We start from the raw sequence: 227104 nt of genomic DNA on the forward strand, positions 1-227104 counted from the left end.
CAAAGGGACAAGCCTAACCAATGGCCGGGTTTTACACCGCCCTCATCGACACGCCGCCGACGATCCAATGGCCTGGTTTGTCACCGCCGTGCACACAGGTGCGTGCATCGGCGCGAAAGACGTGCTGACGCCAATCAGGATGATGCGCAACACGATCGGGACGATCACCGATCCGCATACGGCATGGATGCTGCTGCGGTCGTTGGAGACGTTGGAATTGCGGATGACCCGGGCGGGAGAGAATGCAGCGAAGGTGTGCGAATTCCTGCGCGCCCACCCCAAGGTCGAACGGGTCGGCTATCTGGGATTTCTGGAGCCGGGCTCGCGGCAGGCGGATATTTTTGCGCGGCATTGTTCGGGAGCGGGGTCGACCTTCTCTGTCATCGTGAAGGGGGGTGAGGCGGAAGCGTTCCGACTGCTCGACAATCTGCGCCTGGTGAAGCTGGCAGTCAGCCTTGGCGGGACCGAGAGCCTCGCTTCGCATCCGGCGGCGATGACGCATCTGTCGGTGGCGCCGGCGCGCAAGCTCGAACTGGGGATCACCGACAATCTGGTGCGGGTGTCGATCGGTGTCGAGGATGCTGACGATCTGGTTGCCGATTTCGAACAGGCGCTGGAGGCTGTGTGACCGTGTTTCGGGTGGCGTGATGGGCTTCCCATGCGAATAGCTGAGCGTGCGTGCAGCGACTTGAGCTTGCCGCGATGCCCATCGTGACCTGTATTGCCGCATGAACAGCAGCTTGCGGCGCTGTTCATCCGGTGCGCATCGCGGCCATGCGATACCGGGTCCATCAACAAGGAGATGGACCATGAAGGCACTGACGATAGGGGTGGCATTGGCGGCGATGTCGCTGACGGCGGTTCCGATGGCATCGGCAGCGGCACAGGGTCGTCCCGACATTCGCGAAGGCAAGCGGGAGGTGCGCGAGGAGAAGCGCGATCTTCGTCAGGCAAAGCGCTTCGGATCGCAGCGTGATGTGCGCGAGGAGCGGCGTGATGTGCGCCAGGCGAAGCAGCAGGTCCGTGAGGATCGCCGCGATTGGCAGCGGGGCAAGAACTACAACTGGAATCGGCCCGATCCGCAGTTCGGCGGCTATTACCCCGAGAATTATTATCGCGAGGGCGGCAACAATTATCGCCCCATTGCGCTGGGTTCGAACGATCGGATCTATCGTGGGCGCGACGACCGCTTCTATTGTCGGCGCAATGACGGCACCACGGGCTTGATCGTGGGGGCGCTGGGAGGCGGCGTGCTGGGCAATGTGATCGCACCAGGTGGTTCGAAGACGCTTGGATCGGTGTTGGGCGGTGGCCTTGGCGCCGTGCTCGGTCGAGCGGTCGAGCGGAGCAACATCGTCTGCCGCTGAGCATGAGAAGCGATTGATCGATTGCGGCGATGGCGTTCAGAAGGGATTTCTTCTGGACGGCATCGCCATGTGGCATAAGATGGTTTTCAACGAAAAAGGAGGAAATCTCATGGCGAAGACTTCGAAAAAGACCAGTGCCGATGTCGGTGTCGATCTGGGCATGGCGGACAAGCAGCGCAAGGCGATTGCCGAAGGTTTGTCGGTGCTGCTCGCCGACACCTATACGCTTTATCTGAAGACTCACAATTTTCACTGGAACGTGACCGGGCCGCAGTTCAACTCGCTGCACCTCATGTTCGAGGGGCAATATACTGCGCTGGCACTTGCTGTTGACGAGATTGCCGAACGCATCCGTGCGCTCGCAGAGCCGGCACCGGGCAGCTATTCGGCCTATGCGCGGCTCTCGACGATCAAGGAAGCCGATGGCCTGCCGCCTGCGGAAGAGATGGTGCGGATCCTGGCCGACGACCAGCTTGCAGTAGTGCGTACCGCGCGCGCGATCTTCCCGCTCGCCGATGAAGCCGGTGACGAGCCGACCGCCGATCTCCTGACACAGCGCATGCAGGTGCATGAAAAGACGGCATGGATGCTGCGCGCCAACCTGCCGGTCTGATATGTGACGCATTGATGCAAAAGAGGCTGGGGCGTTGCCTCAGCCTCTTTTTGCGTAATTCTGTTCGACCCATTGGCGGTAGCTGCCATCCATGATGGCGCGCCACCAAGGCTCATTGGCGAGATACCAGGCGAGGGTTTCGGCAAAGCCGGTGGTGAAATCGCGCGCCGGTTCGTAGCCGAGTTCGGCGCGGGCGCGGCTGCAGTCGATCGCGTAGCGGCGATCATGGCCGGGACGATCGGCAACGAAGGTCTTCAGGCTGTCGGTGGGCATGCCGCTCGCGGCCGGGGCATCGGGGAAGCGGGTGGCTAGAGAGGCGTCGGCGGCGAAGCTGGCGTCGATCGCGGCGCAGAGCGTGTCGATGACGGTGAGGTTGGGGAGTTCGGCGCCGCCGCCGATGCAATAGGTCTCGCCGCTGACGCCATTGGTGATCACCGATGCGATGCCGCGGCAATGGTCCTCGACGTGCAACCAGTCGCGCACCTGTTGTCCATCACCATAGATTGGCAGCGGGCGGCCGTGGAGCGCGTTGATGAGGAAGAGCGGGATGAGCTTTTCGGGGAATTGATAGGGGCCGTAGTTGTTCGAGCAGTTCGAAGTGGTGACATCGAGGCCATAGGTGTGATGCCAGGCGCGCACGAGATGGTCCGAGCCCGCCTTGCTCGCCGCATAGGGGCTGTTGGGGGCATAGGGGGTGGTTTCGCAGAACGCCGGGTCGCTGGGACCGAGCGTGCCGTACACCTCGTCGGTGGAGACATGGTGGAAGCGGTGCGGCGTGCCCGAGCCGGCGAGCCAGACGGTGCGGGCGGCGGCGAGGAGGTTCATGGTGCCGATGATGTTGGTATCGACGAAGGCGGCCGGGCCGTGGATCGAGCGATCGACATGGCTTTCGGCGGCGAAGTGGACGAGCGTGTCGATGTTGCGATCGCGCAGCAGCGTTTCGACCTGCGCCTGATCGCGGATATCGGCGACGATCAGCTCGGCGCTGGTGCCATCGAGGCTGCGCGGGTTGCCGGCATAGGTGAGGCTGTCGAGCACGGTGATGATGCTGTCCGGGTGCAGCGCCTGCCAGTGATGGACGAAATTGGCGCCGATGAAACCGGCACCGCCGGTGACGAGGAGGCTTTTGGGGGTCATGCCATGTCCTTGAGGCAGGCGCGAAGTTCGGCGCGCCAGTGTTGCGGAATGCCGGTGATGGCCCAGGTCGCGGTCTTGTCGAGGACGCCATAGGCGGGGCGCTGTGCCGGGGTGGGGTAATCCTCGGTGCGGATCGGGATGACCGGCACGGTGCGGGTGAGCAGGCCGAGGGCCAGCGCTTCCTCCTGGATGGCGACGGCGAAATCATACCAGCCGGCAGTGCCGGCATCGGTGAAATGGTGGAGGCCGCGTGCTTGGGCGGCGATGAGCGCCCAGAGGGCCCGGGCGAGGCTGGCGGCATGGGTGGGGGTGCCGAGCTGGTCCGCCACCACGCGCACCTCGTCGCGCTCGCGCATCAGGCGGAGCATGGTGTGGACGAAATTGGCGCCCTGGGCGGCATAGACCCACGCGGTGCGGACGACGAGCGATTGCGGGTGCGCGAGTGCTGCCTGCTCGCCGTGGAGCTTGGTGATGCCATAGGCGCCGAGCGGGTTGGGCGCTGTGTCGGGCGCGATCGGCCGGTGCGCGGTGCCATCGAAGACGAAATCGGTGCTGACATGGACGAGGGCGCGGGCGTGGCGGGCGAGGATGGCGACGGCCCCGGCGTTGATACGGTCGGCGCGCTCGAGCTCGGCTTCGGCCTTGTCGACCGCGGTATAGGCGGCGGCGTTGATGACGATGTCGGGGGTGTGCGCCGCAATGGTGGTCGCGACGGCATGCTCACTGGTGATGTCGAACTCGGCTTCGGGCGGCGCGATGATGGTGACGCCGGCGGGGGCGCTCGCCTGGAGGGCACGGCCCAGCTGGCCGGCGGCGCCGCTGATGAGCACCCTCATGCGAACACCTCGGCATGGGCGAGCGTGGGGGCTGCGATGTCCTTGGCCGAAAGCTGGGGGGCAGCGCCGGTGTCGGGCCAGGCTATGCCGATTTCGGGATCGTTCCAGGCGAGCGAGCGGTCCGAGGCGGCGTCGTAGTGCGTCGTCACCTTGTAATGGAAATCCGCCACGTCGGAGAGGGTGAGGAAGCCATGGCCGAAGCCGGGGGGGATCCAGAGCATCTCGTGGTTCTCGTCGGAAAGTTCGAGGCCGAACCATTGGCCGAAGTGGGAAGAGCTGCGGCGGAGATCGACCGCTACGTCATAGACGGCGCCGCGGCCGACGCGGATGAGCTTGCCCTGCGGGTTGGCGAGCTGGAAGTGCAGCCCGCGCAGAACGCCACGCGCAGAGCGGCTGTGATTGTCCTGCACAAAGGCGATATCGAGCCCGGCATCGCGCATGGTGCGGGCGTTCCAGCTTTCGGTGAAGAAGCCGCGGGCGTCTCCGAATACCCTGGGCTTGAGGCGGAGCACGCCGGGGAGCGGAGTCTCGATGATCTCCATGGTCAGCTTTTCGGATTGCCGCGCAGCGCCCGATAGACAACCGGCGGGATCCAGTCCGCGAGCATGTGGCGGCGCATCACCTGCCAGTCGGTCTTGTCCTGGCTGCCGGGGCGCGGCTTAAACACGGTGGTTCGATCGGGCACGGCATCGAGGCCGGCTTCGGGGGCAGTGTAGTAGTAAAGTGCAATCGAGCGGCGGGCGCGATCGGGCGGGCAGGCGATGGGATCGGGCACGCCGTGGAAGCTGTCCAGATCGGTGTTGAACACTACGGCGCGGCCCATTAGCGGCAGGGCCGAATGCACCTTGCGGCTCATGTCGCGCGTCCAGAGCTCGAGCGCGCCGTTCCATTCGGGCGCCCAATCATCGTTGAGGTAGATGAGCAGGTTGATGCGGCGCAGCACGTTCATCGGCTTGTGGATGTTGAAATCGGCATGGACGCCGAGATGGCCGCCGGCGCGGGTTTCGTGCAGGCCGCCGCCGATGAAGTGCGGGTCGGCGATCAGCTTGGGAATGCTGGTCATGTTTTCGAGGAAGCGCAGCATCGGTACCGAGATCATTTCGGAGAGGAATGCGCGCAGCCGCGGCGTGTGGAGGTTGACAGGTTGCCATTCGAACTTGAGACGCTCCTGCGAGCGCTCATAGCCGATGCGCTCGCCCGAGGATGGCCACTCATCGAGCAGGCTGCGCAACAGCGCGCCATCGATGAAATTGTCGAGGATGATGTGCGGGAAGGGCTCGGCGTTGGCATAGCGTTGGTGGAGCGCGGTGCCGGCGGCAGCGGCCTGCTCGACATCGAGCATGAAGGCCCCGGCATCGACATTGAGCATCGTTGTCGTCAGCACCGGTGCTGCTGTGGTGGCATGCGGCTGGGTGAGCGTTTCGGTGGTCATGGCGTCTCTCCGGGGGTCAGCGAGCGGTTTCGAGCTGGCGTAGCAGATATTCACCATAGCCCGATTTGCGCAAGGGAGCAGCAATGCGTTGCAATTGTTCGGCATCGATGAAGCCCTGCCGCCAGGCGATTTCCTCGGGGCAGCAGATTTTGAGGCCCTGGCGCTGTTCGACGATGCGCACATACAGCCCGGCATCGAGCAGCGAGGCGTGGGTGCCGGTATCGAGCCAGGCGAAGCCGCGGCCCATCAGCTCGACATGCAGGCGGCCGGCTTCGAGATAAAGGCGGTTCAGATCGGTGATCTCGAGCTCGCCGCGGGCCGAGGGCTTGATGTCCTTGGCCAGCCGAACGGCGTCGCCATCGTAGAAATACAGGCCGGTGACAGCGAAATTGGATTTGGGGACTGCGGGCTTTTCCTCGATCGAGACAGCGCGGCCTTCGGCATCGAAGGCGACGACGCCATAGTCCTTGGGGTTGCTCACCGAATAGCCGAAGACGGTGGCGCCATCTCCACCGCGCGCATCGGCGCTGGCGAGCAGCTCGGGCAGGCCATGACCGTAGAAGATATTGTCCCCGAGGATGAGCGTGCTGGGGCGATCACGGACGAACTCCGCACCGATGTGATAGGCTTGGGCGAGGCCGGCGGGCTCGGGCTGGATGGCGTAGTGGAACGCCATTCCCCAATCGGCGCCATCGCCGAGGAGTGCGCGAAAAGCCGGCTGGTCGGTGGGGGTGGTGATGATCATCACCTCGCGGATGCCGGCGAGCATGAGCACCGACAGCGGATAATAGATCATCGGCTTGTCATAGACCGGCATCAGCTGCTTGGAGACGGGCTTGGTGAGCGGATAAAGCCGCGTGCCCGAGCCGCCGGCGAGGATGATGCCGCGCCGGCCGGTATGTGCTGTGGTCATGCGCGTGTCTCCATGGGTATCAGGCCCGGCCTTGCAGGAAGCGACGGACGAGCCCGGCGAAGGCCTTGATCTGCGAAGGCAGTGGCTCGCCGCGCGCAGCTTCGGCCAGATGGTTGCCGGCAAAGCGCGGGCGCGGGCGGCCGACGGCGGCCATGGCAGCGAGGCGCGCAAGCAGCTGGCGCTTGCGGCGCGCCTGGTGCGGCTGCATGCGGATGATCTCGGTGATGGCGAGCGGCGTGGTTTTGATGGAACCGGCCATGCGGGCGGCATCGAGGATGGCGGCGCCGGCCGGGGTGCGCGCCATGATGAGGCTGCGGCCCTCCTGCTCCTCGAAGCTGGGGTAGCCGCGCTCATCGCCGTACCATGCGTCCGCTGCGGCGATATCGGCATGGCCGCCAACGGCATCGGGGCAGATCTTGCAGCGAAACTGGACTTCCTTGGAGAGGATCTGGCCCCAGCTGTCGGCGTAGCTCATGCGCTCGCTGCTGCCATCCTGGCGGGTGGCGGTGGCATAGCCGGGCCAGCCGTCACCGCGGTAACGGAAGGTGGCGACGTCATTCTCTTCGACGCCGAGGCGCTTCAGGATGCGGCGGGTGCCGGCAGCGCTCGGAATGCCGGCGCAGAAGAAGGCGAGCATTAGCGGCACCTTTTCGGCGACGCGCGGATCGGTGCGGGCGCGGGCGCGGAGTGCCGCCACGTCGCAGGGCTTGCCAACGAAAGCGAAGCGGCCGGGGCGGGCGAGCCATTCCTCGATCCGTTCGAGCGGCGCCGAGGCGGTGTAGCGCGAGCCGGCGGCATCGGCGACCTCTGCGGCATCGGTGGTGGCGCGGGTTTCGTTGGCGAGCGGATGGGCGGGGTCGGCGCCGGTCTGGACCACGAAGTCGACAAGGCCGCTGTCCATGGCGTGGATGAGGAGCGCTGAAATGGCGCCCCCCGAGGAGGCACGATAGCGCAGCGTATCATCGGTGGCGTAGCCGGTCGCGACTTCGATGGCGGGGCCCCAGAGCGCGTCCTCCACGGGGGCGGCAGGGGTAGGATCGACGATCAACCCGGGGCAGGCATCGGCGATGGCGGTATCGGTTTGCGCAGAAATCGGGGCGTGCTGCTGCGGGCGCAGATAGCCGGGCGGCTGCATGGCCATGGTGATGGCTTGCGGCGCCAATGCTGCGCACAGGCCGCAGCCCGAGCAACTGTCGGCGCGCGAGACCCGGGCGAGCGCCTTGCTCATCGCTTTAGCGCGGCTTCGAACTGCCGCACGAGTTCATCCACATAGGCATTCAATGCTGTCTCGATGCCTGGGCCGGCGCGGGCGATATCGGCCGCGAGATCGGCGCGGTTGTGGAAGCCGCCCATGATGCGGGCATACGCCTCGTCGGTGCCCATGCCCTTGGCGTTGACGAGGTGCGGGTAGTTCAACCCGGCGTAGAGTCCCTCGAACTTGTTGCTGTACGAAATCGGCACCACCGGCACGCCGCTCGAGAACGCTGCGATGGTGGCGTGCATGCGACCGCCGGTGAGGAAATCCAGCCCCGAAATATAGGATTTGGCCTCCGACGGGGAGGCGAAGTCTGGCGCGCGGATGGTGGCGGGAATTTCGGCATGGAGCTGGTCAATGGCGCGGGCATCGTCATCGCGCGGCATGTGCGGCGCATAGACATGCGCGATGAGATGCACTTCGACATTTGGCAGGGCGAGAAAATCAGTGACAAGGCGGCGCGTGAGAGCGCCGAAATCGAAGCCGAGCCCATATTCATTGTCGGTGACATGGCCCCCGGCGAGCATGAGACCCGACACCGAAAAGCCGACCTTGATCTTGGCATCGGGCGCGCGCGTGGGCCGGGTGAAGGGCAGGGCGAAGGCCACATCGATGACTTCGCTTACTTTCGCTCGGGGGGCGATGCGGCGGGTGAGGGCGAGGCTGATGGGATCGCGCGCGAAAACATGCGCGGCGCGGGTGCAGATCCAACCGGAAACGCGCGTGTGCGGTTGGCGGCTGAACGGCCCGATGGTCTGTGGGGACAGCACCAGCGGCACCCCGGCGATGAGCGGCACCAGCTTCGAGCCGACGATATAGGCGAAGCGCTTGTCGGGGTAGATGTCGGTGAAGCTGTCCCCGCCGCCGATATCGAGCATAATGTGCTGGGCGCGCACATCGGCGAGATAGCCACGCGGCGACGCCATGTAGCGGCCATTAATGGTGCGGTGGACGATATCGGGACCGGTGACATAGGGCGTGCCGGTCTCGCGTGGGCCCAAGATAGTAAAGCGTGGGGTCAGGCCCATCCGGTCGGTCGCGCGACGGATGAGCACGATGTTCCCGACGGTGAGCGCACCGACCCCGAGATTGCCCGCTGCTTCCGAATGCCAGGGGAGCCCGATGTTGATGATCGTCACGTCAGTGCTCCTGCCCGGTTTTTCGGGATGCGCTCTGGCTTCGGTTCGATTGCCAATACATGCCGGTGCGGCATGAAGGCCGCACCGGCTTATCGACGCGCGCTCGGCTCAGCCGATGGCGGCGCTCGTGGCGTCGTCGGGGTTGACCGTCCGCGGGGCGGGGCGGGCAGCCTGTGCCGGTGCTGGTGCTGCGCCGGCCGGCCGGTTGAGCAGCGTGGGATCGGGCGGGCCGTAGTTCTTGGCGTAGACGATCTTGGGCTTGTAGGCCGCTTTCCAGCGCTCGAGCTCGCTGGCCAGCCGCTTCTGCACCGCCTGCTGCTGGAGCACGACTTCGGCGTAGCTGATGGCGCGCTCGCCGGTGAAGGGCTGAACCTTGGTTTCGATCACATTGTTGACGAACACCACCTGGCCGATGGCGTTGGGCGGGGTGTCGATGAACATGAAGGGTTCGGGATTGGGGGCGCTGGCGATCCGCGTCACTTCAGAGGTCAGCTTCGGATTGATCGTGAGCGAATCGATCTGCTGCGGGGCGCGGCGATATTCGATGTTGGCATCGACGAGGATGCGCTCGACCTCGTCCATGGTCTTGGCGCGGGCGAGCGGCAGCCGCTCGAGGTTTTGCGGACGCAGGAACTGGATCTGATCGAGGGTGAAGATCCGGCGATCGGCGAAGACCTGCGGATTGTCCTCGACGAACTTCTGCGAGGCTTCGCGCGTCGCACGCGGCACCTGGCCGGTGACTTCGGACTGCAGCGCCTGGACCAGCAGGCTTTCGGAAGCGCGGGTCTGCGACAGCAGGAATTCCGGACGCGCATCGAGCTTCATCACTCGAGCTTCGTTGGCGAGCATCTTGCGTTCGATGACGCGGGCGAGCGCCACCTGCTCGAGCAGCTTGCGCGGCGTGTTCTGATCGGCACGGACCTGGGCGAGCTCGGCGTTGAGCTCGTGGATCGTGACTTCCTTGCCGTCGACCGTGGCCACCACCTGGCCATCGGGCAGATCGGCAGTCTTGTCGCAGGCGGCGAGGCCGAGGGCCAGCAGCGAGACAGCCAGCAGCCGGGTGGACGAAACACGCATATGATCTGACCCTTTCAGAAATTCGAGCGAGACGCGCTTGTGCTCACCATGCGCGCTAGCCCTTAGGATGAAAATGCCCGGCCGAAAAGAGCGCGCGAAAGGCTTTCTGCCTTGGCCGGCTGGCCACGGACGAGGCGGCGCCCGATGAGGACGAGCGTAAGCAGCCAGTGCAGGGGCAGCAACAGCGGATAATGGCGCCCGATGAAGGCGAGACGCGAGCGGTTGAGCCAATATTCGGAGAAGCTGCTGCGCTGGCTCTTCGTGCCCGACGAGCCGATCGAGCCGCCCTCCTTGTGAAACACCTGTGCTTGTGCCGCCCAGGCCGTGGCAAAGGCCTCGCGGCCGAGGCGGCGATTGCGGACCGCCCAGTCGATTTCTTCATAATAGAGGAAATAGCTATCCTCCATCAGCCCGACGCGCTCGAGAAAGCCGCGGCTGACGGCGAGGCTCGCGCCGAGGATGAAGTCGACCTTCGGCAGGATGGCGTCGGGCGTCGGAACCGGCGTGGCGGGATCACCATGGCCGATTCCGCGCGCCTGGCCGGTGAGCGCCGAGAAGCGGTTGCCTGCCCAGGCCTGCACGGTGTCCGGCCGGTGGTAGAAGCGGACAGTGGTGCCGGCCATGCCGATGCCGGGTGTTTCGGCCATCGTGCGATCGAGGATGGATGCGGCATCGGGGGCGATGACAGTGTCGTTGTTGAGGAGCCAGATGTGGCGGACGGCCGGATCGGCAAGCAGGAGCCGCATGCCGATGTTGTTGCCGCCGGCAAAGCCGAGGTTGGCGCCCGACTGGACGATGGTGAGCGATGCTGTCGCGACGGCGCCGGCGAGAGCCTCGGGCAGCAGGCACTCGTGCGCGATGGGCTTGGGCAGTGGCGGCTGGCTGAAATGGGCAAGGGCGGGATTGTCGACACCGGCCTCCACCGCGCCGCGCGCCCAGGCGGCGATCCGGGCGAAGCTGTCGTCCGGCGAAGCATTGTCGACGACGACGACGCGGACGGCGCAATCGGAGCGGAAGACCGATTCCAGGCACTCGATGCTGTCCTGCCAGCGGCCATAGTTGACGAGGACGATGCCGAGCGGCGGAGTGGCGCTCATGCCGCGCAGCGGGGTGGCGCTCATGCCGCGCGGTTCCAGTGATCGGCGCCCGAGCCGGCGGGGTTGGCGGCGACACGGAGCATCTCGGCGGCGCGAAACATGCGGATGGCGGCGAGCACGCCGACGCCGCGCAGCCGGTTGCCGACCCCGTGGACGCGAGGGCTCGTGACCAGCTTGACGGCTTCGACGGGCACCGAGAGCAGCAGTGCCAGCGCGCGCACATACCAGTGGAGCATCGGGCCTTGTCGCTCGGTCCAGTCGTGGCGGATGTGCCGCTGCCATTTGCGCTTGAGTGCCGCCATGTCTGGGCGGGCGGGATGCAGGACATGCATGGCGGGCACGAAGCGTGTGGCATGGCCGGCGGCATGGGCGCGCTTGCCCCAATCGAGATCCTCGGCGATGTCGATTCCGCCAAAAGGGCCGATCTTGGCGTGCAGCGACCGAGCTGTCGCCAGATTGGCGGTAACGGAAAACTGCTTGGCTTCGATGTACATGCGCTGGCGGAAGCCGAAGACCGCCTCATAGGCCTCGATCCCAGTGAGGCGTGCGGGATCGACGAAATCGATGGTGATCTCGCCGCCGGCGGGATGATCCGGATCGGCTTCGACCGCTTCGACCGCTGCCTGCAGCCAGCCGGGAGCGGCGCGGCAATCGGCATCGATGCAGACGATGGTGGCGGCGCTGGCGGCGGCGATGCCGGTGTTGCGGGCGTGGCCGGGGCCGGGGCGGGCCTCCCGAAGGAAGCGGACGGCGGGGAAGGCGGCCTCGACGGGCGCCAGCGGCCTTGACGAGCCATTGTCCACGACGATGACCTCGAAGCTGCCGGTGTCGAGGACCTGCGCCAGCACGGATTGCAGGCAGCGAGCGAGAAGATCGGGGGTGTTGAGGTGCGGGATGACCACCGAGGCCCGGGGCTGCGGGCAGCTCATGTCGGCTGCAATGCAGCGAGACCGTCGGCAGTCGGGCGATAGGCGGCGTCGGGATGTGCGGCGACAAGGGCGCGAAGCTGGGCCTTGTCCATAAGCCACCAGCGCGAGGCTTCGAGCGCGGCGATGGTGGCGGGGTCGAAGCGCTGGCGGATGGGTTTGGCGGGCATACCGGCCATGACGGCATAGGCGGGCACGTCGCGGGTGACGATGGCGCCGGCACCGATGATGGCGCCGCGGCCGATATGCTTGCAGCCCGGCAGGATGGTGGCGTTGTGGCCGATCCAGACATCGTCTTCGACGACCAGCCACTCCGCGGTCACGCGGTCGGCCGGGATGACGCCCCACCGGGCTTCGTAGAGATACGGGTGGGTCGTCAGGCTGTCCATCGGGTGGTTGGCATCGAGCACACGAACCGACTTGGCGAAGGAGCAGTAGCGGCCGATGCGCGTGTGCGGTGGCACGCGCCAGCGATCGAAGCAGCCATAGGAATAGAGGCCGACCTCGATCTGGTAGCGTTGCGCGAAATACGCCCGCAGCGCGAGGTTTTCATACTCGGTGCGCAGCCAGCGGCGCAGGCGAACCAGTTCGACGAGCCGGCTGATCATCTTCCGACCCCGGCTGGCTTCAGGGGGTCAGCCGCGCCAGCGCCGCGGAGATGAGCAGCAGTGACGACACGCCGGGATAGGCGAAACGGAAGCGGGCAGTGCCGCCCGCTTCGCTGCGCTCGAGCAGATTGTGCGGCCCGGCAAACTGCTTGAGCTCGCGCTCCACGAAGGCCGGATTGTTCAGGCCTGGCGTGATGTTGCTGCCCAGCTCGGTGATGACATCATCGGCGGAGAAGAAGCCATCGGCCGAGCTGCCGGCGCGGGCTGCGGCGATGAGCAGCGGCCAGTTGGCGCGGGCATCTTCGCGGGCGAGGTTGACCTGCACCCGGCGTGGCAGCGAGGCGTTCCAGTCGTTGAGCACGCGCTCGACGGCGGTGCGGCCATGCTCGGGCGACACGACATCGCGGCGCTGGTCGAGCGCTGCCATGCCGGCGGCGTGCGATAGCAGCCGGACCAGATAGGGGGAGCCGCCGGCCATGGTGGTGATCATGGTGCAGGCTTCATCGGAATAGCGGATGCCCGCCGCCGCCTCGCCGATCGCCAGAAGTTCCTTCACTTCGGCACCGTTCAGCGGCCGCATCGGCAGGCCGACGATGTTGCGTCGGATGGACGGGGCATAGCCGATCAGCTCGTCGAGGTTCTGGGCGACCCCGGTCAGCACCAGCTGCACGCGCGCGGCACGGTCCGACAGGTTCTTGATGAGCTCGGCGACGTCGCGGCGGAAGTTGGCATCGACCACCCGGTCATACTCGTCGAGGATGATGAGGACGCGGGTGCCGATGACATCGGCAAGAACATCGGCGAGCTCGCGCGGGCCGAAATGATCGGGAAGCATCGAATCGAAGTGATCGCCTTTTTCCGCATCGGCCGAGTTGGGCAGCACGCTGCTGTGATAGAGGCGGGGGATGCGGGCGCAAAAGGCCTTGAACATGGCGCTGAAGTCGGCGTCCGACCCGCAGCTGCCGTAGAGGACGAGATAACGGGCCTCGCGGGCGGTCTCGGCGAACACATGGGCGAGGCTGGTCTTGCCGATGCCGCGCTCGCCGTAGATCACGACATGGACGCGGTTCTGCTCGACGGCGGTGATCAGCTGCCCGAGCGCATCGTGGCGCCCGGCGAACACGTCGCGGTTGATGACCGGCTGCGATGCCCCGAGCGCGTCGCGCAGCGCCAGCTTGCGGCGGGCCATTTCGGAATCGTCGCCACCCTCGACATCGTCCGATGCGCTGGCCGAAAAGCGCGGCAGCGTCTGTCCACGGCTGCGGTCTTCCGGCTCGCGCCACAACTGATCGAGGAAAGCGGGGCGTTGCAGGTCGGCCGGCGCTATCGGCTGGAAAGGTTCGGTGTTGCCCGACGCAACCGCATCGTCGCGGTTGGCAGGCTCGACTGTGGTCTCGGCATCGTCCGCACGAAACCAGCGTTTCCAGATCATTCTGACACTCACTCGAATGGTTGCCGGCCGATGACGGCCAGGGATCTTTGGCTGATGCAGTTCCCTTTTGCGCATTCTGGCGCTTCGGGCAATGGCTGATCACCTTCGACTGCTGCCGACACGGGCCGGAACAGACATGGCGCAAGGCTTGTCGACGGTTCGATTCGGCGCAAAGCGTCACCGGTTGGCCACAAAGTTGATGGAAAGCTACTATTGCCGTCGTTCATTGGCGGGCTTGGCGTTGCGGGCAGGCGGGTGACCGTGTAGCAGCGCGACTGTCAGAAGCTGCATTTGTTGCGGGATAGTGTATTGCGAAAGAGTTTGCTGACATGTGCGGATGGAGACCAGGGAAGAGCTATGGCGATGTTGTTGCGTGCCGCCGTCGTTGACCCAGTGTCGATGACCCATCTTGTCATGCGTGGCGCTGCGGCCGGCTCGCTGCTGTCGCTGTTGTTCGCTGCGGTACCTGCCGCCGCCCAGAGCAGCATCGCCGATGACGATCCGCCGCTGCGCGATGCGGGTTTCATCGGTGTGCCGCAGCCGGAAGGCCGCAACTTCCTTCTCGCGGGCAGCTTGCGCACGCGATATGACACCAACTTCCGGCGGCAGACCGTGGCGCGGGGCGCTTCGCGGATCACGCCGTTCGTGGAAGCCGGGATCGGCTTGCCGGTCGGCCAGCAGCAGTTGTTCGTGGGGGGCACGCTCGGGCGCGATGTGTTTCCGGGCAACAGCCGCTTCAACCGCAACCGTTATTCGATCGGCGCCGGGGGCAATCTGCGCGCAGGATCGCGGTGCACGGCCAATGTCGGCGGGCAGTACAGCAGCCAGCAGTTGTTGCAGACCGATGTCGCCGACCTCGAGGACAATGTGCAGAAGCGCAGTACCCTTGGCGCCAGCTTCAATTGCCAGGCACCGGTGGGCATCGGCTTCGGAGCTTCGGTGATCCGCAGGGATGCCCGCAATGAGCGGGCGCAGCGGTCGCTGTTCGATTTCGACACGTTGAGCATTGCGCCGCAGATCAGCTATGCATCGCCGGTGCTGGGGACATTCACGCTCAGCGGCAGCCGGCAGCAGGTGCGCTATCCGAACCGCCTGGTGATCTCGCCCGATGGGCCCGAGCAGGACGGCGTCGACATCGACACCGCGCGCTTCGGCTTCAGCCGCGCGCTCGGCACGCGGCTCAACCTGTCGCTGGGTGCCAGCTACAATGATGTGAAACCGCAACCGGACGGGCAACTGCTGCTTACCGCAGTGCCGGGGCAGGTGGTGCTTGTGCCGCGACCCGGCTTCAAGGGTGCGGGCTTCGACGCCGGGCTGACGTTGCGGGTCGGCGCGCGGATGTCGTTGGCGGCCAGCGGTGACCGCTCGGTGTCGGGCGGCGGCAATGTGGGCAGCCTGTTCCAAGTACGCAACAGTTTCGGCATCGATGCCGATTATCGGCTCAGCCGCGCTTTGACGGCCGGGGTGGGCGGCCGGATGATCAACAACGATTATCGCGGCGGTTTCGCCTCGGTGGACGAGCCGATCAGGCGCATTTCGGACACGACCAAGCGTGTCTATGCGCAACTCGCCTTTTCGCCGACACCGCGTTATTCCATCAGCACCGAGATCGGGCACCAGACGCGTGATTCGAACCCGGAGCTGTTCAGTTTCAGCAACACCTTCGGGATGTTGCGCATGCGCGTACAGCTTGGCCGCGGATGAAGACCGGTATGAGAAGGATGATTGCAATGGCATTTGGCGTGCTGCGGAAGATGATTGGGGCGCTTGCGCTGCTGGCAGGGTTTGCCGGCAGCATTGCAGTGGCGCAGCCGGCGTCGCCAGGCTATCGGCTGGGGCCTGACGATGCGATCCAGGTTGTCATCTACGGGCAGCCCGAGGCCGGGATCACCACGCGCGTGAAAGCTGATGGCACGATCGTCATGCCGTTCATCGGCAAGGTCGATGTCGACGGGCTGACCAACATCGCCTTGGCCGAGCTTATCACCGAGCGCATGGTGGCCGGCGGCTTTCTTCGCCAGCCGGTCGTCAATGTGGAAGTCACCCAATATGTCAGCCGCTCGGTCAATGTGGCGGGCCGGGTGAGTTCGCCTGGCATCATCCCGCTCGACCGGCCCTATCGCGCGCTCGAAGTGCTGTTGAAGTCGGGCTGGATCCGCGAAAATGGCGCCACCTATGTCTATCTGCGGCGGCGTGGCCAGGCCGAGGTGCAGCTTGCTGTCGAGGATCTGGTGCGCGGTTCGGGTGACAAGGATCCGCTGCTGCAGCCGGGCGACACGATTTTCGTGCCCGACGCCGACAATTTCTTCATTTACGGGCAGATCAATCGTCCCGGCAGCTTTCCGATCCTTCCGGGCATGACGGTCCGCCAGGCGTTGGCGATTGCCGGCGGCGCAACGGCGACCGGCTCGGTGAACAAGGTCGGCTTGCTGCGTGGCAACGCCAAGGAAGTCGATGCCGACCTGGCGGACATTGTTCGGAAGAACGATGTGTTTGTTGTCAAGGAACGCCTGTTCTGATCGTGGTTTCGGCCCGGTTTGCAGTGCTTGAGGATTTCTTCGGATGAGCTTGATTCAGTTTCTGAATATCCTGCTGGCAAGGCGGATGATCGTTTTCGTGACGTTCGTCACCGCCGTGCTGGCGGCTGCGACGGTGGCGTCGCTGCTGCCGGCGCGATACGAGGCCAAGGCCCGCGTGCTGATGGACATCGTCAAGCCCGATCCGGTGACGGGGGTGATGATCTCGGGGCGTGACCCGCGCTTCTACATCCGCAGCCAGGTCGAGCTCATCCAGGATTACCGTGTTGCGACCGACGTTGTCGAAAAGCTTGGCTGGCCGAACAATCCCTCGGTGATCGCGGCCTGGCAGAACGAGACCGGCGGCATCGGGGACATTCGCCGCTGGGGCGCGCAGCGCATCATCGCCAATACCAGTGCTGCACCCGTCAGCGGCTCCAACATCATGGAAATCTCCTATCAGGCGCCGACGCCCGAAGCGGCGCGCACGATCGTGACGCTGCTGCGCGAAGCCTATATCGAAGGCAGCCTGCGCTTCACGACGGACACTGCCGGTCGCAATGCCGAATGGTATCGCGAGCAGACCGATCGCGCACTGGCGGCGCTCACCTCCGCCGAACGCGCCAAGAGTCGCTTCGAGCAGGAGCAGGGCATCGTCATGACCTCGAACGGCGAGGCCGAGACGGCGAAGCTGGCCTCGCTGCAATCGGCACTTCTCGCGGCGCGGAGCAACCAGGGTACCCAGCAGTTCGCGGCGGCGCAGCAGGCGACGATTTCGCCGGTGGTCGACCAGCTGAAGATCCAGCTTGCCACGCTCAACGACCAGATGGGGCAGGCGGCTGCCACGCTCGGCACCGAGCATCCGAGCTACAAGGCGATGATCGCCCGGCGCGAGCTCCTCAACGGCCAGTTGTCACGCGAGACGGCATCGGCGCGCGCGGCGGGTGCTGCGCAGAGCAACGTTTCGCGGCAATCGATCGCCCAGCTCGAGTCCGAGTATAATGCGCAGCGCACCAAGGTGCTCGGCATGAAGGACACGCTCGACCGGCTTGGCCAGTTGCAGCGCGAAGTCGAACAGCGGCGCACCCAGTATGAGAATGCGGCTGCCAAGGGCGCCGAGCTTCGGCTGCAATCCAACCTTTCCGAAGGGGCGCTGGTCATTCTTGGCGATGCCATCGGCGACAACAGCCCCGCATTTCCGAAATGGCCGCAGGTGATCGGCTTGTCGGCGGCCTTCGGGCTGGCGTTGGGCGTGGTGCTGGCGCTGTTCATCGAGCTGATGGCGCGGCGCGTTCGTTCGCCCGAAGACCTGCGTTTTGCAGCTGGCGCGCCGGTGATGGCGGTCATTGCCGATACCAAGCGGTCGGCCTGGCGTGATCAGGGTCGGCGCTGGCTGTCCCGCCGCGGCCTGGCGATCGGCAATCTGAGGCCGGCGGAGTGAACATGACTGACGACCAGAAGCGCGGCGCCGAGGCTGTGCCGCAATCCTCGCCCGATACGGCAGCCGGCACCGGACCCGAGCAGGTGGATCGCGCCGCAGCAGCATCGACCGTCGAGGGAGCCGCAGCCGAGCCACGTGGTCCGGTGTGGCTGCCACCGGAGCAGCATGATGCGATTGCGGCGACGCTCGGCGGGCGTGGCCCGACGGTCGCTGACGCGGCACTCGATGATGTTGAAACGAGCGCTGCCGAGGACGGGAAGGCGACGGCTGCCGGTGCTGCGGCATCTGACGGGAGTTCCGCCACCGGGGCGGGCGCTGGCGATGGCAGCGGCAGCAGCCGGAGCGAGATGGTTCGCGGGGGCGGCGCGGGTGCCGACACCGGTGGTGCCTTCATCAATGATGGCTCGCAAGGCCAGGATGATCCGATCCGCGATACGCTGTTGCAGCTCGGCTACCTGTCCGAAGACCAGTCCGCGCGCGTGACTGCGCATGCCGTTGCGCGTGGCCTGGCGTTTGACCAGGCAGCGCTCGAGCTTGGCTTCATCACCTTCGAGGATCTTGACCGGGCGCGCGAGCAGCTGATCAACAGCCTTGCACAGACCACGGCGCGGCGACGCCCGGTGTCCGACGAGCTGGTGGTGATCAGCGATCCGAGGGGACTGCGAGCCGAGGCCGTGCGGTTGCTGCGCACCCAGGTGATCGCGCAGCATATCAAGGCTGGCCGTCGCGGGCTGGCGCTGGTGTCTCCGGTGGTGGACAGCGGATGCAGCAACCTGGTGAGCAATCTTGCCGTGGCGCTTTCGCAGGTGGGGATCAAGACCCTGCTCGTCGATGCCAATCTGCGGGCACCGCGCCTGCACGAGATCTTCGGGCTCGATGCCGATGCGCCCGGGTTGACGAGTTATCTCTCGATGCAGGTCAGCCGGCCGGAGCGGGTGGTGCAGGCCAATGTGTTGCCGAGCCTCGCGATCATCACGGCGGGGCCGACGGCGTCGCGGCCGCAGGAACTGCTGTCCAGCCGACGCTTTCGCGATGGCGTCAACATGCTGTTGCGCGAATATGATCTGGTGCTGTTCGACACACCGCCCGCGAACAGCAGCGCCGACGCGCTGACGATTGGTGCGGCTGCCGGCTATGTGATGCTGGTGGCCCGCCGTGACCAGGCGTATTTCAAGGACATTTCGACGCTTGTCGAGCAGTTGCAGACATCGCGTTGCCCCTTGATCGGCTCAGTCCTGAACGAGTTTTGACGATGGCGACGCTCGCTCCGCGGCAAGGTGTGGACTGGTCGGTGGTCGTGCGCAGCCATTGGCTGCTCGTGGTCGGCGCGCTCTCGCTGCTCGTCCCGACGGTCTATTCGATGGCGAGGGGGCCGTGGTCGGTCGAGTCGGGGGTGCATGGGCCGATCGTGCTGGCGACCGGGCTCTGGCTCATCTATGGCCGGATCGACGAGATTCGCGAGCATATGCGGCCCGGTGCAGGCTGGCTGACAGGCCTGGGGATTGTCGTGGCGATCTGCCTTTATGGCTTCGGCCGGGCTTTCGACTTCATCAGCATCGAAGTGGCGGGAATGTTGCTGGCATTGCTTTCGGTCGCCCATGCCTATCTGGGGCTGGAGGTGCTGAAGCGGCTGTGGTTTCCGATCTTTTATCTCGGCTTCATCATCCCGCTGCCGAACTGGTTCCTCGATGTCGTGACCCAGCCGCTGAAACTGTTCGTGAGCGAGATCGTGACCGGCGCCCTTTCGAGCTTCGGCTATCCGATGGGGCGGCAGGGCGTGACGATCTTCGTGTCTACCTACCAGTTGCTGGTCGAGGATGCATGCGCCGGGCTGAATTCGCTTGTCAGCCTGTCGGCCATCGGGCTCTTCTATGTTTACATGCTGCGCGGCTCCAACTGGCGCTATTCGCTGCTGCTGCTGGCGCTCGTGCTGCCGGTTGCCATCGGGGCCAACATCGTTCGCGTGGCGGCGCTGGTGCTCATCACCTATTACATGGGCAATGCGGCAGCGCAGGGCTATCTCCACAACTTTGCAGGCATGGTGACCTTCGTGTCGGCGCTGCTGCTGATCTTCCTCGTCGACAAGATCCTGACTCCGGTACGCAATGCGCTGGCGCGGATGGAAACGCGGCAGGAGGGCCGTACCGCATGAACCGGCGCGACATATTGATGGGTGGCGCGATGCTGACCGCCTCGGGGGCGGCGCTTGCGCTGACCCCGCGAAACCGGCTGGTGCTGCTCGACGACGACCGCAGCCTGGAAGCAATCGTGCCGGCGAAGCTGGGCAACTGGACGTCGGCGCCTTCGGACGCCTTTGTGCTGCCCAAGACCGAGGGCAGCCTGTCCGACCGCATTTACAACCAGACGCTGACGCGGCTCTATGTGGCGCCCGATGCAATGCCGGTGATGCTGGTCATTGCCTATGGTGCCGTACAGAACGACCAGTTGCAGCTGCACAGGCCCGAAGTCTGCTATTCGGCAGTGGGGTTCGAGATTGCGTCGACCCGCGTCGAGACGCTCGATCTTGGCCGCAGTGCGATGCTGCCGCTGCGCGAACTCGAAGCGACGTCGACAACGCGGATCGAATCGATCGTCTACTGGACGCGCATCGGGGATGATCTGCCGACCGACGGCAGCTCGCAGCGCATGGTCAAGTTGCGCCAGCAGCTTTCGGGATATCTTGCGGACGGCGTGTTGGTGCGGCTTTCCACCGTTGCGCCTGCATCGCCCGAAGTATTCCGCGCGCTGGGCAGTTTCGCCACGTCCATGATCGATGCGATCGCTCCTTCGGATCGCGATGTGCTGATCGGCAGGCCGCTCGCGAAACTGATGCAGTGACCCTGAGCGAGCGCCCTGTCGGCAGCTCCGCCTGGCCAGGCGGAGGGAGGTCAGTCGTTGCGCTCGAACGGGCGCAGCGCATACCAGATGAACGCCAGGGTGCCGATGCCGAGGCCGATTGCAAGGGCGTGGTAGCTGGTGTCATCCGCCTTGATGGCTTCGTTGCCGAAATAATTGGTGACGGCGCAACCGACCGCTGCAACGAGATATTGCCACAGATGATCCTTGGCCTCCCCCTGGGAGCGCTGGAGGAAGAGAACGATCAGGCCGGCAAACACAAGAATAGTAAGCCAATCGTAAGCAGTTTCCATCGGTGTGATCCTAAAAGACCGGTGGTCGTTATACCAATATGCAACTCTTTGCGAACGACTTTTCGCGAGCAAGAGCGACGGGCCGCATGACGGACCGCCTGCCCGAGGTGGTGACCCCCGACGCCGGACTGCTGCATGGCGACCGGCCGGGCGTGCCGCTGGAATTCGCTGTCATCGTGCTGCGGTTGATCGAATTCGGGATCGTGCTGACGTCCGGCTATCTGATGGCGCTGCTGCTCGGCGAGCCCAGGCTCGGCGTGGACGGCGCGGTCTACGGGCGAGTGGTACTGCTGGGCGCGATCGTGTTCGCGACGCTGGCCGAGGCGATGGGATGCTACGATCTCGACGCGCAATTCTCGCTGCGGATCGTCTGGCGACGGCTGGCCGGCAGTTGGCTGATGACGGCGTTGTTTCTCATCACGCTCGGATTTCTGCTCAAGGCATCGGACGATGTGTCACGGGGATGGGCGCTGGCCTGGTTTTCCGGCGGTGGTTCGGCGCTGCTGCTGAGCCGTGCAGGGACGACGATCTGGGTGCGGCGGCTGAAGAACCGCGGCACGTTCAACCAGCGCGTGGCGATTTTCGGGGCCAGCATCCAGGGTGAGCGCTTCGCCAATTATGTGCTCAACAACAGCCGTTTGACGATCTCGCTTATCGGCTTCTTCGACGATCGGTCGGATGGCCGGGTGCTTGCTGCGCCGGCAGGACACAAGGTGCTCGGCAATCTGACGACACTGATGGCAATGATCCGCGAGGGCCGGATCGACCAGGTGGTGGTGGCGCTGCCCTGGTCGGCGGAAACGCGGTTGCAGCAGATCGTCAGCCGGCTGGCGCTCACCCCGGTGCGGATCCGGCTGGCACCGGACCTGGCGAGCTTTGCCTTTGCACGGCGGCCGGTGGTGATGCTGGGCGAAATGCCGGTGATGACGCTGTTCGAGCGGCCGATCTCGGGTATGGATGCGCTGCTGAAGCGTGCCGAGGACCTGGTACTGACATCGATCATCCTGGCGTTCCTGTGGCCGGTGCTGCTGCTGGTGGCGATTGCGGTCCGCATCGATTCGCCGGGACCGATCTTCTTCCGCCAGCCGCGCGAAGGCTTCAACAATCGCCAGTTCAAGGTGTTCAAGTTCCGGTCGATGTATCACGACAAGGGGCAGGTCGATCGCATTCAGCAGGCGAGCAAGCGCGACCCGAGGGTGACGCCGGTTGGCCGCTTCATCCGCCGCACGAGCCTTGATGAACTGCCACAGTTGCTCAACGTGATGCAGGGCGACATGAGCCTGGTGGGGCCGCGCCCGCATGCGCCGTCCACGCGCGCCGGCGGTCGGCTGTTTTCGGAAGTCGTTGCGAGCTATGCGGCGCGGCACAAGGTGAAGCCCGGCATCACCGGCTGGGCGCAGGTGTGCGGCTGGCGAGGCGAGACCGATACCGAGGACAAGCTGGTCAAGCGGCTTGAGCATGATCTGCATTATATCGAAAACTGGTCGTTGGGATTCGACCTGTATATTCTGGTGCGGACCGTCGGTGCTGTGGTGCTGAACCGGGAAGTGTTCTGAACGACGTGCTGTTTTGGCAACAACCTGCCAGAATGTGACAGTTTATGGCAATTTAGTTGTCCAAACTACCTTTGCATTGGACATGTTATTGTCTAATGCCGGAGCTTCGTCGTGATTCGGGGTGTTCTCCCCGAGTTCTGGCATATGAAGATTCTTGAGACGGGTGAGTTTTATGACCGACGCGATCGACATGCCGAAGACCGCAACCGCTGAACGGACGGTGCCGACGCCGGTGACGAATGCCGTGCGAACGCGGGCAGACTGGAACGCGATGCGCGCGGCGGTGCTGGCCGATCCAGGGGCTTTTCATGGCGAGATTGCTTCGCGCAACCTGCACTGGCTGGTGACGCTGGACGATGGTCGCAAGGCGTGGCTGACCCGCGAGGGCGAGACCTGGACGGGATGGGATGCCGCGACGCTGGCGCCGGTGAATGCGTCCCTGGGGGCCGACTTCGCGCCATGGGACCGTGCTTTCAATGCCGATGATGCACCGCATTTTCGCTGGTTCGAGGGTGGGCGGACGAATGCGGCGTTCAACGAGCTCGACCGGCATGTGCTGAAAGGCTTCGGCACCGAGACGGCGGTGATCTTCGAGGGTGACCGCTGGGACATGGCCGAGGACGGCGGGCGCGGGGCGCCGGTCGATTGCTACCCTATCAGCCGGCGGCGACTGCTGCTGGAAGCGGCGAAGTGCGCGCTTGCGCTGAAAGCTCTGGGCCTGAAGGCCGGCGATCGTATCGCGCTCAACATGCCCAATATTCCGGCGCAGATCTTCTGGACCGAGGGCGCCAAGCGTGCCGGCATCATCTACACGCCGGTGTTCGGCGGGTTTTCGGACAAGACGCTGTCGGACCGTATCCATGATGCCGGCGCCAAGGTGGTGGTGACTGCCGATGGTGGCTTCCGCAATGCGCAGATCTTTGCGTTCAAGACCGCTTATACCGACCCGGCCCTCGACAATTACGTGCCGGTTGGTGTGGCGATCGAGCTGCTCGAGACGCGGCTGAAGGAGGCCGATCTGGAGCTTTCGGCCGATGATGCGGCGGTGATCGGCGAGGCGGTGAAGACGACGCTGAAGGGCGAGGTGACGGTCGAGCGCGGCGATGTGATGCGCGGCGTGGGCCGGGCATTGGCCGAGCTCGGCAATGAGGGCCGGGTTGATGCCGCAGCTGCAGCGCGGGTGCGGATTGCGGTGGCCGAGGCGCTGGTGGCGACGCCGCCGCGGGTGGAGGCGGTGGTGGTGGCGCGGCACACCGGGCAGCCCGATATCGTGTGGCGGGAGCGTGATGTCTGGTCGCATGATTTGACCGACAAGGCGTTGGCGGACATCCTGGCGGCGGCGGGGTTGGCGGACCTGGCGGCGCTCGAAGCGCTTGATGATGCAGGCTTTGTGCAGGCGATCTGGAAGGCGGCACCGCCGCTGCCGGTCGATGCCGAGTATCCCATGTTCTTCATCTATACCTCGGGCTCGACGGGCAAGCCCAAGGGCGTGGTGCATGTGCATGGCGGCTATGCCGCGGGCATCGCCGAGACGATGAAGGTGGCGTTCGATGCGCGGCCGGGCGACACCATCTATGTGGTGGCCGATCCGGGCTGGATCACCGGGCAGAGCTACATGATTGCCGCCCCGCTGCTGACGCGGGTGACGACGGTTGTGGGCGAGGGCTCGCCGGTGTTCCCGCACGCCGGGCGCTTTGCGGCGATGATCGAGCGGCATGGGGTGACGATCTTCAAGGCCGGGGTGACCTTCCTCAAGGCGATCATGACCGATCCGCAGAATTTGAAGGACTTCGAGGCCTATGATCTGAGTGGCTTGCGTGTTGCCACCTTCTGCGCCGAGCCGACCTCGCCTTCGGTGCAGGCGTTCGGCATGGCCAATGTGACGCCCAACTACATCAACAGCTATTGGGCGACCGAGCATGGCGGGATCGCCTGGACGCACTTTTATGGCAATGGCGATTTTCCGCTGGCGGCCGATGCGCGGACGTTTCCGCTGCCTTGGATCGTGGGCGATGTGTGGCTGGAAGATGCTGCCGGGACTGCCGATGCCGAAGCACCCTTTGCGCGCACTTCGGGTGGGGTGAAGTGGCGGCGTGCGGCGACCGGCGAGAAGGGCGAAATCGTCATCGCCTCGCCTTATCCGTATCTGGCGCGGACAGTTTGGGGTGATTCCGGGAACTTCCGGGTCGAAGACGGGGCGGTTGTCGGGGGCTGGAAGGGCGATGCCGGGCGCTGGAGCGACGGTTATTGGGGGCGCTGGGACGGTGTCTGGGCCTATACCCAGGGCGACTTTGCCGTGCGCCACACCGATGAGGGTTTTTCGCTGCACGGCCGCTCGGATGACGTGATCAACGTCTCCGGGCACCGGATGGGGACCGAGGAGATCGAGGGGGCGATTTTGCGCGACAAGGCGCTCGACCCCAATTCGCCGCTCGGCAATGTGCTGGTGGTGGGGGCGCCGCATCGCGAGAAGGGGTTGACCCCGATTGCGTTCGTGACGGCAGCGCCGGGGCGCGTGCTGACGCGCGATGACTTCCGGCGCTTGTCGGACCTGGTGCGACAGGAAAAGGGTTCCGTGGCGGTGCCGGGGGACTTCATCGAGGTGAGCCAGTTCCCCGAGACGCGCTCGGGCAAATATGTGCGGCGCATGGTGCGTGCGGTGGTGGAAGGGGCGGAGCTCGGCGATGTGTCGACGCTGCGTAACCCCGAGAGCCTCGACGAGCTGAAGAGCGCCGTGGCCGCGTGGGAGAACAAGCAGAAGCTTTCCAGCGAGCAGGCGATCTTCGATCGTTATCGCTACTTCAGGGTGCAGTATAACGACGTCGGGGCCGGCCAGAAGGTGGCGACGGTTTATGTGACCAACCCGCCGGTCAATGCGCTCAACGAGCGGGCGATCGATGAGCTGGTCATCGTCGTCGAGCATCTGTCGCGGCGCGATGATGTGGTGGCGGTGGTGTTCACCGGTGATGGCACGGCGAGCTTTGTGGCCGGCGCCGACATTCGCCAGTTCCTCGACGAAATTCATACCGTGGAAGAAGCGCGGGTGCTGCCGAACAATGCGCAGCTGGCGTTCGGCAAGATCGAGGCGATGAACAAGCCGTGCGTTGCGGCGATCCAGGGTGTGGCGCTGGGCGGCGGGATGGAATTTGCGCTCGCCTGCCATTGGCGGGTGGCGGAGAAGCATGCGCGCTTTGGCCAGCCCGAAATCCGGCTGCGGCTGCTGCCGGGTTATGGCGGCACGCAGCGGCTGCCGCGGCTGCTTGCCGACAAGCGCGGGCCCGAGGGGTTGCGCGATTCGCTCGACCTGATTCTCGGTGGCCGCAGCATCGATGGCGAGGAGGCGCTGGGCATCGGGTTGGTGGAGACGCTGGCGGACGGCGCGCATGATGCGCTGGCGCTGGCGCATGCCGAAGTGCGCGAGTTCGTGCGGCACGGCGAATCGAGCCGGCTGGGGCGGACCTGGGCGGAGCGGCGCAAGGCGGCGAAGGACAGCTGGCAGCATCCGGGCATTGCCGATCTCGACGAGGCGTTGAGCGATGATTTCGTCCAGCGCATCCTTCGGCAGCTCGACTGGGCAGGTCGCGGCACGGCGGGCGCGCGGGCGATCGAGGCGATCCGCACCGGCTGGACCGGCGGGATGGCTGCGGGGCTGGTGCGCGAGGGGCAGCTGTTTGCCGAGGCCGTGGTCGATCCGCAGGGCGGCAAGACCGGCATCCGCGAGTTTCTCGACAAGAAGTCGCCGCCGCTGCCGGTGCGCCGGAATGGTGTGTATATCGACAGCGAGCATGACGAGCGCGGGGCCACGCTGCAGACCGCGGGCGAGCTGCTGCCGATGGGGGCGGCGTTCTTCCCCGGCGTGACGGCAATTCCGTCGCATCAATATGCCTTTGGCATTGCGCGTGATGCCGACACCGGGGCGCCGCGCTTCGGCGAGCCGGCGACGCATGAGCGTGAGCTGATCGTGCCGGTGCCGACCCCCGAGGCGAATGAGGCGCTGGTGTATCTGCTGACGTCGGAGGTCAATTTCAACGACATCTGGGCTCTGACGGGCATCCCGGTGAGCCCGTTCGATGGCCATGAGGAGGATGTGCAGGTGACCGGCTCGGGCGGGCTGGCGCTGGTGGCGTCGCTGGGCTCAGAGGCGCGGGCACAGGGGCGGCTCAAGGTCGGTGATCTGGTCGCGGTCTATTCGGGAACGTCGGACCTGCTCAGCCCGATTGCCGGGCGCGACCCGATGTATGCCGATTTCGCGATCCAGGGTTATGAATCGAAGACCGGCAGCCATGCGCAGTTTCTGACCGTGCAGGCGCCGCAGCTGCATGCGATTCCGGGGGACCTGACGCTCGAGCAGGCGGGGAGCTATATCCTCAACCTCGGCACGATCGTGCGCTGCCTGTTCACGACGCTCGACATTGTCGGTGGCAAGACGATCTTCATCGAGGGCTCGGCGACCGGCACTGGCCTCGATGCGTTGAAGACCGCCAAGGCAAGCGGGTTGGCGGTGACGGGCATGGTTTCGAGCCCGGCGCGCGCCGAGTTCGTGCGAGCCAAGGGGGCGGTGGGGTCGATCGACCGGACCGAAGCGCGGTTCAAGGCGCTGTTCACCAGCGTACCCGATGGTGGCAAGGATGATTGGACAGCATGGGAAGCTGCTGGCGAGCCGATGCTGGCCGAATACCGGGCGATGAACGGTGGCAAGCTCGCCGATTATGCGGTGAGCCATGCCGGCGAGACGGCGTTTCCGCGCACCTTCCAGATGCTGGGTGAAGGCGGAGTTCTGGCCTTCTATGGCGCGTCCTCGGGCTATCATCTGAGCTTCATGGGCAAGCCGGGGGCGGTTTCGCCCGAGGCGATGCTGGCCAAGGCCGGGGCGCGGGGCGGCGAGGCGGTGCTGATCTTCTACGGCCCCGGATCGCGGGCATTGGCCGACCCCATGGGGCTGGAGATGATCGAGGCGGCGCGCGGCATCGGGGCGCGCACGGTGGTGGTGACGACCACCGACGGGCAGCGCGAGTTCATCCTGTCGCTCGGTTTCGAGGATGCGGTGGCGGGCGTGGTGTCGCTCGAAGCGATCAAGCGGCGCGAGGGGGCGAATTTCGATTGGCCCGATACCATGCCGCGGCTGCCGGTGGCGCGCGAGGACATCGAGACCTTCCGCGAAGCCGTCCGCGACTTCCAGGACAAGACGCTGAAGCCCTTCGGAGGCGCTGTCGGCAAGCTGCTGCGCTCGCCGGACAATCCGCGCGGCAACCCCGACATCATCATGGAGCGTGCGGGCCAGGACACGCTTGGGGTGACGACGGCGCTTGTGAAGCCGTTCACCGGGCGGGTGATCTATTGCGAGGACATGACCGGGCAGCGCTACAATTTCTACGCGCCGCAGGTGTGGACGCGGCAGCGGCGGATCATCATGCCGTCGACCGAGATCCGCGGCACGCATCTTTGCAACGCCTATGAAGTGACGCGGATGAACGATCTTGTCGCTTCGGGGCAGCTCGATGTGACCGAGCCGACGGTGGTGCCGTGGGAAGGGCTGCCCGAAGCCCATCAGAGCATGTGGGACAACCGGCATTCGGGGGCGACGTATATCGTCAACCATGCGCTGCCGGTGGCCGGGCTGCGCAGCAAGGATGAGCTTTTCGAGGCCTGGGCGGCGCTTGGCGTTGCAACCCAGGCGGGGGAGAATTGAGATGAGCAAGACCGTGACGATCCGGCCTGATTCGGGCCAGCCTGACGGGGCGACTGCCGTTGCAAGGCCCGGCCGGCTGGCGGGCAAGGTGGCGGTGGTGACCGGCGCCGCCGGCAACCTCGGCCAGCAGATCGTGCGCCGCTACCTCGAGGAGGGGGCGACGGTGGTGCTGACCGGGCGTGACCGGGCGCGCACCGAGGCGGCGCGGGCGGCGGCGATTGCCGATGTGGGCGTGGCCGACGACAAGGCGAGCATCGTGGTGATGGACGGGGCGGACGCCGAGAGCGTGCGCGCCGGCATTGCCGAGGTGGTGGCGCGGCATGGCAGCATCGATGTGCTGGTGAACAATGCCGGATCGGCAGGGCCCAAGCAGCCGGTCGACAATCTGCCGCTGTCGCTTGCCGACCTCGAGGCCTTGCGGGCCGCCGGCAGCACCGACACCGAGACTGTGGGTGATGCAGCGCGCAACATCATGGTGGTGGCGTGGAATCTGGTGCGCGCCGCGGCCGGGGCGATGGGGCCGGGGGGCTCGATCATCAACGTGTCGACGATCTTCAGCCGCACCGATTATTATGCGCGCGCGGCGTACACCGTGCCCAAGGCGGCGCTCAATGCGCTTTCGCGCCGGCTGGCGGTGGAGCTGGGGCCGCAAGGGATCCGGGTGAACCTGTTGTTTCCGGGGCCGATTGCCAGCGACCGTATCCGCACCGTGTTTGCGGCGATGGACACTCTGCGCGGTGATGCGCAGGGGGCGACGGCGGCGCATTTCTTCGGCCAGATGGCGCTGGCGCGGCCGCTCGATGGAGCGGCGCCGGTGAAGACCTTTCCGCTGCCGGCCGACATTGCCAACACCTGCGTGTTCCTGGGGTCGGACGAATCGGCGGCGTTCAGCGGCCATGATTTCGAGGTGACGCATGGCATGCAGGTGCCGCGCGAGAGCTTTGCGGCATATGTGTCGCGCCCGACGATGCGGACGATCGATGGCTCGGGGCTGGGGGTGCTGGTTTCGGCCGGCAGCCAGACCGAGGACGGCGTGGCGCTGGCGCGGGTGCAGGTGGGGCATGGTGCCAATGTGCTGCTCGGCTTCCACTCCGAGGCGGCGGCCGAGGCGGCGCGTGCCTTGGTGGGCGATGACGCGCGCATCATGGTCGCGCATTTCCCGCGGCATGAGCATGTGACGATGGATGCGGTGCTCGCCGAGTTTACCGCCAATCATTGCGCGATTACGGGCGCCTTGGTGCTGCCGACGCGGCCGGCGGGCTATTTTGCCGGTGCACTTTCCGAAGCCAGTGATGCGATGGTCGAGCGGTTTGTCGATGATGAACTCGAGGGCAATATCGCCGTTGCGCGCACGCTCAGCCGCTATTGGAAGGAGCAGCCCGCACTCTTGCACGACCCGCGCTTCGTGTTCATCTCGAATGGCGATGATGGGCAGGGCAACCATTATGCCGATCTGCTGCGCGCCGCCCAGGAGGAGTTGATCCGGGTGTGGCGCGACGAGAGCAAGGTCGATGTGGCGCACGGCCGCCGCGCGCAGCCCGAATGGGGCAACCAGATCGTGCGCACCACCAATGCCGAGGCCGAGGAGCTGGCGTTTGCCGCGGGGCAGGCGGCGCGGATCGTGCTCAAGCAGCGGCGGATCGAGCCGATCAACCTGTTGCTGCCGGCGTCGATTGCCGAGGCGACGGGCGCGCGCAAGGCGATGGGCGGCGAGGCCGAGAACATCACCGGGCTGCACCGCGGCAAGGTGGCGCTGATCACCGGCGGGTCGGCCGGGATCGGGGGCCAGGTGGCACGGCTGCTGGCACTTGCGGGTGCCAAGGTGATGATGGTGGCGCGGCGGGCGAGCGAGCTCGATGCGGCGCGTGACCGGATTGTGGGCGAGCTGGAGGACATCGGCTTTTCGGGCGTGGAGCGGCGGGTGCGGACGCTGGCGGATGTCGATGTGGCCGATCTGGCCTCGCTGAAGCGGGCGTTCGACGAGACGGTGAAGGCCTTTGGCCGCGTCGATTATCTCATCAACAACGCCGGGATTTCGGGGGCCGAGGAGATGGCGGTGGACATGAGCGTGGAGGCTTTCCGCCGCACGCAGATGGCCAATCTCGTCTCCAACTATGCGCTGATGCAGCATGCTGTGCCGCTGATGAAGGCACAGGGGTCGGGCTATATCCTCAATGTTTCGAGCTATTTCGGTGGCGAGAAGTTTCTGGCGGTGAGCTATCCCAATCGTTCCGACTATGCCGTGTCCAAGGCCGGGCAGCGGGCGATGGCGGAGAGCCTTGCGCGGCATCTGGGGCCCGAGGTGCAGATCAATGCAATTGCGCCGGGGCCGGTCGATGGTGACCGGCTTGCGGGGCTTGGCGGCAAGCCGGGGCTGTTCGAGCGGCGCGGGCGGCTGATTCTGGAAAACAAGCGGTTGAATGCGGTTTACGCAGCGCTTGTGAAGGCGATGCGGCGGGGTGAGGCGCTGCCGACTTTGCTCGGTCGGCTGGCGCGCAACGACACGGTGCAGCTGAGCCACGACAAGGCGGTGCCGGCGGAATTGCGCGAACTCGCACTGGCGTGCGCCCGCGAAGGCGACGAGACGTGCTGCTGGGACCGGTTTTTGCTGACACCGCCGCTTGCTGAAAAGCTGCTCAAGCGGCTGAAGCTGGGCGGTTATCTGCTGACCTACCCGGAGTGGACGGCGCGGGCGGTGAATGGCGACTGGCTGCTGCGGGTGCCGCCCGATGATGCGCCCTGGCTGCCTGGGGCACAGATTGCGCGCGAGGCCGGCAAGGTGCGTGGCGGGGTGCTGAGCCAGCTGCATCTGGGCAAGATGCCGACCGAGAGCGAAGTGGCGCAGGCGACGGTGTTCTTCCTCGCTGACCGTGCGGTTTCGGGCGAGACCTTCATGCCTTCGGGCGGGCTCAATGTGGAGCGATCGACGACCGAGCGCGAGCTGTTCGGCAGCCCCAAGGCGGAGCGGCTCGAGCAGATGGCGGGCAAGACCGTGTGGCTGATCGGCGAGCATCTCGTCGACCATCTGGCGGCGGCGGCCAAGGCCTTCCTGGGCTGCGGGGTGAAGCGGGTGGTGCTGCTGTGCGGCACCGAGGCCGGGGGAGCGGCGATTGCAGCGGCAATCGGCTCGAATGCCGTGTCGGTGCGCCCGATCGGGAGCGATATCGAGGGTGGCATCGATGCAGCACTCGGCGATTTCGGCTGGCCGACGACGGTGGTTTCGACGCCGATGCAGGCGCTGCCGACGGCGTTGTTCGATGGGCCGACGCCGCTGACGGGCGAGGGCTTCGGTGAGGTGGTGGAGCATAATCTGACACAGCACTTCCGGGTGACGCGCAAGGTGAGCCTGTTCGATGGCTGCCAGCTGGTGCTGGTGTCCCCCGATGTGCCGATGGGCGAGAAGGGGCCGGCGTTTGCGCTGGCCAACTTCGTGAAGACGACGCTGCATGCGTTCACGGCGACGGTGGCGGTGGAGAATGAGCGGCTGGTGCATGAGGTGCCGGTCAACCAGATCAACCTGACCCGGCGCGTGCGCTCGGAGGAGCCGCGGACGCCGGCGGAGCATGACGAGGAGGTGGCACGGTTTGCGCGGGCAGTGCTGCTGGCGGGGGCGCCGCTGCCGGATGCGGAGGATTCGCGGTATCGGGCGAAGGTTTATAGGGGGCAGGCGATTACGGTGTGAGGGCGGCGCGAGTTTAGCGGCGCTAAACTCCGACTCGCCCCACACCCGGCCGGCGGGGCGGCGCGAGCGAAGCGCGCCGAACCCGTCCGACGGCGTGGCTTTGCCACGCCCCTCTCTCTGTTTCTTTCTTCCTTCCCGCAGGCCAGCGAAGGGAAGGAAGGCAGAGGGCGCGGCAAAGCCGCGCCTGACATCGGACGAGTTCGCTCGGCTCCGCCGTGCGCCTCGCCGGCCGAGCGTGCGCGAGTCGGAGATTAGCTCCGCTAATCTCGCGCCGCGCTGCGCTCAATCAACCGGCACCCCAGGCCGCGTCAGCGACGTCCTGATCACAAAACTCGTCTTCACACTCTCCACATTCGGCGCCGGTGTCAGCTCCGAGGTGAGGAAGCGCTGAAACTCCTGCAGGTCGTGCGCGACGACCTTGAGGATGAAGTCGATCTCGCCGTTGAGCATGTGGCATTCGCGGATCTGGGGCAGGGCGGCCATATGCTCCTCGAATATCTTGAGGTCGGCTTCGGCCTGGGACTTGAGGCTGACCATCGCGAAGACGGTGATCCCATAACCCAAGGACTGGGCGTCGAGATCGGCGTGATAGCCGCGGATGGTGCCGTTTTCCTCCAGTGCGCGGACGCGGCGGAGGCACGGCGGGGCGGTCAACCCGGCGCGCTCGGCGAGGTCGACGTTGGTGATGCGGCCTTCGGCCTGAAGGTGGCGAAGGATGACGCGATCGATATCATCGATCGGCAGACGTGAGCGGTGCATTTCAGCAACTCCATGACTCATTATTGCAAACATCCATAATAATGTTGCCCGAATGCGCAAGAGTGCGCGTGGCGCAGGGAAGGGGGGTGAATATTGCGCGTGACTGCATTACGTCTCGGCTCTCAGAATTTCGGGAGCAGGATTGTGGCAGACGCAGCCCAAGTGAAAGTGTTGATCATCGGCTCGGGGCCGGCGGGGTATACCGCCGCCATCTATGCGGCGCGGGCGGCATTGGACCCGGTGCTGATCGAGGGGATGCAGCCCGGCGGGCAGCTGACGATCACCACGGATGTGGAGAATTGGCCGGGCGATGTGAGCGTGCTCGGGCCCAACCTGATGGTGCGGATGGCCGAACAGGCGCGGCATGTGGGGGCGGTTCTGGTGTCCGACATGGTGACGAGTGTGGACTTGTCGCGGCGGCCGTTTGCGGTGGAGTGCGATTCGGGGGCGCGGTATCTGGCCGAAACGCTGGTGATTGCCACCGGCGCCAGTGCGCGCTGGCTGGGGTTGCCGAACGAGACGCGGCTGCGCGGCTTCGGAGTTTCGGCGTGCGCGACCTGCGATGGCTTCTTCTTCCGCGGCAAGACGGTGGCGGTGGTCGGCGGCGGCAATACGGCGGTGGAAGAGGCGCTGTTCCTCACCAATTTTGCGAGCTCGGTGCATCTGATCCACCGGCGTGGTGAACTTCGGGCTGACAAGACCAACCAGGCGCGGCTGTTCGCCAACCCCAAGATCGTGCTGCACTGGCACGCCGAAGTGGCCGATGTGATCGGCGAGGGTGGGGTCGATGGCGTGGTGCTCGAGGATACGCGCGATGGCAGCCGGCGCGAGTTGATGGTCGACGGGCTGTTCGTGGCGATCGGCCATGTGCCGGCGACGGAGCTGTTTGCGGGCCAGCTGGCGATGGATGACGAGGGCTATATCATCAAGGCGCCCGATTCGACCGCGACCTCGGTGGCGGGGGTGTTTGCTGCCGGCGATGTGACCGACAAGCAGTACAGGCAGGCGGTGACGGCGGCGGGCATGGGCTGCATGGCGGCACTGGAGGCCGAGCGGTTTATCGCGCATGGTGCCGATGAGCTTGCGGAGGCCGAGGCCGCTGCAGCCTGAGCCGGGGGTTTTGGGGGAAGCGGCATGAACCTGGACTGGGAGAAGCTGCGGCTTTTCGAGGCGGTTGCGGAAGCCGGCAGCTTCACCGAGGCGGCGCGGCGGCTGCACATGAGCCAGCCGGCCCTCTCCCGCCAGATTGCCGCTCTCGAGGCCGATATCGGCGCGAAGCTGTTCCACCGCCATGCGCGCGGGCTGGCGAGCACGCATGAGGGCGAGCAGCTTCGCGCTGCCACGCACGACATGCAGGACCGGCTCGAGCGCGCGCGACTGGCGATCGACGCGTCGCGCGACCGGCCGACGGGCGAGCTCAGGGTGACGACAACGGTGAGCTTCGGCTCGACCTGGCTGGCGCGGCAGATCGGCGATTTTCTCGATATCTACCCCGACATTGCCGTGCAGCTGATGCTGACCGATGACGATCTCGACCTGGCGAAGCGCGAGGCCGATGTGGCGGTGCGCTTCCACCCGCCGCTGCAGAGCGAGCTTGTGCAGAAGCCGCTCTATGCGATCCGCCACTATCTGTGCGCCTCGCCCGAATATCTGGCGAAGCATGGCGAGCCGAAGACCATTGCCGATCTCGATGCGCACCGGCTGCTGGCCTATGGCGAGACCGCACCCGATGTGCTGAAGGGCATCAACTGGGCGCTGTCGCTGGGCCATGAGCATGCGCCGCGGGTGCCCGCACTTTCGATCAACAACAGCCTTGGTGTTCTGCAGGCCGTGGAGGCGGGGGCGGGCATCGCCGCACTGCCGACCTATCTCATCCGCTTTTCGGGCAAGGTGCAGATCGTGCTGCCGGAGCTCGAAGGCCCGGTTTTCCGGACGTTTTTCACCTACCCTGTAGAGTTGCGCCGCTCTCTGCGGGTGGCGGCGCTGCGCGACTTCCTGGCCGCGCGGATGAACGCCGCGAGCCTCGATATCGATCGGCGAGCACTCAGCCTGTGAGCAAATGTCGCAAGGGGTATGCGCCTGACGCATAGCTGGGTTGTGTTTTTGTGCGCTGCACAATAAGCGGCGCGATCGGCATATGGAGGGGGTGGCTGTCGAGAGACAGCGCTGCGCTCGGGCCAACCTCCCCCCCTCGGTGGCCCCAGCGTGGAACCGGACCGCACTCCCCCCCGCGGACGGTTCCCGGTCTGGCACTTGCCGCTCCACCCCCCCCCGGAGCCCCTTGTGTCAGGCCATAGATCGGGCCGGGCCTGCGCATTGTCGCAGGCCCGGCCCCTTTTCTGTTTGTGCTTCATCACCCCGGCGACATGTCGGCAGTTGCGGGTGGCAGGTCGGATGGGCTAGGCGATTGCAGCACCTGGAAGGGCCTGTAGCTCAACGGTAGAGCCGGCCGCTCATAACGGCTTGGTTGGGGGTTCGAATCCCTCCGGGCCCACCAGCTTGTCACGCGGTTTTTTTCGGGATTTTGCATCTGTCGGACCCTCTTCAGCCAGCGATGAGCACGCGCGACGCTGCGGTGGCTGCGGACGCTGCGAAGCCGCGTGTCGGGCTGAAGCAATGGTTCGGCGTGGCGCTGGGGCTGCTGGTGCTGGCGCTGGGTGCCTGGGGGCTGAGCAAGATTGCCGGCCAGGTGACGATTGCCGATGTGATGGCGGAAGTGCGTGCCACGCCGGTGCATCTGATCGTGGCGGCAGCGGTGTCGGCGGCGATCTCCTATGTGGTGCTGGTGGGCTATGACTGGCTGGCGACGCGGCATCTCGGCTACACGATCGGCTGGCCGACGCTGGCGGCGGCGAGCTTTGCCAGCTTCACGATGAGCCATACGCTTGGGGTGACGGTGCTGACGGGCGGCACGGTGCGCTACCGCATCTATACCCGCGCCGGGGTGAAGGCGGCGGATATCGCCATGATCATCCTGCTGTGCGGCTGGACCTTCTGGCTGGGCATCGTGTTCGTGGCGGGCGTTGGCCTGCTGGCGGCACCCGACCTTTCCGCACCCTTCCGCGAGTTTGCGCCGGCGGGGTTTGAACATTTGGCCGGGCTGGCGCTGCTTGCCGGGACCTTCGCCTATCTGCTGCTCGCGACGGTGTGGCGGCGCGAGTTCCGCATCCTCCGCTATGCCTTCACGATCCCCGATGGCCGCGAGACGCTGTTGCAGATCGTCATCGGCGCCATCGACCTGGCCTTTGCTGGCGGGGCGCTGTTCCTGCTGCTGCTGGCGGTGCCGGGGACGCCGGATCTGCTCACCTTCCTCACCATCTATGCGGTGGCGATGGTGATCGGCGCGCTGAGCCATGCGCCGGGCGGGCTGGGGGTGTTCGAGATCGTGGTCGTGAGCCTGATGCCCGATGCCGACAAGGCTGGGGTGCTGGCGGCGGTGGCGCTGTTCCGGCTGATCTACACCTTCATCCCGTTTTTGCTCGGGCTGGTTGTGATTGCGGTGATGGAAGCCAATGCCGTGCGAAAGCTCAGGCGCGAGCGGCGAGCAGCTTCGCCGCCCGCACCTGCCAATCGGGCGTGAGGCCCGGGAGCCGGCTGAGCTCGGCCAGTTCGTCGGCCGCAAGCTTGCCGCCGCCGCTGAAGCGGCTGAAGCGCAGCATCGTCCAGCCTGGGTTGGGGCGCTCGATCACGTCATGCGCGTCGCCGGCGGTGATGGTGCCCGGCTCGATCACCCGGCAATACCAACCGCTGCGCCCCGACCGCACCATGGCGCGTGCGACCTTGGGCGTGCCAACGACCTGCGCCAGCGTGTGACAGGGTTCGCGAATCTGCGCGACCTGGAGCGTGGCGGTGCCGGCGCGGATGACATCGCCGATGCAGATGATGGCTTCGTCCTGGCCGTCGATGCAGAGATTCTCCCCCATGCCGCCCGGCACGAAGCGTGCGGCAAGGGCGGGCAGGTCGGCGATCCAGCCGGCGTAGCCGCTGAGCGGATAGCTGTAGACGGCCTTGTCGGGGCCGCCATGCCAGCGGCGGTTGACCTGGGTATCCCCCTCCAGTCCGAGCGCGTGCACCCTGACTGGGCCGGTGGTGGGCTGCTTGCGAAACGCCGTGATGGCCTTTTTCGGAGACTCGGGGTCGAGAAGTTCCGGCCGGCCGAGCCGGACCTGTGCCATTGTGCCGCTTGCAATCATCACGCGATTGTCTGACACTTCCTGGCAGTATCAACAACACGAAAGGAGGTGATCCAATGTCTCATTGTCTCAACACCGGAATGAAGGCGCTGGTGATCACGGTCGGAGTCGTGACTGCCTGAGAAGGACACCGCCCTTCGTGGACGGATGAACAATGGGAAGGGCCGCCGGGCGACTGGCGGCCCTTCTGATGTTCGGCCCTTCTTATTTTCGGCCGTGTAAATTCTCGGCCGTCTTGATTCTCGGCGGTGGACCCTGAACAAGCAAGGCGCCCGGGTCAGACCCGGGCGCCTGCACTTGACGAGCGTTTACACAGACGGCTCCGGCAAGGGAGCCATGGCACTGCGGGGGCGGTGCCGTCATGCCCCCATGGGCACCGCACCCCGGTGTCGCGAGCCCGTGATGCTGTTGCGCATCTTCAGGCCTGCGGATCCCCGAACCCTGGCTGACACCCGGTTCGTTTCTGCAACTTACGCCTGCTGCGGCACTCTGTCATGTCCTTCAAATGTTTATCGGCATGGTTGCCATCAGTCTGTGGCCGATCTGCAACAGGGGTCGACTGCAGATTGCCCCCGTTGCCTGTCGGCGCGCGCCATGCGAGAGCCGCGGCGAGGGCTGCCGATCCTGCAGCCGCGAACCAAGGATTGTCTCCCCGTGCGCCTGTCCCGCTATTTTCTGCCGATCCTGAAGGAAACCCCGGGCGAGGCGCAGGTGGTGAGCCACCAGCTGATGCTGCGCGCCGGGATGATCCGCCAGACGGCAGCGGGCATTTATGCGTTCCTGCCGCTCGGGCTGCGGGTGCTGGCGAAGATCGAGGGAATCGTGCGCGAGGAGATGGACCGCGCCGGCGCCATCGAGGTGCTGATGCCGACGATCCAGTCCGCCGACCTGTGGCGGCAATCGGGGCGGTATGAGGCGTATGGGCCGGAGATGCTGCGGATAAAGGACCGGCACGACCGCGAAATGCTGTTTTCACCGACCGCCGAGGAGCTGTTCACGGTGATTTTCCAGAATGGCGCGAAGAGCTACCGCGACCTGCCGCGCAACCTCTACCAGATCCAGTGGAAATTCCGTGATGAAGTGCGGCCGCGCTTCGGGCTGATGCGCGGGCGCGAGTTCTTGATGAAGGATGCCTATAGCTTCGACCTGGATTTTGCCGCGGCGAAGCACAGCTATAATCGCATGTTCATCGCCTATATGCGCACCTTTGCGCGCATGGGCCTTGATGCGATCCCGATGCAGGCGGACACCGGACCGATCGGTGGCGACCTGAGCCATGAGTTCATCGTGCTGGCGCCGACCGGCGAGAGCGATGTGTTTTATGACGAAGCCTGGCTGGCGGCGCGCGACACCAGCGCTGTCGATGCCGATGATGCCGACGCGCTGGAACACTCTATCAGTGGGTTGAACACCGATTATGCAGCGACGGACGAGAAGCGTGACCTTGCAGCGGAAGCGGCGGCGGGCGATCGGCTGAAGACGTCGAAGGGCATCGAGGTGGGCCAAGTTTTCTATTTCGGCGACAAGTACACCAAGGCGATGGGCGTGACCGTTCAGGGCTCCGATGGCCAGCCGGTGACGCCGCTGATGGGGAGCTATGGCATCGGCGTGTCGCGGCTGCTGGGTGCCATCATCGAGGCGCGGCATGATGCTTCCGGTATCGTCTGGCCCGATGCGGTGGCGCCGTTCAAGGTGGCGCTGATCAACCTGCGCGTCGACGATGCGGCGTGCCTTGCGGCGTGCGAGGGTCTTTATGCCGAGCTGACCGCCAACGGCGTGGAGGTTCTGTATGACGACCGCGACGAGCGTGGCGGGCCGAAGTTTGCCACCGCCGACCTGATCGGCCTGCCGTGGCAGCTGGTGGTCGGGCCCAAGGGCATTGCGAACGGTGTGGTGGAGTTGAAACGGCGGGCGACGGGCGAGAAGACCGAGCTGCCGATGGCGGACGCGGTGGCTCGGCTGCTGGCATGATCACACGGTATGAGCGGATGATCGCCCGGCGCTATCTGATGCCGGGCAAGGGCGAAGGGTTCATCTTCCTGGTCGCCACGATTTCGCTGGTGGCGGTGGCGCTGGGGGTGGCGGCGCTGATTGCGGTGATGAGCGTGATGAACGGCTTTAGGGCCGAGCTTTTCGACCGGATTCTGGGGCTGAACGGCCACGCCGTGGTGCAGGGCTATGGTGGCAAGCTGGAGAACTGGCAGGCGATTGCGGATGCGGCGCGCAAGCTGCCCGGGGTGACGAGTGCGACGCCGCTGATCGAACAGCCGCTGATGGGGAGCTTCCAGGGGCGCGTCGAGGGCGTGCTGGTGCGTGGGCAGCGGGTGGCCGACATCAAGGGCAATGCGGTGATGGCGGACAATGTGCGCGCCGGCTCGCTCGACCGGCTGGTGCCGGGGAGCGGCACGGTGGCGATCGGTGCGCGGCTGGCGGAGAATTTGGGCGCGCGGGTGGGCGACGAGATTTCGCTCATCAACCCGGCGGGTGAATCGACGCCGTTCGGGACGGTGCCGCGGATCGTGGCGTATCGGATCGGTGCCGTGTTCGAGGTGGGGATCTTCGAATATGACAAGGCGTTCGTGGTGATGCCGGTGGAGGATGCGCAGCTGTTGATGCGGCTGGGCGACGCTGTGGGCATGGTCGAGCTGGAGACCAACGACCCCGACCGGGTGGGGCAGATCCTGCAGCCGCTGCAGGCGGTGGTGGCGCAGGACGGGGTGATTGCCGACTGGAAATCGACCAATTCGGCGCTGTTTTCGGCACTTGTGGTCGAGCGGACGGTGATGTTCTGGGTGCTTTCGATCATCATCCTGGTAGCGGTGTTCAACATCCTGAGTTCGCTCATCATGCTGGTGCGCGCCAAATCGCGCGACATCGCGATTCTGCGGACGATGGGAGCGGGGCGCGCGGCGCTGATGCGGGTGTTCATGACCGTGGGGACGATCATCGGCGGGCTGGGGACGTTGCTCGGGCTGGGGCTGGGGATGACGATATTGGCGTTTCGCGAGAGTATCGTGGCCGGCGTGGGGGCGCTGACGGGAGCCAATCTGTGGGACCCTTCGGTGCGCTATCTGACCGAGCTGCCGAGCCGGACCGACCCTTTCGAGGTGATCGGCATCGTGGTGCTGGCGCTGGTGCTGAGCTTCCTGGCGACGCTGTATCCGGCGTGGAAGGCTGCCAATACCGATCCGGTGCAGGTGCTGCGCTATGAGTGAGGCGGTGCTGGATGTGCGCGGGTTGACGCGCAGCTTCGAACAGGGGGGGACGCGGATCGAGGTGCTGAAAGGCGTCGACCTGGCGATTGCGCCTGGCGAGATCGTGGCGCTGCTGGGGCCGAGCGGATCGGGCAAATCGACGTTGCTGCAGGCGGTGGGGCTGCTCGAGGGCGGGTTTCAAGGGGCCATCAGCATCGGCGGCGAGCGGGTGGAGAGCCTCGACAACCCCGGCCGGACGCGGGTGCGGCGCGAGAAACTTGGGTTTGTGTATCAGTTCCACCATCTGCTGCCGGATTTTTCGGCGGCCGAGAATGTGCTGCTTGCCGGTCTGGTGGCGGGGCGGACCGATTCCGATGCGCGGGCGCGGGCGGAAACGCTTTTGTCGTCGCTGGGGCTCGGGGAGCGGCTGACGCATCGGCCTTCACAGCTTTCGGGGGGCGAACAGCAGCGGGTGGCGGTGGCGCGGGCGCTGGTCAACCAGCCGCTGCTGGTGCTTGCCGATGAGCCGACGGGCAATCTGGATGAGGCAACCGCGGCGAAGGTTCTGGCGGAATTTCTGGCGCTGGTGCGCGGGCAGGGGAGCTCGGCGCTGGTGGCGACGCACAATGAGGTGCTTGCCGCGAAAATGGACCGGGTGGTGCGGCTTCACGAGGGCCGGCTGGCGGTGGCTGAGGGAATATCCACAAGTTAGTGGCTGGCCGTGGTGGCGGGCGGGGCGGGGCTGCGGCATAGTCGGGCCATGCCCCATGCCGGATTCGTCCCTCTTCGCCTGCACAGCGCTTATTCGATGCTCGAAGGGGCAGTGCAGCCCGAGGCGCTGGCCAAGGCGTGCCGCAAGGCGGGGTTTCCGGCGGCGGCCCTTTGCGACCGGGGCAACATGTTTGCCGCGATGGACTGGTCGGCGGCGGCCAAGGATGCCGGGGTGCAGCCTATCATGGGGGCGTTGCTGCCGATCGAGCGGCCGCTGACGAGAACTGCGCTGACGCGGCCCGTTGTGGATTGGCTGCCGGTGCTGGCGCAGGACATGGACGGGTACAAGAATCTGGTGCGGCTGGTGAGTGCCGCGCACCTCGATGCCGATGGCCATGAGGCGCCGCTGCTGACGCTGGCGCAGCTGGAAGGGCGCACCGAGGGGCTGATTGCACTGACCGGGGGTGCCGAGGGTTGGCTGACGCGGCTTGCCGGCGAGGGGCAGCCGATGGATGCGGCGGCGGATGCGCTGGGCCGGCTGTTCGAGGGGCGGCTTTACGTCGAGATCAGCCGCTCGGGCGATCCGGCGGAGGTGCGCGGCGAGGCGGGGTTGCTGGCGCTGGCGAATGCGCGGGGCTGGCCGCTGGTGGCGACCAATCCGGTGAAGTTTTTGAAGGCCGATGGGCACAAGGCGCATGACGTGCTGCTCTGCATTGCCGGCAGCACCTATGTCGACGCCGAGGACCGGCCGCGCTCCAACCCCGAGCATTGGCTGAAATCCGCCGATGCGATGCGGAGCCTTTTCGCCGATCTGCCCGAGGCGGTGGCGAACAGCGTGGCGGTGGCGCAACGGTGTGCAGTGATGGCGCCGTCGCGCAAGCCGATCCTGCCGAGCCGGGCGGGCGATGCGGTGGCGGAGGAACTGCAGCTGGTGGCCGAAGCCGAGACCGGGCTGGCGGAACGGCTGGGCGTGCTCGGCATCGAGGGCGAGGCGGCGGTGCCTTATGCCGAGCGGCTGGCGTATGAGCTGGCGGTGATCCGCTCGATGGGGTTTGCCGGATACTTCCTTATCGTGTCCGAATTCATCGGCTGGGCGAAGGGCGAGGGGGTGCCGGTGGGGCCGGGGCGTGGCTCGGGGGCAGGGTCGGTGGTAGCATGGGCGCTGAAGATCACCGACCTCGATCCGCTTGCCAATGGGCTGTTGTTCGAGCGGTTTCTCAATCCCGACCGTGTTTCGATGCCCGACTTCGACATCGATTTTTGCGAAGTTCGCCGTGAGGAGGTGATCCGCCATGTGCAGGCGCTCTATGGGCGCGAGCAGGTGGCGCAGATCATCACCTTCGGGAAGATGAAGGCGCGCGCGGTGGTGAAGGATGTCGGCCGCGTGCTGCAGATGTCCTATGGCCAGATGGACCGGCTGGCGAAGATGATCCCTAGCCACCCCACCGACCCCTGGACGCTGGCGCGGGCGCTGGGGATCGGGCGGGACAAGGACGGCAATGCCTATCACGGCGTGCCCGAGCTGATTGCCGAGCGCGACCGGGACCCCAAGGTGAAGCGGTTGCTCGAGATGGCGCTGCAGCTCGAAGGGCTGCCGCGGCACAGCTCGACGCATGCTGCGGGCGTGGTGATCGGCGACCGGCCGCTTTCAGAACTGGTGCCGATGTACCGCGATCCGCGCTCGGACATGCCGGTGACGCAGTTCGAGATGAAGGCCGTGGAAAAGGCCGGGCTGGTGAAGTTCGACTTTCTGGGACTGAAGACGCTTTCGGTGCTCGCACGCGGGGCGAAGCTGCTACCGCAAGTGGTTGATTGGGAACGGCTGCCTGTCGATGACCCGACTGTGTACAAGCTGATTGCCGAGGGCGACACGGTCGGGGTGTTCCAGTTCGAATCGGAGGGGATGCGCCGCGCGCTTGGGCAGGTGCGGCCCGATTGCTTCGCCGATATCGTGGCGCTGGGCGCGCTCTACCGGCCGGGGCCGATGGACAATATTCCGAGCTATGCGCTGCGCAAGGCGGGACGCGAGAAGGTCGAGCTGCTGCATCCGACGATGGAGCCGATCCTGCGCGAGACCAACGGGATCATCGTCTATCAGGAGCAGGTGATGCAGATCGCCCGCGAGCTGGCGGGCTACAGCCTTGGCGAGGCCGATCTGCTGCGCCGCGCGATGGGCAAGAAGATCCATGCCGAAATGGTGGCGCAAAAGGCGCGGTTTGCCGAAGGGGCGGCGGCGAACGGCATCGATGTGAAGACGGCCGAGGCGGTTTTCGAGCTGGTGCTGAAGTTTGCCAATTATGGCTTCAACAAGAGCCATGCTGCGGCATATGCGCTGGTGAGCTATCAGACGGCCTGGCTGAAGACGCACCACCGCGCCGAATTCTATGTGGCGTCGATGGACTATGACATCGACAATACCGACCGGATCGCCGCGTTCGTCGAGGATGCGCGAAGGGGTGGGGTGACGATCCTGCCGCCGTGCATCAATGGTTCGCAGGCGTGTTTCTCGGTCGAGAATGGCCATGTGCGCTTCGGGCTGGCGGCGTTGAAGAGCGTGGGCGGCAAGGCGATGGAGGCGGTGGTGGCGGCGCGTGGGGACCGGCCGTTCAAGTCGCTGTCGGACTTTGCGGCGCGGGTCGACCCCAAGCTGCTCAACAAGCGACAGCTGGAGGCACTGATCGGCGCCGGGGCCTTCGACAGCATCGAGCCCAACCGTGCCGGGGCGCATGCGATGGCAGCGGCGATCCTGGCGACGGCGCAGACGCTGGCGGCGGAGCGCGAGAGTGCGCAGGTGGCGCTGTTCGGCCTTGAGGAGGGCCCCGCACTGGGCATGGTGGTGCCGGCGGAGGAATGGACGCTGGCCGAGCGGATGGCGGCCGAAAAGGAGGCGTTCGGCTTTTACTTCTCGGGCCATCCGGTCGATGCCTGGCGCGCACTTCTCGATGCAAAGGGGGCGATGACCTGGGGGCAATGCGCCGAAATGCCGGCACCCCCGGGCGGGGGGAAGCAGGCGATCACATTGGCGGGGCTGCTCGAGGAAGTGCAGTGGCGCACCTCGACCAACAATACGCCGCGCCGCGGGCATTTGTCGGCGGTGGCCAATCGCTATCTGGCGATCACGCTGTCCGACCGATCGGGCCAGTATCGCGCCACCTGCTCGAGCCCCGACACGCAGGAGCGGCTGGAGCGGCTGGCGGCCGAGGACCCGCTGGTGCTGCTGCAGGCCGAGCTGGTGTGGAAGGAAGGCGAGGAGGTGGTGCGGCTGCGCATCCATGGCGCCACATCGCTGGCCGAGATGGCGCGGCGGGCGCCGGGCGAGCTGGTGGTGCGGGTGCGCGACTGGTTCGAGATCGACCGGCTGGCGGCCTTGCTGGGGCCGGCGGCGGGCCAGGGGCGCGGCGAAGTGCTCGCCGAAGTCGATACCGCAGCGGGGCGGGCACGCGTGCGGCTGGGGCGCGATTATCTGCTCGACCATGAGCTGATGGCGGCGGTGCAGCGGATGCAGGCGTTGCCTGTAGAGGGCGGGGTGAAGCTGGCGGTCGTTTCCGGCTAGGGCTGGAAGACGTTCCATCCCATCGCGCGGCTCAGGTCTTCGAGCGCCTGGGTGCCGAGCAGGCTGTTGCCTTGCGGGCTGAGGCCGGGGGACCAGACAGCGATGCTGGCCTGGCCGGGGGCGATGGCGAGGATGCCGCCGCCGACACCCGATTTGGCGGGAAGGCCGACCTTGAAGGCGAAGTCGCCGCTGGCATCATAATGGCCGCAGGTGAGCATGAGGGCGGCGATGCGGCGGGAGCGTTCGGGGGTGACGATGGCGTTGCCGCTGTCGGGACAGACGCCAGCGTTCATGAGGAAGCGGCCGGCGCGAGCGAGCTGGCGCGTGGTCATGGCGATGGCGCACTGATGAAAGTAGACATCGAGGGTGTTGCCGACCGGGCCGGCGATGATGCCGAAGGACTTCATGAAATTGGCGAGGCCGGCGTTGCGAAAACCCGTGGCGGCTTCGGAATAGGCGACGGCGCCATCGACGGTGATCGAGGGATCGCCGGTCAGGCGGCGGACGAGGCGCAGGATGGCGCCGATGCCTTCGCGCGGCTCGTGGCCGGCAGCAATGAGATCGGTGACGGCGATGGCGCCGGCGTTGATGAAGGGGTTGCGCGGGCGGCCGCCTTCGGCTTCGAGCTGCACGATCGAGTTGAAGGCGCTGCCTGAAGGCTCGCGGCCGACGCGCGCCCAGACGGCTTCGCCGTGCGACTGCAGCGCCTCCACCAGTGCGAACACCTTGCTGACCGACTGGATGGAAAAGGGGACATGGGCATCGCCGGCGCTCTGCTCCTGGCCATCGGCAGTGATGACGGTGATGCCGAAGTGCTGCGGGCTGACCTTTGCGAGCTCGGGGATATAGTCGGCGACATGTCCGCGCTCGGGCTCGGCGAGCATCCGGGCGGTGATGTCGGAAAGCGTTTCGGCGAGATCGGGCATGGGCGTGAGTGTGCGTGGTGGAGCACTTCATCGCAAGGCTGGCCAGAATATGAGTGGCGCTTGAATTGCGCGGAGTGTATATCCGCATTGTGAACTGAGACCAGATTGCGTCCGGCATGGGGAGTTTTGACATGGCCACACAGCCCGAGATCAGCAGCACCGAAGAGCCGCCGCGCGGGCGCACGCGCCCCAACATGGTGTGGCCGTTTCCGCCGCGCGAACGTCCCGATCTGCCTGACCATGAGCCTGCGACGCTGGCAGAATATCTGCGCACCGCGCCGCTCGATGCGGTCGATATTGCCGACCCGCTGTGGTGGGAGAATGACGTCGAGGGCGTGTTCCTCAAGCGGCTGCGCGACGAGGCGCCGGTGCACTTCAACGAGGTGAACGCGGCGCGGCACCGCGGCTTCTGGTCGGTGACGCGGTGGGAGGACATCATGGCGGTGGACACCAACCACCAGGCCTATTCATCCGAAGCGTCGTTGGGTGGCATCACGCTGTTCGACATGGACCCGGATTTCATCATGCCGATGTTCATCGCGATGGATCCGCCCAAGCATGATGTGCAGCGCAAGGCGGTGAACCCGATCGTGTCGGGACCCAATCTGGCCGGCTTCGAGACGCTGATCCGCGAGCGGACGGCGGAAGTCCTCGACGGGCTGCCGCGCGGCGAAGTTTTCGATTGGGTCGACCGGGTGTCGATCGAGCTGACCAGCCGGATGCTGGCGACCTTGTTCGACTGGCCGCAGGAGCAGCGCCGCAAGCTGACCTATTGGTCCGACATTTCGACCTCGGACCCCGAGCTGCCGGGCAATCCGAGCAAGGAGGAGCGGCAGACCATCCTGATGGGCATGCTGCAGGAGTTCATGGCGCTGTGGAACGAGCGGGTGAATGCCGAGCCGAAGACCGACCTGGTGTCGATGCTCGCGCACAACCCTGCCACGCGGAACATGCCGCCGATGGAGTTCATGGGCAATCTGGTGCTGCTGATCGTGGGCGGCAACGACACGACGCGCAACTCGATCTCGGGGGGTGTGTATTTCCTCAACAAGAACCCGACAGAGTATGACAAGCTGCGCGCGAACCCCGCACTTGTGGAATCGATGGTGAGCGAGACGATCCGCTACCAGACGCCGCTGGCGCACATGCGGCGCACCGCACTCGAGGACACGATCCTCGGCGGCAAGCACATCCGCAAGGGTGACAAGGTGGTGATGTGGTACATCTCGGGCAACCGCGACGAGCGGTCGATCGAGGATCCCGATGCGTTCATCATCGATCGCAAGCGGCCGCGGCAGCACATGTCGTTCGGCTTCGGTATTCACCGCTGTGTGGGCAACCGGCTGGCCGAGCTGCAGCTGAAGATCCTGTGGGAAGAGATACTGAAGCGCTTCGACCGGATCGAGCTGATCGAGGAGCCCGAGCGCGTGCCTTCGGCCTTCGTGAAGGGTTACAAGAAGATGATGGTCCGCATTCCAGCCTGAGAGAGAAAATGGCCAAGATCAAATATATCGAGTTCGACCGCACCGAGCATGTTGTCGAGGTGGCGAATGGCGAAAATCTGATGGAAGGCGCATTGGGGAACAATGTGCCGGGCATCGATGGCGATTGCGGGGGCAATGCCGCCTGCGCCACCTGCCATTGCTATGTGGGCGATGACTGGCTGGCAGCGACCGGCCCGCGCAGCGACAGCGAGGAGGCGATGCTCGAACTCGCCGATGGCATGACCGCCAACAGCCGGTTGGCATGCCAGATCATCGCCAGCGATGCGATCGACGGCATCGAATTGCGGTTGCCCGAAACCCAGCACTGATCTGGTTCCAGCAGGGAACCAATTTTTCCCGGGGCTGTTTGGATTGCAAGTGGCTCGGCAGGACCGGGCCCTTTATCATGTCCATCTGTGACGCAACTTCGGAGTCTTCCATGCGCCCTCTTCTTGCTCTTCTGCTGATCGCCTCGCCTGTGATGGCGGCTCCTGTCGAGCAGGGGGCGCCGAATGTTCCCGAATTCAAGCCGGCGTTTGCAGGGCAGACGCGTGCCGATGCGGTGAAGACCCGCGGTAATGTGCGGGTGGCCGAGATCGCGGCCGGGTTGAACAAGCCCTGGGGCGTGGCGTTGCTGCCGGGTGGCAAGTTTCTGGTGAGCGAGAAGGCCGGCGGCACGCTGCGGATCATCGGTGCGGATGGCAGCAAGTCGCCGCCGCTCACGGGCACGCCGAAGGTGGATGCGCGCGACCAGGGCGGCATGATGGGCGTGAGTGTCCCGGGCGATGGCTGGGTTTATTTCAGCTATGCCGAGCCGCGTGATGGCGGCAGCGGGCTGGTGGTGGCACGCGGCAAGCTCGGCGGGACCGATGCGGCACCGGCGCTGACCGAGGTGAAGACGATCTTCTCGATGCAGCCGACGATCGATTCGACTAAGCATTTCGGTGGCCGCATGGTCTTTCTGCCGAACAACATGATGTACATCACGCTCGGCGAGCGGTCGATCGTGCCCGGCCGGGTGCAGGCGCAGGACCCCGGCAGCCACTTCGGCAAGATCGTTCGGATCGGGCGTGATGGCAGTGTGCCGAAGGACAATCCGCTCGTGGGCCGCGCCGGTGCCAAGCCGGAAATCTGGTCCTGGGGGCATCGCAACGTGCTGTCGGCCGCGCTCGACAGCCGCGGCCGGCTTTGGGAAGTCGAGATGGGACCCAAGGGCGGCGATGAGTTGAACCTTGTTGCCAAGGGCAAGGATTATGGCTGGCCGACCATTACCTATGGCGAGGAATACTCGGGCAAGCCGATCGGTCAGGCGATCACGCAGAAAGCGGGGATGGAGCAGCCGGTCTATTATTGGGACCCGGTGATTTCGCCCTCGGGCATGGCGATCCATTCGGGGCGCGGTGCGACCGAGTGGCAGGGCAATGTGTTCATCGGCGGGTTGTCGTCCAAGGCGCTGGTGCGGCTGGTGCTCAACGGCGACCGGGTGGTGGGCGAGGAGCGGCTGCTGACCGACCGTGGCGAGCGCATTCGTGATGTCGTCGAGGGGCCTGCGGGCGAACTTTATGTGCTGACCGACGATGCAAACGGCAAGCTGCTCAAGGTGACTGTCGGCAACTGAGCCTGACCGCCCAGCTTGACGGGAAGCGCGTGCTCGCATAGAGGCGCGCTTCCACACAACAAATCCCCACGCGGGGGCCATATCCGGTGGCGGGCTTCCCGTTCACTTCCCCGCGGCGGTTTAACCGGAGGTTATATTCCATGGCGGCACCCGTCGTATCCATGTCGCAGCTCCTCGAAGCTGGCGCGCATTTCGGACACCAGACCCATCGCTGGAACCCGAAAATGAAGCCCTACATCTTCGGTGATCGCAATGGCGTCCACATCATCGATCTTTCGCAGACCGTGCCGCTGTTCGCGCGTGCGCTCGACTTTGTGCAGGCGACGGTGCAGGCCGGCGGCAAGGTGCTTTTCGTCGGCACCAAGCGCCAGGCGCAGGACCCGATTGCCGAGGCTGCGCGTCGCTGCGGCCAGCACTATGTCAACCATCGCTGGCTCGGCGGCATGCTGACCAACTGGAAGACGATTTCGGGCTCGATCAAGAAGTTCAAGCAGCTCGAAGAGCAGCTTTCGGGTGACACCACCGGCCTGACCAAGAAGGAAGTGCTCAAGCTGACCCGCGAGCGCGACAAGTTCGAGCTGAGCCTCGGCGGCATCCGCGACATGGGCGGTCTTCCCGATGTGATCTTCATGATCGACGTCAACAAGGAAGAGCTGGCTGTGAAGGAAGCCAATGTGCTCGGCATTCCGGTGGTGGCGATACTCGATACCAATACCGATCCGAGCGGCATCGCTTTCCCGGTGCCGGGCAATGACGACGCCAGCCGCGCTATCCAGCTCTATGTCAACGCGATTGCCGATACGGTGATCGGTGCCTCGCAGGGTCGCATGGCCGCTTCGGGCTATGATCTGGGTGCGATGGAAGAGCCGGTGATGGAGCCTGCGCTGGTGGAAGAGCCGCAGGTTGCGGCTGAACCCGTTGCGGCCGAGTCGGCTGCGCCTGATTCGGCTGAGGCCGAGCCGGTTGCGTCGGAAGCGACTCCGGCAGCCTGACGATTTGCGGCCGGCGCTTGGGCGCTGGCCGCAACGCCTTGTCATGGGCATGAAACATGGCACGTCCAAGGGGCGGGCCGGTAGCCAAGAGGATATGAAAATGGCTGAGATCACTGCAGGCATGGTCAAGGACCTGCGCGAGCGCACCGGCGCTGGCATGATGGACTGCAAGAAGGCGCTGAACGAGAATGCCGGCGACATGGAAGCTGCGGTCGATTGGCTGCGCACCAAGGGCCTGGCGGCAGCTGCCAAGAAGGCCGGGCGCACGGCGGCTGAAGGGCTGATCGGCGTGACCGTTGCCGGCACGCGCGGCGCGCTGGTGGAGGTGAATTCCGAGACCGATTTCGTGGCGAAGAACGAAGTGTTCCAGGATTTCGTGCGGACTGTGACGACGATTGCCGCCGAGCTCGGCAGCGACGTGGAGGCGCTGCTGGCGGCCGGCTATCCCGAGTCGGATGGCAGTGTGCACGACCAGCTGACGCACAACATCGCGAAAATCGGCGAGCATCAGACGCTGCGCCGTGCGGCGATTGTCGAGGTCGAGCAGGGTGTCGTGACATCCTATGTGCACAATGCCGCGGCATCGGGCCTCGGCAAGATCGGCGTGCTGGTGGGCCTTGAGTCGACCGCCGCTGCCGATGTGCTCGAGCCGCTCGGCAAGCAGATCGCGATGCACATCGCTGCGGCCAATCCGCTGGCGATCGACGAGACCGGGCTTGACCAGGCCACGGTCGAGCGTGAACGTGCCATCGCCCGTGAAAAGGCTGCGACCAGCGGCAAGCCGGCCGAGATCATCGAAAAGATGATCGAAGGCGGCGTGCGGAAATATGCACAGGAAAATTCGCTGCTCACACAGGTGTTCGTGATCGATGGCAAGTCCAAGGTCGGTGACGTGGTGGCTGCGGCGGCCAAGGCTGCCGGCACGCCGATCACGGTGAAGAGCTTTGTTCGCCTCCAGCTCGGTGAAGGCATCGAGAAGGAAGAGAAGGATTTTGCTGCCGAAGTGGCTGCTGCCGCTGGCGCTTGATCGGTTTGTAACGGTTGCGGGGGGCCACGGCATGCCGTCGGCCCCCCTTTTCATATCGGGCAGCGGTGGCTAAGGCTCGGCGCCATGTTTTCCATCGGTCGGGCAGGAAAAATTCGGTGATACGAGGTTTCAAGCGCATCCTGCTCAAGCTCTCCGGCGAAGCGCTGATGGGGCACGAGCCCTATGGCATCGATCCTGTCGAGGCGACGCGGATTGCGCATGAAGTGCAGGCGGCGGTGGCGCTCGGCTATGAAGTCTGCCTGGTGGTGGGCGGCGGCAACATCTTCCGCGGGCTGGCGGCGGCGGCCAAGGGCTTCGACCGCGGCTCGGCCGATTACATGGGGATGCTCGCCACGGTGATGAATGCGCTGGCGATGCAGAATGCCCTGGAGAACATCGGCATTTCGACACGCGTCCAGTCCGCCATCCCGATGCCGAGCGTGTGCGAGCCCTATATTCGCCGCCGAGCCGAGCGGCACCTGGAGAAGGGCCGGGTGGTGATCTTCGCCGCCGGCACCGGCAACCCGTTCTTCACCACCGACACCGGCGCGGCACTGCGTGCGGCCGAGATGAACTGCGATGCGCTGCTCAAGGGCACGTCGGTCGACGGTGTCTATGATGCCGACCCCAAGCGCGTGCCAGGGGCCAGGCGTTATGATCGGCTCAGCTATTCAAAGGTGCTTGCCGACGATCTCAAGGTGATGGACGCCAGTGCGGTGGCCATGTGCCGGGACAATGGCATTCCCATCCTCGTCTTCAACATCCGCGAGCCCGGCACATTGGCTGCGGTGTTGCGTGGCGAGGGAACATCGACAATGGTCACTAGCGAGGAGCAAGCCCTTGGCTGATTTTGAATTCGCACCCTGGAAGGCCGATCTCGAGCGGCGCACCATCGGCGCCGTGGATGCGCTCAAGTCCGATCTGGCCGGGCTTCGCACCGGCCGCGCCAACGCCAGCCTGCTCGATCCGGTGACGGTCGAGGTCTATGGTTCGGCGATGCCGCTGTCGCAGGTGGCGACGGTAACCGTGCCCGAGCCGCGCATGATCAGCGTGCAGGTTTGGGACAAGAGCAATGTGACGCCGGTGGAAAAGGCGATCCGCTCCGCGGGGCTCGGCCTCAACCCGATCACCGATGGCCAGACGTTGCGGCTGCCGATCCCGGACATGACCGAGGAGCGCCGCAAGGAGATGGCGAAGCTGGCGTCGAGCTATGCCGAAAAGGCCAAGATTGCCGCGCGCAATGTGCGCCGCGACGGGATGGAAGCGCTGAAGACCGCCGAGAAGAAGGGCAAGATCAGCCAGGACGAGCAGAAGCGTTTCGAGACCGAAGTGCAGAAGCTCACCGACAAGGCCGTGGTCGACATCGACGCCGCGGCGGCTGCCAAGGAAAAGGAAATCCTCGGCAAATGACGCTGGCCCCGGCCCCGCTTGCAGCGCCAGTCCTGGGAGCGGCTGACGGCGGGGTGCGTCATCTGGCGATCATCATGGACGGCAATGGCCGCTGGGCACAGCGACGCCGGCTGCCGCGCATCGCCGGCCACCGCGCCGGAGTGGAATCGGTGCGCCGGGTGGTGGAGGCTGCCCCCGACCTTGGCATCGAGGTGCTGACGCTCTACGCGTTTTCAAGTGAGAACTGGAAGCGGCCGGCGGATGAAGTGTCCGACCTTATGGGGCTGCTGCGCCACTATGTGCGCTCGGAAATCAAGGACTTGCACAGGAACGGCGTTCGGCTGGAATTCATCGGCAACTGGCGCGCGCTGAAACCCGATCTGGTGGCGCTTCTCGAGGAGGCGCGGGCGCTGACGGTGAACAACCGCAAGCTGACGCTGGTGATGGCGCTCAACTATGGCGGGCAGGACGAGGTGGTGCGGGCTGCGCGGTCGCTGGCCGCGGATGTAGCGTCCGGGCTGATCACGGCCGATGCCATCGACCCCGAGATGTTCGCGAGCCGACTCGACACCTGCGAATGGCCCGCACCCGATGTGGTGCTGCGCACCTCGGGCGAGATGCGGCTTTCCAACTTCCTGCTCTGGCAATCGGCCTATGCCGAGATCGTGATCACCGAGACGCTGTGGCCCGATTTCGACGCTGCGGCACTGGCGGCGGTGCTGGCGGAGTTTGCAACGCGGGAACGACGCTTTGGCGGGCGCTGAGGCGGTGATGTTCGACCGGAGCTTGCAGTTGCGCGTCATCACCGGGCTGGTGCTGCTTGTGCTGGCGCTTGCGGCGGTCTGGTGGGGCGGCATGCCATTTCTGGCGCTGGTGGCGCTGGCGACGTTGATCATGTGGGCCGAATGGGCGGCGATGATGCAGCTTGGCCTCGGCCTGCGCCGCGTCGGGCTGGTTCTGCTCGCAACGTGCATGGCGCTGCTGGCTGTGGCGAGCGCGGGCGAGGTGCTTGTGGCGCTGGCCGGCGGTGCCGGATTGATCGGGCTGTTTGCACGCGGGACCGTGAACCGCCGCGCGGCGCTGTGGACCACGGCCGGTCTGCTCTATTGCGGGCTGCCGGCGATCGGGCTGCTCTGGGTTCGTGCGCTGCCGGAGGGACTGGCGGCAACGGTTCTGCTGATGGCGATTGTCTGGACCGCCGACATCGCGGCGTTCTTTGGCGGCAAGACGATCGGCGGGCGCAAGCTGGCGCCGTCGATAAGCCCCAACAAGACCTGGGCCGGCGCCATTTGCGGCGTGGTGGGGGCGATGCTGGTGGCGGGTGCGCTGGCGACGGCGTATCTGCCGAGCGGGCTTGGCCGCTGGACGCTGACGATGGCCAGCGTGGGCGGTGCGCTCGCGGTGCTCTCGGTGCTGGGGGATCTGCTCGAAAGCGGGCTGAAGCGCATGGCCAGGGTCAAGGATTCGGGCACATTGCTGCCGGGCCATGGCGGCGTGATGGATCGGCTCGACGGGCTGGTGCCGGTCGCGGTGGCAGGATCGGCGCTGTTCGCCCTGACGGGATGGGCCGGATGACCACGACACTGACAATTCTTGGCGCCACCGGATCGGTGGGGAGCCAGACGCTCGACCTGGTGGCGCGCAACCCCGGCCGCTGGCAGGTGGAAGCACTGACCGCCAATGGCGACGCCGAGGGCCTGGCCCGGGCCGCGCTGGCATGCGGTGCGCGCTATGCGGCGGTCGGGGATGAACAGGCCTATGCGGCTCTCAAGGCAGCCCTTGCGGGCAGCGGCGTCGAAGTGGCGGCAGGGGCGGAGGCCATTCGCGTGGCGGGCGCGCGGCCGGCGGACATCGTGCTGACGGCGATCGTGGGGGCGGCAGGCCTGCCGCCGACACTTGCAGCCATCGAGCGCGGCGCGCGGATTGCCATTGCCAACAAGGAAACCCTGGTGTGCGCCGGGCCGGTGGTGACGGCTGCCGCCAAGGCGAGCGGTGCCGTGCTGCTGCCGGTGGACAGCGAGCACAACGCCATCTTCCAGGTGTTTCCGCATGGCGACTGCAGCAGCGTGCGCAAGGTGATCCTCACTGCCAGCGGGGGGCCGTTCCGCACGCGAAGCCTCGACGAGATGCGGCATGTGAGCGTGGCCGATGCCTGCGCGCATCCGGTCTGGTCGATGGGCGCCAAGATCTCGATCGATTCGGCGACGCTGATGAACAAGGGGCTCGAGCTGATCGAGGCGGAGCAGCTGTTCGGGGTGGGGGCCGACCGGCTCGGTGTGATCGTGCATCCGCAATCGGTGGTGCATTCCATGGTGGAATATGTCGACGGCTCGGTGCTGGCGCAGATGGGCACCCCCGACATGCGAATTCCCATCGCCTATGCACTCGCCTGGCCGGAGCGGATCGAGACGCCATGCGCGCGCCTCGACCTCGCGCGGATCGGCAATTTGAGCTTCGAAGAGCCTGATCTGGAACGTTTCCCTGCTCTGGCGCTTGCCTGGGCAGCGCTGCGGGCCGGGGGCTCGGCGCCGTGCATCCTCAATGCAGCCAACGAAGTCGCGGTGGCGGCGTTCATCGCCGGGAAAGCCGGCTTCCTCGATATCGCCGATGTGGTGGCCGCCGTGCTCGACCGTCTGGGCTCCGGCCCGCTCGATGGGCTCGAGGCCGTGCTGGCCGCCGACGCCGCTGCGCGTGCAGCGGCGCACGACATTGTGAAGGGGTTGGCGCGTTGACCGAAATCCTGCCCCAGCCGAGCCTGATGTTCAGTCTTGGCGCGTTCATCCTGATGATTGCGGTGCTGGTTGTGGTGCACGAGGGCGGGCATTTCCTGGCCGGGCGGTTCTTCAATACCAAGATCGACGCCTTTGCCTTCGGGTTCGGACGCGAGCTGCTGGGCCATACCGACAGGCGCGGGGTGCGTTGGCGGCTCAACCTCCTGCCGCTCGGGGGCTATGTGAAATTCACCGGCGATCTCAATGAGGCGAGCCAGGTCGATCCTTCGTTGCTGAAGCTTCCCCATGCCGAGCGTGACAAGCTGTTTGCCTTCAAGCCACTTTGGCAGCGGGCGATCATCGTTGCGGCCGGGCCGGCGATCAACTTCGCGTTCGCCATCCTCATCCTTGCCGGATTCTACGTGACGCTCGGGCACCCCACGACGCCACCGGTGGTTTCGGCTGTGATGCCGGAGAGTGCTGCGGCGAGTGCCGGATTGCAGGCCGGCGACCGGATCCTTTCGATCGACGGCGAGAGCGTGTCGCGCTTCGAGGATGTGATCAACATCGTGATGAGCGGCACCGGCAAGCCGTTGCAGCTTGTGGTGTCTCGCGATGCCGGCAGCGAGCGCAACCTCGTCATCCAGCCGCAGATGGTCGAGACAACCGACCGCTTCGGCAATGTGATCAAGCATCCGCGCCTCGGCATTGCGCGCGGGCAGCAGATCGTTGAGCAGGTGGGGCCGATTACAGCGCTGGGGCACGGCGTTGTCGATACCGGCAACATCATCGTCACCATCGGCCGCACGCTGCGGCAGGTGGTGATGGGTGAGCGCAACCTGGACGACCTGGGGGGGCCGATCCGGTCCGGCCAGGTGACCGGCCAGCAGGCGGCAATGGGGGTGACCTCGTTCATCGCTTTCATGGCGTTCTTCTCGGTCAACCTCGGCTTCATCAACCTCCTGCCAATCCCTACGCTGGACGGCGGGCATCTTCTCCTCTACGCGGTCGAAGCTGTCCGTCGGCGACCGCTGGGCGAGCGTTTTCAGCAATGGGCGTTCATGTCGGGCTTTGCGGCGATCATGACCCTTATGGTGGTGCTTACCTGGAATGACCTGTCTTCAGTTGGAGTCTTCAAGCAGCTTTCGGGCGTGCTCGGTTGATGCAAAGGCCAGCCGCATGAAGGCTGGCAATGCCGGCCGCGTTCGCCGCATCCGTGGCTTGTGCACGCTGCTGCTCGTGACGAGTGCGCTTGCCGCACCGCTTGCAGCACAGCAACGCGGCCGTCAGCCGCAGCCGGCCCCGCCGCCACCGCCGCTGGCGAGTGCCGGGCAGGTCGAGGTGCTGGGTGCCGGCGCCGGAACCGTGCGATCGATCACGGTGCGCGGCACCGAGCGGCTCGAGCCCGAGACGGTTCGCAGCTATTTGAACCTTGTGGTCGGTGACCAGTATGACCGGAACCGGACCGACCTTGCGCTGAAGGCGCTCTATGCGTCGGAGCTGTTCGCCGATGCCACGATTCGCGATGACAATGGCGCGCTGACGGTGGAAGTGCGCGAGAACCCGGTGATCAACCGTATCGTGATCGAGGGTGCGAAGCGGGTGAAGGAAGACAAGATCCGCGAGGAGATCCGCCTTGCACCGCGGCAGATCTTCACGCGCTCCAAGGCGCGTGCCGATGTCGGGCGCATCCTCGAATTGTATCGCCGCTCGGGGCGGTTTGCGGCGGCGGTCGAGCCGAAGATCATCCAGCTCGAGCAGAACCGGGTCGATGTCATCTTCGAGATGAGCGAGGGGCCGAAATCCAAGGTTCAGCAGATCAACCTGCTTGGCAACACCAAGTTCAAGGATGGCAAGCTGCGCGGCGAGATGGCGACCAAGCAGGCGCGCTTCTACCGCTTCTTCAGCTCGAACGACACCTATGATCCCGACCGGCTGGCCTATGACCAGCAGAAGCTGCGCCAGTTCTACCTGACCGAGGGCTATGCGGATTTCCGCGTGGTGTCGTCGGTGGCAGAGTTGACGCCCGACAACCGCGATTTCATCGTGACCTATGTGCTCGACGAAGGTGATCGGTACAAGTTCGGCACCGTGGACCTCGAATCCGAGATCCGCGATATCAAGGCCGAGGATTTCAAGGCGCTGATCCCGGTTGCGAAGGGTGACTGGTACGACGCCCAGAAGATCGAGAACACGGTCGAGACGCTGACCGAGACCGCAGGGCTTCTCGGCTATGCCTTTGCCGATGTGCGACCGCAGTTCGAGCGCGACAAGGATGCGCTGGAAATGAACGTCACCTTCCGGATCGGCGAGGCACCGCGCGTCTATGTCGAGCGGGTGCAGGTCAACGGCAACACCATCACGACCGATCAGGTGATCCGCCGCGAGTTCCGGCTGGCCGAGGGCGACGCCTTCAACTCGATCAAGGTCCGGCGGTCGAGCGACCGTTTGAAGAGCCTCGGCTTCTTCCAGGAGAAGCTGGAGATCGAGCAGAAGCCCGGCGCCTCGCCTGACCGCATCATTCTCGAAGCCAATGTCGAGGAGCGGCCGACGGGCGAGTTGCAGGTTTCGGCGGGTTTCTCGAGCCTCGAGCGGTTCATTCTTTCCATGTCCGTCCGCCAGCGGAACTTCCGCGGGCGTGGGCAGGAGCTGCGGCTTTCGGCGAACATCTCGAGCTTCTCGCGCTCGATCGAGGCCGGGTTCACCGAGCCGTATCTGTTCGGGCGCAACCTGGCACTCGGCTTCGATGTGTTCACGCGCGATTTCCGTTCGTTCCGCTTCACCGCCAACAATTCGCGCGACACGACCTACACGCAGGTTTCCACGGGCTTCAACGTGCGCGTCGGCTTCCCGGTGACCGAATTCTGGGCAATGCAGGCGCGCTATGGCATCTCGTTCGAGAACATCGATCTCGATCGCGATCTCTTCTTCACCAACGGGCTTTGCGATCCGCTGCTTGCCGGCCGCTTCCTTTGCGAAGCGCTCGGGAAGCGGACCGTTTCGACGGTTGGTTACAGCGTGCTGTTCAACAACCTCAACAACAGCTTCCGCCCGACGGGTGGCCAGCGCTTCTCGTTCAGCCAGGATCTCGCGGGCATTCCGCTCGGCGTGAAGTACGTCCGCACCCGGGCGAATTATGACCGCTACAATGCGCTGTTCGGTTCGGGCTTCATTCTGCAGATCGCCGGCGAGGGTGGCTATATCACCGGCTATGGCGGTTCCGATGTGCTGCTTACCGACCGCTTCTTCCTCGGCGAGCCGCAGATGCGCGGTTTCCGCATCCGCGGTGTCGGCCCGCGCGTGCTGCGGCGTCCGTTCGACGAGACGGGCACGCCGATCACCGATCGCAATTTCGTTCTCGACGATGCGCTTGGCGGCAAGGCCTATTATTACGGCAAGGCGGAAATCCAGATCCCGCTGGGTGCGGGTGGGGCGGAGCTTGGGCTGCGGCCGTCGATCTTCATGGATGTCGGTGCAGTGTGGAACGTGCGGTCGCCCAACCTGACTTGCGCCAACGGGCCGACGACCAACCGCCCGGACTGCCTGCCGTTCGACCCGCTGCGGCCGAGCAACGGTTTCGAGGAAGTGTTCTTGGGCAACTCGCCGTCCCCGCGTGTTTCGGTGGGTGCGGGTGTGATGTGGAACTCGCCGTTCGGGCCGTTCCGCCTCGATGTGGCCAAGGTGTTGCGCAAACAGCCGGGTGACGACACCCAGGTTTTCCAATTCAACGTAGGGACTCAATTCTGATGAAGAAGAGCTTGATTGCGCTGGCACTCGCCAGTGCCGCGGTGCTGCCGATGGCAGCCCCGGCCTTTGCGCAGACACTGCCCGCGACGGTGGTGATCGTGGTCGATCTGGATTCGATCTACTCCAACTCGGCCGCCGCAAAGGGCGCCACCACGGACCTGCGCGCCAGGGACGAAGCACTTCGCGCCCGCGCTACCCAGTTGCAGAGCACGCTTGGTGCCGAGCAGCAGCAGCTCCTGCAGGGCCGCCCCGCCGAGAATGCCCCGGCGGCGACAAAGACCGCCTGGGAAACCCGCGCGCGCGACTTCCAGACCCGCCAGCAGCAGGCCGGACAGGAGCTCGAGAAGCGCCAGGCCGATCTGCAGGCGGCGCGCCAGTTCGTGCTGAAGCAGATCAACGATGCCATGCAGCCGATCATCACCACGGTGATGCGCGAGCGCGGCGCCTCGGTGGCGATCGCCAAGGGAGCAACGCTCGACAATTCGGCGTCGCTCGACATGACCGCCGATGTGATGGCGCGGCTCGACAAGGCGCTGCCGCGCGTTTCGACCACCCCGCCGGCCACCGCGGCAGCACCTGCCGCGCCGGCAGCCGCACCGCCGCGCTGATGGCTGGGGACGCCAGCGCGATGACGACTGCTCTTGGAACTGCCGATGTGATGGCGGTGATGGCGCTGCTGCCGCATCGCTACCCGATGCTGCTGGTGGACCGGGTGGAAGATATCGTTGCGGGCGTCTCGGCGCGCGGCATCAAGGCCGTGAGCATCAACGAGCCATTCTTCGCCGGGCATTTTCCGGGGCGACCCATCATGCCCGGCGTGCTCATCATCGAAGCGCTGGCGCAGACTGCCGGGGTGCTGGCGATGAGCAGCCTCGGTGACGAGGGCAACGGCAAGCTTGTCTACTTCATGGCGATCGATGGTGCGAAGTTCCGTACTCCCGTCGAACCTGGCTGCCTGCTGCACCTCGACGTGCGCTTCACCCAGAACCGCGGGCGGGTGAGCAAATTCGAGGGCCGGGCGCTGGTTAACGGCAAGCTTGCGGCCGAGGCCAGCTTCACGGCGATGATTGCGGATCCGCCGGCTTGAGGTCTGCCTCGGGCCGCGCCGCGATCAGCACCGCGACGAGAATGACCGCTGCGCCGGCCCAGGTCTGCACGCGCACAGCGTCTCCGAAGATGAAGAAGCCGAAAAGGGCTGCCCAGGGCAGGGCGGTGAACTCCATGACCGCGCCCATCTGGGCTTCGAGACTGGCGTAGGCGCGCGCCAGCAATTGCATCCCGATGTTGCCGATGAGCCCCAGCGCTGCGAAGCCGACCAGGCTGGTTGAATCGGGCAGGGGGTGCAGCAGCGCCACCGGGCTCAGGAGCAGCAAGGGGATGAGGCTGCCCAACAGCGTGATTGCAGTGGCGCCATTGGTGGCAGCGAGAGAGCGCAGCAGCACGGCGGTCGCGGCATAGGTGACGGCTGCGAACAAGGCGGCTGCCACGGCGAGCATTCGCGCGTCGCCACCGTCCGGTGCGCCCTGGACCGAGATCAGCACACCGGCAAAGCCTATGAGTCCGGCCAACAGTGCCTGCCGGCGCATCCGTTCATGCAGGACGAGCCGAGCCAGTGGCGGCACCAGCAACGGCGCCACGAAAGCGATGGTGAGGGCTTCGGCGAGCGGCAGATTGTCGATGGCATAGAAGAAGCTGAGTGCCGTGATGGTTATGAGAAAGCCGCGCAGAAAGTGCAGCTTCATGGTGCCGACGCCGATCGATGGGCGGCGCTGAATTTGCCAGACCATCAACGCGATGGCGGCCCCACTCGCGTAGCGGCCAAGAGTGACGACTTCCACGGCATTCGACTGCGCCAGCCACTTCACCAGCGCATCCATGGCGGTGAGTGCGCCAATACCCGCAACGCATTGCAGCAGGGCGGTGGTGGAGCGGGGCGATGGTAGCATCGCCCCGCTCTAGCCGAGGGCAATCAGCGCGTCATGCGACTTTGAAGCCTTCGCGATTCATGCGGTTGGTCAGCGACTTCTGCTGCTCGGGCGACAACGAGGCGTGCAGGCGAGGGAAGACTTCCGTCTCCTCCTCGGTCACATGCGCTTCGAAAACGCTTCGGATTTCCCCGAGCTTTTCGAGGAAGCCGGGCCTCTGCTCCTTGCCGATCACCTCCAGCTCATGCAGCCCCTTCTTCAGCTCGAAATGCTCGCTGTTAAGAGTGTTCGCGGCTGCGGTATCGCCATGTTCGGCGAGGATGCAGTAGACGACATATTCTTCCTGGACATTATGCTTGCCGATCGCGTGCTGCAGCTGGAGCACCAGTGTGGCGCGCTTGCCCTGATCTTCTTCGGTCGTGTCGGCAAGCTTTTCCATGATGCCGCGCGCCAGCTTATGCTCGGCCTTGAGGCCCTCGAACCAGTCTCCGGCGGCATAGGTGACCGCCTGCACGGCGGCGCGGCGGCCGGCAGCAGCGAGCAGACCCAGCCCGAAGCCGGCGGCACCAGCGACAAGCGCCGGGCCGGTCGCATCGGTGGACCGTTTGTCATGGTCCCTGAGGCCGCTCTTGAAGCGATCATTGTAGTTTTTGTAGGTTGCACTGGTCATGGCGGTTCTCCTTGAATCCATGACAGACCAATGCGCTTTGCCCGTGGCGGTTCCGGGTCGGTTGGTCAGCGGCCGAGCTGGCGGCCAAGCTGGCGGCCAAGCTGGCGGATGAGACTGGCGGCGAGGTAGAGGCGGCGCGGCACGGCTTCGAGATGGACATATTCGGCAGCCGAGGAATGATAGCCGTAACCGGGCAGGCCGAGCGACTCGATCACCGGGACGCCGGCGCGGGCCGCATAGCCGGCGTCGGTGCCGCCGCCGGTGCGCGGCTCCACCTGCAGATCCTGGCCGAGGCTGGCGTAGATCGCCACGGCACGGTCGATCAGGGCGTTGCTCGCCGGTGTGGCGCTGAACGGCGGGCGGTTGAGCCTGAGGGTGAGGTCGTATTTGGCGCCCTTGAGGCTCGGTGTGGCAAGCCGCTCCTTGAGCAGGGTGGAAAACGCATTGAAATCGGCTTCGGAGCCGACGCGGAGGTCCCCGACCAGGGTGACATCATCGGGGATGATGTTGCGCACCGGGCGCGCCTGCTCGATCACTGTCCAGTTGAAGCGCAGCTTGCCGGGGCCCTGGTCGAGATCGACGGTGCGTGCGATGACGGCAGCGGCTTCGGTGAGAGCATTGACACCGAGCTCGGGCACGGCGCCGGCATGGGCGGCACGGCCGGCGATCTTGAGGGTGACGGTGGAGGTGCCCGACGTGCCGCGCACCAGCCGCTCGGGCATCATCGTGGGCTCGAAGGAGAGCACCGCCGTCTGGCCGCGCGCGAGTTCGGTGATGGTGTCGCCCGAACCCAGCGAGCCTTGCTCCTCATCGGTGTTGATGGCGATGGTGAGGGCGGCATAGTCCTTTGGCGCAAGCAGTTTGAGCGTGTGGAGAATGACGGCGATGCCGCTCTTGTCGTCGGCAATGCCGGGCCCATAGGCCTTGTCGCCCTCGACGCGGAAGGGAGCCCTGGCGACCGCGCCGCGCTGATAGACGGTGTCCATATGGCTGAGCAGCAGCAGCTTGCCCCGCCCGCTGCCGGTGAAGCGGGCCACCAGGATGTCGCCCTTGACCGTGCCGGTCGGCTTGATGCGCTCGATGGTGGCACCCATCGGCTTGAGCTCGGCTTCGAGAAGCGACGCCATTGCCGCCATGCCCTCGGCGTCACCGGTGCCGGTCTCGATATTGACGAGACGTTCGAGCGTGCGGGTGAGCGCGGGCGCTTCCGCGGTGGCGGCGGCGAGCAGCTTGGCATCGGGCCGGTCGGCAGCATGGAGGGGCGTTGCGGCCAGAAGGCCGGCGATGACGAGCGCGCGCATGGGCAACCTTTTCAATTGGTTTCGTCGAAAAGCTCACGGCCGACGAGAAAGCGGCGGATCTCCGAGGTGCCGGCACCGATCTCGTAGAGCTTGGCATCGCGGAGCAGCCGGCCGGTGGGATAGTCGTTGATATAGCCGTTGCCGCCGAGGCACTGGATGGCTTCGAGCGCCATCCAGGTCGCCTTTTCGGCGGCGTAAAGGATGCAGCCTGCGGCATCCTTGCGGGTGGTTTCGCCGCGGTCGCACGCTTCGGCCACGGCGTAGGTGTAGGCGCGCGCGGTGGATTGGGCGACATACATGTCGGCGAGCTTGCCCTGCATAAGCTGGAAGGTGCCGATGGCCTGGCCGAACTGCTGGCGATCATGGACATAGGGAAGCACGACATCGAGGCAGGCGGCCATGATGCCGAGCGGGCCGCCAGCGAGGACGACACGCTCGTAATCGAGTCCGGACATCAGCACCTTGACGCCATTGCCGAGGCCGCCGAGCACATTCTCGGCCGGAACTTCGCAATCTTCGAAGACCAGCTCGCAGGTTTCCGAGCCGCGCATGCCGAGCTTGTCGAGCTTTTGCGCGGTGCTGAAGCCCTTCATGCCGCGCTCGACGAGGAAAGCGGTGATGCCACGCGAGCCGGCGGCCGGATCGGTCTTGCCATAGACGACCAGCGTGTTCGCGGCCGGGCCATTGGTGATCCAGAACTTGCTGCCGTTGAGCAAGTAAGCGTCGTTACCCTTTGCTTCGGCACGCAATTTCATCGAGACGACATCCGAGCCCGAGCCCGGCTCGGACATGGCGAGACTGCCCACATGCTCGCCACTGATGAGCTTGGGAAGGTAGCGCGCCTTCTGGTCGGCGGTGCCCCAACGCGCGATCTGGTTGATGCAGAGGTTGGAGTGGGCGCCCCAGGAGAGGCCGACCGAGGCCGAGGCGCGGCTGATCTCCTCGATGGCAATAACATGTGCCAGATAGCCGAGCCCGGCGCCGCCATCAGCCTCCGGCACGGTGATGCCGTGCAGGCCAAGATCACCGATCTTCTTCCAGAGATCGACGGGAAAGCTGTTGCTGGCGTCGATCTCGCCGGCGCGTGGCGCGATTTCGGCTGCTGCAAAGGCGCGGACGCTCTCACGGAGCATGTCGAGGGTTTCGCCATGGGCGAAGCGGAGGGGGGAGAAGTTCATGCGCTCGTGATAGCGACGGCTTTTGTCGGAGGAAAGCTCTTGCGTATAAGCAACGTTGCTTTTAAACAACGAATCGCGATGAGTGAGAACATTTCCGATCATCTTCACAACAGGTTGTCGCTGTTTCGAGCCGAACGCGGATTGTCGCGGCGCGAACTTGCCGAGCTTGTCAGCGTCAATCCGCAGACGATCGGGTTTCTCGAGCGTGGGCAATATGGGCCGAGCCTCGAGCTGGCGTTCAAATTGGCCGCGGTGTTCGAGGTGCCGGTGGAAATGCTGTTTTCGTTGAAGCCCTTCGCGCCGCTGGCTGAGCAGCTTGGTGGGACCTAACCGGGAGACAAGGCATGACACAGACGGGAACGATCAGCATGTCGGCGCGGACAGCGCGGCGGCTTTCCGTCCTGGTGCTGGGGGCGCTGACCGCCAGCTATCTGATCGATTTGACCAATCCCGCGCTGCCGAGGGCGATCGACATCACGCTGGGGATCGTCAAGATCATGTCGCTGCTCGGGGCGATCCTGCTGTTTCTGGGCAGCCATGGCCAACAGGCGCAGGCGAGCGATGCCATGCTCGATGAACGGCAACGCGCCGAGCGCGACCGCGCATTCGTGCTGACCCACCAGATCATGGTCGGCGTGCTGCTGGCGTCGATGGTCTACCTGGAGATCGGCGGCAAGATCGGGATGTGGCTGCCGGAGGTGCCCGATATCGTGGAGATCCTCACGGTGTTCGTGCTGGTGTCGATGGCGCTGCCCGGCATGATCCTGGCGTTCCGCGACCGGTCCGAAGAGCTTGGCAGCGACTGAGATCAGCCGATTTCGAGGAGCACCATGCCATCGGCCACCTGGTCCCCGGCGCTGATGTTGAGCGCGGTGATGATGCCGACTGCAGGGCTGAGCAGCCGATGCTCCATCTTCATCGCTTCGAGAATCGCAAGGCGCTGGCCGACCTCTACTGATTCGCCCAAGGCAATATCGAGGCTGAGCACCCGGCCGGGCATGGGCGCCCGCAGCTGGCCCGAGCGGGCCCCTGCGACGGCCTTGGGGGGCGCCTGGCGGGCAAGGGTCCAGCTCTGCCCATCGAGCCTGACTTCAATGGCTTGGGGGGTGATGTGGAGATAGGCTGAGAAATAGCCGCGACCGCTTTGCAGCCGGTGGCGGCCATCGGGCAGCAGGCGCAGCGCAACCTCACCGATTGTCTCCAGCCCTGCCAGCCGCAGCCGCCCTGCCACCGCGCGGACGCTGATGGCGTGCAGCGCGTCGCCCGCCCATAGCCGCACATGCGTTTCGAGCGGCAGATTGAGCCGGAAGGCTTGTCCGAAAGCGCTTGCGCCGGCTACGGGCGGGGTACCGAGAGCTGCGGCGGCGAATGCCAGCACCACCTCGGGGACGGGCTCGGTCGATGGGAGCAGCGCCGTTGCGTGAGTGGCGATGAACCCGGTATCAAAATCGCCGGCCACGAACGCCGGGTGGCTGGCGAGGCGGGCGAGAAAGGCGCGGTTGGACTTGAGCCCCGTCACCACCGTGGCATCGAGGCCGGCTGTGAGGGTGGCAAGTGCCTCTTCTCGCGTCGCACCCTGGGCGATGACCTTGGCAATCATCGGATCATAATCGAGGCCGATGCGGCTGCCCTGCTCGATGCCGGTGTCGACGCGGAGTGCGGGCGGAAAGCGCAGCGCCTCGATGGTGCCGGTGCTCGGCAGAAAGCCGCCATCGGCATCCTCGGCGTACAGCCGCGCTTCAACGGCATGGCCGGTCGCCTGGATCTCGTCCTGCGCCAGTGGCAGCGGCTCGCCGCGCGCGACGCGGAGCTGCCATTCGACGAGATCGACGCCGGTGATGGCCTCGGTGACGGGATGCTCGACCTGGAGGCGGGTGTTCATCTCCATGAAGTAGAAGGCGGGGTCGCCATGGGAGTCGACATCGTCGAGATCGAGCAGAAACTCGACCGTGCCGGCGTTGCGATAGTCGATCGCCGTGGCGGCGGTGACGGCGGCGACGCCGAGCATGTGGCGCAGCCGCTCCGACAGGCCGGGGGCGGGGGCCTCCTCGATCACCTTCTGGTGGCGGCGCTGCAGCGAGCAATCGCGCTCGTGGAGGTGGACGACATTGCCGTGGGAATCGGCGAACACCTGCACCTCGACATGGCGCGGCCGGCGGACGAGCTTTTCGAGCAGCACCGCGGCATTGCTGAAGCTGGCTTCACCTTCGCGCTGGGCAGCCATCAGCGCATCCTGGAAGCCGGCGGCCTCGGTGACGGCGCGCATGCCCTTGCCGCCGCCGCCGGCGACGGCCTTGATGAGGAGCGGAAAGCCGATCGCCTCGGCGGCGCGCTGGAGCCGGATGAGGCTCTGGTCCATCCCCTGGTAGCCGGGCGTGACGGGGACCCCAGCCTTTTTCATCAAGGACTTGGCGGCGTCCTTTAAGGCCATGGCGCGGATGGCCGCACTCGGCGGGCCGACGAAGATCAGCCCGGCAGCCGCCACGGCAGCGGCGAAATCGGCATTTTCGGAGAGAAAGCCGTAGCCGGGGTGAATGGCTTGCGAGTCCGTCTGTCGGGCGATGGCGATGATCCGCTCGGCGTTCAGATAGGGGCGCGCGGAGTCCGGCCCGAGGCTCACCGCCTCGGTTGCCTCGCGCACATGCGGCGAGGCAGCATCGGCGTCGGCGTGGAGCGCTACCGTCTCGATGCCCATGGCATGCGCGGTGCGGATGATGCGGCGGGCGATTTCGCCGCGGTTGGCGATGAGGAGCTTCTTCATTTCGGGCAACCGTTCGGCTCGGCGGTCCAGGTGAGGCTGGTGAGCTTCCAGGCGCCGTCGACCTTGGCGAGGCCGAAGCTGTCGATGCCGCAATGGAGGCGCTTGCCGCCGACATCGATCGTGTAGGGGGACCAGACATGCGCGAGATCGCGCTGGATCAGCACGGTAGGGTTCTGGATGCGCTCGTCGACAGGGGGCCGGCCGGGGGTGCGGAAGGATTCCGCCATCTGCGCGCGGCTCATGGTGCGGGTGCGCAGGCTGTCGTCGGCCTTGTTGTAGTTCTGCGCGACGCTGATCGCTTCCGGGACCATGACCTGCTCGATGAGGGCGGCGTCACCTGTGTTGACGGCGCGCAGGGCGGCTTCGACCACGGCGAGGACATCGTCGCGCTGGGCCGCGGCGGCCGGGGTGGCGAGGAGGAGGAGGGCGGCGGCGAGCGGCTTGAGCATGGGCAGGGGCCTTTGGTGGGGGCTGTCAGTCGAGGCGGTTCCAGTCCGGCGCACGCTTCTCGAGGAAGGCGCGCAGGCCTTCGCGGCCTTCGGGACTGGTGCGGCGGGCAGCAATGCGGGTGGCGGTTTCGGTGCGGAGGGTGTCGGTGATCCGCTCGCCGCTGATGGTGGCGACGAGCGCCTTCGCATCGGCGACAGCGCCGGGAGCAGCGGCCTGCAAGTGGCTGAGCCAGACGGTTATTTGTGCCTGGGCAGCGTCGCGGTCGATCGCGGTTTCGTGGGAGAGGCCGATGCGCTGCGCCATTTCGGGGCCGAAGGGCTCGGCGGTGAGGAAGAGGCGGCGGGCGTGGGAGGCGCCGATCTTGGCGATGACGAAGGGAGAGATGGTGGCGGGGGTGAGGCCAAGGCGGACTTCGGAGAGGCGGAAGGTCGTGCCTTCCTCGGCGACGACCATGTCCGCGCACGCCACCAGCCCGACCCCGCCGCCGGAAACGGCGCCGTGAACGCGGGCGATGACCGGCTTGGGGCAGGCGTTGATGGTTGCCAGCATGTCTGAGAGCTTAAGCGCATCCTGCTGATTTTGCTCAGGCGTGAAGTCGGCGGCGCGGCGCATCCAGTTGACATCGGCGCCGGCGCAGAAGGATTTGCCTTCGCCGCTGAGGACAATGGCGCGCACCGCGGGGTCGGTGCCGAGGGTGCGGAAGGTGTCTTCAAGGGTGGCGATCAGCGCTTCGTCGAAGGCGTTGTGGCGCTCGGGTCGGGCGAGGGTGACGTGCGCAATGCCGGCAGCGTCTATATGCGTGGTCAAGCCCATGGAATTACATCCGGAACGTCCCGAACTTCGTGTCCGGGATGGGTTTTTGCAGGGAAGCGGCGAGACTGAGGGCGATGACGCGCCGGGTGTCGGCGGGGTCGATGATGCCATCGTCCCAGAGGCGGGCGCTGGCGTAATAGGGATGGCCTTTCCGTTCATATTGTTCACGAATCGGTGCCTTGAAGGCTTCCTCATCGGCGGCATTCTTGAAGCCGCCGGACTTGACCGTGGCGAGGACGCTGGCGGCTTGCTCGCCGCCCATGACACTGATGCGGGCATTGGGCCACATCCAGAGGAAATTTGGGCTGTAGGCCCTTCCGCACATGCCGTAGTTGCCGGCACCATAGCTGCCGCCGATGACGATGGTGATCTTCGGGACGGCGGCGCAGGCTACGGCGGTGACGAGTTTGGCGCCGTGGCGGGCGATGCCTTCATTCTCGTAGCGTTTGCCGACCATGAAGCCGCTGATATTCTGGAGGAAAAGCAGCGGGATCTTGCGGGCGCAGGCGAGCTCGATGAAGTGGGCGCCCTTTTGGGCGCTCTCGGAAAACAGGATGCCGTTGTTGGCGATGATGGCGACGGGCATGCCTTCGATATGGGCGAAACCGCACACCAAAGTCTCGCCGAAGCGGGGTTTGAAGGGTTGAAATTCGCTCTCATCGACCAGGCGGGCAATGATTTCATGGACATCGATGGGGTGCCGGGGGTCGATGGGGGCGAGGGCGTGGAGGTCTGACGGGTCGAAGCGGGGGGCGCTGGGGGGGCGTGAAGGGTATGTCGGGGGGCATGGCAGGGTGCTGACGATCCGCCTTGCGATGGCGATGGCATCCTCGTCGTTTTCGGCGAGGTGATCGGCGACGCCGGACAGGCGGGTGTGGACATCGCCGCCGCCCAACTCCTCGGCGGTGACGTCCTCGCCGGTCGCGGCCTTCACCAGCGGCGGGCCGCCGAGGAAGATGGTGCCCTGATCGCGGACGATGATCGATTCGTCGGCCATGGCGGGGACATAGGCGCCGCCGGCGGTGCAGCTGCCGAGGACCAGCGCGATCTGGGCGATGCCCTGCGCGCTCATGTTGGCCTGGTTGAAGAAGATGCGGCCGAAATGATCGCGATCGGGGAAGACCTGATCCTGGCGGGGGAGGTTGGCGCCGCCGCTGTCCACCAGATAGAGGCAGGGCAGGTGGTTTTGCGCGGCGATCTCCTGCGCGCGGAGGTGCTTCTTGACGGTGAGGGGGTAGTAGCTGCCGCCCTTCACCGTGGCGTCGTTGGCGGCGATGACGCAGAGGCGGCCTTCGACCTGGCCGATGCCGGCGATGAGGCCGGCGGCGGGGACATCTTCGCCATAAACGTCGTGCGCGGCGAGTTGGCCGATTTCGAGGAAGGCCGAGCCTGGATCGAGGATGGCCTCGACGCGGTGGCGGGGGAGGAGCTTGCCGCGGGCGGTGTGGCGCTCGCGTGAGGATTCGGGGCCGCCTTCGGCGATGCGGCCCACGAGGCGATGGAGATCGGCGACAAGCTCGGCCATGGCGGCGGCGTTGCTGGCGCTGGCGGGGGGGAGGGGTTGGCCGATGCGGGGCATGGCGTTGCTATGGCGCTTTGCGGGGCGTTGCTCAAGCGGTGGGTGAGGTGGATTCGCCGTCTTTCGCTTTTGGGGGAAGCCAGGCGTCTCCCCATATGCGCAGCGCTGCCATGGTGGGGGCGAGGGCCTCGCCAGCCTGGGTGAGGCGGTAGGTGGCGCGGGGAGCTTGCGGCGGCAGGCGCTCCATCAGCCCGGCTTCGACGAGCCAGCCGAGGCGCGAGGTGAGGGCGGCGCGGGAGATGCCGAGACGATCCACAAAGCCCTCGAAGCGATCGACGCCGAGAAAGGCCTCGCGAAGGATGAGCAGCACCCAGCGATCTCCCAGCAGCCGTGAGGCGCGGCCGATGGGGCAGGGGGAGCGCGAGGGGACATAGGCCTTCATTGGCTGAAGATACGCGCTTGGCAGGGCGTTGCGAAGAGGCCATAAGTCTGTATTCCAGACTGAATGGAGGCGAGTGATGGCGGTGTTTGCGACTGAGGCCGAGGCGTTGGGCTATATGAAGACCGTGGCGGTGGCGAAATCTGGGTTTTCGAGCTGGGCCGGGGTGGAGCCGCTCAAGGTGTGGGAGGGCGAGGCGGAGCTGGTTGTGACGGTGCGGCCGGAGATGACGCAGCACCATGGCTATGCGCATGGTGCGATCGTGGGGCTGATGGCGGACAATGCCTGCGCCTGGGCAGCGGCGAGCCTGGCGGGGGATGTCGTGACGGGGAGCTACACGATCCATTTCGTGGCGCCGGCGAAGGGCACGAGGCTTCGCGCGCGGGGGCTGGTGGTGAAGCCCGGCCGGCGGCAGGTGGTGGTGCGCGCCGAGGTCTGGAGCGAGGCGGAGGGGGTGAAGCCGGTGCTGTGCGCGGTGGCGACGGCGGCCATCGTGCCGGTGGGGTAGTTGCGTTTGGCGCGGTGCTGGGCTATGCGCCCGCCTTCGCTCAGGCCGGTTGGTACCGGCCGCATATGAGAAGGCAGATTTGCAATGAAGTCCGGCATTCACCCGACCACTCACATGATCACCGTCCGCATGACCGACGGCCATGAGTATCAGACGCGCACGACCTGGGGGAAGGAAGGCGATCTGATGACGCTGGAGATCGACCCCACCTCGCATCCGGCCTGGGTTGGCGGTGCGGGCAAGATGCTCGATGCCGGTGGCCAGGTGGCGCGCTTCAACAAGCGCTTCTCGGGCTTTGGTCTGGCTGCGAATAACAAGTGAGCCGGCGCGCGTTTAGCGCAAGCTAAACGCCGGCTCGGCGCACGATCGGCCAGCGGGGCGGCGGTCACTTAGACCGCCGATCCCGTCTGACCCCGGCCTGCGCCGGGGCAGGCGTCAGCCGCGGCTTTGCCGCGACTTTTTTCGTGCGCCCACCAAGGCGCCCTCCCGCCAAAAATGCACGTTGTGCCCAAAACCTTCGCTGCTAACGTTCCGCCGTGCAGCCCGATCCGCCCGAAGACACCGCCGCAAAGGCCCCACCGGTCGATGCCGCGCTCCTGCTGCGGGTGGCACGCTGGCTGCCGTTCGCGATGGCGGGGCAGTTGTTGATCGGCGTGCCGGCGGTGTTGATCTCGCTGGTGGTTGCCTATGGGACCTATATTCAGGCCGGCGCCACCGAGCGCATCCAGCAGGCAGCGACCTGGCCTTTCGTGGCCTTCAGCAGCAGCAACTATTCGGACACCGGCGAGCGCCGCATCGCCTTTGCCTTCACCAACAACGGCCTGGGGCCGGCGTTGCTGGGGCCGGTCGAGGTGCGATACGATCGCCGCATCGTTCGATCGCCGCAGGAGCTGCTTGCGGCGTGCTGTGGCTTTGACAACAACCGCTCGGCGCAGCTTCGCACCAGGCCGATTGCCAATGTGGCGCTGCGGCCGGGGCAGGCGGTAGAGTTTCTGAGCTTGCCCGATGTTCCGGCCAATGTGCCGATGGTCGATGAGCTCGATGCAGTTCGGCCCCGCATCCATGTCCGTGCCTGCTACTGCTCCATCTTCAGCGAGTGCTGGACGGTTGCGGGTGAGCAGGCCAAGCCCATGGCTGTTGCGGCCTGCCCGACGAACTGGCTGAGCTATAGCGAGCGATAATGGCGGCCGGTCTCTGATGGCCGCTGGCGCAGCAAGTCCGGCATTGGAGAGGCACGGCGAGGCTGCGGCTATTGGTCTCTATCCGGCCTGGTGGGAGGGCTCACCCCAGACCGTGGCTAGCTGATCTTCGTATTTTGAGATAGTTGCGGGCGCATCGGACCCGTTGCTGCGTCCGCATCCTCCCCGCCTTCGGGCCATTGCCAAGGAACTGCCTATGAAAATCATCCACCTCACGCTCGCTTCGGTCGCTGCGCTCGCATTGGCCGCCTGCTCCGGCGAAAAGGCCGCCGAGACCACGACTGCGGATACCACGGTTGTTGTCGACGAAACCACAGCTGCTCCGGTCGATGCGGCCGCTGCCGGCAACATTGTCGTGGTGGCGCAGGGCAACCCCGATTTCTCGACGCTGGTGACCGCAGTGACGGCGGCTGAGCTGGGTGAGACGCTTTCGGGCCCTGGTCCGTTCACGGTCTTCGCGCCGACCAATGCTGCCTTTGCCAAGCTGCCTGCCGGCACAGTGGAAAAGCTGACCACGACCGACAAGGAAACGCTGAAGGCGATCCTGACCTATCATGTCGTCCCGGGCTCGGTCGATGCGGCCACGCTGACCTCGGCCATCACGGCTGCGGGTGACGCGGGTTATGTGATCACGACGGTCAACGGTGCGACGCTGACGGCTAAGATCGTCGATGGCGGCGTGGTGCTGACCGATGCGGCCGGCAACACGTCCAAGGTCACGTCGACCGATGTGGCGGCGTCCAACGGTCTGATCCATGTGATCGATACGGTGGTGATGCCGAAGTAAGCTTTACGGGTCCAGTTTGGACCGGACGAAGGCGGGCGCCGCGGGAGCGGGGCTCGCCTTTTGTTTTTGGGGCTGAGCCGGCACGGTTTCAGCAGCGCTGAACCCGGCTCAGATTTTTTTTGCGTCTACACTTCTATGCTGCTTTTCGATCCTCCAAGCGCCTTAACAGTACCGAGGCCACGGACAAGTGATCCAGGCGTCGGTCGATCGGGTCCGAGGGCGGCGACCCAGCCGGTGCTTGGTCCGCGGGAAAAGCCCGGGGCGACGGGGGGTGGTTCGGGTTTGGGGTGAGGCCGCGCAGGGGGCTTCGGGACCATGCCGGGATGACGGCAGGGGCCTGTCCACTGGCCAGGTTGCAGGGTTGCAGAGCCAGTTCACCGGGTGCAGCCGCAACCAATTTTTGCAACCCTGTGCATTCATGTTAACCTTTGATGATGCTTGGTGATTCGGCAACCAAGCTTTGAAGCACCTGCGTTAGTTTGAGCAAGTCAACGAGAACAAGATGGGGAAGTGACAACGGAGCTTCGCCAGCCGGCGCATCGCGACCGCTGCAACGGTCGTTCGTATTAGGGGGTATTGATCATGATTGTCCGTAGTCTTGTTCCACTTGCTGCTTTCACACTGGCGTCGGCGCCCGCCGCCGCGGTTGTTTATTCCAATCCCACGCCAATCGAGATCCCGGATTTCGCTGAAGTCGAAAGCAACATCACCATCGCCGGCACCACCGGCACAATTACCGATCTTACGCTGAGTTTCTCCGGGCTGAGCCACACGTTTCCCGACGATCTTGTCATGGGCCTGCTCAACACGGAGGCCGGCGTCGGCTTCGTCTTCTTGAGCAATGCCGGCGGCAGCACCGACATCAGCGGCGTCGACCTCACGTTCAGCGACGCCGCGACGCAGCAACTGCCGCAATCCTTTTTTGGCCTCGGCCCGATCACCTCGGGTACCTATCTGCCGTCGAACTTCAGTGGATTCTTGTTCACTTCTTTCGACAATCTCACGTCGTTCAGCGGCTTCAACGGTCTCAGCGCCAACGGCACCTGGACGCTGCTGACTGCCGATACCTTTGCTGCCGATATTGGCACCATCGCCGGCGGCTGGAGCCTCGACATCACCACCTCGGGCACCGATGTCATCCCGGAGCCCTCAAGCTGGGCGATGCTTATCGCTGGCTTCGGCCTCGTCGGCGCCGCATCCCGCCGTCGCCGCACCACCAGCGTCAACGCCTGATCCGTCGGCCCCTCCCGCCACCTTGGCGGGGGGGCTCAGGCCCCCGGGGGTAGCCCCGGGCGAGCCCGGCGCCAGCCCGACGCGGCTGGGCGTTGGATTAGGCCGGGCAGGGGGCTTCGGGACGGTCCCGGGGGTAAGGGCTGGCGCTCTGGCCAGATTTCAGGGGTGCAGGGGACGAGTCCCTTGCCCGCCGGAGGCGTTGGTGGCCATGCTAAGCCAAGCCATTTCTTGGGCCCCGGGACAAGCCCGGGGCGACGGTGAAGGCCGGGCCTTTGGGGTGGGCCGGAGGGGAGAAGCGAGTCGCCTCACCCCACCAAAGCCCGCGCCCCCGCATAATCCGCCTTGCCGTTCGGCGCGCGCGGACACTTCGCCACCACGACGATCCGCTTGGGCACCTTGTAGCCCGCCAGATGCTGGCGGGCGTGGGCTTGCAGCTCGAACACGTCGGTGCCTTCGGGGGCTTCGACGACGGCGGTGACGGCCTGGCCCCATTGCGGATCGGGGACGCCGAAGACGAGGGCGTCGGTGACGTGGGCGTGGGTCTTGAGGGTTTCCTCGACTTCTTCGGGAAAGACCTTTTCGCCGGCGGTGTTGATGCACTGGCTGCCGCGGCCCATGAGGGTGAAGCTGCCATCGGGGTTCTTGACCGCGAAATCGCCGGGGATGGAGTAGCGGGTGCCGTTTATCACCGGGAAGGTGGCGGCGGATTTGGCTTCGTCCTTCCAATAGCCGCGCGGCAGCAGGCCGGCGCGGGCGAGGCGGCCCATTTCGCCGTCGGCGACGGGGTGTAGATTGTCGTCGAGGATCAGGCTGTTGGTGTCGGTGGGGGTGAAGACGGTCGCGGCTCCGGCGTTGGCGCTGGTTTGCACACTGCTGCCCATGCCCAGCGCCTCGGACGAGCTTAGGGCATCGACAAGGGCGGCGTTTGGCGCGTGGCGGAGGAGGCCGGCCTTGATTTCGGGCGACCACATGGTGCCCGAGGAGAGGATGCCGACGAGGCTGGCGATGCTGCCATGGCCGGCATCGAGGGCGGCGAGCAGGGGGCGGCCGAAGGCATCCCCCACCAGTGTGGCGAAGGTGCAGCTGTGCTCCGCGCAGGCGCGGGCGGCGGCGGCGCCATCAAGGCTGGTGCCGGGGAGGGTGACGACGGTGCCGCCGGTGACGAGGGTGAAGATGCCGATGAGATAGCCGGTGCCGTGCATGAGCGGCGGCAGGATGAGGCTGCGGCGCGCTGCGAGGCCGGTGGCCATGGTGGCGGCGTGGTCCGCCAGCGCGGCGGGCTGTCCGGTCTCGGGATCATTGAGCGCGCCGCCGAGCAGGGTGAAGAGATCGGCCTGGTCCCACATTACCCCCTTGGGCATGCCGGTGGTGCCGCCGGTGTAGATGAAGAGCATGTCTTCGCCGCTATGGGCTTGCTCGGGCAGGGGGAGATCGGTTTCGACGAGGGTTTCGTAATCCTGCGCCCAGCTCGGGTTTTCGCCGCCGACCTGAACGTAGAGCTTGATGTGGGTGAGCCGGGGACGGATGCTTTCCACCAGCTCGGCGAAATCCGCGTCGAAGACGAGGACGGTGCTTTCGGAATTGTCGAGGATGTAGAACAGCTCCTCAGCCGTGTAGCGGTAGTTGATGTTGACGTGGACGAGGCGGGCGCGGAAGCCGGCGACGGTGGTTTCGAGATAGGCCGGCGAGTTGCGCATCAGGTGGGCGAGGCGGTCGCCGGCCTGTGCGCCGTGTGCCAGCATGTGCGCGGCGAGGTTGGTGGTGCGGCGGTGGAACGCGCCCCAGCCGATGGTGCGGTCGCCATGGATGAGGGCGGGGCGCGCTGGATCGACCTGGCCGCTGCCAGCGGCGAAGATGGCACCGAAGCTGAAGCTCATGATCTCTCTCCTTGGCCGGAAACTAGGGCAGGGGAGAGGGGAGGCCAAGCCTCCCTATTTTGGTTCGAGAAGCCGGTGCAGGTGGACGACGACGTATTTCATCGTGGCGTCGTCGACGGTGCGCTGGGCTGCACTGCGCCAGGCCTGTTCGGCGAGGGCGTAGCTGGGGAAGATGCCGATGACATCGAGCTTGTCCGGCTCGATGAAATCGGTGGTCTGGGGATCGGCGACGCGGCCGCCGAAGACGAGGTGCAATTTGTCCATGGGCGCGTCTCTAGCCGGGCGAGAGGGGTTTTGTCAGCTGTATTCGGACGCGAGGCGGGCGGTGAGGGTCTGAAACCAGGCGTCGAATTCGGGGCCATCCCAGGCGCGGTGGTTGCCGCGGGCATATTCGGCGGCGTTGCGGATATAGAATTCGGCGTTGATGCGGTTGGGGAGGCGATTGTCCTGCGTGCGGATGATCCTTGCCGGGCTGCCGACGACGATGCTGTTCGGGGGCACGACCATTTTGTCTTTCACATAGGCGTGCTGGCCGATGATCGAGCCGGCGCCGATGTGGGCGCCGTTGTAGATGGTGGCGTTGATGCCGATGAGGACATGATCCTCGATGGTGCAGCCGTGCAGCGTGGCGTGGTGGGTGATGGAGCAATAGGCACCGATCCGGACGGGTTTGCCCGGATCGGTGTGGACCATCACGAAATCCTGGATGTTGCTGCCCTCGCCGATTTCGACATGGGCGATTTCGGAGCGGATGACGGCGTTGCACCAGATGGAGCTGCGCTCGCCCAAGCTGACATGGCCGTAGAGCTGGGCGGAGGGGTGCACATAGGCGCTCTCCGCCAGCTCGATACGGCTTGTCATGCGTCAGGCGCGGTCTGCGGCCGAGCGCGCGTTGGCGGACTTGAGGAAGGCGATGAGCGAATCGAAGCCCTTGGCCTTGATCTGCTGGCTGAAGTCCGCCTCCTGGGTGATCGAGAGGTTGATGTTGGAGACGGTGAGGTTGTTGACCTGGTAGCGGCCCTGCGGCGTCTTCTTGACCTGCCAGATGGCGTCGACGGGCTGGGCGCCGGGGCGCTGGACGCGGGTGTGAACCTCGGTGAAGGGGCCGCGCGGGTTGGCGCGCATCAGCTTGATGCTGGCATCCTGATAATCGTAGAGCCGGTCGGCATAGGCGTTGAGGATGAACTCGGGGAACGCCTGCTGATATGCCTGGAGCTGCGCCGGGGTGATTTCGGCGCGGTGCCTGCGGATGAGGCGATTGCCGATATCGGTGAGGGCGACATTGGTCTGCAACAGGGTGCGGAACTGGGTACGGCCTTCCGCCTTGCTGAGCGAGCTGTTGCGGAGCACGCCGAAGGCATCGGCGGCGAGCTTCTCGATGAAGGCGCTAGCGGCGGGGTCGGCGGCAGGGGCCGACTGGGCAGCGGCAGGGGCGGCTGCAAAGGCGAGGGGCAGTGTGCCGAGTGCGAGGGCACCGGCAATGATGAAGGAACGCATCTTGTTCTCCGTAGGGCTGATCATGCAGCCCTTGTGAAGCATCGGCTGTGAACCGGGGGTTACTTTGCCTTCGGGGTGACGGCGCTGAGCAGGGCGCCGGCGGCCAGGCCCAGGACGACGGAGAGCACCGGGTTGCCCGCGATGGCCTTCTCGATGCTGTCGAGCGAGATGGGGGTCGATGGCGAGGCGGGCTCCTGCGAGACGGCAGACTGGGGGATGTAGCTGCGGCTGTCATAGCTGTCGTCATAGTCGGTGTAATCGGCGCCATCGCCGAGATCGACCGTGGCGTTGGCCAGTGTGCTGCGGGTGAAGAGCGCAAGACCGAGTGCTGCGACAGCGGCGCCGATGGCAATGGGGTGTGCCGAGACCGTATCCTTGGTCTTGCTCAAGAGGCGCTGGCCCTGGATGCTCGCGGTGTCCAGCGCATCGGCCATCAGCGCTTCGGGATTGGCGCGGGTCTTGAGCTCGGCGATGGTGGAGCCGAGCTGCTGTTGCTTCATTTGAGCATCAGCGGCCAGTCGGGAGACGGATTCAGCGCTCATGGTCGGTATCCCTGGCTTTCAGAAAGTTGATCGAGTCGGCATGCTGCTTAAGATTGGCAATTGCCCGGTGCGGTGCAAGGGGGGCACTGCGGATGCGCGACAGCCCGAGCATGATGAGGGCGCCGCCGATGAGCAGGGCGGCGGCAGCGGTGATGAGCGAGCTCCAGACCGGGCCGACCAGCGGTGCAAGCGCAGCCACGATCGCGCCGAGCACGGCAATGCCTGCGACGCCGGCCATGATTCCACCTGCAAGGATGATCGCCACCGCCAGCACGAGCTTGCCGACGTTCTGCCGCAGCTCGGCCGTGGCGAGCTGGACCTCGGCAGCAAGCAGCGCCTGCACTTCGGCTGGCACGCGGCGCACCAGCGCCAGCAACGGGTCGGTCGTGTCCGGCCGCTGCGGATCGGGTGATGTTTCCGTCATTCCTTGCCCGATCGCACCATTCGCGCGAGAAGGAAGCCACCCGCGACTGCAACGCCGAGCGCTATGCCCGGCTGGCGGCGGATGAGCGCCTCGCCATCGGCGACCAGCTCGCTGACCGGCTTCTCCTCGAGGCCACGCTGGATGGAGCCGAGCAGGTCGGCGGCCTGTCGTGCGAGATCGCCCACGGGCGCACCCGCCATGCTGTCGAGATTCGCAGCCCAGTTGTGCGCGGAGACGACAAGGCCGTTCATCGACTTGGCGATCTCGACCTTGGCGTCTTCGGCGAAATCGTAAATCCGGTTTTCGGCACCGGACAAGATGGTGCCGGATTGCGGCTTTTCAGACGTCACAGGCGTGCTCCTGGTTGGATCGAGGGGTTCGTTGTTCATGTTGATCTCCTCGTTGTAACGCCGAAAGGCGCTGCTGGTTGCGGGCCTGGTTGCCGGAGCGCGCTGCCCCCGGTAGATGATGCGCCAACGATACCCGTTCAATTGCGCGGGTGCCACAGACAGCTTTCGGGAGCAGCACATGACCGCGATCATCGACATCATCGGGCGCGAAATCCTCGATAGCCGCGGCAACCCGACGGTGGAAGTCGATGTGGTGCTGGAGGATGGCTCGCTCGGCCGCGCTGCCGTGCCGTCGGGCGCCTCGACGGGCGCGCATGAAGCCGTGGAGCGGCGCGACGGCGACAAGGGCCGCTACCAGGGCAAGGGCGTGCTCGATGCGGTGGCGGCGGTGAACGGCGAGATTCTCGATGCGCTTTCGGGGATGGACGGCGAGGAGCAGGCCGAAATCGACGCAGCGCTGATCGCGCTCGACGGCACCGAGAACAAGAGCCGGCTCGGAGCCAATGCGATTCTCGGGGTGAGCCTTGCGGTGGCGCGGGCGGCCGCCGATGCACGCGGGCTGCCGCTGCACCGCTATGTGGGCGGGGTGCAGGCGAGCCTTTTGCCGGTGCCGATGATGAACATCATCAATGGCGGCGCGCATGCCGACAACCCGATCGACATCCAGGAATTCATGGTGATGCCGGTGATGGCCGGGTCGATTGCCGAGGCGGTTCGCTGGGGGGCGGAGATCTTCCACGTGCTGAAGGCAGCACTCAAGCAGGCGGGGCATTCGACCTCGGTGGGCGACGAGGGCGGCTTTGCGCCGAACCTCGCCGGCACGCGCGCTGCCCTCGATTTCATCATGGCAGCGGTGGAGAAGGCCGGGTTCAAGGCGGGCCAGGAGGTCTGGCTGGCGCTCGATGCGGCGGCGACCGAGTTTTACCACGACGGCCGCTATGTGCTGGCGGGTGAGGGGCTGAGCCTCGATGGTGCGGGGATGACCGATTATCTGGCGGCGCTGGCGGCGGACTATCCGATCCTGTCGATCGAGGATGGCATGGCCGAGGATGACCGGCACGGCTGGAAGCTGCTGACCGAGCGGCTGGGCAACACTGTGCAGCTGGTGGGCGATGATCTGTTCGTGACCAATCCGGCGCGGCTGGCCGACGGAATCGAGGAAGGCCTTGCGAATGCGCTGCTGGTGAAGGTCAACCAGATCGGCACGCTGACCGAGACGCTGGTGGCGGTGGAGATGGCGCACCGCGCGCGCTACCGCACGGTGATGAGCCACCGCTCGGGCGAGACCGAGGATTCGACGATTGCCGACCTGGCGGTGGCGTGCGGCTGCGGCCAGATCAAGACCGGCAGCCTCGCGCGCTCCGACCGGCTGGCGAAGTACAACCAGCTGATCCGCATCGAGCAGGAGCTGGGCAGCAGCGCGCGCTATGCAGGGCGATCGGTGTTGATGACGCGATGACCGTGCTGGGCCGGCTTCTGGGCCGGTTGCTGGCGCTGCTTGCTGCGCTGCTTCTGGCGGGGCCGGCGGCGGCGGCGACGCTGACCGGCGTGTCGGCGGTGCCGGCGGTGGTGACGGTGACGAGCGATGGCCCGGTGGCGGCCGGGCACGCCTTTGCGCTCGCCGGACCCGACCGGCTGGTGATCGACCTGCCGGCGGTGGTGGCAGGCGCGATGATGGCGCCGGGCGCCGGCAGCGTGCGGCAGATGCGGCTGGCGGCATTTTCCCCTGGTGTGGCGCGGCTGGTGCTGGACCTCGATGCGCCGGTGCTGCTGGTGAGCGCGCAGGCGACCGACCGATCCTTGATCCTGACGCTGCGCCGGGCGACGCGCGCCGAATTCGACGCCGCGGCGAAGGCGGGGCGGTCGCCGCTGGGGGTGACGCGGGCGCCGGCGAAGCTCGACATCGTGATTGCGCCCGCAGCCGGGGCGCGGCCGCTTCCGGCAATGCCGACTTCCACGCCATCGGCCGCCCCATCTGCCGTGCCCTACGCAGCAACAACGACTGCCGGTGTCGGCGTGCCGACGGCAGCGACTCCCGTTCAGACGCAACCGCAGCCGCCAGCCTTGCCCGAGCCGGCACCGACGCCGCCGCCATCTTCGCCGCCGCCTTCGACGCCGCCTTCAACTGCCCCCGCACCAGCGCCCGCTGTCGTGAACAGGCCAGCGGTGCGATCGCGGAGCGGGGGCAAGCCGCTGGTGGTGCTCGATGCCGGACACGGCGGCAAGGATGTGGGCGCGATTTCGGTGCGCGGTGGCTATGAGAAGGATGTGACGCTGGCGATCGTCAAGGCGACGGCGCGAATCCTCGAGAAGAACGGCCGGGTGCGGGTGCGGCTGACGCGCGACGATGATCGCTTCATCCCGCTGGGCGGGCGCGCGCTGATCGCGCAGCGGGCGCGGGCCGACCTGTTCATCTCGGTCCATGCCGATGCAGCGCTCAACCAGGAGGCGCGCGGGGCGAGCGTTTATACGCTGTCCAGCACCGCGTCGGATGCGGTGGCGGCGCGGCTGGCGGCGCGCGAGAACAAGGCGGACATCATTGGTGGCATCAACCTGGGCGTCGAGGCGCCCGAGGTGAGCGACATTCTCATCGACCTGTCGCGACGCGGCACCACCGATGTGTCGGTGCAGTTTGCCGAGACGCTGCAGGGGTCGCTGTCGCAACCCCAGTCATCGGGCATCCGCTTTCGGTCGACCTTCCACCATTTTGCCGGCTTCATGGTGTTGAAGGCGCCCGATGTGCCGAGCGTGCTGCTGGAGACGGGCTATGTGTCGAACGGCGAGGATGCCGACTTCCTGTTTTCGAGCTCGGGTCAGAAGAAGATTGCCGAGGGCATTGCGCGCGCCATCGAGCGGCACCTGCTCGGCAATTGAAGTTTGTGGCGCCAGCACCTAGGGGTATCCGACAATGCGGCGTTGGTTGATTCTTGGAGGCGTGGTCCTGCTGGTGCTGGCCGGGCTCGGTGCGGTGCTCGTGGCTTCGGTGCTGCGCGACCTGCCGGGCGAGGATGAGCTGGCGCGATATGCGCCCGCACTTCCCTCGACAGTGCGCGATGTGAATGGCGAGGTCGTCTCCACCTTCATGCGCGAGCGGCGCATCTATTTGCCGTACAACGAGATTCCGCCGCAGCTGGTACAGGCCTATGTGTCGGCGGAGGACAAGAGCTTCTTCAGCCATGGCGGGCTCGATTATCTCGGCATCGTGGGCGCGGTGTTCACCAACATCGAATCGCAGTTCACCGGGCGTCGGCCGGTGGGGGCCTCCACCATTACCCAGCAGGTGGCCAAGGGCATCATCGGCAACGAGGTGACGCTGACGCGCAAGCTGCGCGAGGCGGTGGTCGCGTATCGGCTGGAATCGGTGTTTAGCAAGCAGCAGATCCTAGAGATTTACCTCAACCAGATCTTTCTGGGCCGCAACGCCTATGGCGTGGAAGCGGCGGCGCAGGCCTATTTCGGCAAGCCGGCATCGGGGCTGAACCTGGCCGAAATGGCGTATCTGGCGATTTTGCCCAAGGCGCCTTCCACCTATTCGCCGGTGAGCCAGCAGGAGCGCGCGCTGGGGCGTCGCGCCTATGTGCTGGGGCGGATGGAGGAGGACGGCCATATCACGGCGGCCGAGCGCGCTGCGGCGAATGCGACGCCGCTGGTGGCGGTGGCCAACCGCGGGATGGGGCCGAGCCGGGCGGGCGACTATTTCATCGAGGATGTGCGCCGCTTGCTCATCGACCAGTTCGGCGAGGATATCGACGCTGCCGACAAGCCGGGCGGCGGGCGCAACAGCGTGTATGGCGGCGGGCTGTGGATCCGCACGTCGCTCGACCCGATGATGCAGGATGCCGCCGAGGATGCGTTGCGGGGCGGGCTGGTGCGCTTCGAGCGCGGCCGGGCCTGGCGCGGGCCGGCAGCGACGATCGAGATCGGCGATGGGTGGCCTTCGCGGCTGGCGCGAACGATGGTGCCGACGGGCTATGACAGCTGGCGCAAGGCGGTGGTGCTGGCGCGGGCGGGGAGCGGCGTGACGATCGGGTTTACCGACGGCAGCGAGGCCACGCTGCCGGCCTATGCGGCGAGCCTGAAGCTGCGCAACACCAACCAGAGTGCGGCGCAAGCGATGAAGCCGGGCGATGTGATCGTGGTGACGAAAGCCGGGGGAAACGGGTGGCAGCTGCGGCAGGCGCCCGAGATTTCCGGCGGCTTCGTGGCTGAGGACCCGCACACCGGCCGGGTGTTCGCGATGGTGGGCGGCTTCGATGCGCGGGCGCAGAGCTTCAACCGGGCGACACAGGCGAAGCGTCAGCCGGGATCGACCTTCAAGCCGATCGTCTATGCGACCGCACTCGACAATGGCTTCACGCCGTCTTCGATCGTGGTGGATGGGCCGTTCTGCGTGTTCCAGACGCGGCGGCTGGGGCAGAAGTGCTTCCGCAACTTCGGCGGCAGCAGCGCCGGGCCGCAGACGCTGCGCTGGGGGCTGGAGCAGAGCCGCAACCTGATGACGGTGCGGCTGGGCTATTCGACGGGGATGGACAAGGTGGCTGCCCAGGCCAAGGCGCTGGGCATCGGCGATTATCCCGCCCAGCTGGCGTTTGCGCTGGGGGCGGGCGAGACCACGGTGATGAAGCTGACCAATGCCTATGCGCAGCTGTTCAACGCCGGGCGCAAGCTGGAGCCGAGCTTGATCGACATGGTGCAGGACCGTGACGGCAAGGTGATCTACCGCCGCGACACGCGCAGTTGTGTCGGCTGCGTGGCGGATGACTGGAACGGCGAGGCGATGCCGCGGCCGAGCGGCCGGGTGGTGCAGGTGATCGACCCGCGTACTGCCTATCAGACGGTACATCTGATGGAGGGCGTGGTGACGCGCGGGACGGCGACGCGGCTGCGCGTGCTCGAACGGCCGCTGGCGGGCAAGACCGGCACCACCAGTGGCCCGAAGGACGCCTGGTTCATCGGCGGCACACAGGATCTCGTGGCGGGGCTGTATCTTGGCTATGACCAGCCGCGCAACCTCGGCGGCTATGTGCAGGGCGGCAACACGGCGGGGCCGATCTGGCTCGATTTTGCCAAGGTGGCGCTGAAGGATGCCGAGAAGCGGCCGTTCGTGATCCCGCCCGGCATCCGCATGGTGCGGATCGACCGGCGGTCGGGCAAGCGGGTGTTCGGTGCCTGGCCGACCGGCAACGACCCGAAGGCGGGGGTGATCTGGGAAGCGTTCAAGCCCGACAGCGAGCCGCGGCGGGTGGGCGCCAGCGGCGCGCGCCGCGGGGCCGCGGCGGGCGGGCGGGTGCGATCGGATGCCGAATTCCTTTCCAACAGCGGCGGGATTTACTAGAGACCGCGCTCGCGAATTTTCGAAGGACGATGTGATGCGTGCCGAGGCGGAAGCCCATGCCCTCCAGATCAAGCAGGCGCTCGACCTGCTGAGGAGGTTTCTTTGACTGGGATCGTGCGCTGCGGCGGCTCGATGAACTGAACGCGCGGGTCGAGGACCCCAAGCTTTGGGACAGCCCCAAGGCGGCACAGGCGGTGATGCTCGAGCGGCGGCGGCTCGATGAGGCGGTTTCGGCGACGCGGTCGATCGAGCGCGAGCTTTCGGAGACGTCCGAGCTGATCGAGATGGCCGAGGCCGAGGGCGACGAGGAGATGGCGGCCGAGGGCACCGCGGTGCTGAAGGTGCTTGCGGAGAAGGCCGAGCGCGACAAGGTGGCCGCCCTTCTGAGCGGCGAGGCCGACAACAACGACACCTATATCGAGATCAACTCGGGTGCTGGCGGCACCGAGAGCCAGGACTGGGCGCAGATGCTGCAGCGCATGTACCAGCGCTGGGCGGAGGCGCGCGGCTACAAGGTGGAGCTGATCGACTTCAACGATGGCGAGCAGGCCGGAATCAAGAACGCCACGATGCTCATCAAGGGTGCGCAGGCCTATGGCTGGGCGAAGACCGAGAGCGGCGTGCACCGGCTGGTGCGGATCAGCCCCTATGACTCGGCGGCGCGGCGGCACACGAGCTTTGCCAGCGTGTGGGTGTATCCGCAGATCGACGACGACATCGAGATCGATGTGAAGGAAAGCGATCTGAAGATCGACACCTACCGCGCGTCGGGGGCCGGCGGCCAGCACATCAACACGACCGATTCTGCCGTGCGGATAACCCATGTGCCGACGGGCGTGATCGTGGCGTGCCAGAACGAGCGGTCGCAGCACAAGAACAAGGCGACCGCGATGAAGATGCTCAAGGCGCGGCTGTACGAGCGCGAGCTGGCGATCCGCGAAGCAGCGATTGCCGATGTGGAAGCGGGCAAGAGCGACATCGGCTGGGGCCACCAGATCCGCAGCTATGTGCTCCAGCCCTATCAGCTGGTGAAGGACCTGCGGACCGGGGTGACGTCGACGGCGCCCGGCGATGTGCTCGATGGCGAGCTCGATGCCTTCATGGCCGCGGCCCTTTCGCAGAAGGTGACCGGCGAGAAGGTCGACGTTTCGGACGTCGATTAACGCCGCCGGGGTGCCGGGGCTTCGGGCTGGACGGCGGCGATGGGGCGGGGGCTGATGCCGACGCCGTAGAGCCGCCAGCGGCCGCCGACCCATTGGTAGCTGAGATCGAAGGCGATGGCGGTGGGGCGCAGGCCGAAGAAGCCCTGGAGGCGCAGCAGGCCGCCCGGCACGATGGCGGGGGCTGCCGTCCATGTGGGGCCGAGCAGCAAGGCGTTGGAGAGATCGGTGCCGCTGCTGCGCAGGCCGGCGAAGATCTGGGTGAGGCGCGCGGCATCGTTGGCGGCCTGGAAGGATGGGGCCGAGAGATCGCGCAGCACCGAATAATTGCCGGACTGGTTGGCGTGATCGACTGCGGCCAGCGTGGTCCAGATGAGTTTGGAGAGATCGAGCTCGCCGGGCACCGGCTGGGCCGAGGCGGGCGGGGGCGCTGCAGCCTGAGCCAGTGTTGCAGCGGGACTGAGCGCCAGCAGAACGGCAACTGCCGGGGCGATGAGCCCCGGCAGTGCGCGAAACGAACGTGAATTGCTTACCATGCGACCTGGAAACCTCCCCGCGCACCGACTTCGCCGGTGTTGAGGCCGACACCGACGCCAGCCGAGAGCGAGGACATGTCCCCGATCCGGAAGCTGACGGCGGTCGTGGCGGCCGTGCGGTTCTGGTAATAGCCCACGCCGCCGGAAATGGCGATGTTGGCCCCCGTTGGCAGGCTGGGCGATTCCATGGCGAGCGCCATGGCGACGCCTTCATTGGCCTTGCGGATATCGGCACGGTTGATGTCGTTGAGGCTGAACAGCTGCCCGACCTGGCCATTGATTGTGTTGACCTGGCCGTTGAGCATGCCCACCGACGCCGCGGTGGCGAGGCTGGCGACGCTGGGGCCGGCCCCCAAGGTGCCCGAGCCATCGGCGGTGACGACATTGACCGAGCCCGACTGGGCGAGGGTGGAGGCGGCAAGATCGCCCACCGTCACCGAGCTGCCGGTGCCGCCGAGCTTGACCTGGTTGGCGCGGTTGGTGGTGGCGCCGAAGCCCACCGCCGTCGAGCCGTCGAACGCGGCATTTGCGTTCTTGCCCAGTGCGTTCGCATTGGCGCCGGCAGCGACGGCCTGATGGCCGACGGCGAGCGAAAGGCCGCCGGTGGCGCGCGCCTGCCAGCCAAAGGCCTGGGCACCGCGGCCCGAAGCGACCGATTCACCGCCGACCGCCGTGGCATGGAAGCCGCTGGCGAGGGCCTGGTCACCGATGGCGACCGAATCTTCGTCCGACGCGACGGCGAGGCTGCCGATGGCCACCGAGGTGCCAAGCGAGGCAGCGTTGGCCGAAGCGGTGGTGGCGCCGAAGCCGAGGGCAACCGAGGACAGCGCGGGGGCGTTGGCGTTCTTGCCGACGGCGGTGGCGTTGGTGCCGCCGGCGACAGCCTGGTGGCCGGCGGCGAGGGAAAGCCCGCCGGTGGCCTGCGCCTGCCAGCCAAAGGCCTGGGCACCGCGGCCCGAGGCGACCGATTCACCGCCCACTGCGGTCGCATGGAAGCCGCTGGCGGTGGCCTTGTCGCCGATGGCGACGGCATCTTCGTCCGACGCGATGGCGAGATTGCCGACCGCGACCGACTCGCCGAGCGAGGCGGCATTGGTGGAGGTGGTGTTGGCGCCTTCACCCACGGCGACCGAGCGGACGGCGGAGGCGACGGCGAGATGGCCGAGGGCGGTGGCGCGCTCGCCGGTGGCTTCCGAGCGCCAGCCATAGGCGGTTGCGGCAGTGGCGGTGGCGAGCGCCTGGCCACCGACGGCGACGGTGGATGCGCCCGATGCGACGGTGGCACGGCCGGCGGCGCCATCACGGTTGCCACCGATGGCGATGGCATCACCGCCGCTGGCGACGGCGAGGTTGCCGATGGCGACGGCATTGCTGCCCGAGGCGATGGCATCTTCAGCGCCGGCAAAGCTCTGGGCGCCCGAGGCGGTGGTCTGGTGGCCGACGGCGGTGGCCATGGCGCCGGTGGCGCGGGCCTGCCAGCCAAGGGCGGTGGCGCCGGGGGTGGAAGCGATGCTCTCCCCGCCAATGGCGACGGTGGAGGCGGCGGAAGCGGTCGCTGGGGCGACGCCGGCATCATCCGAGCCGAGGGCGACGGCATCGACGCCCGACGCAATCGCGCCATTGCCGATGGCGGTGGCGCCGGCGGCCGCGGTGGTGGAATTGGTCCCGCATTCGGTGCTGTTGGTGCTGGCACCATCGACACAGGGGGCAGTGGGCCCGGCAACGGCCGGGGCGGCGAAGGCGAGGGCGGCGGCGCTGGCAGCGACCGCGAGCTGAACGCGGATCGGCAAGGTGGTGATCGTCATGCTTGGATACTCCCTGATACTGTTCGGGAGGTGCTGCCGATCACTTGAACGGGGTGAAGCCGGCGCACCGGCAGAACCCTGGCCGTGCGACTGACATGCATCCCCCTGGCCTGCCAACTGGTTGATTCCAGTCTGCGGACAACTTCGAACTACGTTTTGCATCGCGCCCGGATGCGGCTGCAGCGTGCTTTATTTTTTCGTCTTCATGGATTTCCTGTCGAGAATCGGACAGTTGCGCTAACGGCCGTGGCACTTTTCCGGGGAAAGCGTGTTGACCTCGGGAGGCGTGAGTCGAATATTCGGGCGCGTGTCGCGAGGGAGGCCAGAGATGCCGCGAACCGGCAAAGCGACACATGTTCCCATTTGTGGCATCGGGGCGTCGGCGGGCGGCGTGAAGGCATTGCGGGAGCTGCTGCGCGCATTGCCTGACGATCTTGGCCTCGCCTATGTGGTCATCCTGCATCTTTCTCCCGATCATCCGAGCCAGATGCGCGAGATATTGGCGGCAGCGACGCGCATGGCGGTTCATCAGGTGACCGACACGCCGGTGCTGAAGGCGAATTGCGTGTATGTGATCCCGCCCGATCGCGAACTGGTGATCGAGGGGAACAAGGTGCATGCGCGCGCCTTCAGCCAGCCACGCGGGCGCAGGGCGCCGATCGACATGCTGTTCCGGTCGATTGCCGAAGGACGGGGTGACGGGCTGGCGCTGGTGCTGACCGGGGCCGGCTCGGACGGCGCGGCCGGTGTGGCGGCGATCAAGGAAGGCGGCGGCGTGATTCTGGTGCAGGATCCGGAGGAAGCCGAATTCCCGTCGATGCCGCAAAGCGCCATTGCCACGGGGCTTGCCGATTTCATTGCACCCATCGAGCGATTGGCCGATCTGGTGGCCGATATTGCGAGAAGCAAGGACGCGGTGCGGTCGCTCGATGCGGCCGGCAATGCCAATGACCTGCGGCGGATCGTGGGAATCTTGCGGGCACGCACGGGGCATGATTTTTCGGGGTACAAGCGCGCCACCGTATCTCGGGGTGCTGCGGCGAATGCAGGTGCGGCAGGTGAGGACGCTGCCGGACTATGCGCGGCTTGTGCAGGAAGCCCCGGAGGAGGCCGGTGCGCTGCTGAGCGACATGCTGATTTCGGTGACGCAGTTCTTTCGTGATCCAGAAGCCTTCGAGACGCTTGCGCTTGAAGTGATCGCGCCGCTTTTCGATGATGTGTCGGAGGAGGGGATAAGGGCCTGGGTGGCGGGATGTGCGACGGGCGAGGAGGCCTACAGCATCGCCATGCTTTTTGCCGAGGAGGCGACGCGGCGCAAGGTGCGGGTGCCGATCCAGATTTTCGCGACCGATCTCGATGATGATGCGCTGGCGGTGGCGCGGCGCGGCTATTATCCGGGCACCATCGAAGTGGATGTGTCCGACGAGCGGCTCCAGCGTTTTTTCGTGCAGGAAGGCGAGGGCTATCGCATTCGCAAGGAGATCCGCGACATGGTGCTGTTCGCCGCACACAGCGTGTTGCGTGATCCGCCCTTCTTGCGGCTGGACCTCATAAGCTGCCGCAATCTTCTGATTTATGTCGAGCGGCCGCTGCAGGAGAAGCTGTGCTCGCTGTTCTATTATGGCTTGCGGCAGCAGCGGTATCTGTTTCTCGGTTCTGCGGAGACTGCGGATGCGGAGCAGCAGCTTTTCACGCCGATGCACAGGGAAGCACGGCTCTATCAATCACGCGCGCAAGCGCCGCGCACCCTGCCGATCATTGCCGACGGCGCCAGCGCCGGGCGGCAGGAACTGCGGGCAAGTGATGCAGCGCCCGGTCCGGCGGGGCGCGATGCCAGCCCCGTCGTGCTTCACGAGGCAGCGCTGGAACAGGCGGCCCCGCCGAGCGTGCTGGTCGATGATGCGCACCGCATCCTGCACCTGTCGCCCGGTGCGGGACGTTTTATCCTTCATTCCGGGGGGGTGTTCAGCGGCCGGCTTTCTTCAGTGGTGCTACCCGAACTGCGGCTCGACCTTGGCCATGCGATCGAGCGTGCCACCGTGCGCAAGCTGCCGACACTCACGATCGGCGTTTCGGCCAGAGTCGATGGCATGCTGCGCCGCATTGCGTTGAATGTCAGCCCGGTGCCCTCGGAGGAAGGCCCTGCGACCCATGCGCTGGTGCTGTTTCTGGACGGCGGGCCGGAGCAGGACGAGGGGGACGCGGGGGACGCGGATGAAGCCGGTGTCGGCTTCGGGCGAATGCGGTCCGAACTCAGAAGTGCGAAGGAAGCCCTGGCGGTCAGCCGCGCCGAGCACGAGTTGGCAATGCAGGAATTGCGCGCGGCGAATGAGGAGCTGCAATCGATCAACGAGGAGTATCGATCGACCGCGGAGGAACTCGAGACCTCCAAGGAAGAGCTCCAATCGATGAACGAAGAGCTGCACACGGTGAACGCCGAGCTGAAGAAGAAACTGCAGAGCATTTCGACCGCGCATGACGACCTGCGCAACCTGACAGCGGCTACCGAGATCGGCACGCTGTTTCTTGATCGACAGCTCGGCATCCGCATGTTCACGCCGCCGATTGCCGATCTGTTCAATGTGACCGACAGTGACATCGGACGGCCACTGACCGACTTCACCAACCGGCTGCGCAATCGCGCGATCGATGCCGATGTGCGCCGGGTGCTGGATGACCTGACGCCGCTCGAGGCCGAGATCGAAAGCGTTGACGGCCGCTGGCTGATGATGCGGGTGCGCCCCTATCGCACGGTCGAGGACCGGATCGACGGGGCGGTGGTCACGTTCATCGACATCGGCAGCCTGCGGAATGCGCAGTCGCGCGAGCTTGAGAGCGAGGCCAAGTATCGGCTGCTTTTCGATGCCATCGACCAGGGGTTCTGCGTCATCGAGATGATGATGGACGATGCCGGCAAGGCGGTCGACTATCGGTTCCTTGCGGTCAACCGCGCCTTTGCCGAGCAGACCGGCATTGCCGATGCCGTGGGGCGGACGATGCGCGAGATTGCTCCGACGCATGAAGACCAGTGGTTCGAGAATTATGCGCGGGTTGCGGAGACGCAGGTTCCGGAACAGCTGGAGGGACCGGCGGCGGCGCTGGGCCGCTATTTCGAAGTTCATGCCTTTCCGTTCGGCGAGCCAGGCGAGCGGCAGGTGGGGGTTCTTTTCCAGGAGATCACCGAGCGGCGCCGCGCCGAAACCGAGCGCCAGATGCTGACGCTCGAACTGAGCCATCGGGTGAAGAACACGCTGGCGGTGGTACAGGCGCTCGCCAGCCAGACCAGCCGCAACATGACATCGGTCGAGCAGTTTCGCACGACGTTCATCGGCCGGCTGCATGCGCTGGCGCGGGCGCATGACCTGCTGCTGGCGACGCAGTGGAACTCGGCCGACATCAAGAAGCTCGTCGAGACGGCGCTCGATGTTTATGCGACGGCCGGGGCCGATGCGATTTCGATCAAGGGGCAGCAGGTCGATCTCACGCCGAAGCAGGGGTTGGGACTTTCGCTGATCTTGCACGAGCTTTCGACGAATGCCGCCAAATATGGGGCGCTCTCGACGCCGGAAGGGCGGCTTTCGGTGCGTTGGGAAGTGATGAAGACCGATCTGATGCACGAAATCGTGTTCGTGTGGGAGGAGCGCGGTGGCCCTGTGGTGTCTCCGCCAGCATCGCGGGGGTTTGGCACAAGGCTTATCGAGCGCGCCAGCCGCTTTGAAATGGGGGGAGAGGCGGAACTGAAGTTCGAGCCGGAGGGTTGTACCATGAACCTCTGCTTTTCAGTTGGCTAGGACGTGTGATGTCAGTTTATCCGGAGTTGCACGGGTGCCGCGTGCTTGTCGTTGAGGATGAGCTGCTGGTCGCCATGGCAGTGGAGGACCTGCTTACGGAGGAAGGCTGCGACGTGCTGGCGACAGCATCGACGGTGAGCGAGGCGCTGAAGCGCGTTGAAGCCGACGGGCCGGCGCTCGTGATCCTGGATCGCAACCTGCATGGCGAGCGGACATCGGAGGTGGCTGTGGAGCTGACGCGCCGGCAGATCCCATTTGTCGTGATGACGGGCTATGTGAGCGGAATCTCGGATGATCCCACGATGGTAGGGGCGCCGCTGATCGCCAAGCCGTGGAACGAGGCGGCGCTGCTTTCAGGGATGCGGCAGGCACTGGTCGAGGGGCGCTCGGCTGAACGCTGAAGGGTTACAGTTCGATCCCGCGTGCGGGTTCGACACGGTTGTTGCGGATGCGGCGCGAAAAGCCGGGATCCGGGTGAGGGCCGGCAGCGACGGGGCCGATATGGCTGCGCGCCACCAGCGTTTCCAGCGGCACGCTGCGGCTGACGAACTCGCGCTCGCGGAGATATGACGGCAGCTTGCCGGGGAGCAGGATGCGCCAATCGAGCGCGATGCGCCGATCGAGCCGGTGCGCCATCGCATAGATGACCGTGGTGCAGTTGGTGGTGAGCGTGTGGTACCAGCGCGGGTTGGCGGCGAGCGTGTTGGCCACGGCGACATATTCGCCCAGCAGCGCGCGGGTGGTGGCCTGCTGCATGTCCAGCCGGAAGAGTCGCACATCCTCCCCGCGCACGGTGGCGCGAACCTTGACGATGTCGCGCTCGTCGGCGGCGATGACCGCGAGTTCATACTGCTTGAAGAAGCCGGCATAGGGCGAGTAGCTCTCGCCGCGCTGCTTGCGGATCTCGATCGAGAAGGCGAGGGGCAGGGAATCGGTGAAGTTGAAGCTGATGATGGCGTGGGCGACCGACTCGCCCGACCAGTGGCTGAGGAAAAGATCGGTGCTGGTGAGGGCGGCGAGATTGTAGCGGCGGGTCTCCCAGCGCTGGTCGAAATCGGTTTCCGAGCGCCAGACGAAGTTGCGGACGTTCTGGACGGTGAGGATGTCGCCATCGATCTGTGCGGTGGCGATGTGCGCCATGTCGGGCTGCCAGTCGCGGTCGTGGCTCGGGCGCAGCGTGGCCCACCACAGGCCGATGCCGAGCCAGAGCGTGGCGATGAGCAGCAGGCCACGACGATTGCCGGGGAGCCAGAGCCAGCGGGCCGCGATGATGGTGGCGATGAGGAACAGCGCCACGGCGGCGATGCGCAGCGGGGTGGGGGCGGGGAGGCGATACCAGAGCGCGCCGCTGGCCCAGAGGCTGGCGGGGAGCAGCAGCAGCGACACCAGCCCGAGCAGGACGAAGCGCGTCAGGCGAATTGGGCCTGATAGCGGGTGAGGCCGGCTTCGAGATCGGCGATGAGATCGGCTGCGTCTTCGAGGCCGATGCTGAGGCGGACGAGGGGGCCTGGGAAGGCGGTGCGGGTGGAGCTGCGGCAGCCTGCGAGATCGACGGGGAGGGCGAGCGATTCATAGCCGCCCCAGGAGAAGCCCATGCCGAAGTGGTGGAGGCCATCGAGGAAGGTCGCGAGATCGGCGCGGGTGCCGCGCTTCAGCACGAAGGCGAACAGGCCGGTGGCGCCGCTGAAATCGCGGGTGAAGAGGGCGTGATCGGGGTGCGAGGGCAGGGCCGGGTGGAGCACGCTGTGGACGGCGGGATGGGCTTCGAGCCAGCGGGCGACGGCGAGGGCGCTGGCTTCGTGGCGATCGAGGCGCAGGCCGAGCGTGCGGAGGCCGCGCAGTGCAAGCGCGGCATCATCGGGGGAGACGTTCATGCCGAGGCGGTAGTGGGCGCGGCAGAGGCGGGGCCACAGTGCTGCGGTGGCGGTTGCGGAGCCCATCATCACGTCCGAATGGCCGCCGACATATTTGGTGAGCGCCTGGATGCTGATGTCGACGCCCAGCGCCAGCGGCTGCAGCCGGAGCGGGGTCGCCCAGGTGTTGTCGAGGATGGTGGTGATGCCGCGCGCCTTTGCGGTGGCAGTGATAGCGGGCAAATCGTGCACCTCGAAGGTGAGCGAGCCGGGGCTTTCCAGCAGGATGGCGCGGGTTTCTGGCGTGAAGTCCGAGGTGATGTGGCAAGTGCGCGGGTCGAAATAGCGGGTGGTGATGCCGAGTGGCTTGAGCAGTTGGTCGGCAAAAAGTCGGGTGGGCTCATAGGCGCTGTCGGTGACGAGGAGTTCGTCGCCGGCCTTGAGGACGGCGAGGAGGGCGGTGCTGATGGCGGCGACGCCCGAGGGGTAGAGTTTTGTGCCGGCGGCGCCGGGCTCGAGCGAGGTGAGGGCGTCTTCGAGCGCCCAGATGCCTGGCGTGCCGCGGCGACCGTAATAAAGGCCTGAATCGGGGGCCCTGATGGCGGCATCGAGGGCAGCGAGGGTGGGGAAAAGGATGGTGGAGGCGCGCGCCACCGGCGGATTGACGAAGCGCGCGGTGGCGCGCGGTTCGCGGCCGGCGGTGGCGAGGCGGGTGCCGAGCCCGAGCGCCGACAGATCGGCCGGGGGCTGGCGGCGCGGCATCAGCCGCCGCTGGCCGAACCGGTGACCACCGGCGTGTTGGGCGAGGCGCCCCATTCGGACCAGCTGCCGTCGTAGATCGCCATGGCGGGGTGGCCGAGCATTGCTGCGGCGAAGGCAAGGGTGGCCGAGGTCACGCCCGAGCCGCAGGTGCCGACGATGGGTTTTTCAAGGTCGATTCCGGCTTCGTCGAAGGCGGCCTTGATCTCCGGCAGGGACTTGTAGGTGCCTTCAGGCGTGAACAGCCGGTCGAAGGGGAGCGACTTCGAGCCGGGGATGTGGCCGCTGCGCAGATCGGCGCGGGGCTCGGGCTCGGTGCCGAGGAAGCGGCCCTCCGAGCGGGCATCGACGACCTGTTCGCCCTTGGTGCGGAGATTGTCGATCATCGCCTTCATGTCGCGCACCAGGCTCTTGTCGGCCCAGACGGTGAAGTGGCGGTGGCGGACGACTGGCTTGCCGCTTTCGGTGGCGCGGCCCTCGGCCTGCCACTTCTGAAAGCCGCCATCGAGGATGGCGACTTCGTGCGCGCCGAACAGGCTGAGCATCCACCAGACGCGGGCGGCGGAACGCAGCGGCGAATTGTCGTAGACGATGATGCGGCTGCCATCGCCGAGGCCGAGCGCCTGCATGCGGCTGGCGAATTTTTCGGCCGTGGGGAGCATGTGCGGCAGCGGGGAGCTGGTGTCGGACACTTCGTCGATATCGAAGAACACCGCACCCGGAATGTGTGCGGCTTCGAACTCGGCGCGGGCGTTGCGGCCATGCGGCGCCAGGAACATGCTCGCGTCGATGATGCGCAGATCGGTTTTGCCGAGCTCGGCTGCGAGCCAATCGGTGCTGACCAGAAGGTTCATTGTCACTACTCCCCGAGCTTACCGTCCGCGCGATGCTTTGGAGGGGTGACATAAGTGCGTCGTGTCGGCATGTCACCATGACAATTCCGCTGTACCCCAAGGATTTTTGCATGACCGACACTTTGCATCTGGGAAAGGCATCGAGTCTGCCCGCTTCGCCCGACGCTGCGGTGCTCGATTTCCCGGTCAATCCGCGACCGGGGCTCGATTATCTGGTGCGTTTTGCAGTGCCCGAATTCACCTCGCTGTGCCCGGTAACGGGCGCGCCGGACTTTGCGCATCTGGTGATCGATTATGTGCCGGGCGAGCGGATCGTCGAATCCAAGTCGCTCAAGCTCTGGCTCGGATCGTTTCGCAACCATGCCGGCTTTCATGAGGATGTGACGGTGGGGATCGGTGCGCGGCTGGTGGCCGAGATGTCACCGAAGTGGCTGCGCATCGGCGGCTATTGGTATCCGCGCGGCGGCATTCCGATCGATGTGTTCTGGCAATCGGGGCCGGTGCCGGACGGGCTGTGGCTGCCCGACCAGGGTGTTTCGGGTTATCGGGGGAGGGGTTGATGCGGACTTTTCTGGCAGCTCTGCTGCTCATGCCGGCGGCGGTGCAGGCGCAAGGTGCTGATGCGCAGCTGAAGGCGATCTATGAGGCGGAATGGGCGTGGCGCGGCGCCGAGTTCGGCCAGGTGCAGGATGGGCTGCGCAGCAAGCCGGGGCCGAAGTTTGCCGGGCAGACGCCGGCGGACTGGGACCGCCGCAAGGTACATTGGCAGGGCGTGCTGAAAGCGCTGGACGCGGTGCCGACCGAGGGGCTGTCTCGCGAGGAGCGGCTGAACAAGGCGGTGCTGAGCGAGCTCATTCGGGCGGATGTGGCGAACATCGGCTGGCGGACCTATGAGGCGCCGCTCAACAGCGATTCGTTCTTCTGGGGGCGGGTGAAGCCATATTCGGCGCTCGATGGCGTGGAAGATTACCGGCGCTATCTCGGGCGGCTCGGCGATGTGGGGCGGTTCTTCGACGAGAATATCGCCAACATGCGTGCCGGGATGAAGCGCGGCTATACGGTGCCGCGTGTATCGCTGACCGGACGCGACAAGACGATCGAGCCTTTTGTGGTGAGCGGGGCGGAAAACCCGCTGATGGAGCCGTTTGCGCGGATGCCGGATTCGATTCCGGCCGAGGAACAGGCGAAGCTGCGCGCCGAGGCGCAGCGGCTCGTCGATGGCGTGGCGGCGCCTGCGTTTGCCAGGCTGCTGGGGTTCATGCGGACCGAATATATGCCGGCGGCGCGGACGAGCATTGCGGCGAGTGCGCTGCCCGATGGGGCGGCGTTCTATGAGGATCAGATCAGGGAGTATACGACGCTCGACCTGACCGCCGACGAGATCCATGCGATCGGGCTGACGGAGGTGGCGCGGATCGATGCCGACATGAAGGCGACGATTGCGCAGACGGGGTTCAAGGGGAGTTTCCCCGAGTTTCTGCAGTTCTTGCGCACCGATCCGCAATTCTATGCGCGAAGCCCACGCGAGTTGCTGGGCCATGCCGCCTATGCCGCGAAGCGAATGGACGGCAAGCTGAAGGACGTGTTCACGACGCTGCCGCGGTTCCGGTTCACGATCGTGCCGGTGCCCGATGCGATTGCGCCGATCTATACGTCGGGGCGCGGTGGCCTCGCGGCGTGCCAGTTCAACACCTATGACCTGAAATCGCGGCCGCTCTACAATCTGACGGCGCTGGTGCTGCACGAGTGCGCGCCGGGGCACAGCCACCAGGCGGCGATGGCGCTGGAGGCACCCGACCGGCCGGCGTTCCGGCGCGAGAGCTATTTCTCGGGCTATGGCGAGGGCTGGGGGCTTTACACCGAGTGGCTGGGGACGAAGCTCGGCATGTACGAGACGCCGTATGAGGAATTCGGCCGCGAGACGTTCGAGATGTGGCGCGCGGTGCGGCTGGTGATCGACACCGGCATGCATTCCAAGGGCTGGAGCCGCGAACAGGCGATCGAGTATCTGGCGTCGCACACCGCACTTGCGCGGCTCGATGTGGAGAATGAGGTCGACCGCTACATCAGCTGGCCGGGGCAGGCGCTGGCCTACAAGCTGGGCGAGCTGCGCATCCGGGCGCTGCGGGCGGAAGCGGAAGCGGCATTGGGGTCGAAGTTCGACCAGCGGCCGTTCCATGATGCGCTGCTGAATATGGGGAGTGTGCCGCTGCCGGTGATGGAAAGCGAGATGCGGGCGTGGATTGCGGCGGAGAAGGGCAAGACCAGCGTACAATAGTTCGCAGCATGGTGTCGCAGCTTGCGGCCGATCTTGTGTTTCGGTGACTTTCTGGCATCCTCGGCATCTGGATTTGATGCGGAGTTGCTTGTGATGTTGATGAGGGTTTCTGCGGCCTTTGTTTCATTAACATTGTCGGCGCCAGTGCTGGCACAGACAGCGGACCAGTCAAGGCGGGATGAGCCGGTGATTGTCGTCACCGGCATCCCGATCGAAACGCTCAAGAGCGAGCATGATGGCTGTGTGGTGGCGAGGTGTGCCACGGTCGAGGACATCGGCAAGTCGCTGGCCTATGCCGAAGGGCTGTTCGTGGCGGGGGACTATCGCGATGCGCGGCGCGTGCTGGCCAAGGCGATCGGCCGCAACCGCGGGGCGGCGGCGCAGGAGCCGGTGCTGGTTTCGCAGCTCTACCGCGCATCCGGGCGGATTTCAGCGCATCTGGGCTATGGCGATCGCTACCGGATGGACACCCACCGCATCGTGCAAACGCTGAAAGAAGGTGCGCAGCGCGACGAGGCCGAGCTGCTGCTGGCTGAGTTGGAAGTGGCGGAAATGAGCCTGAAGATGGGCAATCGGCAGCTCGCCGAGCGCACTCTGGCGATGGTGGAAGAGCGCGCCATGGCGGCCGACTTTCAGAACATCGCCGCAATTGCATCATTGCGGAAGGCGCTGGTGCCGTATCTGGGGTTCGGGCGGAAGGACTGGTCGGTGCGGCGGCTGAAGGCCTTGGCGCGACGGGAGGGCGATGAGTATACGGCCGGGGTGCGGGTGTCGGCCAAACTGCTGATTGCGCAGCTTTCGGCGCGGAGTAATACGGCACCCGATGTGTCGCGGTTGCTCGATGACGAGACGAACTTGCCGCCCCGGCAGGTGCTGGTCTGGTCGCCGCCGTTTGTTGCAGGCAAGACGCCGATGGTGCGCAACGAGCTGGGCAGTGTCTCGGTGCCGCAAGTCAATAATGTCAACGATCGCTGGGCCGATGTCGGGTTCCGGGTGCTGCCCGATGGCAAGGTCGATGACGTGACGGTGCTTCGGCGCAATGGCCCAGGCGATTGGCTCGATCGATCGGTCGAGCAGGTCGAGGGGCGTGTGTATACGCCATTGCCGGCGACGGCAGCCGACGACGGCGTGGACGGCGATTACCGGGTCGAGCGGCACACGTTCATTGCCTTTTACGGGCCGGTGAAGGGATCAAGAATTGAAGCCCGCAACGGCCAGCCGCGCGTGGAAATCGTCGACCTGACGTTGCGCTAGGGCGCAGTGCGGCTCGCCGTGATGCGGACGTCGATTTCGTCCGGCCGGGGGTTGATGAAATCGAGACGGGTGCGGCCATCGGCGGTGCGCGACACGGTGGCGGGGATGCTGCTGTTGGTGAGCGCCCAGCCCTGCGGCAGCACCACGGCGTTGGCGGCGCGGCCGAAGCTGCGGTGCCAATCGAGCTCGCCGGCGCTGAGCTTGTAGCGCGCGGTGTCGGTATAGGTTTCGGTGATGCGGATGCGGCGGGTTTCGCCAGCACCGACGGGCGTGAAGCGGAAGACGACGGCCTCGGTGGTCTCGGTCACGTCTTTCAGCTCGGGGGCGGTGGCTTTGAGGGCAGCGCCGCGCAGGATTTCGTGGGGGATGGGTGCACCGGTGTCGAGGTCCTGCGCCGAGGGGTCTGATACCGTGCTGCCGGTGCGGACGATGTTGACGTAGGTGGCGGTGCCGGGGCGGCTTTCGGTATAGTCGTGGGTGAGGTTGAAGCGGCCGGTTTCGGGGGCTTCGAGATAATAGACGATATTGCGTGTTTGCAGCGCGCGTTCGGGGAGTTTGCCGGCCTGGGGGGAGACGGCGAAGCGCGCCTTGCGGGCTTGCAGGCGGAGCGGGGCGGCCGCACCCGAGCTGTTCCAGAAGGAGATCATCACCCGGCCATCGGGCTGCTGGAGGATCTGGGCGGGGACGTTGGAGCCGATGAGCTCATAGCCCGGGGGCAGCACCACGGCGTTGCGCGCGATGCCGAGCGGGCGATCGAAGAACAGCGTGCCATCCTTTTCGTAATAGGAGGGGGCATCTTCATAGGTCTTGTCGATGAAGACGCGGGCACCTCCGCCGGGGGGGACCGGACGGGCGAGGCTGACTTCGATGTAGCGGCCATCGGGACGCGCGTTCAGGACGCCGCCGGCCTGGGCGGTGGCGCCATCGACTTCGCGAAAAGGCAGCGGCTTGCCGGTGGCGCGATCGGCAACGCGCTCGTCGGTGGCGGCACTGCCGGGGCGGATGGGGTTGTAATAGGCGGTCGCACCCGGCGTCGTGGCGGTGACATCGTAGAGGATGCGGAACTTGTGGGAGGCGGGGTCGAGCAGCTCGTAGCGGGTATAGCCATCGGCCTCGGTCTGGCGCGCGGGGGCGGCAAGTGCGGGGGTGGCGAGGGCGAGGCTGAGGAGCAGGATCTTCATGGCCGCTACCGTGGGCGCGGGCGGGCAGCTTGTCTGCAAGGATTTATGGCAGGCCGGTGAGTTTGTGGGTTTGCAGGCTCAGCCGCCAGCGCGGGTTTTCGAGGCAGTAGCTGATGGCGGCCTGGGTGTTTTCGGCTTGGGCGGGGCCGTCCATCGGTTGCAGGAAGAAATGCTCGAAGGCGAGGAGGTCGAAGCGATCGGGCATCGCCTTGGGCTGGGGGAAGACGAGCTTGAGCTCGTTGCCGGCGGTGAGGGCGAGCGGGGCATCGGCCTTGGGGCTGACGCAGATCCAGTCGATGCCTGGCGGTGCTGGCTGGGTGCCGTTGGTTTCGATGGCGATCTCGAAGCCGCGGGCGTGGAGCGCGTCGATCAGCGGTGCGTCGAGCTGGAGGAGCGGCTCGCCGCCGGTGCAGACGATGAGGCGGTGGGCGCGGGGGGTGCCCCACATCTGCGCGGCGGCATCGGCGAGGGTGACGGCATCGGCGAACTTGCCGCCCCCGGGGCCGTCGGTGCCGACGAAATCGGTGTCGCAGAAGGTGCAGACGGCGGTGGCGCGGTCGGCTTCGCGGCCGGTCCAGAGGTTGCAGCCGGCGAAGCGCAGGAAGACGGCGCGGCGGCCGGTCTGCGCGCCCTCGCCCTGCAGGGTAAGGAACAGCTCCTTCACCGCGTAGGTCATAGGGCGGGGTCGGCTATGCCGGCTTCGGTGAAGCCCTTGGCGCGGAGGCGGCAGCTGTCGCAGGCGCCGCAGGGGCGGCCCTGGGGTGTGGGATCGTAGCAGGACCAGGTGAGATCCAGCGGGGCGTTCACCTTGGCGGCGGCGTGGACGATGTCGGCCTTGCTCATATGGGCGAGCGGGGTGTGGACGGTGAACTTCTGGCCTTCGTCGCCGGCCTTGGTGGCGGTGTTGGCCATGGCTTCAAAGCTATGGATGAACTCCGGCCGGCAATCGGGATAACCGCTGTAATCGAGCGCGTTGACGCCGATGACGAGATCGCGGGCATCGGCGGCTTCCGCCCAGCCGAGGGCTACCGAGAGGAAGATGGTGTTGCGCGCCGGGACATAGGTGACCGGGATGCCGGGCTCTACACCGCCCTTGGGCACATCGATGTCGGCGGTGAGGGCGCTGCCGCCGAAGCCGCGCAGATCGAGCGGCAGGGTGATGTGGCGCTCGACGCCGAGGGCTGCCGCGACGCGGGCGGCGTGTGCCAGCTCGATGCGGTGGCGCTGGTTGTAGTCGATGGTGAGCGCCAGCAGGCGATAACCCTTGGCTTTCATCATCGCGGCAGCGGTGGTCGAATCGAGGCCGCCCGAGAGGAGGACGACGGCGAGATCAGGCATCGATGCGCCAGACTTTGGAGCAGAACTGGCAATCGACGCCGATCATGCCGTCTTCGCCGCGCATGTCGGCGCGCTCGGCTTCGGGGAAGCGGCCCAGCACTTCGGCGATGTGCGCCGGCGAGCAGCGGCAGCCGCGCGAGGGGGCGGCGCCGGGGAAGAGCCGCACTTCCTCCTCATGGAACAGCCGCCAGAGCAGGGCTTCCGGGGTGAGTTCGGGATCGGCGAGCTCAGCTTCCGTGATGCTGCTGGCCAGCGTGCGCATGTGCTGCCAGTCTTCGGGCTCGGGGGCGCCGTCATCCTCGGCGAAGCGGCGCGACTGGCCGTCCTCGCCGCGCGGCAGATATTGCAGCAGGATGCCGCCGGCGCTGTAGCCGGTTTCCGGCGTGCCGATGAGGCCGGTGCGGATGAGCGTAGGGATCTGCTCGGAGGCGCGGAAATATTGCTCGATCGCGGCGGCGATGCCGCTGCCTTCCAGCGGCACGATGCCCTGATAGCGCTCGTTGGTGTCGGTCTGGTCGAGGGTGACTGCCAGATGGCCTTCACCGAACATGGCTTCGAGCGGGCCGGCGGGGGTGGCGGGATCGCCCTTGAGGTATCCGCGCAGCGCGCCGGCGTTCCAATCGCAGACCAGCAGGTCGAGCGGGCCTTTCGCTTGTGCCTGCAGCGTGAGGCCGCCGATCGTGTCGCGCAGCGTTGCGCCGACGAGCGCGGTGGTGACGAGCGCTTCGGCCAGCGTCGCGGCGAGCGGGGGGGGATAGGCATGGGCGGCGAGGATGGCGGTGAGGCTGGTATCGAGCCGCACCAGCCGGCCGCGCACGTCGCGCGCCGGCACCGAAAAGCCGAGGTTGGCGTCATGCGCCGGGGCGAGGCCTTCGAGCACCATCAGGCGTCCAGCTTGCCGAAGCACCAGAGCAGGATGGCCTTTTGCACGTGGAGGCGGTTCTCGGCCTCTTCCCATACCAGGCTGGTGGGGCCGTCGATGACATCGGCTGTCACTTCCTCGCCACGGTGGGCGGGGAGGCAGTGGAGGAAGATGGCGCCCGGGGCTGCCTTGGCCATGAGCGCGGCATCGACCTGGAAGGGCTGCATCGCGGCGAGCTTCGACTTGCTGTCGGGCTGGCCCATGCTCACCCAGGTGTCGGTGACGACGACATCGGCATCCTCGACGGCAGCGGCGGCGGAGCGATAGAGGCCGATGCGGCCGCCGCGGGCGCAGGCGGTGGCGACGACGGCGGCATCGGGATCATAGCCGTGCGGCACGCCGACGCGGCAATCGAAACCGAGGACGCTGGCGGCCTCGATGAGCGAATTGGCCATGTTGTTGCCATCGCCGAGCCAGGCCCAGGTGCTGCCGGCAACCTTGCGGCCGGCATGCTCCTCGAAGGTGAGGATGTCGGCAAGGACCTGGCAGGGGTGGCTGATGTCGGTGAGGCCGTTGAGGACGGGAACGCTGGCGGCATTTGCGAGCGTTTCCAAGGTCGCGTGGCTGTTGGCGCGCAGCACTATGGCGTCGACCATGCGGCTGAGAACGCGCGCGGTATCGTCGACCGGCTCGCCGCGGCCGAGCTGCATTTCGCCGGCGGACACGGTGATGGTGTCCCCGCCCAATTGCCGCATCGCCTGGGCGAAGCTGAAGCGGGTGCGGGTGCTCGGCTTTTCGAAGATCAGCGCCAGCGTGTGGCCGGCGAGCGGGGCATCGGCATCGTGCTTGCCGCGCGGCCAGCCGGCGCGGGCCGCTTTGCGGGCATGGGCTTCATCGAGAATGGCCCGGAGGCCCGCCGCCGTTGGGGTGGCGAGATCGAGAAAATGGCGCATGTGCAGTCTTTCAGGCGGCGGCAGCGGGAACATAGGCCGCAGCGGCCGCCGACAGCTTGTCGACGGCTTCGCGGATGTGATGCTCCTCGATGATCAGCGGCGGCAGCAGCCGCACCACATTGTCCCCGGCGGCGACCGCAAGGATGCCATGGCTGCGGGCATGGGCGACAAAGGCGCGGCTGTCGGTCTTGAGCTTGAGGCCGAGCATCAGCCCCATGCCGCGCACGCTCTCGAAGATCGTGTCGTGATTGGGGATCATCTGCTCGAGGGCAGCGACGAAGCGCGTGCTGCTCTCGCGCACCTGGGCAAGAAACGCCGGCTCGGTGACGATATCGAGCACAGCCTGACAGGCAGCCATGGCGAGGGGGTTGCCGCCATAGGTGCTGCCATGGGTGCCGATGACCATGCCGGCGGCGGCATGTTCGGTGGCAAGACACGCGCCTACGGGGAAGCCGCCGCCGATGCCCTTGGCGATGGCCATGATGTCGGGGGTGATGCCATATTGCTCGTGCGCGAAAAGGGTGCCGGTGCGGGCGACGCCGCACTGGACCTCGTCGAGGATGAGCAGGATGCCGTGCTCGTCGCAGAGCTTGCGCAGGCCGGTGAGGAACTCGGGCGTGGCGGGGCGGATGCCGCCTTCGCCCTGGATGGGCTCGACGAGGATGCCACCGATGCTGGAGTCGATGGCAGCGGCCACGGCGTCCAGATCGTTGAAGGGCAGCACATGGAACCAGTCGGGCAGGGGCTCGAAGCCTTTCCGCATCTTCTCCTGGTTGGTGGCGGAGATGGTCGCCAGCGTGCGGCCGTGGAAGGCGTTGGAGAAGGTGAGGATGCGGAACTTTTCCGGGTTGCCGTGGGCATAGTGGAAGCTGCGGCAGGTCTTGACCGCGCATTCGATCGCTTCGGCGCCCGAGTTGGTGAAGAACACCGTGTCGGCGAAGGTGAGGCCGACGAGGCGCTCGGCAAGGGCAGCCTGGGCGGGCACCTTGTAGAGGTTGGAGGTGTGCATCAGCGTCGCGGCCTGCTTCTGGATGGCGCCGACGAGATGCGGATGGCTGTGGCCGAGCAGGTTGACGGCGATGCCACTGGCGAAATCGAGCCACTCGCGGCCTTGGGCATCATAGAGATAACAGCCTTCACCGCGCACTGGCTCGACATCGCAGCGGCCATAGACGGGCATGAGGGCGGTGATGGTCATCTGATCAGGCTCCGGACGGCGGGGCTCCACCCGCAATGCAAACGGGCGGCCTGTGCTGACCGCCCGTGGGCTCCTTATAGACTTGGCGACGGCAGGCTTCAACCATGCGGGAAGAGCAGGGGAGGCATGTGCCTCTCGCAAATGCGGGTCGACAGCTTCCGGTGGCTGCGGCATCAGCGGGCCAGTGCAACGAAGGGGATGAAACCATGTTCAGTCATGTGATGATCGGCGCCAACGACCTTGCGGCCACAAAGGCCTTTTACGATGCCGCGCTGGGGGCACTCGGGCTGCCGGCAGGACGCGAGGACGACAAGGGCCGGGTGTTCTGGATGACCAAGACCGGCGTGTTTGCCGTGTCCAGGCCGATCGACGGCAACCCGGCCTGTGCTGCCAATGGTGGTACCATTGGCTTTGCGGCCGATTCGCCCGAAGCGTGCGATTCCTGGCATGCGGCGGGCCTCGCTGCCGGTGGCACCGCTTGCGAAGATCCGCCGGGCGTGCGCGCAGGTGCGATGGGGAAGCTGTATCTCGCCTATCTGCGTGATCCATCGGGGAACAAGATTTGCACAATGCATCGGATGTGATGTGAATTCGGGCTGGCGCCTGGAGAACAGCTATCGGCGGTTGCCGCCGGTGCTGTTCGAGGAGCGGGCGCCGGTTCCGGTGAAGGCACCGACACTGCTGTTGTGGAATGACGCGGTGGCGGCGCGGCTCGGGCTCGGCGAGGTGGCGGTCGATGTGCTGGCGGGCAATGCGCTGCCGCCGGGCTCCGAGCCGATTGCCCAGGCCTATGCCGGGCATCAGTTCGGGCATCCCAACATGCTCGGCGATGGCCGGCAGGTGCTGCTCGGCGAGCAGATCGCGCCAGACGGGGTGCGCTTCGATATGGCGCTCAAGGGCTCGGGGCGGACACGCTATTCGCGGTCGGGCGACGGGCGCGCGGCCCTCGGGCCGATGCTGCGCGAATATGTGATCAGCGAGGCGATGCGCGCGCTTGGGGTTCCGACGACATTGAGCCTTGCGGTGGTGGGCACCGGTGAGGCGGTGCTGCGCGAGGATATCGGCCCGGGCGGCATTCTCGTGCGGGTCGCGGCGAGCCATGTCCGGGTGGGGACGTTCCAGTTTGCAGCGGCGCAGGAGGACCCGGCGGTGCTTGTGGCATTGGCGGACCATATCATGGCGCGGCATTTCCCGGCGCTGGCTGCGGGCGATTATGTGGGGCTGGTGCGCGAGGTGGTGGCGCGGCAAGCCTGGTTGATTGCCGAATGGATGCGTGTGGGGTTCGTGCACGGGGTGATGAACACCGACAATATGGCGCTGTCGGGCGAGACGATCGATTATGGGCCGTGCGCGTTCCTCGAGGCCTATGGACGCGATATCGTGTTCAGCTCGATCGACCATGGCGGACGTTATGCCTTTGGCGCGCAGCCGAGCATCGCGCTGTGGAACCTGACGCGTTTCGCCGAGACGCTGCTGGCGCTGCCCGGCGTGGCAATCGACGACCTGAAGGCGGTGCTGGAAGGCTTTCCGGCGGTGTTCGAAGGGCATTGGCTGGCGGCGATGCGCGGCAAGCTGGGGCTGACGGGGGCCGATGACGGCGATGCGGCGCTTGTGGCCGAGGTGCTCGACTGGCTGGAGACATCGGCGCAGGACCACACCAACTTCTTTCGTGCCCTTGCCGACGGGCTGGCGGCAGATGCTGACGTCGATGCGCCCTGGGCGGCGCGGTGGCGAGCGCGGACCGGACCGGAGTCGGTGGATTTGATCCGGCGTACCGCACCGGCGGTCATTCCGCGCAATCACCTCGTCGATGCAGCCCTGCGCGCCGGCGAGGGCGGCGACCTCGAACCGATGCGGGCCCTGCTGGACGCGCTTGCTTTGCCTTATGCGGAAAAGCCTGAAAATGCAGGTTTTCGGATGCCGGCGAGCCCCGAACAGGCGATCACCCGCACCTTTTGCGGGACATGACATCTCTGTGAAATTCGCCCCGCGGGGTTGACGTCTCCGGGGCTCAGGCACATATGCAACCTCGTCGTTAGCACTCGCATCAGGTGAGTGCCAACGCGCCCAATTTCACATGATCAGGGGTTTTATCCATGACATTTCGTCCGCTCCATGACCGGGTGCTCGTGCGCCGCGTCGAAGCCGAAGAGAAGACTGCCGGCGGGATCATCATTCCCGATACGGCCAAGGAAAAGCCGCAGGAAGGCGAAGTGGTGTCGGTCGGCACCGGTGCGCGTGGTGACGATGGCACCGTGCATCCGCTCGAAGTGAAGGCCGGGGACAAGATCCTGTTCGGCAAATGGTCGGGCACCGAAGTCAAGGTCGGTGGCGAAGACCTCATCATCATGAAGGAAAGCGACATTCTGGGGATTCTTGGCTGACGCCAAGGGGCCCGGGGATCCTGGGCCGAATAGCCTGAAATAGTCGCCAATAATTCAACTGAAGGAAATCAACATGGCATCCAAAGATGTGAAGTTCGGCCGTGACGCGCGTGAGCGCATCCTGCGCGGCGTCGATATTCTCGCCGATGCAGTCAAGGTCACCCTCGGTCCCAAGGGCCGCAACGTCGTCATCGAGAAGTCGTTCGGTGCTCCGCGCATCACCAAGGACGGCGTGACCGTCGCCAAGGAAATTGAGCTCAAGGACAAGTTCGAGAACCTCGGCGCGCAGATGGTGCGTGAAGTCGCTTCCAAGACCAACGACATTGCCGGCGATGGCACCACCACCGCCACCGTGCTGGCCCAGGCCATCGTGCGCGAAGGCATGAAGTCGGTTGCCGCCGGCATGAACCCGATGGACCTCAAGCGCGGCATCGATCTGGCTGTCGGCAAGGTTGTCGCTGATTTGAAGGCGCGCTCCAAGCCCGTCGCCGGGTCGAGCGAAATCGCCCAGGTCGGCACGATCTCGGCGAATGGCGAGAGCGAGATCGGCGAGATGATCGCCAAGGCGATGGACAAGGTCGGCAAGGAAGGCGTGATCACCGTCGAGGAAGCCAAGGGCATGGATTCCGAACTCGATGTCGTCGAAGGCATGCAGTTCGACCGTGGCTATCTGAGCCCTTATTTCATCACCAACCCCGAGAAGATGTCGGTCGAACTCGAGTCGCCGTACATCCTGATCCACGAGAAGAAGCTGTCGAACCTGCAGGCCCTTCTGCCGGTGCTCGAAGCCGTGGTGCAGTCGGGCCGTCCGCTGCTCATCATCGCCGAAGACGTCGAGGGCGAGGCTCTGGCCACGCTCGTCGTCAACAAGCTGCGGGGCGGGCTCAAGGTTGCCGCGGTCAAGGCGCCGGGCTTCGGTGATCGTCGCAAGGCGATGCTCGAAGACATTGCCGTGCTGACCAAGGGCGAGATGATCTCGGAAGACCTGGGCATCAAGCTCGAGAACGTGACCCTGCCGATGCTCGGCCAGGCCAAGCGCGTGACGATCGACAAGGACAACACGATCATTGTCGATGGTGCCGGCGAAGCCGACAGCATCAAGGGCCGCGTGGAGCAGATCCGTGCGCAGATCGAGATCACCACCTCGGACTATGACCGCGAGAAGCTGCAGGAGCGGCTGGCCAAGCTGGCCGGCGGTGTTGCGGTGATCAAGGTCGGCGGCTCGACCGAAGTCGAAGTCAAGGAGCGCAAGGACCGGGTGGACGATGCGCTGCACGCGACCCGCGCTGCCGTGGAAGAAGGCATCGTGCCTGGCGGTGGTACCGCGCTGCTCTATGCCACCAAGGCTCTCGAAGGGCTGAAAGGCGCCAACGACGACCAGACCCGCGGTGTGGACATCATCCGCCGCGCGCTGTTCGCCCCGGTGCGCCAGATCGCTTCGAATGCCGGGCATGATGGTGCCGTGGTTTCGGGCAAGCTGCTCGAAGGCAATGACGACACGATCGGCTTCAACGCGCAGACCGATGTGTATGAGAATCTGGTGGCAGCCGGCGTGATCGACCCGACCAAGGTCGTTCGCACGGCCCTGCAGGATGCGGCCTCGGTCGCCTCGCTGCTGATCACCACCGAAGCTGCGATCACCGACCTGCCCGCCGACGACAAGGGCGGCGCTGGCGGCGGCATGGGCGGCGGCGGCATGGGCGGCATGGGCGGGATGGACTTCTAAGTCCCCGCACTTTCGACCAGACGTTAAGGGAAGGGCCGCGGCGCAAGCTGCGGCCCTTTTTCTGTGTTGGGGGGCTGGCCAGGCTTATTGTTTTTCGATACGCTTCATATCGATAAGCAATAAGGATTCGGTGATGCAGCTTCAGCGGGTGACGGAGGTGTTCCTGCGCTTGTTCGCACTGGCCAACCTTGCGGTGGGGGTGGCGCTGGTGGTCGGGCTGGTTGCGTCATTCCCGCTGGAAGGGCGGATGCTGGGGCGGCTGCTGGAGAAATACGGCGCTGCAGTGGACGGCGAGACGGTGGTCTGGGTCTTGCGGCTGCTGGCGCTGGTCGGGATGGTCGGCGTGCTGCTGCTGCACCGCTTCGTGCGGGCGCTGGGCGCGATGCTCGCCACCGTGCGCGCCGGCGATCCGTTCGTGGATGCCAATGCCGATCGGCTGGTGCGGATGGGGTGGGCGCTGCTCGGGCTGCAGCTGCTGCAGCTGCTGTCGGGCGTGTTCTTCGTTTGGTTCGGGCGGCTGGGGGTGGAGACTTCCACCTGGACCCCCTCCTTCGGCGGCTGGCTGGGGGTTCTGCTGGCGTTCGTGCTGGCGCGGGTATTCCGGCACGGCGCGGCGATGCGCGACGACCTGGCGATGACGGTCTGACGCGGTGCCACTGGTGATCCATCTCGATGCGCTGCTGCATGAGCGGCGGATGACGCTGACCGAGCTTGCAGGGGCGGTGGACCTGACGCTCGCCAATCTATCGATCCTGAAGACCGGCAAGGCGCGCGCGATCCGCTTTTCGACACTGGAAGCGATCTGCGTGGCGCTCGACTGCCAGCCGGGGGACCTGATCCGCCATGTGGCCGATGATGGGGAGACGACCGATGCTGAATGAGATCCTTGAGGCTTATCGCCGTTCGGGGCGCTTCGTGCGCGCCTGCCCCTGGGTGGTGCTGGCTGCGGTGGCGGTGGAGCTTGCGCAGCACGCTGCCGAGATCAGCCTCGGCATCTATGACAGCAAGGCGCAGGCGCAGGCGATGGAGGGGGCGCCGCTCCGCATGGGAATCAGCCATGGCAAGGTGCTGGTGCTGGCGCTGCTCGGCTATGCGGTGGCGCGCTTCCTGGCATTCGATGACGATGCGCGGGCGGCGGTGCGACTGGAGCCGGCCGCGATGCGGCTGTTCGGCTGGGTGCTGGCGTTCGGCGCATTGTGGACGGTCATCGGCCTCGATGGCCGACCGATGTTGATGGCGCTGGGGGTCGATGGGCGCACGGCCGGCATCGCGGTGGCGGTGGTGGCGGTGGTTGGGTTCGTGCTGCAAGTGATGCTGGCGCCGTGGAAGATTGCGGCACCGCTCGGCAATCCGGCGATCGGGTTCACCCGGTCGATCGCGCTGGCGTGGCGGCATTTGCCTTGGGGGCTTGGCTTTGTGCTGCTCGCGGTGCTGCCGGTGATGGCGTTGCATTATGCACTGTTTCTGGGCGCAATCGGCCATGGCCGTGCCGTGGCATGGGTGATGGCGACGCTCGATGCGCTGGTGGTGGGGTATCTCGGCGTGCTGCTGATTGCGGTGGAATATGTGTTTGCGCGGCGGGCGGCGGCGGCGAACGGGGAGTCGCTGTTGCCGGCCGCGGAGATGACGGTGGGGGTAGCGGCCTAGAGTCCCGCCTCGGCGCGGGCGGCGTCCACATCGGCGCTGGCCTTGGCGGTGAGGGCGGCTTCGTCGCCGGTGGCCGGAGCTTCGGGGGTGTCGGTGTTGCAGGCGGCCAAGGTGAGGGCCAGAAGGGTGATGATGGTGCGCATGGGCGGCTGATAGCAGGGTGGGGGCGATGGGGCTATATTCGGAAAAGCTGTTTCCATGGTTGCTCGACCGCGCACTTTCGCACCCGCGGATCGAGGCGCGGCGGGCGGCACTCGTGGGGCAGGCGGTGGGCGAAGTGCTCGAGATCGGCTTCGGATCGGGGGCGACCTTGCCGTTCTACGACCCCGCAAAGGTGCACCGGCTGACGGTGATCGAGCCGAGCGAGGGGATGAACCGGCGCGCGGCGGCGCGGCTGGCGAAGGCTGTGTTGCCGGTGCGCGCAGTGACCGGGGCAGGGGAGCGGCTGCCATTCGGCGACGCGGAATTCGATACGGTGGTGGTGTGCCTGACTTTGTGCTCGGTGCGCGACCCGGCGGCGGTGCTGCGCGAGGTGCGGCGGGTGCTGAAGCCGGGTGGCTGCTTCCTGTTTCTGGAGCATGTGCTTTCGGGCGAGCCGAAGCGGGCGCTCTGGCAGCGGCGGCTGACGCCGATCCAGAAACTGGTGGGGGTCGGGTGCCATCTCGACCGGGACACGGCGGCGCTGGTGCGCGCGGCGGGGTTCGAGGGGGTGGTGAGTGCGGCGGAGGAGGAGCGGGCGTTCGGAGCGCTGGCACCGCTGGCGCCGCTGGTGGCGGGATCGGTGCGTCAGGGCTTTTCGGGCGGCGGTGCCGGCGCGGCTTCGGCTTCCGGCACTGGCTCGGGTTCGGCGGCTTCGGCCTCCTCATATTCCTCGAGCTCTTCGGCGGTCGGCGGCGGGTTGCCATAGTAGAGCTGCGCGCGGCGGCGCTGGAGGTAGGCGGATTTGATGAGGGTGTATTCGTCGAGACTGTCGGCGAGAACGGCATCGCCGCCGGCATCGATCAGCCGTGAGCGCAGCTCGACGACGCGGCCGGTGATCTGGCCGGCGCGCCAGTAGAGGCTGGGGCTGAGGGCGGCGTTGCGCGCGATGTCGGCGGGATCGAGGACGAAATCGACCGGGGTCATCAGGGCATCGCGAAGCGTGCCGGGGCCGAAGAAGGGCAGCATGACATAGGGGCCGGGCTTGACGCCCCACATGGCGAGGGTCTGCCCCCAATCGGTGTTCGACTGCGGGCGGCCGAGATCGGTGGCGTTGTCCGCCAGCCCGCCGATGCCGAGCGTGGTGTTGATGATCAGCCGATCGAGACTGCGGAAAGCAAGCTTGACCTTGCCCTGCAGCAGATAACCCATGAAATTCCGCGGCTCGGAGTAATTCTGGTAGACGTTGGTGACAGCTGTGCGCCCTGCTGGCGGAACTGCCGCGCGATAGACCTGGGTGACGGGCTTGACCGCATAGCGATCGAGCTTCTTGTTGAGGGCGTAGACGCGGCGATTGGTCGCCTCCCAGGGGTCTGCCTCGGCGCTTTCGAGGCTGAGGGACTGCGGGGTGGCACAGGCGGCAAGCGCCAAGGCGGGAGCAAGGGCGAAAAGCAGGGTCGAAACACGCATCGACCTTGCGTTGCACAGCCAGCGCGCCGCGGCAAGCGCGCGGATGCGACGAAGCGCAGCATTGGCTCGCTTGACACATATAAAGATATCTTTATGTCATCCGTGGATGGAACGATTGCTCGATGTTTTCGGCGCGTTGGCGGACCCGAGCCGGGTGCGGCTGCTGCTGCTCGTGCGATCGATGGAGCTTTCGGTGGGCGAGCTTGCGCAGCTGATCGCGCAGAGCCAGCCGCGGGTCTCGCGGCATCTGCGCATCCTGGCCGAAGCCGGGCTGGTGGCGCGGCTGCGCGAGGGGGCCTGGGTGTTCGTGCGGCTGGGGGACCCGGCGATCACCGGCCCGGTGCTGGCGGCGATCGACGCACTGGGCGGCTTCGAAGGCGTGGCCGTGGAGGATCGGGCGCGGCTGGCAATGGTGCGCGCTGAACGCGCGGCGGCGGCCGACAGCTGGTTTGCGGCCCACGCCGCGGATTGGGACCGCGAGCGCTCGCTGTTCACGCAGGAGACCGAGGTGGAAGCGGCGATCGTCGCGGCGCTGGACGGGCGGCCGCTTGGGGAGCTGGTCGATGTCGGCACCGGCACCGGCCGGATGATCGAGCTTCTGGGGCCGCGGGCATCGAGCGCGCTGGGCGTCGATCGCAACCCCGAGATGCTGCGGCTGGCGCGCGGGCGGATCGAGGCAGCCGGGTTGCCACAGGCGCAGGTGCGCTTCGGGGACATGTATGATCTGCCGCGCGACGATGCGAGCGCCGATGTCGTGGTGCTGCACCAGGTGCTGCACTTTGCCGACGATCCTGCGGCGGTGGTTGGCGAGGCGGTGCGGGTGCTGCGCCCGGGCGGCCGGCTGCTGATCATCGACCTGGCGTCGCATGAGCGCGAGCAGCTGCGCGCCGAGCGCCGGCATCTGCGGCTCGGGTTTGCCGATGAGGCGGTGGTGGGGTGGATGGCGACGGCAGGGCTGGACGCGACCGTCGCGGCGCATCTGCCGCCGACCGAGGGACTGGCAGTGACGATCTGGCTCGGCGAAGCGCCGGGACCGACGGCGTGAGGGAGAGAAGGCGATGACGAGCAACCCCGTGAGCGAAGCCGAACGCGCCTGGAACCCGCCGCTGTTTGCCGATGTGCCCGGCGACATCGGCGTGAGCTTCGAGTTCTTCCCGCCCAAGACGCCGGCGATGGAAGCGACGCTTTGGGAAAGCTTCGAGACGCTGAAGCCGCTCGCACCCCGCTTTGTTTCGGTGACCTACGGCGCCGGTGGTTCGACGCGCGAGCGCACCCACAACACCGTGGCGCGGATTGCCGGGAGCGTGGTGCCGGCAGCGGCGCACCTGACCTGCGTCGATGCGAGTTGTGACGACATTGCCGAAGTGGCCGAGGCCTATTGGGAAGCCGGTGTGCGGCACATCGTGGCGCTGCGCGGCGATCCGCCCAAGGGACCGAATGGCGTGGCGCGGTTCGAGGCGCGGCCCAATGGCTATGCCAACGCTGCAGCGCTGGTGGCGGGGCTGAAGCGGCACCGGGACTTCGAAGTGTCGGTGGGTTGCTATCCCGAGGTCCATCCCGAGGCCAGCTGTGCCGCGGCGGACATGGATGCGCTGAAAGCCAAGATCGACGCCGGCGCCAGCCGCGGCATCAGCCAGTTCTTCTTCGAGCCCGAGACCTTCCTGCGCTTCCGCGACCGCGCGGCGGCGGCGGGGATCTCTGCCGAGATGGTGCCGGGCATCCTGCCGGTGACCAATTTCGCCAATCTGAAGCGCATGGCCGGGCCGTGCGGCACGCAGGTGCCCGACTGGATGGCGCGGCTGTTCGAGGGGCTCGACGACAAGCCCGCCGCGCGGCAGTTGGTGGCGGCGACGGTAGCGGCGGAGTTGTGCCGGCGTCTCTATGCCGGCGGCGTGCGCCACTTCCACTTCTACACGCTCAATCGCGCCGAACTGGCCTATGCCATCTGCCACATGCTGGGCCTGCGCCCGCAATTGACCCCGACAGGCCTGGAGGCCGCCGCATGACAATTGCCGATGATCTTCGCAGCGCTGCCGCCACGCGCATCCTCATCAAGGATGGCCCCTATGGCACCGCCATCCAGGGACTGGGGCTGGAGGAGGCCGATTATCTGGGCGGGCTCGAGTTGAACCGCGACCAGAAGGGCAACAACGATATTCTCAACATCACCCGGGCCGAGGCCATCAGGGGTGTGGCGCAATCCTATGTCGATGCAGGGGCGGATATTCTCGCGACCAACACCTTCAACGCCAACCGTATCAGCCAGGCCGATTATGGTGCCGAGCATATGGTGCGCGAGATCAACCTCGCGGCGGCGGCGATCATCCGCGATGTGGTCGACCGGGCGAGCGCTGTCGATGGCCGCCAGCGGTTTGTGGCGGGGTCGCTTGGGCCGACGAACAAGACGCTGTCGCTTTCGCCCAAGGTCGAGGACCCGGGGTTTCGCGAGGTCGATTTCGATGGGGTGAAGAGCGTGTATCGCGAGCAGATCGACGCGCTTCTCGAAGGCGGGGTGGACTTCATTCTGATCGAGACGGTGTTCGACACATTGAATGCCAAGGCGGCGGCGTTTGCGGCGACCGAGGCTGGCGATGCGCTGGGCCGCGAAGTGCCGGTGATGCTGTCGATGACGTTGACCGACCTTTCGGGGCGCAACCTCTCGGGCCAGACGGTCGAGGCTTTCTGGCATTCGATCCGCCATGTGAAGCCGGTGGCGGTGGGGCTGAACTGCTCGTTCGGCGCGACCGAGCTTCGCCCGCATGTGGTGGCGCTGGCCGGCGCTGCCGACACGCTGATCCAGGTTTATCCAAATGCCGGGCTGCCGAATGATCTCGGCGAATATGACGAGCTTCCCGAGACGACGGCGAAGCTGATCGACGGCTGGGCGCAGGAGGGGTTGATCAACATCGTCGGCGGGTGCTGCGGCACGACGCCGGCGCATATTGCCGCGATGGCGCGGGCAGTGGCGGGTCGGAGCCCACGCAATGTCCCCGAGAAGGGCGCGATGTTGCGGCTTTCCGGCCTTGAAGCAGCGAGTTTTGCAGCATGACCGAAGTGATGGTGCGGCGTTTCATCAACATCGGCGAGCGGACCAATGTCACCGGCTCGGCGAAGTTCAAGAAGCTGATCCTCAATGGCGATTTCGCCGCCGCCACCGAAGTGGCGCGCGAGCAGGTGGAGAATGGCGCGCAGATCCTCGACGTGAACATGGACGAGGGGCTGCTCGATTCCGAGGCGGCGATGGTGACGTTCCTGAAGCTGATCGCCGCCGAGCCCGATATCGCGCGCATCCCGGTTATGGTCGACAGCTCGAAATGGTCGATCATCGAAGCGGGGCTGAAGTGCCTGGCGGGCAAGGGGATCGTCAATTCGATCTCGATGAAGGAAGGGGAGGAGATCTTCCTGCACCAGGCGCGGACGATCATGCGCTATGGCGCCGCCGCGGTGGTGATGGCGTTCGACGAGGAGGGCCAGGCCGATACTGCCGCGCGCAAGATTTCGATTTGCGAGCGTGCCTACAAACTGCTGACGGGCATCGGCTTTCCGCCCGAGGACATCATCTTCGATCCCAATGTGTTCGCGGTGGCGACGGGCATCGAGGAGCATGACAATTACGGCGTCGACTTCATCGAAGCGACGCGCGAGATCGTGAAGCGCTGCCCGCATGCGCATATTTCGGGCGGGGTTTCCAACCTCAGCTTCTCGTTCCGCGGCAATGAACCGGTGCGGCGCGCGATGCATTCGGTGTTCCTCTACCATGCCATCCAGGCGGGCATGGACATGGGCATCGTCAATGCCGGCCAGCTCGATGTGTACGAGAACATCGATTCCGAGCTTCGCGAGGCGTGCGAGGATGTGGTGATGAACCGCGCGCCGGCGAACTCGAACCTGTCACCGACCGAGCGGCTGCTGGAGATTGCCGATCGCTTCAAGGGCGGCGAGGCGGCGGTGAAGGTGGCGGCGGAATGGCGCGGCTGGCCGGTGCAGAAGCGGCTCGAACATGCACTTGTGATGGGGCTCGATGCCGATGTGGTTTCGGACACCGAGGAGGCGCGGCATCTGTTTGCGCGGCCGATCGAGGTGATCGAAGGTCCGCTGATGGCGGGGATGAATGTGGTGGGCGATCTGTTCGGGGCGGGGAAGATGTTCCTGCCGCAGGTGGTGAAGTCGGCGCGGGTGATGAAGAAGGCGGTGGCGCATCTGCTGCCCTATATCGAGGCCGAAAAGTCCGCAGGCTCATCGTCCAAGGGCAAGATCATCATGGCGACGGTGAAGGGCGATGTGCACGATATCGGCAAGAATATCGTCGGCGTCGTGCTCCAGTGCAACAATTTCGAAGTGGTCGATCTGGGCGTCATGGTGCCGTTCCAGACGATCCTGCAGGCGGCGAACGACCATGGCGCCGACATGATCGGGCTTTCGGGGCTCATCACCCCGTCGCTCGACGAGATGGTGACGGTGGCGAAGGAAATGCAGCGCGCCGGCATGACGATGCCGCTGCTGATCGGCGGGGCGACGACGAGCCGGGTGCATACTGCACTGCGGATTGCGCCGGCTTACGCTGGCCCGGTGGTGCATGTGCTCGATGCCAGCCGTGCGGTCGGCGTTGCGGGGACACTGGTTTCCGACACGCTGCGCGATGATTTCGTGGCGCAGACGGCGGTCGATTACGAGCTGGCGCGGGCGCGGCATGGCCGCGGGCAATCGAAGCTGGAAAGCCTTGAGGCGGCGCGCGCCAATGCCTTTCACCCCGATTTCGAGGCGCACCCGCCGGTGCAGCCGGCGTGGACCGGGGTGCAGACGATCGATGATGTGAGCGTGGCCGACCTCGTGCCGTATATCGACTGGACGCCGTTCTTCCGCGCCTGGGAGCTGGCGGGGCAATATCCGGCCCTGCTCGATGACGAGATCGTGGGGGCGCAATGCCGCGAGCTGTTTGCCGATGCGCAGGAGATGCTTGCGAAGATCGTCGACGAAAAGTGGCTCACGCCGCGCGGTGTGCTGGCGATCTGGCCGGCGCGGCGCGAGGGGGATGATGTCGTGCTGTTCGGCGATGAAGCGCGGGGCGAAGCACTCGCACGGCTGCCGTTCCTTCGGCAGCAGGTGGCGAAGCGGGAGGGGCGGCCGAATTCGTGCCTTGCCGATTTCGTGCACCCCGAGGCCGATTGGCTGGGCGGGTTTGCGGTGTGCTGCGGCGAGGGCATCGAGCCGCGGCTGGCGCAGTTCAAGGCCGAGCATGATGATTATCAGGACATTCTGCTGAAGGCACTGGCCGACCGGCTGGCGGAGGCATTTGCCGAATATCTCCACGCCCGGTTGCGGCGCGAGTTCTGGGGCTATGGCGCGGACGAGAACCTCTCGAACGAGGACCTGATCAAGGAGCGGTACAGCGGCATCCGGCCGGCGCCAGGCTATCCGGCGTGCCCCGAGCACAGCCTGAAGTCGGTGCTGTTCGCGCTGATGGACGTGGAGAAGCGCGCGGCGATCACGCTCACCGACAGCTTTGCGATGTGGCCGACGGCGGCGGTTTCGGGCTTTTATTTCGCGCACCCGCAATCGCATTATTTCGGTGTGGCACGAGTGGGGCCCGACCAGTTGGCTGAATATGCGACGCGGCGCGGGGTGAGCCTCGAGCAGGCGGAGACATGGCTGCGGCCCAATCTGGACTGAACGCCGCCACTGCAAGCAGTGTCCCAGCCAAGGGGTCTGGAGCCTGAGGCCCCGGCCGCCGGAGGCCTTTTCACTGGCGTTTTTTCGCCCCAGCCGCTAGGTGGGACGGAACTGTTGCAACTGCAGAAACGGACTGAATAACCCCCATGGAATCAGAGGTTTTGCCACCCGGCGAGGGCCCGGATATTCAGCCGATCTCGATCGTGACTGAAATGCGCACCTCGTTCCTCGACTATGCGATGTCGGTGATCGTGGCGCGCGCACTTCCGGATGTGCGCGACGGACTGAAGCCGGTGCATCGGCGCATTCTGTGGGGCAGCTTCGAGAACGGCTTCGTGCAGGGCAAGCCGTATCGCAAGTCGGCGCGCATCGTCGGCGACGTGATGGGCAAATATCACCCGCACGGCGACAGCGCGATCTACGATGCCCTGGCGCGGATGACGCAGGACTGGTCGATGCGGCTGCCGCTCATCGACGGCCAGGGCAATTTCGGCTCGATGGACCCCGATGCGCCCGCGGCGATGCGCTACACCGAGGCGCGGCTGGCGAAGCCGGCGGAAGCGCTGCTGGCGGATATCGACAAGGACACGGTCGACTTCATCCCCAATTACGATGGCTCGGAGCGCGAACCGGCGGTGCTGCCGGCGCGGTTTCCGAACCTGCTCGTCAATGGTGCCGGCGGCATCGCGGTGGGCATGGCGACCAACATTCCGCCGCACAACCTCAACGAGGTTGTCGATGCCGTGGTGGCGTATCTCGACAATCCGGCGATCGATGTCGATGGGCTGATGGCGCATCTGCCGGCGCCCGATTTCCCGACCGGTGGGCTCATCCTCGGCACGCATGGCGTGCGGCAGGCGTATCTGACCGGGCGCGGCGGGCTGATGATGCGTTCGCGGCATGTGATCGAGAGCGGGCGCGGCGACAAGCAGACGCTGGTGCTGACCGAAATCCCGTTCCAGCAGGGCAAGAATGCGCTGGTCGAGAAGATCGCCGAGGCGGTGAAGGACAAGCGGATCGAGGGCATTTCCGATCTGCGCGACGAGAGCAACCGCGAGGGCGTGCGCATCGTCATGGAATTGAAGCGCGATGCCAACCCCGAGGTGGTCTTGAACCAGCTCTGGCGGCACACGCCGGCGCAGCAGAGCTTCAGCCTCAACATGCTCGCCATCCGCGGCGGGCGGCCTGAGCTGATGGGGCTGGTCGAGATCATCAAGGCGTTCGTGAGCTTCCGCGAGGAGGTGATCACGCGGCGCTCGAAGCACGAGCTCGCCAAGGCGCGCGAGCGGGCGCATCTTTTGATCGGGCTGGTGATTGCGGTGAGCAACCTCGATGAGGTGGTGGCGATCATCCGTGGGTCGGCCACGCCGGCGGCGGCGCGCGAGGCGCTGCTGGCGCGCGACTGGGATGCAACCGAGATCCGCAGCTATCTGGAGCTGGTGGAGGCCGATGCGCGTGCGGGCGATGCCGAGACGATCCATCTTTCCGAAGCGCAGGTTCGCGCCATCCTCGAGCTGCGGCTGGCAAAGCTGACGGCACTTGGTCGTGAGGAGATCGGTGGCGAATTGAAAGAGCTGGCGGCGGTCATTGCCGCTTTGCTCGAGATCCTCGGCGATCGGCTGAAGCTCTATGCGGTGATGCGCGAAGAGCTGCGGCAGGTAACCGACCAGTTCCAGATGAAGCGTCGCTCCGAGATCACCGCCAGCGGCGATGATATCGACGACGAGGACCTGATCGACCGTGAGGACATGGTGGTGACGGTGACGATGGATGGCTGGATCAAGCGCGTGCCGCTTTCCGACTATCGCGCCCAGAAGCGCGGCGGCAAGGGCCGCTCGGGCATGGCCACCAAGGCCGAGGATGCGATCACGACGCTGTTCGTCACCTCGACCCACAATCCGGTGCTGTTCTTCTCGTCGGCGGGCAAGGTCTATCGGCAGAAGGTGTGGAAACTGCCGCAGGGCAGCCCGCAGGCGCGCGGCCGGCCGCTGGCCAATCTGCTGCCGCTCGCACCTGACGAGAAGATCACCAGCGTGCTGTCCCTGCCCGAGGATGAGGCGGAGTGGGGCCGGCTCCATGTGATGTTCGCGACCTGCCTCGGCAGCGTGCGGCGCAACGCGATGGATGCCTTCACCAATGTGCCCACCGCCGGCAAGCTGGCGATCCGCTTCGAGGATGGCGATGAAGACCGGCTCGTCGGCGTGGCGCTTTGCGACGAGGCCGAGGATGTTCTGCTGACCGCCAGGAGCGGCAAGGCGATCCGGTTCGCGGTGTCGGATGTGCGCGAGTTCGTGTCGCGCACCTCGACCGGCGTGCGCGGCATGACACTGGCGGCTGATGACGCGGTGATCTCGATGTCGATCCTGAAGGCCTTCGATGCGAGCCCGCAGGAGCGCGAGGATTATCTGAAGGCCGCCGCCTGGAAGCCCGAGCCCGGCGAGCGTGTGCTTTCGGAGACGCGGATGAAAGCCTTTGCCGAGGCTGAGGAGTTCATCCTCACGGTCACCGCCAATGGCTATGGCAAGCGGTCATCGGCGTTCGAGTATCGCCAGTCGGGGCGCGGCGGGCAGGGGATCCGGACGATCGGCGAGCATGCGCGCAACGGGGCGATCGTGGCGAGCTTCACCGCGAGCGACGACGACCAGCTGATGCTGGTGACCGACCAGGCGAAGCTGATCCGCGTGCGGGTGGGCGAGGTCGGCATCCGGGGCCGGTCGACGCTCGGCGTGACCCTGTTCGATGTTGCCGACAACGAGCATGTGGTGTCGGTGGCGCTGATCCCGGCTGATGACGCGCCGGAAGAAGACGCTTCGGTGGACGCCAGCGACAGCTGACGCAACATTGGACTTCGCAAAGCATCGTGGCCGGTGTAATGTCCTACTGCGCTGTGTGGATTATGCGCTGTTCGATCGGGGAGATTATGAAATGCGCATTGGTGTGACGATTGCGGCTGCTGCCAGCCTGGCCCTGCTCACTGCTTGTGGTGAAAAGGCTGCGGAAGCACCGACGACCGAAGCCGAAGCTTCGATGGATGCCGCTGGCGATTCGATGGAAGCGGCTGGCGACTCGATGGTCGATGCCGGTGAGGCCACCGCCGATTCGGCTGGTGACTCGATGGCTGCTGGTGCAGCCGATGCCGAAGCAGCAGCGGCTGAAGCCAAGGTGGATGCCGCCAACGCTGTCGAAGGTGCTGCTGCCAATGTCGAGGATGCTGCTGCCGACGTGGAAGCTGCTGCCAAGAAGTAAGGGCATTGCACGGCAGCCGCAGGGTTGCTGTCGCAGAGTTCGAGCCGGCCGGAGCCTTGTCGTTCCGGCCGGTTTTTTTTGGTCTCAGCCCTTTGACGAAGGCGTGTCCGCTGCTGTGTTCGGTACTGGGCGCACGAATGTCCAGTGCGAAGGGGTCGAGTGCTCGGCCGCGAAACGATGCCCGAGGATGGCCTGATCCTTGAGTGCAGCGGGCGAGGTTGCCGCTGCATCGATGAGCGCCCGCGCCGCCGCACCTCGCGCGCGTTTGGCGATGAAGCTGTTGAAGCGCAGCTTGCCGGCCTTTTCGTCGCGGAAATCGATGGTGAGCACCGGTGGCTTGAGGACGCGCTGATCGACGGCTTTCCAGTATTCGCCACTGGCGAGGTTGATGATGCAGGGCTCCGACTGGCTGGCGGCATCGTCGTTCAACGCCTTGGCGAGGCTCGATTTCCAGGTGTCGTAGAGGCTGGCGGCTTTGCCGAGGCCAAAGCTTGTGCCCATCTCGAGCCTGTAAGGCTGGATGAGATCGAGAGGTCGCAGCACGCCATAAAGACCGGACAGGATACGCAGATGGTCCTGCGCCCATGCGATGCCGCGTTCATCGAGGCTGGCGGCATCGAGCCCGGTGTAGACGTCGCCGGCGAAGGTGAAGAGCGCGGGACGGGCGTTGTCGGGGGTGAACGGGGTGCTGAAGGCCCGGAAGCGCTCGGCGTTGAGCTCGGCAAGCGGCTTGGAAATGTGCATCATCTTCTGGAGGCGCGCGGGCTTGAGCTTTGCGGCCGCGCGCGCAAGCTTTTCGGCCTTGGGCAGGAATTGCGGTAGCGTCGGGTCAAGAGCCGGCAGCGGCGACACGAGACCGAGCGTTTTGGCAGGGGACAGGAGAATGAGCATTGCTGGACTTCCGAAAGGCACGACGAGCGGTGTTACTCGCGATATCGACCGGTTCAAATACTGTTCACAGCATGCTCGATAACCAGATATTGGACAGGCTGGATGATGGCGGTATGACGCATCCGGTGGACTGCCCCGAACGGGGGTGATTTTGGGAGGATGCTTATGTCGTTTCGTCTGAACACAGGGGGCCTGGTTTCAAGGGCCGTGATGGCCATCGCTCTGGCCGGCACCTTTGCGGCGGTGCCTGCCGAAGCGCAGCGCACCCAGCGCCCGAAGAAGGAAGAGGCGCCCAAGGGTCCGACGGTGAAGCTCTCCAAGCCGGTGCAGGCGATTGCGGTCGAAGTGCAGAAGCTGCAGCAGGCGAACGATCACCAGGGCGCGCTTGCCAAGCTGGCCGAAGCTGATCCGCTGCCCAAGCAGGATGACGATGCCAGCGTGATCGGCAAGCTGCGGCTGCAATCGGCAGTGGCGCTGCAGGACAACAAGATGATCGAGGATGTGCTGACCCAGCTCACCGACACCGGCACGCTGCCGCAGGACGAGCAGATCCGCTATCTCGGCATCATCGCCGGGCTGGCGCTGCAGCGGCAGGATTATGTCAAGGCTGCCGGCTATTATGACAAGCACAACGCGCTCAATCCGAACGACGCCTCGATGCTCGTCAATTCCGCCGAGACATACAATCGTGTTGGCGACCGCGCGAAGGCGATTGCCGCGCTCAAGAACGCCATCAGCATCAAAAAGGCTGCCGGGGAGCCGGTGGAGGAAAGCTGGTACCGCCGCCGGGTGCAGATCGCCGTCGACAGCAAGAACGAGGGCGAGCAGCTCGGCGCGTTCCTGGATTGGGTGAAGGCCTTCCCGAGCCCGACCAACTGGCGCGATGCAGTGCTGCTGACGCGGGACAATTTCGGCAAGATCGATGACCAGACATTGCTCGATTTCGGCCGCTTCCAGGCGGCCAGCAAGTCGCTGGTGGGTGAGCGCGATTTTGTGGAATATGCCGATACCGCGCTCGGCCGCGGCTTCCCCGGGGAGGCCAAGGCAGCGGTGGACATGGGCATTGCCGCCAAGATGCTCGATCCGGGCAAGCCGTTGATCAAGGAGATCAAGGGCAATGCCGACTCCAAGGCCGCAGCTGACCGGGCATCGCTGCCGGGCCTCGAGCGCGAGAGCAAGGGCAACCCCAAGCTCGCGCTCGCCACCGCCGATGCCTATTACGGCTACGGCGAGTTCGCCAAAGCTGCCGAGCTCTACAAGATGGCCGCCGGCGCAAGCGGTGTGGACGTGCCGACAGTGAACCTGCGCCTCGGTGCAGCCCAGGCGATGGCGGGCGACAAGGCCGCAGCCGCCGAGACGCTGAAGGGCGTGACGGGCGGCGCGCGTGGTGCGCTGGCGCAATATTGGCTGGCGTTCATCGAAGCCTGAGCGGCTCGGCACTGAAGATCGGGCGCGGGGAGAAATCCTCGCGCCTTTTCTTTTGGGCGCGGTCCGCCTAAGAGACGGCGACCGCAACCCCCTGCCTGAACCTCTTGCATGCGAGTCACGCTCCCCATGAACATCCGCCTCGGCCTCACTTTCGATGATGTGCTGCTGGTGCCTGCCGCCTCCGCCATCATGCCCAGCATGGCAGACACGTCGACGATGGTGACGCGCGGTATCCGCCTCAACATTCCGGTGATGAGCTCGGCGATGGACACGGTGACCGAAGCCGACATGGCGATCGTGATGGCGCAGGCCGGCGGCATCGGTACGCTGCACCGCAATTTGACGATCGAGGAGCAGGCCGAGGCGGTGCGCCAGGTCAAGCGGTTCGAGAGCGGCATGGTGGTGAACCCGGTGACGATGCGCCCCGAGCAGACGCTGGGCGATGCGCGCGCGCTGATGGCACGGCACCGGATTTCGGGCTTTCCCGTGGTGGATGGGTCCGGTCGGCTGGTGGGTATCATGACCAACCGCGACATGCGTTTTGCCGAGAACCCCGACCAACCGGTGGCCGAGCTGATGACGCGTGAGGGGCTGGTGACGGTGCGACCCGGTACCTCCGAAAGCGAAGCGCGGCGGCTGCTGCACAGCAACCGCATCGAGAAGCTGCTGGTGGTGGATGATGACGGGCACTGCATCGGGCTGATCACGGTGAAGGATATCGAGCGCGCGGTGACCTATCCGAGCGCCACCAAGGATGCCGCCGGGCGGCTGCGGGTGGCGGCAGCGACCACGGTGGGCGATCTTGGCTATGAGCGCACCGAGGCGTTGCTTGATGCGGAATGCGACCTGATCGTGGTCGACACCGCACATGGCCATTCGGACCGGGTGGCCGAGGCGGTGGCGCGGATCAAGCGCATCTCCAACAATGTGCAGGTGATGGCGGGCAATGTGGCGACCGCTGCGGCGGCGCGGGCGCTCATCGATGCCGGCGCCGATGCCATCAAGGTCGGCATCGGGCCGGGCTCGATCTGCACGACGCGCGTGGTGGCGGGGGTTGGTGTGCCGCAGCTGACCGCGATCATGGATACGGCGGAAGCGGCGATGAAGCTGGGTGTGCCGGTGATTGCCGATGGCGGGCTGCGGACTTCGGGCGATCTTGCCAAGGCGCTGGCGGCGGGTGCTGCGGCGGTGATGGTCGGCAGCCTGCTTGCCGGCACCGAAGAGGCGCCGGGCGAGACATTCCTGTGGCAGGGGCGGACCTACAAGAGCTACCGCGGCATGGGGTCGGTGGCGGCGATGGCGCGCGGCTCGGCCGATCGCTATTTCCAGCAGGACATCAAGGACCAGTTGAAGCTGGTTCCCGAGGGCATCGAGGGGCAAGTGCCGTTCAAGGGGCCGGCGACGGCGGTGCTGCACCAGCTGGTGGGCGGTGTGAAGGCAGCGATGGGCTATACGGGTGCTGCGACGCTCGACGAATTCCGGACGCGTGCCGAGTTCGTGCGGATCACCAACGCTGGCTTGCGCGAGAGCCATGTGCATGATGTGACGATCACCCGCGAAGCCCCCAACTATCCGACGACAGGATGACGCCCGCGGCGCGGCTGGCGGCCGCGATCGAGATCCTCGACCTGGTAATTGCTGCAGCGCGCGATGGCGGGGCGGCGGCGGACACGATCGTGCAGCGCTATTTCAGCACCCGCCGCTATGCCGGTGGCGGCGACCGGCGCGGTGTTCGGGCACTGGCGTTTGCGGCGATCCGCAGCCTGGGCGAGCGGCCCGAGACCGGGCGGGCCGCGCTCATCGGTCATCTGCGCGCGCATGAACCCGAGCTGCTGGCGCTGTTCGGATCGGGCGGCCATGCGCCGGCGGCACTCGAGCCGGGCGAGGCGGAAGCGGCCGCCGGGCTGGCGCCGGCGTGGCTGATGGAGAAGCTGGGCAGGCGGTTCGGCGAAGCGACCGAGGGCCAGGTGGCGGCCTTGCTTGAGCGGGCACCGCTCGACCTGCGCGTCAACCGGCTGAAGGGGACGCGGGAGGAGGTGCTGCCGATGCTCGAAGGGGCGGAGGGGCTCGACCTGCACGAGGATGCGCTGCGGATCGAGTCCGGGGTGAATGTCGAGGCGCTGGCGCCGTTTCAGGACGGGCTTGTGGAAGTGCAGGATGCCGGCTCGCAGCGCGCGTCGGCAGCGCTTGCGGTGCAGCCCGGCGAGACGGTGCTCGACTTGTGCGCGGGGGCCGGGGGCAAGACGCTGGCGCTGGCGGCAGCGATGGCCAATGAGGGACGGCTGGTGGCGAGCGACAGCGACCGTGGCCGGCTTTCTGCGATGCCGGCGCGGCTGGCGCGTGCCGGGGTGACGATCGTCGAGCCTCGGCTGCTCGATGGTGGCCGCGAGGCGGAGATGCTCGCCGACCTTGAAGGCGCATGCGATGCGGTGATGGTCGATGCGCCCTGCTCGGGAAGCGGCACCTGGCGGCGCAACCCGGAAGCGCGCTGGCGGCTGACCCCGGTGCGGCTGGCGCGACTGATCGAAGAGCAGGCGCGGCTGCTGGCGCTCGCGGCCACCATGGTCCGCCCCGGCGGCCGGCTGACCTATGTCGTCTGCTCGCTGCTGCCCGAGGAGGGCAGTGCACAAGTGGCGGCGTTGCTGGCGGCGCGGCCCGACTTCAAGGGCTTGGGCGAGGAAGTGCTGCTGACGCCGCAGCAGCATGGCTGCGACGGATTCAGCATTACAAGCGTGTTGCGAATCAGCTAGTCTCCGTGGCGGGGATTGGGAGACGCCTGAATGTTCAAACCAGTTTTGCTTCTGACGGTCGCGTTGATGACCGCAACCGCAGCACCTGCCGCCCTTCGTGACGATATTCTCAAACCGCAGTCGGTGCGTATGGCCGAAATCGGCCGTGCGGCGCTTGCCAAGGGCGAAGCGCAGGCGGCGATCGATGCCTTCGAGGCGGCGATCGCGTCCGATCCCAAGAATGTCGGCGCCTATAACGGGATTGCCATGGGCTATGAACGGCTCGGCCTGCCCGGCAAGGCTGTGAAATTCTACCGCGAGGCGCTGGCGCTCAACCCTTCCGATCTGTCGGCGCTCGAAGGCCAGGGCAAGGCGCTGATCGCGCGCGGCGCCACGGCGAGGGCGCAGATCAATCTCGCGCGCATCAAGGCACTGTGCAAGACCGAATGCGAGCCGGCCAGCCGGCTGCAGGCGGCGCTGAGCAACGCGACCACAGTCGCTGCGGCCGCACCGGCTCCGGACAAGCCGCAAGCCAACAACTGAGCTTGTCAGAGCAGCGCGGCGGCTGCGGCCCACGCGCTGACGGGGACCGTTTCGGCACGCGCCTCGGGCAATATCCCCTGCGCCTCGAGTGCTTCCAGCGCACCGGGCAGCCCGCGCAGGCTGGCGCGCAACATCTTGCGGCGTTGCCCGAATCCGGCGGCAGTGAGCGCCGACAGCTTTGCCGGTGTGGCGCTCGACATTGCGCTGGTCGGCACGAGATGGACGACTGCGGATTCGACTTTGGGAGCGGGAATGAAGGCGCGCGGTGGCACGGTGAAGGCGATCCTTGCCGTGGTGCGCCACTGGGCGAGCACCGACAGCCGGCCATAGGCGCTGCTGCCGGGGGCAGCGACGAGGCGCTGCGCCACTTCCTTCTGGAACATCAGGGTGAGGCTTGCCCACCAGGGCGGCCAGGCTTCGCTGCTGAGCCAGCCGGTGAGAAGGGCGGTGCCGATGTTGTAGGGCAGGTTGGCGACGATGTGCGCGCCCTCACCGGCGAGCGAGGCGGCATCGACGGTCATGGCATCGGCATCGACCACGCGCAGCCGGCCGCCGGCGGCTTCGGCGAGTTCGGCAAGTGCGGGAATGGCGCGATCGTCCCGCTCGACGGCCACGACATTGGCGCCGGCGCGGAGCAGCGCGCGAGTGAGGCCGCCGGGGCCGGGGCCGACCTCATAAACAGTGCGGCCTTCGAGCGGGCCGGGAACGCGGGCAATCCGATCGAGCAGATTGCCGTCGAACAGGAAGTTCTGGCCGAGCGATTTCTTCGCATTGAGGCCGTGCCGCGCGATAACCTCGCGCAGCGGCGGCAGCGTGTCGAGGCTCAAGCCGCGGCTGCCGCAGCGTTGGCGGCGAGCAGCCGGCGCGCGGCGCATTCGCCAGCGAGACGGATGGCGGCAATCATGGCGCCCGGGGTGGCCTGGCCAGTGCCGGCAATGGAGAATGCAGTGCCGTGATCGGGCGAGGTGCGGACGATCGGCAGGCCGAGCGTCGTGTTGACCCCATCGTCGAAGTGCAGCGTCTTGATCGGGATGAGCGCCTGGTCGTGATACATGCAAAGGGCTGCATCATAATGCTGGCGCGCGGCGGCGTGGAACATGGTGTCCGCCGCCAGCGGCCCGACGATGTTCATGCCCCCGGCCTGCAGCTCGGCGACGGCAGGAATGATGATCTCGGCTTCCTCGCGGCCGATGGTGGCGTTCTCCCCGGCATGGGGGTTGAGGCCGGCAACGACGAGGCGCGGATGCTCGATGCCGAAATCGCGCTGGAGTGCGCGGCACAGCACGCGCGCACGGGTGATGATCAGCTCCTTGCAGATGAGGCGTGGCACATCGGCAAGCGGCACGTGCACGGTCAAGGGAACGGTGCGCAGGCTGGGGCCAGCGAGCATCATCACTGCCCGTGCCGCCGCCACGCCGCAGCGTTCGGCGACGAATTCGGTCTGCCCCGGATAGGTGAAGCCGATCTGGTAGAGCTGCGCCTTGCTCACTGGGCCGGTGACGAGTGCCGAGGCCATGGCGGTGCGGGTGAGGCCGACGCCAAGTTCCAGACTGTCCAGCGCGCAGCGCGCGCCGGCGAGGTTGGGGTGGCCGGGAACGAGATCGCCGGGATCATCGACCTGCACCAGCGGCAGGGCGCGAGGGAATACGGAGAGGGCATCGCGGGGGTCTTCAAGGGTCTCGACGGGGCCGGACCAGACCGCAGCAAGGGCTCGGCGGTCCCCGATGGCGAAGAACGGCGGCAGGTGTTGCGCCTGGCGCGCATCCCAGGCCTTGGCGAGCACTTCCGGGCCGATGCCCGCCGGATCACCGAGCGATACGGCGATCGGAAAGGGCAGCGTCACACCCGGCATCAGCGATAATCGACGATGGCATCCCGCCGCAGATCGCGCAGGTAGCGCCGGGCGCGCATGTTGACGCGCTCCTCGTTGAGCTGGGCATAGATCTGGTCGAAATTGGGCGCTGCCGCCTGGACGGCGCTGTCGTCGCGGCCGCAGAGCACCAGCACGCGCAGGCCCTCCTGCAGGCTGCCGAACGGCGGGGTGGCCTGGCCGATCGACAAATTGCCCATGATCTCGCGCAGCGCCTCGGGCAGGTCCTTGAGCTTGATGGCATCGTTGGTCGCCACTTCCGCCCCCAGACCGCGCGCCACTTCATCGGCGCGGCCGCAGCCGCCCATGGCCTGGGTGGCGGTCTGCAACTTCGTGACCAGCGCGCGCGCATCGTCCTGGCTGGTGGTGGCGGCGAGTGGCAGCGAAATCTGCTTCAGCGACAGCAGCGCCTCGTTGGGGTCGGCGGCAAGCACCTGGCGCTTTTCGAGCAGCGCCATGATGGCGACGCCGCCGGGAACGCTGATCGGGTCCGACACGGCGGTGGCGGGGTTGCCCGGCGCCAGCGTGGTGACGACCGCGGCAACATTGTCGTTGAGCTGCTCGGCGCGGACCCAGCCGAGATCGCCGCCCACCCCGGCGGTGGAGGCTTCGGAAAACTGCCGGGCATAGGCCACGAACGAGGCGCCGGCGCGCACCTGCTGCACGATGCGCGTGGCATCGGCCATCACCTGCGGCGCGCTCTCGGGGGTGGCGGAGAGGAAGATCTCGCCCACATGGAACTCGTCCTTGCCCTTGGCGGCGTTAAGCCTGTCGATGAGCAGCTGCACCTCGTCATCACCGACATTGACCATCGGCTCGACCTTGCGGCGCAGCACGCGCGACCAGGCGAGCTCGCCCTTGATCTGCGCCTTGATCGACATCGGCGACGAGCCGGCATCGCGAAGATACTTCTCGAACTCGGGCGGGGTGCGCTTGAAATTCTGCGCCACCCGCGAATAGGCGCCCTCGATCTCGGCATCGGCGATGCGGATATCGTTCGACACGGCTTCCTGCACCTGCAGCTTCTCGTCGATGAGGTTGCGCAGCACCTGCAATCGCAACCGCGGGCGCTCGGCCTCGTCGACCCGGCCACCATTGGCGGCGATCACCAGCGCCAGTCGCTGGTCGATATCGGTGTCGGTGATCACGTCGCCGTTGACGATCGCCTGGGCCTTGCGAAGCATCGGATCCGATTCCGCGAGCACAGAAATTTCGGCGAGATCGGAGAAATCGATCCCCGCGACGGGTGCGTCGGCAAGCTGGGCCGGTGCTGCCGCCGGGACTGCGAACAGGCCGGCGAGCCCGATCGACATGGCAACGGCAGACACGGAAGGACGAAACTTTGGCATCGGGTCGGAGTTCCTCTCAGCGTCGCTCTAGCGCAACCGCAGCAAACGCGCAAAGCGGGCGATAGTGTTGTCTCGCTGAATTGCGCCTTAAGGCTAACGGCCCAATGTCTTGAACGACAAGGTGAGCTGGAAAGTGTTGCCGGCGCGGAAGTCGCGGTCCGAAATCAGGTCCCGCCGCCAGGACAGGCCGAAGCGGAAGCATTCATCCTCATATTCGGCACCGATGCGGTGGCGGATGAAGCTGAAGCCGTCTCCGACCGCCGCCGGATTGTCGCGCTTCGTGGTGAGATCGACCACCGCCGAGCCATAGAGCGACCAGAAGCGCGCGAATGCCACGCGGCCGCCGGCGCGCAGCTCCGACCGATCCTCCAGGTCTTCGAGCGCAACCTGGCGGTTGAGCCGCAGATAGCCGATGGTGGCGTAGGTGCGCTGGTTGCCGATGGCGACATCGATTTCGTTGCGGCGCACGGAAAAGCTGTTGCGATCGAGCCGGAAGCGGTGGGTGATTTCGAAAAGCCCGCCGAGCTTGAGGTTGGTGCGGCCGACGAAATCCGAAAGCCGGTCGTCGAGACCGGTGCCGGGCGGAAAATCACCCGCGCGGCCGAGCTGGTCGGTGGCGAAGGTCCAGCTCTGGCCGATTTCGGAGCGCAGCGCCACGCCGGGGCGGTCGAGCGTGTAGCCCACGCCATAGGTGACTCGCGAACCGCCCTCGAACTGGTCATAGCCGGGGAAGCGGTTGAGCTCGAACAGGCTGATGTCCTCCAGCTCGATGGCGCGGCTGTCCTCATTGGGGAAGCCGGCGTTGTTCTGGTTGGGCTTGAGCACGAATTGCACGCGCGGCGTGACCGTCTGGGTGCCGCCGAAGGCATTGCCGGCAAAGGGCCATTCGACATCGACCGCGGCCACGGGGATGGCGCGGGTGTTGATGCCTGCGTCCCCGGCATAGGCAGGCAGCGTCGCCAGTTGCGGGTCCATGACATTGTAGATGTCCCCGCGCATCAAGGCGGTGCCGGTGATGCGATGGCCGAGCGATGTGAAGATGCTGCGATCCCAGCGGACGAAGGCGAGGGCGCGCTGGATCGACTGGCCATCGGTGCGGGTGAGCGCCAGCGAATTGGCGCCGACATGCATCCGCCCGCCGAGCACCGGATCGGACGGCCGCCAATCATATTCGATGACCGGCAGCACGAAGGGCATTTCGCCGGCGGTGTCGGTGACGCGAAGGCCCTGGAAGGCGAGGGCGGAAACCGAGAAATAGCTGTCGGTGCCGAAGCGCTCGAGCGCGTAGCTCGAGCGCAGCGTATCGTCGAAATCGAGATCGTAGCGGCGGTTGAAGGTATCGTCGGTGGTGAGGCGCACCGAGAAGGTGGAGCGCCAGCTGCTGCTGTGCTGGAACCGGCCCTTGACGCCGAGATAGCCGCGGAAACGGTCCCCGCGATCGACCTCGGTGACGTTGTCGGCAGCGAATTCGGTGAGCCGGGCGTAGGTGAAGAAGCCATCGACCTGCACCGGACCGCCGCCGAACAGCCGCCGTGCCTGCACCTGCATGGCCGGTGCCGCAGCGCTGTAGAGCCAGGGGGTGATGGTGACATCGCGGTCCGGCGCCAGCGCCAGATGGAAGGGCAGCCCGAGCCCGAGCCCAAGCTGCCGCTGGAACTTGATGTTGGGCATGAGCAGCCCGGTCACGCGCTCGGCCTCGCCATCGGGATGCGAGAAATTGGGCAGGTAGAAGATCGGGATGCCGAACATCTCCAGCCGGGCGTTCTTGTAGCTGATGCGGTGCCGCTCGGTGTCGTAGCGCACCTGGGTGGCGAGCAGCTTCCAGACCGGCTCCTGCGGGCAGCCTTCGGCATCGGTGACGGCGCAGGGCGAATAAACCGCCCGGCGCAGCGTGATGAGCCGGCCATTGCGCGATCCCCCGCGCGCCGCGAGCCGACCACCGTCGTTGAGGACCAGCAGCAGGTTCTCGATGGCGCCATCGCGCAGCGAATCGGTAAGGTCGAGGCTTTCGGCAAACAGCTGGTTGCCTTCGGGATCGATGCTGACGACGTTGCCGCGGGCCGCGACGGCGCCGGTGGCGCGATCATATTCGATGCGTTCGGCGGTCAGCCGCCAGGCATCGCGTCGCAGCTCGACGGCGCCGGCGGCGGTGATGATGTTGCCGGTTTCATCGACCTCCATCTGGTCGGCGGCAAATTCGATGATGTCGCCCGGGGCGATCACATCGCCCCCATCTCTGGGTTGTGCGATCACATCGCCCCCATCTCTGGGTTGTGCGATCACATCGCCCCCATCTCTGGGTTGCGCGATCACATCGCCCCCATCTCTGGGTTGCGCGATGATATTGTCGTCAACGCCGGGTTGCGCGGTCGGCGCTTCGGGCACGGGGCGCACCTCCTGGGCCTGCAGCGAAACAGGCAGGGCAAGCACGACCGACGCCAGCAGGGCGGGACGCAACGAACACAAGCGGGGCGAGGGGCGAACGTCCACGCCGCGAGCCTTAGCGAGGGCTGCGGCGTGCGTCCACCACCGCTGTGCTGTGGCCATTTGCGGTTGGACAGGCGGCGGATGGGCGGCATAAGCCCATGGACAGGCTTTGACACGAGGATGATGTTCCAGTGACCACCGAAAACACGATCGAGATCGGCTTTGCGTCCAGCGCAGCCCCACAGGCGCATGTCGTGCTGGTCAACGCGGCCGACATGAAGGCTGCGGCACTCACCGGTCCTGCGGGCGCGATCGATGCCGCTGGCGGCGGCGCCCTGCTGCGGGCGTTGACGAGCGGACGTTTCGAAGGCGAGGCTGCGGCGCTGGTGGAAATCCTGGCTCCGGCCGGGGTCGATGCCGCCCGGTTGCTCGTGGCGGGCACGGGCCCCGCGGACAAGGCGGATGCGGCGGTGTTCGAGAAGATCGGCGCGGCGATCGTCGGGCGCTTCATCACCAGTGGCGTCGAGCGGGTGCGGATCGACATGGCGGGCGTGGTGGGCGCCATCCCGCTGGCCGAAGCGGCTGCGCATGTGGCGATGGGTGCCAAGCTGCGCGGCTGGCGCTTCGACAAGTATCGCACGACGGTGAAGCCCAAGGCCAAGCCGACGCTTGGCGCGATCGAGATTGTGGGTGCCGAAGGCGCCGAGGCGTTCTTCGCACCGCTGGCCGGCATTGCCGATGGCGTGGCGCGCACCCGGGCGCTGGTGAGCGAGCCGGCGAACATCATCTACCCCGAGAGCTTCGTCGAGCACTCGATGGACCTGGCCGAACTGGGCGTGGAGCTGACCGTGCTCGACGAGGCCGAGATGGCGGCGCTCGGCATGGGCGCGCTGCTCGGCGTGGCGCAGGGGTCGGTGCGCAAGCCGCGAATCCTGGCGATGCGCTGGAACGGGCTGGAGGGGGATTCGACCCCCGTGGTTCTGATCGGCAAGGGCGTGACCTTCGACACCGGCGGCATTTCGATCAAGCCCGCTGGCGGCATGGAGGACATGAAGTGGGACATGGGGGGTGCCGGGACCGTGACCGGTGCCATGCACGCCCTGGCAGCGCGCAAGGCGCGGGCGCATGTGGTGGGCATCGTCGGGCTTGTCGAGAACATGCCCGACGGCAATGCCCAGCGCCCCGGCGATGTGGTGCGCACGATGGACGGGCAGACCGTCGAGGTGATCAACACCGATGCCGAAGGCCGGCTGGTGCTGTGCGACGTGATCGCCTGGGCACAATCGGTGTACAAGCCCGAGGTGATCGTCGACCTGGCGACGCTGACCGGGGCAATCATCGTCAGCCTGGGCACCGAATATGCCGGGCTCTTCTCGAACGACGACGGGCTGGCGGCGCAGCTGACCGCGGCGGGCACTGCGGTGGGCGACAAGCTGTGGCGGATGCCGCTCGGCGAGCCCTATGACAAGGCGATCAACAGCGACATTGCCGACATGAAGAATGTGGGGCCGCGCGAGGGCGGGTCGATCACGGCCGCACAGTTCATCAAGCGCTTCATCAAGCCGGGGGTGAAATGGGCGCATCTCGATGTGGCGGGCGTGGTGTGGACCTCCAAGGCGCTGCCGCTGGTGGACAAGGGCGCCACCGGCTTCGGCGTGCGGTTGCTCGATCGCTTCGTGGCGGACAATTTCGAGACGCGTGACTGATCGATGATCATCGGCTTCTACCAGCTGCTCACCCGGCCGGTGGAGGCGGTGCTGCCGCAGCTTGTGGTCAAGGCGCTCGAGGCCGGCCATCGGCTGCTGGTGCGCAGCGATGATGCCGCGCTGCTGGCGAGGCTCGATGCCTTGCTGTGGGACTTTGCGCCTGCCAGCTTCGTGCCGCACGGGCGTGTCGATGCGCTGGCCCCCGAGCGGGTGGCGAGCCAGCCGGTGCTGCTCGGAGCGGAATGGCCGGCGGCGAATGGCGCCGACTTTCTGATGCAGATCGGCGATGATCTCCCCGATGCGCTTGACGGGCTCAAGCGAGCGGCGTTCCTGTTCGGCGAAAACGAGCTGGAGACGGCGCGGGCGCGTTGGCGAACGGTGAAGGCGCTTGCCGGCATGGAGCCCGCCTATTGGCGCGAAGGCAGCGGTGGGCGGTTCGAGAAGGTTGCCTGAACGCGCAACTTTGCCTAAAGCGCCCGCAATCCCCACTCAGACGACAGGACATTCCCATGGCGGTCACCCGCACCTTTTCGATCATCAAGCCAGATGCCACGCGCCGCAACATCACCGGCAAGGTGAATGCCATGATCGAGGGTGCCGGCCTGCGCATCGTGGCGCAGAAGCGCCTGCAGCTGACCCAGGCACAGGCCGAAGGCTTTTATGCCGTCCATAGCGAGCGCGGCTTCTTCGGCGAGCTGGTTGCGTTCATGATTTCTGGCCCGGTGGTGGTGCAGGTGCTCGAGGGCGAGGATGCGGTTCCTGCCTATCGCGCCATCATGGGCGCCACCAACCCCGCCAATGCCGATGCCGGCACCATCCGCAAGGAACTGGCCGAGTCGATCGAAGCCAACACCGTGCACGGTTCGGATTCGGACGAGAATGCCGCAATCGAGATCGCCTATTTCTTCGCGCCGACCGAAATCGCTGCCTGAAGTTTCGCGCAAAGCGAATTGAAAAGCCTTGGGTAGCGCCGGGGCTTTTTTATTGGCCGGTGACGAGCCGCAGCAGCCGGCGCGGGGCAGAGGCCTGCCAGCTGCGCTCCAGCCAGCGGCCGATCATCTCCCAATCGGTGGCGGCATCAAGGCGGATGCCGATCCAGCCGGCGGGACCGAAATAGGCAGGGCGGAAATAGAGCTCGGGGTCCTGCTCGATGAGCATCGCCTGCTCCTCGACGCCGCTGGCCTTGACGAGCAGCGCGGTGATGCCGTTGCCGTGATGGTTTTCAGAGAAATAGGCGAAGAACTTGCCGCCCTGGACGAAGAAGCCGGGGGCGCCATGCGAGAGCTTTTCGGCCGCTTCGGGGAGGGCCAGCGCAAGTGCGCGAAGCCGCGGCAGGGGCTCCGACACGCTGCGGAATTGGTTTGCGATCACGCGCGGATAGAGCTGATGCTCGGCGATGAGGATGCGCGCGGCGAGGCTTTCGGGTGTGTCGCCCGGGAGCACCGCGACGCGCGCCTGGCCCAGGATCGGACCGCCATCGAGTTCGGCGGTGACGAGGTGGACGGTGCAGCCCGACATCGTCTCGCCCGCTGCCAGCACGGCTTCATGGACGTGGAGACCCTTGTGGGCGGGGAGAAGCGAGGGGTGGATGTTGAAGCAGCGGCCGGCCCAGCGCTCGACGAAGCCGGGCGACAGCAGCCGCATGTAGCCGGCGAGCGCCACATGGGTGACGCCGTGGCGATGGAGTTCGGCTTCGATGATGGCGTCGAAGGCGGCGCGGCCAAGCCCTTGATGTGATTGGCCGAAGGTGGCGATGCCCTCGGCGGCGGCCATGGCGAGACCGGGGGCCTGGGGATCATTGGCGGCGACGAGCACGATCTCGTAGGGGCAATCGGCCATGAGGCGCGACGCGTGGAGCAGGGCGGCCATGTTCGAGCCGCGCCCCGAGATGAGCACGCCGAGGCGCGCTTCAGCCATCGTGTGACGCCGTCCAGCCGGTGTCGCTGCCCCAGAGGCCAGCGGCGCCGATGACATCGCAGCCCTTGGTACCGGCTTCGATGCGGCCGAGCGGCACGGCGCCGAGATCGGCAGCGAGCGCATCGGCTTCGGACGCGGCGACCGTGAGGACCATGCCGAAGCCGCAGTTGAAGGTGCGTGCCATTTCTGCCGGCTCGACGTTGCCGGTGGTGCGGAGCCAATCGAACAGCGGCGGCAGCGGCTGTGCATCGATGATGGCACGCAGCCCGGCGGGGAGGACGCGGGGCACATTTTCGAGAAAGCCGCCGCCGGTGATGTGGGCAAGGGCATGGATGCGGCCGGCGCGGATGGCGGGCAGAAGGGTGCGCACATAGATGGCGGTAGGGGTGAGCAAGGCTGACCCGAGGCTGGTTTCGGGGGCGAAGGGGGCAGAGTCGGCGAGCGCCACCCCGGAACGTTCGATGATGCGGCGGATGAGCGAAAAGCCGTTGGAATGGGCGCCTGTCGATGGCAGGCCGAGCAGCACATCACCGGCGGCAACGGCATCGCCGGTCAATTGCTCGCCGCGCTCGACTGCGCCGACACTGAAGCCGGCAAGGTCATAATCGCCGGGCGCATACATGCCGGGCATTTCTGCTGTCTCGCCGCCGATGAGCGCGCAATGTGCCTGGCGACAGCCCTCGGCGATTCCGGCGATGACGGCCTGTGCCACGCCCGACTCGAGCTTCCCCGTGGCGAAATAATCGAGGAAGAACAGCGGCTCGGCGCCCTGCACGATGAGATCGTTGACGCACATCGCCACCAGGTCGATGCCCACGGTCGCGTGGTTGCCGCTGTCGATGGCGAGCTTGAGCTTGGTGCCCACGCCGTCGTTGGCGGCGACCAGCAGCGGATCGCGGTAGCCGGCAGCGCGCGGATCGAAAAAGCCGCCGAAGCCGCCCAACTCGGCATCGGCACCCGGCCGGGCAGTGCTGCGCGCCAGCGGGGCGATGGCGCGGACGAGCGCATTGCCGGCCGCGATCGACACGCCGGCGTCGGCGTAGGTAAGGGGTGGTCGTTCGGGCGCGGTCATGGCGATTGCCTTAGCGTCTCGGGCGGCTAACGCAACAAGACCGGCCATGGGGGCGGCAATCGCCCCTTGGCAGGGGGCTGCGGAGTTGTCAGAACGCTGGCGTGTTCCGCATTCTCCTCATTGTCTCTGCCCTGGTGGCGCTGCCGGCGCAGGCGCAGCAGCCTCCGCGGCGCACGGCGCCGGCAGCGGCTGCAGCGGCGGGCAGCGCCTATGCGGTGGGCGGCATCAAGGTGGACGTGGCAGCGAAGGACCCCGAGAGCGCGCGCTTTGCCGCCTTTCGCATCGCGCAGCGCCAGGCCTGGCCGCAGCTCTGGTCGCGGCTGACCGGCAACCCGGTGGGTGCGGCGCCCAAGCTTTCCGATGGCCAGCTCGATTCGGTCGTGGCGGGGATCGAGAGCCAGGGCGAGCGCTTTTCCACCACGCGCTACATCGCGACGCTCGGCGTGGTGTTCGACCGATCGCGCGTGACCGATTTTATCGGCACGGCAGGCGGTGCGGTGCAATCCCCGCCGATGCTCTTGCTGCCGGTGTGGATCGACGGCGGGGTGTCGATCATCCATCAGGTGCGGACGCCCTGGCTGGCGGCCTGGGGCCGATTCCGCGAGAATGTGACGCCGATCGACTATGTGCTCGCACCGGGCGGAGCGGTGGACAATGTCCTGCTCACCCCCGGCCAGCTGGTGCGTCCGGTGCGATCGTCGTGGCGGACGATCCTGACGCGGCATGACACGGTCGACGTGCTTGTTGCCGAGGCGCGGGTGCGGCGGACATGGCCGGGCGGGCCGATCGCGGTGCGGTTTGCGGCCCGGCATGGACCCGACGCCGAGCAGCTCGGCAGCTTCGAATTGCGCGCCGATGGCGAGGATGGGCTCAATGCGATGCTCGATGAGGGCGTGCGCCGGATCGATGCGCTTTATTCGACCGCGCTGCAGACCGGGCGACTGCGAGCCGAGGCGGGTCTGGCGGTCGATCTCGAGCCGATCATCGCACAGGCCCCCTTCCTCGATGGCTCGATGATGGCGGGCGCGCTTTCCAATGATGCCGTGATCAACGGTACCGAGATTGCGGTCATCACGCCTGATGCCGCCGCACTCGCGGCCTTCGAGACGCTGCTGCGCCAGACCGAGGGCGTGACGGCGGTGACTGCAACCAGCCTTTCGCTGGGCGGCACCTCGCGGCTGCTGGTGAGCCATTTCGGCACGCTGGAGATGCTGCAGGAGGCGCTGGCGGCGCGCGGGCTGGGTTTGAGCATCGAAGGCGGGCGAACCGTGCTGCGGCGCTTGCCGGGCGGCGTGCCGCCGCCGACCGCTCCCGGGCCGACGGAACCCGGCGTGCCCGCATCGCCGGGTGCGCCGGCACCCGCAGCGCCATCGCCTGCCCAGACGCCGCGCCCGGCGCCACGGGCGCCCGATCCTGGAGCACCGCGTGCTCCCGATCCTGCGGCGCGGGCGCCGGTCGACCTGCTGCCGCGCCCGCAGCCATGAGCGAATTGCCGCCCGTCCCGCCGGTCCCGGAGCAGCTGCCTGTTCTGCCGCCGGGCCAGCCGTTCCCGTCGCGGCGGCGGTCGGCACGGGGTTTGAGCATTGCCGACCGGTTGAGCCTGCCGCGCATCCATTGGGGCTGGCTGGTGCTGCTCATCGGGCTTGGCGCGCTTGCCTGGGCATCGCGCTCGGTGGCGGGTCCGTTCATTGCCGGCTTCATCCTCGCCTATCTGCTCGATCCGGCGGCCACGCGGCTGCAGCGCACAGGGCTGGGGCGCGGCACAGCTTCGGCGATTGCCCTGGTGGTGGCGGTGGCGCTGCTCGCCGGGCTGGTGCTGGCGAGCGCGCCGATCATCCAGGAGCAGATCGCGCAGCTCATCGTGCGTGCACCCGGCATCATCGACAGCGCAGTGCCGCTGGCCGAAGACCTGATGCGACGCACCGCTTCGCAGATCGACGTCAAGGGATTGCTCGAGACGATGGCCGGGCGAGCATTGGGCTGGCTGACCGATTCGGCCGGGTCGATCATCGCCGGCGGGCTCGGGCTGGTGAGTGTGGTCAACTTCCTGATCGTGACGCCGATCGTGGCCTTTTACCTTCTGCGTGACTGGCCGGGCATCGTGGGAGCGGTGGAAAGCTGGTGGCCTCGCCGCCAGCTGCCGGCGTTCCGGCAGGTGATGAAGGACAGTGACGCAGCACTTGGCGGCTTCCTGCGCGGGCAATTGATCGTCTGCCTCGTGCTGGCGGTCTTTTATGCGGTGGGCTGGAGCCTTGTCGGCCTCGATCATGCGATCGTGCTCGGCATTCTCGCCGGTGTCCTTGCCTTCGTGCCGTTTCTCGGTGTCATCGTGGCGGTGGTGCTGAGCTTGCTGGTGGCGCTGGGGCAGTTCGGGCTGGATTGGCTGCAGCTGCTGCTGGTGTTCGGGGTGTTCCAGATCGGCCAGATCGTCGAAAGTGCGTTCCTCACCCCCAAGCTGATCGGGGACCGGATCGGCCTGCACCCGGTCTGGGTGCTGTTCGCGGTTTTTGCCGGCGGTGCCGTGGCCGGGATCGCCGGGGTGTTCATGGCGGTGCCGGTGGCGGCCGTGCTCGGCGTGGTCGTGCGCGCCATGCTCGCCAATTACCGGCAGAGCAATTTCTACGGGCAGGACCGGCCATGATGGCTGTTGAGGAACAGCCGGCGCTGCCGCTGAATTTTGCACCGCGGCTGGGGGAGGCGGATTTCATCGTGTCGGATGCCAATCGCGCGGCATTCGAATGGCTGGCGCGGCCCGAGGCCTGGCCGATGCCGCGCGTGGTGCTGGTGGGGCCGGAAGGATCGGGCAAGACGCATCTGGCCGGGCTGGTGGCGGCGCGCACCGGCGCCCGGGTGATCGACGACGCCGATCGCGGCCCCGATGCCGAGGCGCTGTTCCACGCCTGGAACGCCGCCAGCGCCGACCGGCCGCTGCTGCTCACCGCGCGCACGCCGCCACGGCAATGGCCGCATCGACTGCCCGACCTCGCCTCGCGGCTGGCGGCGACGCCGCTCGTGTCGCTGGCCGAGCCCGATGACACGCTGCTGGCGGCCGTGCTCGAAAAGCGCTTTGCCGATCGCGGGCTGCGGGTGGCGGACGAGGTGATCCAGTGGCTGGCGCTGCGGATCGAGCGCAGCTTTGCGGCGGCAGGACAGGCCGTGGCGATGCTCGACGCAGCCGCACTGGCCGATCGCCGCGAGATCACCGTGCCGCTGGCGCGCACCGTTTTCGATGCGCAATTGAGTCTTGAGTGGTGAGCGCTGTCATCGACCTGACACCTCGCCTGCGCTAGGACTGCGGCATGTCCACACGCGCCCGCTCCAATCCTCGCGAAGCCCGCCGCAGCGTTCCTGTCGGCCATGCCGGGGCCGAGCGCTATTTCAACCGCGAGCTTTCCTGGCTGGCGTTCAACGATCGGGTGCTGGAAGAGGCGACCAACACCGCGCATCCGCTGCTCGAGCGGCTGCGCTTCCTGTCGATCTCGGGCAATAACCTCGATGAATTCTACATGGTGCGCGTTGCCGGCCTGCGCGGGCAGGTGGGCGCCGGGATCGAGACGCTCAGCCCCGAGGGCCTGACGCCGGCCCAGCAATTGGCCGAGATTGCCGTCCATGCCGACACGCTGATGCGCACCCAGCAGACGGTGTGGGTGGGGCTTGTGAAGGAACTCGCGCGCGCCGATTATCATGTGATCGGCGCCGAAGACCTGACCGCGACCGAGCGCAGCTGGCTCGAGCGGCATTTTCTCGAACAGATTTTCCCGGTGCTCACGCCGCAGGCGATCGACCCGGCGCATCCGTTTCCGTTCATTCCCAACAAGGGATTCTCGCTCATCCTCGAGCTGCGCCGGCTTTCGGACGATGAGGAGCTGCGCGCGCTGCTGATGCTCCCCGCCATGCTGCCGCGCTTCATCCGGCTGCCGGGCGCCACCATCCGCACGATCAGCCTCGAGAACACCATCCGCGCTTTCTTCGACCAGCTGTTTCCGGGCTATGCGATGGTCGGGCATGGCGCCTTCAGGGTGATTCGCGACAGCGACATCGAGGTGGAGGAAGAGGCCGAGGACCTTGTCCGCTACTTCCAGTCAGCGCTGCAGCGGCGGCGGCGCGGCGAGGTGATTCGCCTCAAGATCGAGGCGAGCACGCCCAAGGGTCTGCATGCATTGGTGCAGGGCGCGCTGGGCGTCGGCCCGCGCGACACCACCGTGGTCGAGGGCATATTGGGCGCAGCCGATCTGGCGCAGCTGGTCGATGAGGACCGGCCCGACCTGAAGTTCGAACCCTATAGTCCACGCTTTCCCGAGCGCATCCGCGAACATGGCGGGGATTGTTTTGCCGCAATTCGCGCCAAGGACATCATCGTTCATCACCCCTATGAGAGTTTCGAGGTGGTGCTGGCCTTCTTGCGGCAGGCGGCGGCCGACCCCGACGTGATCGCGATCAAGCAGACGCTCTACCGCGCCGGCAAGAATTCGCCGATCGTGCGCACGCTGATCGAAGCTGCTGAAGCGGGCAAGAGCGTGACCGCGGTCGTCGAGCTCAAGGCGCGCTTCGACGAAGAGCAGAATCTGGTTTGGGCGGCCGAGCTCGAGCGCGCCGGGGTGCAGGTTGTCTATGGCTTTGTCGAATGGAAGACGCACGCCAAGCTGAGCATGGTGGTGCGGCGCGAGGGGCGCGACATCCGCACCTATGTGCATTTCGGAACCGGCAACTACCATCCCGTCACCGCGCGCATCTACACCGACCTCAGCTTCTTCACCGCCGATCCGGTGCTGGCACGCGATGCGGCGCAGGTGCTCAACTACATCACCGGCTATGTGCAGCCCACCCGGCTCGCCAAGATCGGCATGGCGCCGCTGACGATGCGCGCGATGCTCTATGCGCTGATCGATGTGGAGATCGAGAACGCGCGCGCCGGCAAGCCTGCCGCCATCTGGGTGAAGCTCAACAGCCTTGTCGATACCGGGATCATCGACAAGCTGTACGAGGCGAGCGGGGCAGGGGTCGAGATCGAGCTGATCATCCGCGGCATCTGCTGCCTGCGTCCGGGCGTGCCGGGGCTTTCGGACAATATCCATGTCCGCTCGGTGATCGGGCGGTTTCTGGAGCACAGCCGGATCATCGTCACCGCCAATGGCGAGGAGCTGCCGTCGCGCCAGGCGAAGGTGTATATCTCGTCGGCGGACTGGATGCCGCGCAACCTCGATCGCCGCGTGGAAGTGATGGTGCCGATCGAGAACCCCACCGTCCATGCGCAGGTGCTCGACCAAGTGATGGTTGCGAACCTGAAAGACACCGAGCAGAGCTGGCAACTGCTTGCCGATGGCAGCTACAAGCGGCTGCGCAACGCCCGGAACAATCTCTCCGAGCCGCCGTTCAACCTGCATCGCTATTTCATGACCAATCCGTCGCTGTCCGGCCGGGGTGCTGCATTGCGCTCGGCGGGCGGGGTGCCACGGCTGGTGCTCGAGGATGAAGAAGACGATGCAACCAGCTGATCTGCATGGCCAGCTCCGATTGATTGATGACTTTTCTGCCTTGCCTGCCGCCGATCGGGCAACGGCGCCGGTCGGCATCATCGACATTGGCTCCAATTCGGTGCGTCTGGTGGTCTATCAGGGGCTTGGCCGGGTACCTTCGACGATGTTCAACGAGAAGGTGATGGCCGGCCTCGGCCGCGGGCTGTCGGCCAATGGCAAGCTCGGCAAGGGGGCGATGGACAATGCGGTCGCGGCGCTCGTCCGCTTCCAGGCGCTCACCGATGCGATGCAACTCGGCTCGCTGCGCGTTGTCGCCACCGCGGCGGTGCGCGAGGCGAGCAACGCCGACGCCTTTGTGGCGCGGGTGCGTGCCGAATGCGGGCTGGAGATCGAAACCATCAGCGGCGCCGAAGAGGCGAGAGGGGCAGCGCTCGGCGTCATTTCGGGCATTCCGCATGCCGATGGCGTGGTGGGGGACCTTGGCGGCGGCTCGCTCGAACTTATCCGCGTGGCCGACGGCAAAGCGCATGAGCAACTGTCCTTGCCCATCGGTGCGCTGCGGCTGGAGGCAGTGCGCAAGCAGGGTGGACGGGCGCTGGCGCCCTTCATCAAGAAGGCGCTCGACAAGGTCGGATGGGCGGCGGCGGGGCGGGGCAAGCCCTTTTACATGGTCGGCGGATCGTGGCGGGCGCTCGCGCACCTGCACATGCACATGACCGACCATGCCCTGCCGATCGTCCATCAATATGAGATGCCCGCGACAGCGCCGGCATCGCTGGTGCGCAGCCTCGCGCGGATCGCGCCGGCGCAGCTGAAGGCCGTGCCCAATATCGCGAGCTCGCGCCTGCCGTCGCTGCCGGGGGCGGCGATGCTGCTCGCGGCGACGATCAAGCGCCTTGGCAGTTCAAGCGTGGTCGCGTCGGGCTTCGGCCTTCGCGAGGGGCTGTTGTTCGACCAGTTGCCGCCGGAGGAGCAGGCGCTCGATCCGCTCCTTGTGGGTGCGCGGGCCGAAGGTGCCCGGGAGGGCCGCTTTCCCGAGCATGGCGACATGCTGTTCGACTGGATGGATGGGCTTTTCGGTGACCAAGAGCCCGCCGACCAGCGGCGGTTGCGGCTCGTCGCGTGTCTGCTGTCGGACATCGCCTGGCGCACGCACCCGGATTATCGTTCGCAGCGTGCCGCCGAGGCCGCGTTGCACGGCAACTGGGTGGCGATCACCACTGTCGAGAGGGCCGCTCTGGCCTGCGCGCTGCATTTTTGCCTGGGCGGTTCGGCGGATGCGCCGCTCCTGGATTTGCTGGGGCGTCTGGCGCCACCCGATTATCTGTTGACGGCGCGGTGCTGGGGTCTGGCGTTGCGGCTCGGGCAGCGACTGGCCGGCGGCACGGTGCCGGCGTTGGCAAACAGCATGCTGACGCGCTCGCCCGACGACGGCGCGATCGTGCTGGCGCTGCATGTTCGAGCGCTTGCCGGCGACGCGGTCCAGCGTCGTCTGAAAACCTTGTCAGGTGTCATGCAGCGCGAATCCAGGATCGAATTTCGCGACTGAGATCGTGGTTGCTGCCGAAAAAGCGAGCGGCGAACGGCGGGGCCAGCCCGGCCGCTCGCCGCCCCTCGTGTCAGGCCAGGGCCACCGCAGCCGTCCGCCGGCGATAGCGCATTGCGCCGCCGATCAACCCGGAGCCGATGATCATCATCGCCCAGCTTGCCGGCTCGGGCACTTCGCCCACGGCGGTAGCGCTCGCGGAGACAAAGTTCGATGAGCCGAACGCGCCGAAGGTGTTGACCCGGTAGCGACCGTTCGAGCTTTGCTGGAAGAACCTGACATCGATACCCGATTCAGTGAAGAATCGAATGCCGGATCCATCGAGGAAACCGTCTCCGCTCGTGAAGAAATTGCCGAAGTTGCCAGTGACCGGGGCAATGGCGGAGCCATTCACGAAACCGGTAATTCCGGTGATCGCGAAGGCGGATCGCCCGCCGACGGACATTTCCTCGCCCGACGTCGTGAAGATGCCGCTGCCCGATACGGGTCGCCCGAACAAAGTCTGCTCGGGCGAGAAGTCGAAAGTGAACTGGGCCGCAGCTGCCGGACAGGCAATGACGACAGCCGCCACAGCGGCCAAGATCGAAAAATTACGCATCGCAACTCCTTACATGAGCACAGCAGGCGCCCACGCAAGAGACGGTTAACCATGGCCTACGGATGCGGTGTGCCACAAATAAAAATAACGGGTTGCCGTTGGTGACGCTGCCTTCAAGGCTCCAGGACGATCTCGCTCATCATCAGCTTGCCGTTCTTGACGGCAAAGCCGAGACGCCCTTCGACCAGCGCCAGCGCATCGGCGCCGAAGATGCCATGACGCCAGCCTGTCAGTATCGGAAGCCCGTCGCGCACACCGGCAGCAAGAGCATCGAGTTCGTCGCCGCGCACGATAAGCCGCGGCGCGACACCCGCTTCCTTGGAGCGGATCTTGAGGAGCAGCTTGAGCAGATCCGCAACCAATGCGCCATCGGTGCTGAGACCCGGCCGCTGTGGCTCGCGCGCCGGCATTTCATCCGGCGAGAGCGGCGCAGCATCGACAAGCGACCGCATCAGCCGGTCCCCGATGCCGTTGTTGGCCCAGGCGGCACTGAGGCCACGCACACGGGCCAGATCGGCCTGGGCGCGCGGCGGGCTCGCGGCAATGTCACCCAGCGTCTCGTCCTTGACGATGCGACCGCGCGGCACATCCTTGTCGCGCGCCTCGAGCTCGCGCCAGCGGGCGAGCGCCTTCAGCCGCCCGAGCACATCGGCCTTGCGGCTCGGCAGCCGCAGCCGCGTCCACGCCTTGTCGGGATCATTGGCATAGGTGGCGGGGTCGGCGGCGCGTGCCATCTCGTCGTCGAGCCAGCCGCCGCGCCCGGTCTTGCGCAGCTTTTCCAGCATCTTGGGGAAGAGCGTGGCGAGGTGCGTCACATCGCCGATCGCATAATCCAGCTGGCGATCGTTGAGCGGCCGCCGCGCCCAATCGGTGAAGCGGGCACCCTTGTCGACCTGGATGCCGAGATAGGCGGCAACAAGGTTGGTGTAGCCCACTTGCTCGCCGAGCCCCAATGCCATGGCGGCGATCTGCGTGTCGAACAGCGGGGCAGGGGTGGTGCCGGTGAGGTTGTAGATAATCTCGAGATCCTGCCCGCCGGCGTGGAAGACCTTGAGCACCTCTTCGCGGACAAGCAGCTTGAGGAGGGGTTCGAGATCGATCCCCGGCGCCTTCGGATCGATCGCGCACGCCTCTTCGGACGTGCCGAGCTGCACGAGGCAGAGATCGGGAAAATAAGTGGTTTCGCGCATGAACTCGGTGTCCACGCAGACAAAGTCTGCGGTGGCCATTCGGGTGCAGATGGCGGCTAGGGTCTCGGTGGATGTCACCAAAGGGTGGATTCGCATGGCATCGCATAGCGCGCCTGCGCGCGCTTGACAAAGTGCTGGCCAGCGTGTGTCACCCGCCACTCGATTTCCCCACTCATCTGTTGCCCGGAATCCGCAAAAATGCATGCTTATCGCTCCCATAACTGCGCTGCCCTCCGAGCGTCGGACGTCGGCCAGACGGTCCGCCTCTCGGGCTGGGTCCACAAGAAACGCGATCATGGCGGGGTGCTGTTCATCGATCTGCGCGATCATTTCGGGCTGACGCAGATCGTCGCCAACCCGTCGTCCCCGGCGTTTCCGCTGCTTGACCGGCTTCGCCTCGAATCGGTGGTGACCGTCACCGGCGAAGTCGTGGCGCGCGGCGAGGGGGCGGTGAACCCCAACCTTGCCACCGGCGAGGTCGAGGTGCGCGCCGGCGAGGTGATCGTGCAGTCGGCTGCCGCCGAGCTGCCGATGCCGGTGGGGATCGATGCCGAATACCCTGAGGAAATCCGGCTCAAGTATCGCTATCTCGATCTGCGCCGCGAGCGGCTGCACGCCAACATCATGCTGCGCTCGGGCGTCATCGCATCGCTGCGGCAGCGGATGATCGGGCAGGGCTTCACCGAGTTCCAGACGCCGATCCTCACCGCCAGCAGTCCGGAGGGTGCGCGCGATTTCCTGGTGCCGAGCCGGCTGCATCCGGGCAAATTCTACGCGCTGCCGCAGGCGCCGCAAATGTTCAAGCAGCTGCTGATGGTGGCGGGGTTCGATCGCTATTTCCAGATCGCCCCCTGTTTCCGCGACGAGGATGCCCGTGCAGACCGGTCACCCGGCGAATTCTACCAGCTCGATTTCGAGATGAGCTTCGTGACGCAGGACGATGTTTTTGCAGCGATAGAGCCGGTGCTGGCGGGCGTGTTCGAGGAATTTGCGGGCTTTGGCGGTCGCACGCCCTGGGCGGTGACCAAGGGCGCCTTTCCGCGCATCCCCTATGCGGAGTCCATGCTCAGATATGGCAATGACAAGCCCGATTTGCGCAACCCGCTCGTCATCCAGGATGTGAGCGAACATTTCCGCGGCAGCGGCTTCGGGCTGTTCGCCAAGCTCGTCGACCAGGGGCTTGCCGTGCGCGCCATTCCTGCACCCGGCACCGCAGAGAAGAGCCGCAAGTTCTTCGACGACATGAACGAATGGGCGCGCAGCGAAGGGCATGCCGGGCTCGGCTATGTGACGCGCAAGGCCGGCGAATTCGGCGGGCCCATCGCCAAGAACCATGGCGAGGCGGGCATGCTCGCGCTGTATGAGACGCTCGGGCTCGGGCCGGACGATGGCTGCTTCTTCGCCGCCGGCAAGGCTTCGGCGGCTGCAAAGCTCGCGGGCCAGGCGCGCACCCGGGTGGGCGAACAGCTCGGGCTGATCGAGCAGAACACCTACAAGCTGTGCTGGATCGTCGATTTCCCCATGTTCGAGGCCGATGAGGAGACCGGCAAGGTCGATTTCAGCCACAACCCGTTCAGCATGCCGCAGGGCGAGCTGGAGGCGCTGGAGACGATGAACCCGCTCGACATTCTGGCGTATCAGTATGACATCGTGTGCAACGGCGTCGAATTGTCCTCGGGCGCCATCCGCAACCACAAGCCCGAGATCATGTACAAGGCCTTCGAGGTTGCCGGTTACACCAGGGCGCAGGTCGACGAGAACTTCAGCGGCATGATCAACGCCTTCAAGTTCGGTGCTCCCCCGCACGGCGGCTCGGCACCCGGCGTTGACCGGATCGTGATGCTGCTGGCGGACGAGCCCAATATCCGCGAGGTGGTGCTCTTCCCGATGAACCAGCGCGCCGAGGACCTGATGATGAACGCGCCGGGCACGGTGTCGATCAAGCAACTCCGCGAACTGCATATAAGGACGGTAGATTGAGCATCCGGCTGGAAGATCTCGAAGGCGGCGAGGAGATCGATCATAAGGACTATGAGGATCAGCTGGAAAAGCTGCAGCACCGCTTGGAGCTGATCCAGGCCGCGTATATCAACCAGGGCCGCAAGGCGGCGATCGCGGTCGAGGGCTGGGACGCCGCCGGCAAGGGCGGGCTGATCAAGCGCATCGTCGGCCCGCTCGATCCGCGCTACACGAAGGTCTGGTCGATCGCGGCGCCGTCACCGCTCGAGCTTTCACACCATTATCTGTGGCGCTTCTGGCAGCGACTGCCCGCCAAGCGCGAAATCGCCCTCTTCGACCGCAGCTGGTATGGGCGGGTGCTGGTCGAGCGCGTCGATGGGCTGGCGGAGGAAGCGGTGTGGAAGCGCGCCTATGACGAGATCAACGCCTTCGAGGCGCTGCTTGCCGCAGATGGGACGCGCATCATCAAGCTGTTCGTCCATGTGACGCAGGAAGAGCAGGACAAACGACTTCTGGAGCGCCTCCAGACGCCGTGGAAGCGCTGGAAGACCGGGCTCGATGATTATCACAATCGCAGCCAGCGGGTGAGCTACATGGCCGCCTATCACGACATGTTCGACCGCTGCTCGACCGAGGTCGCCCCCTGGACGGTGATCGATGGCACCGACAAGAAGACGGCTCGGATCAAGGGATTGGAAGCGATTGTTGCAGCACTTTCGCAGGATGTCGACCTGCGCTATCCCGAGGTGCCGGAAGAGGTGCTGCGCGTGGCGGAGGAAGCACTCGGCAAGGACGCCGTCCGCTCAACCGGGGCTTGATTTGCCCAGCCAGCGGCTCAGCGGCGCATTGCCCTGCGACGTGCCGAACTGCTGGTCATAGACCACGGCATTTTCGAGCACCCGCTGCACATAGTTGCGCGTTTCCGAGATCGGAATGCTCTCGATCCAGTCGATCATGTCCACGCCCGGCATCCGCGGATCGCCATTCAAGGTGATGAACCGCCGCGCATTGCCCGGCCCGGCGTTGTACGCCGCCACTGCCAGCACGTCGCTGCCGAAATTCTCGCGCATCCGCGAAAAATAGGCGCTGCCGAGCGTGACATTGTAGATGGGATCGGTGTCGAGCCGCTCGGTGGAAACCGGCATGCCGATCTTCCCGGCGGTCTCGGCGGCGGTCGTCGGCAGCAACTGCATCAGCCCGCGGGCATTGGCCGGCGAGCGGGCGGTGCGATCGAACTGGCTCTCCTGCCGGGTGATGGCATGGATGATCGTGCGGCGCGGGATGAGCACGTCGGGCAGCGTCAGCACCGGCCAGGAAGCCTCGAACAGCGGGATGCCATCGGCATAGGGGACCACCGCCGATCCCATGCCGCGCAGCCACTTGCCGACAAGCACGCCGAGATCGAGCCGGTTCAGCGGCGTGGCCAGCCCGGCCACGAGCGCATGCTCCTCCGGCGTTTCCGCCTTCGCCACCAGCGTGCGCAGGAAGATCGACTGGCGCTCGCGGTCCCCGAGGGCCGTCAGGGCCTCCAGCGCGCGCACCAGGGGCTCGGCGCGGAAGGTGCTCACCTGGTCGGGCGCCAGCAGCGGCGGCGGCGCCTTGCGCAGTTGCGGTGCGCGGCCAAGCGCCTCGGCGGCAAGCTGGCCGTAGAAGTAATCGCCGTGCAGCGCCGCCTGCTCATAGGCCTGGCGGGCGCCATTGGTGTCCCCGGCGGCCGCGAGTGCGCGCCCGGTCCAATAGTCGCCGCGGGACTGGGTGACCGGGGTGAGCGCTGCGGCGCGCACGGCACGGAAATGCGGGGCTGCATCGGCAGGCCGCCCCAGCTTGCGCAGCGCCAGCCAGCCGGCAAGCCATTCCAGCTCCACCAGTGCCTGGCGTTCGCCGAGCGGCCGCGCTGCAAGGTCGGTCCCCGGCACATGGCTGGCATGGCTGGCCATGATCGCATAGGCGCGCCCGGGATCGCCGGCACGCCAGGCGGCCCGGCCGAAATCGAGCTGCGTCGCCAGCCATTGCTGGGGATCGAAAACGCCGCCCGGCGCCGGCCGGAAGTCGGCGAGCAGCGCATTCGCTTCGGCCAGCCGGCCGCGCTTGCGCAGCCATAGTGCCTCGTCGCGCACCAGCCCGGCTTCGCGGCGCAAGCTGGCAGGCACGCCGCCGAGCCGTGCCGGGGCATCGGCGGAGTCGCCTCGGAGCGCGATCCGCGCCAGCAGCCATAGCCGCCGGTCCATGTCGAGCCGCGGCAGCAGCCGCCCGGCGGCGGTGATCTGGCCGTTCCAGAGCAGCCGCTCGGCGCGGCCCAGATGGTCCTGCGGGCGAAGTGCTGCTTCGAAGCCCTCGATCAGCGCCCGCTCGGTCTCGATGTCGAGCCCGGCCGAATCCCACGCATCGCGCGCGGTCTCGTTGGCGGCTTCGCGCTGGCCGGTGGCAAGCTGGGCTTCCGCCAGCCGCAACTTGGCCGCTGCCGACAGCGGCGGGAAACGCTCGAAGAAGCGGATACGCTCGAGTGCCGGCACATCGGCGGTGATCGCCTTTTCCGCCAGACGGCGCAATAGGAGGTTCTGTGGAAAATCAGGATGCTGCAGCATGAAATTGCTGTATTCCCTGAAGCTGCCGCGATAGCTTTCGCGCCTCAGCCGGTCCCATTGCACCACGGTTTCCAGGATCGGCACCGCGGCAGCGCTGGTCAACGGGCTGGCCGACATGCCGCTGAAGCGGCTGGCGGCATTGTCGGCAAGCCGGGCCTTGTAGAGCGCGGCACTTGCCTCGGAAATCTGTGCCTGGGTGGCCACCGGGGCCAGCAGGGCGGCGACAACAAGCCCCGATTTCACAACGACGCTGGACATTGGCAGCTTCAACTCCATATCACGCAACCGAAACAATGGTGCGTTGCCCCCTCTTAGGCCGGGGATGGCCGCCAGTGAAGGCTTGGCATTCATGACACTCGATCTCTCCCGCCTGCGCGGATCCCTGCGCGGATCAATGCCCGCCCTTGTGACGCCATTCCGCGATGGCGCCGTGGACACGGAAGCACTGGACAAGTTCATCGAATGGCAGATTGCCGAAGGCAGCCGTGCGTTGGTGCCGGTGGGAACGACCGGGGAATCGCCCACACTCAGCCATGCCGAGCATTATGCCGTCATCACCCGCACCGTGCAGGTGGCGGCGGGCCGGGTGCCGGTGATCGCCGGCTGCGGGTCCAACGACACCGCCACCGCCAGGGCGCATCTGGCGCATGCCGAAGCTGCGGGGGCGGATGCAGCCCTGCTGGTGGTGCCCTATTACAACAAGCCGAGCCAGGCCGGGCTCGTCGCGCATTTCACAGCGCTTGCGAACGCGACCACGCTGCCGATCATCCTCTACAATATTCCCGGCCGCTCGGTCGCCGATCTCGGCACCGCTGCCATGGCCGAACTGGCGAAGTTGCCCAACATTGTGGGCGTGAAGGACGCGACGGGAAACCTCGGCCGCGTCTCGGCGCAGCGCGCGGCGTGCGGGGCGGATTTCATCCAGCTTTCGGGCAATGACGACATGGCGCTCGGGTTCAACGCGCTCGGCGGTGTGGGGGCCATCTCGGTGACGGCCAATGTGGCACCAAGGCTTTGTGCCGACATGCAGGCGGCGATGCTGGCGGGCGATTATGCGAAGGCGCTGGCGATCAACGACCGGCTCTGGCCGCTGCATGATGCGCTGTTCTCGGATGCCAGCCCCGGGCCGACGAAATATGCGCTGGCGCGGCTCGGGCACATGACCGGCGATGTGCGGCTGCCGATCCTGCCGCCGTCGCAGGCTTCGCGCGCGGCGGTCGATGCGGCCCTTGCCCATGCCGGGCTCGTCTGATGGCACGGCCCAAGGGCAATGTCGGCATCAAGGTCAAGACGGTCGCCGAGAACCGGCGGGCGCGCTTCGAGTATTTCATCGAGGACGTCGTCGAGGCGGGCATCGCGCTGGCCGGCACCGAGGTAAAAGCGCTACGCGGCGGCCAGGGGTCGATTGCCGAGGCCTATGCCGAGGTGAAGGACGGACAGATGTGGCTGGTGAACGCCAACATCCCTGAATTCAGCCATGGCAACCGCTTCAACCATGAACCCAAGCGGCCGCGCAAGCTGCTGCTGCACGGCCGCGAGATCGCGCGCATGGGCAGTGCCGTGGCGCGGCAGGGGATGACGATCGTGCCGCTGTCGGTGTATTTCAACGACAAGGGCCGTGCCAAGGTCGAGATTGCGCTGGGCAAGGGCAAGAAGCTCCATGACAAGCGCGAGACGATCAAGGAACGCGACTGGAAGCGCGATGCGGCACGGCTGATGAGGGACCGGGGTTGATGAGCGAAGAGGACGGTTTCCGCGACAAGCTGGTTTCGGTCAAACAGGCCTGGGCCAAGGCCGGGCGGCTGCTCACCGGCGCGCCAGATGAGGCGCGCAGCCAGCGGCTGCCGCCGGGGCAGCGGCTGGTGACCAACTGGCCGGTGCTCGATCTGGGGGTGCAGCCGGCCATCGCTCGCGACGCGTGGCGGCTCAAGGTCGATGGCGCGGTGGTCAACCCCATCGAATGGGATTGGGAGGCGTTCTCCGCCCAGCCGCCGTTCGAGGATGTGTCCGACATCCATTGCGTCACCCAATGGTCGCGCTTCGACAACCGCTGGAACGGCGTGTCGACGCAGCATCTGCTGTCGGTGGTGCAGCCGCTGCCGGGCGCTACCCATCTCGTTCTGCACGGCGCCGATGGCTACACCACCAACATGACGCTGGAGAATTTCGCCGGCGAGGATTGCCTGCTGGCGCACAGCCATGATGGCGTGCCGCTCAGCCGCGAGCATGGCGGGCCGGTGCGGCTCGTCATCCCGCAATGGTATTTCTGGAAATCGGCGAAATGGCTGGTGCGGATCGAAGTGCGGTCTTCGGATGCCCCCGGCTTCTGGGAAGTGCGCGGCTATCACAATGAGGGCGACCCCTGGGCCGAGCAGCGCTACAGCTGAACTGATGGACGAAAACGCCTTTCTCCCCGGCTCCGTTTCGTTCGGCTGGCCGGCTCCCTATGCAGAGGGGCTGCTCAACCCCTGGGTGGGGCAGTTGATGAAGGGCCTGCCGCTCGCAGTGGCGGTGCTCAACGAGAAAGGCCGCATCATCGGTGGCAATGATGCCCTTTCGGCGACCATCGGACCCGATGCCGTGCGCGGAACCGACCCGGCCGATCTCGTCGTGCCCGAGGATCGCGAGCTGCTGTCCGATACGATCAAGCAGGTGATCCGCAATCTCGCCGGCACCTGCGATGTGCGAGTGGCGTTTCTGGATCGCCCGGATGAACGGCAGATCGTCACCGTGGCGCCGGTGCCGCCGGGCATGGGCGTGGCGGCGATGATGGCGACGCGTGATGTGCGCGAGCAGCGGCGGCTGGAGAAGCAGGTGCAGGCGGCGACGCGGATGCAGGCGGTGGGCCAGCTTGCCGGCGGAATCGCGCATGATTTCAACAATCTGTTGACCGCCGTTCTGGCGCTTTCCGAGCAGATGATGGAGCGCAACAGTGTCCACAGTCTCGATCATGAGGCGGCAGCCGAGATCCGCCGCAATGGCAAACGGGCGGCGGCACTCGTGGCGCAACTGCTGGCGTTCGCCCGGCGGCAGCCGCAGCGGCCGCAGTTGCTCGATCTCTCCGAGCTTCTGCAGGGCCTGACGCCCTTGTTGATGCAGCTCGTCGGCAAGGGGGTACGGCTCGAGATCGTCGACGCGGGGTTGAAATCAACGGTGCGTGCCGATCCTGGCCAGATCGAGCAGGTGATCGTCAACCTCGCCGTCAACGCGCGTGATGCGATGGAAGGGCAAGGCGAAATCGAGATTGCGCTTGCCGATGTGCCGGCGGCCAAGGTCGATGGCCTCGGGTATCCGATCATGCCCGCCATCGACCATGTGATGATCGAAGTGCGCGACACCGGGTCCGGGATTCCGGCGGCGATCGCCGGCAAGATCTTCGAGCCGTTCTTCACCACGAAAAAGCTGGGGGAGGGAACCGGGCTGGGGCTTTCCACCGTTTATGGCATCGTCAAGCAGAGCGGCGGCTTCATCTTCACCCGCCCGCGCCCGCGCCCGAGCGGCGGGACGGCGTTCAGCGTGTATCTTCCGGCGTCGGCGCAGGTTGCAGCGCCCGTGCCGCCACCCGAGACCGTCATCGCGCCGCCCTCGCTCACCGGCAAGCGGCTGCTGCTTGTGGAAGACGAGGAGGGGGTTCGCCAGGTGCTCAGCCGCGGCCTGCGCGCGCGCGGACTGCTGGTGCGCGCGGTGGGCGATGCCGCGACGGCGCTCGAGGCGCTCGCGTCCGGCGATGCCTTCGATGCGCTGCTGTCGGATGTCATGATGCCCGGCATCGACGGCGTCGAACTCGCCGCCCGGGTTCGCGCGGCGCGGCCGAAAATGGCGGTGCTGCTGATGTCGGGCTTTGCCGAGCCGCCGCTCCACCGTGCTGCCGAAACTGCGGGAATCGGCTTCATTGCCAAGCCGTTTTCGCTGGCGGAACTGATGCAGGCACTGAGCGACGAGCTGACCGCCAGCGTCGGCTGAAAGAGTTTCGTTCCTCTCTTGTTCCTTAAGAACATCTGGGGTACAAAGGCCTGCATTGACGGGTTTGTACAGTCGTTTACGAAGGAGCGAGGGTCATGGCAGCCAATCTCAAGGTGGTGGACGGCAAAATGGGTGGAACGGATCGGGCCAAGGCTCTGGAAGCAGCGCTCGCGCAGATTGATCGGGCCTTCGGCAAGGGCTCGGTGATGAAGCTCGGGCAGCGCGATGCGATGGAAATAGAAGCGATTTCCACGGGTTCGCTCGGGCTGGATATCGCACTCGGCATCGGTGGACTGCCGCGCGGCCGGGTTATCGAGATCTATGGTCCCGAAAGCTCGGGCAAGACCACATTGGCGCTGCACGCCATCGCCGAAGCGCAGAAGAACGGCGGCACTGCAGCCTTTGTCGACGCCGAACATGCGCTCGATCCGGGCTATGCCAAGAAGCTCGGCGTCAACATCGATGAGCTGATCGTCTCGCAGCCCGATACCGGGGAGCAGGCGCTGGAAATCGTCGACACGCTGGTGCGTTCGAACGCCGTCGACGTGCTCGTGGTCGATTCGGTTGCGGCCCTGGTGCCGCGCGCCGAGATCGAGGGCGAGATGGGGGATAGCCATGTCGGCCTGCAGGCGCGGTTGATGAGCCAGTCGCTGCGCAAGCTCACCGGCTCGATCAGCCGCTCGCGCTGCATGGTGATCTTCATCAACCAGCTGCGCATGAAGATCGGCGTGATGTACGGCAACCCCGAGACGACGACCGGCGGCAATGCGCTGAAATTCTACGCCTCGGTCCGTCTCGACATCCGCCGTACCGGCCAGATCAAGGATCGGGACGAGGTTGTGGGCAACACCACCAAGGTCAAGGTGGTGAAGAACAAGGTTGCCCCGCCGTTCAAGCAGGTCGAGTTCGACATCATGTACGGCCAGGGCATTTCCAAGCTCGGCGAGATTCTCGATCTCGGCGTCAAGGCGGGGGTGGTCGAGAAGTCGGGTGCCTGGTTTAGCCATGATTCGGTGCGGATCGGGCAGGGCCGGGAGAATTCGAAGAAATACCTCAAGGAAAATCCCGAGATCGCCGACAAGATCGAGAAGATCATCCGCGCCAATGCCGCCGGCATTTCCGACGCGCTGATGGCCGGCCCCGAGGATGATGGCGACAGCGCCGAAGAGATGTGATGTTCTGGGCGGCGTGATATCCACGCCGTCCTCTTGCGAGCGTGGTGGAACGGAGGACCTGTGACACCCGATCGAAGCCGGCCGCGCGCCACCCATTATGATCTTGTGGTGATCGGCGCCGGCGCCGGCGGGCTGGTTACGTCGGGCGGCGCTGCTCAGCTCGGGGCGCGTGTCCTGCTCATCGAGCAGCACCGGCTCGGCGGCGAATGCCTGTGGACGGGATGTGTGCCCTCCAAGGCCGTCATCCACGCCGCACAGCTGGCGCGCAACGGTGGTGGCCAGCGCTGGGCGGAGGCGCGCGCGAACCTCGATCAGGCGATCACCACGATCGAGCCGCATGATTCGCCCGAGCGTTTCGAGGATTTCGGAGTCGAAGTCGTCATCGGGCGGGCGAGCTTCACCGGACCCGATGCCATCGAGATCGGCGGCCAGCGTGTGACAGCACGGCGGTTCGTCATCGCCACCGGCTCCGACCCGGCGATCCCGCCGATCAACGGCCTCGGCGAACTGCCGTTTTTCACCAACGACACTATCTTCGATCTCGACGAACAGCCCGAGCATCTCCTGATCATCGGCGGCGGCGTGATCGGCTGTGAGCTGTCACAGTCCTTTGCACGGCTCGGCTCCCTGGTAACATTGATCAGCAACTCGGCACTTTTGCCTCGGGAAGATCCCGAGGCTGTGGCCGTGGTCCGCGCGCAGCTCATCGCCGATGGGGTGACGATCATCGAGAACGCCGAGGTTGCTTCTGCTGGCGGCGAGCCGGGCGCCATCCGCTTGACGCTCGCCGATGGCCGCACTGCCGAAGGGTCGCACCTGCTCATCGGTACCGGCCGCGCCCCGCGCATCACCGGCTATGGCCTTGAAGCCGCCGGCGTCGAAACCGGCAAGGGCGGGATCGTCACCGATGCCTGGTTGCGCACCAGCAACAAGCGCATCTACGCGATCGGCGATTGCCGCGACGGCCCGCGCCTCACCCATGCCGCCGACCAGGATGCGCGCACGGTCATCCAGAATGCGCTGTTTCCGTTTCGCAAGCGCAAGGATTATTCCGCCCTTCCGGCCGCCGTCTTCACCGATCCCGAGCTGGCCCAGGTCGGCCTCACCGAGCCGGCAGCGCGCGCGCTGCACTCCGACATCAAGGTGTTCCGCCAGGATTTCGATCACAATGACCGCTCGGTCACCGAGGCCGACATGCGCGGCTTCGTGAAGATCATCGTCCTGGGAAAGCGCGTGCTCGGCGTCACCATCGTCGGCGCCCATGCAGGCGAGCTGCTGGCGCTGGCCAGCTTCGCCGTCAGCGGCAAGCTCGGCCTGTCCGACCTCGCCAACCAGACGTTCGCCTATCCCACGCTCGCCGAGGCACTCCGCCAGGCTGCCGAGCAACCCGGGCAGGCGGCGTTGTTCTCGCCCTTCATGCGCAAGCTGACTGCGCTCTTCCAGCGGCTGCCCTGAGCCGCTAAGCCGCCATGCAATCAGGGGAACCGGCGATGAACGAAGCAATGCGCGACTATTGGAACGCCGATGCGGGCCACACCTGGGCCGAGATGCAAGCCAGGCTCGACCTGTCGCTCTCGCCGGTGACCGCGGCACTGCTCAGCCTCGCCGCCCCGATGGTCGGGGACCGTGTGCTCGATATCGGCTGCGGCTCGGGCGAAACCGCGCTGGCGCTGGCGACCGTGGTGGGCGAGGGCGGCGATGTGCTCGGCGTCGATATCTCGCGGCCATTGCTCGAAGTCGCCGAAGCTCGCGCCGAGGCGCTCGACAGCGACGCGCAGTTCATCGAGGCCGATGCCGCGACGCTCGCAGGGCAGGGGGACCGCGACCTCGTCATCTCACGCTTCGGGGTGATGTTCTTCGATGATCCGGCCGCTGCTTTCGCAAACATCCGCACCCATGCCCGCCCCGAGGGCCGGCTGCGCTTCGCCTGCTGGCGCACCCCGGCCGACAATGGCTGGGCCGGCGTGCCGCTGAAAGCCGTGGTGCCGCTGCTGCCACCGTCCGCACCCGCCGATCCGCTCGCCCCCGGCCCCTTCGCCTTCGCCGATCCCGATCGGCTTGTGGGCATCCTCGAAACCGCCGGATGGCAGGACATCGATCTGCAGCGCTTCGATTTCGACATGCTGCTCGGGCAAGGCGATGATCCGCTGGCCGCCGCCATCGAATTCAGCATGCGCGTCGGCCCGGCAGCCCGCGTGGTGCGCGAAGGCGATGCCGGGGTTCGCGCCGCTGCCGAAGCCGCCTTGCGTGCGGCTTATGCGCCCTATGCTGCCGATGGCCGGGTGGCGTTGCCGGGCTCGGTCTGGCTCGTGAGTGCGCACGCTTGAGTGGCGCGCGGCAAAGCCTTAAGCGATAGCCCATGATTTCAACCAACGACATCCGCCGCAGCTTTCTCGAGCATTTCGGCAAGGCGGGCCACCGCATCGTTCCGTCCGCACCGCTGGTGCCGCAGAACGACCCGACGCTGATGTTCGTCAACGCCGGCATGGTGCCGTTCAAGAACGTCTTCACCGGGCTGGAGAGCCGCCCCTACACAACCGCCACCTCGTCGCAGAAGTGCGTGCGCGCTGGCGGCAAGCACAATGATCTCGACAATGTGGGCTATACTGCGCGCCACCATACCTTCTTCGAAATGCTCGGCAATTTCTCGTTCGGCGATTACTTCAAGGATGTCGCGATCGAGCATGCCTGGTCGCTGCTCACCCGCGAATGGGGGCTGCCCAAGGACAAGCTGCTCGTCACCGTCTATCACACCGATGACGAGGCGGCGTCGCTGTGGAAGCGCATCGCAGGCATCTCCGATGACCGGATCATCCGCATCGCCACTTCGGACAATTTCTGGTCGATGGGGGACACCGGGCCGTGCGGGCCATGTTCCGAGATCTTCTTCGATCATGGCGACCATATCCCCGGTGGCCCACCGGGAAGCCCGGACGAGGATGGCGACCGCTTCATCGAGATCTGGAACCTCGTGTTCATGCAATATGAGCAGGTGGACAAGGAGACGCGGCTCGAGCTGCCAAAGCCTTCCATCGATACCGGCATGGGCCTCGAGCGCGTCGCCGCCGTGCTGCAGGGCGTCCATGACAATTACGATACCGACACCTTCAAGGCGTTGATCGCCGCGAGCGAGGAGCGCACCCGGCCATCGGACGATGCCACCCGCGCCTCGCACCGGGTGATCGCCGATCATCTGCGCTCGGCCGGCTTCCTGGTGGCCGATGGGGTGCTGCCCGCCAACGAAGGCCGTGGCTATGTGCTGCGCCGCATCATGCGGCGTGCCATGCGCCATGCGCATCTGCTCGGTGCACCCGAGCCGCTGATGCACAAGCTGGTGCCCGCCCTCATCGGCCAGATGGGTGCGGCCTACCCCGAGCTGGTGCGCGCGCAGCCGCTGATCGAGGAGACGCTGCTGCTCGAGGAAACCCGCTTCCGCCAGACGCTCGAGCGCGGTCTCGGGCTGCTCGACACCGCGGTGAAGGATCTCCCCACCGGCGGCACGCTGCCCGGCGACGTGGCGTTCAAGCTCTACGACACCTTCGGCTTCCCCTATGACCTGACCGAGGACGCGCTGCGTGCACAGGGGCTGACCGTCGATCGCACCGGCTTCGATACCGCCATGGCCGAGCAGAAGCGCGCCGCGCGCGCCGCCTGGGCGGGCTCGGGCGAAAAGGCGTCGGAGGCGGTGTGGTTCGACATTCTCGAAGCGCATGGCGCCACCGAGTTCACCGGCTACTCCGGCCACAGCGCGCAGGGTCAGGTGCTGGCGCTGGTGAAGGACGGCGAGCAGGTGGCATCGGCCGAAGCCGGCGACACCGTCACGATCATCACCAACCAGACGCCCTTCTACGGCGAATCCGGCGGCCAGATGGGCGATGCCGGAGTGATGCGCGGCGAGAGCGATCTCGTCGTGCTTGTCACCGATACCGGCAAGCCGCTCGGCAAGCTTCACGCGCACCGCAGCCGCATCGAGGCCGGTCGGATCGCGCTGGGAGACACGGTGCAGCTGACGGTCGATTCGGAGCGCCGCGGCCGGCTGCGTGCCAATCATTCGGCGACGCACCTGCTGCACGCCGCACTGCGCCACCGCCTCGGCGGCCATGTCACGCAAAAGGGCTCGCTGGTCGCCGCCGACCGGCTGCGCTTCGATTTCAGCCAGCCGCGCGCGCTGACCGCCGAGGACATCGCCGCGATCGAGGTGGAAGTGAACGCCCAGATCCGCGCCAACCGTCCGGTCTCGACCCGGCTGATGACTCCGGACGCCGCGATCGAAGCCGGTGCGCTGGCGCTGTTCGGCGAGAAATATGGCGAGGAAGTGCGGGTCCTCAGCATGGGTGGGACGGACGACGCCAATTATTCCACCGAGCTGTGCGGCGGCACGCACGTCAATGCGCTCGGCGACATCGCGCTGTTCAAGATCATCGCCGAAGGTGCGGTGGCGAGTGGCGTGCGGCGCATCGACGCGCTCACCGGCGAGGCGGCACGAATGGCGCTCGCCGAGCAGGAAGCACGGCTGAAGGCTGCGGCGACCACGCTCAAGGTTCGCCCCGATGAAGTGCCGGCGCGGATCGAAGCGCTTGTCGAGGAGCGCAAGCGGCTCGAACGCGAGCTTGCCGAAGCGAAAAAGGCGCTGGCGATGGCCGGCCCGGCGACCGGCGGCGGTGGTGCCGCGCCCGAAGCGGTGGGGGGCACGCAATTTCTCGGCCAGATCGTTGAGGGCCTCGAAGCCAAGGCGCTGCGCGGGCTGGTCGACGATGCCAAGGCTCGGTTGGGCTCGGGGGTGGCGGTGATGATCACCATCAACGAAGGCCGCGCCTCGGTGGCGGTGGGCGTGACCGACGATCTGGTCGGCAGCCGCTCGGCGGTCGATCTGGTGCGCATCGCCTCGGCAGCGCTTGGCGGCCAGGGCGGCGGCGGCCGTGCGGACTTTGCCCAGGCGGGAGGACCCGATGGCAGCAACGCCGCCGACGCGCTCGCGGCGGTGAAGGCAGCGCTGGCAGGCTGAGATGGCGGCGGGCTGGGACGCCTCGGCCGCGGCCTGGATCGCGCATATCGGCAGCGAGGGCGATTTCGGCCGGGTGCACATCCTCGATGCGCCGATGCTGGCGCGGGTGCGCGGGCGCGGCTTCCGCACCGGGCTCGATGTCGGCTGCGGCGAAGGCCGGTTCTGCCGGATGCTTGCTGCCGAGGGGATTGCCATGACCGGCGTCGATCCGGTTGCGGCGCTGGTCAAGCAGGCGCAAGCGCTCCATCCCGAGGGTCGCTACATTGCGGCGCCGGCAGAGACGATGGTGGTCGATGCCGGCGGCTTCGACCTGGTTGTGAGCTATCTTTCGCTCATCGATATGCCCGATCTCGATGCCGGCGTGGCGCGAATGGTGGCAGCGCTGAGGCCCGGCGGCACGTTGCTCATCGCCAATCTCAACAGCTTCAACACCGCCGGCATGCCCGCAAGCTGGCGCACCTCGCCGACCGGCGAGCGCTATTTCGCCATCGACCATTATCTTCAGGAGCGTGACGTACCGGCGGTGTGGAACGGCATCGATGTCGTCAACCATCACCGACCGATGATGCGCTACATGCAGGCGTTCCTCGGCCATGGGCTGCAACTCGTCCATTTCGACGAGCCGGCGCCCGGCGGCGGGCCGGCGGAAAAGGCCGACCGCTATCGGCGCGTCCCCTATTTCCACATCATGGAGTGGCAGCGGCCGGCCTGAGACGCTCAGCTCTTGCGGCTGCGCGCCGAACGGAAGCTCCGCCCCGGCCTGTCGCCCACCGCGCGCTGGATGCCGACGCGAAGCTCGGCGCGCTTCTCGTGGATCGAGGCAATGACCGGGCCCATCGGCACGCCGAGATCCACCAGCACGGCCTCGGCCAGTTGCAGCGAGCTTTCGACCGTTTCCGGCACGGCATCGGTGGCGCCCGAGCGATAAAGGCTCGACGCATGGTCGGCATCGCGGGCGCGCACCACCACGCACAATTCGGGGTGGCGCTCGCGGATCAGCCGCACCAGCGTGTCGAGCGTCTCGTTGGCATCGATCGTCAGCACCACGGCGCGCGCGTCGCCGAGGTTGAGCGCGTCGAGCAGATCCGGCCGGCGGGCATCGCCATAGATCACGCTCTTGCCGGCGCGGCCGAGGCGGATGACGGTATCCGGGTCGGAATCGACCGCAAGATAGGGCTGGCCGTGGGTATCGAGCATGGCGGCCACCAGCCGGCCCACGCGCCCGAAGCCGATGATGACGGTGCGGCCCGCCGAGGTCTCGGTGGGGGCGACATGGCCCTCGGGCGCGTCCGTCCCGAAGTAACGTTCCACCCGCTGGCCGAGCAGCCCCAGTAACGGCACGATGCTCAGCGAAAAGCCGATCACCAGCAGTGCCACCGCGGCGGTCTGGCCGGCGATGATGCCGAGCGTGGTGGCCGCACCGAACAGGATGAGGCTGGTCTCGGAAGGGCCGGCAAGCAGTAGCGCCACATGCCCCGCCACCCCACGGCTTCGCCGAGCCCGGCGCATCAGCGCATAGATGAGCCCGGCCTTCACCGTGCACACCGCGATCACGCCGCCGATGATGAGCAGCGGCTCGTCGAGCACCGCCGGCAGGTCGAGCCGCATGCCCACCCAGATCAGGAACACGCCGAGAAGGAGGCCCTGGAAGGGCAGGATGGCCGCCTCGATCTGCCGGCGATACTCGGTTTCCGCGAGCATGATGCCGGCGGTCAGCGTGCCGATGGCGGGGGAAAGGCCCGCCGCATGGGCAATCGAGCCCGATGCGATGAGGATGACCAGCGCCGCTGCCAGGAACAGTTCGGGCCGCCTTGTGCGCGCGGCTTGCAGCAACAGTGGCGGCAGCAGCAGCCGGCTGCCGAGGATGATGATGCCCAGCGCCAGCGCCGATACGGCGAGGCTTGCGGCAAACCCGTCCACTGCGGCGCCGGCCGAGAAGATGAGCAGGATCGGCGCCAGTGCGATATCCTGGAAAAGCAGGATGCCGAAGGCGGTGCGACCGGCCTGGGTGCCGAGCTTGCCGCTGCTGCTGAGGAGCTGCAGCCCCACTGCGGTCGACGACAAGGCAAGGCACAGCGCCAGCGCCACGGTGGTGGAAAGCCCAAGCAGGAACGGCGCCAGCAGCAGCGCGATCACGACCGTGCAGACCGCCATCTGTGCCGAGCCGAGGCCGAACACGATCCGACGCATCGTGCGGATCCGATCCGCCGAAAGCTCGAGCCCGAGCGCGAACAGCAGCAGCGCCACGCCCATTTCGGCCAGGGCAAACAGCGCATCGGAATTGGAAATGGTGAGCGGGGTCAGGAAGGGCAGGGCGCTCTTGAGGGCACCGAAACCGAATGGCCCCACCAAAATGCCGACAAGGATGAACCCGATCACCGGCGAGATGCGCAACGCCGCGAACGCCGGGATAACGAGCCCGGCTGCTCCGATCACCACTGCGATGTCGCTGAAATTTACCGAATCGAGCCCAGTTGCCATGGCCCACAGTTGCACGTCTGTGCGGATGCGTCAGTCCCGCAGGCGCAAACCGCGCCCGCCCCGGCCGAATCCGCTTAGCAACCCGATGGCCATTGCGTATCCACCCGCCACGGTCGGGGTGGCGATGAGGGATCGGCAGCCCTTTCACCTGTCTGGAGCGCGCCCATGCTGCAAATCACGAAGTCCGATGTCGTCGCGGCGCCGTTTCCCCATGTCGTCAAGCAGGACATCATCGATCCGTCGCTGTTCGCCGCCCTGCGCGCGGATTTTCCTGGTGTGAGCGTCTTCAAGGAACAGATTGCCACCAATGGGCTCGTCGGCAGCCGCACCGGTTCCGGGTTCGATATCTATCGTGGCGATCCCCATTTCACCGCGCTCACCGAGCGCTCGGCGGCGTGGAAGGAATTCGGCGACTATGTCAATTCCGAAGCCTTTGTTGACACCTTCCGGTCGGTGTTCGCCGATCATCTCGGGGATATCGGGCTGAAGGTCGATATCGGTGCGTCGCGGGTCGATCCGAGCTATGTCGAGCCGCGCGAGACGATGAAGGAACTGGCCTCGACACGCGACAAGATCGATGGCTTCGCCAACAAGGTCCTGTCACCGCTGCGCGGCCGCGCGCCGGTGGACCTGTTCACCCGGCTCGACATCCACAAGAGCACCGGCGGCTATGCCAAGCCCGCGCATTGCGACCGGCCGAACCGCCTCTGCTCGTTGATCGTCTATTTCACCGATCCCGATGAGGTCGGCATGTCCGGCGGCGATCTGTTTGTTTACAAGCACAAGCAGGACAAACCTGTGACCAGCTATGAGCGCCACCCGCGGCCCGAGAATGTCGACATTGTCGCGACGATCCGTCCCAAGCCCAATCTCGGGGTGTTCTTCCCCTGCCAGAACAACAGCTACCACGGCGTGAGCGCCATCACCTCGCAAGGTGCCGAACGCGATTTTCTCTACATAAACATTTCGGGCCGCAAGGCGAGCCTCTGGTAGTCGCGCGCCGAAAGTGCAGAAACAAGAACGCCTGCCCGTACCAACGGGCAGGCGTTTTGCTGTTCACCGCGCCGCATCAGGCCGAGATGGCGGCATCCAGATTGGCGCGGATCGCCTCGAAGAACTGCTCGGTGGTCATCCACGCCTGGTCGGGGCCGATCAGCAGCGCCAGGTCCTTGGTCATCGCACCCTGTTCCACCGTCTCGACGCACACGCGCTCGAGCGTTTCGGCAAAGGCGGTGACGGCGGGCGTGCCGTCGAGCTTGCCGCGATGCTTGAGCCCGCCGGTCCAGGCGAAGATCGAGGCGATCGGGTTGGTGCTGGTGGGCTTGCCTTCCTGATGCATGCGGTAGTGGCGCGTCACCGTGCCATGCGCCGCCTCGGCTTCCACGGTCCTGCCATCGGGGGTCATCAGGATCGAGGTCATCAGCCCCAGCGAGCCGAAGCCCTGCGCCACCATGTCCGACTGCACATCGCCGTCATAGTTCTTGCACGCCCAGATGAACTTGCCCGACCATTTCAGCGCCGAGGCGACCAGATCGTCGATCAGGCGATGCTCGTAGACAATGCCGGCCTTGCGATAGGCAGCCTTGAACTCGTCGATATAGATTTCCTCGAACAGATCCTTGAAGCGGCCATCATAGGCCTTGAGGATGGTGTTCTTGGTCGAGAGATAGACCGGCCAGTTGCGCACAAGGCCGTAGTTCAGGCAGGCGCGCGCAAAATCGCGGATGGAATCATCGAGGTTGTACATGCCCATCGCCACGCCGGCGGACGGGTATTCGAACACCTCATGCTCGATGCTCTGCGAGCCGTCCTGCGCTTCCCAGCGCATGATGAGCTTGCCGGGGCCGGGCACCAGGAAGTCGGTGGCGCGATACTGGTCGCCGAAGGCATGACGACCGATGACGATCGGATCGGTCCAGCCCGGCACGAGGCGCGGCACCGACTTGATGACGATCGGCTCGCGGAACACGACGCCGCCAAGGATGTTGCGGATGGTGCCGTTGGGCGATTTCCACATCCGCTTGAGACCGAATTCCTTCACCCGCGCCTCGTCGGGCGTGATCGTTGCGCATTTCACGCCCACGCCGAATTCGCGGATGGCGTTGGCCGATTCGACCGTCACCTTGTCGTTGGTGTCGTCGCGGTTCTCCACGCTCAGGTCGTAATAGCGCAGGTCGACATCGAGATAGGGCAGGATCAGCTGCTCGCGAATCCACTGCCAGATGATCCGCGTCATTTCGTCGCCATCGAGCTCGACAACGGGGTTCTCGACCTTGATGCGGCCCTTGTTGTTCGTAGCCATCCCGTTCCTCGCTTGCTCGTTTCCGTCCGTCTAGGGGGTGGCGGCGTGCAGGGTCAAGCTGGCAGGGCGTGTGGGTGCAAAAGAAGCCGGTCGAGTGCTGCAAGGCCGGGAAGCGGCTGTGCCAGGCGATCGAGGTCGGGCGGCGCGAAACCCTCAGCTGCGATATGGCCGAGCAGTGTCGTGAGCGGCGCCCAATAGCCATTGTCCCCCAGCAGCCAGATCGGCTTGTCGTGAATGCCCAGCTCGCGCCAGGTGAGGCTTTCGAACAGCTCGTCGAGGGTGCCGATGCTGCCGGGAATGGCCAGGATGGCATCGGCTCGGGCGTGCATCAGCGCCTTGCGCTCGTGCAGCGTCTCGACGACGAGCATCTCGGCAAGCCCGGCCTGGGCGATCTCGGACGTCATCAACAGCCGCGGGATGATCCCCACCACGCGCCCCCCCGCCGCCATCGACGCGCGCGCGGCGATGCCCATCAGCCCCACCGCACCGCCGCCATACACAAGCGTCACGCCGCGCACCGCGAGCAATGTGCCGAGCTCGGCGGCAAGTGCGGCGTGCGCCGGATCGTGGCCGGGGCGCGAGCCGCAGAAGAGGAGAAGGGACTGGATCATGCGCCGTCCATAGGCGAGCGTGGCGGCACTGTCAGCCGGGTTGCCGCCGCTGGGAGCCGGGGTGGAAGATTGCCCCTGTGCCACGTCACGGGTAAGGCAAGGGGCATGACCAGCAACACACCGTTCGATCCCGGCAAACCGGAAGCGCCCGAGGACACGTCCGGTCCCGCCATCACGCCGGTGCCGGCCCCCGTCGCCCAGCCCGTTCCGGCGCCGACCCCTGTGCCAGCGCCGACTCCCGTGCCGGCTGCGACGCCTGTGCCCGCCCCCACGCCGATCCCTGCCGCCGCACCCTCCACCGCGCCACGCGCCGCCAGCAAGGTCGACGCCGAAGAGCCCGGCCTGATCGAGGGCATCGCCGCCGAAATGGGGACTTCGCCGGCGCAGCCGCTGCCGCTGGTGCCGGGCGAGTCCGCGCAATACAAATTCCCGCCGATGCACCCCGAGGGACGCAAGTTCGTCGCCATTGCGGTCGGGCTGGTCCTGCTTGCCGGGCCGTTGCTCGGTTTCTCGACGCTCGCCTGGCTGCTCGCCGGCGTCACCATCTGGGTGGCGGCATTCTTCCGCGATCCGGTTCGTGTCACGCCGGTCTCGCCCGATGTGCTGGTGTCGCCCGCCGACGGGCTGGTGAGCCTGATCGTCAACTGCGCGCCGCCGCGGCAGCTGGCAGGCGAGGGAGGGCTCGGTGATGGCCCCGTCACCCGCATTTCGGTGTTCATGAGCGTGTTCGATGTGCACGTTAACCGATCGCCGGTGGGCGGCCGGCTGACGCGCGTCGCCTATGTGCCGGGCAAATTCCTCAATGCCGATCTCGACAAGGCGAGCGACGAGAATGAGCGGCAGTATTTCATCGTGGAAACGGCAAACGGCGAGCGGGTGGCCTTCACCCAGATCGCCGGGCTGGTGGCGCGGCGGATCATGCGCTTCGTCGAGGAGGGCGTGTCGCTCAAGGTCGGCGAGCGTGTCGGTCTCATCCGTTTCGGCAGCCGCGTCGATGTCTATCTGCCAGCCGGCTTCGTGCCCGATGTGCTGATCGGCCAGCGCGCCGTGGCCGGCGAGACGGTGCTCGCGAGCCGTCGTCCCGGTGCGATGCCGAGCGGCTCGGCACAATGATTCCGCCTTTGGACGGGCATTCGCAAGTCAAGCGCCGCAAGGGCATTCCCATGCGGGCCCTCATCCCCAATGCCGTCACTGTGCTGGCGCTGTGCTTCGGGCTCACCGCCGTGCGCTTCGGCATTGCCGGTGAATGGGAGAAGGCGGTCCTCGCCATCGTGGTGGCCGGGGTGCTCGACGGCATCGACGGCCGCATCGCGCGGCTTCTCAAGGGCAGTTCGCGCTTTGGAGCCGAGCTTGATTCGCTTTCGGACCTGACCGCCTTCGGGGTGGCGCCGGCGCTGATCGTCTATCTGTGGTCGCTCCAGCATGTGCCGGGGCTGGGCTGGGTGATCGCGCTTGCCCATGCCGTCACCTGCGCGCTGCGGCTGGCGCGTTTCAACGCGCAGATCGACGATGCACCACAGCCCCACAAGCGCGCCGGCTTCCTCACCGGCGTGCCGGCGCCCATCGGCGCGGGGCTGACCCTGGCACCGATGGCGATCAGCTTCTGGCTCGAGCCGATGTTCCTCGACGATCTGCAGATCCGCGCCGCCGTGGTGGCGGTGGTGGTCGTCATCGTCTCGGTGCTGATGGCATCGAGCGTGCCGACTTACAGCTGGGGATCGGTGCGCGTGCGGCCCAGTGCCCGCATCGCCGCGCTTGCCGGGGTGGGGCTGTTCGCCGGGAGCCTGTTCTCGGCGCCCTGGATGACGATCAGCCTGATGTGCATCGCCTATGCCGTGGCCGTGCCCTTCGCCTGGCGCAGCTATGCCCGCGCGGTGCGCCGCGCCGCGGCGGACCAGCCACCCGCCTGAGCCCGGCCTGGCGCCGGCCCACCGCGCACGGCCTGCAGCAGATCGGGCAACCGTGCACCGATCATCGACGTCAACAGCGCCAGAAGTCCCAGCAGCGCCATCATCACCAGCGTCGCGAAAATCAGGTTCATAACCGTGCCCCTTGCTCGTGTTCTTCCTCTGTTCCGTTCTTATGATCCCTCTTTGTTCCCTTTGTCAACCAGCCCCGACACGCTAGGGTGCTGAAAATAATTCGGGGAGATCAGGCAATGTTTGGCACGATGCAGGATTGGCCGCTTCTGGTCTGGCGGATCATCGATCATGCCGCCGCCTTCCACGGTGGCCGCGAAGTCGTGAGCCTCACCTGCGAAGGCCCGGTGGTGCGCAGCAACTGGGCCACCGTTCGCAGCCGCGCCAGAAAGGTGGCGGCTGCGCTCCGCCGCATGGGTGTGCAGCCCGGCGAGCGGGTGGCGACGCTGGCGTGGAACACCCATCGCCATGTCGAAAGCTGGTATGGCATTTCCGGCATGGGCGGCGTCGCGCACACGATCAACCCCCGGCTGTTCGAAGCGCAGATCGCCTATATCGCCAACCATGCCGAAGACCGGGTGCTGTTCTTCGACCTGACGATGCTGCCGCTGGTCGAGAAGCTGGCGCCCGAGTTCGCCACCATCGAACACTATGTGCTGCTCACCGATGCCGCCCATATGCCGGCAGCGTCGAGCCTCAACCTCCACTGCTACGAAGACCTGCTCGCCGCCGAATCCGACGACACGCCCTGGACCGATCTGCCCGAAACCGCTCCTGCCGGCCTCTGCTATACCAGCGGCACCACCGGCAACCCGAAGGGCGTGCAATATTCGCACCGCTCCAACGTCCTCCATGCGATGGCGGCGTGCATGACCGACACTTTCGGGATCGGCGCGCAGACTGCGGTGCTGCCGATCGCCCCCATGTTCCACGCCAACGCCTGGAGCATCCCCTACACCGCCGCCTGTGCCGGATCGAAACTGGTGCTCAACGGCCCGCATTTCGATGCGCCCACCTTGCAGAAGCTCATCATCGACGAGGGCGTCGACCTCGCCCTGGCGGTGCCCACAGTCTGGCTCTCGATGCTTCAGCATCTCGAAAAGACCGGCGGCAATCTCGGCCGCCTCAACCGCACCGGCATCGGCGGCTCGGCGGTGCCGCGCAGCATGATCGAGAGCTTCGACACGCTGCACGGCGTGCGGGTGATGCAGCTTTGGGGGATGACCGAAATGTCCCCGCTCGGCACCATCGGCTCGCCCACGCCCGAAATCGCTGCAAAGCCTTACGACGAGCAGCTCAGCTGGCGCATCAAGCAGGGCAGGGGCTTGTTCGGCGTCGAGATGAAGATCGTCGATGATGCCGGCGAAGGTCTGCCGCACGACGGCCGCACGTTCGGCCGCCTGCTGGTGCGCGGCCCCTGGGTGGTCGCCAGCTATTTCAAGGGCGACGGCGGCCAAGTGCTCGATGCCGATGGCTGGTTCGACACCGGCGATGTCGCCACCCTCGACGAGCACGGCTACATGCACATCGTCGACCGCTCGAAGGACGTCATCAAGTCCGGCGGCGAATGGATCTCCTCGATCGACCTCGAGAACACCGCCGTCGGCGCCCCCGGCGTCGCCGAAGCCGCGGTGATCGGCATCCACCACCCCAAATGGGACGAGCGGCCGCTGCTTCTGGTCCGCGCCAAGGAGGGGGCCACCCCGACAAGGGAAAGCGTGCTCGCATATCTCGATGGCAAGATCGCGAAGTGGTGGACACCCGATGACGTGCTGATCGTCGAGGAGCTGCCGCACACCGCCACCGGAAAGCTTCTCAAGACCGAGCTTCGCGAGCGCTACAAGGACTATCGACTGCCCACCGCCTGACGACGCAATTTGCGCTGGAACCAATAGCAGTCTAGGGCGGGAACCATGGCGCGCCCGCTCCTTTGTGCCGCCATGGCAGCCACGCTGCTTGCCGGCTGCGCAACGCGCCCCGAAACCCTGTCGTTCGATGATGTTCCGCTGGTCAGGACGGCGATCATCAGCGCCGTGGACGACAAGGGCGCCCCGCTCGACGATCCCACGCCTGTCCGCCAGGTCGGGGCCCGCCATGATGTGCTCGTGCTCTCGGGCGGTGGCTCGGTCGGCGCTTTCGGTGCCGGCGTCCTGGTCGGCTGGACCGAGGCCGGCACGCGGCCCAATTTCGACGTGGTGACCGGCATCTCCACCGGGGCGCTGATGGCGACGCTGGCCTTCCTCGGGTCATCGCGCGATGCCGACCTCATCCGCGCCTACACCTCGCTCACCAGCAAGGATATCTACAAGCGGCGCGGCGTGATCGGCTTCGCCCGCAAGGCCTCGGTCTTCGACCGCTCGCCGCTGGAGGCCATGATCGAGCAGATGGTCGATGACCGGCTGCTCGACCAGGTGGCCGCCGAGCACCGCAAGGGCCGCCGGCTGTTCGTCGGCACGACCGATCTCGACAATGGCGTGGCGACGGTGTGGGACATGGGCCGCATCGCGATTTCGTCCTCGCCGCAGCGCGCAGCACTTTATCGCAAGGTTCTCGCCGCATCGGCGGCAATTCCCGGCGCCTTCTCGCCGGTGTACATCAAGCAGGGCGACGGGCCGCCGACAATGCATGTCGATGGCGGCCTCAAGCAGGCCATGCTGTTCCGCAGCTACATGATCGACCCCAAGGGCTCGAACGAGAATGTCTGGGCGGTGGTCAACGGCCATGTCAGCTACACCGGCAACCGCACGCTGTCGGGCACCAACAGCGGCAGCATCCTCGGCCGCTCGGTATCGGAGATGCTCCGCACCATCACCTACCGCGAGGTCGAGCGCATCTACACGATGAGTCGCAACGCCGGGGTCAAGTTCAACGTCGCCTATCTGCGCGACGATGCCGTGGAGCCGAACCCGATCATCTTCGATCCGGTGTCGATGCAGTCGCTGTTCGACGAGGGCAAGGCGCTTGGCAAGACCGGGCGCTGGCAGCCGCTTCCGCCCCGGCTGGAAGCCCTAGAGCGGATGAAATAGCCCCTATTTCTCGCGCAGCCGCGGCATCAGCTCGACGAAATTGCACGGCCGGTGCCGGCTGTCGAGCTGGTCCTTCAAGATCCCGTCCCACCCGTCCTTCACCGCCCCCGTCGAGCCGGGCAGGCAGAAGATGTAGGTGCCCTGCGCCACGCCGGCACAGGCGCGTGACTGGACGGTGGAGGTGCCGATCGTCTGGAAGCTGAGCCAGCGGAACAGCTCGCCGAAGCCCGGAATATCCTTCTCCGCCACCTGCGCCAGCGCCTCCGGGGTCACATCACGCCCGGTCAGCCCGGTGCCGCCGGTGGTGATGATCGCGTCGATGGCCGGGTCGGCAATCCAGCCCCGCAGCCGCTCGACAAGCATCGGCACATCGTCCTTCTGGATCGCGCGCGCCGCCAGAGTGTGGCCGGCGCACGTCAGCCGCTCGACCAGCGTATCGCCCGACGTGTCCGACGACGCATCGCGGGTGTCCGACACGGTGAGGACGGCGATGTTCACCGCGCGGAACGTCCGGCTGGTGTCGATCGGCATCAGGCGCCCGATTCAACGAGGCCGGGAAGCTTTTCGGGCTCGGCCTGGCTCGGCAACACCTGCACCGGCCGCGGCAGGCGCTTGACCGCCGGCAGGCCCGGCATCCCCGGAAACTTCGGCCACAGCCCGCCGATCAGCGCATCGACGCTCGCCGGCGTCTCGCCATCGCGCAGCTGGTACATCCAGTAATTGCGCAGCACCACTTCGACATAATGGCGCGTTTCGCGGAACGGGATCGACGCGATGAAGAGCAGCGGGTCGCCGCGGTCATCGAGGCTGGCGTTCCAGCGCTGCACGCTGCCGGGGCCGGCATTATAGGCGGCGATCACCTTGGGGAGCAGCCCCTCGGTGTAGCTCATGTCGCGCAGTGCCTCCAGATAGGTCTGGCCCACCTCGATGTTGAACGCCGGGTCGGTGAGGCTGCCGATCACCGCCGAACTCCCTTCGGTGGCAGCCGCCGCCATCGCGGCGGACACTTCGCGCGCGGTGCCGGGCATCATCTGCATCACACCCTTCGCACCCGCCCGCGACGTGGCGGTGGTGATGAAGTTCGATTCCTGCAGCGCATGGGCAAACACCAGCCCGCGGTCGACACGCCAGCCGCGCGCCGGCTCCCAATCGGGTGCGGGGAAGCGCGCCGAGAGTGGCGGGTCGATCCCCACCGGCGGCCGCACCGCAAGGCTGTACTGCGTGGCGGGCAGGCTGAGCCGGGCAGCCAAGCGCAGCAGTGCCGAGTAATTGGCCTGGGGTGCGGTCAGCGCCAGATGCTTCAGCTCGCGGTCGGCAAGCCCGATCTGGCCGATCTCCACCAGTGCTGCGGCCCGCCGGGCGCCGGCGAAGTCACGCAAATGGTTCCAGTCAGCGGTGATGAAATCGGGTTCGGACCAGTCCTGCACCGGCGCCAGCCCGAGCGCGCGTCGCGCCAGCACGCCATAAAGGCTGTTGGGCGCCCGTGCGGCGGATTCGAGGCGCGGCGTCACCAGCTCGGGGTGGCCGGCGGCCAAGTGCGCGCGGCTCGCCCAATAGGCACCGGCCGCGGCCAGGTCCTCGGTACGCTCATAGCCCGCCATCCGCGTCGCCATCAGGTCGAAGGCTTCTGCTGCCGCATCATATTGCCCGAGCCGCCACGCCGCGAGCCCTGCGGTCCAGGCACCAAGGGCGGCCCATGGCCCCATGCCGCGCGCCGCCTGCAGCCCGAGGCGCAGCGCTGCCGGATTGTCGTTCTGGCCGTAATAGCTCCACGCCACCCGCTGCGCCCATTCGGCTCGCGCCCCGCTCGAAAGGCCGGCCTCGGCATTTGCCCAGGCCCGCTCGGCGTCGGCGTTCCGGTCCGCCGCAAGCAGCGGCTTCAGCGCATTGGCGGCACCGAAGTCGGTCTCGCCGGTCTCGGAGCGGAACGCCAGCGGTGGGTTTACGCTCATGTAGCGCAGCGGCCGCATGCTCGGCAGCACCGGGATTGGCCCGGCGTCGCCACGCATCTGGGCGGCAACACGCGCCACGCCCTGCGCCTGGGGCAGGTCACCATAGGTGTTCAGCCACTCGACAAGCTGGGCACGCGTGAACTTGCCGGCAACACCCTTGGGGCCACGCGCCGCGATGATCTGCGCGCGCGCAGTCTCGGTCAGCAGTCCCTTGCCGAGCGACGCCAGCGCGGCCTCTGCCTGTGCCAGCCGCCCGGCGTCGATATCGAGGAACAGCGAGCGCCAGACGGCGCGCTCGGCCGCGGTCAGCTGTGCCGGCACCGCGCGCTGGCGGGCGGTGATGCCGTCGCGAATTCCGGTCACGATCAGCGTGCCGTCTCCCGGCGGCGTCATCGTCTGGTCATTGGCGAGCGCTGCACTGCCCGAAAGCAGCGCGGCGGCGAAGAGAAGCTTGCGGATCATGCAGTGCCTTCGAGAAGCGCCTGCAGCCGCTGCAGATCGGCCCAGGCATCGGCTTTGAGCGCCGGCTGGCGCAGCAGCATGGCAGGCGGATAGGTGGTGAGCATCGGCACGCCCTCGAGCGCCAGCGCGCGGCCGCGCAGCGCTGCCAGCGGCGCATCGGGCACGGCAAGCTGGCCGGCTCGCTGGCCGAGCGCCAGGATGCAGCGTTGCGGCGCAAGCGCCAGCGAACGCCGCAGGAAAGGCAGGAAACTGTCGACCTCGTCGGCGCGCGCCGGCCGGTTGCCGGGGGTAGACCATGGCAGCAGCGCCGCGACCGACACCGTATCGAGTTCGATGCCGATGGCGGCGAGCATTGCAGCCAGCAGCCGGCGCTCGTCGCCATTGTCGGGCAACGGCACTTCGCCGAGCAGAAGCAGCGGCGCATTGTCTGCAACCGTCAGCAGCCGGGGTGGAGCGGCGCTGCGCCGGCCGAGCGGATGGTCGATTGCCACAAGGGCGGCATCCAGTGCTGCAAGGCTGTCGAGATCATCGAGCGCAAGGGCCGCGGGCGCGTGCTGAACCGGAGCCGGCGCCTGCAACGGTTCTGGCCGCACAGTCAGCGCCTCGGTGGCCGGCGTCGGTCGTTCGGCCAGCCAGTTGCGCGGGGTGGCGTCTACCACCGCATCCAGGCCGCAATCGACCAGCCAGCCAAGTGCCGATGCAGCCACAATGGCATTCGGCAGTTGTGGTGAGGCGGTTGCAGCCAACATTGCGCGCACTTCTGCGGCGGCAGCGCCTCTGGTCAAGCGACAATCGCTTCCGTATCTGACAGAGCATGGCAAAGCTGCGGCAGGATGTTGACCGTGGTCGGCGGTGGGGATGGATGAAAGGCAAGGCATGAGCGAACGTGAATCGATGCCCTATGATCTGGTGATCGTGGGCGGGGGCCCGGCAGGGCTGGCAGCCGCGATCAAGGCCAAGCAGGCAGCGACGGCAAAGGGCCTCGAACTTTCGGTCTGCATTCTCGAGAAAGGTTCCGAAGTCGGGGCGCATATCCTGTCGGGTGCCGTAGTCGATCCACGGGCTCTCGACGAATTGCTCCCCGAGTGGCGGACGATGGACAGCCCGATGACCGTGGAGGTGAGCGAGAACCACCACTGGATCCTGACGGAGACGAAGCAGCACGAGTTTCCGCACGGCCTGATGCCGCCGTTCATGAACAACAAGGGCTGCTACACGGTGAGCCTCGGCAACCTCTGCCGCTGGCTTGCGGGCCAGGCCGAGGCGCTGGGCGTCGAGATCTTCCCCGGCTTTGCCGCGGCCGAAGTCCTGTGGAACGAGGATAACTCGGTGAAGGGCGTCGCCACCGGCGACATGGGTATCGCCCGCGACGGTTCGAAAAAGCCGAGCTGGCAGCCGGGGCTGGAACTGCACGCCAAATACACCTTCTTCGCCGAAGGTGTGCGCGGGCATCTGTCCAAGCAGCTCATCAGGCATTTCGCGCTCGACAAGGACAGCGATCCGCAGATCTACGGCATCGGCCTCAAGGAGCTGTGGGACATCGATCCGGCAAAGCATGTGCCCGGCAAGGTCATCCACACCCAGGGCTGGCCGCTCTCCGATGCCAATGGCGGCGGCTTCATCTACCACCAGGCCAATGGCCAGCTGGCGCTCGGCTTTTCGGTCTGGCTCAACTATTCGAACCCCTATCTCTCGCCCTTCGACGAGTTTCAACGCTGGAAGACACACCCGGCGATCAAGGCAATTCTCGAAGGCGGCCGCCGCGTTTCCTATGGCGCCCGCGCGATCAACGATGGCGGCTGGCAATCGGTGCCGAAGTTGGCCTTCCCCGGCGGCGCGCTGATCGGCTGCTCGGCCGGCTTCGTGAACGTGCCGCGGATCAAGGGCAGCCACACCGCGATGAAGACCGGGATGATGGCGGCGGACGCCGCGGTGGAGGCCATCGCCAGCCAGCGCGGCAATGACGAACTGACCGCCTATCAGGCCGCCTATCAGACGAGCTGGGTCGAATCCGAGCTGCGGATGGTGCGCAACACGCTGCCGGCAGTCGAGCGGTTCGGCAATCTCATCGGCACCGGCATTGCCGGCGTCACCATGTGGCTGGAGCATCTCGGCCTGCGGCTGCCCTTCACGATGAAGAATCACCCCGATTACAAGTCGCTCAAGAAAAAGTCGGAAGTGCAGCCGATCGTCTATCCCAAGCCCGATGGCGTCTACAGCTTCGACAAATTGTCGAGCGTGTTCATCTCCAACACCAACCATGAGGAGGACCAGCCGGTCCACCTCAAGCTCAAGGACCCGAGCATCCCCATTGCGGTCAACCTGCCGCTCTACGACGAGCCCGCCCGGCTCTACTGCCCGGCCGGCGTTTACGAAGTGGTGGGCCAGGAGACCGGCGAGCCGCGCTTCCAGATCAACGCGCAGAACTGCGTCCATTGCAAGACGTGCGATATCAAGGACCCGTCGCAGAATATCGTGTGGGTGGTGCCGGAGGGCGGCGGGGGGCCGAATTATCCGAATATGTAGCGCAGCGCGGCGCAAGAATAGCGCAGCTATTCTGCGACTCGCGCAAGCTCGGCCGGCGGGGCGGCGCGCGCTCCTGCGCGCCGAACCCGTCCGACGCCAGCCGTGGCTTTGCCACGGCCTCTTCCTTCCTGACCGCACCGCGACCCCCAACCCTCTCGACTCCCAGCCCCACCCAAGCCAGAGTCCCCCCATGCGTACCCTCCTGTTCCTGTCCCTCCTGGCGCTCGCCGCGCCCGCCACCGCGCGGATCAACGCCGCCGGCCAGCCCTCGTCGGCGCTCCATGGCTATGTCCTCGGCCGCGCCGCGTCATCGGGGGACTCGCTCACCGATGCCGCGCGCTTCTTCGAATTCGCCAACGCGCAGGATCCCGGCAAGCCCACGCTGGTGCGCCGCGCCTTCGAGCTCGCGGTGGCGTCGGGCGATGCTGAACAGGCCTTTGCGCTGGCGCACCAGCTGCAGGCGAGCGGTGGTGCCAATCCCGAGCTGGGCGTTTTGCTGCTGAGCGAAGCGGTGCTCAAGAAGGACTGGAAGGCCGCCGATGCCGCACGCGCCACGCTGGCGGGCGCGGGCTATGCGCAGGTCGTCTCGCCGATCGTCGATGCCTGGGTGCGCTTCGGGCGCGGCGAGAATGATGCGGCACTGGCCATCCTCGATCCGCAGCAGTTCACCGGCTTTGCGCGCTCCTATGTCACCGAGCAGCGCGCCCATATGCTCGCGGCGGCTAGGCGCTGGCCCGAGGCGGCGGCCGCCTATGCCAGCCTGCGCGCCGGATCGCCGGCGGGCATCAGCTTCATCCGCGTCGGCGAGGCCGATGCCGTCGCCGAGGGCGGGGACAAGGTTCGCGCACTGGCGCTGCTCGATGGCAATGATCCGCCCACCGTGGCGGCGCGCACCCGGCTGCAGGCGGGCAAGCGCATCGGCGCACTGGCGCCGGGGCCGCGGCAGGGCATCGCCTGGATGGCAGCACGGCTGGCGTCGGACCTGTCGCGCGAGCGGCCAGTGCCGCTGGCACTGCTGTTCGCGCGCACCGCGACCTTTCTCGCCCCCGATGTGCCCGCCGGCTGGCTGATCGCCGGCGATATGCTCGCCCGCGGCGGCCAGCGGTCGGCAGCGCTCGCCGCCTATGAAAAGGTGGCGGATGACGATGCCCTCGCCGTGTCGGCAGGCATTCGCCGCGCCGAAGTGCTTGAAGCGATGGGGGACACCGCGCAGGCCGGCGCGCTGCTGCGCAAGGCGACCACCGTACCGGGAGCCGGAAGCGATGCCTGGGTGCGGCTGGGGGATTGGCACCGCCGCGCCTCCGCCTTCGGTCCGGCGATCGAGGCCTATTCGCAGGCGCTGGCACTCACCCCCGAAGGCGCCAACAACTGGGGCCTGTGGTTCCTGCGCGGCAGCATGAAGGAGCAGGCCGGCGACTGGCCGGGTGCCGAGGCCGATCTGCGCGCCGCGCTGCAGCTCTCCCCCGACGAGCCGGTGGTCCTCAACTATCTCGGCTATTCGCTGCTCGACCGTTCGCTCAAGCTGCCCGAGGCGAGCGCCCTGATCGAAAAGGCCGCTGCCCTGCGTCCTGCCGATGGCGGCATCATCGACTCGCTCGGCTGGAGCCAGTTCCGGCGCGGCAACTTCGCCGAGGCGGTTTCCACTCTGGAAAAGGCCGCCGAGCTCGAGGCGACCGACGCCACGGTCAACGATCATCTGGGCGATGCCTATTGGCGCACCGGCCGGCGCATCGAGGCCAATTTCCGCTGGCGCGCCGCCTTGCAGATGGAGCCCAGCGACAAGCAACGCCGCGAGCTGCTCGCCAAGCTGGACTATGGCCTCGACGCCGCCGTCGCGATGGCGAACTGATACCCGCGCACGATGCACGAAGCCGCACCTGCCAAGGTCAATCTCGCCCTGCACCTGCGCCGCCGCCGCGAAGACGGCTATCACGACCTCGAGACGATCTTCGCTTTCACCGCGTTCGGGGACACGCTGCACGCCGAGCCGGCGGATACGCTGACGCTCCGGATCGACGGCGAGCACGCCGAGGCGGCCGGCGCCGGGCCGGACAATCTGGTGATCCGCGCCGCCAGGGCGCTGGCGGACGCCGCCGGCATCCATGCGGGGGCGGAACTCCACCTCGAAAAGCGCATCCCGGTCGCCGCCGGCCTCGGCGGCGGATCGGCCGATGCCGCGGCGACGCTGCGGCTGCTGGGCCGGCTCTGGCAGCTCGACTGGCCTGCCACGCGGCTGGAAGCGCTGGCGGCCGGGCTCGGCGCCGATGTGCCGGCATGCGTGGCCAGCCAGACCTGCTTCGGGCAGGGCAAGGGAGAGACACTTTCCCGCTGGCCGCACGATCTCGCCGGCACGCCGATCCTCCTCGTCAACCCGCGCGTCGCCGTGCCCACCGGCCCGGTTTTCGCCGGTTGGGACCAGGCCGACCGCGGCGGCATCGACGCCCAGGCGCCACTGGCCAGCCTGCGCAACGACATGACCCCGGCAGCATGCGCCATCGCCCCGGTTATCGGCGAGGTGCTCGAAGCGCTTTCCAGGCAGCCAGGCACCACGCTGGTGCGGATGAGCGGCTCGGGCGCCACCTGCCTCGCGCTGTTCGAGACAGTCGGCGCCCGCGACACGGCGGCAGCTGCATTGGCGCCACATGGCTGGTGGCACGCAGCGACAACGCTGCTCTAAAAATTTGCCGCAGCGCAGCATGAAAGGTTGACGCGCACGTCAACCGAAGGCAAACCGGGTCTATACCGCAACGCACAAAATATTTCTGATTGCCACTCAGTTCTCGCTTGACCATTAACTGAGTCTCACTTAAAGCTTCACTCACAAGTTTCGAGTGACGCTCAACCGGACCGGCATTTGCCCCCGGCGACACAACAGGAGAAGACCATGTTCAACCGTGCTCTCATCGCCATCGCCTTTGCCGCAGCAGCCGTTTCGGCACCCGCGTTCGCCGCCGATGCCAACACCTGCAAAAACACGCCGGCAGCACTGCGCAGCGCCGCGGCCACCGCCCAGCCCGAGCAGGCCACCATGGCCATGCGCCTCATCGTCGTCGGCGAGCGCCTGTGCGATGCCGGTGGCCGCGCCGAAGCCGGCAAGAAGTTCGCGTCGGCCGCCAAGGCACTCGGCACCGACCTTGCTGCGCTGAACACCAACGTCGCAGCTCAGTAATCGCTCTCCCAGCCGCCGGCGCATGCGCCGGCGGCAAATCCCGGCCGGCGCTCTCTCCCCCCCGATAACAAGGGCCGAGCGCCGGCCGTTTTTTGTCTGGCGCACATGGCCCCTGCCTCGTTAAGTCGAGAACCGCAGCAAAGGGGCCCGCATGACCGACCACCCGCATCTCCGCCTCGAAACCGCCGGCCCGGTGGCACGGCTGCTCCTCGATCGTCCGGCAAAGCGCAACGCGATGGAGCAGTCGATGTGGGAGGCGCTGCCCGGCCTCGTCGCCCGCGCTATGGCCGACCCTGCAGTCCGCCTGCTCATCGTCGCCAGCGCCCATCCCGGACCATTCTGCGCCGGTGCCGACATCGCCGAATTCGCCGTGCATTCCGCCGATCCCGCCTGGCGTGCCCGCAACGCCGCCGCCATCCGCGCCACCCAGGTCTCGCTCGCCCGCGCCCCGAAGCCGACATTGGCGGTGATCGACGGCGACGCGGTGGGCGGCGGCTGCGGCGTCGCGATGGCGTGCGATCTCCGCATCGCCTCGCCGCGTGCCCGCCTCGGCATCACGCCGGCAAAACTCGGGCTCGTCTATCCGCTCCACGACACCCGCCTGCTCGTCGAGCTCGTCGGCCCCGCCCAGGCGCGGCGGCTGCTCTTCTCGGGTGCGCTCGTCGATGCCGCCGAGGCGCTGCGCATCGGGCTGGTGCAGATCGTCGCGCAGGACCTCGACGCCGAGGTGACTGCCTTCGCCGCCGCCGTCACCGCCGCCTCGCCGTCGAGCCAGCGCGCGTCCAAGGCGATCATCCAGCGCATCATCGAAGGCGCGCATGATGACGATGCCGAAAGCCAGGCCGGCTTCGATGCCGCCTTCACGGGGCCGGATTTCGCCGAGGGCGTCGCCGCCTTCCTTGCCAAGCGCAAGCCCGATTTCGGCGCAAGCGCATGACCGCACCCCGCATCATTTCCGGCACCGCCCCGGTCCTCATCGTCGCCGACCATGCCAGCAACGCCGTGCCACCCGGCATCGATCTCGGCATCGACCCGGCGCTGCTCGAAACGCACATCGGCATCGACATCGGCACCGCAGCGCTCGCCGAGGCGCTCGCCTTCGCCCTTGATGCGCCGGCGGTCATCGCCACCGTGTCGCGGCTCGTTGTCGATCTCAACCGCGACCCCGATGAGCCGAGCGGAATCCCGGCCGCCTCGGATGGCCATGTCATCCCCGGCAACCTCGCGCTGTCCGACGCCGAGCGGTCGCTGCGCCTCGCCGCCATCCACACGCCCTATCACACCGCCATCGACGCGGCCGTGGCCGCCCACCGCCCGCAGTTGCTGCTGTCGATCCACAGCTTCACCCCGCAGCTCGCCACCGCCCCCGCGGAAGCCCGCCCCTGGCCGATCGGCCTGCTCCACAACACCGACAGCCGGGCGCCGCGCCTCGCATTGCCGCTCCTCGCCGCGCGCGGGCTGCATGTGGGCGATAACGAGCCCTATTCGGGCAACACGCTCAACTACACGATGGATCGCCACGCCGAGGCGCGCGGGCTTCCCTATCTCGGCATCGAGGTGCGCAACGACGGCCTGCGCGATGCCGCCGGCGTGGCACACTGGTGCGCCATCCTCGCCGACACCACGCACCAGCTGCTCAGGCAACTTCGCTAGGCAGGCGGCTCCCACAGCTCGATCGGGTTGCCCTCGGGATCATGGATCCGTGCAAACCGACCCACTTCGGGCGAATCCCATTCGGCGCGCGTTTCTGCCGCAATGCCGGCTTCGGCGAGGCTTGCCAGCAACGCCTCCAGCCCCTCGACGCGCAGGTTGAGCATGAAGGCCTTGTCGGCGGGGAAATAGTCGCTGTCCGCCTTGAAGGGCGCGAACACCGTTGGCCCGCCGTGCGTCATCCAGCTCCATTCGTCGACGGGTCCGGCGGCATCGGCATTGCAGCCGGCGCCGATATGCAGGTGGATGCGATACCATAGCGCCAGCGCGTCCGGGTCACCCGCGCGAAAGAACAGCCCGCCAATCCCCACCACGCCCATCGCTTCATCCCCCCAAAGCCGCCCGCCGGACTTGACCGGGCGGACCGGCGCGCGCATCGACTGTCGCCCGACCGCTCGACAGGGAGCCACATGTGAGCCGTTTCGACAAGTCCAGGTTGCCCAGCCGCCATGTTTCGGTCGGCCCCGAGCGCGCGCCGCACCGCAGCTATTATTATGCCATGGGCCTGACCGAGGAAGAGATCGGCCGGCCGTTCGTCGGGATCGTGTCGGCGGGCAATGATTCCGCCCCCTGCAACACCACCCTCGATGCCCAGGCCGATGTCTGCCGACAGGGCGTCGACGAGGCTGGCGGCCTGCCGCGGCGGTTCAACACCATCACCGTTACCGATGGCATCGCCATGGGCCACCAGGGCATGAAATCCAGCCTCATCAGCCGCGAGGTCATTGCCGATTCGATCGAGCTTTCGGTGCGAGGCCATTGTTATGACGGGCTTGTCGGCTTTGCCGGCTGCGACAAGAGCCTGCCGGGCATGATGATGGCGATGCTGCGGCTCAACGTGCCCAGCATCTTCGTCTATGGCGGCTCGATCCTCCCCGGCCGCTTCGAGGACAAGGATGTGACCGTCGTCGACGTGTTCGAGGCCGTCGGTGGCTATGCCGCCGGCTCCTGCCCGATCGCGCGGTTGACCGCGCTCGAAAAGGTGGCCTGCCCCGGGCACGGCGCCTGTGGCGGCCAGTTCACCGCCAACACCATGGCATGCGTGGGGGAGGCGATCGGTCTGTCGATGCCCAACAGCAACATGGCGCCCGCCCCCTATGGCAGCCGCGCCGACATCGCCACGGCGGCCGGCCGCCAGGTGATGACGCTTATCGAGAAGAACATCCGCCCGCGTGACATCTGCACCCGCACGGCCTTCGAGAATGCCGCGCGCATCGTCGCCGCCACCGGCGGTTCGACCAATGCCGCCCTCCATCTTCCCGCCATGGCCAATGAGGCGGGCATCGATTTCGACCTGTTCGACGTGGCGGCGATATTCAAGTCAACACCTTACATCGCCGACCTCAAGCCCGGCGGAAAGTATGTTGCCAAGGATCTCCACGACGCCGGCGGCGTTTACATGGTCATGCGCACGCTGTTCGATGCCGGATTGCTGCATGGTGACTGCCTGACCGTCACCGGCAAGACGCTTGGCGAAAACATCGAGGAGATCAGCTGGCGCGATGACCAGAAGGTCATCTACCCGGTCTCCGCCCCGCTCTCGCCCACCGGCGGCGTCGTCGGCCTCAGGGGTTCGCTTGCCCCCGATGGCGCCATCGTCAAGGTCGCCGGGCTGGCGCGGCTCAAGTTCAGCGGCCCGGCGCGGGTGTTCGATTGCGAGGAGGATTGCTTCGCCGCCGTCGAGGCGCGCACCATCGAGCAGGGCTGCGTCATCATCATTCGCTACGAAGGCCCCAAGGGCGGCCCCGGCATGCGCGAGATGCTCAGCACCACCGCCGCCCTCTATGGCCAGGGGCTTGGCGAGCATGTGGCGCTCATCACCGATGGCCGCTTCTCGGGCGCCACCCGCGGCTTCTGTATCGGCCATGTCGGCCCCGAAGCTGCCGATGGCGGGCCGATCGCACTCGTCGAGGATGGCGACCTGATCCACATCGATGCCGAGGCCGGCACGATCGACCTCGATGTTGCCGACGATGTCCTCGCCGCGCGCCGCAGCGCGTGGGAGCCGCGCCGCACCGATTACAATGCCGGGGCGATCTGGCGTTTTGCGCAGAATGTCGGACCCGCGCGCACGGGCGCCGTCACCCATCCGGGAGCGGCTGCAGAAACCCATGTCTTTGCCGATATCTGAGGCTTTTCCAGCGTTCTGGCGCTCAGCGCGGTTGCAACTGGTTGCCGGCGGTCATCACCGGGGAGGTTTCCCCGGGGAGGCTCGGCATGGGCTTGATCGCCGCCCAGATCGGCTCGCCGCGCGCGTCGCGCGGCACCTCGGCCAGCGTGCCACCGCGCCCGCGCTCGACATAGAGCGGCGACGCCGCACAGCCGGCGAGCAGGGAAAGGCACAAAAGCAGGGCGGGGCGGATCATGCCCCCGCTTGTGCCATTGCCCGGGAGGCCGCGCAATGCTGATGCTGCCGGCCGGCCCGCCGCTCCTCACCCCCGATGAAATGCGCGGCGCCGAAGCCGCCGCCATCGCCGCCGGCACCCCCGCACTGGTGCTGATGGAGCGCGCCGCTGCCGCCGGCACTGCCGCGATCATGGCCTTCGCCCCGCGCGGCCGGGCGCTGGTGCTCTGCGGCCCCGGCAACAATGGCGGCGATGGCTATGGCGTGGCGCTCGGCCTGCGCGCGCGCGGGGTCAGTGTGGACGTCATCGCGCTGGCACCCCCCGCCACCGAGCCTGCGCAGACCATGGCGGCGCGCTGGGACGGCCCGGTGCTTGGCCCCGAGACGCTCGCGGACACGCACGACACGCTGATCGTCGACGCACTGTTCGGCACCGGCCTCGGTCGCCCGCTTCCCCCCGCAGCCGAAGCCCTGCTCGCCGCCCTGCAGGGCAGCGGCCCGGTGGTGGCACTCGACATCGCCAGCGGCATCGACGCGCTGACCGGCGAAGCCCATGGCCAGCCGCTGGCCGCCGACCTCACGATCGCGTTCGGCGCCGCCAAGCACGGCCATGTCCAGGGCGCCGGTGCGCGCACGCGCGGCCGGCTGGTGGTGGCGGATATCGGCGCAGCACTGCCCGATGTCCCCATCCACCTGGTGTCCCGGCCACTTCGCGGGGTGCCCGCCCCCGACACGCACAAGTTCGCGCGTGGCCAGCTGCTGGTGGTCGGCAGCCACCTCGCCACCGGGGGTGCCGCCGCCCTCGCTGCCAGCGCAGCACTTCGCAGCGGGGCAGGGGTGGTGACCCTCGCCGGCGACGCCGCAACCCTCCCGAACGCGATCATGCGCCGGGATGATGCCGCCGCCCGCACCTTGCTCGATGATCGGCGCACGACGGCCCTGCTCCTTGGCCCCGGCCTCGCCGAAGACGGCCGGTCGCGTGACTGGCTCAACCGCGCGCTCGCAGCGTCGCTTCCGGTCGTGCTCGATGCCATGGCGCTTCGGCTCGCCGATCCCGCGATGCTTGCCGCCGCGCGAGCGCCCATGGTGCTGACCCCGCACGAGGGCGAGTTTCGCGCGCTGTTCGGCGACATCGGCCCGAACCGCATCGCCGCCGTCCAGGCTGCCGCGAGCCTCGCAAGCGCGGTGGTGCTCCTCAAGGGCCCCGAGACGATCATCGCCGCCCCCGATGGCCGGGTGCTCGTCAACACCCATGCCTCGCCGCACCTCGCCACCGCCGGCAGCGGCGATGTGCTCGCCGGCATCATCGCCGGGCTCATCGCCCAGGGCATGGACCCGTTCCGTGCCGCCGCCGCTGCCGCCTGGCTGCATGGCGAGGCCGGCTTCCTCTGCGGCCCCGGCCTGATAGCCGACGATCTGGTCGCCGCCCTTCCATCCGTATTGGCCAGCCTGTGAACGACATCCAGACCATCATCCGCCTTGCCGCCCGCGGCGACGGCATCACCGCCGACGGCCGCTTCGTGGCGGGTGCCGCAGTCGGCGACGAGATCCATTTCGAGGATGGCAAGCCCGTCATCGTCCCCGGCCCCGGCCATGTCGTCCCCGTCTGCCGGCATGTTCCCGAGTGCGGCGGCTGCCAGCTCCAGCACATCACCGACCAGGCCTATTGCGCCTTTGTGCTCGATCGGCTGGTGCGCGTGCTGGGGCCGATGATGCCCGCCGACGTGGCGCCGGTCGCCCTCTCGCCGCCCCGATCGCGGCGGCGCATCGCCATCCGCGCGGTGCGGCGCGGCGGCCAGTTGCTGCTCGGCTTCAACAGCGAATCGAGCCACCGCATCATCGATCTCCAGCAATGCGAGGTGATGCTGCCCGAGCTTTTCGCGCTGGTGGCACCGCTACGCGCGCTGCTGCACGAGACCCTCGCCGAAGGGCAGGGGGCGGGTCTCACCCTCACCGCGTCCGACACCGGCATCGACCTGCTCGTCGCCAACATCCACGCCGAGAGCCTCGACGAGATCCAGCGGCTCACCGACTTCGCCAGGGCTCATGGGCTGGCACGGCTCTCGGTCGAGGGCGCGCAGGGGGTGGAGACGGTCTATGAGGCGCAGACCCCGCAGCTGATGATGGGCGGCGTCCGCGTCAGCCTGCCCCCCGCCCCCTTCCTTCAGGCCACGGTGGAGGGCGAGGCCGCCCTTGTCGCCGCGGTCACCGCCGCCACCGCCGGCGCGCGCGTCGTCGCCGACCTGTTCTGCGGCCTCGGCACCTTCGCGCTGCCGCTCAGCCGTGCCGCCCGCGTGATGGCCGTCGATGCCGCCGGCCCGGCCGTGGCATCGCTGGCAGGGGCCGCCCGCGCCGCCGGCCGCCCGCTCGACACGGTGCACCGGGACCTGTTCCGCCGCCCGCTCACGCCCGACGAACTGAAGCCGTTCGATGCCGTGGTCTTCGATCCACCCCGCGCCGGCGCCGAGGCCCAGGTGAAGATGCTCGCAACCTCCGCCGTGCCGCGGATCATCGGTGTCTCGTGCAACCCCAGCACCTTCGGCCGCGATGCAAGGCGCCTCGCCGATGCCGGCTGGGCCATCGAAAAGCTCTGGCCGGTGGCGCAGTTCCGCTGGTCGAGCCATGTCGAGCTGGTGGCGCTGTTCACGCGGCGCTAGCCGTTCCCGCTAACCGTTCATTCTCCGGAAAGCTGCCGGCGGGCATTTGCCACGACAATCTGGGGGGCGACATGGCAGTGCTGCTGTGCCATGGAGCCGCAACGATCGAACCAAAAGGCCCGATGATGCTCAAGCGTTTCCTCCTGTCTGCCGCTGCCATCACCCTCGCCGCGTCGCCGGCCGTCGCCCAGCGACTGCCCGCCACGTCGATGCTCATCGCCGATGTCGATGGCGTTGTGGCGCAGAGCGTCGCCGGCCGTGGGGCCGCCACGGCGCTCGAAGCCCGCGTCGCCACGCTGCGCACCCGCGCCGATGCCCTCACCACCCAGCTGCAGGCCGAGGCCAACGCCATCCGCGCCGGCCAGCAGGGCGGCACACTCAAGGACAAGCCGCTCGAAGATCGCATCGTCGCCTTCGAAGCCCGGCAAAAGGCCGCCACCGAGGAGATCCAGCGCGCCGAGGCCGATATCCAGCGCGCCCAGAGCTATGTCAGCCAGCAGCTCGGCGCCGCCATGCGCCCGCTCATCGCGCAGCTGATGCAGGAAAAGGGTGCGAGCATGATCGTCCCCGCCAGCGCCGTGCTCCAGCACTCCGCGGGCCTCGACGTGACGCCTGACCTGCTTGCCAAGCTCAACGCCGCCCTGCCGAGCGTCTCCACCACCCCGCCGCCGCCCACAGCAGCCGCGCCGGCCGCCGCCCCAGCCCCAGCTCCGGCCCCAGCTCCGGCCGCCCCGCGCTAAAAGGCGGCGAGCAGCCCGAGCACCGTCATTCCACCAAGGCACAGGCTCGCCAGCGCAAACAGCGCAAAGCGCACGACCACCCGGTTGACGAGAATCTGCACCAGGCTGTGCGCGACCCGCAGCGCAACATAGCCCCACGCCAGCAGCAGCGCGACGCCATCCCCGGCCCCCAGCAGCGCCAGCGCAATGCCGACGGCGTAAAAGACCGTCGGCTGCTCGAGCAGATGGTTGTAATTGTCCGCCACCCATGAAGCGCGCTCCTCGCCCTTCGCGACCAGCTGGTCACGCAGCCCCCGCCCCGTCGAGCCCACCAGCCTGGTGCCATCAATCCCCGCGCGCGCCATCGCCGGCAGCCGCGTGGCATACATCCACACCCACACCAGCATCGTCCAGCCGGCGAGCGCCAGCACTGGCCCCAGAATCGGACTGTCCATGAAAAAACCCCCTGCAGCTTGCGCCGCAGAGGGTTCGTTTGATTTCAGCGGCGAGTCAATCAGCCGAACCCCGGGGGCGCAGCCGAACCTCGTGTCAGCCGAACATCGTCCCGAAGGCGCGCTTGGCACGCTCCTTCCAATGGCCGCGATGATAGGCGTCCGAAGCCAGCAGCGGCATCACCGATCCGGCCTCGGCAAACACCATCTGCTCATGCGTCGTCTGCACCTTGCCCCACGACGCCGCCTCCTGCAGCGTCGAGGACGAGCAGGCGCCGTCGCGCACATCGGCCACGGTGATCTGCAAGGCATATTTGTGCATCGCCACATCGTCATGGCCCAGGATCTCGGCGCAAACCACCGTATCCTGGATGAAGTTCTTCGGCACGCCGCCGCCGATCATCAGCAGCCCGGTGGTGCCGGCCTTCACCTTGATGTCGGTCAGCTCGCGGAAGTCGGCAATGGCATCGAGCACCATGTACGGCTTGCCCTCCTTGGCACGGTCGACCTGGTGCTTCACCAGCCCGAAGCCCGCCGAACTGTCCACGAACGCCGGGCAGAAGATCGGCACATCATGCTCATAGGCGAGCTTGACGAGGCTGTTCTCCTTCTTGCCATGCTCGACCAGATACTTGCCCATCTCGCGGATGAAGGCGCGGCTCGAATAGGGCTTGGCCTCGAGCGTATTGGCGATCTCGTAGATGGTGTGGTCGCAGTCCTGCAGCTGCTGCTCGTCGATATAGGTGTCGTAGATCCGGTCGATATAGAGCGACCGCAGCTCGTTATCGTCGGGAATCTCGAGGGCCTGATAGTGCTTGTGGCCAAGGCCTTCGAAGAAATCCATGTCGACGATCGAGGCGCCGGTGGCGACGATCCCGTCGATCATGTTGTTGCGCAGCAGCTCGGCATAAAGGTCCATGCAGCCGCCCGCCGACGTGCTGCCGGCGATGACGAGGAAGATCGAGCAATCCTTGTCGGCAAGCATCATGTTGTAGATGCTCGTTGCCCGCGCCAGGTCGCGCGAGGTGAAGCTCATATGCGCCATCTGGTCGATGATCGGCCGCGCATCGAAGCTCTTGATGTCGATGTGCTTCACTTCATGCGCAAGCAGCTCGGCCTTGCGGGTGTCGTTGATCTGGGACGGGTCGGTGACGACGGTATTGGCCATGATAAGGCTCCCTTTTGGTCAAATGGCCCGGCGGGAAGGCCCGCCGCCCGTGGCCGGGGGAGTCCGGCGCCGAACGGGCATGGCGGCCGCCGGCAGGGCAAGCCCCGCCGGCAACCGCCGAAGTCGATGTTCCTACTTCAACTTGCGAAGTGGAATAACGTTCTCGGAAGACTCTTGCGTGACACCATAGACCGAATCCATCGGTTCGTCGGTGGCGATCACCGTGTCGCCGGCGGTGAAGCCATTGAAGCCGGTGCGCATCGCACAGCCATAGGCGCCGAGCATGCCGATCTCGATCATGTCGCCCGCCTGCACATCGGCGGGCAACGCGAACGGTCCGCGCATGAAGTCCATGTCGTCGCAGGTCGGACCCCAGAAGCTGAACTCCATGGTCCGGGCATGGCTCGTCTCTTCACGGACCAGCTCGACCGGAAAGCGCCAGCCGACATGCGCCGCATCGAACAACGCGCCATAGGCACCGTCGTTGATGTAGAGCACATCGCCCTTGCGCGCTTCCACACGCACCAACAGGCTCGCATATTCCGCCGAAAGCGCCCGGCCTGGCTCGCACCAGAGCTCGGCCGAATAGCTGATCGGCAGCGCCTCATAGGCACGGTGGATCACCTCGAAATAGCTCTCGAGCGCGCCCGGCTCCATGCCCGGATAGATCGACGGAAAACCGCCACCGACATCGACGATATCCACGGTCACGCCCGCGGCCACAATCGCCGCGCGCACCTGGCCGAGCGCATCGCCATAGGCCTGCGGGCTCATCGCCTGGCTGCCGACATGGAAGCAGATGCCGAGCGCATCGGCCACCTGGCGGGTCGCCATCAAGAGGGGCCCGGCCTCATCGGCAGCGATGCCGAACTTGGAGGCAAGGCTGAGCTTGGAATGCGCCGAAGACACCCGCAGCCGCACGCACAGCGTGAGATCGGTGGCACCATCGGTGGCGGCCACGATCTTCGCCAGCTCGTCGAGGGAATCGAGGCTGAACGTGCGCACGCCATGCACGGCATAGGCTTCGCGAATGGCTTCCTCACCCTTGATCGGATGCATGAAGCAGAGCGTGGCGTGTGGCAAAAGCCCACGAACAAGCCGCACCTCGGCAATCGAGGCGACGTCGAAGTGCGTGATGCCGCTGTCCCAAAGGGTGCGGATCAGATCGGGCGAGGGGTTTGCCTTCACGGCATACATCGACGTTCCCGGAAACTTCTCGACGAAGAATCGGGCAGCGCGACGCGCGGCGTGGGGACGAACGAGGGTGACTGGCTGCGTGGGTCGCAGGGCAGTCGCTACCCCCAACGAGTTATGGTGCTTGTGCAATTCAAGGGACCTCCGGGGTGAGCAAAGTTGCCGGAGAAGGCCGGCACCAAAGCTGCCTTGCGGTGGAAGTCCCATGGGGCAGCGAGCGGCGCGTATGGGGTCATGGACCGGCCATGTAAAGCAGTTTTTTATTACACTCTCCACTTGCAGTTTTCGGGTGGAGCCCCAAAGGCTTGCGCCATGGTTCCGCACCCGCTTTCCACACCGCTCACACACACCGAAGTGGTGGAAGCGGCAGCACGTCTTCTCGGCACGGCGGTGCGCACGCCATTGCTGCGCTGCGATGCGCTCGATGCGGCCACCGGCGGCCGCGTCTTCCTCAAGCCGGAATGTCTTCAACGCACCGGGTCGTTCAAATTCCGTGGCGCCTATAATAGGCTCTCGAGCTTGAGCCAGGCTGAACGGGACGGTGGCGTCGTCGCCTATTCCTCGGGCAACCATGCCCAGGGCGTCGCTGCGGCCGCCCGGCTGCTCGGCCTGCGCGCCGCCATCATCATGCCGTCCGACGCCCCGTCGCTCAAGGTCGAGCGCACCCGCGCCGATGGCGCCGAAATCATCTTCTACGACCGGTTGACCGAAAGCCGCGAGGCACTCGCCGCCACGCTGGCTGAGACACGCGGCGCCACCATCATCCCGCCTTTCGACGATCGCCATGTCGCGGCAGGGCAGGGCACCTCGGGGCTCGAAGTGGCCGAAGATCTCGCCGCCATGGGCATCACCGCCGATCTGGCGCTTGTCTGCTGCGGCGGCGGCGGCCTCACCGCGGGCTTCGCCATCGGCTCGGGCCTGCCCACCATCGCCGTCGAGCCACAGGGCTATGACGATGTCGGCCTCAGCCTCGCCGCCGGCCATATCATCCCGGTCAGCAACCCCGGCCCCACCCGCTGCGACGCTTTGCAAACATTGCGCATGGGCGAGCTCACCTTCGCCACCCTCGCCGCCGTCGGCGCGCGCGGAATCTGGGTGACCGAGGCCGAAGCCGCCCGCGCCGTCGCCTTCGCCTTCCGCGAATTGAAGCTCGTCGTCGAGCCCGGCGGCGCCGTTGCACTCGCCGCCGCCCTCGCTGGCACCGTCGATCTTCACGGCAAGACCGCCATCGTCATGCTCTCGGGCGGCAACGTCGATCCCAAGGTGTTTGCTGACTGTCTCGCCCAAAGCTGATAGCCCGCAGTTCGGGGGCCATCGGGAGACAACACATGACCGACACCCGCACCGAAACCGACTCCATGGGCGCCATCGCCGTGCCCGCCGACCGGCTCTGGGGCGCCCAGACCCAGCGCAGCCTCGAAAATTTCCGCATCGGCAGCGAGCGGATGCCGCTGCCGATCATCCATGCCCTAGGAATCATCAAGGCCGCCGCGGCGCGCACCAACACCCGTCTTGGCGGGCTCGATCCCAGCCTCGCCACCGCCATCGCCAATGCCGCACAGGAAGTGGCGGACGGTTTGCTCGACGCCGAATTCCCGCTCGTCGTCTGGCAGACCGGCTCGGGCACCCAGACCAACATGAACGCCAATGAGGTCATCGCCAACCGCGCCAGCGAAGCGCTCGGCGGCCGGCGCGGCACCAAGGCGCCGGTCCACCCCAATGATCACGTCAACCTCAGCCAATCCTCCAACGATACCTTCCCCACCGCCCTCCACATCGCCGCCGCCCGCGAAGTCTTCTCCCGATTGCTTCCGGCGCTGCGGGCGATGCACGCCGATCTCGCCGCCAAGGCCGCAGGCTGGGACACCATCATCAAGATCGGCCGCACCCACACCCAGGACGCCACACCGCTCACGCTCGGCCAGGAGTTCTCCGGCTATGCCGCACATCTGCAGGACGGGATCGCGCGAATCGAGATGGCGCTCCCCGGCATCCTGGCACTGGCGCAGGGCGGCACCGCGGTCGGCACTGGCCTCAACGCCCCAAAGGGCTTTGCCGAAGCGATCGCCATCGAAATCGCCACCAGCACCGGGCTGAATTTCATCACCGCCCCCAACAAGTTCGCAGCCCTTGCCGGCCAGGACGCCCTGCTCTTCCTCCACGGCGCCATCGAGGGCATGGCCACCAGCCTCTACAAGATCGCCAGCGACATCCGCCTGCTCGGCTCGGGCCCCCGCGCCGGGCTCGGCGAGCTGGCGCTGCCCGAAAACGAGCCCGGCAGCTCGATCATGCCCGGCAAGGTCAACCCCACCCAGGCCGAGGCGCTCACCCAGGTCTGTGCCAGGGTGCTGGGCAACCACGCCACGCTCGCCTTCGCCAACAGCCAGGGCCAGTTCGAGCTCAACGTCTATCGCCCGGTCATGGCGCATGCCTTCCTGCAGAGCGTGGGGCTGCTGGCAGACGCCGCCACCAGCTTCACCGAGCATCTGCTCGCTGGCCTTCAACCCCGGCGGGACAATATCGCCCGCGGCGTGCAGAATTCGCTGATGCTCGTCACCGCGCTTGCGCCGACCATCGGCTACGACACCGCCGCAAAGATCGCCAAGACCGCGCACGAGCAGGGCCTCACCCTGCGCGAAGCCGCCATCGCCAGCGGTGCGGTCACCGCCGAGGATTATGACCGCATCGTCGACCCGGCGCGGATGCTGGGGCCGGACCACGAGCCGCAATAGCCGAAAGCGGGTTTCTTTTGCGCCCCGCCCCGGCACCCGGAGCCGATCCGGTCGCTCGCGTGTTGAACATGTGACGCAGCAAAACCCGACAGGAGAATGTCATGGCCGACCTCAGCCAGATCACCGAGCACATGGAAATCATCGGCGCCGATGGCGTCCACATCGGAACAGTCGACAAGGTCGAAAATGGCCGCATCAAGATGACCAAGGCCGACAGCGGCTCGCACAGCGATCACCACCATTTCATCTCGGGCGGTCTGGTCGCTGCCGTCGAAGGCAACCAGGTGCGCCTGTCCGCAGCCGGCGCCGCCGCGGTGCTGCTCGAGGAAGAGGATGACGGGGAGCCGCTGGCCGACAAACGGCCCTGAAGCGGTTTTTCATGGCGGGCCACGACCGATGAAGGTGATCACTACGAATACGCTGTAGCACTACGATAATGCATGATCTCCCAAAGCCGCTTCGAACACTTCTAGCCCGGATGGTCGGGGCGGAGACTTGTCTCCGTCAATGCGCGCTAGCAGATAGGTGACGGCCTCGACCATCTCGACTGCACTGTAGGGCTTGGGCATCGAGCCTATGGCGACTGTCTGGGCGGAGCGTGCCCGGCTGACCTGCCCGCTAATCAGCAGGACCGGAATGGAGAGAGCTTTCAGATGCTTCGCCAGTTCGATCCCGTCATCTCTGCCGCGCAGCTGGATGTTCACCAGCGCCAAGTCAGGCGTGCTTTCCCGTGCTACGGCGACCGCCTGTTCGTGCCGGTCCGTTAAATCAAGGACATGATAGCTGGCGGCCTCAAGCTCATCGCGCAGCGCGATTGCGACAAGGACTTCATCCTCGACGATCATGAGCGTTTTCCCGCGATCAGCGGCCTGCAACGCGTTCATTGGCATTTGACCTTCCAGGTTCATCGCGCGTGGGTCCTGACCGAGGCCCTTCGGACAGTGTCGCGGAGGAATTGCGATCCTCGTTCTCTCCCACCAGCGCGACCCGGACATGCTCGACGCGAACAACGGTGCCTGGGACGGCGGACGCCGTTTCAACCGTCGCCTGGAGCTGTTTCGCCAGTGCTTGAACGATGCCGGTACCGAGTCCGGTGCGGGACGTGACCGGATCATTCGGCAAGCCAATTCCATCGTCCCTGACCGACAGCGTCCAATTGGGGCCATGAGAATTGTAGCCGATCTCGATCCTTCCCGCGCCACCGTTTGGAAAGGCGTGCTTCAGCGCGTTGATAATCAGTTCGGTGACGATGAGGCCCAGGCTGACGGACACTCTCGATGTGACAACGCCGTCGCCTGTCACGACCAATGTTACGGCTTTTTCTTCGCCAATCAGCGATGCCGCAATGCTGTTGCAGAGACTTGTGAAATAGGCCCGCAGTTCGACGAGATCGTCACCGGTTTGGGATTCCGAGAGCTGTCGTTCAAGCTGGGCGACCGCCATCACGCGATGATGGGCATCCGTCAGATGGTCGCGCGTTTCAGGTGAAGTCGTTCGCCGCGCGTTTTGGAGCAGCACGGCTGATACGATCTGAAGGCTGTTGGCGACGCGATGGCGAACCTCGCGAAGGAGGACGCCGAGCTGATCGATTATTTCGTTCTTGGCTCGCTCACTTGCGCGCGCATCGGTTACATCAGCGACCGCTATCAGTAGCCATGGCTGACCGAGATCCTGATAAACAAGCCGCCGTGCGTTGATGATCAGGCAGCGGGTCTCGCAATCGGGGCGCTTGAGTTCCATTTCGAATGCAACAATCTGCGCAGTGCCACCGGCGATCGCGGTCAACAGGGCACGCAGTTGGGTGACGTCCCATTCTCCGGTGCCCAGCTCGAACACGTGATGGCCCGAGGCCGTGGCAACATCGACCCCGAATGTCTCGCAAAACGACAGGCTCGCCCCGGCGACGCGAAGCTCTCCATCGAGCAGCAGCAGGGGGGTTGGCGATGAAATGATCACCGCCATTGCCAGGCTTAGCGCCGGGTCTTCAGTATCATTCGGAGGCCGGGTAGCCATTGCGTGCCCTTCAAAAAACCGGTTACTCGCGGAGCGAAAGCCTTGGCCGGTAGGAGCGGCAAATCCGCTGATTTCAACCAATCGCTGAAACCGTAGAAAGGCGTATACCACATTGCGTCGGGTGCCACACCTTATTCTACAGCCTGAAGATTTGTTTGCCCTCTACCTCGTAGAGGGCGAGGAAACATTGTTGATGAGCGTCGATATGGCCGTGACGATCTGCGCGGACGCGAACGGCTTCTGCACCATGACGCTGTTAGGGACCCCTCGCGAGTTGTGGTCACCAGCTCTGTTTCCTGACATATAGACGACCGGAATGTCAGGATACAGTTCCCGCGCACGCTGCGCGACATCCCAACCCTCCGGCCCATTACCAAGCTGGATATCAGTTACCAGGCCAGCAAAGTGGTGTTCTGCATCGTTAAGGGCCGCGATTGCGTCGGTGCCATTCGTGAGAATGCTTACGGCGTAGCCACCCTCGTTCAAGGCATCCTGGACCTCCAGTGCGATCATAGCTTCGTCTTCAACGAGCAGAATTAGTACGGCTTTTTCCAAGTAGGGCTCTCCTTTTTGAGGCAACGCAGCTTGTGATTAAAGTTCCACCCAGCCGAATAAGGCTCGAATGGCGCGTTATCCCTCAACCTCCGCATCCGGTTGCCCGGCCATCAGCGCGTTGATCCAGGCGAGGCACAGGTCGCGGCTGCGATAGCTGCCCCACTTCGCGGTCTCTTCGCGTTCGACGATCGGGAAGGTCGAATAGATGTAGCGGATGTCGTCGCGGCTTTTTGCCGGGTCGGCGGGATCGAAAACGCCGTAAAGGATGAAGTAGAGCGCATCGAGCTTGGCGCGCAACCGCAGCCGCCGGTCCTCGTCCCAGACGAACGGGGGCAGCACGTCGCACGTCGCATCGACATGGCCCATATCGCGCGCGAAGGAGACGAGGTCGTTTGCGGTGTAGGTCAGTTCCAGCACTGCCTCGCGCACGATGTCGGCGGCGGCTTTGGGGCCGAAGGCGCGGGCATAGGCGGCGGGCGGGATGACGGGCAGTTGTTCGACGATATACCAGTTGAGGTGCGTGCTTTGCGCTTTTTGCCGTGCGACGTAATCAAGTACCACGGCGTTCAAGTTGCCGAGCAGCAGGGCCTGATCCGCCGGTGCAGTGTCCGACAAAATAAGTGGCGCGGTATTTCCCGCTGCGCGATGCGGTATGATCGCCGCGATCATAGTCCTCGCATCGGTTGACCGCGCAATGTCCCGAAATCCGATCGCCGAACCAAGGACGGCTTGATCAGCAAGTAGCCAATATTGCGATGCTGGCAGAAAGAACGGGTCTGCCTTCATCTCTGGCGTGACGTCCCCGCTCAAGGCAGGGTTATGCAGGTTGGCCTCGTTCACCACGACCGACGCTGCACGGTGATCGAATTGATGGATCATCCGACCGACATACAGCGGCACCCATTCCCCCGCCGCCGACTGGAGGCGGTTGCCGCCGATGCCCCATGCCCCTTCGCGCTCCTCCAGTTCGGCGCGCGTGCGGAACAGGTGGCTGTCGTTGGTCATGTGGAACATCGTGGCATAGCGCACCGGCCAGGCAGCAACGGGCGCGCCGCCCGACCGATCGACCAGCACCGGCAGCCGGGCATAGATGGCGGTGGTGAGCGCCATGTCGCGGCGTGAGCGGAAGATCGGGGCGGTGCCGGTATTCGGATTGACGCTGGCAAAATCCGCCGCGCCGATCGCAAAAGCGCGGTCGGGGTCGGTGCGCTCGCCGACCGCTTGCAAGAAGAAGCCGCACGATGCCGCCGCAAAGCTGCGGTCGGGGCTTGCTACCATCGCGCAGAACTTGAAGCGGCTGTCGACGTCGGGAAAGAACGGCTCAAGCCCGTGCCGGGTACGGCGGTTCTCGAAGTCGTAGAGCGCCTTCAGATGCCCGCCCACCGCCACCTCACGGAAAAAGGCGCTGGCCGATAGGTCGGACGCGATGCCGCTCGGCGTCAGCAGCCCGACCATACCGTTCGGCCGCACCAGCGCGTGTGCGCGTTCGACAAACAGCGAATAGAGGTTGATGTCGCCCCGGCTGAGCAGCGGATAATGGCCCGATGCGCGCGCCATCCGCGCGGTATCGGCAGCGCGGGCATCGGCCTTCTGGTAATCCTCAAACAGCGGATCGCCATCAGTGTTCAGTTTGGCGATCATCCCCGCCCTGTCCGACGCGCGCTGCGCCAGCGCGATTTCAGGCCGCCGCGCCGCGAACCATTCGATCTGTTGAAGCTTGATCCGGTCCCATGGCGGATTGCCGACGACGGCATCGAAGCCGCCTTCACGGCCCTTGCTTGCCCAATTGTCCCACACGCCGGGAAAGGCAATCTGCCAGTTGAGGAAGCGTTCTTCACCAATCAGCGCGCGGGCGCGTTGCCAGATGGCGGTGAACGCCTCGACCTCCTCCGGCTTCGCCATGCCGCCATCCGGCGCTTTCCGGCCACGCGCGATGGGGATGGGATCGCCGAAACGGCCATCGAGCCAGAGCCTGGCCAGCGCCTTGTCCTTGGCCTTCAAATCGAGCCAGTCGAGTGCGTGGAGGAAGCTGACAAACCCATCGAGTTCGCCGGTCATCAGTTCCACATCTTCATACATCGCCGCCGAGCGATGCGCCTCCGCGATCTCGACATCGGTGAGCGCCTCGATGGTCTTCATCGCTTCCGCCGACCGCTGCGCATTGCGGAGCGCCTCATGGTAGAAAAGCTCGCCGCCCATCGCCGTGGCCTTGTCGATGGCGTCGCGCACCCACAGGCCGAACAGGCTGTCTCCAGCGTGCAGGTGATGATCGATGTACGACAGCGGCGCGCCAACGGTGAAGGTGTGGAGCCACAACGCGACCTTGGCGAGTTCGACCGCCATCGGATTCTTGTCCACGCCGTAGACGCAGCGTTTCAGCACCATGCGGCGAACGATATGCCGGTCGTCGAGCTGTTCCTCGTCAATCGACCAGTTCGCCGCCTTGGCGTTCTTCAGAATGGTGGCGCGGATATCCTCGATTTTGTCGGCCAGCGGCGAGGTGTAGTTCACATCGAAGCCCAGCACGGCGGCTTCCGCCATCGCATCAAGGACATGATCGGCGAGCGTATCGACCAGGCTGACCAGAAAATGCCCCGACCCCATAGCCGGGTCGCAGACTCGCAGCGCCAAGATCGCGTTGGCGGGATCGGCATCGCGCAGCTCGCGCCGCCGATAATCTTCGGCATCTTTGGGATTGAGCTTACCAAGTGCGGTGCTGAAGGCATCGAGGCGTTCCGTGATCAGCGGTTCGAGCGTCTCGTCGAGGATCAGCCCGACCAACTCGTCGGGCGTGTAATAGCTGCCGCTGTTCTTGCGGGCAAAGAGGTTTGGACGCACCGTGAGCGCGCCCGCGTCGTCGCGCACAATCTCGAATTCGAGCAGCCGTTCGTAGATCGATCCGAGCTGCTGGACGGAGAGATCGCGGTAGTTGATGTAGCGCCGTTCACCCGATGACCGCTCGTATGACAGGGCATCGAGGGCAGGAGCCATGACGCTGTCGGGCACGCGGGTGCTGTTCAGCAAAGGCGTCCCACCCGTAGCGAACAAGCCGCCATTATAGGGCGGTATGCCGACCGAACTGTCGCCTTTGTCGATCATTCGCGACAGATCGGAAACGTGCGACCAAATGCGGGCGGCGGACGTGGAGAACGCGTCGCCGCTGGTCACGCGCCTGCCGACATCGAGCCGAAGCGGGCGCAGCGCATAGTCGTCATAACGCGGATCGCTAACCGGCAGGAGGTCGCGGTCTTCGGCATAGAGCAGGAATAGCAGGCGGTAGAGCAGCACCAGCGCGGCGTTCCGAACGTCGGACAACGGCGCATCCGGGGCGGCGCTGGCGATGGCAGTGGCAAGGCTCGGGAACACGGATTCAAACACCAGCTTTGACAGGCTGGCGGCGACCCGTTCCTCATAGAATGCGGCTTCGGCACGCGCACGATCATGGAACGAGCGTTGGTCCGCACCGTCGCGCAAGAACGCTTCGCGCCCGAACATGACGGCAAAAACGCGCAGCCAGTGATCGCGCGTTACGTCGTCGGCGGTCAGATCGCCGCCGCCTTCCAAGGCCAGAACCCGGCCCAAATCAATTTCCAGAAACTCCTCGGAGATCGACCGTGCGCCTGCCCAATAGAGCCGCCAGCGCGTGCCGTTGGTGAGGATGCCCCAGCGCAGCGCGCCGCCCGTCGTATCGTCGATACGGCGCAGATAACGCAGCATCTGAGTGGACGGCGCGGTGGTTTCATCGCGGCCCGAAGCGCGATCCAGCGGACGTGCCCAGCGTTTGCTTTCGACGACCGCGAGACCGTGAGCATAGCGCCGCCATTGGTCACCTTGAGCATTGGCCGAGGCCTTCGCCGCAGCGTCAGCGAACAGCAGGCCATCGGGCACGTCATCGCGTCCGGTGACAGTCAGGTTTTGTTGGCGAAGCGATTCCGTCCATCCGAGAGACGCCAGCACCGGCCAGATGAAATCGTCCTCGGTTTGGCTTTCGTTCGTGCGATGGTTCTGCGGAAAGGCGACGGCGATTTGGTCAAGTCGCGTGCGCAGTTCAGCCACATCGACGGCGCGATAGGCGGCGGTAGCCTTGATCGCATCGGCGAGATAATCGGTGGTGAACAGCGCACCGGAAATGAACAACCCAGAATCAGACAAATAGCGCCCCCTGTATGTTCTTAACAGTAGCGAGACGGACCCATTCTGGCAAAGCCAAGTGTGATGGGTGCAGAGGTTTCGCACCAGCTTTGCACCCTGATGATCGAAGGTTTCGTCATCGGCAGCGCGCGAATCGGCGACTCAAAATGGCGCATCCTCGTAGTGTGGCGTAGTAGGGCAATCGGCGGCTTGAATGGATTTCAGCTCAGGATCAGGGACAGGAAGATGACGGCAAGATAAAGCGAGATTCCTCGCTGCCGGAACTTCGTTCCTAAGTGGTTGTCTGCACATTGTTTTTTGGCGTTGGGCGGCACCGTCCGCGAGGTGCGTGGGTGGCATTCATGCCATTTTCTCGTTTGTTATCAATGTTTCGACATGCACCATCGACGATGTGCGCGAAGTCCAGTCCCGCCGTTTCCCGCCGTGCGTCTGTATTTCTACGCCACGGCCCTACGCCCCGATTTACTGTCTTGCGCGGCTGACTCCGACCCTCAATCGTCACGTCATGGCGAACGATGACGACCGATTCCGTATCCGTCCCGGCAAGGTTCGCGACCGGGTGGCGACCCGTTTGCCGAGGACGGTGCGGCAGCGTCCCAAGACCTTCATCGGCGAGGTGCATCAGGCGATCCGCCGGGCGGGCGGCAACCCCAACAGTCTGGCCGGTACGGGGAAGGGAAGCGGGCGATTCAACGCGCGCGGGCGGGGCGCTCAGATCGCGGCGGGATTGAAGGGCCGGAACGGGTGGAGCCGGGACGGGAGCGGCGTCCGCACCCGCTCGCGCCGGGTGGCGGTGAAGGCCCGTGTGGTGAAGCTCAATCCGCAGCGCGGTGCCGCACGCGGGCGGCAGTTCGTCAGCGGCAAAGCGGTGGACGCGCACCTGCGCTATCTGGAGCGCGACGGCGTGACCCGCGACGGCGACAAGGGTCAGGTCTACTCCGCCGAGCGGGACGTGGCCGATGGCCCAGCCTTCCTCGACCGGGGCCGCGAGGATCGCCACCAGTTCCGCTTCATCGTCTCCGCCGAGGAGGGGTTGGAGCTGTCCGACCTTCGCTCGACCACTCGCGACCTGATGACGGCGATGGAGGCCGACCTGGGAACGAAGCTCGACTGGATCGCGGTCGATCATCACAATACCGGCCACCCGCATACTCACATCCTGATGCGCGGCGTCACCGACGACGGCAAGATGCTCAACATCGCCGGGGATTACATCGCTCACGGCGTCCGGGAACGGGCGAGCGAGATCGTCACGCTGGAGCTGGGCCGTCAGACCGAGCAGGAGGTCAGTCGCCAGCTCGAGCGCGAGGTGGACGCCGAACGCTTCACCCGGCTCGACCGTATGCTGATCGCTTCGCAGGAGCGCGACGAGTTTTCCGACCTCCGTCCTGACAAGGACATGCTCGAAACCGCCCGGCAGAACCGGGCACTGCTGATCGACCGCGCCCGCAAGCTGGAGCGTATGGGGCTGGCAACCGAGCATACGCCGGGCGTCTGGACGATATCGGCCCGCGCCGAGCCGATGCTTCGCGAGCTGGGCATGCGCGGCGACATCATCAAGACGATGCACCAGGCGCTGGAGCGCGAGGGGGTCGCGGAGCAGCGGGCGTATGCGGGCTACACCGTCCACCGCGCCGCACCGACCGAGCGGATCGTCGGGCGCGTTGTCGCCAAAGGTCTGGGCGGTGACGAGCTGGGCGAACGTATGGGCCTCACCATCGACGGCGTGGACGGGCGCGTCCATCACCTTGAGGTTCCAGCGACCAGTGCCGAGGACATCGGACGCGGCAGCATCGTCGCAGTGGAGCCGCCGCCGAGCGTTCCGCGCATCGCCGATGATAACATCCTGCAACACACCGACGCTCAAGGCATCTACCGGCCTTCGGCTCACTTGGAATCTGTGCGCGAGACCATGCCCCGGATCGACCATGCGCGTCATGTCCAGTCGCACGTCCGCAGGCTTGAAGCCCTGCGCCGCGCGGGGATCGTCGAGCGCGTCCATGCCGAACACTGGACCATACCTGCCGACTTACCCGAACGCGGCCTCGCCTATGATCGCCAGCGGTTCGGCAACGACCCGCGCATCGACGAGCTATCCCACCTGCCACTCGACCGGCAGGTGCGCCATGACGGGGCGACCTGGCTCGACCGAACCATGCTGGGCAGCGGGCACGAGACCATGCCTCACACCGGCTTCGGCGGCGACGTGCGCAAGGCCTGGGACGCTCGCAAGCAGACGCTCGCCGACATGGGCTATGTCCGCGATCTTGGCGGCGGCAAGTTTCGCGCGCCGACCGACCTGATCACGCAACTTGAGCAGGCCGAGGTCAATCGCTCGGGCAAGAAGTTCGCAGCCGAACGCGGTCTCGACTGGCAGCCCACCGCGAGCGGCGATCATGTCTCGGGAAAGCTCGTCGGCCAGGCCCAGCTCACCAGCGGGCGGTTCGCCATGATCGACAATGGCTTGGGGTTCCAGCTCGTGCCGTGGAACGACACGCTCGCCAAACGTCTCGGCCAGCAGGTTGACGGTATCCCCATGCCCGGCGGCGGCATCGAGTGGACGTTTGGCAGGAGCCGAGGGCTGGGGATCTAGCATCCCATAATTGTTGCGCCCAATATGGGCGCGTGATAGGAAGGCTGATATGCGGATCATATCGCGGCGCACCTTGCGCGAGTACATCGCGGAACGTGCCGGTCACAAGGACCAGCCCGCTCTGAAAGCGGCGCTCGATTCATGGTTCGCGGAAGTGAGCAAGGCGGCCTGGACCAGCACCGCCGATGTGAAGCGGCTCTATGCCACCGCCAGCATCGTCAGCGCCGACCGGATCGTCTTCAACATCAAGGGCAACGACTATCGACTTGTCGTTGCGGTAGATTTCGAGAAGGCCATCGTCTGGATCAAGTGGATCGGCACCCACAAGGACTACGACCGGATCGACGTGAAGGAGGTTGACCATGGCGACTGACGTGAAGCCGATCCGCACCGAAGCGGATTATGACGCGGCGATGGAAGAAGTCGCGACGCTGTGGGGCGCGAGGAGCGGCACGCCAAAGGGCGACCGGCTCGACGTGCTGGCCACGCTGATCGACGTCTATGAGGCCAAGCACCATGCGATGGATGCGCCCGATCCGATCGAAGCGATCAAGTTCCGGATGGAGCAGCAGGGCATGACCCGCAAGGATTTGGAGGACATCATCGGCACACGCACCCGGATCGCCGAGGTGTTCAACCGCAAGCGTGGCCTGTCGATCGACATGATCCGCCGCCTGCATGACCGGCTGGGGATTTCCGCCGAGGTGCTGATCCGGCCCTCGCGCAAGGAAGCGGCGTGACCACGGACCTTACATCAGTTCCGCCGCCAGCCGCCGTGCGCAAGTATCTACGCGCTACGGCACGAAGCGTAGTCAAGCGTAGAGAAACGCTATTCTTTCAGCGCGTTGGTTCGGCGATTCTGGCGCAATGCCCCGAGTCTCGCGCCCGCATCCGCCCACCGCTTCCGAGCAGCTTGAACGGCTGCTTGGGAAGCCGTGGCCGTTTCCGGGCCGTCCGCCGAAGCACGACGTGGAGGCGTGGACCGTCACCGATGACTGGCCCGATCGCGTGCCGGTCACCCAGGCCGAGGTGGAGGTATTCGAGGCGTGGTTTGGCGACCTGTTCGACGAGATGTTTGGGCCGTGCCGATGATGTGAAGAGTTTGCCGTCATGACCGTGCCGCTACGCGCCGCCCTTTATCTGCGCGTCTCGACCGCGCGGCAGGCCGAGCATGATGTGTCCATCCCCGACCAGCGTAAGCAGGGCGAAGCCTATTGCGTCGCGCGCGGCTACCAGCTCGTTGAGACGTTCGTGGACGCGGGCGCGTCCGCTACCAATGACCGCCGCCCCGAATTTCAGCGGATGATCGAGGCCGGGACGACCAAGCCCGCGCCGTTCGAGGTGGTGGTGGTCCACTCGTTCAGCCGCTTCTTCCGCGATCACTTCGAGCTGGAGTTCTACGTCCGCAAGCTGGCGAAGAACGGCATCCGCCTGTTGTCGATCACCCAGGAGATGGGCGACGACCCGATGCACGTCATGATGCGCCAGATCATGGCGCTGTTCGACGAGTATCAATCCAAGGAGAACGCCAAGCACGTCCTTCGCGCGTTGAAGGAGAATGCGCGGCAAGGGTTCTGGAACGGCTCGCTCCCGCCGATCGGCTACCGTGTCGTCGCCGCCGAACAGCGCGGGGCGAAGATCAAGAAGAAGCTGGAGATCGACCCGCTGCACGCAGACACCGTGCGGCTGGCGTTCCGGCTCGCGCTGGAGGGCGACGGCACGACCGGCCCGATGGGCGTCAAAACCATCACCAAGCACCTGAACGAACGCAGTATCTTTACCCGCGACGGCGGGCGCTGGGGGATCGGCACGGTCCATCGGATGCTGACGCGCAAAACCTATATCGGTCGCCACGAGTTCAACCGTCGAACGAAGAACGGGGACAACAAGCCCGACAAGGAGGTTATCTCAGTCGCCGTGCCGCCGATTATCGATCAAGCGACGTTCGACACCGTGCAGGCGCGCATGAAAGCCCGCAACCCGAAGGTGACGCCACCGCAAGTCGTGGGCGGTCCCACACTACTGACCGGATTGATCCATTGCGCCAAGTGCGGTGGAGCCATGACCATCCGCACCGGCAAGGGCGGGCGCTATCGCTACTACACCTGCTCGACCAAAGCCCGGCAGGGTCCGACCGCTTGCAACGGCATGACCGTCCCGATGGAGAAGCTGGACGCACTGGTCGCCGGGCATCTTGAGGATCGGTTGCTTGACCCAGCGCGGCTGGAGGAGGTGCTGGCGACGGTCCTCGACCGGCGGCAGGAGCGCACCGAGCGTCGCCATGCCCACATCGCCGAGCTGAACAAGCGCGCAACCGAAACCGACCTTCGCCTCAAGCGCCTTTACGACGCCATCGAGAGCGGCGTCGCCGATCTGGACGACCCCGACCTGAAGGACCGCATCGCCAGCCTCAAGGCCATCCGCGACCAGTCGCGCGTCGATGCCGACCGCGCGTCCGCCATGCTCGAAAGCGCGGGTCAGAAGGCGATCACCGCGCCGATGCTCGCCAAGTTCGCACAGACCGCGCGCCAGCGGATGCGCCTCGACGGCGGCGGCTACCGCCGCGACCATCTTCGCGCGCTGGCGCAGCGCGTCGAGGTCAATGACGGCGAAGTTCGCATCATGGGATCAAAGTCCGACCTGTTGCGGACACTTGCCGCCGCAGGCGGCTCGGGAACGCTGCCGGGCGCAGTGCCCAGCTTTGTTCCGAAGTGGCGGAAGGGGTGGGATTCGAACCCACGGTGAGGTTTCCCCCACGACGGTTTTCAAGACCGTTGCCATAGACCACTCGGCCACCCTTCCGGACGCCGCACGTCATGCCGTTCTGTTCAGCGGGAGGCAAGAGCCGGCGGTTCATCCACAACAAATGCAGACCTCCCGCCTTCCGACCATCCGCCGCTTGTGGCACATCCGTGGCATGAAGCGTGTTTCCCTCCCCAGCCTGGCAATCGCTGCCGCTGTGCTCGGCACCTCGGCGTTCGCACAACCTGCAAAGCCCGATTTCACGGCGTGGCTCGCCGAATATCGCGCCACCGCCACCGCGCGCGGTGTCAGCCCCGCAACTCTCGATGCTGTTCTCGGCGGTGTCACTGCCAACGACCGCGTGGTCAGCCTCGATCGCAACCAGGCTGATGAGAGCGCCATCGCCTCGGCGCCGGCGCGCTTCGACAGCTATCTCGCTCGCCGGCTCGATTCCGTCCGCATCACCGCCGGGCAGAAAGCCGCCGAACGCATGTCGTCCCGCCTTGCCGGCATCGAGGCGCAGTATGGCGTGCCCGGCCCGATCTTGCTCGGCATCTGGGGCATGGAATCCAACTATGGCAGCTTCACCGGCAATTTCGACGTGCCGCGCAGCCTCGCCACCCTCGCCTGGGACGGCCGCCGCGCAGCACTCTTCACCAAGGAGCTCGACGCTGCCATCACCATCGTCGAGCGCGGCCTCGCCACCCCCGGCCAATTGAAGGGCAGCTGGGCCGGCGCCATGGGCCAGCCGCAGTTCCTGCCCAGCTCCTACCTCGCCTATGCCCGCGACGGCGACGGCGACGGCCGGGCGGACATCTGGGGATCCGAACCCGACACCCTCGCCTCGATCGCCAATTATCTCCGCGAGAACGGCTGGCAGCCCGGCGTGCCCTGGGGCCTGCCCGTCACCGTCCCCGACAGCTTCGACCGCGAGAGCGTCCGCAATCCCGTCAGGCCCACCACCTGCGTCCGCCCGCTCGAGCGCCACTCGTTGCCGCTCTCGGCCGCCGAATGGACCGCGCGCGGCATCACCGCTGCCAGCCCGCTGCCCGATGCACCGCTCACGCTTGTCGAACCCGATGGGCCGGGGCAGGGTGCCTATCTCGTCACCGCCAGCTACCGGGCGCTCATGAACTACAATTGCTCCAACTTCTACGCGCTCTCGGTTGCGCTCCTCGGCGATGCGCTGGCAACCCCTCGCTGAAGGTGCATTGGCGGTGGCGGCGATGCTGGCGGTCGCCGGCTGCGCTTCCAGCAAGAAGCCGCCCGCACCCTCGCGCGCCCCGGCTGCAGCCACCGGTGCCGTCAAGATCGGCAAGCCCTATGTCGTCTTCGGCAAGACCTATTATCCCGCCGACGACCGCAATTACGACGAGCGCGGCATCGCCAGCTGGTACGGCCCCGGCTTCCACGCCCTCGCCACCGCCAATGGCGAAGTCTATGATCAGGACGATGTGACCGGCGCCCACAAGACCCTGCCGATGCCGAGCTGGGTCGAGGTCGAGAACCTCGACAATGGCCGCAAGCTGGTGGTGCGCATTAACGACCGCGGCCCCTTTGTCGATGGCCGGATCATCGACCTCAGCCGCCGCTCGGCGCAACTCCTCGGCGTCGATCGTGTCGGGCTGGCAAAGGTCCGCGTGCGGCGCGTCTTCCCGGCCATGACCCCGGGCCCGGTGTTCGCGGCCGCTCCCGCCCCAGCTCCCATATCTGCCCCACCGGTCCAGACAGCCGCGGTCATCGACCCGCCGGTCACCACCGTGGCGCTTCCCGGCGGAGCCGGCGCAGCACCCCCGGCTGCCCCTCCACCACCCTCATTTGTCCCTTCGGCACCCCTCGGGAGCCGCTACGTGCAGGTCGCGGCCCTGTCCGAGCCCGGCCGGATCGCCTGGCTCAAGGGCTTCCTGTCGAGCTATGGCCCCGTCGTCACCCAGCCGGGCCCCTCGGGCCTCACCCGCGTCCGGCTTGGTCCTTTCGCCGACGAAGCCGCCGCCAACACCGCACTGGCCAATGTGCGCAGCGCTGGCTATGCCGATGCAAGGCTCGTGAACCCCTGAGACGCGCCGCCAGACCCTGATTCGGAGAAGACCCAGTGACCGTGCGTTTCCAGACAGTTATAGCTCTTTCCTCGCTCATCGCAGCAACGCCGATTGCGGCGCAGGATCTGACCACCGGCTTCACGACCCCCGCACCGCGCGCCTTTCTCAAGGATATCTCCACCAACACCATCCTTTACGCGAAGGATGCCGACGCCAGGATGCCCCCCGCCTCGATGGGCAAGATGATGACCGTCCTCGTCGCCTTCGATCTCATTCGCAGCGGCGAAGCGAAGCTCGACCAGAAGATCACCGTCCGCCCCGAAACCTGGCGCAAGTGGCACAGCCAGGGCTCCACCATGTTTCTCTCGGCGAATGAAGAGGTTACCGTCGATGATCTGCTCAACGGCATCGTCACGCTGTCGGGCAACGATGCCTGTGTCGTCCTCGCCGAAGGTCTTGCCGGCTCGGAAGTCGCCTTTGTCGAACTGATGAACGACAAGGCCCGCAAACTCGGCCTCAAGGGCTCGCGCTTCGCCAACACCAACGGTTGGCCCGACCCCAATGAATTCGTGACCGCGCGCGATCTCACCACCATCGCCGAGGCGACGATCAAGGGCCATCCCGATTTCTACAAGCGCTATTATGGCCGCCCCAGCTTCACCTGGGGCAAGACGCTGGGAGACGGCAAGGCCATCACCCAGCCCAACCGCAACCCGCTGCTCGGCCGCGTCACCGGCGCCGATGGTCTCAAGACCGGCCACACCGAGGAAGCCGGCTATGGCTTCACCGGCTCCGCGCTGCAGGGGGACCGACGGCTGGTGATGGTCGTCGCCGGCCTCAATTCGATGAGCCAGCGCACCTCCGCCGCGGTCGATTTCATCAGCTGGGGCTTCACCGGCTTCTCGAAGATGCCGGTGCTCAAGGCCGGTGCCAGCGCCGGCACCGCCCCCGTCGATGGCGGTGCCGAAACAATGGTGCCGCTGGTGGCGCCGCGCGATCTTTTCATCGTCGTTCCAAAGGGTTCGGCCGGCAACCAGACACGGCGCATGGTGCTCGACAAGCCGGTGGTGGCGCCCGTTGCCAAGGGCCAGAAGCTGGCAACGCTCATCGTCAGCGTCCCCGGCCGCGGCGAAACGCGGCTGCCGCTCGTCGCCGGTGTCGCCGTCGAGGAAGCCGGACCGCTGCTGCGCGGCTGGAACTGGCTGAAGGGCCTTGTCGGAACATGATCGAGGAGGGCGTGAGTGCGGGTGGCGAGAACGGCCGCTTCATCAGCTTCGAAGGCGGGGAGGGGTGTGGAAAATCCACCCAGGCGCATCGGCTCGCCGAGGCGCTCACCCTCGCCGGCCATGAAGTGGTGCTCACCCGCGAGCCCGGCGGCACCGAAGGTGCGGAGGCGATCCGCAGCCTCCTCGTGTCGGGCGATCCCGGCCGCTGGCTGCCCTGGTCCGAAGCCTGCCTCGTCAACGCCGCGCGCGCCGAGCATGTGACGCGCGTCATCCGCCCGGCACTCCGTCGCGGCGCTTGGGTGCTGTGCGATCGCTACATCGATTCGACCCGCGCCTATCAGGGCGCCGGCAAGGGCCTCGACGATGCTGCGCTCACAGCGATGCACGCACAGGTGACGCGCAACCTCTGGCCCGATCTCACGCTGGTGCTCGGGCTCCCGGTGGAGCAGGGCCTCGCCCGCGCCGCAACCCGCAGCCGCGCCGGCAAGGCGGAAACCCGCTTCGAGGCGCATGACGCCGGCTTCCACGGCCGCGTCGAGGCGTTCTTCGCCGCTCTCCCCGCAGCCGAGCCCTGGCGCTGTGTCGCCATCGATGCCAGCGGCACCATTGCCGATGTGGGCCGCCGGATTCGTGACGCTGCCGAGAGCTGGACTTGGAGCTGATCGGCCACGAAGCCGCCACAGCGGCCTTCAAGCAAGCTGTCGCCAGCGGCCGCCCGCACCACGGCTGGCTGCTCACGGGTCCCCCCGGCATCGGCAAGGCCAGCTTCGCCGAAGCCGCCGCCATCTGGCTGCTCGCCGGCGCGCCCGAGGGCAGGGGGTTTAGTGCCGCTGCGGCCAGCCAGGCCGCCAACTTCGTCCGCGAAGGCAGCCACCCTGATTTCCGCCGCCTCGTCCGCACCAGCGACGACAAGGGCAAGCTGCGCACTGTCATCCGCGTCGACGAGGTGCGCGCCATGCAGGCGGTGCTCGCGCAGACCCCCTCGCTGGCCGCCTGGCGCGTCGTCCTCGTCGACAGCGCCGACGAGATGAACCTCAACGCTGCCAACAGCTTGCTCAAGCATCTTGAGGAGCCGCCTGCGCAGACGATCTTTCTTCTCGTCAGTCATGCGCCCGGCCGCCTGCTCCCCACCATCCGCTCGCGTTGCCGGCTGCTGCGCATGAAGCCGCTCGCCGATGCTGAAGTCGCGCGCGTGCTCGATGACATTGCCGATGGTCTCGACGAGTCCGATCGCGACGCGCTCGTCCGCATGGCCGGCGGCGCTCCCGGCCGCGCCCTCGCCATGGCCGAGCCCGGCGTCGCGGCGCTGGAAGCCTCGATGATGCAACTGGCCCAGCTGCCCGTCGCCGAGGCCGAGGCCGCCGCGCTGGCCCTCGCCCGCAGCCTCGCCGGCAAGACCGCCGCCGGCCGCTACGCCGCTTTCCTGTCCCGCGCCCCCACGCTGCTCGCCGAAGCAGCGCGCACCCAGTCCGGCCCCAGGCTGGCGCAGACGATCGAGGATTGGCACGCCGCCACCACGCTTGCCGCCAGCGCCGGCCCGCTGACGCTCGATCCTCTCACGGTATCGCACGATATTGCGCGGCGAATTGCCCGCCTCGGGAGCTAACTTGCCTTGATCCCGCGATTGCCGCATTGCGGCGCGCATGTCGAAGCGCTTCTACCTCACCACTGCCATCGCCTATCCCAATGGCAAGCCGCACATGGGCCACGCCTATGAGGCGATCACCACCGACGTCATCGCCCGCTTCAAGCGACTCGATGGCTTCGACGTCCGCTTCCTCACCGGCACCGACGAGCATGGCCTGAAAATCTCCCAGGCTGCCTGCAACGCCGGCACCACGCCGCGCCAGTACGTCGATGCCACCTCGCAGCCCTTCATCGATCTCGATCGCCAGCTCGGCATCAGCTTCGATCGCTTCATCCGCACCACCGACGAGGATCACAAGGCGCTCTGCCAGGCTCTCTGGCAGCGGATGGCCGCCAATGGCGATCTCTATCTCGGCAAATATGAAGGCTGGTACTCGGTCCGCGACGAAGCCTATTTCGACGAGACCGAGTTGACCGTGGCCGAAGACAGCGAAGGCCGGCCGGTTAAGCTTTCCCCCCAGGGCGCGCCCGTCGAATGGACCGTCGAGGAAAGCTGGTTCTTCAAGCTATCGGGCTATGGCGACAAGCTGCTGGCGCTCTACGAAAGCAACCCCGATTTCGTCCAGCCACTCAGCCGTCTCAATGAGATGCGCAGCTTTGTTGCCGGCGGGTTGCAAGATCTGTCGATGTCGCGCACCAGCTTCGATTGGGGGGTGCCGGTGCCTGGTTCCCCCGGCCATGTCATGTACGTCTGGGTCGATGCACTCGCGAATTACCTCACCGGCGCCGGCGGGCTCGATGGCGAATGGTGGCCGGCGGACCTGCATGTCATCGGCAAGGATGTCGTGCGCTTTCACGCCATCTACTGGCCCGCCTTCCTGCTCTCGGCGGGGCTCGCCCTGCCTAAACAGGTGTTCGGCCATGGCTTCCTGCTCAACCGCGGCGAGAAGATGTCGAAATCGCTCGGCAATGTCGTCGATCCTGCCGCGATGGCCGAACGCTTCGGCGTCGACCGTCTCCGCTGGTTCCTCTGCCGCGAGATCGCTTTCGGCGACGATGGCAGCTATTCGGACGAAGCGATCGTCGAGCGCACGAATGCCGATCTTGCCAACGGCATCGGCAATCTGGCGCAGCGTGCTCTCGCCATGGTCGCCAAGAACCTCGGCGGCGTGATGCCCGAGCCGGGGCAGGGCGGCGACGCCGAGGCGGAACTGCATGAGCGCTTCGTCATCCTCACTGAAGCCTGGTTCGCCGCGATGAACGCATTGCAGCTCCACCGTGCGCTCGAAGCAGCAATGGCGCTCGTCACCGCCGCCAATGGCTATTTCGCCGACAGCGCCCCCTGGGCACTCGCCAAGACCGATCCTGCGCGGATGGCGCAGGTGCTCGGCACCACGCTCGATGCCACACGGCGGATCGTGATGCTCGTGCAGCCCTTCATCCCGGAAAGCGCTGCCAAGCTCCTCGATCTGCTTGGTGTTGCCGCCGAAGCGCGCAATTTCAATGCGCTCGACACGGCAGTTGCCGCCGGTACGCAGCTGCCGGCTCCCCAGGGTGTCTTCCCGCGCCTCGCGCTGGAGGCTGTGTGATGCTGATCGACAGCCATTGCCACCTCAACTATCCGGGCTTGCGCGAAGATGTGTCGGGTGTCCTCGGCCGCGCCCGCGAAGCAGGTATCGGCGGCTTCCTCGGCATTTCCACGAAACGCCACGAATGGGATGAAGTCATCGGCCTCGCCGACGCACATGCAGACATCTGGGCCACCATCGGCATCCACCCCCATGAGGCAGACCATCACCCCGATACCGATACGGCAATGCTGGTCGACGCCGCCGCCCACCCGCGTGTCATCGGCATCGGCGAGACCGGGCTCGACTATTATTACGACAAGTCCGACCGAGAGCGGCAACGCGCCAGCTTCCGCGCCCATATCACCGCGGCGCGCACGACCGGCCTGCCGATCATCGTCCACACCCGCGATGCCGAGGCTGATACGCTCGATCTGCTGCGCGAAGCGGGGGAGGGGACGCTCCACGGCGTCATCCACTGCTTCACCGCCTCCCAGGCCTTTGCCGAAGCTGCCCTGGAGCTCGGCTTCTACATCTCGATCTCGGGAATCGTCACCTTCAAGAACGCCCGCGACCTCCAGGCCAGCGCCGCCACCATCCCCGCCAACCGGCTGCTCGTGGAAACCGACGCCCCCTTCCTCGCCCCCGTGCCGATGCGCGGCAAGACCTGCGAGCCAGCCTTTGTCGCCCACACCGCACGCTTCCTCGCCGGGCTGCGCAATGACGAAGAAAAAGCCCTGCACGCAACGACTACGGAAAATTTCTTCACGTTGTTCCGCAAGGCACAGCCGGCCGCCTGATGCGCGTCACCATCCTCGGTTGCGGCACCTCCTCGGGCGTTCCGCGCATCGGCGGCGCCGATGGACATGGCGACTGGGGCCTCTGCGATCCCGCCAATCCGAAGAACCGCCGCCGCCGCGTCTCGATCCTCGTCGAGCATGAGGAGACGACCCTGCTCGTCGATACCGGGCCGGATCTGCGCGAGCAGCTGCTGGGGGCAGGGGTCGCGCATCTCGACGGCGTCTTCATCACCCATGATCATGCCGACCATGCGCACGGCATCGACGATCTCCGCCAGGTCTTCCACGCAATGCGCCGCCCGGTCGATGTCTGGGCGAGCCCGGAAACCTTTTCCGTCATCGGCAAGCGCTTCGATTATGTGTTCGAAGGCGCAGCCGGCTATCCGGCAAGCTGCACCGCGCACCGGCTCACAGGCGCTATCACGATCGGCAGCATCGCCATCACGCCATTCCCGCAAATCCACGGCGACCTCGAATCGAGCGGCCTGCGCTTCGATGCCGGCGGCAGGAGCCTCGCTTATTCGACCGACGTCAAAGCCTTTGACGACCGCGCCACCGCAGCGCTGACCGGCCTCGACCTCTGGGTCGTCGATGCTTTGCGCCGCGCGCCGCATCCCACCCACAGCCATCTCGATGCGACGCTGGCCTGGATCGCGCACTATCAGCCTGAAGCAGCATTGCTCACCCACATGGACCAGTCGATGGACCATGCCACGCTCTGCGCCGAACTGCCGGCACACATCCGGCCCGCGCACGACGGTCTCACCATCGCGCTGTAGCATATCAAATTAAACATAATCTATATTATCAGGATTACGGTTCATGGACGCTTCAGCCGGTCTCACCCGCTCACCGCCATCATGGCCCGGCTGCGTGATCCCGAGGCCGGCTGCCCCTGGGATCTGGCGCAAAGCTTCGCCACCATCGCGCCCTATACCATCGAGGAAGCCTATGAGGTCGCCGAAGCGATCGACTCCGGCGACATGGCCGAGCTGAAGAAGGAACTCGGCGACCTGATGTTCCAGGTCATCTTCCACAGCCGCATCGCCGAGGAAGCCGGGCATTTCACCCTTGCCGATGTCATCACCACATTGTGCGAGAAAATGGAGCGCCGCCACCCTCACATCTTCGGCTCGGGCACCGCCGCCGCAAATGCGGGCGCGCAAAAACTCGAATGGGAGGCCATCAAGGCCGCCGAGCGCGCCGCCGCCGGCACCGCCGAAGCGCCAGTCTCGGCGCTCGACGGCGTCGCAAAGACCCTGCCCGCTCTCGCCCGCGCCGAAAAGCTCCAGGCCCGCGCCGCCCGCCCCGGCTTCGACTGGCCGAGCATCGACCCCGTCCGTGCCAAGGTCGACGAAGAACTGGCCGAATTCGACACCGCCGAAACCCCCGAACATCGCTTCGAGGAAGCCGGCGACCTGCTGTTCGTCATCGTCAACCTGCTCCGCCACCAGGGCATCGACGCCGAAGCCGCGCTGCGCGCCGGAAACGCCAAGTTCGAGCGCCGCTTCCGCGCCATGGAAGCGCTGGCCGGCCCCGGCTTCGCCGCCCTGTCGCTCGACGAACAGGAAGCCCTGTGGACCGAAATCAAGCGCCGCGAGCGCGCTTAAGCCATCGACACGAACCGCGCATGGTCGGCATCCGAAAGCCGCACCTTGAGCGTCGTCACCTCGTCGTCATCAGTGCGGCCCACAACCTCGCCGTGCTCGTGCAGCCACGCCAGCCGCCGCCCATCGCCATGCGAAAGCCGGATCACCTGCACCCGGCTGCCGGCGCGCAGCAGCACGGCGATCTGCTCGCGGAGCTGATCCACCCCCTGCCCCGTCAGCGCCGAAACCGCCACCGCATCATCGCCGATCCGCGCGGTCACCGCCTCGGCTTCCTCAGGCTCCAGCGCGTCGATCTTGTTGAGCACCGTCAGCATCGGCCGGTCGGTGTCCATGCCGAGATCGGCGAGCACCTTCGCCACATCAGCCGCCTGCGCTTCCGAATCCGGGTGCGAAATGTCGCGCACATGCACGATCAGATCGGCCTCGGTCACTTCTTCCAGCGTCGCACGGAACGCCGCCACCAGCTGCGTCGGCAGGTCGGACACGAAACCCACCGTGTCCGACAGCACAACCTTGTCATAGCCGGGAAGCCGGATCGACCGCATCGTCGGATCGAGCGTCGCGAACAGCAGATCCTCCGCGGTCACGTCGGCACCGGTCATCCGATTGAAAAGCGTGGATTTTCCGGCATTGGTGTAGCCCACCAGCGCCACCACCGGCCAGGGCGCCTTCTGCCGCTGGCGCCGGTGCAGCCCGCGCGTGCGGCGCACATCCTCCAGCTCGTCCTTCAGCCGCACGATGCGGTCCTTGATCAGCCGCCGATCCATCTCGATCTGGCTTTCACCAGGGCCGCCCATGAAGCCGAAGCCGCCGCGCTGCCGCTCGAGGTGGGTCCAGCTTCGCACCAGCCGGCTCGCCTGATACTGGAGATGCGCCAGCTCGACCTGCAGCGTGCCTTCGCGCGTCGACGCCCGCTCGCCGAAAATCTCGAGGATCAGCCCGGTGCGGTCGATCACCTTGGCCTTCAGATCCTTCTCGAGGTTTCGCTGCTGGATAGGCGACACGACGCCGTCGATCACCACCAGCTCGGCATCATGCGCCGCCGCCGCCGCCGCCAGCCGCTCGATCTGGCCCTTGCCGAACAAATGGCTGGCGCTGGCACTCCGCAGCCGCACGATCTCGCTGTGCACGACCTCGAGGGCAATCGCCCTGGCCAGCCCGCACGCCTCCGCCAGTCGCGCCTCGGGCGCCCGCAGTACGATCTTTCCGCGCTCCTCGCGCAGCGGCAGCACCACAAGTGCGGGCGCGCCGAGCCTTATCCCGCGATGCTCGTCGAACGCATGGGCAGGCGGGCCACCGGCCCCCTCGCCGTCAACACCCTCGTTACGCGTCAATCTTCGTCACCCTCATCCTTGTCACCTTCGAACAGCGACAGCGGCGCTGCCGGCATCACGGTCGAAATCGCGTGCTTGTAGACAAGCTGCGAATGGCCATCCCGACGCAACAGTACCGAAAAATTGTCGAACCATGTGATCACGCCCTGCAGCTTGACCCCATTGATCAGAAACATCGTCACCGGCGTCTTGGTCTTCCGCACGGCATTCAGGAACACATCCTGCAAGTTGTTGGCCCTGTCACCCATGATAGCTGGCGCCCATGATCTTGCTCTTTCTCTTGGCGGGTTGCGACCCCCGCGATCTTGGCGTCTCCGGACACCCGGTTCCGCTTCTAGAGGATAGTGCGCCCGTACGGAATCTCAATGGTCGCCCGCAAAATTAAGGCGTCTCGCCGTCGCCGTCTTCGGCCGGCTCGTCACTCAGGCCGAGCGCCTTCAGCTTGCGGTGCAGTGCCGAGCGTTCCATCCCGATGAACGCCGCCGTGCGCGAGATATTGCCTGAAAACCGCCGGATCTGCGCCCGCAGATATTCGCGCTCGAAGGCCTCGCGCGCCTCGCGCAGCGGCGTGCCCATGATCGAGCGCACCGCCTGCCCCGGCACCAGCCGCGCCGGCTCCGCTGTGATCTCGGGCGGCAGCATGTCGATGCCGATCGTGCCGATCTGCTCTGCCGGCGCCAGGATAATCGTCCGCTCGACCACATTGCGCAGCTGCCGCACATTGCCCGGCCAGTCATAGGTCTGCAGTGCCGCCATCGCATCCTCGGTGAGCGCTGGCGTGCTCACCCGCCGCTCGGCCGCATAGCGCGCGAGGAAATAGGTGACGAGTGCAGCCACATCCTCGCGGCGCTCGGTGAGCGGCGGCATCTTCACCGGCACCACATTCAGCCGATAATAAAGGTCCTCGCGAAAGCGCCCGGCGGAAATCTCGGCTGTCAGGTCACGCGAGGTGGCGCTGATCACCCGCACATCCACCTTCACCCAGCGCGCCCCGCCAACGCGCTGGAAAATCTGCTCGGTCAGCACGCGAAGGATCTTGGCCTGCGTCGGCATCGGCATGTCGGCAACATCATCAAGAAACAGCGTACCGCCATGCGCCTGTTCGAGGAGCCCGGCGCGCACCAGATGCCCACCCTCCTCGGCGCCGAACAGCGCTTCCTCGACGAGCTCGGGTGTCATCCGCGCCGCACTCACCACCACGAACGGCGCACGCTCGCGCGGCGACCATTGGTGGAGCAGCCGCGCCGCCACCTCCTTGCCCGATCCGGCCGGCCCGGTGATCAGCACGCGCGAGCCGGTCGCGGCCACGCGCTTCAGCGTGGCGCGCACGGTGTTGATCTGCGCGCTGGTGCCGGTCAGCTCATTGTCATAGCCCACCCGCTCGCGCAGCGATTCATTCTCGCGCTTCAGCCGCTCGGTCTCGGTCGCGCGCCCCACCACCAGCAGCAGCTGCTCGGCCTGGAACGGCTTCTCGATGAAGTCATAGGCGCCGCGCTTGATGGCGGCGACCGCGGTCTCGATATTGCCATGGCCCGAGATCACCACCACCGGAAGTGCTGGATCGCGCCGCTTGATCTCGTCGAGCAGCTCGATTCCGTCGAGCCGCGATCCCTGCAGCCACACATCGAGCACCACCAGGCTCGGCCGCCGCTCGGCAAGCGCAGCCAGCGCGCCATCGCCGTCGCCGGCACTGCGCGTGGCATAGCCTTCATCTTCGAGAACACCGGCGATCATCTCGCGGATATCGGCTTCATCGTCGATGATCAGAATATCAAGCGCCATAGCCATCCTTTGCCGGTGTCGATTGCCGGGTCATGCCCATCATTCCGCTGCCGCCCGCACCGGCATGCCGGCCTCGGCGACCGCCCGCGGCAGCCGCACCCGCACCGTCGCACCGCCACCGGGCGCATCGTCGAGGTCGAGCGAGCCGCCATGGTCCTCGATGATCTTCTTTACGATCGCCAGCCCGAGCCCGGTGCCGCGCGCGCGCGTCGTCACATAGGGCTCGGTCAGCTGATCGCGCCGCTCGGCCGGCAGGCCCACGCCATTGTCGGTCACCGCAATCGTCAACTCGGTCGGCGTGTCGGCAATCGCGAGCGTGATCCGCCCCGGCGGCCCGTCGATCCCCGCCGCCTCGTCGCGTTCGAGCCGCGCCGTCACCGCTTCGCCGGCATTCTTGATGAGGTTGGTGAACATCCGCGCCATCTGCTGACGGTCGGCCATGATCGGCTCGGCCGGCTCGGCCTCCACGCCGAGCTCGATCGCCGGAAATGCTACCTGCTGCAGCATCACCGCATCGAGCACCACCGGCTCGATGCTCTCCAGAGCAAACACCGGTCGCGGCAGCCGCGCAAAGTCCGAAAATTCATTCACCATCCGGTGCAGGTCGCCCACCTGCCGCACGATCATGCCGGTCAGCGCACCAAAGGTCTCGCGGTCCTCCACGATCTGCCGGCCGAACTTGCGCTGCAGCCGTTCGGCGGCAAGCTGGATCGGCGTCAGCGGGTTCTTGATCTCATGCGCAATCCGCCGCGCCACATCGGCCCAGGCTGCCCGGCGCTGGTCGGCAAGCTGCGCCGAAATATCGTCGAAGGTCAGCACCAGCCCGGATGAAGCAACCCCATCGGCGGCAATCCGCACCGAGAGCGTCTGCGTGTCGGTCCCGCGCGCAATCTTGATCTGCCCCGAAGTCTGCCCCGTTTCGCGCGCCGCATCGAGCCACGCCGCCAGCTCGGGCACCAGCGCCGCCAGCCGCTGGCCCGACATCGTCTCCGCCGGCACTTCGAGCAGCGATGCCGCCGAGCGGTTGGCGGTGCGCACCACACCGGCAGCGTCGATCGACAGCACCCCGGCAGAGACGCCGGTCAGCACCGCCTCGGTGAACAGCCGTCGCTCGTTCAGCTGCAAATTGGCGCCAAGCAGCGCCGCCTGCTGAGTCTTGAGCTGGCCGGTCATCCGGTTGAAGGCACGCGCCAGCGTCGAAATCTCGTCGCCGGCACGGCCCGGCGGCACTCGCGCATCAAGGTCCCCTGCCCCGACCCGCTCTGCCGCCAGCGCCAGCCGCGCGATCGGCGTCACCAGCCGGTTGGCAAGCCACAGCGCAAACCACATCGCCACCGCCAGCGTCAGTACCGACACGGCGATCAGCACCAGGTTGAAGCGAAGCTGCATCACCCGCGACCGCTCGATCAGGTTGCGATAGTCGAACAGCGCCCCCGCCGCCCGGTCGGCACGCGCCAGCACCGACGGGTCGACCTTGCGCGATACATAGACATAGGTGTCGGCAACCCCGGTCAGCGCCACCAGCGCCTCGATCCGGTCGCCGCCGCGCGCCACCAGCGTCACCGCCTGCCCCGCCGGCCCGGTGGGTGCCGGCATCCGCTCAACCCGCGTCACCAGCGCCTCGCCGGTGAGGCCATTGAGCGCGATCGGCATCAGCTTGTCAGCCCGGCGACTGAAAACAGCCGCTTCCGACAGGTTTCTCGCCGAAACCTGAAACTGCAGCGCCTGGCCGAACAACGGTGTGCCAAGCCCGAAATCGCGCGCATAATTCGCCACATCGCTGCTCATCGGAACGATGTCATCCGCAACGCGCTGCCGGTTCTCCTCGATATAGGCCTGCGCCACCTGGTTCGAGCCTTCGAGAATCGTCTTCACCCGGTCGGAAAACCAGAACTGCACCCCGAACTGGAACAGCAGCGACGCGAAGATCACCACCAGCACCGTCGGCACCGCGGCAATGCCGGCGAACAGCGCCACCAGCCGCACATGCAATTGCGCGCCGGCCAGCCCCTTGCGGCGGTTGGCGAGCAGCAGCGCCACCCGCCGTGCCAGCAGCACCACCAGCACCATCAGCGGCAGCAGATTGGCCACCACCAGCAGCGTCACCAGCGGCGGCGAGGCGCCGTTGGCCGGCAGCCCCCTGCCTGTCAGCCAGGCATAGCTCGACCAGCCGATCACCATCGTCAGGGTGAGCGACAGCAGTTCGAGCCTCGGGTAGAAATCCGCGCGGCCGAGCAGCCGCTGCACGCTGCGCCGCTGCTGCCACCAGCGACGCGCCTGCCGCCTGTCCCTCCTTGCCTGTTCGTCGCTCATCAAGTCACAACCTAGTCGATGATCGTGGCAAAAGGAACACAGTCGTTGCGCGGCTGCGACAGCAGCTACACACTCCGCCGTGGAACCGCATCGATTCCCAGTTCGCCGAGTTTCTTCCGCAACGTGTTGCGGTTGATTCCCAGCAGCCGCGCCGCCTTCAGCTGGTTGCCCTCGGTCGCCGCCAGGCACGCGCGGATCAACGGCCGCTCCACTTCGGCGAGCAGCCGGTCATAAACCCCCTCGGGCGGCAAGGCATTGCCGAAGCCGGCGAAGTAGCGGTCGATATGCTGCGCCGCCGCCGAGGCCAGATCGTCCGCCCCCGTGGCCGGCGGCGGTGCCGCCCGCACCGCCGGCCCCAGCACCGCCGTCAGCGCCGCCGCCCCGATCGTGTCCCCGCGCTCGAGCACCGCGAGCCGGCGCATCAAATTCTCCAGCTCGCGCACATTGCCCGGCCAGCCATGCGCCTGCAGCACGGCGAGCGCCCCGGCATCGAGCATCTTGCGCGGCAGCCCGGCCTCGGCGGCAAGCGCCAGGAAGTGCCGCGCCAGCACCGGCACATCCTCCTTGCGTGCCCGCAGCGGCGGCAGTTCGAGCGGCACCACGTTGAGCCGGTAATAAAGGTCCTCGCGAAACCGCCCGGCTTCGGTCAGCGCCAGCAAATTCTGGTTGGTGGCGGTGATGATCCGCACATTGGCGCGCTGGCTGCGCGTGCCGCCCACCGTTGTGAACTCGCCGGTCTGCAGTACGCGCAGAAGCCGTGTCTGAGCCTCGAGCGGCATGTCGCCGATCTCGTCGAGAAACAGCGTGCCGCCCTGCGCCTGCTCGAACTTGCCCGAAGCACGCGACGCCGCCCCGGTGAAGGCGCCGCGCTCATGGCCGAACAGCTCGCTCTCGATCAGCTCGCGCGGGATCGCCGCCATGTTGAGCGCCACGAACGGCGCCGCCCGCCGCGGCCCCAGGTCATGGATCGCGCGCGCCACCAGCTCCTTGCCGGTCCCGCTCTCGCCCAGCACCATCACCGTCAGGTCGTTGGGCACCACCCGGGCGATCAGCCGATACACCTCCTGCATCGCCGGCGAACGACCCACCAGCGGGCTCTCGCCGCTCCCCAGTTCGCCCGGCGCGTCGCTCGCATCGAGGCTGCTGCTCGCCAGCGCATCCCCCACCGTCTTCACAAGTTCGTTCAAATCGAAGGGCTTGGGCAGGTAATCGAAGGCACCCTGTTCGGTCGCGCGCACTGCGGTCGACAGCGTGTTCTGCGCCGAGATCACCACCACCCGCAGCCCCGGCCGCATTGCAATCAGCGCGGGGATCAGTTCCAGCCCATTGCCATCGGGCAGCATCACATCGGTTATCACCATGTCGCCCTTGCCCGCCGCCACCAGCGCCCGCAGCGCCGCGGCGGTTTCGGCGAGCAGCACCTGGTAACCGGCGCGCACCAGCCCCTGCCGCACCACGATCCGAATGGCGGCGTCATCATCGGCCACGATCACGGTTGCTGTCATGGATTGCCCTCGCTGCCGGTTTCTGTCGCCACCGGCAGCATCACCCGGAACACCGTCTGCTCGGGGTCACCGCTGCGCTCATATTCGATCACGCCGCCATGGTCGGCAACGATCTTCGCCACCAGCGCCAGCCCCAGCCCCGATCCCCCGGCCTTGGAGGTCACAAACGGCTCGAAGACATGGTCGGCCAGCGACGGCAACAGCCCCGGGCCGTTGTCGATGATCCGCACCTCGAGCGGCAACTGCACCGCCGGACCACCCTCTGCCGGCATTACCCGCAGCCCGGGCCGATACGCAGTGGTGATCCCCAGCTGGCCATTCTTGCCAACGGCTTCGGCCCCATTCTTCAAAAGATTGATGAACACCTGAACCAGGGCATCGCGGTTGGCCGAGACCATCGGAAGCGACGGGTCATAGCGCTCCTGGATCGGCAGGCCTTGCGCAAATCCCTGTTCCGCCACCCGCCGCACATGGCCCAGAAGCTCATGGATGTTGAGCGGCCGCAACTTGAGCGGCCGCGTGTCGGTGAAGCTCTCCATCCGATCGACCAGCTTGGCAATCCGGTCGACCTCGGTCACGATCAGGTCGGTCAGCTCGCGCCGGTCGGCGGCATCGGTGCCGGCGTCCGCCAGCAGCTGCGCCGCTCCCTTGATCCCCGACAGCGGATTCTTGATTTCATGCGCCAGCATCTGCGCCACGCCTTCCGCCGAGCGCGCCGCCCCCTTCTGTTGCACCTGGCGATCGACCATCAGCGCCACGCTGCGCGTCTGGAAGGCGATGCTCAGCCAGTCGTCGAACCCCGTCACCGGGCTTATCAGCACATCGGCGCGCAGCGGCCGGCTGTTGACCGGGTTCAGCAGCACATCATAGGCCGCAAACCCGCTGTCATCGCGCCGCGCGCGCGAGACCAGCGCCGGCACCGTCTGGTCGCGGCCGAACGCCGCCTCCCAGCCACGCTCGGCAAGCGCCGGACCGCTGGTGTTGAGCAGCGATTCCGCCGCGGTATTGGTGAGAGCAATCACCCCGCCCGGGCTGATGATGATCACCGGGACCGCCAGCCCGACAAGCAGATCCGCCGGAATTGCAGCCATCGGCACCACCCGGCCGGGCATCAAGCGGCCATCAGTTCAAGCCGCACGCGTTCCTCGTAAAATCGATCGACCATCGAAACCACGTCAACCGGATCGTTCAACTGGTTGACGGCATGGCGGAAAACAGCACTGTCGAACAACCCCTTTGTATACCAGCCAAGGTGCTTGCGCGCCACGCCCACCCCGACCTGCGGGCCGTAAAGGTCCATCATCATAGCATAATGCTCGCGCACCACGCCGTGCTGCACTGCCAGCGGCGGATCAGCCGGGACCGGCCGCCCGGTGAGCGCCGCCATCACCTGCCCGATCAGCCAGGGCCGGCCATAGGCGCCGCGCCCGATCATCACGCCATCCGCCCCCGATTGCGCCAGTGCCGCCTCGGCATCGGCCACCGAGCAGATGTCGCCATTGACGATCACCGGCAGCCGCACCGCATCCTTGACCTTGCGCACGAAACCCCAGTCGGCCGACCCCGTGTAGAGCTGGCAGCGCGTGCGCCCATGCACGGTGATCAGCTTCACCCCCAAATCCTCGGCAATCCGCGCCAGCTCGGGCGCGTTGAGGCTCTGATGGTCCCATCCCATCCGCATCTTGAGCGTGACAGGCACCTTCACCGCCTTCACCGTCGCCTCGATGAGCGCCGCCGCCAGCGGCAGGTCGCGCATCAGGCTCGATCCGGCATGGCCGTTGACAACCTTCTTCACCGGGCAGCCCATGTTGATGTCGATGATCGCCGCCCCGCGGCCCTCGTTGAGCTTGGCAGCCTCGGCCATCCGCCCCGGCTCGCAGCCGGCAAGCTGCATGCTCACCGGCTCCTCGCGCTGGTCCCAGGCGGCCTTCTGCAGGCTCTGCCGCGTCTCGCGGATCATCGCCTCGCTGGCAATCATCTCGGTCACCGTCAGCCCGGCGCCGAAGCGCTTCACCAGCACCCGGAACGGCATGTCGGTCACGCCGGTCATCGGCGCCAGGATCACCGGCACGTCGATCGTCACCGGTCCAATGGAAACAGGCTTGAGCATCACCCGCGCCTGCCTGATTTTTAGGCAGAACGCAAGTTGGGCTTCCCCCCTCACCGTGCAGGCCGTAGAGCATCCACGATGCGCGCCACCGCCCTCATCGTCGCTGCCGGCAAGGGCATCCGCGCCGGCGGTGCATCGCCGAAGCAATACCAGCTCGTCGCCGGCGTGCCGCTGCTCCGCCACGCCATCGAGCATCTGCGCCCCCACCAAGCCATCACCTCGGTCCAGGTCATCATCAACCCCGATGACCGCGCGCACTATGATGCCGCCACGCAGGGGCTTGATCTGCCGCCCCCCATCGCCGGCGGCGCCACCCGCCAGGCGAGTGCCCGCGCCGGCCTCGAAGCCCTGGCCGCCGACCCGCCCGATCTCGTGCTCGTCCATGATGCCGCCCGCGCCTTCGTGCCCTGCACGCTCCTCGATGCGCTGTTCACCGCCCTTGAAGACCCCGCCAACCACGGCGCCGTCCCGGCCCTGCCCGTCATCGACAGCCTGCGCCGCGGCCATGGCCATTTCACCGCCAGCGTCGATCGCGACTCCCTGTGGCGCGTCCAGACCCCGCAGGCCTTCCGTTTCGTCCCGCTGCTCGCCGCCCACCGCGCCGCCCCCGAAGGTGCGACCGACGAGCTCGGCATAGCCCTCGCCGCCGGGCTTCGCGTCGCCATCACCCCCGGCGACGAACGCGCCTTCAAGATCACCGACCCACAGGATTTCGCCCGAGCCCAGATGATGCAAGTCTCCACCAGCTCCATCCCCCGCACCGCGTCCGGCTTCGATGTCCACGCCTTTGGTCCTGGCGACCATGTCTGGCTGGCCGGTGTCCGCATCCCCCACAGCCATGGCCTCATCGGCCACAGCGATGCCGATGCCGGCCTCCACGCGCTCACCGATGCGCTCCTCGGCACGATTGCGGCGGGAGACATCGGCGATCATTTCCCCCCCTCCGATCCGCAATGGAAGGGTGCAGCCTCCGACCGCTTTCTCGCCCATGCCGCCAGCCTCGTCCGCGCACGCGGCGGCACCATCGATTTCGTCGATCTCACCCTCATCTGCGAGCGCCCAAAAATCGGCCCGCACCGCGCCGCGATGCAGGCCCGTGTCGCCGCAATCCTCAAGATCGATCCCGGTCAGGTCAGCATCAAGGCCACCACGACCGAGCTGCTCGGCTTCACTGGCCGCTCGGAGGGCATAGCAGCGCAGGCCATGGCCAGCGTGCGGCTGCCGGCGTAGTACATTGGCCATGGACCCCGAGCTTCTCGCCGCCGCCGCCCGCGTGCTCGATGCCAACCGCGCCGCCGGCCGCTGCATCGCGGTCGCCGAAAGCTGCACCGGCGGCCTCGTCGCCGCCGCCCTCACCGAAATCGCCGGCGCTTCGGACGTGTTCGAGCGCGGCTTCGTCACCTATTCCAACGCCGCCAAGCAGGAGTCGCTCGGCGTGGGGGAAGACATCATCGCCACCTTCGGCGCCGTCTCCATCGCCACCGCCTGGGCGATGGCACAGGGTGCCCTCGGACACAGCCAAGCCGATGTCGCAGTCGCCGTCACCGGAATCGCCGGCCCCGGCGGCGGCACCGCCAAGAAGCCGGTGGGCACGGTGGTGTTCGCCCGCGCCGAGCGCGGCGCCAATCCCGGCGAGATGGTCGCCGATGTCAAGCAATTCGGCGATCTCGGCCGCAGCGAAATCCGCCGTCAGGCCGCACTCGTCGCGCTTGAGCTGCTGATGCCCGAGCCGGTCTTGCCGTAAAGCGCAAACGCCCGCGTCTCGAAGGCCCCCACCATCCGCCGCAGCGCCTCGCCGAAGAACATCCCCGCCAGCCGCTCGAACATGCGGTTCTGAAACTCGAAATCGACGAGGAAATCGATCTCGCACCCCCCCGCCACATCGCGGAAGGTCCAGTCGTTCTTGAGATACTTCAGCGGCCCCGAAATATACTCCACCGAAATCCGGACGGGCCGCGCCAGCGTCACCCGGCTGGTGAAACGCTCGCGCACCATCTTGAACCCCACCACCATGTCGGCAGTCACCAGATCGTCTTCCTGGCTCTTCACCCGCAGCGCCTGCACCCAGGGCAAGAATTGCGGATAGCGCTCGATATCCGCCACCAGTTCGAACATCTGCGTGGCCGAGAACGGCAGAAACCGCGTTTCCGAATGGCGCGGCATTTACCCGCGAGCCCCTGATCCGCCCGCTTCGGCATGGCGCTTCGCCTGCATCTCGGCAAAGTCCCGCCCGGCATGGTAGCTCGACCGCGTCAGCGGCGACGCCGCCACCTGCAAGAAGCCCTTCGACCGCGCCACCGAGGCATAGGCCTGGAAGGTCTGCGGCGTCACGAATTCCATCACCTTGGCATGGCGCGGGGTTGGCTGCAAATACTGGCCCACCGTCAGGAAATCGACTCCGGCCGAGCGCATGTCATCCCACACCTGGTGCAATTCCTGCCCCGTCTCGCCCAGCCCCACCATCACGCCGGACTTGGTGAAGATGCGCGGGGAAAGCGCCTTTACCCGGTCGAGCAACCGCAGCGAATGATAATAGCGCGCCCCCGGCCGGATCGTCGGATAAAGCCGCGGCACCGTCTCCAGATTATGGTTGTAAACATCCGGCCCGGCCTCGACGATCATCTGCACCGCCCGCTCGGCCTTGTTGCGGAAATCGGGCGTGAGAATCTCGATCGTCGTCGCCGGTGCCGCCGCGCGGATTGCTTCGATCACCCGCACGAAATGCCCCGCCCCGCCATCGGGCAGGTCATCGCGGTCCACCGAAGTGATGACGATATGCTCCAGCCCGAGCGCCACCGCGGCCTCGGCAAGATGCGCCGGCTCGCTCATGTCCACCGGCCCCGGCATCCCCGTCTTCACATTGCAGAAGGCGCAGGCCCGCGTGCAGGTCTCGCCCAGGATCATCACCGTCGCATGCTTCTGGCTCCAGCACTCGCCGATGTTGGGGCACGCCGCCTCCTCGCACACGGTGTTGAGCTTCAGCCGCCGCATCAGCGCCCGCGTCTCGCTGAACGCCAGGCTCGTCGGCGCCTTCACTCGCAACCAGTCGGGCTTTCGCGCCCGTGCCGGCGTGACAGGAGCCGGGTCGGAAAGATTCAGTATCTCGCTCATCGCCTCCAGATAGACCCTTGGCACCGCCCTGCCAATGGCGCGCCGCCCGTCCGAATGCCGCAGATCAGCAATATCTTGTATCATTGCCGCTCGCCGATTATGACGCGCCAGCTTTCAAGGGGGCCTGCAATTGGACCAGTCGCTTGCTGCACTCGGCAATCCTGCCGTGCTGTTCTTCCTGCTTGGCGCACTGGCCGCCTTTGCCCGGTCCGATCTCGCGGTCCCCGAGGCCATCGCCAAGGGGCTGTCGATCTTCCTGATGATGTCGATCGGCCTGCGCGGCGGCGTCGAAGTGGCGCACGCCGGCCTGTCTTCCGGAATCGGACTGGCGGCCCTCGGCGGCCTGTCGCTCAGCGCGCTGCTCCCCATTCCCGCGTTCCTGGCCCTCCGCCACCTCGGCGGGCTCGACCGGATCAACGCCGCCGCCGTCGCCGCGCATTACGGATCGGTCAGCGTCGTCACCTTTGTCACCGGCCATGATATCCTCATCGGCCGCGGGCTGGCACCGGCGGGCTATATGGTCGCGGTGCTCGCCATCATGGAAACCCCGGCCATCATCTCGGCGCTGCTGCTGGCACGCGGCGGCGGCAATGCACAGGCTGGGGGCGCACCGCTGGGCGACTTGCTGCGCGAAGTCCTCGCCAATGGCTCTGTGGTGCTGCTCGCCGGCAGCTTCGCCATCGGCATGGTCATCGGCGAGGCCGGCTTCGCACCCGTGGCACCGCTGTTCGACGGGCTGTTCAAAGGCGCCCTTTGCCTGTTCCTGCTCGATATGGGCCTTGTCGCCGCCCGCCGCCTCATCGATGCCCGGCTGCTCACCCCCGCCCTTGTAGCGCTCGGAATCGCCTTGCCGCTCATCAACGGCGCGCTGGGCGTGCTGCTCGGCACCGCCCTCGGATTCGGCCCCGGCACGGCGGCCGAGTTCGGCATCCTCGCCGCATCCGCCTCCTATATCGCCGTGCCCGCCGCCATGCGCATGGCGCTCCCGCAAGCAGATCCCGGCCGCTATCTCACGATGAGCCTCGGTATCACCTTCCCGTTCAACATCATCATCGGCATCGCGCTATACACCAACTTCGCGCTCATGCTGGCCTGACAAGAGGACGACCCATGCCCCACATCCGCATTGAAGTGCTTGTCGATGGGCCGCTGATGCCGCGCATTACCGCGCTTGCCGAAGCCGCCGGCGTCACCCGCCACATGGTGCTGCCAACGCTGGGGGGCTTGGGCGAACACGGCCGTTGGCGCCGCGACGAAGTGACCGGCACCACTGCCAAGCAGCTTTTCGTTGCCGTCCTCCCTGCACCCAGGGCCGAAGCGCTTCTCGGCGCCCTGGCGCCGCTGGAAGCCAGTCACGATCTGCTCATCATCACCAGTGCCGCCACCATCATCGCCCAACCCTGAGCCCGGCTGCTACTTGTCGGTGCCCTCGAAGATGTAGCCGCGGCTGTCCTTGGCATTGGCTCGCTGCTCCACCCAACGCTTGTGCTCGCGAAAGCCGCAGCCATACATGGCCATGGCGCCGGCTCTGGAACAGCTTCCGCCACCGCCATCCATGCCCATCTCCACCAGCGCATTGCGCTCACGGCTCACGCTCACCGAATTGCGGCTGCCCACCACCGGCCCCGGCTTAATCGGCGCCCGGTAGGGCGAAGGTGCGGGCTCCTGGTCGGCGCACACCACAATCTCCCCCGGCTTCGCCTTGGGGCACAGCGCACTGAGCGATTTCGGGATCGCCAGCGGCGGCGGCTCCACCGCCAGCACCGGCACGGCCAGTCCCAGGCTAATAATGCAGCGCCCGGCCATAGGCATCCAGAACACTCTCATGCATCATCTCGCTCAACGTCGGATGCGGGAAAACCGTGTGCATCAACTCTGCCTCGGTTGTCTCCAATTGGCGAGCAATAACATATCCCTGTATCAGCTCGGTCACCTCCGCCCCCACCATGTGTGCACCCAGCAGCGCGCCGGTCCCGGCATCGAACACCGTCTTCACAAAGCCTTCCGCCTCGCCCAGCGCAATCGCCTTGCCATTGCCGATGAACGGGAACTTCCCCACCTTCACCTCATGCCCGGCCTCGATCGCCAGCGCCTCGGTCATGCCCACGCTCGCCACCTGCGGCCGCGAATAGGTACAGCCGGGAATCCCGGCCTTGTCCATCGGGTGGACATGCTGACCCGCAATCGTCTCCACCGCGATGATGCCCTCATGGCTCGCCTTGTGCGCCAGCCACGGAGCGCCGGCCACATCGCCGATCGCCCAAAGCCCCTCCACATTGGTGCGCCCATAGCCATCGTTGACGATATGCCCGCGGTCAGTCGCCACCCCGAGCGCTTCCAGCCCGATACCTTCCGTATTCGGCACAATCCCGATCGCCACGATCACATGACTGTACTGCAAGGTTTCCGGCTTGCCATCCTTGCCGGTGATCGTCGCCGAAACCCCGTCCTTTCCAGGCGTTACATCGGAAACCTTGGCACCCGTAAGAATGCGCATCCCCTGCTTCGCAAGCGCCTTTTCCATGAAGGCGGACACATCGGCATCCTCCACCGGCAATATCCGGTCGAGCATCTCGACGACCGTCACCTCCGCTCCCGTGTCCGAATAGAAGCTGGCGAATTCGATCCCGATGGCGCCCGAGCCGATCACCAGCAGTTTCGTCGGCATCGCCGGCGGCACCATGGCATGCCGATAGGTCCACACCCGGTCCCCATCGGCCTTCACCCCCGGCAGATCGCGGGCCCGCGCCCCCGTCGCCACGATCACGTGTCTGCCATCGAGCACGCGGCTGCCGTCCACGGTGATCTGCGTCGCCCCGGTGAGCACGCCATTGCCCTCGACTACGGTCACCTTGTTCTTCTTCATCAATCCCTTGACGCCCGAATTGAGCTGCCCCGCCACCTTGCGGCTCCGCTCGGTCACCTTCGCGAGATCGAACGACGGCTTCTCCACGCTCAGCCCATAGGCCGAGGCATGGGTGATATAATGGTAGATCTCCGAAGACCGCAGCAGCGCCTTGGTCGGAATACACCCCCAATTGAGGCAAATCCCCCCCAGTTTCTCGCGCTCGACAATCGCCACCTTCATCCTAAGCTGCGACGCCCGAATGGCCGCAACATAGCCCCCAGGCCCCGACCCCAAAATCACAAGATCAAACGATTCAGCCATTTGCATCACTTTCTTCCCTCTCCCCTTGCGGGAGAGGGCGACTCGCCAAGGGCGAGCGGGGTGAGGGGTCTCCAAGCGCCGCAAACAGCCGATCCTCGACCTCACGCCGCCGCATCAAAATCTGCCGCCGAAACTTGTGCGCAGAGAACCTCCGTTCGCGCAGCAACGCCCAGAGCCGACGCTCCGCCTCGGTCGGCTCCCGCCGCATCGTCCGAGCATTAGCGAGAAGGTTCCGCACCCCCTCACCCCGCTCGGCTGGCGCCGAGTCGCCCTCTCCCACAAGGGGAGAGGGAAAAGTCACGCCACCAGCCCCAGCGGCTTCTCGATCAGCGCCTTCACCGCCTGCATCAACTCCGCCCCATCGGCGCCATCGATCGCGCGATGGTCGAAGCTGCCGGTGATGCTCATCACCGTCGCCACCACCACCGCATCGCCCTCGACGACCGCGCGCTTCTCGCCCGCACCCACCGCCAGGATCATTCCCTGCGGCGGGTTGATCACCGCATCGAACGCCTTGATGCCGAACATGCCGAGGTTGGAAAGCGAAGCAGTGCCGCCCTGATATTCATGCGGCTGCAGCTTGCCCGCCCGCGCCTTCTCGGCCAGCACCTTCATCTCGGAAGCGATCACCGACATCGGCTTGGCATCGGCCCCGACGATGATCGGCGTGATCAGCCCCGAGGGTGCCGCCACCGCAACCGAAATATCGGCGCGGTCATAGGAAACAAGGTTTTCCGCGGCAAAGCTCACATTGCACTTCGGCACCTGCCGCAGCCCGAGCGCCAGTGCCTTGATCACCATGTCGTTGACCGAAAGCTTGATCCCGCGGCCTTCCAGCGCCGCATTGAGCTCGCCGCGCAGCTTCAGCAGCGCATCGAGCCGCACATCAAGCGTCAGATAGATATGCGGGATCGTTGCCTTGGCCTCGGTCAGCCGCCGCGCAATCACCTTGCGCACATTG

The 227104-nt window shown here is 66.3% G+C and carries 205 protein-coding genes, 2 tRNA genes and 2 pseudogenes (1 of these 209 cut by a window edge); 124 read left to right on the forward strand and 85 right to left on the reverse strand.

Annotated elements, in window-relative coordinates; genetic code table 11:
• The 3 genes from FHS79_RS00005 to FHS79_RS00015 all read left to right on the forward strand — a co-directional run.
• A partial coding sequence (locus FHS79_RS00005; protein ID WP_184193441.1) for a PLP-dependent transferase occupies positions 1–628 on the forward strand: 628 nt, incomplete at its 5' end.
• A 181-nt stretch (positions 629–809) separates the two neighbouring features.
• Complete coding sequence (locus tag FHS79_RS00010) at positions 810–1367, forward strand: hypothetical protein (RefSeq protein WP_184193444.1); 558 nt, start codon at positions 810–812, stop codon at positions 1365–1367.
• 109 nt (positions 1368–1476) lie between these two features.
• Entirely contained in the window at positions 1477–1980 is a 504-nt protein-coding gene (locus tag FHS79_RS00015) for a Dps family protein (RefSeq protein WP_184193447.1), read from the forward strand.
• 39 nt (positions 1981–2019) lie between these two features.
• On the opposite strand, the gene rfbB is transcribed toward FHS79_RS00015, so the two are convergent.
• The 12 genes from rfbB to FHS79_RS00075 all read right to left on the reverse strand — a co-directional run bounded on the left by rfbB (position 2020) and on the right by FHS79_RS00075 (position 13832).
• Positions 2020–3117, reverse strand: coding sequence for a dTDP-glucose 4,6-dehydratase (gene rfbB / locus FHS79_RS00020; protein WP_184193450.1), 1098 nt, complete (start codon positions 3115–3117; stop codon positions 2020–2022).
• Positions 3114–3953 carry a dTDP-4-dehydrorhamnose reductase gene (gene rfbD, locus FHS79_RS00025; RefSeq protein WP_184193453.1) on the reverse strand — a complete coding sequence of 280 codons (840 nt, stop codon included), beginning with the start codon at positions 3951–3953 and terminating at the stop codon, positions 3114–3116. Before rfbD ends, rfbB begins: the two co-directional genes overlap by 4 nt.
• A complete protein-coding gene (gene rfbC, locus FHS79_RS00030; RefSeq protein WP_184193455.1) occupies positions 3950–4495 on the reverse strand; it encodes a dTDP-4-dehydrorhamnose 3,5-epimerase in 546 nt (181 codons plus the stop codon). The genes rfbD and rfbC overlap by 4 nt, the downstream gene beginning before the upstream one ends.
• Positions 4496–4497: 2 nt before the next feature.
• Positions 4498–5385 (reverse strand): 2OG-Fe(II) oxygenase, encoded by an 888-nt coding sequence (locus tag FHS79_RS00035; RefSeq protein ID WP_243452533.1) that lies wholly within the window; start codon positions 5383–5385, stop codon positions 4498–4500.
• A 16-nt stretch (positions 5386–5401) separates the two neighbouring features.
• Positions 5402–6298 carry a glucose-1-phosphate thymidylyltransferase RfbA gene (rfbA, locus tag FHS79_RS00040; RefSeq protein WP_184193458.1) on the reverse strand — a complete coding sequence of 299 codons (897 nt, stop codon included), beginning with the start codon at positions 6296–6298 and terminating at the stop codon, positions 5402–5404.
• 19 nt (positions 6299–6317) lie between these two features.
• Positions 6318–7526 (reverse strand): Coenzyme F420 hydrogenase/dehydrogenase, beta subunit C-terminal domain, encoded by a 1209-nt coding sequence (locus FHS79_RS00045; protein WP_184193462.1) that lies wholly within the window; start codon positions 7524–7526, stop codon positions 6318–6320.
• Positions 7523–8692 (reverse strand): polysaccharide pyruvyl transferase family protein, encoded by a 1170-nt coding sequence (locus FHS79_RS00050; protein WP_184193466.1) that lies wholly within the window; start codon positions 8690–8692, stop codon positions 7523–7525. Before FHS79_RS00050 ends, FHS79_RS00045 begins: the two co-directional genes overlap by 4 nt.
• Positions 8693–8800: 108 nt before the next feature.
• Positions 8801–9769, reverse strand: a complete 969-nt coding sequence (locus tag FHS79_RS00055; RefSeq protein WP_184193469.1) for a hypothetical protein — start codon at positions 9767–9769, stop codon at positions 8801–8803.
• A 62-nt stretch (positions 9770–9831) separates the two neighbouring features.
• Positions 9832–10890: a glycosyltransferase family protein gene (locus tag FHS79_RS00060; RefSeq protein ID WP_184193472.1), complete on the reverse strand. Its 1059-nt coding sequence runs from the start codon at positions 10888–10890 to the stop codon at positions 9832–9834.
• On the reverse strand, positions 10887–11795 hold the full coding sequence (locus tag FHS79_RS00065) for a glycosyltransferase family 2 protein (protein ID WP_184193475.1): 909 nt from the start codon (positions 11793–11795) through the stop codon (positions 10887–10889). Before FHS79_RS00065 ends, FHS79_RS00060 begins: the two co-directional genes overlap by 4 nt.
• A complete protein-coding gene (locus FHS79_RS00070) occupies positions 11792–12400 on the reverse strand; it encodes a CatB-related O-acetyltransferase (RefSeq protein ID WP_184193478.1) in 609 nt (202 codons plus the stop codon). Before FHS79_RS00070 ends, FHS79_RS00065 begins: the two co-directional genes overlap by 4 nt.
• Before the next feature lie 19 nt (positions 12401–12419).
• Complete coding sequence (locus FHS79_RS00075; RefSeq protein WP_184193481.1) at positions 12420–13832, reverse strand: AAA family ATPase; 1413 nt, start codon at positions 13830–13832, stop codon at positions 12420–12422.
• A gap of 399 nt (positions 13833–14231) precedes the next feature.
• On the opposite strand from FHS79_RS00075, the gene FHS79_RS00080 reads away from it, so the two are divergent.
• The 6 genes from FHS79_RS00080 to epsI are packed head-to-tail and all read left to right on the forward strand — an operon-like array spanning position 14232 to position 20627.
• Positions 14232–15536 (forward strand): porin family protein, encoded by a 1305-nt coding sequence (locus FHS79_RS00080; protein ID WP_184193484.1) that lies wholly within the window; start codon positions 14232–14234, stop codon positions 15534–15536.
• Positions 15537–15562: 26 nt separating this feature from the next.
• Positions 15563–16351 carry a polysaccharide biosynthesis/export family protein gene (locus FHS79_RS00085; protein WP_184193487.1) on the forward strand — a complete coding sequence of 263 codons (789 nt, stop codon included), beginning with the start codon at positions 15563–15565 and terminating at the stop codon, positions 16349–16351.
• Between the two features lie 43 nt (positions 16352–16394).
• Complete coding sequence (locus FHS79_RS00090) at positions 16395–17789, forward strand: GumC family protein (protein WP_184193490.1); 1395 nt, start codon at positions 16395–16397, stop codon at positions 17787–17789.
• Between the two features lie 2 nt (positions 17790–17791).
• The gene (locus tag FHS79_RS00095; RefSeq protein ID WP_184193493.1) at positions 17792–19039 is read left to right on the forward strand and encodes a CpsD/CapB family tyrosine-protein kinase; all 1248 of its coding nucleotides are present in this window, start codon (positions 17792–17794) and stop codon (positions 19037–19039) included.
• Between the two features lie 2 nt (positions 19040–19041).
• Positions 19042–19941 (forward strand): exosortase V, encoded by a 900-nt coding sequence (gene xrtV / locus FHS79_RS00100; RefSeq protein ID WP_184193496.1) that lies wholly within the window; start codon positions 19042–19044, stop codon positions 19939–19941.
• The gene (epsI, locus tag FHS79_RS00105; protein WP_184193499.1) at positions 19938–20627 is read left to right on the forward strand and encodes an exosortase-associated protein EpsI, V-type; all 690 of its coding nucleotides are present in this window, start codon (positions 19938–19940) and stop codon (positions 20625–20627) included. The genes xrtV and epsI overlap by 4 nt, the downstream gene beginning before the upstream one ends.
• 50 nt (positions 20628–20677) lie before the next feature.
• On the opposite strand, the gene FHS79_RS00110 is transcribed toward epsI, so the two are convergent.
• Positions 20678–20938: an XrtV sorting system accessory protein gene (locus FHS79_RS00110; protein WP_184193502.1), complete on the reverse strand. Its 261-nt coding sequence runs from the start codon at positions 20936–20938 to the stop codon at positions 20678–20680.
• A gap of 86 nt (positions 20939–21024) precedes the next feature.
• Between FHS79_RS00110 and FHS79_RS00115 the strand changes: the two genes are divergently transcribed.
• The 3 genes from FHS79_RS00115 (at position 21025) to FHS79_RS00125 (ending at position 31865) form a co-directional block, all read left to right on the forward strand.
• Positions 21025–22494: an undecaprenyl-phosphate glucose phosphotransferase gene (locus FHS79_RS00115; protein ID WP_184193505.1), complete on the forward strand. Its 1470-nt coding sequence runs from the start codon at positions 21025–21027 to the stop codon at positions 22492–22494.
• A 190-nt stretch (positions 22495–22684) separates the two neighbouring features.
• The gene (locus FHS79_RS00120) at positions 22685–28183 is read left to right on the forward strand and encodes an AMP-binding protein (protein ID WP_184193508.1); all 5499 of its coding nucleotides are present in this window, start codon (positions 22685–22687) and stop codon (positions 28181–28183) included.
• A gap of 1 nt (position 28184) precedes the next feature.
• Positions 28185–31865 carry an SDR family NAD(P)-dependent oxidoreductase gene (locus FHS79_RS00125; RefSeq protein ID WP_184193511.1) on the forward strand — a complete coding sequence of 1227 codons (3681 nt, stop codon included), beginning with the start codon at positions 28185–28187 and terminating at the stop codon, positions 31863–31865.
• Between the two features lie 282 nt (positions 31866–32147).
• Here the strand turns inward: FHS79_RS00125 and FHS79_RS00130 are convergent, their stop codons facing one another.
• Positions 32148–32624: an Lrp/AsnC family transcriptional regulator gene (locus FHS79_RS00130; protein WP_184193514.1), complete on the reverse strand. Its 477-nt coding sequence runs from the start codon at positions 32622–32624 to the stop codon at positions 32148–32150.
• A 141-nt stretch (positions 32625–32765) separates the two neighbouring features.
• Between FHS79_RS00130 and trxB the strand changes: the two genes are divergently transcribed.
• From trxB to FHS79_RS00150, 4 genes are all read left to right on the forward strand, one after another.
• On the forward strand, positions 32766–33734 hold the full coding sequence (gene trxB / locus FHS79_RS00135) for a thioredoxin-disulfide reductase (protein WP_424022256.1): 969 nt from the start codon (positions 32766–32768) through the stop codon (positions 33732–33734).
• A 24-nt stretch (positions 33735–33758) separates the two neighbouring features.
• Positions 33759–34679, forward strand: coding sequence for a LysR family transcriptional regulator (locus FHS79_RS00140; protein ID WP_184193520.1), 921 nt, complete (start codon positions 33759–33761; stop codon positions 34677–34679).
• 367 nt (positions 34680–35046) lie between these two features.
• Positions 35047–35121: transfer RNA gene (locus FHS79_RS00145), tRNA-Ile, on the forward strand.
• A 57-nt stretch (positions 35122–35178) separates the two neighbouring features.
• Entirely contained in the window at positions 35179–36204 is a 1026-nt protein-coding gene (locus tag FHS79_RS00150) for a lysylphosphatidylglycerol synthase domain-containing protein (RefSeq protein WP_184193521.1), read from the forward strand.
• Here FHS79_RS00150 and FHS79_RS00155 read toward each other — a convergent pair.
• A complete protein-coding gene (locus tag FHS79_RS00155; protein ID WP_184193524.1) occupies positions 36152–36799 on the reverse strand; it encodes an MOSC domain-containing protein in 648 nt (215 codons plus the stop codon). The two genes, FHS79_RS00150 and FHS79_RS00155, sit on opposite strands and share 53 nt — an antisense overlap.
• Before the next feature lie 672 nt (positions 36800–37471).
• On the opposite strand from FHS79_RS00155, the gene proS reads away from it, so the two are divergent.
• Genes proS through dnaE form a run of 4 tightly spaced genes read left to right on the forward strand, consistent with a single transcriptional unit; the run spans position 37472 to position 44275 of the window.
• Positions 37472–38788 (forward strand): proline--tRNA ligase, encoded by a 1317-nt coding sequence (gene proS, locus FHS79_RS00160; RefSeq protein ID WP_184193527.1) that lies wholly within the window; start codon positions 37472–37474, stop codon positions 38786–38788.
• Between the two features lie 17 nt (positions 38789–38805).
• Positions 38806–40032, forward strand: a complete 1227-nt coding sequence (locus FHS79_RS00165) for a lipoprotein-releasing ABC transporter permease subunit (protein WP_184194046.1) — start codon at positions 38806–38808, stop codon at positions 40030–40032.
• Positions 40025–40723 (forward strand): ABC transporter ATP-binding protein, encoded by a 699-nt coding sequence (locus tag FHS79_RS00170; protein ID WP_184193530.1) that lies wholly within the window; start codon positions 40025–40027, stop codon positions 40721–40723. The genes FHS79_RS00165 and FHS79_RS00170 overlap by 8 nt, the downstream gene beginning before the upstream one ends.
• Positions 40724–40771: 48 nt before the next feature.
• Positions 40772–44275: a DNA polymerase III subunit alpha gene (gene dnaE / locus FHS79_RS00175; RefSeq protein ID WP_184193532.1), complete on the forward strand. Its 3504-nt coding sequence runs from the start codon at positions 40772–40774 to the stop codon at positions 44273–44275.
• Here the strand turns inward: dnaE and FHS79_RS00180 are convergent.
• The gene (locus tag FHS79_RS00180) at positions 44272–45201 is read right to left on the reverse strand and encodes a glutaminase (protein ID WP_184193535.1); all 930 of its coding nucleotides are present in this window, start codon (positions 45199–45201) and stop codon (positions 44272–44274) included. The genes dnaE and FHS79_RS00180 overlap by 4 nt on opposite strands.
• Before the next feature lie 131 nt (positions 45202–45332).
• On the opposite strand from FHS79_RS00180, the gene FHS79_RS00185 reads away from it, so the two are divergent.
• From FHS79_RS00185 to fabZ, 14 genes are all read left to right on the forward strand, one after another.
• Positions 45333–46685, forward strand: a complete 1353-nt coding sequence (locus FHS79_RS00185) for a cytochrome P450 (protein WP_184193538.1) — start codon at positions 45333–45335, stop codon at positions 46683–46685.
• An 8-nt stretch (positions 46686–46693) separates the two neighbouring features.
• Positions 46694–47014 (forward strand): 2Fe-2S iron-sulfur cluster-binding protein, encoded by a 321-nt coding sequence (locus tag FHS79_RS00190; protein ID WP_184193541.1) that lies wholly within the window; start codon positions 46694–46696, stop codon positions 47012–47014.
• Positions 47015–47124: 110 nt separating this feature from the next.
• A complete protein-coding gene (locus FHS79_RS00195) occupies positions 47125–48303 on the forward strand; it encodes a PQQ-dependent sugar dehydrogenase (protein WP_207792158.1) in 1179 nt (392 codons plus the stop codon).
• Positions 48304–48443: 140 nt separating this feature from the next.
• The gene (gene rpsB / locus FHS79_RS00200; RefSeq protein ID WP_184193547.1) at positions 48444–49295 is read left to right on the forward strand and encodes a 30S ribosomal protein S2; all 852 of its coding nucleotides are present in this window, start codon (positions 48444–48446) and stop codon (positions 49293–49295) included.
• Between the two features lie 100 nt (positions 49296–49395).
• Positions 49396–50322 carry a translation elongation factor Ts gene (gene tsf / locus FHS79_RS00205; protein ID WP_184193549.1) on the forward strand — a complete coding sequence of 309 codons (927 nt, stop codon included), beginning with the start codon at positions 49396–49398 and terminating at the stop codon, positions 50320–50322.
• 119 nt (positions 50323–50441) lie between these two features.
• A complete protein-coding gene (gene pyrH / locus FHS79_RS00210; protein ID WP_184194049.1) occupies positions 50442–51170 on the forward strand; it encodes a UMP kinase in 729 nt (242 codons plus the stop codon).
• Entirely contained in the window at positions 51163–51732 is a 570-nt protein-coding gene (gene frr, locus FHS79_RS00215; protein WP_243452534.1) for a ribosome recycling factor, read from the forward strand. Before pyrH ends, frr begins: the two co-directional genes overlap by 8 nt.
• A complete protein-coding gene (locus FHS79_RS00220; protein ID WP_184193553.1) occupies positions 51729–52475 on the forward strand; it encodes an isoprenyl transferase in 747 nt (248 codons plus the stop codon). The genes frr and FHS79_RS00220 overlap by 4 nt, the downstream gene beginning before the upstream one ends.
• Complete coding sequence (locus FHS79_RS00225; RefSeq protein WP_243452535.1) at positions 52462–53286, forward strand: phosphatidate cytidylyltransferase; 825 nt, start codon at positions 52462–52464, stop codon at positions 53284–53286. Before FHS79_RS00220 ends, FHS79_RS00225 begins: the two co-directional genes overlap by 14 nt.
• Positions 53283–54443, forward strand: a complete 1161-nt coding sequence (locus FHS79_RS00230; protein ID WP_184193556.1) for a 1-deoxy-D-xylulose-5-phosphate reductoisomerase — start codon at positions 53283–53285, stop codon at positions 54441–54443. Before FHS79_RS00225 ends, FHS79_RS00230 begins: the two co-directional genes overlap by 4 nt.
• Entirely contained in the window at positions 54440–55585 is a 1146-nt protein-coding gene (rseP, locus tag FHS79_RS00235) for an RIP metalloprotease RseP (protein ID WP_243452536.1), read from the forward strand. Before FHS79_RS00230 ends, rseP begins: the two co-directional genes overlap by 4 nt.
• Before the next feature lie 16 nt (positions 55586–55601).
• Positions 55602–58169 carry an outer membrane protein assembly factor BamA gene (gene bamA / locus FHS79_RS00240; protein ID WP_184193559.1) on the forward strand — a complete coding sequence of 856 codons (2568 nt, stop codon included), beginning with the start codon at positions 55602–55604 and terminating at the stop codon, positions 58167–58169.
• Entirely contained in the window at positions 58169–58777 is a 609-nt protein-coding gene (locus FHS79_RS00245; protein WP_184193561.1) for an OmpH/Skp family outer membrane protein, read from the forward strand. The genes bamA and FHS79_RS00245 overlap by 1 nt, the downstream gene beginning before the upstream one ends.
• A 20-nt stretch (positions 58778–58797) precedes the next feature.
• The gene (fabZ, locus tag FHS79_RS00250; RefSeq protein ID WP_243452537.1) at positions 58798–59256 is read left to right on the forward strand and encodes a 3-hydroxyacyl-ACP dehydratase FabZ; all 459 of its coding nucleotides are present in this window, start codon (positions 58798–58800) and stop codon (positions 59254–59256) included.
• On the opposite strand, the gene FHS79_RS00255 is transcribed toward fabZ, so the two are convergent.
• The 4 genes from FHS79_RS00255 to FHS79_RS00270 all read right to left on the reverse strand — a co-directional run bounded on the left by FHS79_RS00255 (position 59225) and on the right by FHS79_RS00270 (position 63243).
• Entirely contained in the window at positions 59225–60115 is an 891-nt protein-coding gene (locus FHS79_RS00255; RefSeq protein ID WP_184193567.1) for a DMT family transporter, read from the reverse strand. The genes fabZ and FHS79_RS00255 overlap by 32 nt on opposite strands.
• Before the next feature lie 31 nt (positions 60116–60146).
• Positions 60147–60764 (reverse strand): hemerythrin domain-containing protein, encoded by a 618-nt coding sequence (locus tag FHS79_RS00260; RefSeq protein WP_184193570.1) that lies wholly within the window; start codon positions 60762–60764, stop codon positions 60147–60149.
• Positions 60765–60829: 65 nt separating this feature from the next.
• Positions 60830–62065, reverse strand: a complete 1236-nt coding sequence (locus FHS79_RS00265; protein ID WP_184193573.1) for a glutamate carboxypeptidase — start codon at positions 62063–62065, stop codon at positions 60830–60832.
• Between the two features lie 11 nt (positions 62066–62076).
• Positions 62077–63243 carry an isovaleryl-CoA dehydrogenase gene (locus FHS79_RS00270; RefSeq protein WP_184193576.1) on the reverse strand — a complete coding sequence of 389 codons (1167 nt, stop codon included), beginning with the start codon at positions 63241–63243 and terminating at the stop codon, positions 62077–62079.
• Here FHS79_RS00270 and FHS79_RS00275 point away from each other — a divergent pair.
• Together FHS79_RS00275 and FHS79_RS00280 are read left to right on the forward strand one after the other, a co-directional pair.
• Positions 63214–63573 carry a helix-turn-helix transcriptional regulator gene (locus FHS79_RS00275; protein ID WP_243452538.1) on the forward strand — a complete coding sequence of 120 codons (360 nt, stop codon included), beginning with the start codon at positions 63214–63216 and terminating at the stop codon, positions 63571–63573. The two genes, FHS79_RS00270 and FHS79_RS00275, sit on opposite strands and share 30 nt — an antisense overlap.
• A gap of 14 nt (positions 63574–63587) precedes the next feature.
• On the forward strand, positions 63588–64049 hold the full coding sequence (locus FHS79_RS00280; protein WP_184193579.1) for a hypothetical protein: 462 nt from the start codon (positions 63588–63590) through the stop codon (positions 64047–64049).
• A gap of 2 nt (positions 64050–64051) precedes the next feature.
• Here FHS79_RS00280 and FHS79_RS00285 read toward each other — a convergent pair whose 3' ends face one another.
• Genes FHS79_RS00285 through FHS79_RS00305 form a run of 5 tightly spaced genes read right to left on the reverse strand, consistent with a single transcriptional unit; the run spans position 64052 to position 69228 of the window.
• Positions 64052–66004, reverse strand: a complete 1953-nt coding sequence (locus tag FHS79_RS00285) for an acetyl/propionyl/methylcrotonyl-CoA carboxylase subunit alpha (protein WP_184193582.1) — start codon at positions 66002–66004, stop codon at positions 64052–64054.
• Positions 66001–66453, reverse strand: coding sequence for a Cif family virulence factor (locus FHS79_RS00290; RefSeq protein WP_184193585.1), 453 nt, complete (start codon positions 66451–66453; stop codon positions 66001–66003). The genes FHS79_RS00285 and FHS79_RS00290 overlap by 4 nt, the downstream gene beginning before the upstream one ends.
• Before the next feature lie 25 nt (positions 66454–66478).
• The gene (locus FHS79_RS00295; RefSeq protein ID WP_184193588.1) at positions 66479–67267 is read right to left on the reverse strand and encodes an enoyl-CoA hydratase-related protein; all 789 of its coding nucleotides are present in this window, start codon (positions 67265–67267) and stop codon (positions 66479–66481) included.
• Positions 67268–67271: 4 nt separating this feature from the next.
• The gene (locus FHS79_RS00300; RefSeq protein WP_184193591.1) at positions 67272–68846 is read right to left on the reverse strand and encodes a carboxyl transferase domain-containing protein; all 1575 of its coding nucleotides are present in this window, start codon (positions 68844–68846) and stop codon (positions 67272–67274) included.
• Between the two features lie 31 nt (positions 68847–68877).
• Positions 68878–69228, reverse strand: coding sequence for a winged helix-turn-helix transcriptional regulator (locus FHS79_RS00305; RefSeq protein ID WP_184193593.1), 351 nt, complete (start codon positions 69226–69228; stop codon positions 68878–68880).
• Between the two features lie 76 nt (positions 69229–69304).
• Between FHS79_RS00305 and FHS79_RS00310 the strand changes: the two genes are divergently transcribed.
• The 5 genes from FHS79_RS00310 to FHS79_RS18600 all read left to right on the forward strand — a co-directional run bounded on the left by FHS79_RS00310 (position 69305) and on the right by FHS79_RS18600 (position 72952).
• A complete protein-coding gene (locus tag FHS79_RS00310) occupies positions 69305–69733 on the forward strand; it encodes a PaaI family thioesterase (protein ID WP_184193596.1) in 429 nt (142 codons plus the stop codon).
• A gap of 84 nt (positions 69734–69817) precedes the next feature.
• A complete protein-coding gene (rpmE, locus tag FHS79_RS00315) occupies positions 69818–70054 on the forward strand; it encodes a 50S ribosomal protein L31 (RefSeq protein ID WP_184193599.1) in 237 nt (78 codons plus the stop codon).
• Between the two features lie 215 nt (positions 70055–70269).
• Positions 70270–70914, forward strand: a complete 645-nt coding sequence (locus FHS79_RS00320) for a hypothetical protein (RefSeq protein WP_184193601.1) — start codon at positions 70270–70272, stop codon at positions 70912–70914.
• Positions 70915–71128: 214 nt separating this feature from the next.
• Positions 71129–71719 (forward strand): fasciclin domain-containing protein, encoded by a 591-nt coding sequence (locus tag FHS79_RS00325; RefSeq protein WP_184193604.1) that lies wholly within the window; start codon positions 71129–71131, stop codon positions 71717–71719.
• 576 nt (positions 71720–72295) lie between these two features.
• Positions 72296–72952, forward strand: coding sequence for a PEPxxWA-CTERM sorting domain-containing protein (locus FHS79_RS18600; protein ID WP_184193607.1), 657 nt, complete (start codon positions 72296–72298; stop codon positions 72950–72952).
• Between the two features lie 305 nt (positions 72953–73257).
• Here FHS79_RS18600 and FHS79_RS00335 read toward each other — a convergent pair whose 3' ends face one another.
• Genes FHS79_RS00335 through FHS79_RS00365 form a run of 7 tightly spaced genes read right to left on the reverse strand, consistent with a single transcriptional unit; the run spans position 73258 to position 77681 of the window.
• Positions 73258–74829 (reverse strand): AMP-binding protein, encoded by a 1572-nt coding sequence (locus tag FHS79_RS00335; protein ID WP_184193610.1) that lies wholly within the window; start codon positions 74827–74829, stop codon positions 73258–73260.
• A 54-nt stretch (positions 74830–74883) separates the two neighbouring features.
• A complete protein-coding gene (locus tag FHS79_RS00340) occupies positions 74884–75093 on the reverse strand; it encodes a DUF4170 domain-containing protein (protein ID WP_184193613.1) in 210 nt (69 codons plus the stop codon).
• A gap of 33 nt (positions 75094–75126) precedes the next feature.
• Entirely contained in the window at positions 75127–75690 is a 564-nt protein-coding gene (locus tag FHS79_RS00345; RefSeq protein WP_184193616.1) for a gamma carbonic anhydrase family protein, read from the reverse strand.
• Between the two features lie 3 nt (positions 75691–75693).
• Positions 75694–76326, reverse strand: a complete 633-nt coding sequence (locus FHS79_RS00350; protein ID WP_184193619.1) for an MlaC/ttg2D family ABC transporter substrate-binding protein — start codon at positions 76324–76326, stop codon at positions 75694–75696.
• A gap of 59 nt (positions 76327–76385) precedes the next feature.
• On the reverse strand, positions 76386–76868 hold the full coding sequence (locus tag FHS79_RS00355; RefSeq protein WP_184193622.1) for a DUF3618 domain-containing protein: 483 nt from the start codon (positions 76866–76868) through the stop codon (positions 76386–76388).
• Positions 76858–77292 (reverse strand): phage holin family protein, encoded by a 435-nt coding sequence (locus FHS79_RS00360; protein WP_184193625.1) that lies wholly within the window; start codon positions 77290–77292, stop codon positions 76858–76860. The genes FHS79_RS00355 and FHS79_RS00360 overlap by 11 nt, the downstream gene beginning before the upstream one ends.
• Positions 77289–77681 (reverse strand): hypothetical protein, encoded by a 393-nt coding sequence (locus FHS79_RS00365; protein WP_184193628.1) that lies wholly within the window; start codon positions 77679–77681, stop codon positions 77289–77291. The genes FHS79_RS00360 and FHS79_RS00365 overlap by 4 nt, the downstream gene beginning before the upstream one ends.
• Positions 77682–77820: 139 nt before the next feature.
• Between FHS79_RS00365 and eno the strand changes: the two genes are divergently transcribed.
• The 4 genes from eno to prfB all read left to right on the forward strand — a co-directional run bounded on the left by eno (position 77821) and on the right by prfB (position 84140).
• Positions 77821–79101, forward strand: coding sequence for a phosphopyruvate hydratase (gene eno, locus FHS79_RS00370; protein ID WP_184193631.1), 1281 nt, complete (start codon positions 77821–77823; stop codon positions 79099–79101).
• Positions 79098–80516, forward strand: coding sequence for an N-acetylmuramoyl-L-alanine amidase (locus FHS79_RS00375; protein ID WP_243452539.1), 1419 nt, complete (start codon positions 79098–79100; stop codon positions 80514–80516). The genes eno and FHS79_RS00375 overlap by 4 nt, the downstream gene beginning before the upstream one ends.
• A 34-nt stretch (positions 80517–80550) precedes the next feature.
• Entirely contained in the window at positions 80551–82977 is a 2427-nt protein-coding gene (locus tag FHS79_RS00380; protein WP_184193634.1) for a penicillin-binding protein 1A, read from the forward strand.
• A 34-nt stretch (positions 82978–83011) separates the two neighbouring features.
• Positions 83012–84140 (forward strand): peptide chain release factor 2 gene (prfB, locus tag FHS79_RS00385; RefSeq protein ID WP_184193637.1). Its coding sequence is split into 2 segments (ribosomal slippage): positions 83012–83080 and positions 83082–84140, totalling 1128 coding nucleotides; the frame shifts between segments, so codons are not numbered across the junction.
• On the opposite strand, the gene FHS79_RS00390 is transcribed toward prfB, so the two are convergent.
• A complete protein-coding gene (locus FHS79_RS00390) occupies positions 84137–84673 on the reverse strand; it encodes a hypothetical protein (protein ID WP_184193640.1) in 537 nt (178 codons plus the stop codon). The genes prfB and FHS79_RS00390 overlap by 4 nt on opposite strands.
• Complete coding sequence (locus FHS79_RS00395; RefSeq protein ID WP_184193643.1) at positions 84667–86478, reverse strand: YadA-like family protein; 1812 nt, start codon at positions 86476–86478, stop codon at positions 84667–84669. The genes FHS79_RS00390 and FHS79_RS00395 overlap by 7 nt, the downstream gene beginning before the upstream one ends.
• A 328-nt stretch (positions 86479–86806) precedes the next feature.
• Here FHS79_RS00395 and FHS79_RS00400 point away from each other — a divergent pair, with 328 nt between their 5' ends.
• The 3 genes from FHS79_RS00400 to FHS79_RS00410 are packed head-to-tail and all read left to right on the forward strand — an operon-like array spanning position 86807 to position 90670.
• Positions 86807–87640, forward strand: coding sequence for a chemotaxis protein CheB (locus FHS79_RS00400; protein ID WP_279380400.1), 834 nt, complete (start codon positions 86807–86809; stop codon positions 87638–87640).
• Positions 87537–90269, forward strand: a complete 2733-nt coding sequence (locus FHS79_RS00405) for a CheR family methyltransferase (protein WP_184193649.1) — start codon at positions 87537–87539, stop codon at positions 90267–90269. Before FHS79_RS00400 ends, FHS79_RS00405 begins: the two co-directional genes overlap by 104 nt.
• A gap of 8 nt (positions 90270–90277) precedes the next feature.
• A complete protein-coding gene (locus tag FHS79_RS00410; RefSeq protein ID WP_184193652.1) occupies positions 90278–90670 on the forward strand; it encodes a response regulator in 393 nt (130 codons plus the stop codon).
• Positions 90671–90674: 4 nt separating this feature from the next.
• Here FHS79_RS00410 and FHS79_RS00415 read toward each other — a convergent pair whose 3' ends face one another.
• Genes FHS79_RS00415 through sseA form a run of 3 tightly spaced genes read right to left on the reverse strand, consistent with a single transcriptional unit; the run spans position 90675 to position 93735 of the window.
• Positions 90675–91655: a lipoprotein N-acyltransferase Lnb domain-containing protein gene (locus FHS79_RS00415; RefSeq protein ID WP_184193655.1), complete on the reverse strand. Its 981-nt coding sequence runs from the start codon at positions 91653–91655 to the stop codon at positions 90675–90677.
• A gap of 23 nt (positions 91656–91678) precedes the next feature.
• Positions 91679–92884, reverse strand: a complete 1206-nt coding sequence (gene metC, locus FHS79_RS00420) for a cystathionine beta-lyase (RefSeq protein ID WP_184194065.1) — start codon at positions 92882–92884, stop codon at positions 91679–91681.
• The gene (gene sseA / locus FHS79_RS00425; protein WP_184193659.1) at positions 92884–93735 is read right to left on the reverse strand and encodes a 3-mercaptopyruvate sulfurtransferase; all 852 of its coding nucleotides are present in this window, start codon (positions 93733–93735) and stop codon (positions 92884–92886) included. The genes metC and sseA overlap by 1 nt, the downstream gene beginning before the upstream one ends.
• A 110-nt stretch (positions 93736–93845) precedes the next feature.
• Here sseA and queF point away from each other — a divergent pair, with 110 nt between their 5' ends.
• From queF to FHS79_RS00440, 3 genes are all read left to right on the forward strand, one after another.
• On the forward strand, positions 93846–94295 hold the full coding sequence (gene queF, locus FHS79_RS00430; RefSeq protein ID WP_184193661.1) for a preQ(1) synthase: 450 nt from the start codon (positions 93846–93848) through the stop codon (positions 94293–94295).
• Positions 94295–96013 (forward strand): DUF885 domain-containing protein, encoded by a 1719-nt coding sequence (locus FHS79_RS00435; protein ID WP_184193664.1) that lies wholly within the window; start codon positions 94295–94297, stop codon positions 96011–96013. Before queF ends, FHS79_RS00435 begins: the two co-directional genes overlap by 1 nt.
• Before the next feature lie 186 nt (positions 96014–96199).
• Positions 96200–97267: a hypothetical protein gene (locus FHS79_RS00440; protein WP_184193667.1), complete on the forward strand. Its 1068-nt coding sequence runs from the start codon at positions 96200–96202 to the stop codon at positions 97265–97267.
• Here FHS79_RS00440 and FHS79_RS00445 read toward each other — a convergent pair.
• Genes FHS79_RS00445 through FHS79_RS00470 form a run of 6 tightly spaced genes read right to left on the reverse strand, consistent with a single transcriptional unit; the run spans position 97264 to position 102799 of the window.
• Positions 97264–98448: a hypothetical protein gene (locus tag FHS79_RS00445; RefSeq protein WP_184193670.1), complete on the reverse strand. Its 1185-nt coding sequence runs from the start codon at positions 98446–98448 to the stop codon at positions 97264–97266. The genes FHS79_RS00440 and FHS79_RS00445 overlap by 4 nt on opposite strands.
• Positions 98449–98491: 43 nt before the next feature.
• On the reverse strand, positions 98492–99124 hold the full coding sequence (gene queE / locus FHS79_RS00450; protein WP_184193673.1) for a 7-carboxy-7-deazaguanine synthase: 633 nt from the start codon (positions 99122–99124) through the stop codon (positions 98492–98494).
• The gene (queC, locus tag FHS79_RS00455; protein ID WP_184193677.1) at positions 99121–99786 is read right to left on the reverse strand and encodes a 7-cyano-7-deazaguanine synthase QueC; all 666 of its coding nucleotides are present in this window, start codon (positions 99784–99786) and stop codon (positions 99121–99123) included. The genes queE and queC overlap by 4 nt, the downstream gene beginning before the upstream one ends.
• Positions 99779–100669, reverse strand: a complete 891-nt coding sequence (hslO, locus tag FHS79_RS00460) for an Hsp33 family molecular chaperone HslO (RefSeq protein ID WP_184193680.1) — start codon at positions 100667–100669, stop codon at positions 99779–99781. The genes queC and hslO overlap by 8 nt, the downstream gene beginning before the upstream one ends.
• A complete protein-coding gene (gene argF, locus FHS79_RS00465; RefSeq protein ID WP_184193683.1) occupies positions 100669–101601 on the reverse strand; it encodes an ornithine carbamoyltransferase in 933 nt (310 codons plus the stop codon). Before argF ends, hslO begins: the two co-directional genes overlap by 1 nt.
• 10 nt (positions 101602–101611) lie before the next feature.
• The gene (locus tag FHS79_RS00470; RefSeq protein WP_184193686.1) at positions 101612–102799 is read right to left on the reverse strand and encodes an aspartate aminotransferase family protein; all 1188 of its coding nucleotides are present in this window, start codon (positions 102797–102799) and stop codon (positions 101612–101614) included.
• A gap of 206 nt (positions 102800–103005) precedes the next feature.
• Here FHS79_RS00470 and FHS79_RS18490 point away from each other — a divergent pair, with 206 nt between their 5' ends.
• The 7 genes from FHS79_RS18490 (at position 103006) to FHS79_RS00500 (ending at position 108556) form a co-directional block, all read left to right on the forward strand.
• Positions 103006–103383 carry a VOC family protein gene (locus FHS79_RS18490; RefSeq protein ID WP_207792160.1) on the forward strand — a complete coding sequence of 126 codons (378 nt, stop codon included), beginning with the start codon at positions 103006–103008 and terminating at the stop codon, positions 103381–103383.
• Position 103384: 1 nt separating this feature from the next.
• Positions 103385–104767 carry a protein adenylyltransferase SelO family protein gene (locus FHS79_RS00475; RefSeq protein WP_207792161.1) on the forward strand — a complete coding sequence of 461 codons (1383 nt, stop codon included), beginning with the start codon at positions 103385–103387 and terminating at the stop codon, positions 104765–104767.
• A gap of 128 nt (positions 104768–104895) precedes the next feature.
• Positions 104896–105183: a co-chaperone GroES gene (gene groES, locus FHS79_RS00480; protein ID WP_152576673.1), complete on the forward strand. Its 288-nt coding sequence runs from the start codon at positions 104896–104898 to the stop codon at positions 105181–105183.
• A gap of 73 nt (positions 105184–105256) precedes the next feature.
• Positions 105257–106909 (forward strand): chaperonin GroEL, encoded by a 1653-nt coding sequence (gene groL, locus FHS79_RS00485; RefSeq protein WP_184193692.1) that lies wholly within the window; start codon positions 105257–105259, stop codon positions 106907–106909.
• A gap of 133 nt (positions 106910–107042) precedes the next feature.
• On the forward strand, positions 107043–107555 hold the full coding sequence (locus tag FHS79_RS00490; RefSeq protein ID WP_184193695.1) for a DUF2975 domain-containing protein: 513 nt from the start codon (positions 107043–107045) through the stop codon (positions 107553–107555).
• A 4-nt stretch (positions 107556–107559) separates the two neighbouring features.
• Positions 107560–107790, forward strand: a complete 231-nt coding sequence (locus FHS79_RS00495; protein ID WP_184193698.1) for a helix-turn-helix domain-containing protein — start codon at positions 107560–107562, stop codon at positions 107788–107790.
• Positions 107780–108556 carry a hypothetical protein gene (locus FHS79_RS00500; RefSeq protein WP_184193701.1) on the forward strand — a complete coding sequence of 259 codons (777 nt, stop codon included), beginning with the start codon at positions 107780–107782 and terminating at the stop codon, positions 108554–108556. Before FHS79_RS00495 ends, FHS79_RS00500 begins: the two co-directional genes overlap by 11 nt.
• On the opposite strand, the gene FHS79_RS00505 is transcribed toward FHS79_RS00500, so the two are convergent.
• A complete protein-coding gene (locus tag FHS79_RS00505) occupies positions 108553–108699 on the reverse strand; it encodes a hypothetical protein (RefSeq protein ID WP_184193704.1) in 147 nt (48 codons plus the stop codon). The two genes, FHS79_RS00500 and FHS79_RS00505, sit on opposite strands and share 4 nt — an antisense overlap.
• A 26-nt stretch (positions 108700–108725) precedes the next feature.
• On the opposite strand from FHS79_RS00505, the gene FHS79_RS00510 reads away from it, so the two are divergent.
• Positions 108726–109463 carry a class I SAM-dependent methyltransferase gene (locus tag FHS79_RS00510; protein WP_184193707.1) on the forward strand — a complete coding sequence of 246 codons (738 nt, stop codon included), beginning with the start codon at positions 108726–108728 and terminating at the stop codon, positions 109461–109463.
• 20 nt (positions 109464–109483) lie between these two features.
• Here the strand turns inward: FHS79_RS00510 and FHS79_RS18605 are convergent.
• A pseudogene (locus FHS79_RS18605) lies at positions 109484–110164 on the reverse strand (MlaA family lipoprotein); the annotation flags it as partial.
• Positions 110165–110270: 106 nt separating this feature from the next.
• Between FHS79_RS18605 and FHS79_RS00515 the strand changes: the two are divergent.
• The 6 genes from FHS79_RS00515 to FHS79_RS00540 all read left to right on the forward strand — a co-directional run bounded on the left by FHS79_RS00515 (position 110271) and on the right by FHS79_RS00540 (position 119080).
• Positions 110271–111209: an ArsR/SmtB family transcription factor gene (locus FHS79_RS00515; protein WP_184193710.1), complete on the forward strand. Its 939-nt coding sequence runs from the start codon at positions 110271–110273 to the stop codon at positions 111207–111209.
• Between the two features lie 13 nt (positions 111210–111222).
• On the forward strand, positions 111223–112170 hold the full coding sequence (gene metF / locus FHS79_RS00520) for a methylenetetrahydrofolate reductase [NAD(P)H] (protein WP_184193713.1): 948 nt from the start codon (positions 111223–111225) through the stop codon (positions 112168–112170).
• Entirely contained in the window at positions 112167–113213 is a 1047-nt protein-coding gene (locus FHS79_RS00525) for a homocysteine S-methyltransferase family protein (RefSeq protein WP_184193716.1), read from the forward strand. Before metF ends, FHS79_RS00525 begins: the two co-directional genes overlap by 4 nt.
• Positions 113210–115834, forward strand: coding sequence for a methionine synthase (metH, locus tag FHS79_RS00530; RefSeq protein ID WP_184193719.1), 2625 nt, complete (start codon positions 113210–113212; stop codon positions 115832–115834). Before FHS79_RS00525 ends, metH begins: the two co-directional genes overlap by 4 nt.
• Before the next feature lie 146 nt (positions 115835–115980).
• Positions 115981–118668: a DNA gyrase subunit A gene (gene gyrA / locus FHS79_RS00535; RefSeq protein WP_184193721.1), complete on the forward strand. Its 2688-nt coding sequence runs from the start codon at positions 115981–115983 to the stop codon at positions 118666–118668.
• Positions 118669–118759: 91 nt separating this feature from the next.
• Positions 118760–119080 (forward strand): hypothetical protein, encoded by a 321-nt coding sequence (locus FHS79_RS00540; protein ID WP_184193724.1) that lies wholly within the window; start codon positions 118760–118762, stop codon positions 119078–119080.
• A gap of 84 nt (positions 119081–119164) precedes the next feature.
• Here FHS79_RS00540 and yaaA read toward each other — a convergent pair whose 3' ends face one another.
• Positions 119165–119971: a peroxide stress protein YaaA gene (gene yaaA, locus FHS79_RS00545; protein ID WP_184193727.1), complete on the reverse strand. Its 807-nt coding sequence runs from the start codon at positions 119969–119971 to the stop codon at positions 119165–119167.
• Between the two features lie 210 nt (positions 119972–120181).
• Here yaaA and FHS79_RS00550 point away from each other — a divergent pair, with 210 nt between their 5' ends.
• The 4 genes from FHS79_RS00550 to FHS79_RS00565 all read left to right on the forward strand — a co-directional run bounded on the left by FHS79_RS00550 (position 120182) and on the right by FHS79_RS00565 (position 124671).
• Positions 120182–121399 carry a tetratricopeptide repeat protein gene (locus FHS79_RS00550; protein WP_184193730.1) on the forward strand — a complete coding sequence of 406 codons (1218 nt, stop codon included), beginning with the start codon at positions 120182–120184 and terminating at the stop codon, positions 121397–121399.
• Between the two features lie 126 nt (positions 121400–121525).
• Complete coding sequence (gene guaB, locus FHS79_RS00555) at positions 121526–122986, forward strand: IMP dehydrogenase (protein WP_184193733.1); 1461 nt, start codon at positions 121526–121528, stop codon at positions 122984–122986.
• Positions 122983–124149, forward strand: a complete 1167-nt coding sequence (locus FHS79_RS00560) for an RsmB/NOP family class I SAM-dependent RNA methyltransferase (protein ID WP_184193735.1) — start codon at positions 122983–122985, stop codon at positions 124147–124149. The genes guaB and FHS79_RS00560 overlap by 4 nt, the downstream gene beginning before the upstream one ends.
• 66 nt (positions 124150–124215) lie before the next feature.
• Positions 124216–124671, forward strand: a complete 456-nt coding sequence (locus FHS79_RS00565) for a tetratricopeptide repeat protein (protein WP_184193738.1) — start codon at positions 124216–124218, stop codon at positions 124669–124671.
• A gap of 5 nt (positions 124672–124676) precedes the next feature.
• Here FHS79_RS00565 and rsmA read toward each other — a convergent pair whose 3' ends face one another.
• The 4 genes from rsmA to FHS79_RS00585 form a co-directional block, all read right to left on the reverse strand.
• A complete protein-coding gene (rsmA, locus tag FHS79_RS00570) occupies positions 124677–125546 on the reverse strand; it encodes a 16S rRNA (adenine(1518)-N(6)/adenine(1519)-N(6))-dimethyltransferase RsmA (RefSeq protein ID WP_184193740.1) in 870 nt (289 codons plus the stop codon).
• Positions 125495–126523: a 4-hydroxythreonine-4-phosphate dehydrogenase PdxA gene (gene pdxA, locus FHS79_RS00575; RefSeq protein WP_184193743.1), complete on the reverse strand. Its 1029-nt coding sequence runs from the start codon at positions 126521–126523 to the stop codon at positions 125495–125497. The genes rsmA and pdxA overlap by 52 nt, the downstream gene beginning before the upstream one ends.
• Positions 126523–127854: a peptidylprolyl isomerase gene (locus tag FHS79_RS00580; RefSeq protein WP_184193746.1), complete on the reverse strand. Its 1332-nt coding sequence runs from the start codon at positions 127852–127854 to the stop codon at positions 126523–126525. The genes pdxA and FHS79_RS00580 overlap by 1 nt, the downstream gene beginning before the upstream one ends.
• 129 nt (positions 127855–127983) lie before the next feature.
• The gene (locus FHS79_RS00585; protein WP_184193749.1) at positions 127984–130347 is read right to left on the reverse strand and encodes an LPS-assembly protein LptD; all 2364 of its coding nucleotides are present in this window, start codon (positions 130345–130347) and stop codon (positions 127984–127986) included.
• 179 nt (positions 130348–130526) lie between these two features.
• On the opposite strand from FHS79_RS00585, the gene FHS79_RS00590 reads away from it, so the two are divergent.
• Genes FHS79_RS00590 through ndk form a run of 3 tightly spaced genes read left to right on the forward strand, consistent with a single transcriptional unit; the run spans position 130527 to position 132955 of the window.
• Positions 130527–132023 carry a leucyl aminopeptidase gene (locus FHS79_RS00590; protein WP_184194068.1) on the forward strand — a complete coding sequence of 499 codons (1497 nt, stop codon included), beginning with the start codon at positions 130527–130529 and terminating at the stop codon, positions 132021–132023.
• 3 nt (positions 132024–132026) lie between these two features.
• On the forward strand, positions 132027–132476 hold the full coding sequence (locus tag FHS79_RS00595; protein WP_184193753.1) for a DNA polymerase III subunit chi: 450 nt from the start codon (positions 132027–132029) through the stop codon (positions 132474–132476).
• Between the two features lie 56 nt (positions 132477–132532).
• Positions 132533–132955 (forward strand): nucleoside-diphosphate kinase, encoded by a 423-nt coding sequence (ndk, locus tag FHS79_RS00600; protein WP_184193756.1) that lies wholly within the window; start codon positions 132533–132535, stop codon positions 132953–132955.
• Between the two features lie 49 nt (positions 132956–133004).
• Here the strand turns inward: ndk and purN are convergent, their stop codons facing one another.
• Positions 133005–133940: a phosphoribosylglycinamide formyltransferase gene (gene purN / locus FHS79_RS00605; RefSeq protein WP_184193759.1), complete on the reverse strand. Its 936-nt coding sequence runs from the start codon at positions 133938–133940 to the stop codon at positions 133005–133007.
• Positions 133933–135012, reverse strand: a complete 1080-nt coding sequence (gene purM, locus FHS79_RS00610) for a phosphoribosylformylglycinamidine cyclo-ligase (RefSeq protein ID WP_184193762.1) — start codon at positions 135010–135012, stop codon at positions 133933–133935. The genes purN and purM overlap by 8 nt, the downstream gene beginning before the upstream one ends.
• 101 nt (positions 135013–135113) lie before the next feature.
• Here purM and FHS79_RS00615 point away from each other — a divergent pair, with 101 nt between their 5' ends.
• The 5 genes from FHS79_RS00615 to FHS79_RS00635 are packed head-to-tail and all read left to right on the forward strand — an operon-like array spanning position 135114 to position 142038.
• The gene (locus FHS79_RS00615) at positions 135114–136496 is read left to right on the forward strand and encodes a heavy-metal-associated domain-containing protein (protein WP_184193765.1); all 1383 of its coding nucleotides are present in this window, start codon (positions 135114–135116) and stop codon (positions 136494–136496) included.
• A complete protein-coding gene (locus tag FHS79_RS00620) occupies positions 136493–137653 on the forward strand; it encodes an AI-2E family transporter (protein WP_184193768.1) in 1161 nt (386 codons plus the stop codon). The genes FHS79_RS00615 and FHS79_RS00620 overlap by 4 nt, the downstream gene beginning before the upstream one ends.
• The gene (locus FHS79_RS00625; protein WP_243452542.1) at positions 137650–138267 is read left to right on the forward strand and encodes an HdaA/DnaA family protein; all 618 of its coding nucleotides are present in this window, start codon (positions 137650–137652) and stop codon (positions 138265–138267) included. The genes FHS79_RS00620 and FHS79_RS00625 overlap by 4 nt, the downstream gene beginning before the upstream one ends.
• Positions 138268–138311: 44 nt before the next feature.
• Positions 138312–140507, forward strand: a complete 2196-nt coding sequence (locus FHS79_RS00630; protein WP_184193771.1) for an RNA degradosome polyphosphate kinase — start codon at positions 138312–138314, stop codon at positions 140505–140507.
• A 40-nt stretch (positions 140508–140547) separates the two neighbouring features.
• The gene (locus FHS79_RS00635; protein WP_243452543.1) at positions 140548–142038 is read left to right on the forward strand and encodes a Ppx/GppA family phosphatase; all 1491 of its coding nucleotides are present in this window, start codon (positions 140548–140550) and stop codon (positions 142036–142038) included.
• A gap of 70 nt (positions 142039–142108) precedes the next feature.
• Here the strand turns inward: FHS79_RS00635 and FHS79_RS00640 are convergent, their stop codons facing one another.
• Entirely contained in the window at positions 142109–142606 is a 498-nt protein-coding gene (locus FHS79_RS00640; protein WP_243453536.1) for a PEPxxWA-CTERM sorting domain-containing protein, read from the reverse strand.
• 140 nt (positions 142607–142746) lie between these two features.
• Positions 142747–143919 carry a ribonuclease D gene (rnd, locus tag FHS79_RS00645; protein WP_184193781.1) on the reverse strand — a complete coding sequence of 391 codons (1173 nt, stop codon included), beginning with the start codon at positions 143917–143919 and terminating at the stop codon, positions 142747–142749.
• A gap of 102 nt (positions 143920–144021) precedes the next feature.
• On the opposite strand from rnd, the gene aspS reads away from it, so the two are divergent.
• Both aspS and FHS79_RS00655 read left to right on the forward strand, forming a co-directional pair.
• Positions 144022–145803, forward strand: a complete 1782-nt coding sequence (aspS, locus tag FHS79_RS00650) for an aspartate--tRNA ligase (RefSeq protein WP_184193784.1) — start codon at positions 144022–144024, stop codon at positions 145801–145803.
• Entirely contained in the window at positions 145800–146600 is an 801-nt protein-coding gene (locus tag FHS79_RS00655) for a polyphosphate kinase 2 family protein (protein ID WP_184193786.1), read from the forward strand. Before aspS ends, FHS79_RS00655 begins: the two co-directional genes overlap by 4 nt.
• Here the strand turns inward: FHS79_RS00655 and FHS79_RS00660 are convergent.
• On the reverse strand, positions 146586–148625 hold the full coding sequence (locus FHS79_RS00660; protein ID WP_184193789.1) for a lytic transglycosylase domain-containing protein: 2040 nt from the start codon (positions 148623–148625) through the stop codon (positions 146586–146588). The genes FHS79_RS00655 and FHS79_RS00660 overlap by 15 nt on opposite strands.
• Positions 148626–148716: 91 nt before the next feature.
• Between FHS79_RS00660 and dapA the strand changes: the two genes are divergently transcribed.
• The 9 genes from dapA to FHS79_RS00705 all read left to right on the forward strand — a co-directional run bounded on the left by dapA (position 148717) and on the right by FHS79_RS00705 (position 159222).
• Positions 148717–149619 (forward strand): 4-hydroxy-tetrahydrodipicolinate synthase, encoded by a 903-nt coding sequence (dapA, locus tag FHS79_RS00665; protein ID WP_184193793.1) that lies wholly within the window; start codon positions 148717–148719, stop codon positions 149617–149619.
• Positions 149619–150101, forward strand: coding sequence for an SsrA-binding protein SmpB (smpB, locus tag FHS79_RS00670; RefSeq protein WP_184193796.1), 483 nt, complete (start codon positions 149619–149621; stop codon positions 150099–150101). Before dapA ends, smpB begins: the two co-directional genes overlap by 1 nt.
• On the forward strand, positions 150101–150754 hold the full coding sequence (locus FHS79_RS00675) for a sulfite oxidase-like oxidoreductase (RefSeq protein WP_184193799.1): 654 nt from the start codon (positions 150101–150103) through the stop codon (positions 150752–150754). The genes smpB and FHS79_RS00675 overlap by 1 nt, the downstream gene beginning before the upstream one ends.
• A complete protein-coding gene (locus FHS79_RS00680; RefSeq protein ID WP_184193802.1) occupies positions 150717–152330 on the forward strand; it encodes a hybrid sensor histidine kinase/response regulator in 1614 nt (537 codons plus the stop codon). Before FHS79_RS00675 ends, FHS79_RS00680 begins: the two co-directional genes overlap by 38 nt.
• A gap of 95 nt (positions 152331–152425) precedes the next feature.
• On the forward strand, positions 152426–153505 hold the full coding sequence (recA, locus tag FHS79_RS00685; protein WP_184193805.1) for a recombinase RecA: 1080 nt from the start codon (positions 152426–152428) through the stop codon (positions 153503–153505).
• Between the two features lie 60 nt (positions 153506–153565).
• Positions 153566–154960, forward strand: coding sequence for a dihydrolipoyl dehydrogenase family protein (locus tag FHS79_RS00690; RefSeq protein ID WP_184193808.1), 1395 nt, complete (start codon positions 153566–153568; stop codon positions 154958–154960).
• A 35-nt stretch (positions 154961–154995) separates the two neighbouring features.
• Positions 154996–155832 carry a class I SAM-dependent methyltransferase gene (locus tag FHS79_RS00695; RefSeq protein WP_184193810.1) on the forward strand — a complete coding sequence of 279 codons (837 nt, stop codon included), beginning with the start codon at positions 154996–154998 and terminating at the stop codon, positions 155830–155832.
• Between the two features lie 32 nt (positions 155833–155864).
• Positions 155865–158510: an alanine--tRNA ligase gene (gene alaS / locus FHS79_RS00700; protein WP_184193813.1), complete on the forward strand. Its 2646-nt coding sequence runs from the start codon at positions 155865–155867 to the stop codon at positions 158508–158510.
• 1 nt (position 158511) lies between these two features.
• On the forward strand, positions 158512–159222 hold the full coding sequence (locus FHS79_RS00705) for a class I SAM-dependent methyltransferase (protein WP_184193816.1): 711 nt from the start codon (positions 158512–158514) through the stop codon (positions 159220–159222).
• A gap of 5 nt (positions 159223–159227) precedes the next feature.
• Here FHS79_RS00705 and FHS79_RS00710 read toward each other — a convergent pair whose 3' ends face one another.
• Positions 159228–160991 (reverse strand): cation:proton antiporter domain-containing protein, encoded by a 1764-nt coding sequence (locus tag FHS79_RS00710; protein WP_184193819.1) that lies wholly within the window; start codon positions 160989–160991, stop codon positions 159228–159230.
• A gap of 165 nt (positions 160992–161156) precedes the next feature.
• Between FHS79_RS00710 and FHS79_RS00715 the strand changes: the two genes are divergently transcribed.
• A complete protein-coding gene (locus FHS79_RS00715; protein WP_184193822.1) occupies positions 161157–161984 on the forward strand; it encodes a 2OG-Fe(II) oxygenase in 828 nt (275 codons plus the stop codon).
• Between the two features lie 76 nt (positions 161985–162060).
• On the opposite strand, the gene FHS79_RS00720 is transcribed toward FHS79_RS00715, so the two are convergent.
• Positions 162061–163293 carry an NADP-dependent isocitrate dehydrogenase gene (locus FHS79_RS00720; protein ID WP_184193824.1) on the reverse strand — a complete coding sequence of 411 codons (1233 nt, stop codon included), beginning with the start codon at positions 163291–163293 and terminating at the stop codon, positions 162061–162063.
• A 53-nt stretch (positions 163294–163346) separates the two neighbouring features.
• Positions 163347–163988 carry an LOG family protein gene (locus FHS79_RS00725; protein ID WP_243453475.1) on the reverse strand — a complete coding sequence of 214 codons (642 nt, stop codon included), beginning with the start codon at positions 163986–163988 and terminating at the stop codon, positions 163347–163349.
• A gap of 21 nt (positions 163989–164009) precedes the next feature.
• On the opposite strand from FHS79_RS00725, the gene FHS79_RS00730 reads away from it, so the two are divergent.
• Positions 164010–165017 carry a phosphatidylserine decarboxylase gene (locus tag FHS79_RS00730; protein WP_184193827.1) on the forward strand — a complete coding sequence of 336 codons (1008 nt, stop codon included), beginning with the start codon at positions 164010–164012 and terminating at the stop codon, positions 165015–165017.
• A gap of 50 nt (positions 165018–165067) precedes the next feature.
• A complete protein-coding gene (locus FHS79_RS00735) occupies positions 165068–165814 on the forward strand; it encodes a CDP-alcohol phosphatidyltransferase family protein (RefSeq protein WP_243452546.1) in 747 nt (248 codons plus the stop codon).
• On the opposite strand, the gene FHS79_RS00740 is transcribed toward FHS79_RS00735, so the two are convergent.
• A complete protein-coding gene (locus FHS79_RS00740; RefSeq protein ID WP_184193833.1) occupies positions 165766–165945 on the reverse strand; it encodes a hypothetical protein in 180 nt (59 codons plus the stop codon). The two genes, FHS79_RS00735 and FHS79_RS00740, sit on opposite strands and share 49 nt — an antisense overlap.
• Positions 165946–166062: 117 nt before the next feature.
• On the opposite strand from FHS79_RS00740, the gene FHS79_RS00745 reads away from it, so the two are divergent.
• Complete coding sequence (locus tag FHS79_RS00745) at positions 166063–167691, forward strand: long-chain-fatty-acid--CoA ligase (protein WP_184193836.1); 1629 nt, start codon at positions 166063–166065, stop codon at positions 167689–167691.
• A gap of 45 nt (positions 167692–167736) precedes the next feature.
• Complete coding sequence (locus FHS79_RS00750; protein WP_184193839.1) at positions 167737–168849, forward strand: patatin-like phospholipase family protein; 1113 nt, start codon at positions 167737–167739, stop codon at positions 168847–168849.
• 3 nt (positions 168850–168852) lie between these two features.
• Here FHS79_RS00750 and moaB read toward each other — a convergent pair whose 3' ends face one another.
• The 3 genes from moaB to FHS79_RS00765 are packed head-to-tail and all read right to left on the reverse strand — an operon-like array spanning position 168853 to position 172012.
• On the reverse strand, positions 168853–169380 hold the full coding sequence (moaB, locus tag FHS79_RS00755; RefSeq protein WP_184193843.1) for a molybdenum cofactor biosynthesis protein B: 528 nt from the start codon (positions 169378–169380) through the stop codon (positions 168853–168855).
• Positions 169380–171263, reverse strand: a complete 1884-nt coding sequence (locus tag FHS79_RS00760; RefSeq protein WP_184193846.1) for a lytic transglycosylase domain-containing protein — start codon at positions 171261–171263, stop codon at positions 169380–169382. Before FHS79_RS00760 ends, moaB begins: the two co-directional genes overlap by 1 nt.
• Positions 171260–172012: a uracil-DNA glycosylase gene (locus FHS79_RS00765; protein WP_184193848.1), complete on the reverse strand. Its 753-nt coding sequence runs from the start codon at positions 172010–172012 to the stop codon at positions 171260–171262. Before FHS79_RS00765 ends, FHS79_RS00760 begins: the two co-directional genes overlap by 4 nt.
• A gap of 127 nt (positions 172013–172139) precedes the next feature.
• Here FHS79_RS00765 and FHS79_RS00770 point away from each other — a divergent pair, with 127 nt between their 5' ends.
• The 6 genes from FHS79_RS00770 (at position 172140) to FHS79_RS00795 (ending at position 178611) form a co-directional block, all read left to right on the forward strand.
• The gene (locus FHS79_RS00770; protein ID WP_184193851.1) at positions 172140–173789 is read left to right on the forward strand and encodes an electron transfer flavoprotein-ubiquinone oxidoreductase; all 1650 of its coding nucleotides are present in this window, start codon (positions 172140–172142) and stop codon (positions 173787–173789) included.
• A gap of 190 nt (positions 173790–173979) precedes the next feature.
• Positions 173980–175638: a tetratricopeptide repeat protein gene (locus FHS79_RS00775; protein WP_184193855.1), complete on the forward strand. Its 1659-nt coding sequence runs from the start codon at positions 173980–173982 to the stop codon at positions 175636–175638.
• A gap of 12 nt (positions 175639–175650) precedes the next feature.
• A complete protein-coding gene (locus tag FHS79_RS00780) occupies positions 175651–176466 on the forward strand; it encodes a 4-(cytidine 5'-diphospho)-2-C-methyl-D-erythritol kinase (RefSeq protein ID WP_184193858.1) in 816 nt (271 codons plus the stop codon).
• A 207-nt stretch (positions 176467–176673) separates the two neighbouring features.
• Entirely contained in the window at positions 176674–176958 is a 285-nt protein-coding gene (locus tag FHS79_RS00785; protein WP_184193861.1) for a hypothetical protein, read from the forward strand.
• Positions 176959–177109: 151 nt separating this feature from the next.
• Positions 177110–177895, forward strand: coding sequence for an enoyl-CoA hydratase/isomerase family protein (locus FHS79_RS00790; RefSeq protein WP_184193864.1), 786 nt, complete (start codon positions 177110–177112; stop codon positions 177893–177895).
• Entirely contained in the window at positions 177892–178611 is a 720-nt protein-coding gene (locus tag FHS79_RS00795; RefSeq protein ID WP_184193867.1) for an N-formylglutamate amidohydrolase, read from the forward strand. The genes FHS79_RS00790 and FHS79_RS00795 overlap by 4 nt, the downstream gene beginning before the upstream one ends.
• Here the strand turns inward: FHS79_RS00795 and FHS79_RS00800 are convergent.
• Complete coding sequence (locus FHS79_RS00800) at positions 178608–178988, reverse strand: VOC family protein (protein WP_184194078.1); 381 nt, start codon at positions 178986–178988, stop codon at positions 178608–178610. The two genes, FHS79_RS00795 and FHS79_RS00800, sit on opposite strands and share 4 nt — an antisense overlap.
• Positions 178989–179080: 92 nt before the next feature.
• On the opposite strand from FHS79_RS00800, the gene ilvD reads away from it, so the two are divergent.
• On the forward strand, positions 179081–180799 hold the full coding sequence (gene ilvD, locus FHS79_RS00805; RefSeq protein WP_184193870.1) for a dihydroxy-acid dehydratase: 1719 nt from the start codon (positions 179081–179083) through the stop codon (positions 180797–180799).
• Positions 180800–180821: 22 nt separating this feature from the next.
• Here the strand turns inward: ilvD and FHS79_RS00810 are convergent, their stop codons facing one another.
• Entirely contained in the window at positions 180822–181034 is a 213-nt protein-coding gene (locus tag FHS79_RS00810; protein ID WP_184193873.1) for a hypothetical protein, read from the reverse strand.
• Positions 181035–181069: 35 nt separating this feature from the next.
• On the opposite strand from FHS79_RS00810, the gene FHS79_RS00815 reads away from it, so the two are divergent.
• From FHS79_RS00815 to FHS79_RS00825, 3 genes are all read left to right on the forward strand, one after another.
• Positions 181070–182467, forward strand: a complete 1398-nt coding sequence (locus FHS79_RS00815; protein WP_243452547.1) for an NAD(P)H-hydrate dehydratase — start codon at positions 181070–181072, stop codon at positions 182465–182467.
• The gene (locus FHS79_RS00820) at positions 182464–183669 is read left to right on the forward strand and encodes a class I SAM-dependent RNA methyltransferase (protein ID WP_184193876.1); all 1206 of its coding nucleotides are present in this window, start codon (positions 182464–182466) and stop codon (positions 183667–183669) included. Before FHS79_RS00815 ends, FHS79_RS00820 begins: the two co-directional genes overlap by 4 nt.
• Positions 183670–183740: 71 nt before the next feature.
• Entirely contained in the window at positions 183741–184409 is a 669-nt protein-coding gene (locus FHS79_RS00825; RefSeq protein ID WP_184193879.1) for an OmpH/Skp family outer membrane protein, read from the forward strand.
• Here the strand turns inward: FHS79_RS00825 and FHS79_RS00830 are convergent.
• The 3 genes from FHS79_RS00830 to FHS79_RS00840 form a co-directional block, all read right to left on the reverse strand.
• Positions 184406–184843, reverse strand: a complete 438-nt coding sequence (locus tag FHS79_RS00830; RefSeq protein WP_184193882.1) for an MAPEG family protein — start codon at positions 184841–184843, stop codon at positions 184406–184408. The genes FHS79_RS00825 and FHS79_RS00830 overlap by 4 nt on opposite strands.
• Before the next feature lie 94 nt (positions 184844–184937).
• Positions 184938–186008, reverse strand: coding sequence for a 1,9-bis(guanidino)-5-aza-nonane synthase (locus FHS79_RS00835; protein ID WP_184193885.1), 1071 nt, complete (start codon positions 186006–186008; stop codon positions 184938–184940).
• Between the two features lie 132 nt (positions 186009–186140).
• Complete coding sequence (locus FHS79_RS00840) at positions 186141–187334, reverse strand: type III PLP-dependent enzyme (RefSeq protein ID WP_184193888.1); 1194 nt, start codon at positions 187332–187334, stop codon at positions 186141–186143.
• A gap of 180 nt (positions 187335–187514) precedes the next feature.
• Between FHS79_RS00840 and FHS79_RS00845 the strand changes: the two genes are divergently transcribed.
• The 3 genes from FHS79_RS00845 (at position 187515) to FHS79_RS00855 (ending at position 190302) form a co-directional block, all read left to right on the forward strand.
• Positions 187515–188495, forward strand: coding sequence for a threonine ammonia-lyase (locus FHS79_RS00845; protein WP_184193891.1), 981 nt, complete (start codon positions 187515–187517; stop codon positions 188493–188495).
• 35 nt (positions 188496–188530) lie between these two features.
• Positions 188531–189934, forward strand: a complete 1404-nt coding sequence (fumC, locus tag FHS79_RS00850; RefSeq protein ID WP_184193894.1) for a class II fumarate hydratase — start codon at positions 188531–188533, stop codon at positions 189932–189934.
• 101 nt (positions 189935–190035) lie between these two features.
• Complete coding sequence (locus tag FHS79_RS00855) at positions 190036–190302, forward strand: DUF2171 domain-containing protein (protein ID WP_184193897.1); 267 nt, start codon at positions 190036–190038, stop codon at positions 190300–190302.
• Positions 190303–190362: 60 nt separating this feature from the next.
• Here FHS79_RS00855 and FHS79_RS00860 read toward each other — a convergent pair whose 3' ends face one another.
• The 4 genes from FHS79_RS00860 to FHS79_RS00875 all read right to left on the reverse strand — a co-directional run bounded on the left by FHS79_RS00860 (position 190363) and on the right by FHS79_RS00875 (position 196654).
• Positions 190363–190842, reverse strand: a complete 480-nt coding sequence (locus FHS79_RS00860) for a response regulator (RefSeq protein ID WP_184193899.1) — start codon at positions 190840–190842, stop codon at positions 190363–190365.
• The gene (locus FHS79_RS00865) at positions 190796–191896 is read right to left on the reverse strand and encodes a sensor histidine kinase (protein ID WP_207792162.1); all 1101 of its coding nucleotides are present in this window, start codon (positions 191894–191896) and stop codon (positions 190796–190798) included. Before FHS79_RS00865 ends, FHS79_RS00860 begins: the two co-directional genes overlap by 47 nt.
• 213 nt (positions 191897–192109) lie before the next feature.
• The gene (locus tag FHS79_RS00870) at positions 192110–192502 is read right to left on the reverse strand and encodes a response regulator (RefSeq protein ID WP_184193902.1); all 393 of its coding nucleotides are present in this window, start codon (positions 192500–192502) and stop codon (positions 192110–192112) included.
• Between the two features lie 75 nt (positions 192503–192577).
• The gene (locus tag FHS79_RS00875; RefSeq protein ID WP_207792163.1) at positions 192578–196654 is read right to left on the reverse strand and encodes an Eco57I restriction-modification methylase domain-containing protein; all 4077 of its coding nucleotides are present in this window, start codon (positions 196652–196654) and stop codon (positions 192578–192580) included.
• 505 nt (positions 196655–197159) lie between these two features.
• Here FHS79_RS00875 and FHS79_RS00880 point away from each other — a divergent pair.
• The 5 genes from FHS79_RS00880 to FHS79_RS00900 all read left to right on the forward strand — a co-directional run bounded on the left by FHS79_RS00880 (position 197160) and on the right by FHS79_RS00900 (position 201992).
• Positions 197160–199247: a DUF3363 domain-containing protein gene (locus FHS79_RS00880; RefSeq protein WP_184193905.1), complete on the forward strand. Its 2088-nt coding sequence runs from the start codon at positions 197160–197162 to the stop codon at positions 199245–199247.
• 49 nt (positions 199248–199296) lie between these two features.
• Positions 199297–199620, forward strand: a complete 324-nt coding sequence (locus FHS79_RS00885; RefSeq protein WP_184193908.1) for a type II toxin-antitoxin system HigB family toxin — start codon at positions 199297–199299, stop codon at positions 199618–199620.
• Position 199621: 1 nt separating this feature from the next.
• Positions 199622–199987, forward strand: a complete 366-nt coding sequence (locus FHS79_RS00890) for a helix-turn-helix domain-containing protein (protein WP_243453424.1) — start codon at positions 199622–199624, stop codon at positions 199985–199987.
• 127 nt (positions 199988–200114) lie between these two features.
• Positions 200115–200339 (forward strand): hypothetical protein, encoded by a 225-nt coding sequence (locus tag FHS79_RS00895; protein ID WP_184194117.1) that lies wholly within the window; start codon positions 200115–200117, stop codon positions 200337–200339.
• Between the two features lie 18 nt (positions 200340–200357).
• Entirely contained in the window at positions 200358–201992 is a 1635-nt protein-coding gene (locus tag FHS79_RS00900; RefSeq protein WP_184193914.1) for a recombinase family protein, read from the forward strand.
• On the opposite strand, the gene FHS79_RS00905 is transcribed toward FHS79_RS00900, so the two are convergent.
• Positions 201960–202049 (reverse strand) — tRNA-Ser (locus FHS79_RS00905). The genes FHS79_RS00900 and FHS79_RS00905 overlap by 33 nt on opposite strands.
• Before the next feature lie 115 nt (positions 202050–202164).
• Between FHS79_RS00905 and FHS79_RS00910 the strand changes: the two genes are divergently transcribed.
• From FHS79_RS00910 to mazG, 9 genes are read left to right on the forward strand one after another with little or no spacing between them, the layout of a single operon-like run.
• Positions 202165–203193, forward strand: coding sequence for a lytic murein transglycosylase (locus FHS79_RS00910; protein ID WP_184193917.1), 1029 nt, complete (start codon positions 202165–202167; stop codon positions 203191–203193).
• Positions 203171–204046 carry a septal ring lytic transglycosylase RlpA family protein gene (locus tag FHS79_RS00915; protein WP_184193920.1) on the forward strand — a complete coding sequence of 292 codons (876 nt, stop codon included), beginning with the start codon at positions 203171–203173 and terminating at the stop codon, positions 204044–204046. Before FHS79_RS00910 ends, FHS79_RS00915 begins: the two co-directional genes overlap by 23 nt.
• Before the next feature lie 35 nt (positions 204047–204081).
• Entirely contained in the window at positions 204082–205254 is a 1173-nt protein-coding gene (locus tag FHS79_RS00920; RefSeq protein ID WP_243453425.1) for a D-alanyl-D-alanine carboxypeptidase family protein, read from the forward strand.
• Positions 205251–205916 (forward strand): dTMP kinase, encoded by a 666-nt coding sequence (gene tmk / locus FHS79_RS00925; RefSeq protein ID WP_184193923.1) that lies wholly within the window; start codon positions 205251–205253, stop codon positions 205914–205916. The genes FHS79_RS00920 and tmk overlap by 4 nt, the downstream gene beginning before the upstream one ends.
• Positions 205907–206860, forward strand: a complete 954-nt coding sequence (locus FHS79_RS00930; RefSeq protein ID WP_184193926.1) for a DNA polymerase III subunit delta' — start codon at positions 205907–205909, stop codon at positions 206858–206860. The genes tmk and FHS79_RS00930 overlap by 10 nt, the downstream gene beginning before the upstream one ends.
• Positions 206861–206897: 37 nt before the next feature.
• Positions 206898–208430, forward strand: a complete 1533-nt coding sequence (gene metG / locus FHS79_RS00935; RefSeq protein ID WP_184193929.1) for a methionine--tRNA ligase — start codon at positions 206898–206900, stop codon at positions 208428–208430.
• The gene (locus FHS79_RS00940; RefSeq protein WP_184193932.1) at positions 208430–209209 is read left to right on the forward strand and encodes a TatD family hydrolase; all 780 of its coding nucleotides are present in this window, start codon (positions 208430–208432) and stop codon (positions 209207–209209) included. The genes metG and FHS79_RS00940 overlap by 1 nt, the downstream gene beginning before the upstream one ends.
• Complete coding sequence (locus FHS79_RS00945) at positions 209209–209988, forward strand: MBL fold metallo-hydrolase (RefSeq protein ID WP_184193934.1); 780 nt, start codon at positions 209209–209211, stop codon at positions 209986–209988. Before FHS79_RS00940 ends, FHS79_RS00945 begins: the two co-directional genes overlap by 1 nt.
• Before the next feature lie 33 nt (positions 209989–210021).
• Positions 210022–210819 carry a nucleoside triphosphate pyrophosphohydrolase gene (gene mazG, locus FHS79_RS00950; RefSeq protein WP_274603678.1) on the forward strand — a complete coding sequence of 266 codons (798 nt, stop codon included), beginning with the start codon at positions 210022–210024 and terminating at the stop codon, positions 210817–210819.
• On the opposite strand, the gene hflX is transcribed toward mazG, so the two are convergent.
• From hflX to dusB, 7 genes and pseudogenes are all read right to left on the reverse strand, one after another.
• Complete coding sequence (gene hflX, locus FHS79_RS00955) at positions 210816–212153, reverse strand: GTPase HflX (RefSeq protein WP_207792164.1); 1338 nt, start codon at positions 212151–212153, stop codon at positions 210816–210818. The genes mazG and hflX overlap by 4 nt on opposite strands.
• A 2-nt stretch (positions 212154–212155) precedes the next feature.
• Positions 212156–212401 (reverse strand): annotated as a pseudogene (gene hfq / locus FHS79_RS00960) (RNA chaperone Hfq); the annotation flags it as partial.
• A gap of 133 nt (positions 212402–212534) precedes the next feature.
• Positions 212535–213935 (reverse strand): nitrogen assimilation response regulator NtrX, encoded by a 1401-nt coding sequence (ntrX, locus tag FHS79_RS00965; protein WP_184193941.1) that lies wholly within the window; start codon positions 213933–213935, stop codon positions 212535–212537.
• 39 nt (positions 213936–213974) lie between these two features.
• Entirely contained in the window at positions 213975–216248 is a 2274-nt protein-coding gene (locus FHS79_RS00970) for a sensor histidine kinase NtrY-like (protein WP_184193944.1), read from the reverse strand.
• Positions 216249–216313: 65 nt separating this feature from the next.
• On the reverse strand, positions 216314–217753 hold the full coding sequence (gene ntrC / locus FHS79_RS00975; protein WP_184193947.1) for a nitrogen regulation protein NR(I): 1440 nt from the start codon (positions 217751–217753) through the stop codon (positions 216314–216316).
• Positions 217750–218844: a two-component system sensor histidine kinase NtrB gene (locus tag FHS79_RS00980; RefSeq protein ID WP_188946451.1), complete on the reverse strand. Its 1095-nt coding sequence runs from the start codon at positions 218842–218844 to the stop codon at positions 217750–217752. Before FHS79_RS00980 ends, ntrC begins: the two co-directional genes overlap by 4 nt.
• Positions 218845–218864: 20 nt before the next feature.
• Positions 218865–219863, reverse strand: a complete 999-nt coding sequence (dusB, locus tag FHS79_RS00985; RefSeq protein WP_184193954.1) for a tRNA dihydrouridine synthase DusB — start codon at positions 219861–219863, stop codon at positions 218865–218867.
• Positions 219864–219941: 78 nt separating this feature from the next.
• Between dusB and FHS79_RS00990 the strand changes: the two genes are divergently transcribed.
• Both FHS79_RS00990 and FHS79_RS00995 read left to right on the forward strand, forming a co-directional pair.
• On the forward strand, positions 219942–221093 hold the full coding sequence (locus FHS79_RS00990; RefSeq protein WP_184193959.1) for a bifunctional 2-C-methyl-D-erythritol 4-phosphate cytidylyltransferase/2-C-methyl-D-erythritol 2,4-cyclodiphosphate synthase: 1152 nt from the start codon (positions 219942–219944) through the stop codon (positions 221091–221093).
• A 10-nt stretch (positions 221094–221103) separates the two neighbouring features.
• Positions 221104–221607, forward strand: coding sequence for a CinA family protein (locus FHS79_RS00995; protein WP_184193962.1), 504 nt, complete (start codon positions 221104–221106; stop codon positions 221605–221607).
• Here FHS79_RS00995 and FHS79_RS01000 read toward each other — a convergent pair.
• Both FHS79_RS01000 and lipA read right to left on the reverse strand, forming a co-directional pair.
• Positions 221553–222026: a type II toxin-antitoxin system RatA family toxin gene (locus tag FHS79_RS01000; protein WP_184193965.1), complete on the reverse strand. Its 474-nt coding sequence runs from the start codon at positions 222024–222026 to the stop codon at positions 221553–221555. The genes FHS79_RS00995 and FHS79_RS01000 overlap by 55 nt on opposite strands.
• A complete protein-coding gene (gene lipA / locus FHS79_RS01005) occupies positions 222027–222974 on the reverse strand; it encodes a lipoyl synthase (RefSeq protein WP_184194111.1) in 948 nt (315 codons plus the stop codon).
• A 130-nt stretch (positions 222975–223104) separates the two neighbouring features.
• Between lipA and FHS79_RS01010 the strand changes: the two genes are divergently transcribed.
• Both FHS79_RS01010 and FHS79_RS01015 read left to right on the forward strand, forming a co-directional pair.
• The gene (locus tag FHS79_RS01010) at positions 223105–224070 is read left to right on the forward strand and encodes a sodium-dependent bicarbonate transport family permease (RefSeq protein ID WP_184193968.1); all 966 of its coding nucleotides are present in this window, start codon (positions 223105–223107) and stop codon (positions 224068–224070) included.
• A gap of 14 nt (positions 224071–224084) precedes the next feature.
• The gene (locus FHS79_RS01015; protein ID WP_184193971.1) at positions 224085–224378 is read left to right on the forward strand and encodes a hypothetical protein; all 294 of its coding nucleotides are present in this window, start codon (positions 224085–224087) and stop codon (positions 224376–224378) included.
• Between the two features lie 9 nt (positions 224379–224387).
• On the opposite strand, the gene FHS79_RS01020 is transcribed toward FHS79_RS01015, so the two are convergent.
• The 4 genes in view from FHS79_RS01020 to FHS79_RS01035 are tightly spaced (each overlapping or abutting the next) and all read right to left on the reverse strand, a layout consistent with a single transcriptional unit that may run on beyond the window.
• Positions 224388–224780: a hypothetical protein gene (locus FHS79_RS01020; RefSeq protein ID WP_184193974.1), complete on the reverse strand. Its 393-nt coding sequence runs from the start codon at positions 224778–224780 to the stop codon at positions 224388–224390.
• Positions 224758–226143 carry a dihydrolipoyl dehydrogenase gene (gene lpdA / locus FHS79_RS01025; protein ID WP_184193977.1) on the reverse strand — a complete coding sequence of 462 codons (1386 nt, stop codon included), beginning with the start codon at positions 226141–226143 and terminating at the stop codon, positions 224758–224760. Before lpdA ends, FHS79_RS01020 begins: the two co-directional genes overlap by 23 nt.
• Positions 226136–226444, reverse strand: coding sequence for a DUF559 domain-containing protein (locus FHS79_RS19090; RefSeq protein WP_308430121.1), 309 nt, complete (start codon positions 226442–226444; stop codon positions 226136–226138). Before FHS79_RS19090 ends, lpdA begins: the two co-directional genes overlap by 8 nt.
• Positions 226441–227104 carry the 3' portion of a pyruvate dehydrogenase complex dihydrolipoamide acetyltransferase gene (locus tag FHS79_RS01035; RefSeq protein WP_184193983.1) on the reverse strand. Its footprint extends 650 nt past the window's final position, so only the last 664 of its 1314 coding nucleotides appear in the window; the start codon falls outside the window, past its right edge; the stop codon is at positions 226441–226443. The genes FHS79_RS19090 and FHS79_RS01035 overlap by 4 nt, the downstream gene beginning before the upstream one ends.

The sequence above is a fragment of the Polymorphobacter multimanifer genome, from assembly GCF_014205635.1.
Lineage (GTDB): Bacteria > Pseudomonadota > Alphaproteobacteria > Sphingomonadales > Sphingomonadaceae > Sandarakinorhabdus > Sandarakinorhabdus multimanifer.

Excerpts from the sequence above, each read along its gene's own strand:
- FHS79_RS00010 (WP_184193444.1), top strand. The coding sequence starts at position 810 with ATGAAGGCACTGACGATAGGGGTGGCATTGGCGGCGATGTCGCTGACG.
- FHS79_RS00015 (WP_184193447.1), top strand. The coding sequence starts at position 1,477 with ATGGCGAAGACTTCGAAAAAGACCAGTGCCGATGTCGGTGTCGATCTG.
- rfbB (WP_184193450.1), bottom strand. The coding sequence starts at position 3,117 with ATGACCCCCAAAAGCCTCCTCGTCACCGGCGGTGCCGGTTTCATCGGC.
- rfbD (WP_184193453.1), bottom strand. The coding sequence starts at position 3,953 with ATGAGGGTGCTCATCAGCGGCGCCGCCGGCCAGCTGGGCCGTGCCCTC.
- rfbC (WP_184193455.1), bottom strand. The coding sequence starts at position 4,495 with ATGGAGATCATCGAGACTCCGCTCCCCGGCGTGCTCCGCCTCAAGCCC.
- FHS79_RS00035 (WP_243452533.1), bottom strand. The coding sequence starts at position 5,385 with ATGACCACCGAAACGCTCACCCAGCCGCATGCCACCACAGCAGCACCG.
- rfbA (WP_184193458.1), bottom strand. The coding sequence starts at position 6,298 with ATGACCACAGCACATACCGGCCGGCGCGGCATCATCCTCGCCGGCGGC.
- FHS79_RS00045 (WP_184193462.1), bottom strand. The coding sequence starts at position 7,526 with ATGAGCAAGGCGCTCGCCCGGGTCTCGCGCGCCGACAGTTGCTCGGGC.
- FHS79_RS00055 (WP_184193469.1), bottom strand. The coding sequence starts at position 9,769 with ATGCGTGTTTCGTCCACCCGGCTGCTGGCTGTCTCGCTGCTGGCCCTC.
- FHS79_RS00060 (WP_184193472.1), bottom strand. The coding sequence starts at position 10,890 with ATGAGCGCCACCCCGCTGCGCGGCATGAGCGCCACTCCGCCGCTCGGC.
- FHS79_RS00065 (WP_184193475.1), bottom strand. The coding sequence starts at position 11,795 with ATGAGCTGCCCGCAGCCCCGGGCCTCGGTGGTCATCCCGCACCTCAAC.
- FHS79_RS00070 (WP_184193478.1), bottom strand. The coding sequence starts at position 12,400 with ATGATCAGCCGGCTCGTCGAACTGGTTCGCCTGCGCCGCTGGCTGCGC.
- FHS79_RS00075 (WP_184193481.1), bottom strand. The coding sequence starts at position 13,832 with ATGATCTGGAAACGCTGGTTTCGTGCGGACGATGCCGAGACCACAGTC.
- FHS79_RS00080 (WP_184193484.1), top strand. The coding sequence starts at position 14,232 with ATGACCCATCTTGTCATGCGTGGCGCTGCGGCCGGCTCGCTGCTGTCG.
- FHS79_RS00085 (WP_184193487.1), top strand. The coding sequence starts at position 15,563 with ATGGCATTTGGCGTGCTGCGGAAGATGATTGGGGCGCTTGCGCTGCTG.
- FHS79_RS00090 (WP_184193490.1), top strand. The coding sequence starts at position 16,395 with ATGAGCTTGATTCAGTTTCTGAATATCCTGCTGGCAAGGCGGATGATC.
- FHS79_RS00095 (WP_184193493.1), top strand. The coding sequence starts at position 17,792 with ATGACTGACGACCAGAAGCGCGGCGCCGAGGCTGTGCCGCAATCCTCG.
- xrtV (WP_184193496.1), top strand. The coding sequence starts at position 19,042 with ATGGCGACGCTCGCTCCGCGGCAAGGTGTGGACTGGTCGGTGGTCGTG.
- epsI (WP_184193499.1), top strand. The coding sequence starts at position 19,938 with ATGAACCGGCGCGACATATTGATGGGTGGCGCGATGCTGACCGCCTCG.
- FHS79_RS00110 (WP_184193502.1), bottom strand. The coding sequence starts at position 20,938 with ATGGAAACTGCTTACGATTGGCTTACTATTCTTGTGTTTGCCGGCCTG.
- FHS79_RS00115 (WP_184193505.1), top strand. The coding sequence starts at position 21,025 with ATGACGGACCGCCTGCCCGAGGTGGTGACCCCCGACGCCGGACTGCTG.
- FHS79_RS00120 (WP_184193508.1), top strand. The coding sequence starts at position 22,685 with ATGCCGAAGACCGCAACCGCTGAACGGACGGTGCCGACGCCGGTGACG.
- FHS79_RS00125 (WP_184193511.1), top strand. The coding sequence starts at position 28,185 with ATGAGCAAGACCGTGACGATCCGGCCTGATTCGGGCCAGCCTGACGGG.
- FHS79_RS00130 (WP_184193514.1), bottom strand. The coding sequence starts at position 32,624 with ATGCACCGCTCACGTCTGCCGATCGATGATATCGATCGCGTCATCCTT.
- FHS79_RS00140 (WP_184193520.1), top strand. The coding sequence starts at position 33,759 with ATGAACCTGGACTGGGAGAAGCTGCGGCTTTTCGAGGCGGTTGCGGAA.
- FHS79_RS00150 (WP_184193521.1), top strand. The coding sequence starts at position 35,179 with ATGAGCACGCGCGACGCTGCGGTGGCTGCGGACGCTGCGAAGCCGCGT.
- FHS79_RS00155 (WP_184193524.1), bottom strand. The coding sequence starts at position 36,799 with ATGGCACAGGTCCGGCTCGGCCGGCCGGAACTTCTCGACCCCGAGTCT.
- FHS79_RS00165 (WP_184194046.1), top strand. The coding sequence starts at position 38,806 with ATGATCGCCCGGCGCTATCTGATGCCGGGCAAGGGCGAAGGGTTCATC.
- FHS79_RS00170 (WP_184193530.1), top strand. The coding sequence starts at position 40,025 with ATGAGTGAGGCGGTGCTGGATGTGCGCGGGTTGACGCGCAGCTTCGAA.
- dnaE (WP_184193532.1), top strand. The coding sequence starts at position 40,772 with ATGCCCCATGCCGGATTCGTCCCTCTTCGCCTGCACAGCGCTTATTCG.
- FHS79_RS00180 (WP_184193535.1), bottom strand. The coding sequence starts at position 45,201 with ATGCCCGATCTCGCCGAAACGCTTTCCGACATCACCGCCCGGATGCTC.
- FHS79_RS00185 (WP_184193538.1), top strand. The coding sequence starts at position 45,333 with ATGGCCACACAGCCCGAGATCAGCAGCACCGAAGAGCCGCCGCGCGGG.
- FHS79_RS00190 (WP_184193541.1), top strand. The coding sequence starts at position 46,694 with ATGGCCAAGATCAAATATATCGAGTTCGACCGCACCGAGCATGTTGTC.
- FHS79_RS00195 (WP_207792158.1), top strand. The coding sequence starts at position 47,125 with ATGCGCCCTCTTCTTGCTCTTCTGCTGATCGCCTCGCCTGTGATGGCG.
- rpsB (WP_184193547.1), top strand. The coding sequence starts at position 48,444 with ATGGCGGCACCCGTCGTATCCATGTCGCAGCTCCTCGAAGCTGGCGCG.
- tsf (WP_184193549.1), top strand. The coding sequence starts at position 49,396 with ATGGCTGAGATCACTGCAGGCATGGTCAAGGACCTGCGCGAGCGCACC.
- FHS79_RS00220 (WP_184193553.1), top strand. The coding sequence starts at position 51,729 with ATGACGCTGGCCCCGGCCCCGCTTGCAGCGCCAGTCCTGGGAGCGGCT.
- FHS79_RS00230 (WP_184193556.1), top strand. The coding sequence starts at position 53,283 with ATGACCACGACACTGACAATTCTTGGCGCCACCGGATCGGTGGGGAGC.
- bamA (WP_184193559.1), top strand. The coding sequence starts at position 55,602 with ATGAAGGCTGGCAATGCCGGCCGCGTTCGCCGCATCCGTGGCTTGTGC.
- FHS79_RS00245 (WP_184193561.1), top strand. The coding sequence starts at position 58,169 with ATGAAGAAGAGCTTGATTGCGCTGGCACTCGCCAGTGCCGCGGTGCTG.
- fabZ (WP_243452537.1), top strand. The coding sequence starts at position 58,798 with ATGACGACTGCTCTTGGAACTGCCGATGTGATGGCGGTGATGGCGCTG.
- FHS79_RS00255 (WP_184193567.1), bottom strand. The coding sequence starts at position 60,115 with ATGCTACCATCGCCCCGCTCCACCACCGCCCTGCTGCAATGCGTTGCG.
- FHS79_RS00260 (WP_184193570.1), bottom strand. The coding sequence starts at position 60,764 with ATGACCAGTGCAACCTACAAAAACTACAATGATCGCTTCAAGAGCGGC.
- FHS79_RS00265 (WP_184193573.1), bottom strand. The coding sequence starts at position 62,065 with ATGCGCGCGCTCGTCATCGCCGGCCTTCTGGCCGCAACGCCCCTCCAT.
- FHS79_RS00275 (WP_243452538.1), top strand. The coding sequence starts at position 63,214 with ATGGGCGAAGCGGAGGGGGGAGAAGTTCATGCGCTCGTGATAGCGACG.
- FHS79_RS00270 (WP_184193576.1), bottom strand. The coding sequence starts at position 63,243 with ATGAACTTCTCCCCCCTCCGCTTCGCCCATGGCGAAACCCTCGACATG.
- FHS79_RS00280 (WP_184193579.1), top strand. The coding sequence starts at position 63,588 with ATGACACAGACGGGAACGATCAGCATGTCGGCGCGGACAGCGCGGCGG.
- FHS79_RS00285 (WP_184193582.1), bottom strand. The coding sequence starts at position 66,004 with ATGAAGAAGCTCCTCATCGCCAACCGCGGCGAAATCGCCCGCCGCATC.
- FHS79_RS00290 (WP_184193585.1), bottom strand. The coding sequence starts at position 66,453 with ATGCTCAAGCCGCTCGCCGCCGCCCTCCTCCTCCTCGCCACCCCGGCC.
- FHS79_RS00295 (WP_184193588.1), bottom strand. The coding sequence starts at position 67,267 with ATGGGCTTGACCACGCATATAGACGCTGCCGGCATTGCGCACGTCACC.
- FHS79_RS00300 (WP_184193591.1), bottom strand. The coding sequence starts at position 68,846 with ATGCCCCGCATCGGCCAACCCCTCCCCCCCGCCAGCGCCAGCAACGCC.
- FHS79_RS00305 (WP_184193593.1), bottom strand. The coding sequence starts at position 69,228 with ATGAAGGCCTATGTCCCCTCGCGCTCCCCCTGCCCCATCGGCCGCGCC.
- FHS79_RS00310 (WP_184193596.1), top strand. The coding sequence starts at position 69,305 with ATGGCGGTGTTTGCGACTGAGGCCGAGGCGTTGGGCTATATGAAGACC.
- rpmE (WP_184193599.1), top strand. The coding sequence starts at position 69,818 with ATGAAGTCCGGCATTCACCCGACCACTCACATGATCACCGTCCGCATG.
- FHS79_RS00325 (WP_184193604.1), top strand. The coding sequence starts at position 71,129 with ATGAAAATCATCCACCTCACGCTCGCTTCGGTCGCTGCGCTCGCATTG.
- FHS79_RS00335 (WP_184193610.1), bottom strand. The coding sequence starts at position 74,829 with ATGAGCTTCAGCTTCGGTGCCATCTTCGCCGCTGGCAGCGGCCAGGTC.
- FHS79_RS00340 (WP_184193613.1), bottom strand. The coding sequence starts at position 75,093 with ATGGACAAATTGCACCTCGTCTTCGGCGGCCGCGTCGCCGATCCCCAG.
- FHS79_RS00345 (WP_184193616.1), bottom strand. The coding sequence starts at position 75,690 with ATGACAAGCCGTATCGAGCTGGCGGAGAGCGCCTATGTGCACCCCTCC.
- FHS79_RS00350 (WP_184193619.1), bottom strand. The coding sequence starts at position 76,326 with ATGCGTTCCTTCATCATTGCCGGTGCCCTCGCACTCGGCACACTGCCC.
- FHS79_RS00355 (WP_184193622.1), bottom strand. The coding sequence starts at position 76,868 with ATGAGCGCTGAATCCGTCTCCCGACTGGCCGCTGATGCTCAAATGAAG.
- FHS79_RS00360 (WP_184193625.1), bottom strand. The coding sequence starts at position 77,292 with ATGACGGAAACATCACCCGATCCGCAGCGGCCGGACACGACCGACCCG.
- FHS79_RS00365 (WP_184193628.1), bottom strand. The coding sequence starts at position 77,681 with ATGAACAACGAACCCCTCGATCCAACCAGGAGCACGCCTGTGACGTCT.
- eno (WP_184193631.1), top strand. The coding sequence starts at position 77,821 with ATGACCGCGATCATCGACATCATCGGGCGCGAAATCCTCGATAGCCGC.
- FHS79_RS00375 (WP_243452539.1), top strand. The coding sequence starts at position 79,098 with ATGACCGTGCTGGGCCGGCTTCTGGGCCGGTTGCTGGCGCTGCTTGCT.
- FHS79_RS00380 (WP_184193634.1), top strand. The coding sequence starts at position 80,551 with ATGCGGCGTTGGTTGATTCTTGGAGGCGTGGTCCTGCTGGTGCTGGCC.
- FHS79_RS00390 (WP_184193640.1), bottom strand. The coding sequence starts at position 84,673 with ATGGTAAGCAATTCACGTTCGTTTCGCGCACTGCCGGGGCTCATCGCC.
- FHS79_RS00395 (WP_184193643.1), bottom strand. The coding sequence starts at position 86,478 with ATGACGATCACCACCTTGCCGATCCGCGTTCAGCTCGCGGTCGCTGCC.
- FHS79_RS00400 (WP_279380400.1), top strand. The coding sequence starts at position 86,807 with ATGCCGCGAACCGGCAAAGCGACACATGTTCCCATTTGTGGCATCGGG.
- FHS79_RS00410 (WP_184193652.1), top strand. The coding sequence starts at position 90,278 with ATGTCAGTTTATCCGGAGTTGCACGGGTGCCGCGTGCTTGTCGTTGAG.
- metC (WP_184194065.1), bottom strand. The coding sequence starts at position 92,884 with ATGCCGCGCCGCCAGCCCCCGGCCGATCTGTCGGCGCTCGGGCTCGGC.
- sseA (WP_184193659.1), bottom strand. The coding sequence starts at position 93,735 with ATGAACCTTCTGGTCAGCACCGATTGGCTCGCAGCCGAGCTCGGCAAA.
- queF (WP_184193661.1), top strand. The coding sequence starts at position 93,846 with ATGACCGACACTTTGCATCTGGGAAAGGCATCGAGTCTGCCCGCTTCG.
- FHS79_RS00435 (WP_184193664.1), top strand. The coding sequence starts at position 94,295 with ATGCGGACTTTTCTGGCAGCTCTGCTGCTCATGCCGGCGGCGGTGCAG.
- FHS79_RS00445 (WP_184193670.1), bottom strand. The coding sequence starts at position 98,448 with ATGAAGATCCTGCTCCTCAGCCTCGCCCTCGCCACCCCCGCACTTGCC.
- queE (WP_184193673.1), bottom strand. The coding sequence starts at position 99,124 with ATGACCTACGCGGTGAAGGAGCTGTTCCTTACCCTGCAGGGCGAGGGC.
- queC (WP_184193677.1), bottom strand. The coding sequence starts at position 99,786 with ATGCCTGATCTCGCCGTCGTCCTCCTCTCGGGCGGCCTCGATTCGACC.
- hslO (WP_184193680.1), bottom strand. The coding sequence starts at position 100,669 with ATGGTGCTCGAAGGCCTCGCCCCGGCGCATGACGCCAACCTCGGCTTT.
- argF (WP_184193683.1), bottom strand. The coding sequence starts at position 101,601 with ATGCGCCATTTTCTCGATCTCGCCACCCCAACGGCGGCGGGCCTCCGG.
- FHS79_RS00470 (WP_184193686.1), bottom strand. The coding sequence starts at position 102,799 with ATGACCATCACCGCCCTCATGCCCGTCTATGGCCGCTGCGATGTCGAG.
- FHS79_RS18490 (WP_207792160.1), top strand. The coding sequence starts at position 103,006 with ATGTTCAGTCATGTGATGATCGGCGCCAACGACCTTGCGGCCACAAAG.
- groES (WP_152576673.1), top strand. The coding sequence starts at position 104,896 with ATGACATTTCGTCCGCTCCATGACCGGGTGCTCGTGCGCCGCGTCGAA.
- groL (WP_184193692.1), top strand. The coding sequence starts at position 105,257 with ATGGCATCCAAAGATGTGAAGTTCGGCCGTGACGCGCGTGAGCGCATC.
- FHS79_RS00490 (WP_184193695.1), top strand. The coding sequence starts at position 107,043 with ATGCAGCTTCAGCGGGTGACGGAGGTGTTCCTGCGCTTGTTCGCACTG.
- FHS79_RS00500 (WP_184193701.1), top strand. The coding sequence starts at position 107,780 with ATGCTGAATGAGATCCTTGAGGCTTATCGCCGTTCGGGGCGCTTCGTG.
- FHS79_RS00505 (WP_184193704.1), bottom strand. The coding sequence starts at position 108,699 with ATGCGCACCATCATCACCCTTCTGGCCCTCACCTTGGCCGCCTGCAAC.
- FHS79_RS00510 (WP_184193707.1), top strand. The coding sequence starts at position 108,726 with ATGGGGCTATATTCGGAAAAGCTGTTTCCATGGTTGCTCGACCGCGCA.
- FHS79_RS00515 (WP_184193710.1), top strand. The coding sequence starts at position 110,271 with ATGGAACGATTGCTCGATGTTTTCGGCGCGTTGGCGGACCCGAGCCGG.
- metF (WP_184193713.1), top strand. The coding sequence starts at position 111,223 with ATGACGAGCAACCCCGTGAGCGAAGCCGAACGCGCCTGGAACCCGCCG.
- FHS79_RS00525 (WP_184193716.1), top strand. The coding sequence starts at position 112,167 with ATGACAATTGCCGATGATCTTCGCAGCGCTGCCGCCACGCGCATCCTC.
- metH (WP_184193719.1), top strand. The coding sequence starts at position 113,210 with ATGACCGAAGTGATGGTGCGGCGTTTCATCAACATCGGCGAGCGGACC.
- gyrA (WP_184193721.1), top strand. The coding sequence starts at position 115,981 with ATGGAATCAGAGGTTTTGCCACCCGGCGAGGGCCCGGATATTCAGCCG.
- FHS79_RS00540 (WP_184193724.1), top strand. The coding sequence starts at position 118,760 with ATGCGCATTGGTGTGACGATTGCGGCTGCTGCCAGCCTGGCCCTGCTC.
- yaaA (WP_184193727.1), bottom strand. The coding sequence starts at position 119,971 with ATGCTCATTCTCCTGTCCCCTGCCAAAACGCTCGGTCTCGTGTCGCCG.
- FHS79_RS00550 (WP_184193730.1), top strand. The coding sequence starts at position 120,182 with ATGGCCATCGCTCTGGCCGGCACCTTTGCGGCGGTGCCTGCCGAAGCG.
- guaB (WP_184193733.1), top strand. The coding sequence starts at position 121,526 with ATGAACATCCGCCTCGGCCTCACTTTCGATGATGTGCTGCTGGTGCCT.
- FHS79_RS00560 (WP_184193735.1), top strand. The coding sequence starts at position 122,983 with ATGACGCCCGCGGCGCGGCTGGCGGCCGCGATCGAGATCCTCGACCTG.
- FHS79_RS00565 (WP_184193738.1), top strand. The coding sequence starts at position 124,216 with ATGACCGCAACCGCAGCACCTGCCGCCCTTCGTGACGATATTCTCAAA.
- rsmA (WP_184193740.1), bottom strand. The coding sequence starts at position 125,546 with ATGCGCCGCGCGCCGGCTGCTCGCCGCCAACGCTGCGGCAGCCGCGGC.
- pdxA (WP_184193743.1), bottom strand. The coding sequence starts at position 126,523 with ATGCCGGGTGTGACGCTGCCCTTTCCGATCGCCGTATCGCTCGGTGAT.
- FHS79_RS00580 (WP_184193746.1), bottom strand. The coding sequence starts at position 127,854 with ATGTCGATCGGGCTCGCCGGCCTGTTCGCAGTCCCGGCGGCAGCACCG.
- FHS79_RS00595 (WP_184193753.1), top strand. The coding sequence starts at position 132,027 with ATGATCATCGGCTTCTACCAGCTGCTCACCCGGCCGGTGGAGGCGGTG.
- ndk (WP_184193756.1), top strand. The coding sequence starts at position 132,533 with ATGGCGGTCACCCGCACCTTTTCGATCATCAAGCCAGATGCCACGCGC.
- purN (WP_184193759.1), bottom strand. The coding sequence starts at position 133,940 with ATGGCTGAAGCGCGCCTCGGCGTGCTCATCTCGGGGCGCGGCTCGAAC.
- purM (WP_184193762.1), bottom strand. The coding sequence starts at position 135,012 with ATGACCGCGCCCGAACGACCACCCCTTACCTACGCCGACGCCGGCGTG.
- FHS79_RS00620 (WP_184193768.1), top strand. The coding sequence starts at position 136,493 with ATGAGCGAATTGCCGCCCGTCCCGCCGGTCCCGGAGCAGCTGCCTGTT.
- FHS79_RS00625 (WP_243452542.1), top strand. The coding sequence starts at position 137,650 with ATGATGGCTGTTGAGGAACAGCCGGCGCTGCCGCTGAATTTTGCACCG.
- FHS79_RS00630 (WP_184193771.1), top strand. The coding sequence starts at position 138,312 with ATGTCCACACGCGCCCGCTCCAATCCTCGCGAAGCCCGCCGCAGCGTT.
- rnd (WP_184193781.1), bottom strand. The coding sequence starts at position 143,919 with ATGCGAATCCACCCTTTGGTGACATCCACCGAGACCCTAGCCGCCATC.
- aspS (WP_184193784.1), top strand. The coding sequence starts at position 144,022 with ATGCATGCTTATCGCTCCCATAACTGCGCTGCCCTCCGAGCGTCGGAC.
- FHS79_RS00660 (WP_184193789.1), bottom strand. The coding sequence starts at position 148,625 with ATGTCCAGCGTCGTTGTGAAATCGGGGCTTGTTGTCGCCGCCCTGCTG.
- dapA (WP_184193793.1), top strand. The coding sequence starts at position 148,717 with ATGACACTCGATCTCTCCCGCCTGCGCGGATCCCTGCGCGGATCAATG.
- smpB (WP_184193796.1), top strand. The coding sequence starts at position 149,619 with ATGGCACGGCCCAAGGGCAATGTCGGCATCAAGGTCAAGACGGTCGCC.
- FHS79_RS00675 (WP_184193799.1), top strand. The coding sequence starts at position 150,101 with ATGAGCGAAGAGGACGGTTTCCGCGACAAGCTGGTTTCGGTCAAACAG.
- FHS79_RS00680 (WP_184193802.1), top strand. The coding sequence starts at position 150,717 with ATGAGGGCGACCCCTGGGCCGAGCAGCGCTACAGCTGAACTGATGGAC.
- recA (WP_184193805.1), top strand. The coding sequence starts at position 152,426 with ATGGCAGCCAATCTCAAGGTGGTGGACGGCAAAATGGGTGGAACGGAT.
- FHS79_RS00695 (WP_184193810.1), top strand. The coding sequence starts at position 154,996 with ATGAACGAAGCAATGCGCGACTATTGGAACGCCGATGCGGGCCACACC.
- alaS (WP_184193813.1), top strand. The coding sequence starts at position 155,865 with ATGATTTCAACCAACGACATCCGCCGCAGCTTTCTCGAGCATTTCGGC.
- FHS79_RS00705 (WP_184193816.1), top strand. The coding sequence starts at position 158,512 with ATGGCGGCGGGCTGGGACGCCTCGGCCGCGGCCTGGATCGCGCATATC.
- FHS79_RS00710 (WP_184193819.1), bottom strand. The coding sequence starts at position 160,991 with ATGGCAACTGGGCTCGATTCGGTAAATTTCAGCGACATCGCAGTGGTG.
- FHS79_RS00715 (WP_184193822.1), top strand. The coding sequence starts at position 161,157 with ATGCTGCAAATCACGAAGTCCGATGTCGTCGCGGCGCCGTTTCCCCAT.
- FHS79_RS00720 (WP_184193824.1), bottom strand. The coding sequence starts at position 163,293 with ATGGCTACGAACAACAAGGGCCGCATCAAGGTCGAGAACCCCGTTGTC.
- FHS79_RS00730 (WP_184193827.1), top strand. The coding sequence starts at position 164,010 with ATGACCAGCAACACACCGTTCGATCCCGGCAAACCGGAAGCGCCCGAG.
- FHS79_RS00735 (WP_243452546.1), top strand. The coding sequence starts at position 165,068 with ATGCGGGCCCTCATCCCCAATGCCGTCACTGTGCTGGCGCTGTGCTTC.
- FHS79_RS00740 (WP_184193833.1), bottom strand. The coding sequence starts at position 165,945 with ATGAACCTGATTTTCGCGACGCTGGTGATGATGGCGCTGCTGGGACTT.
- FHS79_RS00745 (WP_184193836.1), top strand. The coding sequence starts at position 166,063 with ATGTTTGGCACGATGCAGGATTGGCCGCTTCTGGTCTGGCGGATCATC.
- FHS79_RS00750 (WP_184193839.1), top strand. The coding sequence starts at position 167,737 with ATGGCGCGCCCGCTCCTTTGTGCCGCCATGGCAGCCACGCTGCTTGCC.
- moaB (WP_184193843.1), bottom strand. The coding sequence starts at position 169,380 with ATGCCGATCGACACCAGCCGGACGTTCCGCGCGGTGAACATCGCCGTC.
- FHS79_RS00760 (WP_184193846.1), bottom strand. The coding sequence starts at position 171,263 with ATGATCCGCAAGCTTCTCTTCGCCGCCGCGCTGCTTTCGGGCAGTGCA.
- FHS79_RS00765 (WP_184193848.1), bottom strand. The coding sequence starts at position 172,012 with ATGTTGGCTGCAACCGCCTCACCACAACTGCCGAATGCCATTGTGGCT.
- FHS79_RS00770 (WP_184193851.1), top strand. The coding sequence starts at position 172,140 with ATGAGCGAACGTGAATCGATGCCCTATGATCTGGTGATCGTGGGCGGG.
- FHS79_RS00775 (WP_184193855.1), top strand. The coding sequence starts at position 173,980 with ATGCGTACCCTCCTGTTCCTGTCCCTCCTGGCGCTCGCCGCGCCCGCC.
- FHS79_RS00780 (WP_184193858.1), top strand. The coding sequence starts at position 175,651 with ATGCACGAAGCCGCACCTGCCAAGGTCAATCTCGCCCTGCACCTGCGC.
- FHS79_RS00785 (WP_184193861.1), top strand. The coding sequence starts at position 176,674 with ATGTTCAACCGTGCTCTCATCGCCATCGCCTTTGCCGCAGCAGCCGTT.
- FHS79_RS00790 (WP_184193864.1), top strand. The coding sequence starts at position 177,110 with ATGACCGACCACCCGCATCTCCGCCTCGAAACCGCCGGCCCGGTGGCA.
- FHS79_RS00795 (WP_184193867.1), top strand. The coding sequence starts at position 177,892 with ATGACCGCACCCCGCATCATTTCCGGCACCGCCCCGGTCCTCATCGTC.
- FHS79_RS00800 (WP_184194078.1), bottom strand. The coding sequence starts at position 178,988 with ATGGGCGTGGTGGGGATTGGCGGGCTGTTCTTTCGCGCGGGTGACCCG.
- FHS79_RS00810 (WP_184193873.1), bottom strand. The coding sequence starts at position 181,034 with ATGATCCGCCCCGCCCTGCTTTTGTGCCTTTCCCTGCTCGCCGGCTGT.
- FHS79_RS00815 (WP_243452547.1), top strand. The coding sequence starts at position 181,070 with ATGCTGATGCTGCCGGCCGGCCCGCCGCTCCTCACCCCCGATGAAATG.
- FHS79_RS00825 (WP_184193879.1), top strand. The coding sequence starts at position 183,741 with ATGGCAGTGCTGCTGTGCCATGGAGCCGCAACGATCGAACCAAAAGGC.
- FHS79_RS00830 (WP_184193882.1), bottom strand. The coding sequence starts at position 184,843 with ATGGACAGTCCGATTCTGGGGCCAGTGCTGGCGCTCGCCGGCTGGACG.
- FHS79_RS00835 (WP_184193885.1), bottom strand. The coding sequence starts at position 186,008 with ATGGCCAATACCGTCGTCACCGACCCGTCCCAGATCAACGACACCCGC.
- FHS79_RS00845 (WP_184193891.1), top strand. The coding sequence starts at position 187,515 with ATGGTTCCGCACCCGCTTTCCACACCGCTCACACACACCGAAGTGGTG.
- fumC (WP_184193894.1), top strand. The coding sequence starts at position 188,531 with ATGACCGACACCCGCACCGAAACCGACTCCATGGGCGCCATCGCCGTG.
- FHS79_RS00855 (WP_184193897.1), top strand. The coding sequence starts at position 190,036 with ATGGCCGACCTCAGCCAGATCACCGAGCACATGGAAATCATCGGCGCC.
- FHS79_RS00860 (WP_184193899.1), bottom strand. The coding sequence starts at position 190,842 with ATGAACCTGGAAGGTCAAATGCCAATGAACGCGTTGCAGGCCGCTGAT.
- FHS79_RS00865 (WP_207792162.1), bottom strand. The coding sequence starts at position 191,896 with ATGGCGGTGATCATTTCATCGCCAACCCCCCTGCTGCTGCTCGATGGA.
- FHS79_RS00880 (WP_184193905.1), top strand. The coding sequence starts at position 197,160 with ATGGCGAACGATGACGACCGATTCCGTATCCGTCCCGGCAAGGTTCGC.
- FHS79_RS00885 (WP_184193908.1), top strand. The coding sequence starts at position 199,297 with ATGCGGATCATATCGCGGCGCACCTTGCGCGAGTACATCGCGGAACGT.
- FHS79_RS00895 (WP_184194117.1), top strand. The coding sequence starts at position 200,115 with ATGCCCCGAGTCTCGCGCCCGCATCCGCCCACCGCTTCCGAGCAGCTT.
- FHS79_RS00900 (WP_184193914.1), top strand. The coding sequence starts at position 200,358 with ATGACCGTGCCGCTACGCGCCGCCCTTTATCTGCGCGTCTCGACCGCG.
- FHS79_RS00910 (WP_184193917.1), top strand. The coding sequence starts at position 202,165 with ATGAAGCGTGTTTCCCTCCCCAGCCTGGCAATCGCTGCCGCTGTGCTC.
- FHS79_RS00915 (WP_184193920.1), top strand. The coding sequence starts at position 203,171 with ATGCGCTGGCAACCCCTCGCTGAAGGTGCATTGGCGGTGGCGGCGATG.
- tmk (WP_184193923.1), top strand. The coding sequence starts at position 205,251 with ATGATCGAGGAGGGCGTGAGTGCGGGTGGCGAGAACGGCCGCTTCATC.
- metG (WP_184193929.1), top strand. The coding sequence starts at position 206,898 with ATGTCGAAGCGCTTCTACCTCACCACTGCCATCGCCTATCCCAATGGC.
- FHS79_RS00940 (WP_184193932.1), top strand. The coding sequence starts at position 208,430 with ATGCTGATCGACAGCCATTGCCACCTCAACTATCCGGGCTTGCGCGAA.
- FHS79_RS00945 (WP_184193934.1), top strand. The coding sequence starts at position 209,209 with ATGCGCGTCACCATCCTCGGTTGCGGCACCTCCTCGGGCGTTCCGCGC.
- ntrX (WP_184193941.1), bottom strand. The coding sequence starts at position 213,935 with ATGGCGCTTGATATTCTGATCATCGACGATGAAGCCGATATCCGCGAG.
- FHS79_RS00970 (WP_184193944.1), bottom strand. The coding sequence starts at position 216,248 with ATGAGCGACGAACAGGCAAGGAGGGACAGGCGGCAGGCGCGTCGCTGG.
- ntrC (WP_184193947.1), bottom strand. The coding sequence starts at position 217,753 with ATGACAGCAACCGTGATCGTGGCCGATGATGACGCCGCCATTCGGATC.
- FHS79_RS00980 (WP_188946451.1), bottom strand. The coding sequence starts at position 218,844 with ATGGCTGCAATTCCGGCGGATCTGCTTGTCGGGCTGGCGGTCCCGGTG.
- dusB (WP_184193954.1), bottom strand. The coding sequence starts at position 219,863 with ATGCTCAAGCCTGTTTCCATTGGACCGGTGACGATCGACGTGCCGGTG.
- FHS79_RS00990 (WP_184193959.1), top strand. The coding sequence starts at position 219,942 with ATGCGCGCCACCGCCCTCATCGTCGCTGCCGGCAAGGGCATCCGCGCC.
- FHS79_RS00995 (WP_184193962.1), top strand. The coding sequence starts at position 221,104 with ATGGACCCCGAGCTTCTCGCCGCCGCCGCCCGCGTGCTCGATGCCAAC.
- FHS79_RS01000 (WP_184193965.1), bottom strand. The coding sequence starts at position 222,026 with ATGCCGCGCCATTCGGAAACGCGGTTTCTGCCGTTCTCGGCCACGCAG.
- lipA (WP_184194111.1), bottom strand. The coding sequence starts at position 222,974 with ATGAGCGAGATACTGAATCTTTCCGACCCGGCTCCTGTCACGCCGGCA.
- FHS79_RS01015 (WP_184193971.1), top strand. The coding sequence starts at position 224,085 with ATGCCCCACATCCGCATTGAAGTGCTTGTCGATGGGCCGCTGATGCCG.
- FHS79_RS01020 (WP_184193974.1), bottom strand. The coding sequence starts at position 224,780 with ATGGCCGGGCGCTGCATTATTAGCCTGGGACTGGCCGTGCCGGTGCTG.
- lpdA (WP_184193977.1), bottom strand. The coding sequence starts at position 226,143 with ATGGCTGAATCGTTTGATCTTGTGATTTTGGGGTCGGGGCCTGGGGGC.